Origin of the sequence: Algoriphagus sp. AGSA1, assembly GCF_021390545.1 — a bacterium.
GTDB lineage: Bacteria > Bacteroidota > Bacteroidia > Cytophagales > Cyclobacteriaceae > Algoriphagus.
Window position 1 is genome coordinate 1 of the sequence record NZ_JAJUWR010000005.1, and the last position, 230,686, is coordinate 230,686.

At 42.7% G+C, this 230,686-nt stretch carries 216 protein-coding genes, 6 tRNA genes and 1 pseudogene (1 of these 223 cut by a window edge); 89 read left to right on the forward strand and 134 right to left on the reverse strand.

Annotated features, from left to right (window positions below; all coding sequences use genetic code 11):
• Nucleotides 1–428 precede the first annotated feature (428 nt).
• From LZF95_RS04285 to LZF95_RS04295, 3 genes are read left to right on the forward strand one after another with little or no spacing between them, the layout of a single operon-like run.
• Nucleotides 429–605, forward strand: a complete 177-nt coding sequence (locus LZF95_RS04285) for a hypothetical protein (protein ID WP_233753757.1) — start codon at nt 429–431, stop codon at nt 603–605.
• A gap of 28 nt (nt 606–633) precedes the next feature.
• The gene (locus LZF95_RS04290) at nt 634–1,278 is read left to right on the forward strand and encodes a hypothetical protein (protein WP_233753758.1); all 645 of its coding nucleotides are present in this window, start codon (nt 634–636) and stop codon (nt 1,276–1,278) included.
• Nucleotides 1,279–1,321: 43 nt separating this feature from the next.
• Entirely contained in the window at nt 1,322–2,449 is a 1,128-nt protein-coding gene (locus LZF95_RS04295; protein WP_233753759.1) for an HNH endonuclease, read from the forward strand.
• 203 nt (nt 2,450–2,652) lie between these two features.
• Here the strand turns inward: LZF95_RS04295 and qatD are convergent, their stop codons facing one another.
• From qatD to LZF95_RS04315, 4 genes are read right to left on the reverse strand one after another with little or no spacing between them, the layout of a single operon-like run.
• Nucleotides 2,653–3,393 carry a Qat anti-phage system TatD family nuclease QatD gene (gene qatD / locus LZF95_RS04300; RefSeq protein ID WP_233753760.1) on the reverse strand — a complete coding sequence of 247 codons (741 nt, stop codon included), beginning with the start codon at nt 3,391–3,393 and terminating at the stop codon, nt 2,653–2,655.
• Between the two features lie 4 nt (nt 3,394–3,397).
• Complete coding sequence (gene qatC / locus LZF95_RS04305) at nt 3,398–4,738, reverse strand: Qat anti-phage system QueC-like protein QatC (protein WP_233753761.1); 1,341 nt, start codon at nt 4,736–4,738, stop codon at nt 3,398–3,400.
• Nucleotides 4,735–5,640: a Qat anti-phage system associated protein QatB gene (gene qatB / locus LZF95_RS04310; protein WP_233753762.1), complete on the reverse strand. Its 906-nt coding sequence runs from the start codon at nt 5,638–5,640 to the stop codon at nt 4,735–4,737. The genes qatC and qatB overlap by 4 nt, the downstream gene beginning before the upstream one ends.
• A 2-nt stretch (nt 5,641–5,642) precedes the next feature.
• The gene (locus LZF95_RS04315; RefSeq protein WP_233753763.1) at nt 5,643–7,475 is read right to left on the reverse strand and encodes a P-loop NTPase fold protein; all 1,833 of its coding nucleotides are present in this window, start codon (nt 7,473–7,475) and stop codon (nt 5,643–5,645) included.
• A gap of 948 nt (nt 7,476–8,423) precedes the next feature.
• On the opposite strand from LZF95_RS04315, the gene LZF95_RS04320 reads away from it, so the two are divergent.
• From LZF95_RS04320 to LZF95_RS04350, 7 genes are read left to right on the forward strand one after another with little or no spacing between them, the layout of a single operon-like run.
• Nucleotides 8,424–8,990 (forward strand): restriction endonuclease subunit S, encoded by a 567-nt coding sequence (locus LZF95_RS04320; RefSeq protein WP_233753764.1) that lies wholly within the window; start codon nt 8,424–8,426, stop codon nt 8,988–8,990.
• Nucleotides 8,987–10,516: a type I restriction-modification system subunit M gene (locus LZF95_RS04325; RefSeq protein WP_233753765.1), complete on the forward strand. Its 1,530-nt coding sequence runs from the start codon at nt 8,987–8,989 to the stop codon at nt 10,514–10,516. Before LZF95_RS04320 ends, LZF95_RS04325 begins: the two co-directional genes overlap by 4 nt.
• A gap of 3 nt (nt 10,517–10,519) precedes the next feature.
• Nucleotides 10,520–11,728: a restriction endonuclease subunit S gene (locus LZF95_RS04330; RefSeq protein ID WP_233753766.1), complete on the forward strand. Its 1,209-nt coding sequence runs from the start codon at nt 10,520–10,522 to the stop codon at nt 11,726–11,728.
• A gap of 11 nt (nt 11,729–11,739) precedes the next feature.
• Nucleotides 11,740–14,046, forward strand: coding sequence for a hypothetical protein (locus tag LZF95_RS04335; RefSeq protein ID WP_233753767.1), 2,307 nt, complete (start codon nt 11,740–11,742; stop codon nt 14,044–14,046).
• Nucleotides 14,047–15,414: a helix-turn-helix domain-containing protein gene (locus tag LZF95_RS04340; protein WP_233753768.1), complete on the forward strand. Its 1,368-nt coding sequence runs from the start codon at nt 14,047–14,049 to the stop codon at nt 15,412–15,414.
• A 47-nt stretch (nt 15,415–15,461) separates the two neighbouring features.
• Nucleotides 15,462–18,776 carry a type I restriction endonuclease subunit R gene (locus LZF95_RS04345; RefSeq protein WP_233753769.1) on the forward strand — a complete coding sequence of 1,105 codons (3,315 nt, stop codon included), beginning with the start codon at nt 15,462–15,464 and terminating at the stop codon, nt 18,774–18,776.
• The gene (locus tag LZF95_RS04350; protein WP_233753770.1) at nt 18,769–19,479 is read left to right on the forward strand and encodes a M48 family metallopeptidase; all 711 of its coding nucleotides are present in this window, start codon (nt 18,769–18,771) and stop codon (nt 19,477–19,479) included. The genes LZF95_RS04345 and LZF95_RS04350 overlap by 8 nt, the downstream gene beginning before the upstream one ends.
• 423 nt (nt 19,480–19,902) lie before the next feature.
• Here the strand turns inward: LZF95_RS04350 and LZF95_RS04355 are convergent, their stop codons facing one another.
• A complete protein-coding gene (locus tag LZF95_RS04355) occupies nt 19,903–20,781 on the reverse strand; it encodes a LysR family transcriptional regulator (RefSeq protein WP_233753771.1) in 879 nt (292 codons plus the stop codon).
• 104 nt (nt 20,782–20,885) lie between these two features.
• Here LZF95_RS04355 and LZF95_RS04360 point away from each other — a divergent pair, with 104 nt between their 5' ends.
• Complete coding sequence (locus tag LZF95_RS04360; protein WP_233753772.1) at nt 20,886–21,518, forward strand: LysE family translocator; 633 nt, start codon at nt 20,886–20,888, stop codon at nt 21,516–21,518.
• Between the two features lie 186 nt (nt 21,519–21,704).
• Here LZF95_RS04360 and LZF95_RS04365 read toward each other — a convergent pair whose 3' ends face one another.
• Nucleotides 21,705–22,904, reverse strand: coding sequence for a hypothetical protein (locus LZF95_RS04365; RefSeq protein WP_233753773.1), 1,200 nt, complete (start codon nt 22,902–22,904; stop codon nt 21,705–21,707).
• Between the two features lie 49 nt (nt 22,905–22,953).
• A complete protein-coding gene (locus LZF95_RS04370) occupies nt 22,954–23,331 on the reverse strand; it encodes a nuclear transport factor 2 family protein (protein ID WP_233753774.1) in 378 nt (125 codons plus the stop codon).
• Between the two features lie 396 nt (nt 23,332–23,727).
• Here LZF95_RS04370 and LZF95_RS04375 point away from each other — a divergent pair, with 396 nt between their 5' ends.
• Together LZF95_RS04375 and LZF95_RS04380 are read left to right on the forward strand one after the other, a co-directional pair.
• Nucleotides 23,728–23,976, forward strand: coding sequence for a hypothetical protein (locus tag LZF95_RS04375; protein WP_233753775.1), 249 nt, complete (start codon nt 23,728–23,730; stop codon nt 23,974–23,976).
• 117 nt (nt 23,977–24,093) lie between these two features.
• On the forward strand, nt 24,094–24,393 hold the full coding sequence (locus tag LZF95_RS04380) for a DUF3892 domain-containing protein (protein WP_233753776.1): 300 nt from the start codon (nt 24,094–24,096) through the stop codon (nt 24,391–24,393).
• A gap of 136 nt (nt 24,394–24,529) precedes the next feature.
• Here LZF95_RS04380 and LZF95_RS27550 read toward each other — a convergent pair whose 3' ends face one another.
• The 3 genes from LZF95_RS27550 to LZF95_RS04390 all read right to left on the reverse strand — a co-directional run bounded on the left by LZF95_RS27550 (nt 24,530) and on the right by LZF95_RS04390 (nt 26,860).
• Complete coding sequence (locus LZF95_RS27550) at nt 24,530–24,658, reverse strand: hypothetical protein (protein WP_262912214.1); 129 nt, start codon at nt 24,656–24,658, stop codon at nt 24,530–24,532.
• 322 nt (nt 24,659–24,980) lie between these two features.
• A complete protein-coding gene (locus LZF95_RS04385) occupies nt 24,981–25,964 on the reverse strand; it encodes an ArdC family protein (protein WP_233753777.1) in 984 nt (327 codons plus the stop codon).
• A gap of 425 nt (nt 25,965–26,389) precedes the next feature.
• Entirely contained in the window at nt 26,390–26,860 is a 471-nt protein-coding gene (locus LZF95_RS04390) for a JAB domain-containing protein (RefSeq protein ID WP_233753778.1), read from the reverse strand.
• A gap of 693 nt (nt 26,861–27,553) precedes the next feature.
• On the opposite strand from LZF95_RS04390, the gene LZF95_RS04395 reads away from it, so the two are divergent.
• The 15 genes from LZF95_RS04395 to LZF95_RS04465 all read left to right on the forward strand — a co-directional run bounded on the left by LZF95_RS04395 (nt 27,554) and on the right by LZF95_RS04465 (nt 39,061).
• Nucleotides 27,554–27,988 carry a hypothetical protein gene (locus LZF95_RS04395; protein ID WP_233753779.1) on the forward strand — a complete coding sequence of 145 codons (435 nt, stop codon included), beginning with the start codon at nt 27,554–27,556 and terminating at the stop codon, nt 27,986–27,988.
• Between the two features lie 71 nt (nt 27,989–28,059).
• A complete protein-coding gene (locus tag LZF95_RS04400) occupies nt 28,060–28,386 on the forward strand; it encodes a DUF4134 domain-containing protein (RefSeq protein WP_233753780.1) in 327 nt (108 codons plus the stop codon).
• Between the two features lie 27 nt (nt 28,387–28,413).
• On the forward strand, nt 28,414–28,743 hold the full coding sequence (locus LZF95_RS04405; RefSeq protein WP_233753781.1) for a DUF4133 domain-containing protein: 330 nt from the start codon (nt 28,414–28,416) through the stop codon (nt 28,741–28,743).
• 52 nt (nt 28,744–28,795) lie between these two features.
• On the forward strand, nt 28,796–31,255 hold the full coding sequence (locus LZF95_RS04410; protein ID WP_233753782.1) for a TraG family conjugative transposon ATPase: 2,460 nt from the start codon (nt 28,796–28,798) through the stop codon (nt 31,253–31,255).
• 24 nt (nt 31,256–31,279) lie between these two features.
• A complete protein-coding gene (locus LZF95_RS04415; RefSeq protein ID WP_233753783.1) occupies nt 31,280–31,984 on the forward strand; it encodes a conjugal transfer protein TraI in 705 nt (234 codons plus the stop codon).
• Between the two features lie 27 nt (nt 31,985–32,011).
• The gene (locus tag LZF95_RS04420) at nt 32,012–32,659 is read left to right on the forward strand and encodes a hypothetical protein (protein WP_233753784.1); all 648 of its coding nucleotides are present in this window, start codon (nt 32,012–32,014) and stop codon (nt 32,657–32,659) included.
• Nucleotides 32,660–32,666: 7 nt separating this feature from the next.
• The gene (locus LZF95_RS04425; protein ID WP_233753785.1) at nt 32,667–33,305 is read left to right on the forward strand and encodes a TerB family tellurite resistance protein; all 639 of its coding nucleotides are present in this window, start codon (nt 32,667–32,669) and stop codon (nt 33,303–33,305) included.
• Between the two features lie 14 nt (nt 33,306–33,319).
• Nucleotides 33,320–34,543 carry a conjugative transposon protein TraJ gene (gene traJ, locus LZF95_RS04430; RefSeq protein ID WP_233753786.1) on the forward strand — a complete coding sequence of 408 codons (1,224 nt, stop codon included), beginning with the start codon at nt 33,320–33,322 and terminating at the stop codon, nt 34,541–34,543.
• 12 nt (nt 34,544–34,555) lie between these two features.
• On the forward strand, nt 34,556–35,173 hold the full coding sequence (gene traK, locus LZF95_RS04435; protein WP_233753787.1) for a conjugative transposon protein TraK: 618 nt from the start codon (nt 34,556–34,558) through the stop codon (nt 35,171–35,173).
• Between the two features lie 2 nt (nt 35,174–35,175).
• Nucleotides 35,176–36,456, forward strand: a complete 1,281-nt coding sequence (gene traM / locus LZF95_RS04440) for a conjugative transposon protein TraM (RefSeq protein ID WP_233753788.1) — start codon at nt 35,176–35,178, stop codon at nt 36,454–36,456.
• Nucleotides 36,457–36,485: 29 nt separating this feature from the next.
• Complete coding sequence (gene traN / locus LZF95_RS04445) at nt 36,486–37,325, forward strand: conjugative transposon protein TraN (protein ID WP_233753789.1); 840 nt, start codon at nt 36,486–36,488, stop codon at nt 37,323–37,325.
• A 61-nt stretch (nt 37,326–37,386) separates the two neighbouring features.
• Complete coding sequence (locus tag LZF95_RS04450; protein ID WP_233753790.1) at nt 37,387–38,166, forward strand: hypothetical protein; 780 nt, start codon at nt 37,387–37,389, stop codon at nt 38,164–38,166.
• Between the two features lie 12 nt (nt 38,167–38,178).
• Nucleotides 38,179–38,481 carry a hypothetical protein gene (locus tag LZF95_RS04455; protein WP_233753791.1) on the forward strand — a complete coding sequence of 101 codons (303 nt, stop codon included), beginning with the start codon at nt 38,179–38,181 and terminating at the stop codon, nt 38,479–38,481.
• A 33-nt stretch (nt 38,482–38,514) separates the two neighbouring features.
• Nucleotides 38,515–38,772, forward strand: coding sequence for a helix-turn-helix domain-containing protein (locus tag LZF95_RS04460; RefSeq protein WP_233753792.1), 258 nt, complete (start codon nt 38,515–38,517; stop codon nt 38,770–38,772).
• Between the two features lie 10 nt (nt 38,773–38,782).
• A complete protein-coding gene (locus LZF95_RS04465) occupies nt 38,783–39,061 on the forward strand; it encodes a hypothetical protein (protein ID WP_233753793.1) in 279 nt (92 codons plus the stop codon).
• Between the two features lie 645 nt (nt 39,062–39,706).
• Here LZF95_RS04465 and LZF95_RS04470 read toward each other — a convergent pair.
• The 9 genes from LZF95_RS04470 to LZF95_RS04510 form a co-directional block, all read right to left on the reverse strand.
• Nucleotides 39,707–40,192, reverse strand: a complete 486-nt coding sequence (locus tag LZF95_RS04470; protein WP_233753794.1) for a Dps family protein — start codon at nt 40,190–40,192, stop codon at nt 39,707–39,709.
• A 283-nt stretch (nt 40,193–40,475) separates the two neighbouring features.
• Nucleotides 40,476–41,417, reverse strand: a complete 942-nt coding sequence (locus LZF95_RS04475; protein ID WP_233753795.1) for a peroxiredoxin — start codon at nt 41,415–41,417, stop codon at nt 40,476–40,478.
• Between the two features lie 189 nt (nt 41,418–41,606).
• Nucleotides 41,607–43,628, reverse strand: coding sequence for a thioredoxin family protein (locus LZF95_RS04480; RefSeq protein ID WP_233753796.1), 2,022 nt, complete (start codon nt 43,626–43,628; stop codon nt 41,607–41,609).
• Between the two features lie 151 nt (nt 43,629–43,779).
• Nucleotides 43,780–44,403 carry a TlpA disulfide reductase family protein gene (locus tag LZF95_RS04485; protein WP_233753797.1) on the reverse strand — a complete coding sequence of 208 codons (624 nt, stop codon included), beginning with the start codon at nt 44,401–44,403 and terminating at the stop codon, nt 43,780–43,782.
• A gap of 27 nt (nt 44,404–44,430) precedes the next feature.
• Entirely contained in the window at nt 44,431–44,862 is a 432-nt protein-coding gene (locus LZF95_RS04490; protein WP_233753798.1) for a sulfur reduction protein DsrE, read from the reverse strand.
• A 245-nt stretch (nt 44,863–45,107) separates the two neighbouring features.
• Nucleotides 45,108–46,214, reverse strand: a complete 1,107-nt coding sequence (locus LZF95_RS04495; RefSeq protein ID WP_233753799.1) for an efflux RND transporter periplasmic adaptor subunit — start codon at nt 46,212–46,214, stop codon at nt 45,108–45,110.
• Nucleotides 46,215–46,226: 12 nt separating this feature from the next.
• Complete coding sequence (locus tag LZF95_RS04500) at nt 46,227–49,406, reverse strand: efflux RND transporter permease subunit (RefSeq protein ID WP_233753800.1); 3,180 nt, start codon at nt 49,404–49,406, stop codon at nt 46,227–46,229.
• A gap of 10 nt (nt 49,407–49,416) precedes the next feature.
• Nucleotides 49,417–50,793, reverse strand: coding sequence for a TolC family protein (locus LZF95_RS04505; RefSeq protein ID WP_233753801.1), 1,377 nt, complete (start codon nt 50,791–50,793; stop codon nt 49,417–49,419).
• A 98-nt stretch (nt 50,794–50,891) separates the two neighbouring features.
• On the reverse strand, nt 50,892–51,317 hold the full coding sequence (locus LZF95_RS04510; protein ID WP_233753802.1) for a hypothetical protein: 426 nt from the start codon (nt 51,315–51,317) through the stop codon (nt 50,892–50,894).
• 269 nt (nt 51,318–51,586) lie between these two features.
• Between LZF95_RS04510 and LZF95_RS04515 the strand changes: the two genes are divergently transcribed.
• The 7 genes from LZF95_RS04515 (at nt 51,587) to LZF95_RS04545 (ending at nt 57,681) form a co-directional block, all read left to right on the forward strand.
• Nucleotides 51,587–52,786: an FAD/NAD(P)-binding oxidoreductase gene (locus tag LZF95_RS04515; RefSeq protein WP_233753803.1), complete on the forward strand. Its 1,200-nt coding sequence runs from the start codon at nt 51,587–51,589 to the stop codon at nt 52,784–52,786.
• Between the two features lie 75 nt (nt 52,787–52,861).
• Nucleotides 52,862–53,425, forward strand: coding sequence for a YeeE/YedE family protein (locus tag LZF95_RS04520; RefSeq protein ID WP_233753804.1), 564 nt, complete (start codon nt 52,862–52,864; stop codon nt 53,423–53,425).
• 25 nt (nt 53,426–53,450) lie between these two features.
• The gene (locus tag LZF95_RS04525; protein WP_233753805.1) at nt 53,451–53,864 is read left to right on the forward strand and encodes a YeeE/YedE family protein; all 414 of its coding nucleotides are present in this window, start codon (nt 53,451–53,453) and stop codon (nt 53,862–53,864) included.
• Between the two features lie 257 nt (nt 53,865–54,121).
• Nucleotides 54,122–54,991 carry a sulfite exporter TauE/SafE family protein gene (locus LZF95_RS04530; protein ID WP_368670761.1) on the forward strand — a complete coding sequence of 290 codons (870 nt, stop codon included), beginning with the start codon at nt 54,122–54,124 and terminating at the stop codon, nt 54,989–54,991.
• 78 nt (nt 54,992–55,069) lie between these two features.
• Complete coding sequence (locus LZF95_RS04535; RefSeq protein ID WP_233753806.1) at nt 55,070–56,473, forward strand: rhodanese-like domain-containing protein; 1,404 nt, start codon at nt 55,070–55,072, stop codon at nt 56,471–56,473.
• Between the two features lie 204 nt (nt 56,474–56,677).
• Nucleotides 56,678–56,884, forward strand: coding sequence for a DUF2892 domain-containing protein (locus LZF95_RS04540; protein ID WP_233753807.1), 207 nt, complete (start codon nt 56,678–56,680; stop codon nt 56,882–56,884).
• A gap of 185 nt (nt 56,885–57,069) precedes the next feature.
• Nucleotides 57,070–57,681, forward strand: coding sequence for a bifunctional 2-polyprenyl-6-hydroxyphenol methylase/3-demethylubiquinol 3-O-methyltransferase UbiG (locus LZF95_RS04545; protein WP_233753808.1), 612 nt, complete (start codon nt 57,070–57,072; stop codon nt 57,679–57,681).
• A gap of 543 nt (nt 57,682–58,224) precedes the next feature.
• On the opposite strand, the gene LZF95_RS04550 is transcribed toward LZF95_RS04545, so the two are convergent.
• The 3 genes from LZF95_RS04550 to rhuM (LZF95_RS04560) all read right to left on the reverse strand — a co-directional run bounded on the left by LZF95_RS04550 (nt 58,225) and on the right by rhuM (LZF95_RS04560) (nt 60,112).
• On the reverse strand, nt 58,225–59,082 hold the full coding sequence (locus LZF95_RS04550; protein WP_233753809.1) for a nucleotidyl transferase AbiEii/AbiGii toxin family protein: 858 nt from the start codon (nt 59,080–59,082) through the stop codon (nt 58,225–58,227).
• Entirely contained in the window at nt 59,079–59,717 is a 639-nt protein-coding gene (locus tag LZF95_RS04555; protein ID WP_233753810.1) for a hypothetical protein, read from the reverse strand. Before LZF95_RS04555 ends, LZF95_RS04550 begins: the two co-directional genes overlap by 4 nt.
• Nucleotides 59,718–59,935: 218 nt before the next feature.
• Nucleotides 59,936–60,112 (reverse strand): RhuM family protein, encoded by a 177-nt coding sequence (gene rhuM, locus LZF95_RS04560; protein ID WP_233753811.1) that lies wholly within the window; start codon nt 60,110–60,112, stop codon nt 59,936–59,938.
• 197 nt (nt 60,113–60,309) lie between these two features.
• Between rhuM (LZF95_RS04560) and LZF95_RS04565 the strand changes: the two genes are divergently transcribed.
• From LZF95_RS04565 to LZF95_RS04580, 4 genes are all read left to right on the forward strand, one after another.
• The gene (locus tag LZF95_RS04565) at nt 60,310–60,582 is read left to right on the forward strand and encodes a thioredoxin family protein (RefSeq protein ID WP_233753812.1); all 273 of its coding nucleotides are present in this window, start codon (nt 60,310–60,312) and stop codon (nt 60,580–60,582) included.
• A gap of 64 nt (nt 60,583–60,646) precedes the next feature.
• Nucleotides 60,647–61,222: a metal-sensing transcriptional repressor gene (locus tag LZF95_RS04570; RefSeq protein ID WP_233753813.1), complete on the forward strand. Its 576-nt coding sequence runs from the start codon at nt 60,647–60,649 to the stop codon at nt 61,220–61,222.
• Complete coding sequence (locus LZF95_RS04575; RefSeq protein WP_233753814.1) at nt 61,219–61,554, forward strand: heavy-metal-associated domain-containing protein; 336 nt, start codon at nt 61,219–61,221, stop codon at nt 61,552–61,554. Before LZF95_RS04570 ends, LZF95_RS04575 begins: the two co-directional genes overlap by 4 nt.
• Nucleotides 61,554–62,237, forward strand: a complete 684-nt coding sequence (locus LZF95_RS04580; RefSeq protein WP_233753815.1) for a cytochrome c biogenesis CcdA family protein — start codon at nt 61,554–61,556, stop codon at nt 62,235–62,237. Before LZF95_RS04575 ends, LZF95_RS04580 begins: the two co-directional genes overlap by 1 nt.
• A gap of 487 nt (nt 62,238–62,724) precedes the next feature.
• On the opposite strand, the pseudogene LZF95_RS04585 reads toward LZF95_RS04580, so the two are convergent.
• The 12 genes and pseudogenes from LZF95_RS04585 to LZF95_RS04640 all read right to left on the reverse strand — a co-directional run.
• Nucleotides 62,725–63,339 (reverse strand): annotated as a pseudogene (locus tag LZF95_RS04585) (nucleotidyl transferase AbiEii/AbiGii toxin family protein); the annotation flags it as partial.
• A gap of 136 nt (nt 63,340–63,475) precedes the next feature.
• On the reverse strand, nt 63,476–64,264 hold the full coding sequence (locus LZF95_RS04590; RefSeq protein ID WP_233753816.1) for a type IV toxin-antitoxin system AbiEi family antitoxin: 789 nt from the start codon (nt 64,262–64,264) through the stop codon (nt 63,476–63,478).
• Nucleotides 64,265–64,394: 130 nt separating this feature from the next.
• Complete coding sequence (gene rhuM, locus LZF95_RS04595) at nt 64,395–65,366, reverse strand: RhuM family protein (protein WP_233753817.1); 972 nt, start codon at nt 65,364–65,366, stop codon at nt 64,395–64,397.
• Between the two features lie 69 nt (nt 65,367–65,435).
• Entirely contained in the window at nt 65,436–66,650 is a 1,215-nt protein-coding gene (locus tag LZF95_RS04600; protein ID WP_233753818.1) for a site-specific integrase, read from the reverse strand.
• Between the two features lie 358 nt (nt 66,651–67,008).
• Nucleotides 67,009–67,095, reverse strand: a tRNA-Ser gene (locus LZF95_RS04605).
• Between the two features lie 100 nt (nt 67,096–67,195).
• Nucleotides 67,196–68,263 carry an asparaginase gene (locus LZF95_RS04610; RefSeq protein ID WP_233753819.1) on the reverse strand — a complete coding sequence of 356 codons (1,068 nt, stop codon included), beginning with the start codon at nt 68,261–68,263 and terminating at the stop codon, nt 67,196–67,198.
• Nucleotides 68,260–69,036: a TatD family hydrolase gene (locus LZF95_RS04615; RefSeq protein ID WP_233753820.1), complete on the reverse strand. Its 777-nt coding sequence runs from the start codon at nt 69,034–69,036 to the stop codon at nt 68,260–68,262. Before LZF95_RS04615 ends, LZF95_RS04610 begins: the two co-directional genes overlap by 4 nt.
• Nucleotides 69,033–70,139, reverse strand: coding sequence for a glycosyltransferase (locus LZF95_RS04620; protein ID WP_233753821.1), 1,107 nt, complete (start codon nt 70,137–70,139; stop codon nt 69,033–69,035). The genes LZF95_RS04615 and LZF95_RS04620 overlap by 4 nt, the downstream gene beginning before the upstream one ends.
• Nucleotides 70,136–70,726 (reverse strand): polysaccharide deacetylase family protein, encoded by a 591-nt coding sequence (locus LZF95_RS04625; protein ID WP_306422270.1) that lies wholly within the window; start codon nt 70,724–70,726, stop codon nt 70,136–70,138. Before LZF95_RS04625 ends, LZF95_RS04620 begins: the two co-directional genes overlap by 4 nt.
• 37 nt (nt 70,727–70,763) lie before the next feature.
• On the reverse strand, nt 70,764–71,975 hold the full coding sequence (locus tag LZF95_RS04630) for a PP2C family protein-serine/threonine phosphatase (protein ID WP_233753823.1): 1,212 nt from the start codon (nt 71,973–71,975) through the stop codon (nt 70,764–70,766).
• 2 nt (nt 71,976–71,977) lie between these two features.
• Nucleotides 71,978–72,229 carry a hypothetical protein gene (locus LZF95_RS04635; RefSeq protein ID WP_233753824.1) on the reverse strand — a complete coding sequence of 84 codons (252 nt, stop codon included), beginning with the start codon at nt 72,227–72,229 and terminating at the stop codon, nt 71,978–71,980.
• Between the two features lie 3 nt (nt 72,230–72,232).
• Complete coding sequence (locus LZF95_RS04640) at nt 72,233–73,360, reverse strand: glycosyltransferase (protein WP_233753825.1); 1,128 nt, start codon at nt 73,358–73,360, stop codon at nt 72,233–72,235.
• Nucleotides 73,361–73,381: 21 nt separating this feature from the next.
• On the opposite strand from LZF95_RS04640, the gene ruvC reads away from it, so the two are divergent.
• On the forward strand, nt 73,382–73,957 hold the full coding sequence (gene ruvC, locus LZF95_RS04645; protein ID WP_233753826.1) for a crossover junction endodeoxyribonuclease RuvC: 576 nt from the start codon (nt 73,382–73,384) through the stop codon (nt 73,955–73,957).
• Nucleotides 73,958–74,009: 52 nt separating this feature from the next.
• On the opposite strand, the gene LZF95_RS04650 is transcribed toward ruvC, so the two are convergent.
• Nucleotides 74,010–74,561, reverse strand: a complete 552-nt coding sequence (locus tag LZF95_RS04650; RefSeq protein ID WP_233753827.1) for a porin family protein — start codon at nt 74,559–74,561, stop codon at nt 74,010–74,012.
• Between the two features lie 177 nt (nt 74,562–74,738).
• On the opposite strand from LZF95_RS04650, the gene LZF95_RS04655 reads away from it, so the two are divergent.
• Complete coding sequence (locus tag LZF95_RS04655) at nt 74,739–75,302, forward strand: Crp/Fnr family transcriptional regulator (RefSeq protein ID WP_233753828.1); 564 nt, start codon at nt 74,739–74,741, stop codon at nt 75,300–75,302.
• A gap of 21 nt (nt 75,303–75,323) precedes the next feature.
• Here LZF95_RS04655 and LZF95_RS04660 read toward each other — a convergent pair whose 3' ends face one another.
• From LZF95_RS04660 to LZF95_RS04720, 13 genes are all read right to left on the reverse strand, one after another.
• Nucleotides 75,324–75,863 (reverse strand): hypothetical protein, encoded by a 540-nt coding sequence (locus LZF95_RS04660; RefSeq protein WP_233753829.1) that lies wholly within the window; start codon nt 75,861–75,863, stop codon nt 75,324–75,326.
• A gap of 224 nt (nt 75,864–76,087) precedes the next feature.
• The gene (locus LZF95_RS04665) at nt 76,088–76,576 is read right to left on the reverse strand and encodes a hypothetical protein (RefSeq protein ID WP_233753830.1); all 489 of its coding nucleotides are present in this window, start codon (nt 76,574–76,576) and stop codon (nt 76,088–76,090) included.
• 93 nt (nt 76,577–76,669) lie between these two features.
• Nucleotides 76,670–77,047 carry a hypothetical protein gene (locus LZF95_RS04670; protein WP_233753831.1) on the reverse strand — a complete coding sequence of 126 codons (378 nt, stop codon included), beginning with the start codon at nt 77,045–77,047 and terminating at the stop codon, nt 76,670–76,672.
• Nucleotides 77,048–77,239: 192 nt separating this feature from the next.
• Nucleotides 77,240–78,874: a PepSY domain-containing protein gene (locus LZF95_RS04675; protein WP_233753832.1), complete on the reverse strand. Its 1,635-nt coding sequence runs from the start codon at nt 78,872–78,874 to the stop codon at nt 77,240–77,242.
• Nucleotides 78,875–78,883: 9 nt separating this feature from the next.
• Entirely contained in the window at nt 78,884–79,180 is a 297-nt protein-coding gene (locus tag LZF95_RS04680; RefSeq protein WP_233753833.1) for a hypothetical protein, read from the reverse strand.
• 2 nt (nt 79,181–79,182) lie between these two features.
• Entirely contained in the window at nt 79,183–79,509 is a 327-nt protein-coding gene (locus LZF95_RS04685) for a hypothetical protein (RefSeq protein WP_233753834.1), read from the reverse strand.
• A gap of 230 nt (nt 79,510–79,739) precedes the next feature.
• The gene (locus tag LZF95_RS04690) at nt 79,740–80,432 is read right to left on the reverse strand and encodes a DUF4198 domain-containing protein (RefSeq protein WP_233753835.1); all 693 of its coding nucleotides are present in this window, start codon (nt 80,430–80,432) and stop codon (nt 79,740–79,742) included.
• Nucleotides 80,433–80,479: 47 nt separating this feature from the next.
• Entirely contained in the window at nt 80,480–80,695 is a 216-nt protein-coding gene (locus tag LZF95_RS04695) for a hypothetical protein (RefSeq protein WP_233753836.1), read from the reverse strand.
• A gap of 138 nt (nt 80,696–80,833) precedes the next feature.
• The gene (locus LZF95_RS04700; protein ID WP_233753837.1) at nt 80,834–81,163 is read right to left on the reverse strand and encodes a DUF6686 family protein; all 330 of its coding nucleotides are present in this window, start codon (nt 81,161–81,163) and stop codon (nt 80,834–80,836) included.
• A 104-nt stretch (nt 81,164–81,267) separates the two neighbouring features.
• Nucleotides 81,268–82,503, reverse strand: a complete 1,236-nt coding sequence (locus tag LZF95_RS04705; protein ID WP_233753838.1) for a DUF4374 domain-containing protein — start codon at nt 82,501–82,503, stop codon at nt 81,268–81,270.
• A gap of 27 nt (nt 82,504–82,530) precedes the next feature.
• Entirely contained in the window at nt 82,531–84,903 is a 2,373-nt protein-coding gene (locus LZF95_RS04710; RefSeq protein WP_233753839.1) for a TonB-dependent receptor, read from the reverse strand.
• Between the two features lie 369 nt (nt 84,904–85,272).
• The gene (locus LZF95_RS04715; protein ID WP_233753840.1) at nt 85,273–86,439 is read right to left on the reverse strand and encodes a PepSY domain-containing protein; all 1,167 of its coding nucleotides are present in this window, start codon (nt 86,437–86,439) and stop codon (nt 85,273–85,275) included.
• Nucleotides 86,439–88,817 carry a TonB-dependent receptor gene (locus LZF95_RS04720; RefSeq protein WP_233753841.1) on the reverse strand — a complete coding sequence of 793 codons (2,379 nt, stop codon included), beginning with the start codon at nt 88,815–88,817 and terminating at the stop codon, nt 86,439–86,441. The genes LZF95_RS04715 and LZF95_RS04720 overlap by 1 nt, the downstream gene beginning before the upstream one ends.
• A gap of 361 nt (nt 88,818–89,178) precedes the next feature.
• Between LZF95_RS04720 and LZF95_RS04725 the strand changes: the two genes are divergently transcribed.
• The 9 genes from LZF95_RS04725 (at nt 89,179) to LZF95_RS04765 (ending at nt 103,397) form a co-directional block, all read left to right on the forward strand.
• Entirely contained in the window at nt 89,179–90,546 is a 1,368-nt protein-coding gene (locus tag LZF95_RS04725) for a metallophosphoesterase family protein (protein WP_233753842.1), read from the forward strand.
• Between the two features lie 197 nt (nt 90,547–90,743).
• Nucleotides 90,744–95,744 (forward strand): translocation/assembly module TamB domain-containing protein, encoded by a 5,001-nt coding sequence (locus LZF95_RS04730; RefSeq protein ID WP_233753843.1) that lies wholly within the window; start codon nt 90,744–90,746, stop codon nt 95,742–95,744.
• On the forward strand, nt 95,734–98,022 hold the full coding sequence (locus LZF95_RS04735; RefSeq protein ID WP_233753968.1) for a BamA/TamA family outer membrane protein: 2,289 nt from the start codon (nt 95,734–95,736) through the stop codon (nt 98,020–98,022). The genes LZF95_RS04730 and LZF95_RS04735 overlap by 11 nt, the downstream gene beginning before the upstream one ends.
• A 60-nt stretch (nt 98,023–98,082) precedes the next feature.
• Entirely contained in the window at nt 98,083–99,966 is a 1,884-nt protein-coding gene (locus LZF95_RS04740) for a DUF4153 domain-containing protein (protein ID WP_233753844.1), read from the forward strand.
• 112 nt (nt 99,967–100,078) lie between these two features.
• On the forward strand, nt 100,079–100,984 hold the full coding sequence (locus LZF95_RS04745; protein ID WP_233753845.1) for a DnaJ C-terminal domain-containing protein: 906 nt from the start codon (nt 100,079–100,081) through the stop codon (nt 100,982–100,984).
• Between the two features lies 1 nt (nt 100,985).
• Nucleotides 100,986–101,288: a chaperone modulator CbpM gene (locus LZF95_RS04750; protein WP_233753846.1), complete on the forward strand. Its 303-nt coding sequence runs from the start codon at nt 100,986–100,988 to the stop codon at nt 101,286–101,288.
• A gap of 31 nt (nt 101,289–101,319) precedes the next feature.
• Complete coding sequence (locus LZF95_RS04755) at nt 101,320–101,778, forward strand: DinB family protein (protein ID WP_233753847.1); 459 nt, start codon at nt 101,320–101,322, stop codon at nt 101,776–101,778.
• Between the two features lie 7 nt (nt 101,779–101,785).
• Nucleotides 101,786–102,277: a VOC family protein gene (locus tag LZF95_RS04760; protein WP_306422271.1), complete on the forward strand. Its 492-nt coding sequence runs from the start codon at nt 101,786–101,788 to the stop codon at nt 102,275–102,277.
• A 16-nt stretch (nt 102,278–102,293) separates the two neighbouring features.
• On the forward strand, nt 102,294–103,397 hold the full coding sequence (locus LZF95_RS04765; protein ID WP_262912215.1) for an acyltransferase family protein: 1,104 nt from the start codon (nt 102,294–102,296) through the stop codon (nt 103,395–103,397).
• Between the two features lie 128 nt (nt 103,398–103,525).
• On the opposite strand, the gene LZF95_RS04770 is transcribed toward LZF95_RS04765, so the two are convergent.
• The 42 genes from LZF95_RS04770 to LZF95_RS04975 all read right to left on the reverse strand — a co-directional run bounded on the left by LZF95_RS04770 (nt 103,526) and on the right by LZF95_RS04975 (nt 129,843).
• Complete coding sequence (locus tag LZF95_RS04770) at nt 103,526–104,062, reverse strand: pyridoxamine 5'-phosphate oxidase family protein (protein ID WP_233753849.1); 537 nt, start codon at nt 104,060–104,062, stop codon at nt 103,526–103,528.
• Nucleotides 104,063–104,297: 235 nt separating this feature from the next.
• Complete coding sequence (gene cysM / locus LZF95_RS04775; RefSeq protein ID WP_233753850.1) at nt 104,298–105,173, reverse strand: cysteine synthase CysM; 876 nt, start codon at nt 105,171–105,173, stop codon at nt 104,298–104,300.
• Between the two features lie 81 nt (nt 105,174–105,254).
• Entirely contained in the window at nt 105,255–106,103 is an 849-nt protein-coding gene (locus LZF95_RS04780) for a serine O-acetyltransferase (RefSeq protein ID WP_233753851.1), read from the reverse strand.
• Between the two features lie 18 nt (nt 106,104–106,121).
• The gene (locus LZF95_RS04785) at nt 106,122–106,673 is read right to left on the reverse strand and encodes a hypothetical protein (RefSeq protein ID WP_233753852.1); all 552 of its coding nucleotides are present in this window, start codon (nt 106,671–106,673) and stop codon (nt 106,122–106,124) included.
• Nucleotides 106,654–106,941, reverse strand: a complete 288-nt coding sequence (locus tag LZF95_RS04790; RefSeq protein ID WP_233753853.1) for a septum formation initiator family protein — start codon at nt 106,939–106,941, stop codon at nt 106,654–106,656. The genes LZF95_RS04785 and LZF95_RS04790 overlap by 20 nt, the downstream gene beginning before the upstream one ends.
• 100 nt (nt 106,942–107,041) lie before the next feature.
• Nucleotides 107,042–108,322: a phosphopyruvate hydratase gene (eno, locus tag LZF95_RS04795; protein WP_233753854.1), complete on the reverse strand. Its 1,281-nt coding sequence runs from the start codon at nt 108,320–108,322 to the stop codon at nt 107,042–107,044.
• 22 nt (nt 108,323–108,344) lie between these two features.
• Nucleotides 108,345–109,442, reverse strand: a complete 1,098-nt coding sequence (gene carA, locus LZF95_RS04800; RefSeq protein WP_233753855.1) for a glutamine-hydrolyzing carbamoyl-phosphate synthase small subunit — start codon at nt 109,440–109,442, stop codon at nt 108,345–108,347.
• Nucleotides 109,443–109,560: 118 nt separating this feature from the next.
• On the reverse strand, nt 109,561–110,118 hold the full coding sequence (gene rplQ / locus LZF95_RS04805) for a 50S ribosomal protein L17 (protein WP_233753856.1): 558 nt from the start codon (nt 110,116–110,118) through the stop codon (nt 109,561–109,563).
• Between the two features lie 6 nt (nt 110,119–110,124).
• Nucleotides 110,125–111,114, reverse strand: a complete 990-nt coding sequence (locus tag LZF95_RS04810; protein WP_233753857.1) for a DNA-directed RNA polymerase subunit alpha — start codon at nt 111,112–111,114, stop codon at nt 110,125–110,127.
• 39 nt (nt 111,115–111,153) lie between these two features.
• Nucleotides 111,154–111,759: a 30S ribosomal protein S4 gene (gene rpsD / locus LZF95_RS04815; protein WP_233753858.1), complete on the reverse strand. Its 606-nt coding sequence runs from the start codon at nt 111,757–111,759 to the stop codon at nt 111,154–111,156.
• A gap of 18 nt (nt 111,760–111,777) precedes the next feature.
• Complete coding sequence (rpsK, locus tag LZF95_RS04820; protein ID WP_057939435.1) at nt 111,778–112,176, reverse strand: 30S ribosomal protein S11; 399 nt, start codon at nt 112,174–112,176, stop codon at nt 111,778–111,780.
• Between the two features lie 15 nt (nt 112,177–112,191).
• A complete protein-coding gene (gene rpsM / locus LZF95_RS04825; protein ID WP_057939436.1) occupies nt 112,192–112,569 on the reverse strand; it encodes a 30S ribosomal protein S13 in 378 nt (125 codons plus the stop codon).
• A gap of 3 nt (nt 112,570–112,572) precedes the next feature.
• Nucleotides 112,573–112,689, reverse strand: a complete 117-nt coding sequence (gene rpmJ / locus LZF95_RS04830; protein WP_082632371.1) for a 50S ribosomal protein L36 — start codon at nt 112,687–112,689, stop codon at nt 112,573–112,575.
• A gap of 7 nt (nt 112,690–112,696) precedes the next feature.
• Nucleotides 112,697–112,915 (reverse strand): translation initiation factor IF-1, encoded by a 219-nt coding sequence (gene infA, locus LZF95_RS04835; RefSeq protein ID WP_057939437.1) that lies wholly within the window; start codon nt 112,913–112,915, stop codon nt 112,697–112,699.
• Between the two features lies 1 nt (nt 112,916).
• Nucleotides 112,917–113,690, reverse strand: coding sequence for a type I methionyl aminopeptidase (map, locus tag LZF95_RS04840; RefSeq protein WP_233753859.1), 774 nt, complete (start codon nt 113,688–113,690; stop codon nt 112,917–112,919).
• 1 nt (nt 113,691) lies between these two features.
• Nucleotides 113,692–115,011 carry a preprotein translocase subunit SecY gene (gene secY, locus LZF95_RS04845; RefSeq protein ID WP_233753860.1) on the reverse strand — a complete coding sequence of 440 codons (1,320 nt, stop codon included), beginning with the start codon at nt 115,009–115,011 and terminating at the stop codon, nt 113,692–113,694.
• A 4-nt stretch (nt 115,012–115,015) separates the two neighbouring features.
• Nucleotides 115,016–115,462, reverse strand: a complete 447-nt coding sequence (gene rplO / locus LZF95_RS04850; protein ID WP_233753861.1) for a 50S ribosomal protein L15 — start codon at nt 115,460–115,462, stop codon at nt 115,016–115,018.
• Between the two features lie 2 nt (nt 115,463–115,464).
• Nucleotides 115,465–115,644, reverse strand: a complete 180-nt coding sequence (gene rpmD / locus LZF95_RS04855) for a 50S ribosomal protein L30 (protein WP_057939441.1) — start codon at nt 115,642–115,644, stop codon at nt 115,465–115,467.
• A 5-nt stretch (nt 115,645–115,649) separates the two neighbouring features.
• The gene (gene rpsE, locus LZF95_RS04860; protein WP_233753862.1) at nt 115,650–116,168 is read right to left on the reverse strand and encodes a 30S ribosomal protein S5; all 519 of its coding nucleotides are present in this window, start codon (nt 116,166–116,168) and stop codon (nt 115,650–115,652) included.
• A 6-nt stretch (nt 116,169–116,174) separates the two neighbouring features.
• A complete protein-coding gene (gene rplR / locus LZF95_RS04865) occupies nt 116,175–116,525 on the reverse strand; it encodes a 50S ribosomal protein L18 (RefSeq protein WP_233753863.1) in 351 nt (116 codons plus the stop codon).
• 6 nt (nt 116,526–116,531) lie between these two features.
• Nucleotides 116,532–117,089, reverse strand: coding sequence for a 50S ribosomal protein L6 (gene rplF, locus LZF95_RS04870; protein WP_233753864.1), 558 nt, complete (start codon nt 117,087–117,089; stop codon nt 116,532–116,534).
• 9 nt (nt 117,090–117,098) lie between these two features.
• The gene (rpsH, locus tag LZF95_RS04875; protein WP_057939445.1) at nt 117,099–117,494 is read right to left on the reverse strand and encodes a 30S ribosomal protein S8; all 396 of its coding nucleotides are present in this window, start codon (nt 117,492–117,494) and stop codon (nt 117,099–117,101) included.
• Nucleotides 117,495–117,575: 81 nt separating this feature from the next.
• Nucleotides 117,576–117,845: a 30S ribosomal protein S14 gene (gene rpsN, locus LZF95_RS04880; RefSeq protein ID WP_233753865.1), complete on the reverse strand. Its 270-nt coding sequence runs from the start codon at nt 117,843–117,845 to the stop codon at nt 117,576–117,578.
• A gap of 2 nt (nt 117,846–117,847) precedes the next feature.
• Entirely contained in the window at nt 117,848–118,408 is a 561-nt protein-coding gene (gene rplE, locus LZF95_RS04885) for a 50S ribosomal protein L5 (protein WP_233753866.1), read from the reverse strand.
• A complete protein-coding gene (gene rplX / locus LZF95_RS04890) occupies nt 118,401–118,745 on the reverse strand; it encodes a 50S ribosomal protein L24 (protein ID WP_233753867.1) in 345 nt (114 codons plus the stop codon). Before rplX ends, rplE begins: the two co-directional genes overlap by 8 nt.
• 2 nt (nt 118,746–118,747) lie before the next feature.
• On the reverse strand, nt 118,748–119,116 hold the full coding sequence (gene rplN, locus LZF95_RS04895) for a 50S ribosomal protein L14 (RefSeq protein WP_008203017.1): 369 nt from the start codon (nt 119,114–119,116) through the stop codon (nt 118,748–118,750).
• Between the two features lie 2 nt (nt 119,117–119,118).
• Nucleotides 119,119–119,382 carry a 30S ribosomal protein S17 gene (rpsQ, locus tag LZF95_RS04900; protein WP_233753868.1) on the reverse strand — a complete coding sequence of 88 codons (264 nt, stop codon included), beginning with the start codon at nt 119,380–119,382 and terminating at the stop codon, nt 119,119–119,121.
• A gap of 18 nt (nt 119,383–119,400) precedes the next feature.
• A complete protein-coding gene (gene rpmC / locus LZF95_RS04905; RefSeq protein WP_192346940.1) occupies nt 119,401–119,583 on the reverse strand; it encodes a 50S ribosomal protein L29 in 183 nt (60 codons plus the stop codon).
• Between the two features lie 5 nt (nt 119,584–119,588).
• Nucleotides 119,589–120,011 (reverse strand): 50S ribosomal protein L16, encoded by a 423-nt coding sequence (gene rplP, locus LZF95_RS04910; protein ID WP_086500277.1) that lies wholly within the window; start codon nt 120,009–120,011, stop codon nt 119,589–119,591.
• Nucleotides 120,012–120,035: 24 nt separating this feature from the next.
• A complete protein-coding gene (rpsC, locus tag LZF95_RS04915; RefSeq protein WP_233753869.1) occupies nt 120,036–120,767 on the reverse strand; it encodes a 30S ribosomal protein S3 in 732 nt (243 codons plus the stop codon).
• Nucleotides 120,768–120,776: 9 nt separating this feature from the next.
• Nucleotides 120,777–121,169, reverse strand: coding sequence for a 50S ribosomal protein L22 (rplV, locus tag LZF95_RS04920; RefSeq protein WP_057939454.1), 393 nt, complete (start codon nt 121,167–121,169; stop codon nt 120,777–120,779).
• 2 nt (nt 121,170–121,171) lie between these two features.
• The gene (rpsS, locus tag LZF95_RS04925; RefSeq protein ID WP_057939455.1) at nt 121,172–121,450 is read right to left on the reverse strand and encodes a 30S ribosomal protein S19; all 279 of its coding nucleotides are present in this window, start codon (nt 121,448–121,450) and stop codon (nt 121,172–121,174) included.
• Between the two features lie 2 nt (nt 121,451–121,452).
• Nucleotides 121,453–122,277 carry a 50S ribosomal protein L2 gene (rplB, locus tag LZF95_RS04930; protein WP_233753870.1) on the reverse strand — a complete coding sequence of 275 codons (825 nt, stop codon included), beginning with the start codon at nt 122,275–122,277 and terminating at the stop codon, nt 121,453–121,455.
• Nucleotides 122,278–122,290: 13 nt separating this feature from the next.
• The gene (gene rplW / locus LZF95_RS04935; RefSeq protein WP_057939457.1) at nt 122,291–122,578 is read right to left on the reverse strand and encodes a 50S ribosomal protein L23; all 288 of its coding nucleotides are present in this window, start codon (nt 122,576–122,578) and stop codon (nt 122,291–122,293) included.
• Nucleotides 122,579–122,582: 4 nt separating this feature from the next.
• Nucleotides 122,583–123,212, reverse strand: coding sequence for a 50S ribosomal protein L4 (gene rplD / locus LZF95_RS04940; RefSeq protein ID WP_233753871.1), 630 nt, complete (start codon nt 123,210–123,212; stop codon nt 122,583–122,585).
• A gap of 3 nt (nt 123,213–123,215) precedes the next feature.
• On the reverse strand, nt 123,216–123,848 hold the full coding sequence (rplC, locus tag LZF95_RS04945; protein ID WP_233753872.1) for a 50S ribosomal protein L3: 633 nt from the start codon (nt 123,846–123,848) through the stop codon (nt 123,216–123,218).
• A gap of 238 nt (nt 123,849–124,086) precedes the next feature.
• Nucleotides 124,087–124,392, reverse strand: a complete 306-nt coding sequence (gene rpsJ / locus LZF95_RS04950; RefSeq protein WP_008203035.1) for a 30S ribosomal protein S10 — start codon at nt 124,390–124,392, stop codon at nt 124,087–124,089.
• Nucleotides 124,393–124,404: 12 nt separating this feature from the next.
• Nucleotides 124,405–126,528, reverse strand: coding sequence for an elongation factor G (gene fusA / locus LZF95_RS04955; protein WP_233753873.1), 2,124 nt, complete (start codon nt 126,526–126,528; stop codon nt 124,405–124,407).
• 5 nt (nt 126,529–126,533) lie between these two features.
• The gene (gene rpsG / locus LZF95_RS04960) at nt 126,534–127,001 is read right to left on the reverse strand and encodes a 30S ribosomal protein S7 (RefSeq protein WP_091692122.1); all 468 of its coding nucleotides are present in this window, start codon (nt 126,999–127,001) and stop codon (nt 126,534–126,536) included.
• Between the two features lie 22 nt (nt 127,002–127,023).
• Nucleotides 127,024–127,422 carry a 30S ribosomal protein S12 gene (gene rpsL, locus LZF95_RS04965; protein WP_057939461.1) on the reverse strand — a complete coding sequence of 133 codons (399 nt, stop codon included), beginning with the start codon at nt 127,420–127,422 and terminating at the stop codon, nt 127,024–127,026.
• 1,405 nt (nt 127,423–128,827) lie between these two features.
• Entirely contained in the window at nt 128,828–129,298 is a 471-nt protein-coding gene (locus LZF95_RS04970; RefSeq protein WP_233753874.1) for a hypothetical protein, read from the reverse strand.
• Nucleotides 129,299–129,309: 11 nt separating this feature from the next.
• The gene (locus LZF95_RS04975; RefSeq protein ID WP_233753875.1) at nt 129,310–129,843 is read right to left on the reverse strand and encodes a hypothetical protein; all 534 of its coding nucleotides are present in this window, start codon (nt 129,841–129,843) and stop codon (nt 129,310–129,312) included.
• 368 nt (nt 129,844–130,211) lie between these two features.
• Between LZF95_RS04975 and LZF95_RS04980 the strand changes: the two genes are divergently transcribed.
• The 3 genes from LZF95_RS04980 (at nt 130,212) to LZF95_RS04990 (ending at nt 132,020) form a co-directional block, all read left to right on the forward strand.
• Nucleotides 130,212–131,027 carry a hypothetical protein gene (locus LZF95_RS04980; protein WP_233753876.1) on the forward strand — a complete coding sequence of 272 codons (816 nt, stop codon included), beginning with the start codon at nt 130,212–130,214 and terminating at the stop codon, nt 131,025–131,027.
• A 410-nt stretch (nt 131,028–131,437) separates the two neighbouring features.
• The gene (locus LZF95_RS04985) at nt 131,438–131,689 is read left to right on the forward strand and encodes a type II toxin-antitoxin system RelE/ParE family toxin (protein WP_233753970.1); all 252 of its coding nucleotides are present in this window, start codon (nt 131,438–131,440) and stop codon (nt 131,687–131,689) included.
• Between the two features lie 4 nt (nt 131,690–131,693).
• Entirely contained in the window at nt 131,694–132,020 is a 327-nt protein-coding gene (locus LZF95_RS04990; protein WP_233753877.1) for a helix-turn-helix domain-containing protein, read from the forward strand.
• A 316-nt stretch (nt 132,021–132,336) separates the two neighbouring features.
• Here LZF95_RS04990 and LZF95_RS04995 read toward each other — a convergent pair whose 3' ends face one another.
• The 16 genes from LZF95_RS04995 to LZF95_RS05070 form a co-directional block, all read right to left on the reverse strand.
• A complete protein-coding gene (locus tag LZF95_RS04995) occupies nt 132,337–132,654 on the reverse strand; it encodes a DUF3467 domain-containing protein (RefSeq protein WP_057939462.1) in 318 nt (105 codons plus the stop codon).
• Nucleotides 132,655–132,994: 340 nt separating this feature from the next.
• The gene (gene rpoC, locus LZF95_RS05000; protein WP_233753878.1) at nt 132,995–137,311 is read right to left on the reverse strand and encodes a DNA-directed RNA polymerase subunit beta'; all 4,317 of its coding nucleotides are present in this window, start codon (nt 137,309–137,311) and stop codon (nt 132,995–132,997) included.
• 48 nt (nt 137,312–137,359) lie between these two features.
• On the reverse strand, nt 137,360–141,235 hold the full coding sequence (rpoB, locus tag LZF95_RS05005) for a DNA-directed RNA polymerase subunit beta (RefSeq protein ID WP_233753879.1): 3,876 nt from the start codon (nt 141,233–141,235) through the stop codon (nt 137,360–137,362).
• A gap of 156 nt (nt 141,236–141,391) precedes the next feature.
• The gene (rplL, locus tag LZF95_RS05010) at nt 141,392–141,772 is read right to left on the reverse strand and encodes a 50S ribosomal protein L7/L12 (RefSeq protein WP_233753880.1); all 381 of its coding nucleotides are present in this window, start codon (nt 141,770–141,772) and stop codon (nt 141,392–141,394) included.
• 42 nt (nt 141,773–141,814) lie between these two features.
• The gene (gene rplJ, locus LZF95_RS05015) at nt 141,815–142,357 is read right to left on the reverse strand and encodes a 50S ribosomal protein L10 (protein WP_233753881.1); all 543 of its coding nucleotides are present in this window, start codon (nt 142,355–142,357) and stop codon (nt 141,815–141,817) included.
• A 2-nt stretch (nt 142,358–142,359) separates the two neighbouring features.
• Nucleotides 142,360–143,058: a 50S ribosomal protein L1 gene (rplA, locus tag LZF95_RS05020; RefSeq protein WP_233753882.1), complete on the reverse strand. Its 699-nt coding sequence runs from the start codon at nt 143,056–143,058 to the stop codon at nt 142,360–142,362.
• Between the two features lie 10 nt (nt 143,059–143,068).
• On the reverse strand, nt 143,069–143,512 hold the full coding sequence (gene rplK, locus LZF95_RS05025; RefSeq protein ID WP_233753883.1) for a 50S ribosomal protein L11: 444 nt from the start codon (nt 143,510–143,512) through the stop codon (nt 143,069–143,071).
• A gap of 3 nt (nt 143,513–143,515) precedes the next feature.
• A complete protein-coding gene (gene nusG, locus LZF95_RS05030; protein ID WP_233753884.1) occupies nt 143,516–144,073 on the reverse strand; it encodes a transcription termination/antitermination protein NusG in 558 nt (185 codons plus the stop codon).
• A gap of 18 nt (nt 144,074–144,091) precedes the next feature.
• Entirely contained in the window at nt 144,092–144,280 is a 189-nt protein-coding gene (gene secE / locus LZF95_RS05035) for a preprotein translocase subunit SecE (RefSeq protein WP_091692128.1), read from the reverse strand.
• 16 nt (nt 144,281–144,296) lie between these two features.
• A tRNA-Trp gene (locus LZF95_RS05040) sits at nt 144,297–144,370 on the reverse strand.
• A 120-nt stretch (nt 144,371–144,490) separates the two neighbouring features.
• Nucleotides 144,491–145,678: an elongation factor Tu gene (gene tuf, locus LZF95_RS05045; protein ID WP_233753885.1), complete on the reverse strand. Its 1,188-nt coding sequence runs from the start codon at nt 145,676–145,678 to the stop codon at nt 144,491–144,493.
• A gap of 62 nt (nt 145,679–145,740) precedes the next feature.
• Nucleotides 145,741–145,812, reverse strand: a tRNA-Thr gene (locus tag LZF95_RS05050).
• A 44-nt stretch (nt 145,813–145,856) separates the two neighbouring features.
• Nucleotides 145,857–145,929 (reverse strand) — tRNA-Gly (locus tag LZF95_RS05055).
• 140 nt (nt 145,930–146,069) lie between these two features.
• Nucleotides 146,070–146,152: transfer RNA gene (locus LZF95_RS05060), tRNA-Tyr, on the reverse strand.
• A 149-nt stretch (nt 146,153–146,301) separates the two neighbouring features.
• On the reverse strand, nt 146,302–147,186 hold the full coding sequence (locus tag LZF95_RS05065) for a HEAT repeat domain-containing protein (RefSeq protein WP_233753886.1): 885 nt from the start codon (nt 147,184–147,186) through the stop codon (nt 146,302–146,304).
• A gap of 60 nt (nt 147,187–147,246) precedes the next feature.
• Entirely contained in the window at nt 147,247–148,935 is a 1,689-nt protein-coding gene (locus LZF95_RS05070) for a M1 family metallopeptidase (protein WP_233753887.1), read from the reverse strand.
• A gap of 66 nt (nt 148,936–149,001) precedes the next feature.
• Here LZF95_RS05070 and LZF95_RS05075 point away from each other — a divergent pair, with 66 nt between their 5' ends.
• The 3 genes from LZF95_RS05075 to frr all read left to right on the forward strand — a co-directional run bounded on the left by LZF95_RS05075 (nt 149,002) and on the right by frr (nt 151,111).
• Nucleotides 149,002–149,496, forward strand: coding sequence for an acetyl-CoA carboxylase biotin carboxyl carrier protein subunit (locus LZF95_RS05075; RefSeq protein WP_233753888.1), 495 nt, complete (start codon nt 149,002–149,004; stop codon nt 149,494–149,496).
• Between the two features lie 332 nt (nt 149,497–149,828).
• Entirely contained in the window at nt 149,829–150,539 is a 711-nt protein-coding gene (pyrH, locus tag LZF95_RS05080) for a UMP kinase (RefSeq protein WP_233753889.1), read from the forward strand.
• Nucleotides 150,540–150,550: 11 nt separating this feature from the next.
• Entirely contained in the window at nt 150,551–151,111 is a 561-nt protein-coding gene (gene frr, locus LZF95_RS05085; RefSeq protein ID WP_233753890.1) for a ribosome recycling factor, read from the forward strand.
• Nucleotides 151,112–151,344: 233 nt separating this feature from the next.
• On the opposite strand, the gene LZF95_RS05090 is transcribed toward frr, so the two are convergent.
• Nucleotides 151,345–154,002, reverse strand: coding sequence for a DUF5686 and carboxypeptidase regulatory-like domain-containing protein (locus LZF95_RS05090; protein WP_233753891.1), 2,658 nt, complete (start codon nt 154,000–154,002; stop codon nt 151,345–151,347).
• Between the two features lie 618 nt (nt 154,003–154,620).
• Here LZF95_RS05090 and LZF95_RS05095 point away from each other — a divergent pair.
• From LZF95_RS05095 to LZF95_RS05130, 8 genes are all read left to right on the forward strand, one after another.
• The gene (locus LZF95_RS05095; protein ID WP_233753892.1) at nt 154,621–157,611 is read left to right on the forward strand and encodes a SusC/RagA family TonB-linked outer membrane protein; all 2,991 of its coding nucleotides are present in this window, start codon (nt 154,621–154,623) and stop codon (nt 157,609–157,611) included.
• A gap of 16 nt (nt 157,612–157,627) precedes the next feature.
• On the forward strand, nt 157,628–159,115 hold the full coding sequence (locus tag LZF95_RS05100; protein ID WP_233753893.1) for a RagB/SusD family nutrient uptake outer membrane protein: 1,488 nt from the start codon (nt 157,628–157,630) through the stop codon (nt 159,113–159,115).
• A gap of 164 nt (nt 159,116–159,279) precedes the next feature.
• The gene (locus LZF95_RS05105) at nt 159,280–162,564 is read left to right on the forward strand and encodes a VCBS repeat-containing protein (protein ID WP_233753894.1); all 3,285 of its coding nucleotides are present in this window, start codon (nt 159,280–159,282) and stop codon (nt 162,562–162,564) included.
• The gene (locus LZF95_RS05110) at nt 162,551–163,111 is read left to right on the forward strand and encodes a hypothetical protein (protein ID WP_233753895.1); all 561 of its coding nucleotides are present in this window, start codon (nt 162,551–162,553) and stop codon (nt 163,109–163,111) included. Before LZF95_RS05105 ends, LZF95_RS05110 begins: the two co-directional genes overlap by 14 nt.
• Nucleotides 163,108–166,416: a VCBS repeat-containing protein gene (locus LZF95_RS05115; RefSeq protein WP_233753896.1), complete on the forward strand. Its 3,309-nt coding sequence runs from the start codon at nt 163,108–163,110 to the stop codon at nt 166,414–166,416. The genes LZF95_RS05110 and LZF95_RS05115 overlap by 4 nt, the downstream gene beginning before the upstream one ends.
• A gap of 1 nt (nt 166,417) precedes the next feature.
• Nucleotides 166,418–169,675 carry a VCBS repeat-containing protein gene (locus LZF95_RS05120; protein ID WP_233753897.1) on the forward strand — a complete coding sequence of 1,086 codons (3,258 nt, stop codon included), beginning with the start codon at nt 166,418–166,420 and terminating at the stop codon, nt 169,673–169,675.
• Between the two features lie 120 nt (nt 169,676–169,795).
• Nucleotides 169,796–171,136: a vanadium-dependent haloperoxidase gene (locus LZF95_RS05125; protein ID WP_233753898.1), complete on the forward strand. Its 1,341-nt coding sequence runs from the start codon at nt 169,796–169,798 to the stop codon at nt 171,134–171,136.
• Nucleotides 171,137–171,309: 173 nt separating this feature from the next.
• Nucleotides 171,310–173,484: a bifunctional alpha,alpha-trehalose-phosphate synthase (UDP-forming)/trehalose-phosphatase gene (locus LZF95_RS05130; protein WP_233753899.1), complete on the forward strand. Its 2,175-nt coding sequence runs from the start codon at nt 171,310–171,312 to the stop codon at nt 173,482–173,484.
• Between the two features lie 617 nt (nt 173,485–174,101).
• On the opposite strand, the gene LZF95_RS05135 is transcribed toward LZF95_RS05130, so the two are convergent.
• The 8 genes from LZF95_RS05135 to LZF95_RS05170 all read right to left on the reverse strand — a co-directional run bounded on the left by LZF95_RS05135 (nt 174,102) and on the right by LZF95_RS05170 (nt 181,356).
• A complete protein-coding gene (locus LZF95_RS05135) occupies nt 174,102–174,995 on the reverse strand; it encodes an N-acetylmuramoyl-L-alanine amidase (RefSeq protein ID WP_233753900.1) in 894 nt (297 codons plus the stop codon).
• A gap of 477 nt (nt 174,996–175,472) precedes the next feature.
• Nucleotides 175,473–177,254, reverse strand: coding sequence for a glycoside hydrolase family 15 protein (locus tag LZF95_RS05140; protein WP_233753901.1), 1,782 nt, complete (start codon nt 177,252–177,254; stop codon nt 175,473–175,475).
• Nucleotides 177,255–177,563: 309 nt separating this feature from the next.
• Nucleotides 177,564–178,811, reverse strand: coding sequence for a DUF4221 family protein (locus LZF95_RS05145; protein ID WP_233753902.1), 1,248 nt, complete (start codon nt 178,809–178,811; stop codon nt 177,564–177,566).
• 124 nt (nt 178,812–178,935) lie between these two features.
• Nucleotides 178,936–179,145 (reverse strand): hypothetical protein, encoded by a 210-nt coding sequence (locus LZF95_RS05150; protein WP_233753903.1) that lies wholly within the window; start codon nt 179,143–179,145, stop codon nt 178,936–178,938.
• 179 nt (nt 179,146–179,324) lie between these two features.
• Nucleotides 179,325–179,891 (reverse strand): nicotinate (nicotinamide) nucleotide adenylyltransferase, encoded by a 567-nt coding sequence (gene nadD / locus LZF95_RS05155; protein ID WP_233753904.1) that lies wholly within the window; start codon nt 179,889–179,891, stop codon nt 179,325–179,327.
• A 4-nt stretch (nt 179,892–179,895) separates the two neighbouring features.
• Nucleotides 179,896–180,468 (reverse strand): guanylate kinase, encoded by a 573-nt coding sequence (gene gmk / locus LZF95_RS05160; protein WP_233753905.1) that lies wholly within the window; start codon nt 180,466–180,468, stop codon nt 179,896–179,898.
• Nucleotides 180,469–180,470: 2 nt separating this feature from the next.
• On the reverse strand, nt 180,471–180,743 hold the full coding sequence (locus LZF95_RS05165; protein WP_233753906.1) for an anti-sigma factor: 273 nt from the start codon (nt 180,741–180,743) through the stop codon (nt 180,471–180,473).
• 16 nt (nt 180,744–180,759) lie between these two features.
• The gene (locus LZF95_RS05170) at nt 180,760–181,356 is read right to left on the reverse strand and encodes a sigma-70 family RNA polymerase sigma factor (RefSeq protein WP_233753907.1); all 597 of its coding nucleotides are present in this window, start codon (nt 181,354–181,356) and stop codon (nt 180,760–180,762) included.
• 103 nt (nt 181,357–181,459) lie between these two features.
• Between LZF95_RS05170 and LZF95_RS05175 the strand changes: the two genes are divergently transcribed.
• The 13 genes from LZF95_RS05175 (at nt 181,460) to LZF95_RS05235 (ending at nt 197,291) form a co-directional block, all read left to right on the forward strand.
• Nucleotides 181,460–182,320, forward strand: coding sequence for a lysophospholipid acyltransferase family protein (locus LZF95_RS05175; protein WP_368670762.1), 861 nt, complete (start codon nt 181,460–181,462; stop codon nt 182,318–182,320).
• Between the two features lie 197 nt (nt 182,321–182,517).
• Nucleotides 182,518–184,785 (forward strand): ATP-dependent helicase, encoded by a 2,268-nt coding sequence (locus LZF95_RS05180; protein ID WP_233753909.1) that lies wholly within the window; start codon nt 182,518–182,520, stop codon nt 184,783–184,785.
• A 66-nt stretch (nt 184,786–184,851) separates the two neighbouring features.
• Nucleotides 184,852–185,520, forward strand: a complete 669-nt coding sequence (locus LZF95_RS05185) for a DUF4290 domain-containing protein (RefSeq protein ID WP_233753910.1) — start codon at nt 184,852–184,854, stop codon at nt 185,518–185,520.
• Nucleotides 185,520–186,824, forward strand: coding sequence for a UDP-N-acetylglucosamine 1-carboxyvinyltransferase (gene murA, locus LZF95_RS05190; RefSeq protein WP_233753911.1), 1,305 nt, complete (start codon nt 185,520–185,522; stop codon nt 186,822–186,824). The genes LZF95_RS05185 and murA overlap by 1 nt, the downstream gene beginning before the upstream one ends.
• Before the next feature lie 276 nt (nt 186,825–187,100).
• Entirely contained in the window at nt 187,101–188,819 is a 1,719-nt protein-coding gene (locus LZF95_RS05195) for an IlvD/Edd family dehydratase (RefSeq protein ID WP_233753912.1), read from the forward strand.
• Between the two features lie 3 nt (nt 188,820–188,822).
• Entirely contained in the window at nt 188,823–189,584 is a 762-nt protein-coding gene (locus LZF95_RS05200) for an SDR family NAD(P)-dependent oxidoreductase (protein ID WP_233753913.1), read from the forward strand.
• Between the two features lie 94 nt (nt 189,585–189,678).
• Entirely contained in the window at nt 189,679–190,326 is a 648-nt protein-coding gene (locus LZF95_RS05205) for a hypothetical protein (RefSeq protein ID WP_233753914.1), read from the forward strand.
• A gap of 524 nt (nt 190,327–190,850) precedes the next feature.
• Nucleotides 190,851–191,297 (forward strand): response regulator, encoded by a 447-nt coding sequence (locus tag LZF95_RS05210; protein WP_233753915.1) that lies wholly within the window; start codon nt 190,851–190,853, stop codon nt 191,295–191,297.
• A gap of 8 nt (nt 191,298–191,305) precedes the next feature.
• Nucleotides 191,306–193,738 (forward strand): PAS domain S-box protein, encoded by a 2,433-nt coding sequence (locus tag LZF95_RS05215; RefSeq protein ID WP_233753916.1) that lies wholly within the window; start codon nt 191,306–191,308, stop codon nt 193,736–193,738.
• A 200-nt stretch (nt 193,739–193,938) separates the two neighbouring features.
• The gene (locus LZF95_RS05220) at nt 193,939–195,453 is read left to right on the forward strand and encodes a Gfo/Idh/MocA family protein (RefSeq protein WP_233753917.1); all 1,515 of its coding nucleotides are present in this window, start codon (nt 193,939–193,941) and stop codon (nt 195,451–195,453) included.
• Between the two features lie 67 nt (nt 195,454–195,520).
• On the forward strand, nt 195,521–196,501 hold the full coding sequence (locus LZF95_RS05225; RefSeq protein ID WP_233753918.1) for a sugar phosphate isomerase/epimerase: 981 nt from the start codon (nt 195,521–195,523) through the stop codon (nt 196,499–196,501).
• 99 nt (nt 196,502–196,600) lie between these two features.
• Nucleotides 196,601–196,987 carry a VOC family protein gene (locus LZF95_RS05230; protein ID WP_233753919.1) on the forward strand — a complete coding sequence of 129 codons (387 nt, stop codon included), beginning with the start codon at nt 196,601–196,603 and terminating at the stop codon, nt 196,985–196,987.
• A 61-nt stretch (nt 196,988–197,048) separates the two neighbouring features.
• Nucleotides 197,049–197,291, forward strand: coding sequence for a VF530 family DNA-binding protein (locus tag LZF95_RS05235; protein ID WP_233753920.1), 243 nt, complete (start codon nt 197,049–197,051; stop codon nt 197,289–197,291).
• Nucleotides 197,292–197,491: 200 nt separating this feature from the next.
• On the opposite strand, the gene dnaN is transcribed toward LZF95_RS05235, so the two are convergent.
• The 6 genes from dnaN to LZF95_RS05265 form a co-directional block, all read right to left on the reverse strand.
• Nucleotides 197,492–198,616, reverse strand: coding sequence for a DNA polymerase III subunit beta (gene dnaN / locus LZF95_RS05240; RefSeq protein ID WP_233753921.1), 1,125 nt, complete (start codon nt 198,614–198,616; stop codon nt 197,492–197,494).
• A 120-nt stretch (nt 198,617–198,736) separates the two neighbouring features.
• Complete coding sequence (gene gldG, locus LZF95_RS05245; RefSeq protein WP_233753922.1) at nt 198,737–200,422, reverse strand: gliding motility-associated ABC transporter substrate-binding protein GldG; 1,686 nt, start codon at nt 200,420–200,422, stop codon at nt 198,737–198,739.
• Nucleotides 200,419–201,138 (reverse strand): gliding motility-associated ABC transporter permease subunit GldF, encoded by a 720-nt coding sequence (gldF, locus tag LZF95_RS05250; protein ID WP_233753923.1) that lies wholly within the window; start codon nt 201,136–201,138, stop codon nt 200,419–200,421. Before gldF ends, gldG begins: the two co-directional genes overlap by 4 nt.
• Nucleotides 201,139–201,140: 2 nt before the next feature.
• Nucleotides 201,141–202,049: a gliding motility-associated ABC transporter ATP-binding subunit GldA gene (gldA, locus tag LZF95_RS05255; RefSeq protein ID WP_233753924.1), complete on the reverse strand. Its 909-nt coding sequence runs from the start codon at nt 202,047–202,049 to the stop codon at nt 201,141–201,143.
• Between the two features lie 393 nt (nt 202,050–202,442).
• Nucleotides 202,443–202,967, reverse strand: a complete 525-nt coding sequence (locus LZF95_RS05260; protein WP_233753925.1) for a redoxin domain-containing protein — start codon at nt 202,965–202,967, stop codon at nt 202,443–202,445.
• Between the two features lie 291 nt (nt 202,968–203,258).
• Complete coding sequence (locus LZF95_RS05265; protein ID WP_233753926.1) at nt 203,259–203,435, reverse strand: SDR family NAD(P)-dependent oxidoreductase; 177 nt, start codon at nt 203,433–203,435, stop codon at nt 203,259–203,261.
• 87 nt (nt 203,436–203,522) lie between these two features.
• On the opposite strand from LZF95_RS05265, the gene LZF95_RS05270 reads away from it, so the two are divergent.
• On the forward strand, nt 203,523–204,824 hold the full coding sequence (locus tag LZF95_RS05270) for an amidohydrolase (RefSeq protein ID WP_233753927.1): 1,302 nt from the start codon (nt 203,523–203,525) through the stop codon (nt 204,822–204,824).
• Nucleotides 204,825–204,852: 28 nt separating this feature from the next.
• Here LZF95_RS05270 and LZF95_RS05275 read toward each other — a convergent pair whose 3' ends face one another.
• Together LZF95_RS05275 and LZF95_RS05280 are read right to left on the reverse strand one after the other, a co-directional pair.
• Entirely contained in the window at nt 204,853–206,016 is a 1,164-nt protein-coding gene (locus LZF95_RS05275) for an alpha/beta fold hydrolase (RefSeq protein WP_233753928.1), read from the reverse strand.
• Nucleotides 206,017–206,097: 81 nt separating this feature from the next.
• Nucleotides 206,098–207,471, reverse strand: a complete 1,374-nt coding sequence (locus LZF95_RS05280) for a DEAD/DEAH box helicase (protein ID WP_233753929.1) — start codon at nt 207,469–207,471, stop codon at nt 206,098–206,100.
• Nucleotides 207,472–207,519: 48 nt separating this feature from the next.
• Here LZF95_RS05280 and LZF95_RS05285 point away from each other — a divergent pair, with 48 nt between their 5' ends.
• The 6 genes from LZF95_RS05285 to LZF95_RS05310 all read left to right on the forward strand — a co-directional run bounded on the left by LZF95_RS05285 (nt 207,520) and on the right by LZF95_RS05310 (nt 213,756).
• The gene (locus tag LZF95_RS05285) at nt 207,520–208,863 is read left to right on the forward strand and encodes a dihydroorotase (protein ID WP_233753930.1); all 1,344 of its coding nucleotides are present in this window, start codon (nt 207,520–207,522) and stop codon (nt 208,861–208,863) included.
• A gap of 77 nt (nt 208,864–208,940) precedes the next feature.
• Nucleotides 208,941–209,016: transfer RNA gene (locus tag LZF95_RS05290), tRNA-His, on the forward strand.
• A gap of 92 nt (nt 209,017–209,108) precedes the next feature.
• Nucleotides 209,109–209,249 (forward strand): hypothetical protein, encoded by a 141-nt coding sequence (locus LZF95_RS05295; RefSeq protein ID WP_233753931.1) that lies wholly within the window; start codon nt 209,109–209,111, stop codon nt 209,247–209,249.
• A 103-nt stretch (nt 209,250–209,352) separates the two neighbouring features.
• The gene (locus tag LZF95_RS05300; RefSeq protein WP_233753932.1) at nt 209,353–211,269 is read left to right on the forward strand and encodes an amylo-alpha-1,6-glucosidase; all 1,917 of its coding nucleotides are present in this window, start codon (nt 209,353–209,355) and stop codon (nt 211,267–211,269) included.
• 10 nt (nt 211,270–211,279) lie between these two features.
• Nucleotides 211,280–212,566: a glycosyltransferase family 4 protein gene (locus LZF95_RS05305; protein ID WP_233753933.1), complete on the forward strand. Its 1,287-nt coding sequence runs from the start codon at nt 211,280–211,282 to the stop codon at nt 212,564–212,566.
• Complete coding sequence (locus LZF95_RS05310) at nt 212,563–213,756, forward strand: glycoside hydrolase family 57 protein (RefSeq protein ID WP_233753934.1); 1,194 nt, start codon at nt 212,563–212,565, stop codon at nt 213,754–213,756. The genes LZF95_RS05305 and LZF95_RS05310 overlap by 4 nt, the downstream gene beginning before the upstream one ends.
• Before the next feature lie 184 nt (nt 213,757–213,940).
• On the opposite strand, the gene panB is transcribed toward LZF95_RS05310, so the two are convergent.
• From panB to LZF95_RS05330, 4 genes are all read right to left on the reverse strand, one after another.
• Nucleotides 213,941–214,762 carry a 3-methyl-2-oxobutanoate hydroxymethyltransferase gene (gene panB, locus LZF95_RS05315; RefSeq protein ID WP_233753935.1) on the reverse strand — a complete coding sequence of 274 codons (822 nt, stop codon included), beginning with the start codon at nt 214,760–214,762 and terminating at the stop codon, nt 213,941–213,943.
• 5 nt (nt 214,763–214,767) lie between these two features.
• The gene (locus LZF95_RS05320) at nt 214,768–215,259 is read right to left on the reverse strand and encodes a phosphoribosyltransferase family protein (protein WP_233753936.1); all 492 of its coding nucleotides are present in this window, start codon (nt 215,257–215,259) and stop codon (nt 214,768–214,770) included.
• Between the two features lie 62 nt (nt 215,260–215,321).
• On the reverse strand, nt 215,322–216,245 hold the full coding sequence (gene rsgA / locus LZF95_RS05325; protein WP_233753937.1) for a ribosome small subunit-dependent GTPase A: 924 nt from the start codon (nt 216,243–216,245) through the stop codon (nt 215,322–215,324).
• Between the two features lie 84 nt (nt 216,246–216,329).
• A complete protein-coding gene (locus LZF95_RS05330; protein ID WP_233753938.1) occupies nt 216,330–217,571 on the reverse strand; it encodes a 3-deoxy-D-manno-octulosonic acid transferase in 1,242 nt (413 codons plus the stop codon).
• A gap of 196 nt (nt 217,572–217,767) precedes the next feature.
• On the opposite strand from LZF95_RS05330, the gene LZF95_RS05335 reads away from it, so the two are divergent.
• Both LZF95_RS05335 and LZF95_RS05340 read left to right on the forward strand, forming a co-directional pair.
• Nucleotides 217,768–218,253: a low molecular weight protein-tyrosine-phosphatase gene (locus LZF95_RS05335; protein ID WP_233753939.1), complete on the forward strand. Its 486-nt coding sequence runs from the start codon at nt 217,768–217,770 to the stop codon at nt 218,251–218,253.
• The gene (locus LZF95_RS05340; RefSeq protein WP_233753940.1) at nt 218,246–219,121 is read left to right on the forward strand and encodes a fructosamine kinase family protein; all 876 of its coding nucleotides are present in this window, start codon (nt 218,246–218,248) and stop codon (nt 219,119–219,121) included. Before LZF95_RS05335 ends, LZF95_RS05340 begins: the two co-directional genes overlap by 8 nt.
• Before the next feature lie 16 nt (nt 219,122–219,137).
• On the opposite strand, the gene LZF95_RS05345 is transcribed toward LZF95_RS05340, so the two are convergent.
• Both LZF95_RS05345 and LZF95_RS05350 read right to left on the reverse strand, forming a co-directional pair.
• Nucleotides 219,138–220,262, reverse strand: coding sequence for a Gfo/Idh/MocA family protein (locus LZF95_RS05345; RefSeq protein WP_233753941.1), 1,125 nt, complete (start codon nt 220,260–220,262; stop codon nt 219,138–219,140).
• Nucleotides 220,263–220,356: 94 nt separating this feature from the next.
• On the reverse strand, nt 220,357–221,625 hold the full coding sequence (locus tag LZF95_RS05350; RefSeq protein ID WP_233753942.1) for an aspartate kinase: 1,269 nt from the start codon (nt 221,623–221,625) through the stop codon (nt 220,357–220,359).
• A gap of 57 nt (nt 221,626–221,682) precedes the next feature.
• Between LZF95_RS05350 and fbp the strand changes: the two genes are divergently transcribed.
• A complete protein-coding gene (fbp, locus tag LZF95_RS05355) occupies nt 221,683–222,720 on the forward strand; it encodes a class 1 fructose-bisphosphatase (RefSeq protein WP_233753943.1) in 1,038 nt (345 codons plus the stop codon).
• 75 nt (nt 222,721–222,795) lie between these two features.
• On the forward strand, nt 222,796–223,953 hold the full coding sequence (locus LZF95_RS05360) for a PQQ-dependent sugar dehydrogenase (protein WP_306422276.1): 1,158 nt from the start codon (nt 222,796–222,798) through the stop codon (nt 223,951–223,953).
• 85 nt (nt 223,954–224,038) lie between these two features.
• On the opposite strand, the gene LZF95_RS05365 is transcribed toward LZF95_RS05360, so the two are convergent.
• The 3 genes from LZF95_RS05365 to LZF95_RS05375 form a co-directional block, all read right to left on the reverse strand.
• Entirely contained in the window at nt 224,039–225,097 is a 1,059-nt protein-coding gene (locus LZF95_RS05365; protein WP_233753945.1) for an NAD(P)H-dependent glycerol-3-phosphate dehydrogenase, read from the reverse strand.
• The gene (locus LZF95_RS05370; RefSeq protein WP_233753971.1) at nt 225,075–226,772 is read right to left on the reverse strand and encodes a 1-acyl-sn-glycerol-3-phosphate acyltransferase; all 1,698 of its coding nucleotides are present in this window, start codon (nt 226,770–226,772) and stop codon (nt 225,075–225,077) included. Before LZF95_RS05370 ends, LZF95_RS05365 begins: the two co-directional genes overlap by 23 nt.
• Before the next feature lie 63 nt (nt 226,773–226,835).
• Nucleotides 226,836–227,339: a DUF4199 domain-containing protein gene (locus LZF95_RS05375; RefSeq protein WP_233753946.1), complete on the reverse strand. Its 504-nt coding sequence runs from the start codon at nt 227,337–227,339 to the stop codon at nt 226,836–226,838.
• 146 nt (nt 227,340–227,485) lie between these two features.
• Between LZF95_RS05375 and LZF95_RS05380 the strand changes: the two genes are divergently transcribed.
• Nucleotides 227,486–228,460, forward strand: coding sequence for a polyprenyl synthetase family protein (locus LZF95_RS05380; protein WP_233753947.1), 975 nt, complete (start codon nt 227,486–227,488; stop codon nt 228,458–228,460).
• 402 nt (nt 228,461–228,862) lie between these two features.
• Here the strand turns inward: LZF95_RS05380 and thrC are convergent, their stop codons facing one another.
• A complete protein-coding gene (gene thrC / locus LZF95_RS05385) occupies nt 228,863–230,161 on the reverse strand; it encodes a threonine synthase (RefSeq protein WP_233753948.1) in 1,299 nt (432 codons plus the stop codon).
• Nucleotides 230,162–230,165: 4 nt separating this feature from the next.
• Nucleotides 230,166–230,686 carry the 3' portion of a homoserine kinase gene (locus LZF95_RS05390; protein WP_233753949.1) on the reverse strand. The gene runs 418 nt beyond the window's last position, so only the last 521 of its 939 coding nucleotides appear in the window; its start codon lies beyond the right edge, outside the window; its stop codon occupies nt 230,166–230,168.

Consider the following 230,686-nt stretch of genomic DNA (forward strand, 5'->3'; position numbering starts at 1 on the left):
AAAATAGACAGTCTTTCTTTGAACATCAGAAATAGCTAAACTATATTTACTAACTGGTGCACCCTTGTTGCCATTAGTGGCGCATTCCTGTTTTCCATTTTTGGTGCATTGTCAGTTACCGACTACAACTTTCTATATTTCCGAATAAAATAAAACACCTGATTTTTTGTTTATCTTACTGAAACCGGATATTTAACTTTCCAAAAAAAGCAATCTATCAAAAAGGATGGTACTAAAAGTAAACTATCCGTAAACCATTATATTGAGACATAAAAATCTTGATTGACCAATCCAGAAAGCCGGAATAGTCTGGAGTAGAGGTATGTGATCAGTGAGGAGGGGAAGAGGGTGATTTAAAATTTATGCGAAAAACGTAAAAATTGAACCAGTTTTTGCTATTTTGTATTACAGATAAAAAGGAGGTAAAAATGAGTGATAAGGATTTTGCGAAATTGATGGAGATTGCCAAGGAAAGTATTGAGGCAGCAAAGACCATGTCCAAGAAGGAGGCTATAGCCTCCTTGAACCGTGCGGGTATCCTAACCAAGAAAGGAGAATTCACTAAACATTATCCTGCATTAAAGGCACATTCCAAAAGGAAATAGACGATTTTAAAACTAACCTGATTTTTTAATGTATGATGTAAGGCCTAATTTTATTATTGGATTTCATGGGTGCGAGAAATCTGATAGAGACAAATTGATTAATCATCCGAATGAAATACTCATTTCGAAAAACCCATATGACTGGCTAGGGAATGGAATGTATTTTTGGGAGAATAATTATACCCGAGCCTTGCTTTGGGCAGAAGAAAAAAAGAAAAATGGCAAGATAAAAAACCCATCTGTTCTCGGGGCGGTCATCCACTTAGGCTATTGTTGTGATTTTCTCGATTCTAAGTATATCAGGCTAATTCAACATCACTATACCGGATTCAAAGATTTATACGATATTCTTGGAGATGAACTTCCGAAAAACAGGAATGTAAATAGTGATTCAAACAAGAACTTACTGCTTAGGGAATTAGATTGTGCTGTGATAGAATTCATGCATCAATCGATTTTTGAAACTTGGGATGAAGAAATTGAAGTTGAAGGAAATAGTTCTACTAAAAATTTCGATACTACCAGAGGTGTCTTTACAGAGGGTGGGCCCGCCTTTGAAGGAGCAGGGCTTTTTGAAAAAAGCCATATTCAAGTATGTGTTCGTAATCCAAATTGTATTAAAGGGTTTTTCACCCCAAGGGAAGAAATTGAATTTCCAATTATTGAGAAGTGAAAAATTGCGCTTCTAGTCTTAAACCAAATCAGTGAACTATACCATGAATCAACAGATCCATACATTTTTTTCACAGGAAACGGCATTAAATGAATTTTTGAAATTATACGAGATTCAAAATATAGTAAAGCCTCTAAATTCTACACAAAGAGGCATGAAACCCAAAAAAGATAGAATATGTAGATTTTGCGCAGCATCAAATGAAAGCAGCACTTTCAGAAATGATGCGCATCTAATCCCTAACTTTCTTGGTAACAAACACTTAGTTTCCGACTTTGAATGCGACAAGTGCAATATGCTGTTTAGTACATTTGAAAACGATTTCGCTAATTGGTTAGGAATATCAAGATCTATTCACGGAACTATTGGAAAAAAAGGAAAGTCTAAATACAAATCGACAGACGGTGTAAACGCAAACCCAAACTTTACAGAAAACTCGCAAGACAAATACAATGTATTATTAAATTCAGATAAAAGTTTTATAGAATTCGACTCTGAAACTTCTAAAAACACAATTAACTATAAGAAGCAACCATATATTCCAATTAATGTTTACAAATCATTATTAAAAATTGCTCTTTCCATCATACCAGAAACAGAAGCTCCAAATTACATTTATACTATAAAAAATCTTATTACTTCAACCAAGGAAAATATCTTAACACAATTTGCTCAGTTCATTCATTGCACGGGATTGCCAATTTATCAAAATGAAGAAAAGCTGGCATGTTACCTATTTAGCAGAAAAGATATTACAGAGAAAGCACCTTTTCATATTTTTACAATTCACTATGAAAATATATTTATATCAATCCCCATTCCTCTTCATTTAGGAGATTGTAAAAACGGATTATATAATTCAGGAATAAATTTCATGTTCCCTCCACCTATATATCTATCCCCGCTTACTCAGGATCAACCCCTCCAAACAAAAATGACAAATCTATCTTCCACTGAGAAAAATACTAATGATTATGGATACATCGAATTTCAAACACCAACTATTAATCAAGACTTAATGTACTATGATCCCAAAACAGGCAAATCTGGAAAAGCAGATTTTAAACCAGAAGAAATAAGAGGTGTATTAATTGTAGACGCTAATAAAAAGCTTACCATGGAAGAGCTACAACAATTAGCTGATAAAGCAGTAGGAAAACAGAGTAAATAAGTTGATCATTAATCGTCCCTGAGTGGGTAAAAGCAGATAACTGGAAGATTTAGTTAATTAATAATACTGCTTTGTTCTGTATTAATCATATGTAGCCTCACTTTCCAAATTAGCTCTCTTAGACAATGATTAGAAAAATTCTCTCCCAACTTTAATCCTTCCTTTTATAGAAGTGCCGTTTTTTAAATGATTATATAGAAGTTCTAATTACCCGACAATAAAGACTTAAAATTATTAAAAAACACTGATGCCTCTATTTCCTCAGCATTCACGATATTTTTTTTTATTCGTATAATCTCATTAATAGTAATTTTTGAATTCAGAGGTGTGAATGGAACATTCTCTAAGACTGTAAAAGGACCATCAGACTCCAAGAGAATTCTGTCGAGGGGTAAAGCTCCGATAATCTTTTTACCATTGACCGATTGGGTCATGTTATAATTTATCGAAAAGTAAAAACCATAAGATAAGGCAGTCTCGAGATCTTTAAGGGAACCTGAATACCAGTGAAGTATTATCTTTCCAGGAAAATTATTCCCGATCATCGAAATTAGTTGTTTTTCAGCTCTACGGGAATGTATTGTCAAAATCTTATTGCCATCTTCTGCACAAATATTTAGTATTGAACTAAATATATCCTTCTGATCCTTAAAATCCTGTGATGCCTTTCGAAGATTATCTAAACCAATTTCTCCAATATATCTAGATCGGTCGATTAATTCGCGAAACACTGAAAGCTGGCTTTTGTACTGTGAGGCCAGTTCAGGGTGAAACCCCAAAGCTGGCCTAATAAATTTAAATCCTTCGCACAACTTTTCAGTGTGACTGAATAGTTTTGGAAGATTTGTAACAGCAATTGTGTATATTTTCATCTCCTCCAATCTTTGCAGTAAACCAAGATTATCCTCAACTAAGTCCAAATGAAAATGAGTGTCAAAAAGCATGTAGCTAACTATTTAAAAAGTCTTTAACCTCGTTCATCCCGCGTACATAGACAGAAATGTATTCATCCAGTGATGTACTGTTTTCATAGGGTATTGGGCCTGACCTGCTGATCTGTAAAGCTAACGAATGTCGGGCAGACATCCCATCAAGTTTTTCTAGGGCCATTTTGAATGCGCGATAGTCGGCACCTTTTTTAGTTTTCTGTGAAGGAGGCTCTCTCCTTACGTCCTCAAGAGCATAGTCAGTAGAGATTTCGCCGAACTTCTTTTCAGCCGACTGCCTGATAATACATGGCACACAGTAGCCGCAATTTAAACCTGGTGCTTTTCCTGTGTAACGGCTGTTTTCAGGGTGAGAGCAGGATATTGTTTCCTTCGAATGCAGCGCCAAAAATTCTCCATCCCTACACTCCACCATCATCTGTCCTTTGGTTTTAAACCTATAAGGATTAATGATTATATTGAAAATCCCGAGCGCTGGAAAAATGTGGTTAAGGCCATCCACAAAATATGGATGGGTCGTTCTTGTACTATGACTGCTCAAGCGGGTCTTTGTCAAAGGAATGTTTAACGAAATAAGACCATTTTCAGGAAGTATTAGCGGAATGTCATTCCCTAACGAATTGGCCATAGCCAGTCCTAGGCAAATGAATAGCAATGACCTTGCTCTTGAGGAGTTTTCTTTTTGCGCATCACTATTTTTCTGATTTGGTTGCACATAAAAACGACTGGAGCTGAATTTGTCGGCTCCGAATTTAGTTATCAGTCCTTGAAGAATTTTTTCTTGCGTACTGCTTTCAGTACCTGTTTTATAATGGCTCACAAAGTATGGCTTTTCATTTCCGCTACTCAGAAGATCAATGGCTCCGATGAAAGAATCCAGGCCACCCGATAAAAGGCTGACTTTTGTAAATCCTCCAGCATTTCTTTGTTCAGAAATCTCTACCTCCCGATCATCAGCATGTTTTCTGAAATTGAAAACCCATTTATCCCCACTTAAAAATCCTATATAATTTTCGAGGGGCTCCTTTACACTGTTCCAGGCATCGATATCATGTACAACAAGATAAACAACCATATGCCTACTCCAGCCTTGAAAACCGTTCATGCTCCTGGAAACAACCTGATCAATAGTATATAGGCCAAGAGCAAAGTTCAAAACGTCATACATCGAATTGTTCAATACCAGTCCCACTCTGTCTAGTTCATTCAGGATCGAGGAACGCAACATTTTGTTCTCATCACCCTGGTCCAAAGAAACAACCACTGGCATTTTCCCTTCAGGCAATCCTAACTCTAGTACTTCAGCCTGTTTGACCTTCACTATTATGTGTATAGTACTCATATTTCCAATAAAGAATAAGCAGTGGAAAAAATATCTTCTATAATTTTTGATGTCGATACATCTTGCAAGCTACTCGTTTCAATAGTAACTGACCTATATTGCTCTGTCGTCTCCGCATAGATTAAGTCTTTCACGGAACACTCAAGTTCCACGGCCTCCTGCACAGTTATATTCCCCTTCTCTATGGTACTGCCCAACTCATACATCCATTTGCTGAATATATAATTACTTACATATTCTATCAATGTTTCCTTCACAAGCTCGGAAGTTAGGTTCTCCAATGAATTGATATCATTTTCATCCATTTTCATATACAGCGTATCAAGGGTAGAAATCATAGCGTCTCTTGCAATCGCCTCATCATTTGTAGAACCCACTGGTGCCAGCACATTTGCAATGGCCATGCAAGTCTCTTCCGTCGATTTCCCTATAAAATCTGACAACCCAAGGCTATCCAATGTTTCGGCAAAGCCACGTGAAGACAACGATCCGAGGAAAGAGGCATAAGTACTACCTACCCTGATTCCCTTAGAGGCGGCTTTAGTTGCCGACTTTGATCCTCCCAAACTACCAACGTATTTTTTACCAGCTTTTCTGAATGAAGCACCTCCTGTATTGTTAGACATGCGCGTCATCGCCCCTTTAGCACTCCCCCAGTTTCGCGAGACGCTTTCTGTTGCGGGAGCTTCCGGCACAGGTGCAGGCGTAGCATTATCATTGACAGGTTGATTTTGGTCTTCGGGGGAGCGTTCAGGTGCAATATCAGAGCTGTCAAACGGCGGAGGTTCTGGTAAGGGTGCATCAGGATTTGGATCGGGAGCAGGTAAATCGTCATCGTTATACCAGGGCGGCAAAAGTGGCGGTGAGCCTTTAGGCCCGCCGTTTGAAGCGGAAGTTCCCATAACTATTTTTCTATTTTTGTCTTCGCCAGATTTGACAGTCTTTTATTTTCTGAACCTGACCATTTTTTCAGGAGTGTTTTTAGCTGCTGAGGATGTGATGTTTTTAATAATCCTTCCGCCATCGTTACCGTTGTCAATGGCAGGGTCTTTTCATTTACTTTACTTAGAAAAGTGATTAGTTGGGAAATGAGCTCAGGTTTTAATCTGCATAATTCGATTAACATTTTAAGGGGAGCTGTATTTTCCTTAGAACTTTCACCCTGTCGAATTTTCTGTGTCAAGGCCTCAAAAACTGAAGCCGCTTCGCTGCCTGAAACCGCTGAAATCGTCTTTAGTGTGTTGTTTTGAATAGTTTGAGACTCACTCAAAAGACCTTGAAGTACTTCTTGGGCTTTTGGTGTCATTCTCTGCAGGTTAACTGCGGTTATCCCCAGTTTCTCTCGAGAGAAATAGAAGTAGGGCTGGAGGTTTTCTCCGGAGAGCTTCGGTTCGCTTTTTACCCAATCTGAAAGCCATAAATCCTCCAGTAAAAGTTTTTGTTCTTCGTTCAGCCCCGTTTGCTCTCCTTCTTTTAGATCAAAATGTTCCAGAGGCGCCAATAGTGTAAGCAATCCATTATTTTTGGCCTGAAAATCATGGAAACTGCTAAATGTTTCCGGTTTAAAATACTCTAAGAGCATCAATTTGGCCAACATCCTTCTTTTAAGAGTCATTCCTTTGGAGCCCCCCATCTGCATTCGGATCAATAGGGTGTTAAGAAAACGTTTCGTTTGTCTTGGATTACCATTTAAACCTCTGCTCAAGACTGGCACTACTTGTGAGCAAAGCGCAATCGCATCTACAAATTCGTTATCAGGGGAGGCGAAAAAATCATTCAAGTTAGTTTGGTCAAACATAAAATCGAAGCCTTTGGCCTGTTTGGCTAGAATTACCTCACTCCTCATTTTTTCAAACAATTCGTCATCGACATATAACTTGGCGAATAGAAGGTTGATGTACGTGGTCATTTCAACAGTATTCAGCTCTGGTATGCGAATTGGAAACTGGATGAGTTTCTCCAAATAATCACGCCCGACTTCCATATTATCACCCGGAACCTCAGGAAATCTTCTTTTGACAGAGTATTTGATCAGTCGCTCATCCGCTCCTATCACGAAGGCAGTATTTTTTGTAAACAAAAACAACTTGATGGCTTCCAGCGTCCCAATTACCGTATCGGGGGAACAGCGGTCTAGATCGTCAATGAGTACGATTATCTTCGCTATCTTTGTTTCACTGATGAGATCTTCAAAGTTTTTATGGAATTCCTGGATATTACTCCGGAGTGTATCATCCGGATCACCTTCTTTTTTCTCCTGTTTGGCCTTAATGTAGCTTTCATAGTCCACATCTTTTAGCTTGGCAATCGCTTCTGTTGCAGCAATGCTTAATGAGCCCAATGGACCCATTGTGGCATACGCAATTGCATGTTTCGAAGCAGTCCCTGCGGCTTTTATCCAATCAATACGCTTTAAAAGTTTTGCAGCAGATTTTAATGCCTTCTCTGTAAAGGTTCGCTTTGCGATAATTTCATCTACGATACTTGCCATCAATACCGTCTTCGCATCCTCATAACCTTCAAAAAGCCACCCATTAAATCTAATTACCAAAACGTCTTTATTATCTTCATAGTGATGTTCGACCATTTTCATTAAACTCGATTTTCCACTACCCCAGTCACCGTAAATACCTATACTACACGGCAAAAGATCTGGATTATCTATTATACCCGTTACAGCATTTAATAAATGACTATAATCAATATAGTCTGATAGCGATTCATTGTCACTCCACATACTTAATATTTATACTTTATGATAAATCCCACTAATAATAGGTCATGTCGTTACTGGGAGGAACTTTAAATTCCTCACCCATCCTTTACCTATTTGAAATTGGCATGGCTTGGGTTTCTAAATTTAAACGAGACACAAGGATACTATAAAAGTTGGCGTAGTTCCAGGATTCTGGGAGTCTCAGTGCTTGAGAGCCGCAGGCGATAAAGAACAGTCACAAGAAAAGGAATAAAATGATACCAGCACATACCCTATACAGGGTATTTTTTGGGGAAATGGGAGGAAATGTGAGGGAATTGCGGTGTTTTTTACTCGATCTGAAGAATTATCTTCGTCTCACCGCATCCTTTTTCTGACAAAAACAGAAGGTGAGGTTCATGATCTGTTGTGGGGTGATTGGATTAACTCCTTTAGGTGTAGTCAAAATGCTCGTTCTGACTTAGTGGGATTTGTAAATCCACCTAGTTAAAACTCTTTCATCTCTACTCTAAGACGATACTATTGACGTAAAAAGGTGACTTCCCTGCCAATTAATGTCAAAATGAACCAAACCACATCACGTAAACCACACACTTTAAGCAATTTACCCTATGTTTATACTTCACAAAACCCAAACTAAAATGCCAAATTTCGTAGTAAACAATGTCGCCCAACCCAATGGCGACCATGAAGTTCATCAAACTGGGTGTGACTATTTCCCAAGTAATTATCGGGATCTAGGCTGGCATCCAATATGCAGAACAGCAGTCGCCGAAGCAAAAAAAATCTATAGTAAAAGCAATGGGTGTTTTCATTGCAGTAATGATTGTCACACCACCTGATCGGACAATAAGGAGTTAAGCTTATTGACTCCTTAATATTTTTTTTGAAAACATCTACAATAATTTTTACTTGTTATCACAGGATATTAAACTACCTTTATTAAAATTTGAAACTCACTACAAATAAATGAAGGTAAAATTAGGTGATATCACCCAATTACAATTTGGCCTATATACCAAACCAGCGGATGAAGGAAATGCTGCCTATCTACAGGCAAAGCATTTTGATGAGTGGGGCAATCAGTCGGAACAGATAGACACTTTCGCTCTAATCGATCAAAAAAATGAATCCCATCTATTAGAAGATGGAGATGTCATCCTGGTGGGAAAAGGAATGAGAAACTTCGCATGGACTTATCAGAAAGACTTTGGTCCTGCCATTGCCTCCTCTATCTTCTTTGTGATCAAAGTAGATCAATCAAGAGTGATTCCTGATTTCCTTACTACTTTATTTAATATGCCTCAAACACAGGCATACTTTCTTACTTTGGGAGCAGGTAGCTCCATCCCTTCTATTCGAAAATCAGAACTGGAAGCTTTTTCTTTTATACTTCCATCGATGGAACTACAGCAAAAAGCCATTGACATTAAACAGTTACATTATAAAGACATGGATCTATCCCTAAAAATCATTGCAGAAAAGCAAAAAGTATATCAAGCCGTCATTAAAAATATTATCTCTCAAAAAGCATGAGTAAAAAAGCAATTACACAAAGCGAAATCAACAACATAGTCTGGAAGGCATGTGACACGTTCAGGGGTGTAATTGATCCTTCCCAGTACAAGGATTACATCCTCACCATGCTTTTCGTAAAGTACGTATCGGATGTGTGGAAGGACAAAAAGAACTTCTATGCAGAAAAATATAATGGTGATGAAATCCGTATGCAGCGAGCGTTGAGAAACGAGCGCTTCCAATTACCTGATACCTGCACCTTCGATTACCTCTTTGAAAATCGCAATGCTGCCAATGTGGGTGAGCTGATCAACACTGCGCTTGAAAGTTTGGAAGACGCCAACCGCAGCAAGTTGGAGCGAGTGTTTCGAAACATTGATTTCAACTCAGAAGCCAACCTTGGGCAAACCAAAGACCGTAACAGAAGACTCAAAAACCTCTTAGTTGACTTTTCAGCTTTAGACTTGCAACCCTCCCATTTGGAGGACAATGATGTGATCGGGGATGCCTATGAGTACCTGATTGAAAAATTTGCCAGTGATGCAGGAAAGAAAGCAGGAGAATTTTATACCCCTGCACAGGTATCTAAACTATTAGCCAAGTTGCTCAATCCGCAACCCGGTGACAGAATAATTGATCCTACCTGCGGTTCGGGGTCTCTACTTATTAAACTATCCAAACAGGTAGGTAGCAAGAACTTCTCGCTTTACGGACAGGAAATCAACGGAAGCACCTGGGCACTCGCTCGTATGAACATGTTCCTACATGAGATTGATGATGCTACCATAGAATGGGGCGACACACTCAACAATCCTAAGTTATTAGAAAATGACAGCCTACTCAAAGGAAACATTGTAGGAGCAAACCCTCCATTTTCGCTCGATAAATGGGGAGCAGATGTTGCCATGGTTGACCAGTTTACCCGATTCCATAGAGGTGTACCCCCCAAAAGCAAAGGTGATTACGCTTTTATCTCTCACATGATCGAGTCTACATACCACGATACAGGTCGTGTAGGTGTAATACTCCCTCACGGCGTACTATTTAGGGGAAGCAGTGAAGGTAAAATCAGACAACAGCTCATTGAAGAAAACCTATTAGAGGCGGTAATTGGACTACCTGCCAACCTCTTCTTCGGCACAGGTATTCCTGCCACCATTTTGATATTCAACCGAGCTAAAGGAGACAACAAGGATATTCTCTTCATAGATGCCAGCCAAGGTTATGAATCAGGCACTAACCAAAACCGCTTGCGTGACAAGGACATTGAGAAAGTGGTGAACATGTATAGGGTTTTTCAAACCGCAACACCATTAACCACCAAAGAAGGTGTAGTTCTGGAGGAAAAATTTGCCTATCGTGCAACTATTCAAGAAGTGGAGGAAAACGAGTACAACCTGAATATTCCTCGCTATGTGGACACTTTTGAGGAAGATGAAGTAGTGGACATTCCTGCAACTCAACGGAATATTACAGTATTGAAAAAGGAATTAGTGACAGTTGAGCAGCAAATGGATACTTACTTAAAGGAATTAGGGTATTAAGTTATGGAGGAAAAAGAAGGATATAGACTTACAAATATTGGCTTAATTCCATCGGATTGGGATACTATTCGCTTAGGCGAATTGTTGGATTATGAGCAACCCACAAAGTATATAACTAAGGATATTGATGCTCAGAACGGTATCCCCGTACTTACCTCCAACAAATCTTTCGTGTTGGGGTATTCTAGCGAAACTAATGGCGTGTTTAGGAAAACCCCAATCATTTTATTTGACGATTTTACGACTGACAGGAAGTATGTTGATTTTCCCTTTAAAATAAGAAGTTCAGCAACTAAAATTCTTAAGCCGAACAGACAGGGTTTGAATTTGAAATATATTTTCAGTGCATTTGATACAGTAAAATTTCAAGCCGAAGACCATAAACGATACTGGATTTCTGAGTTCCAATATCTAAAAGTTCCATTCCCCCCTGATGCTGAACAAAACAGAATTGTTGATATTTTAATTACATGGGAAAAGGCAATTGACAAGAAAGAATTACTTCTTAATGAATTGCTAACAAGAAGAAAAGGTATTGAAATAGGTTTATTTAAAGGTGAAATAAGGTTTCAGCAATTTCATCAGAATGAAGACAAGATAAGTACATACTTGGGCGACATTCCTTCTGACTGGAATTTAAAACCAATTTCAGAAATAGTTCAAAAAGTTAAAAAACCATTCACTCCTGAACCAGAAAGACTTTACAGAGAAATTGGCATTCGTTCTCACTGCAAGGGTATATTTCATAAAATGGAAGTAACCGGAGCAAGCTTGGGTGACAAGTCAGTTTTCTGGATTCAACCAGATTGCTTTGTGGTCAACATCGTATTTGCATGGGAACATGCCATTGCGAAAACCACAGAAGCAGAAGTAGGTATGATTGCCTCGCATCGCTTCCCAATGTATAAGCCTAAGAAAGGAGTTCTTGATTTGGACTACCTATTATACTACTTCAAAACAGCCAGAGGAAAGCACCTTTTAGGCTTAGCCTCTCCAGGCGGAGCAGGACGTAACAAAACCTTGGGTCAAGGAGAATTTGCCAAGCTAAAAATCCCAGTTCCTTCATTAGCTGAGCAGAAAAGAATTGTATCGGTACTATCTGAAGCCGATAGAGAAATTGAACTATTGAAGCAGCAAATAGCTACCCTCAAAGAACAAAAGAAAGGCTTAATGCAAAAGCTGTTGACGGGATCAATTAGGGTTAGAGTTTAAAATATTTAGCTATGAAAGATCTAAAAAATCAAATAAGAATACTCTCAGCACTTTCAGTTGCGGCATCTGACACCAGAAAGGACACCTTTATTTCTGTTATAATCAGAACCCTTAATGAGATAAAATCATGCGAGACAAAAGATTTAGCTAAATATATTAACGAGCAATTTGGTTTTGAGCCTTACCAAGCGGAGTTAGACGATGTAGTAAGTTTTCTTTTAAAAGAAAGGCGCATTACAGTAGAAAAGAAAATCCTTTCCTTATCAGAAGAAGAAAAGTCATCAATTGATGCCCTAGATATAGAGGCAAGAGATAAAGAAAAAACTCGATATCAAAACTTTAAAAATTTTATTATTGATGAGCTTGGCATTGAATTGAATGGAGAGGAAGTGAAGTTCCTTTGGAACACTTTCTTAGAATATTTGTATGACTCCTTTTACGAATATGGTCAAGAAGCCATTAAAACCTTACATCCTCACATTAAAAATGGAGATGGAAGCAATTATTACGTAAACGTTCTTACCAATACTTTGAAGGGTATAATTGATTCAGAGCTTAAACTTCCTTTCAGGCAAATAGTGGAGCGATTCCCTGATTTTGCATCAACCGAGGATCTTACCTTCCTTAATGACCTAGCTCAGAGAACACTATCATTTTCTTCACTAGGTTTTCAAGCAGAAATTGCGAGAGATACAATTGAGCAGGATCTTGTGGATTGGGTTTTATACCTTGACACAAACGTTCTGTACTCACTTCTTGACTTACATTCTCATCCAGAAAACGATGCATGTAAGGCACTTATTCAATTGGTAAGAGACAACACAGAACACATCAAAGTAAAACTTCGCTATTCAGACATAACATATAAAGAGCTAGGAAAAAAGAAGTCTGAGTTTGATCTCTTAGATGATAAGCTAACCGATAGTTCTATAAAAGCAATTTTGAAAAGTGAAAATCTAGATAGCTTTTCAAGAAAATTTTACGAAAGTCTTTTAGAAAACAGAGAGGGAACTATTCATCCTACTGAAGCAATTGGATTGTCCCAGACTACTTTAAAACATAAAACTATTGAAATTGCACGAAATAAGATAAGAATTGAGCACCTCGGAGAGGGCTATATAAGTGCCAAAGTTCAAGAATTCCAAGAATACATTTCAAGCAAGAATGAAACAAGAAAGGAATTCTACGATTTAAAAAACATCCAATTCTCACCAATTGAAAAGAGTGACAAACAAGCTATACATGACATCACTCTTCGTGAATTACTTTTAGATAGCCGTCAGAAGGAAATAAATGGAGGAGATATGTCACTAAATTCCATCAAATACTTTGGCGTAACTCTAGACGATCTCCTTATACAATTTGATAAGTCTCGCTTAAAGGACAATAATGATGTAAATAGCTTTCCTGTATTTTTCAAGCCTTCTTTTTTACTCAATAAACTTGTAAGAGTTTTACCAATTCAAACTAAAGACTACAAGAAAGCCTTCATTAAAGCCGTAACTACGAAAGGATTTCACAAAGATTCATCAAAATCAAGAGATATTTTAAAAATTGTCAATTACCTTAAATCTCAAGGGATTGATGATGAAAAAGTTATTTACAATATCATTTCTCAAGACATTTTTCTTGAAAAATATCATAATGAATCTCAGAATGAAGATTTTAACCAAGGAGAGTTTATTGAGTCTGAACTTAATCGTGAATTCAAAATCTTTCAAGAACAACTCGAAAAAACACAGAAAGAACTTGCATCTACAACTCAAACTTCGAATTCTAGAGCAGAACAAAACGAAAGACTAGAAGCAAAAAAAACGATTTTAGAATCTGATATTGAACAGTACGAAAAGGCAATTGAAAATCTTAGTAAGAAGTTAAAGAGCTTTGAAAAAATTGGAGATAGGTCAAACAGCCAAGAGAAAATCAATTTTGAAGCAGGTGAAGCAAATGCAAAAGCCCTAAGAGAAAAAGATAAAGCTGCAGATCTTAAAAAGAAATACCTAGCTGATATAAAAGACCAAATAGAAAAAGAGAAGGAAGAAAATGTAAAAAAGTGGCAAAGAAATACTTGGTGGAACTTACTTTGGGTAATTCCTTGTACAATTGCAGCTCTCTTTTTTATACTTCCCATTGAACAAAACCCTATTACTGTTCAAGATGATCGTTTTCAAGTAGCGGGCTATTTCATGGCTGCAGTCATCTTAGTTTTTCTTAATCTAATACGAAATAGGTTTTGGAATGAAGGCAATATAAAAGATAGAAAGGATAATCATAAAGTATCAGATAAACTCAAGAATAAGTTGAGAGAATTAGAATAAATGAAAAAATTTCTCAATACCGCTTCCCTCCTTTCACTAATCCAATCCGGAGAAGGTTATAACGTAGAGTTTAAAATCCGCGTGCCGAGCAAGCTTAAGGAGCTGAGTGAAGAAATCTGTGCTTTTTCAAATGCCGCAGGTGGGGTGTTGTTGATTGGGGTAAGTGATGACAATATCATTCATGGAGCCGAAATCGACAATACAAAACGATCCGCCATACAAAACTCCCTAAACGAAATCAATCCCCATATTCCCACCAGCCTATATCCAGTGAAAGTGGAAGGAAAAACTGTCTGGGTGATTGAGGTGGACAGTGGTACACAAAAACCCTACGTACTATCTGGGGCCATCTACGTCAGGCAAGGTCCTAATACCCAAAAGCTCACTACAGTAGAGCAAATGCGGGATTTTTTCCAGCAATCCGACCGTATCTATTTTGATGAAGCTCCCTGCCCTGCCTTCGATCTCGCCAAGGATATGGATTTGAGTTGGTTTGAAGAATTTCGCCTGGAAAGCGGGCTGTCCAAAACAGTTTCACAGAAACAAATCATCCAAAACCTCAGACTTATTTTGCCTGACGGAAATATTAAAAATGGAGGAGCATTATTTTTTGGATCAGCTCCAGAGCAATTTGTGGAAACAGCTGTGGTTCGTTGTATCGCTTTTGAAGGAGAGACTAAAACCCAGATCATCGATGATAAGACTTTTGGCGGACCACTGATCAAGCAGTACGAACAGGCCATGCAATGGCTAAAAAACAAGCTGGATGTACGCTATGAAATCGAAGGAAGTGGCCCGAGGAAGGAGCTCTGGGAAATACCGGAGACGGCGTTGAAAGAAGCTATCGTCAATGCCCTTTGTCATCGTGACTATTACGATAAAGGAGCAAGAATTACCGTAGAGCTTTTTAAGGATAGAGTAGAAATCACCAACCCCGGAGGTTTAACCAGCGCAATTACAGAGGCAGAATTCGGCACAAAAAGCCATAGCAGAAATCCATTGATTTTTGGTTTGTTTGTCCGCATTCATATGGTCGAACAAGTGGGTTCCGGTGTAGGCAGAATCAAAGATCAAATGAAGGACGCTGGACTACCCGAACCACAGTTTAAAACAGATGGTATGTTTACCGTGGTTTTAAAACGCCCTGTAAAAAGTTCGGGGAAAAGTTCTGTTGTTGCTAGAGAAAAAATAATTATTCTCATCAAAGAGGAACCATCTCTAACCCGAGAAGAACTTGCTGCTGCGTTGGGAATTACTATTAAAGGCATTGACTATCACTTGAGTAAGATGAAAAAAGAGGGGATCCTAAAAAGAGAAGGATCGCGAAAAACCGGTACCTGGGTTTTAAACCCTAGTACTAGGAGTTAAACTAGTAGATAAACCAGGGTATAACCTAGGAGATAAAATTATTAAGCATGGCAGTACCATCATTCAAAGAAGACCATATCTCGCAGCTTCCGGCATTGAAACTGCTTATGAATATGGGCTGGAAATACCTTACTCCAGAGCAGGCATTGGACGCCCGTGGAGGAAGAACATCCAATGTATTGCTGGAGACGATTTTGAAAGAGCAGCTTCAAGTCATCAACACCATCGAATACAAAGAAAAGGAATTTCCCTTTTCAGATGCCAATGTAAACAATGCTATTCTGGCAATCCGTGATCTGCCAGTTCAAGATGGATTTTTGGCTGCCAATAAAGCTTTTTATGAGCTCATCTCACTAGGAAGAAGCTTTGAACAAGCGGTATTAGGAGACAAAAAAAGTTTCTCATTCCATTACATCGATTGGAAGCATCCTGAAAACAATACTTACCACGTATCCGAGGAATTCAGCGTACTCAGAAGTGGTAGTAGTGAGCATTATCGCCCGGATATCATCTTATTCATCAATGGGATCCCAGTCGTGGTGATCGAGTGTAAAAGTCCAAAGATCCAAGACCCGATAGATAAAGCAATAGAACAGCATTTGAGAAACCAACAGGAAGATGGAATCCGCTCCTTGTATCAATATTCAAGTCTGGTCATGGCTCTCGCATGCCATGAAGCTAAATATGCCACCACAGCTACCCAAAAGGAGTTTTGGAGTTTCTGGAAAGAGCTACTTAAAACCAAAGCAGAAGAAACCGCTTGGCTTGATAAGCTCCACGCATTAAAAAATCAGCCCCTACCCGCAAATGAAAGGACAACACTTTTTCAGGAAAGGTATAAGAATGTCTGGGCCTTCTTCCAAAACCTTGAAAAAGAAGAACAGGCGATTACCGAACAAGACAAGCTCCTTTATAACCTTTGCCGGCCTGAACGGCTCTTAGACTTAGTATTCAACTTCACGCTGTATGATGATGGTATCAAAAAAATAACCAGATACCAGCAGTATTTTGCGGTACACAATACACTGGATAAGGTGGTGAAAACAGATCAGGAAGAACTGAGAAAAGGTGGTGTAATCTGGCATACGCAGGGTAGCGGCAAGTCACTGACCATGGTCATGCTGGCTCAATTGATCGCCACACACCCAAAAATCAAGAACCCAAAGATCATATTGGTTACTGACCGTATTGATCTGGATGATCAAATTACTGAGACTTTTAAAAAATGTCAGATACCTGTAGAGAACGCTGATAAAGGTGCCTCCAAAATAATTGCTAAGAAGCTTCGAGGCGAAAACCTATCGGATAACGAATTAGAAAAGCTGAAGGATGATAAGTCCTTATTGAATCTCTTGTCAACTCCAGGGGATAGCGTAATTACAACTTTAATACACAAATTTGAAGCGGCTGTCAATGCATCGATTTCACCTTTTGATTCACCTGACATCTTCATATTAGTAGATGAAGGCCACAGAAGTCAATACGGGACCTTCAACATCAAAATGCAAAAGGTATTTCCGAAAGGCTGTTTTATAGCCTTCACAGGAACTCCTTTAATGAAAAAGGAGAAAAGCACTGCCAACCGCTTTGGTGGCCTGATAGATGTGTATTCCATCACTGATGCTGTAGAAGATGGTGCTGTCGTTCCCCTACTCTATGAAGGACGCCACAATCTGATTGAAGTCAATGAGAAGCCACTGGATAATTATTTTGACCGGGTTTCTGAACCTCTCACACCTTACGGTAAAGCTGCACTTAAACGAAAATTCAGTTCCAAAAACCAACTTAATAAGGCTGAGGAAATAATATATGCCAGGTCTTGGGACATTTCGGATCATTTTGAACAAAATGTGCAGGATATTTTTTTTGGTACGTTAAAGGCAAAAGGTCAACTCGTAGCCCCAAATAAAACGACTGCGCTGAGGTATAGGAAATTTATCAAGGAGATAAATAAGGTCTCATGTGAAGTTCTGATATCAGCTCCAGATGTCAGGGAGAATCATGAAGACGCTTTTGAAGAAAGCGAAGATTTGATATTGAAATTCTGGAAAGCCATGATGGATAAATATGGCAGTACAGAAAAATATGAGAAAGCGCTGATCAACTCTTTCAAAAAGAAAGACCATCCTGAAATCATCATTGTGGTGGACAAACTGCTTACGGGATTTGACGCACCGAATAATTATGTACTCTACCTAACCAGACAACTCAAAGAGCACACACTTTTGCAGGCCATCGCCAGGGTCAATAGATTGGCACCAGGGAAGGAATACGGATTGATCATCGACTATTACGGTAATCTCACCAATTTGGACACAGCCTTAGAAACGTATTCGGGCGCAGAAAACTATGATTCTGAGGATCTGGAGGGCACATTGACCAACATCAGTGAAGAGCTGAAGAAGTTGCCTCAAGCCCATTCTGAAGTTTGGGACATCTTCAAGGAAGTAAAGAACAAGTATGATGAATCGGCTTATGAGGAATTATTGCAAGATGAGGCTATCCGGCATATCTTCTATGAAAAAGTTTCGGCCTTTGCCCGTTTGCTGAAATTGGCACTCTCAAGTTTTGAGTTCATAACCAAAACACCAGAGCAGCAAATCAATAAATACAAGCAGGACGCCAAGTTCTTCCTTGGACTGAGAATCTCTGTTAAACGCAGGTATTTTGACGATCTGGAGTATAAAGAATTTGAGCCACAGGTTCAAAAATTGATCGACAAGCACATCACCACAGAGGGAGAAATTCTTCGCATTACAGATTTGGTCAATATTTTTGATAAAGAAGAGCGGGATCGTGAGTTAGAAAAAATAACCAGCAAGGCTGCCAAAGCGGATCATATTGCCAGCAGGACCATCAAAGCCATCAATGTGAAGATGAACGAAGATCCTGTTTACTATAAGAAACTATCAAGGCTTATTAGGGATACGATAGACGACTACCATCAGCATAGAATCTCGGAAGCAGAATATCTCACTAAAGCCAAGGGTTACGAAGATCAATTTCACAATGGTAAGCAGGATAATGTGCCTGAAAACCTGACAGGAAACCAAACCGGTATTGCGATTTACAATCTAGTCAATGAGCTGTTTAAAGGACATCTAAAACGTAAAGAAAGCTCTCAAAATATAGCAGCAATAATGGCTGAAGGAATCGATCATGTGATCAAATCCATCGTTTTTGAAAATGGGAAACCAATAATTGATTGGATCACTAAATCCGATATTGAAGGCAGGATTAAGATTGAAATAGATGACTATTTATTTGATCTAAAAGCACAGCAGGACATTGAATTGCCTTTTGATCTGGTAGATGAATTGGTAGAGGAAGGACTAAAAGTAGCCAAATTAAAGTATGTCTGAAGCAGCCACCATTGAATCCTTAGTATTTGGCTCCAGAAAAATCGATTATGAACTCACTTTTCAGGACCGAAAAACCCTTGGAATCAAGGTTTATCCTGATTGTAGGGTAAAGGTCATTGCACCTATTGAAACTTCTAAGGAAAACCTAAAAGCTAAACTCAGAGAGAAAGCACCCTGGATCATTAAGCAGCAACTTGAATTTCTATCCTACCATCCCTTGACTCCGGCGAGAAAATATATCAATGGAGAAACCCATCTTTATCTTGGGAGGCAATATAAGCTGAGGATCGAAAATGCAGATACCAATGAAGTCAAGCTATTCAGAGGAAGATTGTTGGTGTATAAACACAAAAAATCATCTACCCAGCGTTTGCTATCAGAATGGTATAGGGAAAAAGCTACTGTTCATTTCGAAGAAACACTGAAAAAAATATTACCACTTTTCGCAAGGCACAACATCCATCGGCCTGAGCTTGAAATCAGACATATGTCCACCCGTTGGGGAAGCTGTACGCCTAAAGGGAAGGTGATTTTAAATCCTGAATTAATCAAAGCTCCAAAAGGAAGCATTGAATACGTGATCATACATGAACTGTGTCATCTAATCCACCATAATCATACACGTGCTTTTTATGCGTTACAGGAAACCATCATGCCGGATTGGAAGAAATGGAAGGAAAGACTGGAGCATTCACTTGTATGATCAGCCTTTATTTTACTTGTGTTGATTTCATTTAGGTGACTTCTGTTGGTTAACTCGCTACGTAAATGGTTTACCGTCCAGAAATTTACTGCGGATTGATTGATACATTACCAGTGTTATTCTGCTCTTTCTTTTTATTATTTCTAATGATGAGTAAGAGCAATCGAAATAAACCTAGAAAAGTCATTAGCTTCAAATTGGTTCGTTGATAACGAACTCATTTCAGGCTTACTATTTTCTAATTGGTTTGTCAATGACGAACTATTTTCATTTAAACCTTCATCATCTAGTTTAGCTCGGCATTCCGTCCACTTTTCTTCGGCAGGGCAGTGATGAAGAGTAGAACCAAAATCGATTAAAAGGCGAGGCAGAATCGAAGGTCAGGTAGGTTTGTCCCTGATTACACCGTAGCTAGTTAACTATCTAAATTGCTTCTGCTATACGTTCTGCATACACCAGCACTTTACTTACCGTTTTGTTGAGTTCATTTTTCCGCCAATTCGCGTAGAGATCTATTTTCACATCCAATTCTATGAACTCCACATTTTCAACTTTGGCTGATTTGAATGAGTAAGGAAGAATAGAAATCCCGAGTTCCTTGGAAACAAGGTTCAGGATCATCCCGCCAAAGTCGGACTCGATGGTTGTCTTTGGTTCAAAACCATAGGAATCAAACAGGTTTCTCAGCAAGGAAGCAAAAAAAGTAGTCTGGTGCAGCCCTGAAATTATAAAGTTCTCATTTTTTAAGTCAGTCAATCGTACTTGAGGCTTTCCCACTGACCAGTGCGTTGCCGGTACCACCAGGCAGATTGGTTCTGAATATAATTTCAAGGAATCTATGTTCGCATTACTTATCTGATCCCGGCTAAAAGCGATATCTGTTCGGTAATCCAGCAACAATTTCTCATGGTTTTCATCAGTTTGCTCTGTCAGTTCTATCTTGAGATCTGGCAGATGAAGCGATACTTCCTTCAGGAAATCAGGCAAAAATTTAAAAGTAACAGACCCTGGGTAAGTAATGGAAAGAGTTCCCGCAGTCCCCTCATCAATCTTTTTAGCTTGTCTTATAATCCGGTCAAGTTCTTCCATCTTCACCGTAAGTTGCGCCTGAAGAAATCTGCCCGCATCCGTCAGTTTCACATTTCTCTTATCCCTTTCGAAAAGCTGCAATTTTAGCTCCTCTTCCAAGGCTTGGATTTGCCTGCTCAAAGAAGATTGGGATATAAAAACCTTTTCGGCTGTATTCCAAAAATGGAGCTCTTTGGCCAATACCAAGAAGTATTTGATTTGGAGAATAGTCATCTTTAATGTGAATTCTGCATTAATTGATCAATATAATGCATTTTTTGGGCAGATCCCAAACCCTTTATTTGTGTAAGCAAATTGGAAACACTTAACGATTGAAAATGATGGGAATCGAAAATGGATTAGCCTTTATGGTCACGGCACTGATTTTTATAATGACTCCCGGTATTGACACCGTATTTGTGTTGAACAAATCAATAAGCCAGGGCAGAAAATCAGGGATATATGCCATGCTGAGAGTCAATGCGGGGGTGTTGACTCATACGTTATTTGCTGCGTTGGGTCTGTCTGTGCTGATTGCAAAATCAGCTTTTGCATTTATGCTGATCAAATATCTCGGGGCAGTTTATTTGGTTTACTTAGGCTTCATGAAGCTTAGGAACAACGAGAATTTAATGTCAGTAAGCACAGGAAACCACACAGAATCAAAGCAAAAAAATGATTTTTGGAGCGGTTTTCTGACCAACACATTAAATCCGAAAGTTGCATTATTCTTCCTTGCCTTCTTTCCCCAGTTTATCAAGCCGGATCAATTTGAAAACCCTATACCGTTTATGTTGTTGGGTCTTACCTATGCGTTGATAGGAATCTGTTGGTATTTAATCGTGGCAGTGACAGCAAGCACTTTTTCACAAAAACTCATGGACCGTCCAGCCTCCGGATTGTGGATAAATAGAGTCAGTGGATGCGCTTTTATCGGTATGGGAATAAAAATTGCGCTGGGCAAAAATTAGATGCAGTTCTGGCTGCTATGGATGATTTTCCTTAAAAGCTGCCAATGGAGCAATATTTTTTGCTTAAAGACATCCTATTAGGCAGGAAATGCACCGCTAGTGTTTTGTTTCACTAGACTTTTAAACCCACTCAAAAATTTCCTCCACCTAAAGAAGAACAATTGATCTCCCAGTCTCTAACAGAAATCACCTGTTCAATTTCTTCATTAAATCCTTATAAATATCTTTTGCAGCATCAGGATCTGCCCCGGTCCGAGTGATCAATTCATCCAGATCGAATTTTGTTCTGGAATTGATAGCCGGCATCAACTCTGCCAGGAACTTGTTGATCGCATCCAGTTCAGGACTGTCTTCCTGTTCGGGTGACACTTGGCTGAAAAGACCTTCATGGGGAAGCAATTCTGTATCATGGCCGGTAATCTCCTCAATGGCTGACTTCATGGATACATGTAATCTAATATAAGGCTCAGCCGGAGCATCAATTCCCATCCTATTCAATTCCCCGGCTAACCTGTCATATCCAAAGTCGGTCATGGCAGTGATCGTCATTTCTTCCTGAAGCTCATCAAAATACACACAGGCATAGTGAGGGAATGCCTCCAGTTCTTTCAGGCTCATTTTAAACACATCTGCTGAATATTCCACCCGGAAAGCATCCTTCCATAGATCCATCTCAAAAGCCGTAGCATCTATAGTTGATAAGACATACAGGATTTCATGGCCTTGGTGCTGCACCATGGGAATAGCGGAGTAAACTGAAAGCAACAAGAAGGAAAAGAGGTCTTTTTCTATCAATTCAGTCAGCTCTTCAATGGTCTCAATCGTAGGATCCAATTCCCCTGCGTAAAAGAAAATATCATCTGCCTGAAAACTGCTGAATCCCATCAAGGGACCATAGGTCTGATAACAATCCCCATTGGAACTGATCAACCCACCAAATGTCAACACATTCTGCTCACCCAATGTCCGGCTTGCTCCGGGGGAATAAAGCAAAAACTCCTCGCCTGTGATAATATCCACTGACTCGAAAAAATCCGGATAGGGATTAGTTCGCACAAACCAATAGGTAAACCTCCATGGATTTGCAGCCTGCGCCTTTAGATATTCATACTCCTCTTTGGGCAAAGCCTTGATGTGGGCATGGTTCAGGTATTTATGTATAAGTCCTTCGTTTTTAAAGAGCTCATGGATAACGTATTGGGTTTTGAACATAGCCTGATTTGCTTTACCCAGTCTCCCAAAGACATTTTTGTGCTTTTTGACCAGAAGATCAAATCGCTGATCCAGTTTGTTCCGCTCTGCCGCATAATACATGAGGTCGTTTAAAACCGGTTCAGAAAAATTACTGACTTTACTGCACTTTTTGATCAACGAGCTATAATCCATTGTTGAGAAATTTTAATCAGTACAAACCTAGCGGGGACAATCCTTTTTATCAAATTTCAATACAATAGGATGTTATGGATTTTAGTTTTTCTCCTTTTGTGCTTTTGAATACATAGAGGTCCGCAAATGCATAAGTCTTTCCATCCTTCATTTTCATGATTCCGTTCGCAGCCCCTTCTTTTCCGTGGGATAAAACTTGGTGGATGATCAACTCAGTCGCCTTTTGGGATTTCATCTTTTCCAGTTCTTCTACAAACCTTTCTTTCCCCACGATCTTTCTGTCACCGATTATATCCCAAACAATGTCATCGGTCACACTTTCGGTTACAAATCCCGAATTCCCCTTTGCAAAGGCGATATTGAGTTCTTTCAGAAACTCCATTTTTGGTGAGTTCCCACAGTTTGGGCTGGAAACAATTTTAGTCATTTTATAGAATCTTTAATTTCAATACAGTGGCTTACAGCCTGTCTGTGACCAAATTAACAATTCCGTCAATACGAGTAAACCGGATTTGGTTATTTACTGGAGAGCGCGTTCGCTTTGTTCAGGTTAATTTATGTCTATAGGATTAAAATAAGTCAGTGCCGCGCACCTCTTCCAACATCAAATTGCTTGGTTCTCAGGCCTGGCTCCTCTTACTAAAAAACTTCTAGCCTTGCAGCCACAGAGTAAAAATCATAGGATGAATAGCTGTTGTACGCCACAGCCAAATCCTAAAAGTAACTGTGACAGTTTGTTTCAAAAATTGGCTAGTTTAAATCTCTGGCTTCGGACTTTCCCGACATAGCGTGATATTGCATTCGATTTATCCGTAAAAACCGCATGTACAACTGGGCAGAGATATGCAGTGAGCTTAAAGCCCTGGAGAAAAGGGCTGAGGAAAAACTTGATAAAATCATGTTTTCCACTCCTTATCCCACGCCCTATGACCGTCTGCGGAAAGGCAAGGAAATCATCGCCTTATCCAAAGCCATCCGTCTGCTGATGGAACAGGATTTGGATAAAGATGCTGAAATGATCCTAAGAATCCTGTTAGACAAAGGAATCAAACTGAAATCGGTGAGGGAATAGGGCTTAATCAAATTTAATGTGAGTTTTGCGTCTCAGAGAAATCAGGCAGCAGGCAATCTGGTGACGACAACTTGGGGAGTATTTTACATATTTGCAGTAGCAGAGAAGTAGAGACGCATGAGAAAATTAACCGTCCATTTTATAGAAAAGGACAAAAAAAGCAAGGAATCTATCCAGATCCTGAAGATCGGAGGAGTAAACAATACAGTTCAGCGATGGGCTATCAGTACCAAAGAGGCAATTCAGGGAATTGAATCCGGACAATGGGAACTTTTTGTTTTATCCAACACCAATGAAATTCCGGTGCGGATCAGACGCGGAGAAAACCAACCCCCGGTATTTATCGCCCATGGAGACAGCTACCTCCATAACCTCCTGGAAGATCTTCCGGAAATCAATTTGGAGGAAATTCTTTAATCTGATAATCCTAAATAACGCCAATAGCCATATTTTCTTACTTGACCGTAGGGAAGACAGGAGACGGAAGAGGCCTTCCCGCAAGTGGTGTCCGAATAAATGTAATTGGATGTAGTTATCAATAGCTACCGGACACTTAGCCAATAATCCTCAATTTACCTTCCGTATGTTCCAAAAAGGCATTGCTTTGCTCCAATAATGCCTGCATTTTGTCCATGTCCCCGCTTACTATTGTGGCGCTGAATTCATGGGTACGGGTAAGCATTCTAATGTATGGTTTAGGATCACTTTGCCTGACAAACCTCTTCTAATGATAGTAAAACCAATTTTCGCAAATATTTTCCATTACAAGCGCTCTCACTACCGGACTGGATAAATATTTTCCACTATATACCTAAAACTGTAAAATATTTTCTATTATAAATCATTCAGAGAATTGGCTAATACGTCCTATAGACTTTCATTCCGCACAGCTCGATGGGCCCCTCAAATGTTCAATAGCTTTATTTTCCAATCTTGGGCTTTAGCAGAACAAAAGCTATTCAGTATTCAGCCATGACCAAAAAAAGGGGATCGCTCCCCTCACCCTAAAATGGCGGCTCCATCAGGATATAATCCACGGCCTTCTGTGCTTTACTTGCAGCCTCTATCAGTAAGTGCTTGTCGTTTCGAAGTTCGTTTAGCCAGTTTTGGATGTAAGCTGCCGAGTTCTCCAGCAGATTCTGATCCAATATCCCGGTAAGGTTATTCAGGTACCCTGCTCCCATCTCGGCGATCAACTCCTCACGACTGTAAAATTCTGACGCAAATTGCTGGGGTTCAGAGATGCCTACCCTGTTTAATCTGGATGGGTGCCCTGTAGAATGGCAGATCTCATGGTACAATACCCCAAAATAGTGCTCAGCGGATGCAAACAGCTTCCTCTCCGGCATCGTAATTTGATCCAGATCTGCCCGGTAGTAAGCTGAGGAACCGGTATGGACCAACTCAGGAGCCCGCAGCATTTCCTCATAGATCTTCCGGCATTGTTCATTATCAGGAAGTGGCTCTTCTTTGCTGATTTCTGGAAACTCCCAGTTAATTCCCTCAATCTGTTCTATGGGAAACACTTTATACTCTTTGAGAAAACCGGATTTACTCACCAGCTTCAGATCATATTCCCCTATTCTATCTTCTGGAATCACCTTTCCAGTCTTCTTATCCCGAAAGGCAAAGTTCCAGTAGCAGATCGGTAGCGCCTTCGCACCTTTCTTTAATTTCCCACCCAATGAGTTGGCCTGTTTGAAAGTCAGATAATAAGGATACTGATGGCCACAGGATAACAGCAGCCACAGATTAATCCCCTTATATGGCTTTTTAGTCAGGTAATTGGAGGGCATTCCCATCTCATGCCAAGGCTGTTTCCAGGGAATCACCCCCTGTTCCAGTTTCTCAATTATCAGATCGGTAACCTTCTGATAGATATCCGTTGAGCCTTTTGCGCTTCGCGAGCTGTAACCTCGACTTCCTAAGTCACTTCGGCCTTTTCTATTAACCGATGGCTTTGCCGATGTTTTTGCTTGAGTCTTCATAGTCTTTTGTGTTTTGGTTTGACAAATACTTATGAAGCTGCACCAGCCTGAAAACGGCACTAAGTGCAAGAGGAATCGGAATAAACCAGCAAAGTCAAGCGCGTAGGCTTTATGCCGAAGTCTCTTGCCTCGTGTGACGGTATCAGGCTAAATTGGCGGAAGAAGGAATGGAAAAATAATAAGTTTTATTGTTGGCCTAGCAGAAATTCCTTACTGGAAGTCTGATTGATCGAAGTATATAAATCTCATTAGAAACAGCTAAAAAAACATACAGATAGCTACAGAATCAGGAATGTTCATTATTTGAAATACCCCTTTATAGCAATCTGCAATCAATCGCAGTTTTATAAAAATAAATGCCTATGGATAGCTTTCATGAATTTTCAGAACCGAAAGTTCATGGAAGCTAAAAAAGAAGAAGAGCCCTAGAGCTCCCCTTCATCCGCAAAGGAATAGTATCCTTCAGCTGTCAGAATCAAATGATCCAGTACCGGGATATCCAGGATTTCACCTGCTTTTTTAATCCGCTGGGTCAATCGCTTATCCTGTTCTGATGGCAGTAGATTCCCACTCGGATGGCAATGCGCCAAGATTACAGAGCTGGAATTAGCTTTAATGGCAGCTGCATAAACCAGTTTTACATCCACTACAGTGCCTGCGGTTCCTCCTGAGCTGATGTTCACAATGCCCAGCACCCGGTTTGCTCTGGAAAGCAGCATTACTTTAAAATCCTCAACAAACTCAATCCTGTCCTGATCCCAGGCTTTGGCAAACACTTCATATACCTGTCTTGAGCTCGCAACTTTTGGACGCATTGATGACTTAACTTTTGCGCTGTAGCTCAGCTTAATCTCAGCTACTTCAAACAAATCAATTTTTCTTTCGGAAGTCTCCATAATCTTTTTCGTTTTTGTGGAACAATGAATTATGAAGCACCATCAGGCCTTGGGCGACAAAGACCGAAAGGAAAAGGAATAAAAAGCGTAGCGCAGCAAGCGGCTTTATGCCGGAAGCTTACGGTCGCCCAGAGCCCAGAGGACTAACTTGGCGAGGAATTCAGGGATAAAAAGAGAAAGGATTCAATTAGTCGTGTCCGTAGGAAAATTTAGTATGACAATTCCTCTTCTGATAATCGATCTACACCAACAAAACTTTTAAATCAAATAATCGCTCATGCCCTTCTATTCAGTCTGCAGCTCACCCGTTAGGGATTGAAAAGTAAATCCTCGGAAAGGAAATTGCAATGAAAAGCCAGGCCGAAGGTACGGCTCTATCCTAATTTAATTACTCAAAAAAAAAGTCACACGTAAGCCTGGTCACTAAAGATAAATAGTCAAAAACCCTTTAAATTTTTCAACAACCAACGGTAGCCTTATCATAATAAAAAACTAATCCTCCAAAACATAACCCATATTCCCCTGACCAATCTCTACAGGTCAATGAATGCATCTACCCTTTCTTATTCGCTACAAATAATTTCAAAACTTTTTTTGGTAGCTACCACAACGGTGTAAAAAACAGGGATTTACACTACCCACATTTGCTTCTGTCAGCGGGAAACAAACCCGAATCAACAAAACAGAAATCCTATGTTGGAAGCAATTACCTGGAACGACTACTTTATCACTTTGGCAATAGGCATTACATCCTATTACCTCATCATCATCGGATTATACTACCCCAAAGAACTCCGTAGCCTGATTTCCGGAAAATCATTACAGTTCACTCCAACCGGTCAGCAGGATAAGGAACGGCATCTGAGCAGGACTGACCAAGAGGACATTGATCGCTTTGAAGAACTGGAGATTACGGTTGCGGAACTCCAAGGCATCCTCGGAAGGGCGGGAACCATAACGGACAAGAACCAGCTGCTTGGGCAGCTAAAGCAAGTCTTGTCCAGCCACCCCGGGCTTCGGGATCCCGCCTACCGGGTTGCCATTGGTAACTACCTCTCAGAAAATATCCCCAAACTAACCCGCCTCAACTTCAGCGAATCTGAGCTGGAAAAGATCTGGGATGAATAATCCAATTAACCATCCTCCCTTACTCCCTAAACTCCAATCAAAACATACCAACACTTCTAAAATCCCTTCCTATGAAAAAGCCAAACCTCCTAAAACCAACAAGTAGCAAAGCCTATATCACAGCATTACTCCTCTTATTAATTTCTATTTCATCACAGGCCCAGGATGGCCTGGCAGGAATAGCCGAAGCAGACCGTCAGGTCAGAAGTTACTTTGCCGCAGGCACCAGTCTGATGTATGCCATCGGAGCCATCCTGGGACTTATTGGCGCGGTAAAAGTCTATCAAAAATGGAATGCGGGAGACCCCGATACAGGAAAAGTCGCTGCAGCCTGGTTTGGCAGCTGTGTGTTTTTGGTGGTAGTAGCCACAGTCATCCAATCCTTCTTCGGGGTCTAATCAACCATCTTTTTAAATCTCCTAACCATGGCCAACAGCGTCTACAAAATCAACAAAGGGATCAACAAGCCCATAGAATTTAAAGGATTAAAAGCCCAGTACATTTGGTACCTAGCTGCCGGTGTGCTGGCACTACTTATCCTATTTGCGATTCTATATATACTCGGAATCAACCCATTTATCTGTCTTGCCTTGGTTGGTATTTCAGGAGCCATCCTGGTCCTCCAGATCTATCGGCTCAGCAAGACCTATGGGGAACATGGACTGGGCAAAAAACTGGCCTACCGCCAAGTACCCCACGCCATCCGCCTAAAATCCAGAGGGGTTTTCCGAAAGGTGAAAACCCCAAGCAAGTAAACTCTCTCTCCCAAAACAAAATCAATCCTTCATCTCCGAACCACTGATTCCCATGGAACGATTACTGGAAAAGCATTTTCCGATATTGAGTATAGAACAGGACTGTATCCTTTCCAAAATGGGGGATATCACAGTAGCCTATCAGGCCATCCTTCCTGAAATCTTTACACTCAGCGACCGGGATTACGAAGCATTTCATCAAGCCTGGATTAAGGCAATCAAAACACTCCCTAAAAACAGCATTCTCCATAAGCAGGATTGGTTTACAGAGAGCAGCCATCAGGCAGATTTCAGCAAAGACAACCAGAGTTTTCTGAATAGAAGCAGTGAGCGCTTCTTCCATGAAAGACCCTTTCTGGCTCATTCCTGCTACCTGTTTCTTACCCTTAAACCTAAAAACAGAAAACCATCCGGCAGTCTGTTCTCCACCTTACTCCGCTCCCATATCATTCCTGAAGAGCTGAATTCACCCCAAGCACTTCCTGATTTTCTGGATGCCTGTGGACAGTTTGAGCGAATCCTATCCGACAGCGGATTTGTTAGCCTAAGCAGACTGAAAGAGGATTGGCTATCTAGCAATCAAACTAAGGCAGGGATTCTGGAAAAATACTGCAGCCTGACAAGTGATATAAAACCGGTCTGGATTTCCGATATCAGTTTCAAACCAAGCCTGCAGATAGGTAACAAATCCTGCAGGATCTTCAGCATAAGTGAAACCGATGACCTGCCTCTACTCTGTGGCTCTCGGATCAATTACGATAAATACAGTACTGATACCACTAAGTTCAGTGTGGGTTTTGCATCCTCCCTAGGGCAGCTGCTCCCCTGCAACCATATCTACAATCAGTACCTCTTTATCGGTGACAAGCATCAATGCCTCAAAGAACTGGAATCTAAACGGCTCCGATTGCAGTCACTCGCCAATTACAGCAGGGAAAATGCCATCGCACGGGATGCCACCAATGATTTTCTCAATGAAGCCATAAGCCAGCAACGGATTCCGGTCAAAGCCCATTTCAACATCCTGGCCTGGACAGAAGATCTCGACCAACTTTCAGAGATCAAAAAGCAAGTTGGCTCCGCCTTCTCCCAGATTGAAGCTTCGGTCAAAGAAGAAACCGTGGGAGCACCACAGCTCTTTTGGGCCGGGATCCCCGGAAACAGCGCGGATTTCCCGATGAATGACTGCTTTGACACCTTCGTAGAGCAAGCATCCTGTTTTCTCAATCTGGAAACAGGCTATCAAGACTCCATCAGTCCATTTGGAATCAGACTGGGTGACCGACAGACCGGAAGGCCTATCCATGTGGATCTATCCGATGAACCGGTAAAAAAAGGAATCTGCACCAACCGCAATAAATTCATCCTCGGCCCCAGTGGCTCAGGAAAATCCTTTTTTACTAACCACCTGATCCGTAGCTATTACGAGCAGGGCACCCATGTGGTCTTGGTAGATGTAGGGCATTCCTACAAAGGGCTCTGTGATATGGTCAAGGGATATTATTTCACTTACGATGAAAAGAACCCGATCCGCTTTAACCCTTTCTTCATTGCTGAAGAAGATCAACTGGACACCGAAAAGAAAGAAAGCATCAAGACTCTCCTGCTTGCCCTCTGGAAAAAAGACAATGAGACGTTTAAGCGAAGTGAATACGTCGCCCTTTCCAATGCCTTAAAAGGCTATTACGAAAAGCTGGATTCAGATAAATCCCTATTTCCAAGTTTCAACAGCTTCTATGAATACCTGCAATCGGATTTTCAGGAAACACTCTCGTCCGACAAGGTTAAAGAGAAGGACTTTGATATCGGGAATTTCCTATATGTGCTGCGCCCCTATTACCGTGGTGGGGAATTCGACTACCTGCTCAATGCCTCTGAAAATCTGGACTTGCTTCAGGAGCGCTTTATTGTCTTTGAACTGGATAACATCAAAGACCATCCTATCCTCTTCCCTGTGGTGACCATTATTATCATGGAGGTCTTTATCAACAAAATGCGCAAGCTGAAAGGCATCCGCAAACTGATCCTGATCGAAGAAGCCTGGAAAGCCATCGCCAAGGAAGGTATGGCAGAATACATCAAGTACCTGTTTAAAACTGTCCGCAAGTTCTATGGTGAAGCCATCGTGGTCACCCAGGAAGTGGAAGACATCATCAGCTCACCGGTAGTCAAGCAGGCCATCATCAACAACAGTGACTGTAAGATCCTGCTGGACCAGTCCAAATACCAGAACAAGTTCGACCAGATCCAGCAACTTCTTGGACTTACCGATAAGGAACGGGCGATGGTCCTTTCTGTCAACAAGGCCAATGATCCCAACCGCAAATACAAGGAAGTGTTTATCAGTCTGGGAGGAACGCTTTCCAAGGTATATCGAACCGAGGTTTCCAAAGAAGAATACCTAGCCTATACCACCGAAGAAACCGAGAAAATCAAAGTCATGGAATATGCCGAACGCTTTGGTTCCATCCAAAAGGGAATTGCTGCCCTTTGTGCCGAATCTGATAACTAACCCACAACACTAAACCGTTCACTTATGGAAATCCACAGAAACATACTCCGAAGAAGCCTGATCCTAACCCTACTGTGCTCCTTGCTTACGCTATCCCCACGGCAGAGTGAAGCAGCTGTCCCCTTGGCCATACTTGAAATCATCAAGGCGGGTGTGAAAAAAGTGATTGTGGCCATGGACTTAAAAATCCAGCGCGAGCAAAACAAAGTACTCTGGATGCAGAATGCCCAGAAGGTTCTGGAAAACACGCTATCCAAACTCAAGCTGGAACAAATCACCGATTGGACCGAAAAGCAGCGGGATTTATACGGGAAATATTTCAATGAATTACAGACAGTCAAATCAGCCATTTCAGGATTTCAGCGGATCAAAGAAATTTCCCAGAAGCAGGCCCTGATCGTATCAGAATACAAAAAAGTCTGGGCAGTCATCCAGCAGGACGGGCATTTTACCATATCGGAAAAAGAATACATGGCCAGGGTCTATGGGGGCATTTTGGCAACCACGGTGGAAAATCTGGACCAGATGGCTCTCCTGGTCAAATCCTTTACCCTTCAGATGAGTGAAGGGGAACGATTGGCGCTGATCAATGAAACCGCAAACCGGGTGGATCAAAACTATCAGGATCTGATTGCTTTCAATCTCAGCAACGGACAGCTCAGTCTGCAACGGGCTGCAAACACAAAGGAAATCAACCAGATCCAATACCTCTACGGAATCACCCCCTAAAGCAGCACCCAATTAAACTCCAAAAACATGAAACGACTGATTCTCATTTTCTCTCTGGCAAGCATGTCCCTGCCTTCCCATGCCCAAACTTGGAATGAATGGTGGAAGCAGAAAGACACCCAAAAGAAGTATCTGGCAGAACAAATTGTTGCTTTAAAAGCCTATGGAGCTGTGCTCAAAGAAGGCTATGAAGTAGCATCCAAAGGATTGGGTTTGGTGCATACCATGCAAAATGGTGATTACGCGCAGCATGAAACTTATTTCAGCTCATTTTCTACTGTCAATCCCCTGATCAAAAAGCATCCACAAGCAGAACGTACCCTTGCCCTCTATTCCAAAACCAGGCAACTGACGCTGCAGATCCCCACTAAACTTTTTGCCGAAAATCAGTTTAAAGCTTCAGAGGAAAATATCATCCGGTATGTGCTTCAGTCCATTGCTAAAGACTGCGATGATATCCTGGCTGAGCTCCAAACCCTGCTTGAAAATGATGAATTGAGAATGAGTGATTCTGAAAGGGCCATTCTACTCAAAAAAATACATGGAAGAATGCTGGAAGCCTACACCTATACCGTCCGTTTCTACCAAAACTGCCAAAACCTAAGCCTTTCGAGGCTGCATGAATCCCGGGCAATCAAACACCAGAAAATTCAATTTCTCCCATCCCAAGATTAAATAAGTTATGAAACCATTCCTTATTCTTCTACTTCCGCTATACCTGTCGCTTGGGCTTCAGAACTCCAATGCCCAGGCCGACGAGGCTGCCCAGCTCCTGCTCAACGTCACCAAACTCGAACAGCTCAAGCAAATCCTTTCAGATCTGGAAAAAGGGTACACCACCTTGAGGACAGGCTATTCCCAGATAGAAAACCTGGCATCGGGAAACTTCAACTTGCATGAGGCCTTCCTCAACCAACTGCTACAGGTAAGTCCTGCTGTCAAAAACTACCACAAAACAGCAGAAATCATCAGCTATCAGCTCAAGCTGGTCAGGGATTACAAACGGGCATTTTCCGGCTTCAAAGCTTCAGGCCAGTTTACAGTAAATGAAATTTCCTACCTGTCCCAGGTCTATGGAAATCTATTTAAAAAGAGCCTGCAACAACTCGATGAATTGACGCTGGTTTTGACTGCAGGAAAACTGAGAATGTCCGATGAAGAACGGTTGGAAGCCATAGACCGCATCCATCTGGATATCCAGAACAAGCTGATGTTCCTGACCGCATTCAACCAGGAAACCCAGCTATTGGCTATCAGCCGATTTAGAGAAACCAAGCAACTGGATGGAATCAGAAACCTCTACCAAAAAAGAGACAACTAAGTTTTGCTAGCATCATGAAATTATTTCTTAAATCCATCACTACACTTTCAATAACCATTCTTATCCCGGTGACTTCACATGCTCAGGTGGGCTATGACAGAGGACTGCATGGGGTTTTGGAAGAGCTATACACTGAGATGATGCCACTATGCAGCCAGTTGATCAGCGTGGCACAGGGAATAGCAGGATTTGGAGCCTTATGGTATATCGCCTCGAGAGTCTGGCGTTCCATTGCCAATGCTGAACCCATCGATTTCTATCCGCTGTTCCGTCCATTTGTCATCGGCTTTTGTATCCTGTTATTCCCATCCGTCCTTTCCCTGATCAATGGGGTGATGAACCCGACCGTCAAAGCCACAGCGTCCATGATGGACAATTCCAATCAGGCAATCGAGAATCTGTTAAAGCACAAAGAAGAACTCGTCAAAGGGACCATTCAGGGAGAAATGTACCGCAATAATCACCGACAGGGAGATTATGAAAAATGGCTGAAATACACCGAAGGACTGGATGATGAAAATCCAACACAAGAAGAAGGTTTTTGGGAATCCATAGGCAACAGCCTGGCATTTGCAGGGGAAAAATTCAGTTTCAACTTTAAGCACTGGATCAAACAGGCCCTCGCTGAAATCTTACAACTGCTCTTTGAAGCCGCAGCGCTGTGCATCAATACACTGAGAACCTTCCAGCTGATCGTCCTGTCTATCCTGGGGCCATTGGTTTTTGGGCTCTCTATCTATGACGGTTTCCATCACACCCTGACCGTCTGGCTGGCCCGGTACATTAACATCTACCTCTGGCTTCCTGTAGCCAATATCTTCGGTGCCATCATCAGCACTGTACAGGAAAAAATGCTGGTACTGGATATCGGACAAATTGAGAATTATGGCGACACCTTCTTTTCGGCAACCGATACAGGGTACCTGATCTTTTTGATCATTGGGATCATAGGCTATTTCTCAGTGCCTTCAATGGCAAACTACATCGTCCACGCTGCCTCGGGAGGATCTCTGCCACATAAAGTGACTGGCTTTTTTACCAGAGGAACGACCAACACGGTAGCTGCGGCAGGAACAGGAGCTGTATTGGCGGGGAAAGGTGCCAGCATGGCAGCAGACTACCTAGGAGATCAGGTTGGTAAACTCCGCCAATCCATGTCCTCTCACGGCACCTCCTCGGGATACTTCAATGAGGGAGACGGGTATCAATCCGACAAACTCAAAGGGAACAACAGCTAAAAAAGACCGACCATGTTTACCAAACCAAAAAATATCGATACTGCCTTCCGTCAAATCCGGCTGTTCACGCTCGTGATAATCATCGGCTGCCTTCTATTTTCCGGGTTTACCCTTTACCAAAGTCAGCAACTTACTGCCGCATTGCAGCAAAAGGTATATATCCTGGCCAATGGAAAAGTTCTGGAAGCTTTGTTGACCGACAGAAGAGAAAACCTTTCTGTCGAAGCCAAAGACCACATTTCAACTTTCCACCGGTATTTCTTTACGCTGGACCCTGATGAAAAAGTAATCAAAGCCAATACCACCAAAGCCCTTTACTTGGCTGATGCTTCCGCTAAAAGGCAATACGATAACCTACAGGAAAGCAATTACTACTCCAACATCATTGCAGGAAATATCAGCCAGGAAATCCAGACAGACAGTGTACAGGTCGATCTGGAGCAAACCCCTTATTATTTCAGGTACTACGGCAAGCAGGTTCTAACCCGGACCGGCTCCATTGTCACCAGACAATTGATCACCGAAGGCTACTTAAGAATTGTTTCCAGAAGCGAACACAATCCCCATGGCTTCCTCATCGAAAACTGGGCTACCCTTGAAAATTATGACATCAAAATCCAAACACGATAGTTATGAACCATTCACACAACCAAAAATTCCGACAAAAGCGACAGCTGCTGATGATGATCCCTATCCTGACTGTCCCCTTCCTGACCCTGACCTTTTGGGCATTGGGAGGAGGCAAAAACCCGGGTGATTTCCCAATTGATTCTGCACAGAAAGGCTTCAATCTGGAGCTTCCGGGAATATCAGAAGCAGGGGAAAAACCCCTAGACAAAATGGGACATTACCAACGCTCCCTTGCCGACTCCAGCCGATACTTTCAGGAAGTCAAAAAAGACCCCTACTACCGGATGGCTTTCAATGCCGAGACTGAAAGTAAATCCCATCCATCCTTGGAATCACCGGAGATAGATAAACCATCAAGTCAACACCTTTCCAACAACCTGTACAGTGATACCCAGGAAGAATTGATTATGGAAAGACTGGAAGTACTCAACAGAACCCTTTCTGAAAGTCCTGAACCCGTGACTACAGCAGCTGCTTATCCTGATGAAGTCAGTACTACTGCCTCAATGCAATCAAACTCAGGATTGGAGGCAGATCTGGACCGGCTGGACCAAATGATGCAGCAGATGCAGCGTACCAACGCCCAGCCAGATCCCGAATTTCAGCAGATGGCAGAACTGCTGGACAAGATCCTCGACATCCAGCATCCAGAACGGGTGCAGCAACGGGTGGAAGCAAAACGAAAAGCAATTGTCTCAGATCAAAGCCCAGTCATTTCACCAATTCCCACCCCCCAATCCACCAGCCTGGATAACTCATCACCAAATGAAAGTCTGACCCAAAACGGTTTCTTTGGATTGGAATCAAGTGTAGTTACACCCAATGTATCCCAATCGATCAAGGCGGTAATTCATGAGGAACAAACCCTGGTTTCAGGAGAAACGGTCAGGTTGCGTTTAACCCAAGAAACTACTATTGCAGGAGTAATCATCCCCAAAGACCAGCTGGTGTATGGTGTAGCTTCCTTGAACGGAGACAGACTGAAGATTTCCATCCGCAATATCCGGGTAGCCAATGCTATTATCCCTGTAGATCTTCGCATCCACGATGCCGATGGCATGGAAGGAATACGGATTCCCGGCTCCATCCCACAGCAAGTCAGTACGCAATCAGGAAGTCAGGCCTTACAGGGAATAGGTTTGAGCACCTTTGACAATTCCCTGGAAGCCCAGGCTACCACTGCCGGGATAGAAACCGCAAAAAGCTTTCTGGGCAAAAAAATCAGGCAGGTCAAAATAAATCTCAAAGCAGGCTATCAGGTCTGGATTGTTGAAAACAAGTAATTATTCCCCGACTCCTTAAATCTAATCACATGAAAATTACCCATCTCATTTTATTTGCCGCCTTGGGCCTGCTTATTACCGTTGATTTAACCGCACAAGGGATTTCCAGTGGCACATCACAGACAATTCCTGTTTCCCAGCTCCAGATCAGCGATCAGATGACCACCAACCTGATCTTCCCCTATGCTATAAAAAGCGTAGACCGGGGAAATCGCAACATTTTGGTCCAGAAAGCCAATGCCGTTGAAAACATCCTGCAGGTAAAAGCTGAAAACAGCGGATTGCAAAACAGCAATCTCACAGTAATAACTGAGGATGGAAGCTTCTATTCCTTTACGGTGGAGTACCTGGAAGTTCCCCACAACCTCAATCTGAAAATCCAGCAAGCAGTCAAGTCAGACTTGGCAGATTTTGGGAATCAGATTCAGGCAGAATCTGAATTGGCAGAAACCGCAAATAAGGTAGCCATGAAAAACAGGTCCATGCGGGCCCTTCGCCAGCGGAGGTTTTTGACAGGGATTGCGCTGACAGGAATTTACATTGAAAAAGACCTGCTTTACTTTCAGATCAGGCTGGAAAACCAGACCAACATCCCTTACGACATCGAGCAGTTTCGACTGTTTATACTGGACAATAAGCAAAGCAAACGCAGCGCATCCCAGGAGCTGGAACAGTCTCCACTCTTGGTATATGGGGATGCAGCTCGCATCCCTGCCCAATCCACCCAAACGCTGGTTGTTGCACTCCCCAAATTCACCATTCCCGATCAAAAGCACCTGAAAATCGAACTGATGGAAGAAAACGGAGGACGACACCTAAAGATCAAAGTAAAAAACCGACACCTGATGAACGCCATACAGGTGGATTAGAAGTGCTGTCAAGTTGACAACATTTCACATACCTATACTTTAACCAAAAAACACAAACACCATGAACGAGCAAAACTTTGATTACCTCAAAAACCAGGTCAAGTACAGCGGATTCGGAGATTCGCTGGAAGCTCCCCTGAAAGAACAGATCCAAAAAGGAGGACCTGATTTCTCACTCAAGCATCAGGCTGATTTCGGGGGCGATACGGTCGATGCCAATCTCCACTTCAGAAAATCCGCCATGACAGATATGTATTTCTTCAACAAATACGATCTGAGCCTTACCAAATCAGGACAGGACGAACCTGCCATCAACCAGACTTTCTACATCGGAAAGGACAACAACATCACCCTGAAAGAGGGGTATAATCTCTTGGACGGACGCGCAGTCAACAAGGACCTGGTCAACAAGGAGCAGGAAAAATACAATGCCTGGGTGCAGTTAAATTTTATGGAAACCGACAATCAGGGAAACTTTAAACTCAAGCAGTTCCATGAGAATTATGGATTTGACCTGAATAAAGCGCTGGAAAAACACCCGATCAAGGAGCTGAATAACCCTGAAGATTTATCCAGGCTGCAGGATTCACTTAAAAAAGGAAACCGCCAATCGGTCACATTCCAATTGGAAGGCGGTGAGCAAAAACGCTATCTAGAAGCAAGTCCCCAGTTCAAAAACCTCAACGTGTATGACTCCAACCAGATGAGGACTTCAGAATCAAAAAAAGAAACAGCCTCAGCATCTCAGTCTAAATCCCAGAAAAAAGATGTGGCTGAGGAATCGGAAGATTTACCCTCGAAGAAGACAAGAAAAAGGAAAAGGGCAGGAATAGCCGGTTGATTCACCCCCAAGATGGAGCAGATAAAAAAAGCACTGGAGAACTTTATGGACGGGATTGATAAAGATCCAAGGATCAGTCTGTCCCATATAGGGCTGTTCTCCGTGCTACTCCATGTAAGGGAAGAATTTGATGGAAAAGAACCCTTTCCAATCAGGCGGGAAGAGCTAATGAAATCAGCCAAGATATCCAGCACTGCCACTTATTTTAAAATCATCCGTCAGCTCCACGAATACGGATATATCCACTACCTGCCTACTTTCAACCGGATGAGCCAAAGCAGGGTAAGCTTATCCTCCAAAGAGAATAATGACTAAAACAAAATCTAGAGAACCTGAAAATAAAAAACCATGGAAACCATCACCAAAGAAGACCTTGAAACACTACGCTTTCAGCTGTTTGCCGATCTGAAGGAACTTCTGGAAAAACAGGATCAACCCAAGGCTGAAAGCAAAGAATGGTTAAGAAGCAGGGATGTCAAAAAAATGCTGAGCATCTCCGATGCAGCCTTGCAGAACTTACGTATCCGGGGAGTAGTGCATCCTGTCAAAATCTCGGGACTTTATTACTACAAAACAGAAGAGCTGAAATCACTTTTTAAAAAATAAAAATTGATTTATGGAATCCCTAAGAATGGAATATTTAGTGGAAAGGATTGTAAAAGAACGTGGTCTGCAACCTAGCCGGACTTCTGTATTCTTAGCGATGCTCCAACTTTGGAAAGAACAAAAGCACCGTAACCCGTTTCAGATTTCCAGACGTAAAATCATGAAGCTTTCAGGGATCAAAAGCATTGTAACCTATCATACCTGCATCAGTGAATTAAAAGACCGGGGGCTTGTGGAATATCAGCCTTCGTACCATCCGAAATTGGGGAGTAAGGTGAGATTGAAGTAAAAAAAATAGAAAGATCAGTTTTAACAAATAATTGGTTTAAAACTAATAGCATATTCCATAAACTTTGTCAAACCGAAAAACCACTAATCCAAATAAGAAGGCACGCCAAATTTTAAACATTTTTTTAAACCCTTTACCTTTTTAACTATGCAATTCACACCTTCTTGTTAGCCACTGAGTCATTATGATCATCAAATCTCCCGAAACTGGTTAACACTTATAGTTTATATCGCTAAAGGCAAAGCTCAGAACTAAGTATTATTTTATAGCTGTCTCAGATCTACTCTAAGTCAACTGAAACACGAAACATCTTTTTGGATACTTACATAAGCACAAACACCATAGCCATATCTTCAAAAACATTATTATCTACTGACGCTGAGTTGAACTTTTAAGGGAATTTCTCCGGCTGCACTCACTTCATCCGTATAATTTTCCAGCGCTAAACCAGAAATGCTTTGCAAATTCTTATAAGTTTTTATAACTAACATTAGCTCATTCATATTTGATGATCTGATATATCGGTTAGTATATGAAAGGCGATTTCCAAGCAAATAACTTTCGGTTAATCACAAAGTTTGATAAGCTAAAAGCCTCGAATTCATTACTATTTAGCCTATTTTTTCACATTGTTACATCGTGGCTTTATTTCGCTTGTCTATTTAGAAATGAAGAATACATCCACACTAATTTTTCTTGTTCTCTGATATAATCACTCATTAGTGCATTTGTTCCCTCGTCATCAGCGTCTGAAGATATTGTAAGTAATTCTCGCTGAAGAACGATTGTTGTTTGAAAAGAAGCTAAAATGTCTCCTACAGCTTTTATTCCGTCACTAACTTGCACACTCTCCTTTATTTTTGAAGTAGTGCGATAGTCGGCATAATTATGCTTTGGCGTATGTCCTAAAGTCAAAATTCGCTCTGCAACTTCGTCTATTTTCAAAAGTAAGTCATTATACAACTCTTCAAATTTCAAATGTAGTTCAAAGAACTTCTCTCCTTTTATGTTCCAATGATAGCCACGGGTATTTTGGTAAAAGATGGAATAGTTTGCCAAGAGTTCATTCAGTTTTTCCGCTAAATGTTTTGCTTTATCCTTATCAAGTCCGATTAAGTTTGTATTGTCCATTTTACTATTTTTTAGTTTGTTTATTATGAGTAAAGTTATAATTGAGTTAGTTCATATTTTGTAACATAAATCACTACAAGTTGCAAAATTCCATTTTAAAAATCTGTCAGTCAATTTTATCCTACATTTTTGCCAGCTTGCAGTTAACTTACCTCTTTACACAACAGGAAAATGTAAGATAAAGTCGATAAGATTCATGGAATTGGCTGATCTAAAAAAACAAAAATCATTTCGCAACCTACTCTCAGAACTTGGGTTTAATTGAATTCATGCACTAAACTAATTATAAATTATTTTCCAGAAACTTCTGCAGTTGCGGTCCGCGAAGATTTTTTCCGACTATTTTGCCATTGGGATCGATCATAAAGGATGCGGGAATTGCGGTGATGTTATACAAACGGCCAACTTCACTATCCCACATTTTGAGATCCGATAATTGCGTCCAAACCAATTTATCATTTTTTATGGCCTTGAGCCATGCATCACGATCCTTGTCTAGGGATAAGCCTAAAACAGTAAAACCTTTGTCTTTAAACTTATGATATTGTTCGACAATGTTGGGATTCTCCTGGCGACAGGGAGCACACCAGGCAGCCCAGAAATCCAAAAGAACATAGTTCCCCCTAAAGTCTGAAAGACTAACCTCCTCTCCTTCTGGAGTTAATGAGCTAAAATCTGGTGCCTTTTGCCCGATACTTAAAGGTTTAATCTCTTTCATTTGGGTGGCAATAGACTGAACTTCCTGATTAAATTTAAACTTGCCCTGTATATCTTCCATATAGTTGATCATTTCTTGTTCGTAGCTCGTAGGATCGACGGAATATAAGGTCAGCATAGCGTAAAACCCCGCCAAATTATTCTCGTTTCTTCTGGAAAAGGGCAAAATCTGCTTTGAAAGCTCCCTCACAAAGAATACATTTTTTTCAATTAAATAATTTTGGATTTCGGGCGTGCCCTCACCGGCATTAATGCGCTCTTGTAATTCCACTTGTAGGCCGTTTTGTTGGGTGCGGAAAGTTTCAGTGATCGTGTGAAGCTCCTTCATTTTAACCGATGCATCCGACCCCCCCACCGTATAGTTACCTGGGTCATTAAGGTCGGCCCAAAACTCTATTTCTTCCCCGTTTTTTGCTATTAGCATATATTGCTGCTGCCCCACTTGCAGGGAGTATAAGGCTGAATGGGGTGAGCTACTTTCAAATTTAAATTTGCCTCCATTTTCCAATATGATGGATTGGCTGGCGGTTTCTCCCTCAAACAGCTTTATGCTTTTGATTTCCCCCGCATTTTCAATTTGACCATTTATAATAAATTTATCATCCTCTTTGGAGTCACAGGAAATAAGGAAGATCAGGGTGAATATTTTCGTAATTACCAATCCTATTTTCATAGTTCTATCACTTAATGTTATTTACTAGTTATATTTCTTTTTGTAAGCTTCTGTCCCGCTTTGTAAGAAACGTTCATATTCTTGTATGCTTAGATCAAAGGCTGTCGGCGGCACTAATGTTTTGCCATCTTCACCCACGATCACGTAATAAGGCTGTGAGTTGGTTCCGTATACGGAGGCCTGCATATCGCTCCATTTCTGACCTATCCGAGTAATTCTCTTTCCGCTGAACGATGAAACATATTTCTCTGATTCTTCAAGCTCTGTTTTGTCATCTACATATAGCGAAATCAACACATAATCTGACTTTAATTGATTGAGTACAGAAGGATCCGGCCAAACTGATGCTTCCATTTTACGGCAGTTCACACAACTCCATCCCGTAAAATCTATCAATGCCGGCTTGCCTACTTTTCTTGCATAATCAAGCCCTTCCTGATAATCGTAGAAAGCATTCAGGCCATGCGGGGCATGGAATAAATCAGCGTATTTTTTCCCGGATGATTGACTATCAATCTCACTGGTTGCATGACTCTCATAGGTAAGCTGGTTCAGATCGAAATCCTGCGTGGTCTGAGGGGGTAGCCATGCACTTATCCCTTTCAGAGGAGCCCCCCAAATGCCTGGTATCATATATATGGTAAAAGAAAATACCACCAGAGCAAAAAACAATCGGGGCATAGAAGTAATGTTTTCCTTATCTGCTTCCGAAAGTCTTAGCTTACCCAACAAATAGAACCCGAACAATGAGAATATTGAAATCCAGATTGCCAGGAAAATATCTCGGTCGAGTATTCCCCAATGATAGGCCAGATCAACGTTTGATAAAAACTTAAAGGCCAAGGCTAGCTCTAAGAAACCAAGTGACACCTTCACCGTGTTAAGCCAACCGCCAGATTTGGGCATCTCCTTTAAAAAAGAAGGAAAGAGCGCAAACAGGACAAACGGAATTGCCAATGCTACCGAAAAGCCCAACATGCCAAAAGCCGGCCCCATTAGGGAGCCCTTTGATACCGCATCAACCAGGAGAAAGCCGATGATTGGTCCTGTACAGGAAAAAGAAACCAAAGCCAATGTAAAGGCCATAAAAAAGATTCCGATTAGTCCACCCCGGTTTGATTTGGAATCTACCCTATTTACCAAACTCGAAGGCAGAGTTATTTCAAAGGCACCTAAGAAAGAAACCGCAAAGACTAAAATGATGAAAAAGAAAACCAAATTAAACAATGCACTGCTTGCTGCCTCGTTTAATGCTGAAGTACCGAAGACCATCGTGATTACGATCCCCAATACAACATAGATTACTATTATCGATATGCCATAGATAATGGCATTTACTATTCCTTTGGGTCGGCTCTTGCTTTGTTTAGTGAAAAAAGATACCGTGAGAGGTACCATTGGATAAATGCATGGCATAAGAAAGGCCGCAAAGCCTCCCATTAATCCAGCTATGAAAATTCCCCACAATGTTTCATTACCTGACTGATTAGCTGCAATAAGACCATCAGTTGACCATGACTCACCGCCAAAAGTCTCTTCCTCTTTATATTTTTCCTCCTTCCCTTCCATATCAGTGCTTCCAACACTACCGTTGGAAGCAAATGACACTTCAAAAGGGACCTCATCTGGTGGAAGGCAATTCGCATCATTACAGACCATGAATTCCACGGTACCTGCAATTTCAACATTGGGCTCAGTGAGTTTTACCTTTTGAGAGAATCTGACTTTTGATTTATGCCAGGCTATCTGCATGTCGAAATTTGGATCGAATGCTGTAATCGCCTCCGGACTCTCCTTGATGGTACCGCTCAAAAGGTAGCCTGTCCCTTCTTTAAATGTAAATTTCGTAGGTATAGGGCCGCCTTCTTCGATAAACTGCGAATAAATGTGCCATCCAGGTTTTAATTGGGCTGTTATTACTACAGTCGCTTCGTTTTTACTTATATCTTCAACGGTCGTCTCCCATTTAATAGGATCATAGATTTGAGCATTGGCATAGACTACCCGTATAACAACCAAAAAGAGTGTTACTAGTATTTTTTTCATTTTCATTCATTTATCAGCTCAATCAGAATGCTTATAAATCCTTTTCCAGACCTCACATTCCTTCATGTTCAAATTATTTGGTCCGCCGTAATCACCCTTTGTCGATTTGGGGAAATGATCCCAATAGGCATCCTATCCATTTCTCTAAAACTTATTTTAAACTTTGCAGAAATTCCTTAAATCCGGGATCGCTATAATCAGCCATTCCTTTATGTGTCCATGCCAAATTTCCAGCAGCATCAATAACATAAGTAGTAGGTATGGCATTGGATTCATACATGGCAGGCAGGTTGCTTGCCGGGGAGTAAATAGGCAGGTCATAGCCTTTTCGTTTATCAAATGCCTTTGCCTTGTCGAAATTCTGATCCAGAGAAAGCATGACAAAAGCTACCTCATCACCCATTTCTTCATGTAGTTTGTCGATAGTAGGCATTTCTGCTATACAGGGAGGACACCAGGTTGCCCACATATTCAGAAAGATGACTTTACCCTTAAATTTACTCAGAGAAACAGCCTTGCCCTCTTTATCGATCAGGTTGAAGTCAAAATCTGCCTGGGTAGGTTTTGGCTTCTGCATTTCATCTAAACTTTGGCCTTCAGTTTTGGCCATTTGTGCATATTGCTCTACATCGGGATCCATCAATCCTGTAGCCAGAAATCCACGCTGGGCAAAACCAATTACCTCTGCATGCAAACCTGTAGCATAAAGTGTGACTGCTACTGCGGCAACTACTCCATACTGAATCCACTTATTCGTTATTTCCTTATTTTTCATTTTTGATTTGATTTGATGTTAACTAGGTTAAAGACTCAGGCTTTTATAGCCTTTTTTCTGAAGCTGTAAGTTGTAGTGAATACCGTTCTCAACAACCGTTATTTCTTTGGGAACTTGTGTTCTATCAACCTTGAATTTAGTTAGTGAAAATCCGCAAGCTATGATCCTCACCCCCATTTTTTTAGCATTCTCAACATAACCACTTATTTTATCGGGATCTGTAAGATCCTCTACTCCCTTCCCACAAATGATTATTTGAAAATCACCAAAGTTCTTTCCTTCTTCCATTTTGAGAGTTTCAGCCGTTAAAATTATCGGCTCTAACTGTGGTATTTTTTGGGTTAGTACCACATAATTGTTTGTCCTGTTTGAATCTACCTGCTGTGCTTCCAGTCTGTTCAAACCAGAAAGCGAAAGCATAACCAAAAGAAGGATATTTATTAATATATTAGTTTTCATTATTTTTATTATCTGTTTTTTAGCCCCTCCCTGACCAGTCGGGTCAGCTTATTGAATCCCGCATCATGATCATCCTAGTGTAGCCGGAGTCATGTCCGCCTCAGGCAGACTCGAATTCATGTTGTCAAAATTTTTCTAATTAATTGATAAGTTTACTGTTCGATCTAGTTGGGGTAGCGAATACACCCGTCAGCGTAGTATCCTGACTTTTTACAATGCGAAAATCAATGTTTGATCAATCCCCACTAATTGGAGGCGGTGAGTTTTCCCTCTTTAAGTTCTTCAGATGGTCTGATCAATACTGAATCCCGTTGATCCAATTCTCCAAAAACTTCTATCAGACTGTCCAATCTTATTCCCTCTCCTACTGAAACCCGCTTGAGGGTATTGTTATTGAGCGTCATGATAAACGTTCCTGACTGGGCGTTGACTATACTGTTTGGAGCAACCCAAAAAGAGGAATCTCCTCTGTGCAGGTTAAGATTCACCTGGGCATATTCACCGCCCTTGAGCACATCATCTTTGTTCTCCACATCAAACTCTAATGTGATTGCTCTGGTCTGCTGACTCAACATACCGGATGACCGGGAGAGTTTTGCCTCAAAGCTCTTTCCCGGTAGTGAACTAACCTTGAAATCTGCTTTTAGCTCTTTGGAAACAGCTGAAGCATGTTTTTCGGGAATAGCTACAATCAAACGCAACTTATCGGTCTGGGCTATCGTGAACAGAGAGGTCTGATTGCCAGGTCCCACCAAGGCTCCCAGGGATAAGTTACGCTGGGTGATCACCCCATCAAAGGGAGCTGTAATTTTCAAGTATTGTCTTAACTGGGAACTTTGAGCCGTACCCGCTTGGGAAGATTCAAAGGCAGATTTAGCACTCATCATCAGACTCTTGGCACGGTCAAGCTCTAACTGGGCTACTGCTCCATTGGTGTTAGAAGCATCAAGCAGTCTTTCATATGCCTGAGCTAAAAAGAGGTAATCACTTTCCATCTTGGACTGGGTGGATTGATCAGAAAGATATTTTTGATCCACCTCAGGGGCCACAAGTTCTGCCAGAAGCTGACCCTTACGAACTATATCACCTCGTTCTACATAGATTTTCTCCAAAAACCCATTAATCTTTGCATAAAGCTCTACCTCTTCATAAGGTGCCAGTTCACCCGGTAGGGAAAGTGAATACTCAGGATTGAGATAGTGGATTTTTTCTGCTTTTGGGATTAAACTCTGTTTTTGGATTGGTTTCCCATCACCCGTCTTTTCTGAATGTTGGGAGTCGCAGGCAGTAATAAATGCAGTAAATAAAATCCCCAAGCCTATATTTCTAATGTACTTTTGCTGTGTTTTCATGATTTTAACTTTTTAATAAGTTGATTTTTGTGCACTGATTTTAAAAAAGCGGTTCTCTTCATCGTCCGGATCCATCGAGGAACTGTCCGTAGAAGACCCTGCCATTACTGAAGCAAAAAAGTGGGGCAACAGTAACAAAACGGTAACAGTAGAAGCCAGCAGCCCTCCGATCACTGCCCTGCCAAGAGGGGCAATCTGCTCGGCTCCGTCTCCTATCCCCATTGCCATGGGAAGCATTCCGGCAAGCATAGCCGCTGCGGTCATCAATACGGGTCTCAGACGGGAAGTTCCTGCAAACCTACCTGCATGGGTAGATTCCAGGCCTGCATGTTTTCTGTAAAACTCAGCCTGATTGACCAATAAAACAGCATTGGAAACCGACACTCCTATGGACATGATAATGCCCATGTAGGACTGTAGATTCAGTGTACTTCCGGTCAGGTAAAGCATCAACAGACTGCCTGCCAAAACTGAAGGAACCACCAAGAGAATCACAAAAGGGACTTTGAAAGATTGATAATAGGCCGAAAGCATTAAAAATATTGCTATCACAGCAACACCCAGCCCCGCAATCAGACTGCTCATGGTATCATCCAGAAGCTGTAATGTTCCTTCGGTCCAGATCGCAGTACCTTTAGGTGGAGTCCCAGCTTCTTTGATGGCCTCTTTCACAGCTTTTGATGCAGTACCAAGGTCCATTTCATGGATATTTGCGATCAATGTAACATAACGGTTAGGCCCTTTTCTGTTGACCTGAGCGGCAGACTTGACCCGCTTTATGGTGGCCACATCCTCCAGAACCGGCCTTAGACTTCCTTTTTTAAGCGGAATTGAACGGAGCATTTCCTCAGATGCCATAATCTCCTCTGGAATCTGGACCTGGGATTGGAACACCAGCCCTGACCGCGGGTCAATCCACAGATTCTTATCTGTATACCGGGTAGAGGAGGTAGCAGTAACCAAACTTCGGGTCACATCCTGCATGCTCATGCCAAACAGGGCAACGCGCTCCCGGTCCACATCAATCTGCAGGGTGGGGTAATCCAGAGGCTCTGCCATTCTCACATCTCTCAGGTAAGGAATTTTCTTCATATTGGCTTCAATTTTACCCGCGTGGGCTGCCGCAGTAGCCAACTGTGAAGCCCCTACTTTCACTTCAATCGGTGTCATGGCCCCTTGCCCCATAATCTTTTCTGTCAGTTCCATGGGCTCAAAATTCATCATTGCTTCCGGGTGTTTCTGTGCCACCACAGTCCTGATGCGTTCCTTCAACTCTTCCATCGAGCCCTCATAGTATTCTTGATCAACTGAAACCTGGAGCACTGCTTCATGGGAAGCATTGGTGAATAAAAAGATCGGATTAATAGGTGTTGCTGCGGGATGCATTCCTACAAATGCAGATGTGATCGCCAGCCCATTCTCCGGCAGCTCATCCCTGATGTCTGCTATCACATCCTTTACCAACTTCTCGGTAATCTCCAACCGGCTTCCCTGAGGGGCTTCTAATCTGATCTGAAAATCACTGCTATTGGATACAGGCATCACGTCAGTCCCCACTGCATTCAATAAAACGAACACCATCCCCCCAGCTACCAGAAAATAAGATGCGAAAAGCAATAAAGAATTCCCGGACCATTTTCTCAACAAGAAAGTGTATCTGGTTTTAAACTTTGAGAAGAAACTTTTTGGACCCCGTCCGGAGGTCTGGTGCTTCTTAAATCCTTTCATCAGCCAATTTGCCAGAATGGGCACAACAGTTTGGGAAGCAACAAAAGATGCAATCATGGCAAAAGCCACTGCAACCGATAAGGGCAGGAACATGTCCTTTGGTATCCCTGTCATGATGACCGCCGGGGTAAGGACAGCCAGAATACAGAGCAGGATCAAGAGCTTGGGAACTGAGATTTCAAGTAGGGCATCCAATATAGCCCGTTGTTTTTGTTTCCCGAGCTCCAGGTGCTGATGGATATTCTCAATAGTGACGGTGGCCTCATCCACCAGGATACCGATGGATAGCGCCAGTCCGCTCAGCGTCATGATGTTGATGGTATATCCGAATAGATAAAGTCCGCTTACTGCCGTCAATATGGCAATAGGAATAGTGAGCACCACGATGAGGGCGCCCTTCGGATCACCGAGAAACAACAGAATCATCAGACCTGTAAACAAGGCTCCCAAAATCCCTTCATGGATCAGATTAGAAAGTGAGCGCTCGATGTATTTGGACTGGTCAAATTCGTAACGTATCTGAACATCCTCCGGTAGCAATTCTTTCAATGTAGGAAGTGCAGCCCGAAGGTTCTCTACGGCATCCAGCGTTGAGGCGTCGGACTTCTTGATCACCGGAAGGTAAACGGACCGTTTCCCATTTACAAGCGCATATCCCACCGTCTGGTCAGCAGCGTCTTTTACCTGTGCCACATCCCTTACAAACAGCATGCGTCCGTCAACATTCTTGATCGGTATATTCAGAAATTCTTCTGGGTCCTTTGCAATAGAGTTGATGGGAGCCATCAGGTTTTCATCACCGATCCGAATATTTCCTGCGGGTGATGGGTGGCTGTTTTTTGCGATTGCCAAAGTTACTTCCTCCGCACTCAATCCGTTTGACTGCAACGCTTTCGGGTCAATACTGACCACAATAGACCGGATATTTCCACCAAAAGGAGCCGGGGCGGTGATTCCGGGAATAGTCGCAAACATGGGTCGGATTTTGGTGAGGACCATCGTCTGAAGCTCAGTAATAGAACGCTCGGGACTCTCAAAGACCAATTGGCCGACCGGCAGGGAATTGCCGTCAAAGCGGACCACCATCGGTGGCACTGCGCCTGGGGGCAAGAAACCCATGGCTCTGGAAACCTGGGTTGACACCTCCCCTGCTGCCTGAGCCATATCTGTGCCTGGGTAGAATGTTAATTTCATCAGACTCAGCCCCTGCACACTCTTAAAATCAATATTCTGAACCCCACTGACAAAGAGCAATACCTTTTGGAATTCATTGGCCATAAAGCCATCCATATATGCCGGAGACAATCCTCCATAAGGCATGGCTATATACATTGCCGGCAGTTCCACTTCAGGGAATATGTCAACTTTTATATTTTTGATTGCATTAAAAGAGAAAGCGGCAATAGCCAGTACCACTACTATGATGGCAATCGGCCTTCTCAGCGCAAAGCGTATTATATTCATCGGATATATTTTAGAGATTGTCAAACAAAAACCCAAAGTCTGCGGTAAGCTCTGCTTCTCCGGCCACCTGCAGCCAATAGTCGCGGGAAGCGTCCACATGATCCGCCTCTGCCTGCTGGAGATAAACCTGAATCTGTAGCAATTCCGTCAGGGAGATAAGACCACTTCTGTAGCGGGCCATGTACATTTCATAAGCTTCTCCGGCCTGCTTTACCGCTTGCTGAGTCTTTTTCAGCTGTTTTCTTTGCTCTGTCAGAAAGCTTCTGGCAGCTGACAGATCCTTCACCATAGCCTGTACCTGTTGCTTTTGTCGGTGAATGGAATGCTCCGAATCCATCAGCATCGCATCTGCCTTCAGCTTATTGGTCCGGAGACCGGTAATATTCCAGGTTACTCCAGCGCCGATTAATAGATTATTGGTGGAATTCGAAAAACCATCCTCCCAGTTTCCGCTCACATAACCATTCGCTCCGATCCCCGTGCCCCGATAAGCATATCCTCCAAGGAGTTTTAGCGAAGGCAGCGCATTCTTTTTCAGCACTGAGCTTTGCAGTTTGTAATAGTCGGACTTCAGGGTAAAGTATTCGATAAACGGGTGTGCAGAATCTATCTGCCGGTAGCCAGCTGCACTGTCCGGACCGAGTCTCAAAAATTTTACTACAGCATTAGTGAAATCAATTTCCTGTATGCCATGTAATTCTTCCAGCTTTTGGATTGAGGAATTCGTACTCCCCTGCCAATAATCCCTCCCTGCCAGCGCCTGGAGATAGGTAGCATGCGCCAATAAACTGTCTGCAGATGGGCTCAGGCCACTTTTGGAAAGCCCTGCTGCAGTCTGGTAGATATCTTTCAGGCGGGTTGCATTCTTCTCTGCCCATCCCAGTTTTGAATCTGCATAAAGCACCGCTACAAACCGTTGGGTCAATTCTTTTTTCAGCTGGATCAGGTACCCTTCCTTTTCTGTGTAGACTTGGGTTGTCAGTGTTTTAGCTGCATGATTTTCAGCCTTTTGTCTTCCAAACGAAAATACCTCAAACTCTAAGGTAGCTGAACCAAACGTATTGGCGGCTGATGATGAGCCCTGCGAAAGAGCCGGATTGCCGCTAACATTGAAAAAACCGGGCTGTGGAAAAAAGCCTCCATTATTCCCTTCAAAGGTTCCATAGGTATTCTGAAATTGGATGTTGGCCTCGGGTAGAGCTTTGCTCTTTACTGCTTTTTGGTTGAATTCTGCTGACTGTATTGCTGATTGCTTTGCCTGGATACCAGGGTAGTTTTTCTCTACTTCTAACCACAATTCACCCAAGGTATAGGATTTTTGTTGGCCCTGCACAGAATGCGCTGCCAGCGTCAGCCCAAATAAGGCAGACAATACTAGTTTTAACATGTTGATATAAAATTCTTTGCCCAGAAACCCGGGCATCTACTTAGTTAATTGAAATGTATAGTTGAAAGAATCCCGATATCGGGACTAAGTAGTAAAGCCTAAATAAGTAGACTTTCGTGCTGGATAAAAATAGGGGTTGGAAAGTGTCTCCGGGAAGTATCTCCATATAAAGGATGTGGCGGAGCTGTGGAGACCGGATCAAAAAGAAAGAGTACATGGATAGCCGAAGTTAATAAAACCGCAAGCGCAGGCGCAGGGAATTTCACTTCCGGGGTTTGGACCATTAACTCCTCTTCGGCTTGCTGCTGTACACAGTCAGCGCCATGGGTAATCAAAAATGTGTGGTTATTCTTTCGGAAATCTTCTGTTTTGGCAGTTTCACGCTGAACTCCCAGAAATTCTTTAACACCTGCTTTGACCCCACAGGACGATAAAAGAATAAAAAATACAGCCACTATTCCCAAAAAGGAACGCCACCCGTTCTTTCTGATTTCACTGCTGTCCTGATTAGTTATCACTCCCAATATATCCTAGTGTTGTAGGGCAATAGGTATTGCTAATTGCCCATTTTAACGTATAGTTTGAAATAAACGGGACAATCAAAATAAGGTTCAAAAAACTATTAAATGGATTTTTATTGTCTAGGAGAAAACTCAAGTACACTTAGAATTTACCGCACTTCAGCTGAATGTACATTGATGACATTCAATCATAAGAAATTCTTTATGTAATAAATGTCACCAACATTCACCAGAAATTTATTGATTTTTAGGAAAACGTAAAATTTAATAACATGGAAACCCATTATCAACTTATCATAATCGGTGCAGGGACTGCTGGAATAATGACCGCTGCCCAACTTCGAAAAAAAGACAAAACGCTAAAGATCGCCTTGCTGGATCCATCAGAATTTCATTATTACCAGCCTGCATGGACATTGGTAGGTGCGGGAACCTATGACTATAAACAGACCAGAAGAACTACCCAAAGTGTTATCCCTAAAGGTGTCCAATGGATTAAAGATAAAGTCAGTGAAATACACCCGGAACAAAACCAGCTGACTACAGAATCAGATAAGACATTTTCCTATGATTACTTAATTGTAGCCCCTGGGCTGGTGTATGATCTCAGCATGGTAGAGGGATTAGAAAGATCGCTGGAAGCAGGAATAGTATGCAGTAACTACATCAATCCGGATTATACCTGGGAATGCCTTCAGAAATTCAAAGGGGGGAAAGCGCTCTTTATCCTTCCAAATACGCCCATAAAATGTGGCGGTGCTCCCCAAAAGATCATGTATTTGGCAGCTGATTACTTTAGAAAAAAGGGAATATCAAGTAGCACACAGATCACATATGCTTACCCGGGCGGGGTAATCTTTGGGGTAAAAGAAATTGCCCAAACTCTGCTCGAGGTGGTTAACCGCTATAAAATACGTCTTGAACCGCTTCACTTCTTATACAAGATAGACCCTGATAAAAGAATTGCATTTTTCAGGAAGGGAGAGGACACCGTGGAGATGCCCTTTGATTTTCTCCATCTGGCGCCCCCACAGACAGCACCTCCATTTATCAAAAACTCTACATTGTCCAATGAAGCTGGCTGGCTGGATGTGGACATCCATAGCATGCAGCATCGTCAATATGCCAATATCTTTGGACTCGGTGACGTGGCAGGTTTACCTACCGCGAAAACCGGGGCGGCTATCCGAAAGCAAGCCCCTATCGTAGTGGACAATATCCTTAAATTGATCAAAGGATCAGAAGCTGACAATAAATCCTATACAGGTTACTCTTCCTGCCCTTTGGTAACCGGTTATGGTAAAATGGTTTTGGCTGAATTCAATTATAAAAATGAATTCACCCCCGATCCCCAACTTAAAAAAATGCTAATCTCCGACAGTTCGAAGGAACACTGGAGACTTTGGCTGTTAAAGAAATATATGCTGCCCTATTTGTACTGGAACAAAATGCTAAAAGGAAAAGCAGTCTAGCTTGTGTGACTTATGTGACATTCTTAAAAAATGGAAATATGCACCTTTGCACGGATACAAAAAACAGATTAATCAATGAATTGGATTTTAGAACCCTGGCCCTGGTACATTTCTGGCCCTCTGATTGCGCTTACCATGTTTACCCTGCTCTATGTAGGAAAAAACTTTGGAATGTCTTCCAACCTACGCACAATGTGCACCCTATGCGGGGCAGAAAAAACTTCGGACTTCTTCCGGATTGATTGGAAATCCCAAAAATGGAATCTATTAGTGATGGTAGGGGCAGTTATCGGTGGGTTTATTGCTTCCCAATACTTATCAAATAACCAAATTCCTGACATCAACCCTGACACCATAACTCAGCTTCATGACTTAGGGTTTTCCAGTGCCGGGACTAGTTATGTACCAGATGAGCTATATGGAAATCAAGCCTTCCAAAGCCCAAAAACACTCATTATTCTCCTTTTAGGGGGACTGTTGGTAGGATTCGGTGCTCGATATGCAGGAGGTTGTACTTCTGGCCATTCCATCTCAGGGATAAGCAACCTGCAGCTCCCTTCTATGATTGCTACAATAGGTTTTTTCATAGGTGGACTGATCATGATTCACCTGCTATTTCCACTCTTATTTAATCAGTAATATCCTCTTTTTCACTTAAACTTCTATGAAAAATATAGTATACCTGATTATCGGGACAGTGTTTGGTATCATCATGTACAAATCGGAAGCCGCTTCCTGGTTTCGGATTTATGAAATGTTCAGCTTCCAGTCTTTCCATATGTATGGATTGATGGGCTCTGCCCTTGTTGTGGGGATAGGTGTGGTACAATGGATCAAAAGAAAAAGACTCAAAAATATGTATGGGGAAGAGATCATCATACCCGACAAGGAAAAAAGTCTTGCAAGGTATCTCATAGGAGGAATCCTGTTTGGACTTGGTTGGGCACTAGCCGGAGCATGCCCGGGTCCCATGTTTGTATTAACGGGTGCAGGCTTCTTTCCGATTCTGGTTGTCATCTTCGGTTCTTTGCTGGGAACCTGGCTATACGGTTTGGTCAGGGACAGACTCCCCCATTAAATCACATGGATTTTGATGCGTCATCAGTTAAGAAACTCTTATAAAATTCTTAGACCAGCAAACAGCGTTATCACAGAAGAAAAGCATGATCAGTTTTATAGCTCAGCGAGCGTCGAACTACTATCGGTTAAAATCATTGGAAAACAAGCTAATCCATCCCTTGACAATCATAGCATTCAACAGATTGACTGAAAAAATTTATCGGACTATCAATCAGAGATTTGTAAGCATTTACATTTTATGTAACCATGGTTACTGTGAGTACCTCGACGTCAGTTTACAATTATCAGGAAATCAACAATCAAAACATCATGCCAGAAGCTGAAATTTTAGGATACGTACTGGCACTCTTGGTAGGAGCATCACTTGGACTGATTGGAAGTGGTGGATCCATCCTTGCTGTACCTATTTTAGTTTATATCTTTAGCATTGACCCAGTCATTGCTACAGCTTATTCACTCTTTATCGTAGGCAGTACTTCCCTTGTGGGTGGCCTGAAAAATGCATTTCAGAAAAACGTTGACTTTAAGACAGCGGTGATCTTTGGACTTCCCTCAATTGCATCTCTTTATGTTGCAAGACTGTTGGTCATTCCCTTCATACCCGATGTGCTGTTTACCTGGGAAGATTTTGTGTTCTCAAAAGCAATTTTCCTCATGGTCTTATTCGCTGCCGTAATGATTGTGGCATCTATATCCATGATCCGTCCCTGTGAGGACTGTCTATCCGATGAGGCAAGCGGCGAGAGAAAAATAGCCTATAACTACCCCGTAATTTTACTTACAGGCCTAGGCGTTGGACTGCTTACCGGTTTGGTTGGAGCAGGTGGGGGATTTCTTATCATTCCCGCACTGGTGTTTTTCGCTAAAATGCCCATGAAACTTGCTGTTGGAACTTCCCTGTTTATAATATCGCTCAATTCTCTATTGGGTTTTGCCGGATACGCATTGAGCGGAGTGGTTATAAACTGGCATTTTCTGACTTTGTTTACCGCTTTGGCAATAGTTGGAATCTGGCTGGGAATCCTGCTATCGAAAAAAATAAAGGGAAGTAACCTCAAGACTGCATTTGGATGGTTTGTGATGACTATGGGTACTTACATCCTTGTCAAAGAGCTGCTGTTATAATGTACCAGAGAATCATGGCAACTCATTATAGAATTACAAGTAAACTGAATTAGAATCAACTATTAACCCATAACACGTATGTTCTTTCAACATGTATATGATAAAACACTGGCACAGGCAAGTTACGTTATCGGATGTCAGGTAAAAGGAGAGGCAATTGTCATTGATGCCAAAAGGGATATTGACACGTACCTAGACATAGCAAGGCAAAACAACCTTAAAATAACCCATATCGCAGAGACCCACATCCATGCGGATTTCCTGGCTGGATCAAGGGAGCTTGCAGAAGCAACCGGTGCCCAGCTCTATCTTTCGGATGAAGGAGGTATGGAGTGGCAATACAGATATCCCCATATCGGTTTACACCATGGTGAGGTAATCAAGATAGGAAATCTAAGTCTAGAAGTTCTGCATACCCCCGGCCATACACCTGAAAGTATCAGTTTTATCCTCACAGATCATCCGGCGACAGATAAGCCCGTGATGGTATTTACAGGGGACTTTGTATTTGTTGGAGATATAGGAAGACCTGATTTATTGGAGAAGGCTGCCGGAATGTCCGGTACACAGGAAAAGGGAGCCAAACAGATGTTTCAGTCAATAAAGCGATTTGGGGAACTACCCTCCTATGTGCAGCTTTGGCCAGGACATGGTGCGGGCTCAGCCTGTGGCAAGTCACTTGGTGCAGTTCCCAGCTCCACGGTTGGGTATGAAAAAATAAGGAACTGGGCATTTCAATTTGATGATGACCAGGAGGGTTTTGTCTCCTACTTATTGGAAGACCAACCTGAGCCTCCCACCTATTTTGCAACGATGAAACGGCTAAATAAGGAAACACGTCCATTATTGGTGGAAATCCCCCAACATCCTAAGCTCACTAACGCCCAATTCAAAAGTGCCTACCAAAATGGGGTTACAGTAATTGACACCCGGAACAAAAGCGATTTCGGGAAAGGATTTCTTCCCGGAAGCCTGAATATTCAGGACAACAATTCCTTTGCAACATGGGTGGGCTGGCTTCTAAATTACCAAGAACAGTTTGTATTGGTGGCAAAAGAAGCACAAATGGAAGAGCTGACCCGCAAGTTGATGAGAATAGGCCTTGACAACATGTATGGATTTATTGAAAACGTAGATGACCTTGGCATTGAGTTAAGCCAGTCTGAAATAGTGACTATTGAAGAATTCAAAACATACTTGGGACAAGAGCAGGTACAGGTAGTAGATGTTCGCGGTGAATCAGAATTCAAGAACGGGCACATTCAGGGAGCAGAGCATGTCTTTGTGGGAACCATGGAAAAGAACCTGCATAAAATCAGTAAGGATAAGCAAGTGGTCATCCATTGCCAGAGCGGAGACCGAGCAGCGATTGCCAATTCCATTCTACAAAAGCATGACTTTAAACATGTAAAAACCTTTTCAGGAGGTATGAAGGAATGGATAGAAAAGGATAACCCGGTAGTAAAAAACAAAGCTAATTGATACTAGGGGAATTTCTTTCGACCGTTTCATAGAAATATTTCCAGAAGGCCAAAAACCTCATAAATAAAACCCTGTATTATAGAACACTTATTTATGTAGTCAACTGATGAAATCCAAAATAAAAAAACTCTTGCTTGTTTGCATATTATGCCTACTCACAATAGGTTCTATAGTTTTATTAATTGAATTCTTAAGTTCATTATTATGAAAAAAAATATGGGCGGCGCAGACCGCATAATTAGAATTTTCATCACTGGAATAATTGTGGTGCTTTATTGGCAAGGTATTATTGAAGGAAAGACAGCAATTGCTTTATTGGTCATTGCAGCCATTTTCTTACTTACAAGTTTGGTGAGTTTTTGCCCCCTTTATAAACTAGTAGGCCTTAATACCTGTCCCAGAAAAAGATAAACAGGAAATAAAACTGATCAAATTTGTAAATACCACTACATTAAGAACAGTTTTTTTGGAGCAATGACAGCATATAAATAATTCCTTTAGCGGTTTGTCTACTATTGTATTGTAGTTTTGGTTTATGACATATAAAATTTAAAACTAGATATACAACTCACCTAATAACTAACATAAGTACAAATATGAATCAAAATCCAACTGAATTTTGGAATCTACGATATGGCAATGAAGAATTTATTTATGGTGAAAAACCCAATAAGTTCTTTAAGGAACAACTTGACAAATTAAAACCAGCTAGCATTCTCCTACCTGCCGAAGGAGAAGGACGTAACGCTGTATATGCAGCTTCTAGAAATTGGGATGTAGTTGCCTTTGACATCAGCGAGAATGGCAAGAAAAAGGCAACTAGACTATCTGAACAAAGCCATGTTTTTATCGATTATAAAGTCACAGAAGCACTAGATTTTAAATCACCTAGAGGATTTGATGTTATTGGGCTGATATATACCCATTTCCCTTCAAAAATCCGGCAGCAGACATTCGAATATCTCCAACAATTTTTGAAAGTTGGTGGTACTATTATATTTGAGGGTTTTTCAAAAGCGCAGCTGGGAAACGCATCAGGTGTTCCAAAAGATAAAGAAATGTTGTTTTCTATTGAAGAAATAAAAATGGAATTTCCAGAAATTGAATTCAATTTTTTAAAAGAAGAAGTGATTGAGCTTAGTGAAGGCAATTATCATTGTGGCACAGCATCCGTTATTCGGTTTGTTGGCATCAAAAAAACATCTTAATCATTAATGCTCCTATTATTAACTCAATAAGGCTCTACCTTTAAGTTAGTGGTAATATTAATTTAATCCAACATGGAAAAAGAGGATAGCCCTCCTAAAGTTATTAAAAGTTCTAGAGCCTTTCCGTACAGTATTGAGCTATTTAATTTTACAATTTGTCCGCTCAGCCATTGCGTTGGCTAGATTCATCAATAATGCATTGACACCGAAACCCTTGATATGATTATTAAACATATCTACCACTTTGTTTATTTCTTTGATCTTTCTCTTATGCGAATCACCAGTCCATTTAAGGTACAGTTTCCAGGATTATAGTTTTTCGGAACTGAGCAGATCCTTGAAATTTCCCCTTACCTGTAATGCCTTGTTGACCTCGTAATTGGCACCGACAATAAAATCAAATTGTATTTGCTGTTTCTATCGAATTTTGAGCAGTGCGTAGCTGGTCGATGCTACAATAAAGGGGAAGCCTATTGCAAAAGTTTAACACTATATTAACCATGTTGGTTAAATCGATTTAAATCAATTATAAGTAAGGTCAACTTATCCCTCCTTGAATTTCAAACTTTCTATGAGGTCTGTAAAATATTGCGGACTCCAGATTGATAATGATGAATCATCTTGGATAAATCGGATTACATCCTCCTTAATACTATTAAAGTCTACACTTTGAATTTTTTCTCTTATAAGTTCTAAAACCTGCGCTTTCGTAATTGATTTTTCCTGCCAATCATCCGTGTCTAAAGCCCTAAGTAGAAAATGGGAAAGATCTAAAGGAACTCTTTTTTTAATATACCATTCCAGATCATACCAATCCCTCCCCTTCACTCTTTTTTGCCACTTCCTGAAAAGCAATGCATGCATTTTGCCTGCAAATAAACTTGGAGGCGTAAAACATTTAACATAGAAAGAAAATGGGCGCAACAGCAATTTCTCCTCAGTTTCAAAACCTAAAGGTGGAAGTCTGTCAACTTCCAATTTAATCTTTATACTAGGCATCAATTTAACACCTGATTGGGGGATGATACCTTCCAATACCAACTCTTTCCAAACAGTTGCGGATTTGAGAAAAGCGGAATCTATACTTGACTCTTTCTGCTTTTTCTTTTCAGCAATTGTGACCTTCATCCCAAGAGCGTCAAATTCCGTGATAATAGCTTCAAAGTAAATATCCAGTGAAAATTCAGGATCAACTTCCAACAGTGAAAAGTCAAGATCTTCAGAAAATCTTTCCAGTCCATAAAAAATCCGTAATGCCGTTCCTCCATAAAATGCGGCTTTCTCAAAAAAACCCGCACGCTGCAGTCCTGCCAAAGCTACCTCCTGCATGATTTCACGTAAAGCTGAGAATGCCTCATCCTGTGATTTGGGATCATATTCGGCTAGCCACTCCTTTATCATAAATTTCGGATTGTTTTGATGAGCATGAGTAGGCTGTTTTGTTTTGGAGCATCAGAAATCCAGGTTTCGATCACATCTACTTTCAAACCTCGAATTATGTCTTCGTCAATTCTTATGTCCTCTGTTAAAAATCCCATTGCTTGTTTTATACTTCTCAAATTCAGTCTACTTGTCATAACAATTTTGTCACAAATAGCCTTTTCAGGTGATGCAATCATCACTGCCTGCTTTGGAGTAACATCAACCGTTCTGATACCAAAAGAATAATAAGGCAACGAAGTGCGCTTATAGCTAAATCTCCCAAGTTCAGTCTTGAATGTCTTAGTAGGTTTAACTGTCATTGAAGTGGTTTCAAAGACCCGCTCTGGTATTAATCCCCAGAATGAAAGGGCTGATTCCATGGAGACATAACTTGGCCCCCATAGGTGGTTTGCAATAAGAAGGGATTCAGGCAACAACAGTTTACTTTTTGGCCCTGGAACATACAAGCCATTTTTCAAACCAATCAGCCATCTGGCCTTTATCAATTCAGATATTTTATCATTAGGCCGCTTATAGTTCTTCAATAGCGACAAAATAACCTGCCTCGTTAGTGGTTCTTCTTGATATTCAGATAAAAGATCTTTAAACTCCATCTTGTCACAAGATAGCTCAATAATCGGAAATAATCCGATTATTTAATAAAAATTTGACAATAACTAAAGCCATCTTGTTTAATTAGATTAACACGGGTTTTATCCAGATTCTCATGATCATAACCATCCAGTAACTCAAGCCCCATAGCAAATTGATTGAGCCACTCCAAGTTTTGATCCAGGGCCTTTTGCTCAATTGCCCGGCTTAACATCCTGATTCAGTCTTTCAAGTTCTGGACTACTTGTTGCTCCTGAGAAAGTCTCTGTTCATTAATTGCATAGCCCTGAACGAGGAAATCTTTAATTCGTTGGGTTACCCATTGACGGAATTGTGTGCCTCTTTTGGAATAAACTCGGTAATCGACGGCGACTATTATATCCAAGTTATGCCTCATTGTAGGACGCTGACCGCATATTCAGACACATATGATTTTCCCGAAACTCACGGCAAATGCTGAAAACCAAAAGAGGCTGAATATTTGCCAACGCCACAAGCTTAAAAAAAGAATTTGAAAAAAAAATTTGGCGACCACCCCCTGACCTGACACATCTTTGTAGCGTAATTAATATTAATCATTAAAAACGTAAAACAATGAAACGACAAATTGAAGTATTTACAGCCGGGTGTCCGGTATGTGAACCAACTGTAAAAACAGTAAAAGAAATGGCTTGCGACTCTTGTGAAGTAACCGTTTACGACCTTGTTAAACAATGTGACGACAAAGTCTGTATTGAAAAAATGAAAGAGTATAATATTACTTCCCTACCAGCGATTGCAGTTAATGGAAAATTACTTGCTTGCTGTCAGAGCAGAGGCGTAAGTAAGGAAGAATTAGCAGCAGCAGGTATCGGTAAAGCTATTTAATTTATTAACCATTACCACCCAACTTGCAAATAATGGAGTCTGGGTGGTTTTTAACTTAATTAATATGTTGCCAAGAGATTTGACAAAAGATCTTAAAGACCGACTAAATAGCATTAAAGGTCAGGTTGTAGGAATAATAAAAATGCTTGACGAAAGCAATGACCCTGCCCAAATATTAAACCAGTTTAAAGCGATCAACAAAGGATTTGAGAAAACCCAGCAGCTTCTATTAGATGAAGTTTTCAGGAAAACTTTGGCAATGAAAATTTCAGAGGCATTGGAAGCCTGTCCTGGTAATTGTGGACAAGAAGAACGAATAGCAATTATTAAAAACCAATTTCCTGATTTAGGACTTTACGAACTAACAGACAAAATGCAGGAGATTGATAAGATTTATGAATTTTTACTCACTAAAAAGGAAAGTATGAAAGAAATATCATTAACCATTGACAATATGGTTTGTCAGGGTTGTGCGGAAAATATATCCGATATTTTAAAGCAAACAAATGGTGTGGAAGATGTAAATACGAAGGCTATGAAAAAATTGGTGAACATTAAATTTAGCCCCACTGAAACGAATGAAAAAGAACTCATAGCCATATTGACAAAAGCAGGATATCAACCAAAAGTGGAATTATGAGCATAAGAAAATCATTTGCCATTTTGTTCATTCTGCAAACATTCTTTATGGCTTGTTCAGGAAATAATTCTCAAAAAAATCAAACAGGTTTAAATGAAGGAGAGGTAACATCAATAGAAATATCTATTGAGGGTATGAGTTGTATGTCTTGTGTTGCAAATGTAAAAAAGACACTGACAAGTATTGATGGGGTAATGGGAGCAAATGTAAGCCTTCAGAATAAAAATGCAACGATAAAGTGTAACTCTGAAAAAGTTACTTCGGAGCAATTGAAGAAGGCTATAAATAAAATTGGCTATAAGGCAGGCGACATAAAAGAATTAATGGAATAATGTTAGAGAACTTTCTAAACCGATTTATAAGCACACTTCAAGAAGGCTCGATTGTGAGTTTAGGGATTGCTTTGTTAGCAGGTATAATTTCAAGTGGTGTGTGCCCCTGCACTTTACCCGTTGGACTTGGTTTTGCGGGCTATGTTGGCAGTGCTTCTGTTCGAGAATCGAAAACAGGTTTTTCTATAACTTTTTCATTCTTTTTAGGTATTGTATTTTGTTTGACATTATTAGGAGCCATTGCAGGTTATTTAGGGGCGTTCCTAACAGAAATATTTGGAAAATACTGGGCAATGGCAATGGGTATAATATCATTAATCGCAGCCGGAATTGCTTTTTATGGGCCATATCTACGTGTTCGTCAACTTGAATCGCTTCGGAGCCCGGGAATGGGTGGGTCATTTTTATACGGCTTAATTTTTAGCATAGGAACATCAGCAGCTCCATTACTACTATTGTTATCTTTTGCAGCAGCTAAGGCAAGCGTTTTAAACGGATTAGTTTTGGCACTTTTGTTTGGAATTGGAAGAGGACTACCCTTTTTGGTCGTTGGACTATTTGCGAGCTCTGTTTCAAAACTTGCCAAATTGACTTGGTTAAGGAAAAGTATTCAAATTATAAGCGGATTGGCGTTACTTTATTTAAGTCTCTATTTTTTCAGACTTTTCAGCTATTATCTTTAGACAGAATCAATCCAATCTGTCACATCCATATACATTGGCAAGTCACTCAATTCGAGCAACGCAAGCCAAAACTTGCCAAAGAGTATGGATGCCCCACCGCAACTGACGAAATAGAACAACGAAGACATAATAGAGGTACTGTCTTAAATACCAAATCATTATAAAGATTATTCTTTTTACATTAGCGAGGAGCTTAGGCTTAACATTACCGGAATTACGCTTGTAATTGTTGTGAGGGCAATCATGATAGTAGAGCTGGTCGTTTTTCCATAGTCCCAGATTAGGATCAATAATTTTCTCTGCACAGCTACTTATGCCAGCATTTTTGTTTTCCCTCTTTCCATCAACAGGCTATATAAGTTTGTAAAGAGATGACCAGTATTTGAATTCTAAAAATGCCGATAAATGCATAACCCACCGGGTATAGACATTCCCTTTTTTGGACATCATGGTCTTGCCGGAATAGCTTACCAGGTGCCCTTGGCTTTCAAAAAGTTTCAAGGCCATTTGTCTCTGCTGGTAAAACAGCTATTGTTTTTACACCTACGCCCCGAATGGGTAAAACGTTTTTGAACCTTAGTGCCATTTGCGTAAATTCCGCCTCATAAATCTCCTTTAGATCTTTGCGGTGCGGATCCAGCAGTTCTGCAAATGGTCTCTGGTGGCTGATTAAGAATACCAGAAAAGTCTTTCGTAAATCATCTGTAAAACCTTCATTTTCTAACAAAAACTTTACATCGAAAAGATCTCGTGGGTGTTGCCTATCCAAAGCTGCAGCGATCTTCCCTGCATATAAATCAGGTAAGGAAGCTACTTGAATTTCCGCGTATCCAAATTCTTGCTCTACGGTTTCTCATACTTCCATGTGCACTTCAGGAAATACTGACCCTCAGATAACAGGAGATAATTCTATTTTTATACGCACATCGTCCAACTGCAAAATCAACCGGAGTGCATTTCCCTGTTCATGTGTATTTTGAATATGGATTCCCGGGATGGTTCTCATAATCAATTCGCTTAATCGTGACAAGGCATTACGAATATTAGCAAGAGCTACTTCGCGCCCTTCTGACGGAATGTAGAGCAAATCAAAGTCCACCGAAAGCCTGGGAAGTTCTCTCTAAAATAGATTAATCGCAGTTCCTCCTTTCAATGCAAAACATTTTTCAGAGTCCAATAGCGGAAGTACACGGACCAATAACTGAACCTGCTTATAGTATATACTGTCTTTTTTCATTTTAGTATTGGAAATCTTTGGGTACGGTTATTTGATAGGTTTTATCAAGTTTACCACCTTTGACAATTACCCTGTTGCCAGAACCAAGGTCTATTTTGTCCATATTTAATTTTGAAAACCAGATATAGTTGTGCCTTGAAGCGAACCAAAGAAATAGCCGTTTGACTTTCACATTAGTACAGGCTTCCAATAAATTTTGTAGAGTCCGTGGAGATAATGTTGTCATCCCTTGAATTAGCTGGCCGGCATTTTCGATGGATATTTTTCCCGGAACTTCATTTAACATTTCAAGGCAGGCTCTTTCTGGGTATGATATTCTCAGTTCGTCTAATTCCAGTTTCCAGGTAACAGTAGTAGTATATTTTTCAGATATTTCCTTTTCCATGCCTGAAAACAGTTTATTTCGGGTATGGCGTTTAAAGGCTACCTTTTCAGTTAGCTTATTTGCCCATCCTGGTAATTTATCATTGCCGTATAAATGAACTGTTTCTTTTTTAGAAATCGGTATGTAGTGGGAATATCCCTTTAGCTCCAATGCACTCAATCCACCTACAACGAAGTCAGTTTTCATAACAGCCTGAAGCGTATAAACCATACTTTGCCAAGAAAGCTGCGATTTTCCTCGTGTATAAAGCCCCGGCCATAGTAACTTTAGCTGCTCACTCTTAACTAGATTATCGATGGCATGTTTATCCAAAAAAGCCTTATTTGCCAACCAATTTCGGGTAACAATCATAGTCTCAGGCATTATTTGTTCCAAAAGTTTACGTCTCTCAGTATTAATCGCCATGTTTATATAGTTTAATTTACACGGCGATAATCACCGTAAAAACAAATTTATATAAATTCTTTGTTTATATAAATAAGAAATAACGGCGATAATCGCCGTTATAAAATCAAATGGTAAACCAAGAATTCAATTACAAATTCCTATTCAATACACTGATCACCAGTTTCTTTACCGTTTCCATCTCTTCAGGTTTGCTGGAAGCAATGAACAAGGTCAGGCTTGCCAATGCATCATTGCTGATTATAGAATGGCCTTCACTATTATGCAATAGATCATTTGACTGCAAAAAGAGAAGGAAGCAAGCTGCTGCAATCCGTTTGTTGCCATCGACGAATCCGTGATTTTTGACAATCAGATATAGAAGCGTAGCGGCTTTTTCTTCCAAGGTCGGATAGAAATCCTCGTCACCAAAACCTTTACTGATTTGTGCAATTGCACTTTCAAAGCTTCCGTCTTTTTCCTTTCCAAACACACCGGATTCAAAATCTGATTTCATTGACTGGATAACTTCTTTGTAGTCAACTAACCCTGGATAGTTTGCCTGTCTTTTATTTAACCCTTTCTTATCTAAGTTCTCATGATCATAATCATCGAGTAACTCCAATCCTTTGGCAAAATGATTGAGCCAGTCCAAATTCTGATCGAGTGCCTTTTGTTCTATTGCCCGGCTTAGGATTCGGATTCCGTCTTTAAGGGTCTGGACTTCTTGTTGCTTCTGAGAAAGTCTCTGTTCATTTATTGCATAGCCTTGCACAAGGAAGTCTTTAAGCCGTTGGGTTGCCCATTGACGGAATTGTGTGCCTCTTTTGGAGTTAACCCGATAACCGACAGCGATTATTACATCTAGGTTATAATGTACTCTTTCTCTTTCAACTGATCTTTTGCCTTCCACTTGAACTGTTCGGAAATTCCGAACAGTTGAGTCTTTGTCCAGTTCTTCAGATTCGAAAATGTGTTTGATATGTTCACTGATGTTTGCTTTACTGGATTTAAAAAGCTCTACTAGCTGGCTGTTCGTCAACCAGGTAGTTTCATTCTCAAATCTTACCTCAATCTGAGTCTGCCCATTTTCTGCTTGGTATATTTCGATTTTATTTTCCATTGTTACTGTTCAATTTAAGTTTCATTTTTGGGTTTCAGTCTCTTCATTTAAAAAGAAGTCAGTCTAGATTCATTGAAGCTTCTCTCTTAGAGCCTTCATGTCAAAACTTATCTTCGTGTCCAAGATTTTGGCATAATGCTGCGTTTGTTTGATAGACTTATGTCCAAGCATTTTGGACACCGTTTCAATAGGAACTCCATTTCCCAAAGTGATAGTCGTGGCAAATGTATGTCTGGCGATGTGGAAGGTTAAGGGCTTATCAATCCCACACACATCAACGATCTCTTTGAGGTACGAATTCATTTTTTGGTTGCTCAATACTGGCAGGACATGCGATCCATCTTCACACAAGGGGTGGTCCTTATATTTCTCAACAAGCTTAAGTGCCTTTGGCAACAATGGAAGACGGGTGGGAGTATCAGTCTTTTGCCGATTGGTAAAGATCCACTTCTCTCCGTCGATTCCGATTACTATCTGAGATCTAGTTAGTCGCTTGACATCAATATATGCCAAGCCAGTATAACAACTAAATAGAAAAATGTCCCTGACATGCCGTAGTCGCTCCGTCGGAAATCTTTTTGCTTCAACAATAGCAATCTCCTCTGATGTTAGATAGACACGATGAACTTCCTTTTTCGCCATTTTAAAACGGATAAAAGGATCACGGTCTAGCCAGCCATTTTTAAGACAAATTAGAACGATCTTTTTGAAATTAGCCAAATACTTCATGGTGGTATTATGGCTGCAATTCTGAACAGTTTTAAGCCAAAAGGAATAGGAAGAGATAAATTCATAATCCAAGGCATGTATATCCATATCCTCCTTTTTATATTTCCATTTCATGAAGGCCTTGGTGTGGTCATAAGAGGTACGATACCTTTGCAAGGTGCCCGGAGCGAATTCTTTATCTAAAAGAGCTTCCACTTGTTCATTGTGCTCCTTGAAAATCTCCATGATCATCTTTTTCTTTTCAGACACTCCCAGCAGTATATTTTTGATTGCTTCTGCTGTGACCTCTTGATCCCGATCCAATAATTGCTTTTTGGCCTGTAAGGCTTTGTAATAAAGAGTGTCCAGATAGGAGTTAAGGGTCTTTCCTTCTTCAGAATTCCCAAAAGCCCTACCGGCAGACACATTCCATTTAGAAAGTTGCCATAATCTTTTGGTTGACAACTCCTTAGGAATTCCATCGACGGTAATTCGGAGATAGATGTACTTTTCTCCATTCTTGTTTTTTTTGGATTGCTTCAAAAAGAAGAGCAATCCGAAGCTTTTTTCTAACATAACGCACTGATTTAGGTTAATAAAACTCGAAAAACAGACTCTAATCCACAAGAGGTTTAAATATTGAACTAGTTGATATTCAAAGAATAATACAGATCTCAGTGCGTCTTTTTTTTCGAAGTAGGTGAACTACACGAATGACGCACTGGAATTACAGGCAATTGTGAAAACTTTGAGGGTTTGAATACAAAAAAGCCTGTAACACAACTCATTACAGGCCTTCGCATTTTCTGGAAAATCTTAACGTTTATAAACGTAAATATCTGAAAATCAATTATTTGCTAATATTTAAGGTAAAAACAAAAATAGGTTACAGATTTTTAAATCTGTAACCTATTGATTTTCAATCTATTATAAGTAGAGAGGAAGGGATTCGAACCCTCGATACCCTCACGGGTATACACGCTTTCCAGGCGTGCTCCTTCAACCACTCGGACACCTCTCTAGTTGAATTATCCGATCCGTATGCCAAATCGGAGTGCAAAGAAAATTATTATTAACGCCCTTTCCAAATTATCCTGAAAAATAGCCTCGGGAATCTGTATTTATGCGCTCATTTCCCCCGCAAGAGGCATTTTTAATTTCTCCACCACGTCAGCATGTGAACTCTCCTGTCCCAGCAAAAACATCAATTTGGTGATAGCTGCCTCGGTGGTCATATCCGTCCCACTGATCACGCCAACATTCAAAAGCTCTTTGCTAGTCTCATATCTGCCCTGTATTACCCGTCCCCCGTTACACTGTGACACGTTCAAAATTATGATCCCTTTTTTGATGGCTCTCTGAAGGGAATTCATAAACCATTCCTCGCTTGGACTATTCCCCGATCCATAGGTTTCCAGCACTACGCCTTTGAGTCCTTTGATATCAAGCGTCGCATCTATGACTCTTTGGGTGATCCCCGGGAATAACTTGAGAATCAACACATTGTTGTCAAGTGAATTTCTATTCACCAGTTTCTTATTAGACTCCAAAGAACGGATGGCTTGGGTATTATAGTCGATTACAATCCCGGACTCTGCAAGTGGGGGATAATTCTCAGACTCAAACGCATCAAAATGCACACTTTGCACTTTCTTGGAGCGGTTTCCTCTCAGCAATAAGTGGTTGAAGAAAATGCAAACCTCAGGAACAATTGGCTCCTCATTGATCTTAGCCGTGGCGATTTCTAATGAGGTCATCAGATTTTCCCGTGCATCAGATCTCATGGCAGAGATGGGAAGCTGAGCCCCGGTGAAGATCACCGGTTTGTTTAACCCCTGAAGCATATAACTGAGCATAGAGGCAGAATACGCCATGGTGTCAGTCCCGTGCAACACCACAAAACCATCGTAACTGTCGTAGTTCTCATAGATAATATAGGCCATATCTTTCCAATGGCTCATGGAGACATTGGAAGAATCTATAGGCTCAGGAAAAGAAATCACCGTAATGGCGATATCCATGGTATAGAGGATCGGGATCTTTTCAAGAATCTGCCCAAAGTTAAAGGGCACCAGCGCTCCACTTTCATCGTACGCCATGCCAAGGGTACCTCCGGTATAGATGATCAATACTGAAGAAGTCTTACTTGTACGCAGCGCTGTATTTAATCGTACTATTTTGTAGTTCATGATCCAATCTCACGGAAAAGGTTAAGGGCGTTTTGTTTTGTTTTAAGTGCTACTTCTTCCTTCGACAGATGGAGCAGGTCTCCGATTTTCTCAGCTATAATCGGCAAATAGGCCGGAGAGTTCCTTTTACCTCTATGGGGAACCGGTGCAAGATACGGAGCATCAGTCTCCAACACCAGATGATCGAGACTGATTTCAGGAAGAACCGCATCCAACCCTCCATTTTTATAGGTCACCACTCCGCCTATCCCCAAAAGAAACCCCAACTCGATAATCTGTCTGGCCTGACCCAACGTGCCGGTGAAACAGTGGAATACACCTTTCAGTTTACCGTCCTGCGCTTCTTTGACGAGGGCGATGGTCTCATCGATAGATTCCCTGCAATGAAGTACTATTGGCAATTCTCTCTCCTTTGCCCAATTGATCTGGATCCTGAGTGCTTCTTTCTGCTGCTCAAAAAACGTCTTGTCCCAGTACAGATCAAGCCCTATTTCCCCTATTGCAGCAAAGGAGCGCTTATTCAGCCAGCCTTCCATCACTGCCAATTGCTCAGGGTAATCATCCTTCACATCACATGGATGCAGCCCCATCATGGGAATACACAGATCAGGATATTTTTCTTCACAGGCCAGCATTGCCTCTATTGACTCCACGTCCACATTTGGCATGTATAGTCGTTCTATGCCCGCACCTTTTATATCCCGGATCACCTGATCCCGATCTGAGTCAAACTTAGTGGAATAAATATGTGCGTGTGTCTCTATGTAATTCATGGGTATATTCTGGCCTTCCAATTTGTTTTGGAAGGCCAAAAATAATAAAGAATAGTAAGGAGGGTGGTAATAGAACTATAAAAATCAAAAAACAGTAAATATATCCAGTTGATTTTCTGCCCTGCCTTATTTGCAAACCCATTAAGAAACAGCCCCTGTATAGCTATCTTAATCAAAGCCAAAGCCAAACCTACTTTTGGCATCAGGATTAATAGCCCAATTAATCCCAGATAGTATCCCGTCTGAAGTCCCAAGACCACTTTCCAATACAAAGGCAAAGTCATCATCCCATGCATCCACCTCTTGCGCTGGCGCATCAGGGACCGTAAGGATGTCTCAGGTTTCGTTTTCACAAGTATTCCCAAACTTACCTGATGAGCTATACCATATCCCTCTTTCTGAATTGCACGGGATATTTCAAGGTCTTCAGTTAGGCAAAAAGGGAGGTTTTTAAATCCTCCACATTGCACATAGGCCTCCTGGCTGATCACCATATTATTGCCCAGTCCAGTAGTCTGGATTTGCAGATCCGTGGCCACCTTAACAAATCCCAAAGTCAGCCACCAATCCAATTCCTGCAATCTGCCCAGCATACTCCCCGCTTTGACTTGAGTGACTCCTATCAGCAGACCAATATTCCCTGAAAATGAACCGATCCCTTCCCTGATCCACTCCCCACCCACCTCACAGTCGGCATCCGTGAAGAAATAATAATCTCCCTTAGCCTTTTCTGCCAATATGCCCAATGCATTGGCCTTCCCATTCTCATTATATAATGCCGTCTGAGAAGAACCTATACTTATAAAAGACCTGTTGGGCGCAAGGGCGCACCAATGTTCCAATATCTCTGTGGTACGATCAGAGCTCTGATCATCAGCAAATAGAAACTCCACCTTATCCGCCGGATAATCTATATTTTCCAGTGACCGTAAAAGATCCGGGAGATACGCCTCTTCATTTCTGGCAGCTACCAAAACAGACACTGGCGGTAATTCTGAGGGAGGGTTACTATGATTTTTCCAGAAAAAGCCAATCCGGATCAGCAACGTGCAAAACTGCAGGATAATCAAGGCAACAATACCATAACAAACCCAAACTATCATAGCAAACCTGTTTTCCATTTCTTCTCCCGGATATAATCCAGGTACCGGGGCAACACTTTAGGCAATACATTCTTGGTTTTTTGCTGATCATGAAAAACCGCGATACATCCGATCCTGGTATGTTGTATGGATTTTTTCACGACCAATTCCGGCTTTAAATTCTGGTCGTAGTCTCCTGAAAGCATGCTCCACATCACAATCTGTTGAGATGATAGTACCTCCGCTGCCTGGGCTGATCTCATCATACCATAGGGAGGTCTGAAAAGCTGAGTCCTGATCCCCAGCAAATCCTCAATAATCCTGTCACACCGGGCAATATTCTCCAAATATTTGCCCTGTTCTGTCTTCCAGCCATTGAGGTGATTAAAGGTGTGATTTCCGAGTTTGTGACCTTGATCCAGGATTTCCCTGGCCAAGGAGGGGTTTTTCCTCACATTATCCCCCACCACAAAAAAAGTGGCCTTCTGATCTCTTTTTGCCAGTTCTTCAAGCACGTAATCCGTAACTCCCGGCACCGGTCCATCGTCAAATGTCAAATAGACCACATCTCCACTATCTTCCTTAGCCCATATTCTGGCTGGATACAAGCGTTGGACAAATGAAGGGACAACATGCCAAACCATCTTATTGAAACCTTAAACTCAGCAAGGTAAGATCATCCCGCAGGGGAATATCTTTTGAAAATTCATTGATTTTTTTTAAGAACTTCCGATGGAAATCATCCGGATCAAGCTTATGGTTTTTGTTCACAAATTTTTCCAAACGCTCCTCCCCATATTCCTCCTCAAATGGGTTCATAGCTTCAGTAAGTCCGTCAGTGTACAGATGTAAGGAGAAGTTCCCCAAGTCCTCGCGCTTACCCACTTCCAGAAAGGGCAATTCATCAAAAGCTCCTAAGATAGTGGTACCCGCATCGAGACTGTCACATAGGCCAACTTCATCACGACAGAGCAAAGGAGGGTTATGGCCTGCATTTACATAGGTAAGTTCCCTCGTTCTGAAATTAAAATATCCCAAGAAAAAAGTAATGAAGCGTTCCCCATTGGTATTTTCAAACAAGGTATAATTCAGCTGCTTCACCACCATTTCCAGATCAGCATCACTGCGCAAAAGCGTCCGTAAGGCAGCCTGAAAGTTAGACATTAATAAAGCCGCGGCCATCCCTTTGCCTGATACATCCGCTATGCAAAAATAAACTTCATCTTTAGACTTGCGGACAAGGTCATAATAATCTCCTCCTACCATACTATGGGGCAAATAAGTCACCTTAGCCTTGAGTTCCTTATCTATCGGCAACTCTGCCGGAAACAGCATCTGCTGAACTTGGGATGCAATCGCCACTTCCCTGTTCAGGATTTCCTGCTCAAGTTGCTTTCTTGCAAACCTCTTGTTTTCCAAAGCTACCACCAATATATTGGTCAAGGCTTGTGTGAAATTCAGATCCAATTCCAATCCTTGATCTTTTCTCCTCAAAAACAAGATTGCAAGCATCTTGTCTTTATGGTAAACGGGCAGATAAGTTTCCAACTCTTCAAAAGAATACTCCTCCTCCAATTCCAGTCTCAATTCACCTGTGGCCTTCTCATCCATTACCTGCGCAGCAGAAATCAACCTCGGCACATTACCCTTCACACCATGTGAGATCTTATTTTCAAAGGCTCCCTGTTTGGCGACATAGAGTATCAGTGATTTGATATTCAGGTGTACCAGGCAGGTAAATTTGAAAATATTAAGCAAAACTGTTTCCGACTGATTTTCATTTATCGCCTGGGTGATCTCCAACAGCGATTTCAGCTGCAGTTCCTTCCGTTGGAATTTGTGTATTTCAGTAGTCAAAGTCAAAGTGTATTATGGGCCATCAGACCTTTCTTAGTCGCCAAAAAGAATAGGTCTCTTCCTTCATTTAAAACATCCACTGCCTCAAACCGCTCTGTATCCGGATCATCTAGACATTTAATATATCCCTGAGAATACAGACTATGTAATGTGGCCAAGAGCAATGCTTCATCCCAACCTAAAGCTTCTTTGAGGTATCCGTATGACTGGACGAAATACAGCTCGTCCATCAAGTCAAATTCGTCGTCATTCATAAGTTAGATTTCAGGTCCTAAATTAACACTTCTCCAGTTCTCCCGACCTTTCCAAGTGAATTTTCCTCTTAAAGCTCCCAAAGCGACACGTAACACATAAAACGGATGAAGGAGAGAAATTTTTAAAACTGACACACTGTCTAGAACCCCTCCGAAACTTCGCAAAACCTTACCCAAGCTATGGTTTTCAGCTAATGCTTTCAATAACCAGATTCCTCCGAAAACCAGTATCCCCCGCGCCCCCATAGTTAGTAAATAAAAGCTTCCAATCCATATTACTTGTACCCAGAGCGCCGCTATGGCCAAAGATGCATGTACGAAAGAAGAGTGCGCTTTCCACTTGCTCGCCCAACGGACACGTTGCTGGATCAGTGCACGCCAAGTAGGCTCTGGCTTTGTACACACCAGTACCTGAGGTGACGTCAAATAGGCGCAAGAATCAGCACCATAGGTTTTATAAATTTTCTTCAGCAGAAATTCATCATCTCCGGAAGACAAATGACGGTTCCCTTCATAGCCCTCCACCCGTTCAAAAGCTTCTTTTCTATAGGCAAAGTTGGCTCCACTACACATCAGTGGGCTTTTTTTGGTAAAAGAACCAGAAGTCATCAACACTACACTAGCCCAGTCCAGGCGCTGGAACTTATCCAAAACACCCTCTCCGTCCTTTACAAGTACCGGCCCTGCTACCAGCTGGATGTGAGGATCATAAAAAGGCAAAACCATCCCTTCTATCCAATGCTTTGTAAACACACAGTCAGCGTCCGAACAAATAATCACCTCACCTCTGGCCTGTTGCACTCCAAATTCTATTGCGCTTTTCTTCCCGGGTGCCGGACTGTACAGTAGTGACATTCCAGGCAAGTGTTCCGCTGTCAAAAGCCCTGGCGAACCATCTTCTGAGTGATCATCTATCAATAAAATCTCCAGATTTGGATACTGAAGCCTGGTAAGATTTACAAGCAGATCGGGGATATTTTCCCTTTCATTCCGAAAAGGAATAATAAGAGTCACTTGGGGAGAAAATGAGCGTATCGAAGAGAATTCAATTTTGCATGACTTCCAATTGCTACCCATCCACCACAGCAAGGTAAAGTAACTCAGAGACCAGATCAGGTAAAAACTTAGCATCTTTTGGGCTAACTTGCGGAGGTGAGCAAAGAACAAGAAAAAGCACCAAAGGAAAAAATCATATTAGGAATAGATCCAGGCACAAATGTGATGGGATATGGGGTGATATTAACTAACGGAAAAAAATACAAACTCTTACAATATGGCGTCATCCATCTAAAAAAGTATGGGAGCCATGAATTGAAGCTCAAAAAAATTTTTGAACGCATTACCGGCATTATAGAGGAATTCCTCCCGGACAGTGTGGCCTTGGAGGCACCATTTTTTGGAGTAAATGTACAATCCATGCTCAAACTGGGAAGGGCACAGGGAGTCGCCATGGCCGCAGCACTGGCCAGAGAGATACCCATAACAGAGTATTCTCCTAAAAAAGTAAAGCAATCTGTGACAGGCAATGGAAACGCCTCCAAAGAACAGGTTGCCGCTATGTTGCAGACTCTTTTCTCTATTACGGAACTCCCAAAAATGCTGGATGCCACTGATGCTTTGGCAGTCGCTCTTTGCCATCACTTCCATGAAGGAAGGGTACAGACCAGGGGAAGGAATGAAGGCTGGAAATCCTTTATAGAAGAAAATCCTGATAGGCTGAAAAAATAAAAACCCGGGTTAACCCAGGTTTTTATTTTTTCAGCTTACTCATCAGAACCGATTAGAAATCATATCCAACTGAAATCTTGAACACGTTGTTTTTAACATCCTGATCATAATATTGCACGCTTTGGAATCCTATATCGTAACTCACCTGGGCATTCAGACCAAACGGTAAGTTCGCGCCTACGCCTACTACCCCCGCGATATCATACCCTCTGATCGGCTCGGTGTCTGTCACATTGTCCCCATTTACCAATTCCATGTTTCTTGAGACCAAAAGTGAACCTTGAGGCCCGGCAAAGACATTCAGAAAAGGCAAGAAATTAACACGGACCAAAACAGGGATATCCAAATAATTTATACGGTCATTCTTTGTAGTGTGGCCAACCGTGGAATTTCTTTGATACCCTTTTTGCGAAAACTGCACCCCTGGCTCTAATGATAGAAACCCCAGATCCTTCTTGTAATATCCTCCTACATGGAACCCTGCAATAGCGTCAGAATCAAAATCCGTGAAATTAGCGCTACTGAATCCCGCACGGACACCGAATTGAGCTTGGGCTGTGCCCAAGAAGCCTAGAGCAAATACTAATACCAAAAGCTTTTTCATAAAATATAATTTTGTTAGAGAGTTTGATTACGTGAAATTCAATAATTTTTGAAATAAATACAGGGTTATAAAGCACTTAAGCATGCAGAATCCTGCACTTATATTTAAATTGACAGGGCTAATTTAGGGTAAATATAATACACCTTGCCGTCATATTAACTTTTTAGTAACGAATAAATGGAAAATTTCTTGCCACTCTTAAACAAATTCCCTACCACAAGCGATGAAGCTAAAGCAGCCTTTGCAAGACATCTGGAAGAATTTGTGGTTGAAAAAGGCTTTTTATTAGAGAGGGAGGGGCAGGTAAGCAAGTATCTTTATTTTGTGGCTGAAGGTTCGGCCAGGAGTTATTATATCCGGGACAATCGTGACATTACGGTTTCTTTCACCCTAGATGAGGAATTTGTCACCGCTATGCATTCCTTCATCACCAGAAAGCCCTCCTATGAAAACATTGAAACCATGGAGAAAAGCAGGGTTTTTAAAATCTCACATGACGATCTACAGACCAGTTTTATGGAATTCCCTGAATTGGAACATGCCTACCGCCTGATATTGGAGCAATATTACATTGTACTCGAAGAGCATCAGATTTTCAATAAATTCAAAACGGCCAGGGAAAGGTACCTCGAACTGATGCAATACCGGCCAAAAGTCATCCATAAGGCTTCAGTAGGTCAAATCGCTTCATTTCTTGATATGACCATAGAGACTTTAAGTCGAATACGTGCCAGGGTCTAAAGACTGTCTGGACTGTGTTTTCTATGCCCTGCTTCCCTTGAACTGATCTTCCTTGTAAGCAAACAGGACGTTGAAGGTCGTGAGAGAACCATAAATCCGGGTAATGTACTGCTGGAGATGAACCCTATCTTCATCGTCAAGTTTCGGATGATTATTGATGTTCTGTTCCAGTACCCGGAGCTTTTCCCGTACCATCACTATCTTATGGAAGAAGGTGGCCATAGGGATCTCTTTGGATTGAAGGTTTTCATCGTTTGGCTCAAATACCACTTTTCCGCCAATCCACTTGCCCCCAAGAGGCACGATAGGAGCCCGCTCGGTCGTCTGTATCAATGCTTCCCGAATCGCTTTTTCCACATCTTTCATAGTCAGCATAGGGAAGTCAGGTGCTTTTGCCTCCTCCACTGTAAACCCCTCATAATCTCTGGCAAGGGTCTTTACTTGCTCAGAAGCATAAAAATAGATTTTGTAATACGTGTCATCCAAGGAAAGTATCATCCCAGTACCGAACTTTGGGTGTACTAATTTACTTCCTGGAGCTAGTTCACTTGCTGATGTCATAGTTTTAAAAAAGATTTTGACACCCAAAATAAGGAAAATTCATAAATCGGGATAAACTGGATCAAAAAGTATAAAAAAAGAGGCTGTCTCATAATTCATAATTGTCACATTGAGCACTTGAGAGACGACAGTCTCGAAATCCAAATGGGCTTAATTAGCGCATTAAAGGCTTCGACTTCGCTTAGCCTGACAAGAAAACCTACTTATGAGGCAGCCTCTTACTCTTATTTCTTCAGTTCATTTATCTTTTTTGACCAAGCTTGGGCTATGTCCCACTCGTTGATGAGATAGTCGCTTTTCTCCTCGTCATATACTTCAATTGTGAACGGAGGATCGTGATCATCGTACGGATCCATCACCAAACTGACTTTATTGATGATCTGCCGCTTCTCCTTGCCATTTTTGACCTGTCGGAAATTTCTGATTGGCCGACAAAGCCTCACCTTAGTGAGGTCTATTTTTTGAAATAGATGCACATTTTCATTTGAGTTCAAGAATAGCAATTGATTTCCCTCCTGGTCCAAACCTATACAATACGCTTCCCGCCAGGTTTGGAAATCGCTTGTTTTAAGGTGATTAATCTGTGCTTCGGATTTGAGTTTTTCCTTTAGCAGCTGTCCTTTGCCTTTTTGCTTGAAATGGACAAGAACCAATGGAATACATACCATGCCGGTCAGTACCACCGACAGTAATATCAATGTTAGTTCACTCATTGTTTTTATGAATAGATAAAATGGAAAATAATTCCTTCCTGCCTCTATGAAGCTTGAAGGATGTAGCAATATCAGATTGAATTGCAGTCCGCTTTACCAGAAATAATGAAATGGAAATATGATCTTGAAAGCAGCAAAAGCTCCCAAAAACGGGGAATTAGAAAAATTTGGATTAACATCCTCTTCCTTACCGAAACTATGCCGGAACCTATGATCAGACGAAAAAACAAGTGGCCAATGACCAGTGTCAAAAAGCAAGTTTTTAGTAGTCTCCGCACTGTTCAGTCTAGTCCAATCGGGATTGACTCCCTGAAGAAAATCTGAAAAATCAGCCTCCCCCTTGGTGATACTGTATTGGCTACGATCATTCAAATCGTAGGCAAACACGCTAGCCCCCACCCCTGTAGCCGGCAAAACCACCCACAGCAGGAGATAATACGACAAGTAAAACAGGGAGTTAAGCTTTTTCATTTTTTAATCAGGCAAATAGCCGCATTAAATATGCAGGCACAAAAATAAATGAAATGTAATTCCATATGGTTCAATTTGGTAAAAAAATAATTGTAATAAGTTTTCAAGTTTTCCCCTTTTTCGAGTTATCCAGGACGCACTACAAATGGCAGTTGACAGAGTCCAAATCACGCTCCGCCAACTGCAAAAAAATCAACTCATTGTCACGGTCTGGGGTTTTGGTTTGACGGCAGCTTTATGCTGTACAACCTCTCCCTTTTTTATTTTGATTTTCAATGCGATTAAAATCGTAGTCACCGAAGTCACCAGCCAAAAAAGATCAATCAGAAAGATATCCGAATAGCCATGTCCCAAAGATACCCAAAGCCAATTCCCTGTTACCAATCCATTGGCGATAGGTATCAACAGACCGATTGCCCCCCCTGTAAGCAAGCTGTATTTATTTGTAAGGGAATTGTTTTTCAGGAAGGTAAAAAGCATCGTAAATACAAGCCAAGACCAAAAATAGGTTTGGAATATGAAGCCCATACGATCCGCATCAGGAGCTTGTAAGCCCACCTTTACCATCAGAAAAGTAAGTGCGGTCACCGGATACATGCTCAAGCAACCCGCCAGATAAAACCAGACCAGCCATGCATTGAATTTTCTTTTAGCAGGTGACACATGCTTTTTATCGCGTGCCACCTGCCATATCATCACCCCGGAAATGATCACAAAGCAGGTCAAAATCCCCAATCCAAAATAAACCAGCTTTACCGCTATGCCCCCATAATCCCCAAAATGCAATCGGAGGATGACGGCTCTAGCCCCATCCAGATAGGATACTCCCTCCATAGGGCTTTTTTCCTGGACGATCTCTCCTGTCATGACATTGTATATCACCTTACCCACGCTTGCAAACTTGCTTTTGAAAGAGGATTTCCCTTCAAAAAGCACATGCATATTTTCATCCCCAAAATTGAAAACCGTGGCTCGGTTTATTTCAAACTCAGGCCATTTTTTCTTGGCTTTATCCCGAAAGTCATTGATAGAAAAATCAGAACTGAGCGGAGTACCAGCTGCCTCAAATTTGGGTGGATTGAATCCAAAATCATCATAAGCTTTCTCCTGATCCCCATTATATACATATGAAATAATCGCAGGGGACATGATAGTCAATCCTATAATAATGTAAACACCCGTGAGCGCAAACATAAACTGATAGGGCAAACCCAATATCCCCAGTGCCGTGTGGGCATCCGTCCACAGGTTTTTGATGCTGTTGTTTGGACGGAAAATGTAGAAGTTGCTGATGATCTTTTTCCAATGCACAATTACCCCGGTGATCACCGCAAACAGAAAAAAGAAGGCTACCAAACCTGCCAGCAAATAGCCGGATCGCCCAAAGAAATTCAACTGGGCAAAAAAGTGGAGTCTATACAAAAACTCCCCCAGTGAATAAGAACTTTGATAGTCATAAGTCTTAAAACTCTGGGTATTCAGGTAAACGAAATCCCCCCTTCGGCCACGCTTTCCTTCTTCCTTAGCCTCGGGAGCTACCGGCGGAGTCACCGTGGCAGAAAGGCGCTGCTCGTCATAATGCTGATTAAACGAAACAGTACTTCCTAAAAGTGGCTTATCCTTTCCCAATGTATCCATGACCCGGTCGAAATCCATCTCACCAAGCTTCCAACCTTGAGCCAATGGCTCATTACGCTCCCAACTGACAATTTCATCCCGGAAAAACGAAAAAGACCCCGCAAAGAAAATGACATATAAGGCCACGCTGATAATAATCCCCGAAATCGTATGGGTGTGGAAAAGAATATTATAAATCCTGTTGCTCATAGTCTTGTATTATAGCGAAGGTGAAGGTTGATTGAGGTACACAATGGTGGCAAAGAACAGGAACAGCAAGAGATAAATCCCCCAGATTTTCCATCCGCTTTTGGCGATGAACGCAATGATCATCAGACTTACCCACAGTAAAAACCCTCCAAAAACCAACGTAAAAAGCACCGGTACCTTATCGAAGTAAAATGAAAGAGACAGAAAGAAAGACACAGTGACTAGATATCCTCCGACAAATCCGGCGGTAATTCTGGAAAATCTATGAATGAACGTAGGCGTCAGGTATTTTTTATTCGCAGGCATAGTCAGAGAATCTCAAGGATGAAAAGCGTAATCATTCCGGCCAAAACCCAGGTTACTTTCACTTTGCCAAGAGGCGCTATCAGCACCACCAAACTTCCCGTAAACATAAGCATGCATACAAACGCGAAGACTCCAGATCCTAAGCCGAGATGAAGTACGGACAGGATCAAAGCGGTCGCTAAAAGAAAAGTTCCGCAGACCTTTGCGAGCATTTCATTCGCACCAAACCATCTGGCAATCTTTTCGGAACGGCGTAATTCGGCTTTTTTGGAAGTTTGATAGAAAAACTCAAAACCTGTTAAAGTAAGAAGTATGCTCAATGTTATCATGAAGTTGTATTATTTGGTGGGGTACTTGCCCACTGCTCGAAAGAAATCACAGGTATTATAGAATAGTATGGTATGCTTTATAAGGTGGTCAACTGATTTTGATAAGTGTCAAAAAGAGGCACCAAAGAAACCCTGCAAGGTTGGTTTCTTTGATGCGAAAAAACGGGAGTTAAAAAAGAAAAGCTCATAGTTCAAAAAGCAGTTATAAAAGTTACCCACTCAATTATCATTTAATCAATCTCTATTGCCTGGGTAGCACATCTCCAAATGGCTTTCAGTCCAGAAGGTTCATTGTCAGAAAGCTTTTCTGTATGTGTGGCCTCCACGAAGTAGGTTCCTTTTATCTCCAAAGAGGCTTTGACTTTCCCTTTTTTTCCGGTCTTCAGCTCCTGGGTTTCTGCATCCGGTCCCAGGACAGCAAGTTCACCATGAGACAATGACTTCCCTTTGTACAAAACTTGCAATTCATCAGACTTGGCTTTTCTAACCAAAGCCAGATCTGATTCAGGAGGTGAAGGAGCTTTGCCTTTTCCCACCCATATCTGGGCGTAAGCATTGAACTGGTAGGAAGTTTTGCCAGTTTCGGGATCTGCCGTATGGGAAATCTGCATTCTGTATTCCCCTGATTCCTCTGGGATGAAGCTCCCCTCAAAATATTCCTCAGTAGCAGTAGGCTCAAGCTTGGTTTTCTTTCCAGAAGGGCTGACCAACCAGAGCTCAAACTCCTTTACATCGGAGTACCATTTTTCCACCGGCTCAATGGCGTTTTCATGATAATCGGCATAGTAGATTTTATAAGGATGTACTTGGCCTATCTCACTTTTGGAAGAAGTGTGTATCCAAAGCGCATGCGCCTGTGCTCCGATGACAAGCATAAAAAGCATCATCGTTAAATAAGCTGATTTAAATTTTGTTGTATTCATGTTTTTAGTTGTTTAAACCACTGGATCCGTTGATGATCACACAGAGGTCATATTGTTTTATTGTTGATTTTGGTTGACCCGCTTCTCAGGTTGTCCTGCTTCTCCAGAAGCTGGACTTTTTTTAAATATATGTTCCGCTTTTCTGCCAGTAAAACAATAAAAGCATCATAGGATTCGGAAAACACCAGCGTCAAGGCCACTTCGGTCACCCGTCTTCGGTCTTCCGTCCAGTAAAGCAAAGAGAATAGGGTTACTGGCATCATTGCGGATAATCACATTTAAATAAATCCCCTAGCACCCTTGCCAAGGGGGAATATCATCTGCTCAGTGTTAATACTCTTTGCCAGAAGTAAGCGGCTTGCTTCTATCGACTGTCGGCAGTCAACTGTTGACAGACTCCTCTACATCTTCCGAATCATCTCTATCAGCTGCAAATGGGCATTTGCTTCAACCACATTTGCTTTCAATCTATAAAACTCCTCCTCAAGCAACGTGAACTGTACATCTGGATGATAGGTCTCGATCACTACCCGGTCAAGTCCATCGAAGAAGGGGTACTTTTCATATTCAAATTCCATCCGCTCCATGTACCTGCAAAAGGCATTAAAATTAAGCTCATCAAAGCTGATCATAGCCTGCTTGTACATGAGACCCATCCGATCACAATCGGTACATTTTGTAAAAACAAAATCCTCGTTTTGATAGATAATTTCTGTTCTGCATGCTGACATAAGCGGATCGTTTTAGTTCAAAAGAATTGGTGCCTGGGATAAGAGCGTTTGTCGGTTTAGTTTCCAAAGGCAGCTGATTTCCCAGGACTTAGTTTTTTAGACATCTATTCTGCTACTTCCAGCTTACTGATCGCTGTGATTCTACCTCCATCGACTTTCAGCCCCTGTTTTGCAGTAGCCGTGTTGGCATCAAATTCATACACCCAGCTTCCTGTATCAGTAGTAATCCCGACATAGGCAAGACCGCTTTTCTCAGAATAATTGTTTGTTGTCACCTGGACTATAGCTGATTCAGCTGGAGCTCCAGTTACCCAAGTGAAAGTCCTATTATAGACATCGGCCACAGCAAAGCGATTACCGGTGGTGTATGCACCTTTCTCCTTATTCATGGTCAGGATGAATTTGCCATTTCCTGCATAAGTCTTCGCAGTAATGTAATAGCCATCCGCAAGTTCCTCCACATTGAAATAATAAGACTGGTCAAATTCCAATTCTCCCTTTTTGATTCGGGTGAATGCGGAAGGAAGCGAAGAAACCATTGCTCCGTTGGAAGTGGCTACTGAAGCGGAAAAAGCATAGGTATCCCCCATTTCATCCACTTCCAGCCCAGAAAGAAAATATCTCCCGATAAAGCTGGTCCGGTCATCTTTGATCACCTTATTCAGCTCCATACTTGGATAATCAAACACCGCAATCCATGCACTATCAGGATAGCTGGTCCCAAAGCTGTCATTACAGCAGGCCTTCATACTGAAGTAAGGGGCAAAAAGCTTATCATCCACCTGGGTGACCCAAGTAAAAAATGCCTGCTCCCCATTGTCAGCAATGTTCTCCTGATCCCACTTACCATCCGCTACTATCTGTAGCTGGTCTGCATCCAATCTATACCAAGAGGATACCGGATCGGCGGAATTTCGTGAAATTTTCACCATGACTATATCATCATCCATTGGACCAAAAGCCTGTACAGTTTCGGATTGAAAGTCTGATAGTTTCTGTAACGCTCCTGCAGAATTCAATTCGTAAGTCGTCACGGCACCAGGATTTCCCTGTCCATACAGCATGCTGAAAAACCTATTTTTGTGGGTCACATAGTAGCGATAAGTCCCATCCTGCTCGATGCCATTTCCTACTGTGCTTACAGATCCTTCGGTCAGGCTTTCCGCTGTTAACAGGTAATCTGCCACTCCATCAGAGGCCAGTGGTGTAGAAGCGATGATATATCTACTTTCTCCAGCGGGTGTCACTGGCCCAGGTTTTGGATCATCAGAGTCACAGCTGGAAAATCCTATTGATATAGCTGCCGCAAATGCATAGAAATAGTTAAAGTTGGTTTTCATAAATAGTATGTAAGGATTGTAAAAGAATTAATAAATAAAGTATCTGATTTTGCCAGAGAAGTTTCGTCCAGGCTTCTGAAGGCTGAAGTTGTCATAGAGCTTACTGTCGAGAATATTTCTACATTCAGCGATGAGTTGAAGTCTTCCTTTTTCCCCCATGGTATAAGTCACATTCATATCATGGGAAAGCTGCTCTGGAACATCAAATTTATCGCTTCCCAAGCTTGGCCAGTAGAGATAAAAAGCATGGACGTATAAGAGGTTATAGCCTATGGATATATCCTTTCCCTTGCCAAAAACATCCTGCATCATCAGGCTGGCATCTGCATTCCCAAAGAGGTAAGGCATATTTGGCACACGGTCTCTATACACCACGCTCGGAATAGTCTGTCCTTCTTCAAACTCAGTATTGTTGCGAAGATTTTGATAGGTGATATTTGCGCCAGCCGAGAGAACACTCTTATAAGTCCAGCGTACCTCCCCCTCCACACCGATATTGGTCACGCTGTAGAGATTATCCATGACTTGCATAGCCTGGTTATTATTCAGACGAGGGCGAATGAAATCTTTGGCATCACGGTAAAAACCATTGGAGGAAAAATCAATTCGGTGATCCGCATTGAGCTGTTTCCAGATACTCAATCCCACATTATAATTGTAGCTTGTTTCTGGCTTAAGATCCAGATTACCTTGAAGGTTTACCATATCTCCGAAGAGTTCCTCCGGCTCGGGCAGTCTATAGCTTTTTTCAAAAGAAGCTTTTGCCTGAATATTCCCAGTGACAAAGTAAGAGCCTGTCAGCCCAAATCCTGGGTAGGTGAAATTTTCCCGTTCATTCCGGTAGGCCACATCACCATAATTACCCGTTGGGTTGTATGACAGTGTGAAGTAATTGGTTTGATTATAGATTTTAGTAAATGCGGAGACACTGGCCTTATCTTCCCAGTTCAGCTGATAACTCAGACCAGTAATATTTTTCTGGCTTTTTCGAGGTTCTTCATAGCGGTTATTATCGGGATTTAGCGCATCGCTCCCTATCCGGTTGAAACTATTGAACACATTGCTCACTGCTAGGGTATGGATCTCCCTGAAGCGGTAAGATGCATTTGCGGTAACGACCGCATTATTATTGCTAAACTTGTAAAGCGTGTAGGATCTTTCACCTCCTGGCACCTCATATTCCTTGTACTGCCGAAACCAGTTGTAGCGGCGATTGACTGTATCGATATTCTGCTCTGAGCCAAAATTGTAATTGGCATTCACGCTTACATCCATCCCCTGGACGAACAAGTTTTTTTTCTGGTATTTCAATGTGGGCATCAGGATAGTACCCTTTCGATGCCACTGCCCAAAAACAGTAACCAAGCGGGCGCCAGTTTGGATTTCCGAGTAATTTCTCCCAGCTGTCAGCCCCACCAAGAGCTTATCAGCATATGGTTTCCCCTGCACACCAAGTTGGGCGATCACTGTTTCGTTATGGTAGGTATCATGAAATCTGCGCACGCGCTGGTCAGGATAGTACTTGCCGGTTTCTATATCCGCCACATCCACATCTACCCAATAATTATTGTCAGAATAATTTTGAAAGGCATTCAGCTGGACTGTGAAGCCTGATTCAGCGACATAAGCTGTATTGATGACTGTACGATGCGTATTGAACGAACCGTAGGAATAGCTTACATCCACATAGTTTTTCTGTACATTTTTGGTGACGATATTTACTGCACCCCCAAGTGCATCGGCACCAAGACCAATCGGCACCACACCTTTATAGACTTCGATCCTCTCGGCCAGATTGATCGGGATATTGTTCAGCTGAAAGGAAGACCCAAAATCATCCATGGGAATCCCGTCGATGAAGAACTTGACCTGCTTACCGGAGAAGCCGTTGAGGGAAAAATTCATCCTCGACCCTACTCCTCCACTTTCGCGGACTCGTACACCGGAAACCCGATCCAGCGCATGACCTAAATCAAGATTGGTGTGATGAAGTTTACGCGCATCCACGACTTCCACATTGAAAGCTCGTTCTCTGATTTCCTTCAATTCTGATTTACCCAAAACGGTAAATTCATCCAGATCATTGACATTCTCCTTAAGTGTGATTTCGATGGTTCGCGCACCTGATCCAAGACTGATATCCTCAGTATGATCAGCAAATCCCATGAAAGAGAAGCCAAACGTAAAGGTTTTGCCGGAAGGAAGGTCAACGGAAAATTTGCCATTGGCATCAGTGACTAATCCTTTGGAAATCGGAGAGATTATGATCAGCACCCCAGGGATGGGATTGCCGCTTTGGTCGATTACAAGGCCATTGAGGCTGGTATTTTGCTGAGCCCATGCCGGGAAGGCAAAATAACCACACAAAAATACAATGGACAATATTTTGTTATATTGCATCGCTTTTTAATTGGAGAATTAGAAAGTTTAGTGTCCGAAGCCATACGGTTGCCGCCGTATGGCTTCATCTTTTTATATACTGTAAATCTTTTCTATTTTTATTTAGATTGATTTTAAATTAAAACAAATCTAAGGTATGAGCACCAGTCTGACAAAGAATTGAACAGTTTTTTTGAGGTTTTTTCACAAAAAAATAAAATGATCAGGGACGAGGATACCAATAGCCGTATTCTCCCCGATCTAAAAGTGGGAAGACTGAAGACTGGACCTAAATGCAGCGTTTCACCTATTAAACTCCATTCTAATAAATGCAGAAAGGCTGCAAAACCTTACAACCTTCCCACATTCAACTTTTAAACTTAAAGAATCTTAAACTTCCGTCAGTACCATCTTCTCTTTCACCTGGGCCACAGGTTCTTTTTTAGCTTTATTTCTTCTCCCCCACCAGATCAAAAATCCAGTTATTGGCAGTGAAGCAATAATTGCGCTAAGGAAAAAAGCCAAAATCTTACCCGGCAGTCCAGCAATGGCACCTACATGCACATCATAGTTCATGCGCATGATTTTCTGTGCTACTGTAGCCTCTTCAAACCGATTGTAAAAATGCTCCACAGGCAATTCTTCCAGCGTATTCTGGTCAAAATATTTATAGTCAGTTTTCCAATAAGTGGATGCATCCGGATTTGCATTGGCAGCTATAGCCGCTCCTTCGAACTCCGGTGGATGTACTTCTATCCACTCTGCATTCGGATATTCCGCATTCATTTTCATCCACACTGCATCCAAAGCCGGGATCTCTCCCTGATAAGATTCCGTGGAATCAGAAACCGGATCATAATATTCTACAAATTTCTCTCCACCGGAAGCCACAAAATACAAACCATCTCTAAACCAGATAAAGCCCCAAACCAATCCAGTAATAGCAAAAACCAACGCAAAGGTCAACACATAAAAGCCCATTACTTGATGCAGATCGTAATTCTTTCTTCTCCATCTCGCAGACCATTTGATCTTTAGGCTTTGTTTCAGATTCTTCTTTTTCTTGGGCCACCAAAGGATCAGACCAGATATCACCATAAACAGAAAAACCAAGGTAAAGCTCGCCACAACCGGCTGGCCGATTTCAGGGGGCAGCCATAAGTAAAAATGCCCGTCGAGAATGAATCGGAAAAAATCCGCATACTCATCCCGCAGCTCCAGAACTTCGCCTGAATAAGGATTGATATAGGCAATTTGATAATGGTCGTGGCCCTCCCCATAGCTGAAGAAAATCGCCTGTGCGGATTTTTCCTTGGTTGGATAAAGCACCGCATGCAAGTGACCTTCAGGGAATGCTTCCTGTGCGATTTCACTGATCTCACTTGGTAGCAAGACGGCTTTCTGCTGAGGCTCCACAAATAAAAACGGATAAGTCAAATCCTTGATCTCAGCCTGGAAAGCATAGATACATCCTGTCACTGCCACTATAAACACAACGAGCCCGGACGAAAGTCCGAGCCAGAGGTGCAGTTTATTTATTATCTTTTTTACATTCATCAAAATCTATAATTAAGGCTGATGGAGGCGTTTCGAAGATTCTGTGGAGTCACCGTGGACCATCCTGAGTAGTATTTCTGGTCTGTTAGATTGTTCACTTTCAACGCAAGGAAATACTTGGAACCTGTGTAGGAAAGTGATGCATTAAACACCTGATAGGCAGGCAAGGCAAAGCTTCCAATATTTTCTCTATTCATGGTCAGATATTCACTGGCTGTATTTCCACCAAACCCTAGTCCGAAGCCTTTGAGTGCTCCGGCAGAGAAGGAGTAACTCGCCCAGAAGTTGAACAAATTCTCTGGCCCCGCTTCTTCCGGCCGAAGTCCCAAGTAGCCGCTTTCAGGATAATCCTTTGTCACTTCTGCATCATTCATACTGTATCCAGCTACCAGATTGAGCCCTACCACTGGAGTAGCGATCACACTAAACTCAAATCCCTTACTTACCACTTCACCTCCTTGGATGGAGTTGTTGATATTGTTTGGGTCAGTCATCACTCGGTTGGATACGGTAATATTATAGTAGCTGGCTGTAGCCGAGATTTTGTTCTGATAAAGGTTTGTTTTCACTCCCACTTCCAGCTGGTTGGCTTTTTCCGGATCAAAAGTCACAAACCGTTGGTTAGTCCCATCTGCATCCGATACCGTGGCTGGCGCCACATTGGAGAAGCCATTCATATAGTTACCGAAGATAGAGACTTTGTCCTTCACTGGCTGATAGACAATCCCGAATTTTGGAGAGACAGCTGTTTGGGTATTTTCTTCAGAATTTGTTCCCCAGGCCTCATTTTTAAAATTATCTATTCTCACACTTGCCATTGCGGAAAGCTGTGGAAGCAATTCAATGACATCAGAGATATAAGCACTCATGATACGGGTATTACCGGTAGAGTTTCCTTCAAAAGAATCCTTCAACAAATCGTCAACACCAGCTTGGGTCAACACACCTGTATCAGCCCCATCGGAAAGTGTCACTACACCATTGGCCACCCATCCAGTACTACTGTTGAGAATATCAGCATCGTAATAATCCAATCCTATGATCATCTTGTTTCTCATGGATCCCAGGTGGAAATCACCGATAAAGTTCTGCTGTATGTCTGTCGTCAATGTCTGCCCGTTACGATCAGAAATGTACCGATAAAAAGAATCCCCATCACTTCCATCGAAGAGATAGTGGTAATATCCATCGGTTTTCGTAGAGCTTCTGGAAACTACCGTCTGGGATGTCCAACTATTGGAGAGCTTGTAAAATGTCTGAGCCTGAAGCGCATAAGAAGAATTATTGATGCTTAACTCGTTTCCTGTAAAGGATTTTTCATAATTCCGCTCGAAAAGATCGATAGAGGAGAACGTAAGTGGATTATTTCTATTTAAGAAAATCATCGGAGCATTGACCGAATTAGAATTCAGGAACTCAGTATTAATCAAAAAAGTAAGTCTTTCGCTGGCTTCAAATTTGAATGACGGAGCGATAAAAAATGAATTTCTCCCTCCCGCATCCTGGAATGTATTGTTGGATTGGTAAGCCGTATTTACCCGCATAGAGGCACTTTCATTCAACGGGACATTCACATCACCGGTGATTCTGTTCAGTCCATAGCTCCCTGTGATGAATCCCACTTCACCTTTAAAAGTGTCAGCAGGCCGCTTTGTAGTAATGTTGATCAAGCCTCCGTATGAAATCACAGCGCTGCCAAAAAGTGTTCCGGATGGGCCTTTGATTACGTCCACAGTTTCCACATTTGCCGGATCAAGACCACCATTATTGAGACTTGGCATGCCATTTACCATAGTCGGCTGCACAGAGAAGCCACGCATGGAATAATACTCTGCGCCGTCTCCACCTCGTCCGGTAGATTCCCATAGTCGGGTGATGCCCGTAGCATTTTTCAATGCATCATTCATATTTGTCACTACCTGCTCCTTTAATAATTTGGAAGAAACAGAGTTATAAACCTGGGGATTCTGAAGATCCGTAAGCGGAAGCTTGGCAATGGTAAAATTACTGTCTGAGTAGAATCTATTGGAAGACTGGTCTGTCACTATTACTTCTGACAGGTCAGTGGAGCTTTCTGATAATAAAAAGTTTACGGATAGTGCTTCTCCTGCGCTCAGTTGAATGTTTTTTTCCTGAGTTTCGATCCCTACAAAAGAAGCATAAACGGTATAAGTACCCGGTGCGATATTTTTGATTTCAAAAAATCCGTTTCTGTCAGTCGCATTGCCCTTGGTCAGGCCTTTGATACCGACATTCACAAATTCCATCGGCTGATCGTCCGACGTAGTCACGTAACCTTTGATGCTGGCAGACTGGGCGAATGCGCCGAAAACACAAAGGATAAACAGGCTGGTGAGGAGTAGAAATCTACGATTCATTTTGGTTTGTTTAGAAATATTCCACAAACCTATTACTTAGACCAATTCTAAACAAGTGTTATTTAGAATTAATCTAATGAAAACCCAAAAACTTCATCTATCTGCTAAATTTCAATCTATTAACTTGAATTATAATCCCTGAACAGGTTTCATGAAAAACACTCCTTCCGCTTTTGTAAGTATGTATTCCCTGTATTTAGTTCTTCACTACTTTTCGGAAAGAAAAATCACAAAATTATTTTTGGGCGTAAGTTCCCCCAGGTTGCTACTACAAATATGATTTAAAAATTTCTTAACACTATATTCCCGTAAATCCCCAATATTTAAATCTTCCTTTACTTTTTCTAAACTCTCCAATCCGATGAACTACCTGTTTAACTCTTCTGCCGTCTTTTTTTTCATCCTGGGTTTCACACTTAATCTCAGCGCCCAAGATTTCAGTCCCTCCAAATACCCAGACCGTATTGTCCTTACCTGGTCGGATGATCCTATGACCACACAATCCGTGACCTGGAGAACCGCAGCAGAAGTAAAGGATTCCAAAGCCCAGTTTATTTTGGCTCCTAATACACCAATCTATCTGGACAGTGCGGAGACTTTTGAGGCGAAGACTGAATATCTGGAAGTGGATAGTGTAAAGGCAAATTATCACTCGGTGACTTTCCGGAAATTAAAACCTGCCACTACCTATGCATACCGGGTAGGGAATGAAGGCACATGGTCTGAATGGTTTCAATTCACCACTGCGCCTGAAAAAGGAACTCCCTTCTCATTTATCTATTTCGGTGATGCTCAGAACAACCTTAAATCACAGTGGTCCAGAATCATCCGTCAGGCCTATTCCAATCTGCCCAAGGCCGGATTTATGCTCCATGCCGGTGATTTGATCAACCGTACCCATTCCGATCAGGAGTGGGGGGAATGGACTCATGCGGGAGGTTTTATCAATGCCATGATCCCTAGTATAAGTACTCCCGGAAATCATGAGTACAACCGCAATGAGGATGGTGCTTTGGTGCTGGACTATCATTGGCAAAAGCAATTCACCCTTCCGGAAAATGGTCCCAAAGGCTTTGAAGAAACGGTTTATTTCACCGATTATTCAGATTTGAGGCTTATTTCCCTCAATTCCCAGGAGATTGTATTGGATGAAAAATCAATGGAAACCCAACGGATTTGGTTGGAAAAAGTGCTTTCCACGAATACTCAGAAATGGACTGTCATTACTTTTCATCACCCTATCTACTCTTCCGGCACTGGAAGGGACAACAAGGAATTCCGAGAAGCATTTAAGCCTCTTTTTGACAGATACCAGGTAGATTTGGTACTGCAAGGCCACGACCATTCCTATGGAAGGGGCAGAAACCTTCCTTCCGGAGTGGCAAATCAGGATCCAGCCGCACAAGGCCCGGTGTATGTGGTCTCTGTAAGCGGACCGAAAATGTACAACCTTACATTTGACAAATGGATGGATCGAGCAGCATCCAACACTCAGTTATATCAGTTGATATCTGTAGATGGGAACCAACTCAGCTATGGTGCCTATACTGCTACAGGAGAATTATATGATGCATTTGACCTGATCAAATCTGAAGGAAAACCCAAAGAATTCATCGATAGGTCTGATAAAGCAATCCAGGAAGCCATAGAGCTAACTCCCGGATCCGAGAAGAAAATGACACCCGAGGAAATGGCTGAATACATGAGAACCTATAAAAAAAGGAATTGAAGAAAACCATAATCCATATTCATTCGCCGTTGAGCTAAAAAAGTAATGGAATACTTCTGCTAAGCTGGCTTATTTATTGTCGCTTACTTAGCTTAGTGGTTAGTACATTTACTGCCGTTATTTAAACGCTCAAGTCTATTAAACGCTTTTTCAAAAAATTTTTAAAGATCCTGGGTATCATTATCACTGCCATTCTAGTGATTTTAGTTATCCTGATCCTCTTCATCCGTAGCCCTTGGGGCCAAGGGATAGTCGTGGAAAAAGCGACAGGTTTTATATCTAAAAAAACAGGCACTGAATTATCAATAAAGAGGCTTTTTATCACCTTTTCCGGTAATATCTATCTGGAAGATTTATATGTGGAAGATACTGCTGGAGACACTTTGGTTTATTCTAAAAATCTAGAGGCCGGAGTAGCCTTTGCACCACTGATCGCCACCGGAAACATCAATGTAACAAAACTAGAATGGGAAGGGCTCGTAGCCAGGGTAAACAGAAGTGCTGAGACAGAGAAATTCAATTTTGATTTTTTAATTGGGGCTTTCGTTACCCAACCTGCGGACACCTCCCAGGTCGCTGCGGACACCACTGCTTCAGATCCCTTAAAAATCAAGCTCTCACCGATTTCCCTTCGAAATTTTGATATCACTTATGTGGACGAGATGATGGGGATCGATGCTGCCATGCTACTGGGTCAATTGGAAGTCACTATCCCTGGTATAGACCTGGAAAAATATGAATTTGACATTAAAAAAATCGCACTGCAAAACACCAACATCAAATACCATCAATCTAAGCCTTTTCCTGCTACAGAAGAATCCGCCGAAGAATCGCCTCTCCCCATCCTGAACGTGGATGAACTGACACTTACCAATATTGTAGCAGATTACACCAGTGAGCCAGACAATCAGAAGGCCCAAATCCAGATCGGAAACCTATTGGTGGAACTACCAAAAGCAGATCTACGGTCCCAATCCATCGGACTTGGGACTATAGCTTTGAACAATTCCACTATTCTTTACCACGATTTTTCAGTTGCTGCTACAAATGGCGTAGCAGAGCCCTCCGAATCTAGGCCGTTTGAGTGGCCTGATTGGACTGTAGATATTAGGCAAATCGCCATAGACTCTACCGACATAGAATTCAAGTCCTCAGATGTACCTGTAAGAAAAGGAAGCTTTAACCCCGAAGCTATCTTTATCTCCAACCTTACTTTTTCCGCAGAAGATCTTTACCTAAAAGATGAAAAAGCAGGCGTATCACTGCATGAGTTTCATTTCCAGGAAGGCAGCGGTTTTGAATTAAAGAAATTTCAATTTGACTTAGCAGCTGGAAATGAATATGCTGAGGTGGAGAATCTCCAACTCAGTACCAACAGGAGTAATTTAAATGCGAGCATAGCACTCAAATACCCATCTATTCAGACGATTATTGACGACTACGGAAATCTTGGGTTTGACCTGAAAGTGAATAAATCCAATCTGGATGTCCGAGACAGTTACTTTTTTGAACCTTCGCTGGCCCAGGACACGCTGATACGTGAACTGGCCAAAGCACCGATTCTAGTAGATCTGGTAACCCGGGGAGATCTGAAAGCCATGACCATTCCCCGACTGGATTTGCACTGGGGATCAAGTGATTTCAGCACTGCAGGATCTATCCAAAATCCGATGGATGTTGATCAACTTTCCTTTGATTTTCCTGAAATCTCTCTTTTCACAAACAGAGAAACGCTGTTGAAATTTGTAAAGGAGGAAGACTATGGCGTACAGTTCCCGGAGCAAATCGACCTGCGAGCAGGTGCTAGGGGGAAGCTTGATGACCTTGTTGCAGATTTGGATTTGGAAACAGAGATGGGCAATATCCTGTTAGTAGGAACTTATCAAAACGATGGGAAAATCGGCTTCGTTGCCGACTTGAAGGTAAATCGGCTTCAGTTGGGGAATCTCCTCAATCAACCAGAATTAGATACGCTGACATTTGCAATTCAGGCTAAAGGCTCTGGCTCAAACTTGAACAATCTAAATGCAGAGTTAACTTCCTCTTTTGAAAGGCTTCGCTTATATGGATCGGATTATTCGGGATTGAAACTGGAAGGGAGATTAGTCGATGGTGCGGGAGATCTGGAAGCTGGATTGAAATCAGAGTTCTTGGATTTTTCTTTGTTGACCAAGCTAGATCTTGATTCGACCAACTCTATCATCAATCTCAACCTGAACCTAGAAGGGGCGGATTTCTATGCTCTCGGCCTGACTGCAAACCAATCCAGAGCGAAGTTAAAATTAGATGCGGATTTTGAAGGAAACCCAGCAGAATTTGACCTGAAAACACTGCTTCATGAAGGAACAATCCTCTACGAAAACCGCAATTATCCGCTGGGAAGAATATCCTTGGATGCGAGCATCAGAGAGGATTCTACTAGCGTGGATATTGCCAGCAGACTTCTCAATGGATATGTGCGCACCAATACAAATCCCACTGATTTGAGTGACGCATTGGCGGCACATTTCCGGAATTACCTAGACGAATTGGACTCCTCTACACAAGTTGGGACCGGAAATATAGTCATGAATTTGGATCTGAAGGTTTCGGATGACCCCCTACTTACTGATGTAATATTACAAGGTTTGGAAGACTTTGACTCAGCAAGTGTGAGAGCGGATTATTTCCAAAACATCGATTCACTTACGGCCACCATTGAGTTCCCTTATATTAACTATGCGAGCACGGAAGTGGATAGTCTAGGGCTCAGAATCCGCTCAAATGAGAAGGAACTCCGTCTTTATTTTGGTTTTCAGAACTTGACTTCTGGACCTCTGAACATGGGGAAGACCTTTGTCACCGGCCAGCTTGCCGACTCAAGGCTATACTTTGATTTTCATTCCTATGAAGAGGATAAGCGTACTTATCACGTATCCTCAGATATAGGTATCACAGGGGATACGCTGAGTTATCATGTCTCCTCCATAGACCTGGTTATGAAAGGCGAACAATGGAATGTACCTGAAGAAAATTCCCTTAAATATTCTGGCGATAATCTGGAATTTAAAGACTTCAAATTCACCAAAGCCAACCAAGAACTCACCATGGTGAACAATGTCGAAGGTTTCACTGATGAAAATATAGCACTAATCTTCAAAGGCTTTAGACTCTCCACTATTACCAGTCTTCTGAATCCCGATGAAATCATAGCAGGGGGAAAAATGGACGGGAAACTTGTCATTGAGAATCCATTTGGAGCCACAGGACTAATGGGTGATCTACAAGTGGACAGCCTGAAAGTCTTGGATGTACCCCTGGGGAACATGAATTTGGAGGCAACAGCCAAGAGTTTGGGAAACTATATTCTCTCCCTGAGCCTGAAAGACGATGGCGTGGATTTCGATCTGAACGGAGAATTCATCGCAGAAGAGACTGGGGGAAATTTTGATCTGAAAATAGATCTGAACAGGATAGAAATGCAGAAAATCGCAGGGCTATCACAGGATCAGGTTCTCGATGGATCAGGCTATCTATCTGGCACCATCACCGCAAACGGCACCACCACTGAACCAAATTACGAGGGGGAATTCCGGTTCCATGAAGCCTCCTTCGTCCCGGCTCAGCTCAGCACCAAGTACCTGCTATCCAATGAATCTATCAGGATCGACAATGAGGGAGTTTACCTGGATGATTTTACTATCAGGGATACGGAAAACAATACCTTCTCGATAAACGGAACAGTCTTTACTGAAAGCTACATCAATCCATCTTTTGATCTGAAACTTACAGCAAAGAACTTTATGGCTGTCAATTCCACCGATCGAGAGAATGATCTTGTGTATGGTAAAGCCAGCTTGGATGCTAATGTGACAATCCGCGGAGACCTTACGCTTCCGGTAGTCCGTGCTGAATTGGGAGTAAAAAACAATACCGACTTAACAGTAATTATACCTGAATCACAATTAGACCTCATAGAAAGAGAGGGGGTGGTCATTTTTGTCAATAAGGAAAACCCAGACGATATCCTCACAAGACAGATCGAAGAAACGACCAATGCCTTCTCCGGATTCGATATCCGAGCTCTTTTGAAGACCGATCCAGAGGCACTCTTCACCATTGTCATAGATCCCGCCACTGGTGACAATCTACAGATATCAGGGGATTCTGACCTGCAAGTGGATATTAATCCCAATGGACGGATTACGCTAAGCGGGAATTATGAAATTACAGGAGGACATTATGAAATGTCACTTTACAATCTGGTAAGCAGAAAGTTCGAAATCAATCCGGGCAGCCGCATCACCTGGAACGGTGATCCCATGGATGCCTCCATGGAAATCCAAGCAATTTATAAGGTAGAAACGGCACCGTCTGCATTGATGTCTGCACAGCTTACAGGGAGCAATAATCAAACTCAATCCCAATATCAACAGCAGCTCCCATTCTTAGTCTATCTGAATATCAATGGAGAATTACTAAAACCCGAAATCTCCTTTACTCTTGATATGCCGGAAAACCAGCGAGGTGCTTTTGGAGGAAATATTTACTCCAGAGTATTACAGATCAACGAACAGGAGGACGAGCTCAACAAACAGGTTTTCTCACTTTTGGTACTCAATAGATTCTTCCCCTCTACAGGAAGTGATGGCTCTGGGGGAGGGGCAGAAGCTATAGCCAGAAACAGTGTCAGTCAGGTTCTCTCAGACCAGATGAATGCGCTTTCCAACAAACTGTTTGGAGACAGCGGCTTCCAGGTAGGTTTCGATGTGGATAGTTATCAGGATTATCAATCGGGTAGCGCACAAAACAGGACTGACCTGAATATTAATGCACAGCAATCACTATTTGATGACAGGCTCATAGTACAAGTGGGCAGTCAGGTGGATCTGGAGGGGAGTTCCCAGAGTTCAGAACAGGCCAATACTGTATTGGCAAACATTAGTTTCGAATATATGCTTACCGAGGATGGCAGATGGAGGATACGGGCCTTCCGAAAAAACCAATTCGAAAGCATCATAGATGGACAACTTATCCTTACCGGAGGGGGCTTGATATTCAACCGGGAGTTTAATGAGTTCCCTGAGCTATGGAAAGCTCCCAATACTGGAGACGAAGAGAAAAGCAATCCAATAGATGAGTTGGAAGAGAAAAAGAAGAAGGAAAAGAGAGTCAAGGGAAGAAAACAAGAAAAAGAAGTGGAAGAAAATGAAGACTAACTCATTCATAACGACTTTGATTCTGCTTGCGGGGTTTATCAGCTGCAATGTGAAAAAACACATCCCTGAGGGAGAATTTCTTTATAAAGGAGCTGAGTTGGAGATTAATGCGGAAGGGGACATCAAAGGACTGGATAAGGTAGAAGAAGAATTAGAGGACTTATTACGGCCAGAACCCAACAGCAAATTTCTAGGAATGTATGTAGGACTTTGGGCACATTATAAGGGAACACAAGAAAAACCTGGGTTCATCAATCGCTTTCTGAACAAGAAAATCGGAGAAGAGCCTGTTTATTTCAGTAAAGTAGAACCGTCCCGAACTGAAGAACTCATTATAAACCGACTCGAAAACCGTGGATTTTTCTACAGTACCACAGATTCAGAGGTTACCCGAAAAGGTAAATTTGCCAGTGTGGACTATGTGGCGAATATCTCCACTCCCTATACCCTGACAGAAGTAGTTGTGGAGCGGGACAGTATGGAAATCGACAGGGAGCTCATTGCTTTAATGAAAGAGACCAAACTGGACTCAGGCAGCAGATTTGATCTAAACACCCTGAATGCCGAAAGGACTAGAGTAGATTCCACACTAAAAGAAAAAGGATACTATAACTTCAATTCCGATTATCTGATATTTGAGGCTGATACCAATATTTCTGACAGCTTACGCCAATTTAAGCTTTACTTAAGACTAAAGAAAAATGTCCCGCCCAACGGCATAATTCCATATCAAATCGACACGATCAATGTGTTTCCGAATTATTCCATCGACGAGGATGGGAAAAAATTAGATACCACCAGATATGACAATAAGAACTACATCCAAGGAAACCTGGTGTTCAAGCCAAGACTTCTAAATGAATACATACTCATCGAGGATGGACAACGGTACAACCCTAGCCTTTCCCGGATTTCCAGCAATCGACTAAGTACCATCGGCAACTATAAATTTGTAAATCTTCGCTACGAAGAGCTGTCCACAAATGATTCATTGGGTCTTCTAAAAGCTAGTTTCTACCTGTCTCCAATGACCAAACGCTCAGTACGCGCAGAATTACTAGGGGTATCCAAATCAAATAATTTTGCCGGCCCGGCATTGAACCTTGTCTATAGAAACCGCAATCTTTTCAAAGGTGGGGAAACAATCAATCTGACCGCGAGTATGGGGTATGAGTTTCAGATCGCCGGGGGTGAGGACAGGAAAGGATTAAGGTCCCTCGAACTTGGGTTGAAAGCAGATTTGATTTTCCCGCGCGTAATCTTTTTCGTGCCGATCAATGAAAAATTCAGCTACTCTGTCCCAAAAACCAAAATGGGTCTAGGGGTAGAATACCTTAGCAGAGGAGGTCTTTATAACTTAAACTCTGTGTCAGCTAACTATGGCTACTTCTGGAACGCTAACCAATTTGCTTATCATGAGATAAATCCAATAAGCCTGAGTGTGGTGAATCTCAGTAAAACCTCCCCTGAATTTGAGCAGATCCTGGACAACAATCCATTTTTGAGAAGGAGTTTTGAGCAGAATTTCATTGCCGGGATCAATTATACGTTTAACTATAATAAGCTTAATGACCGCTTCAGGACACATGGCTATTTTCTAGGGGTAGGTTTGGACTTTGCCGGAAACACACTGAGCCTGGCCGATCAGGCTTTTGGACGGGACGACGGAAAATTCCTAGGCTTAGAATATGCACAATATGGCAAAGCAGATGTGGATTTGAGATACCACTGGAATCTAACCAAAAACCAAACCATAGCTACCCGACTGTTCGGAGGAGTTGGCGTTCCTTTCGGTAATTCTTCTTCTCTCCCCTTTGTGAAGCAATACTTTTCGGGAGGGCCAAACAGTGTGCGGGCTTTCCGGATCAGGTCCATTGGCCCGGGTACCTACAGACCGGAAAGTTTTGATGTAAACTCCTTCTTTGACCAATCCGGTGACATACGTATAGAGGGAAATATAGAATACCGGTTTCCTATTGTATCACTTTTGAAAGGAGCACTATTTGTGGATGCCGGAAATATCTGGCTGATGAATGACAACGAAAGTTTGCCTGGAGGTAAATTCACCAAAGTCTGGTGGAATGAGCTTGCAGTAGGCACAGGTGTAGGTTTACGGGTGGACATTCAGTTTTTTGTCATCCGTTTCGATCTGGCAACACCTGTGCGTGTTCCTTATCTGGAAGATGGGGAGCGATGGGGCAATACATTTGATATAGGAAACAAAACATGGAGAAGAGAAAACCTGATTTTCAATTTTGCAATAGGATATCCGTTCTAATTGCTCAAATACCGACTTTGTCCGTTAACTTAGGTAAATGTTATTTTTAACAAAGAATCCATGAGATTCCCTTCCATAGCCCAGCTTCAGAAAGAAGGTACAAGTGCCGCAACACGCTTCCCCTCAAGTTTGTTTTTCGGGTTTTTAGCCTCAGCATTAGGCTGTTGGATTATCGAAATGGAGCCAGTCCAGGACTTGAGGATGCTAAACCTCCTGCTGACTTTTGCCCTGGGCATCCCACTTTATTTTTGCATTGATGTCCTGGTGGAAAGCAAAAAAGCCAAGGTCTGGCAAAGACAAGTTTCTTGGATAATTGGATTAGTTTTCCTGGGAACAATCTATATGAGCTTTCCTACTGAGGAAACATTTACCAATACCCGGGCCCCATATATCCGCTACTCCATTTTCAACCTTACCATTCACTTGATGGTCGCCTTCGTCCCCTTCATTGGCAATGCTGGTCAGGAGAGCTTCTGGAATTATAATAAGGATCTATTCATCAGGTTGGTTCATGGGGTTTACTATTCCTTGGTGATTTTCTTAGGCATCAGCCTGGCATTATTGGCTATTAATGCACTTTTCGAAGCCGATATCCAAGGCGGGACCTACGCCCAGATCTTCGTTATTATATTCGGGGTTTTCAATACCTGGTTCTTTTTGGCAGGTATTCCAAAGAGTTTTGATCATACACTATCGCTTGACGGATACCCAAAAGGACTTAAGATCTTCACCCAGTTCATCCTGATTCCACTGCTTCTGATTTACCTCTGCATCTTATATTTCTATGGAGCCAAAATCATCATTTCAGGGGACTGGCCAAAAGGAATAGTAAGCTATATGATCATCGCTATTTCAGTCTTGGGAATATTTACCAATCTGCTTTTATATCCTTATCAGCGATGGAAAGAAGGTGGTTGGATCAAGAAATTCCATAAAGGGTACTATCTTTTTCTCATCCCCCTTATCATCCTGCTTTTCCTTGCAATCGGGATCCGGCTGCAAGACTATGGTTTGACGGTAAACCGCTATATTATTATGCTGATGGGAATTTGGCTAGCGTTCGTTTCCATCTATTATTCTGTTGGCAAGAAGAACATTAAGACTATACCTATTTCACTCGCTATCCTTATGATCCTTTCCTCCTTTGGTCCATGGGGAATGTTTGGTCTGAGCGAAACGATGCAAAGAAGGCGTCTAGCCCAAATTTTGACAGAGAACAACATTTTGGTCAAGGACAAAATCCAAAATGAGGTCAAATGGGTAATCGGAGAAAATGGCAGCCTTAAACCTGTTGGAGAATTACGGACAATATCAATCCCAATAAAGGATCTCCACGAGATAAACTCGATACTCGAATACCTGGGAGGTTTTCATGGATTGGAAAAGGTTTACCCATGGTTTGAGCAAGATCTAAAAACCCTGGTCAAAAGATCAGAGAGCAGCAAAGCGCATATCAATGTTAATCCCAACAAGCTTCTAGTTGAATCCATGAACCTGACCTATGTCCCCTATTATGATAGATTAGGTTCGTCAGAAAAGTACAAAGAACTGACCCTGATTGGGCAAAATGATTTTCAGTTGACCATATCCGGGTTCGACTATTTACGCCACATTACCGTAGGCTCATGGAACACACGTCAGAAAGCCTTTTCAGAACTGAAATATCACTTGGAAGTGGACAGGGACAACAAAACAAATCTCATTCTAACGTGGGCTGATGGCTCGATGAATATTGATATTTCAACATATTTAAAGGATCTCTTAAACTTATATAACAGTGGGTTTCACAATGTGCCTTCAGAAGAATTAATCATTTCCGGAAAAGAGGAAAAGCTTGAAATCAAAATACAAATCAGCTCTATGACGATAGCTAACGAAGAAGGTAAACCAATGCTTCAAAACCTGGACGGCTACTTGCTGGTAAGGGAAATTGAGAAGGAATAAGCAGATGCTTTTCCTTCTCAATTTCATTCTCATTATATTCATAATCGAAAGCTCCCTCGGGGAGTTTCTGACTCATTTTTTCCAATCATAAAGATAAATTCCAAGTAGAATTATGGCATTTATAGACTACTACAGTATCCTGGGAATTGACAAAAACGCCAGTGAAGCTGACATAAAGAAAGCCTATCGCAAACTCGCCCGAAAATATCATCCGGATGTCAATCCTGACGACAAGGAAGCAGAGCGGAAATTCAAAGAGGTAAACGAAGCCAACGAGGTGCTCAGTGATCCTGAAAAGCGTAAGAAATACGATAAATATGGACAGGACTGGAAGCATGCCGATCAATTCGAGCAGGCAGGTGCCCAAGGTGCAGGGCAGCGAAAAAGCCAAGAATATGGAGGATCAGGATTTGGGAGGCAGGCAGGATTTGAAAATCAAGACTATTCAGACTTCTTTGAGTCCATGTTCGGCAGTGGAGGCTTTCGCCAAGGTGGACGTACTGCCAAATTCAAAGGTCAAGACTATCATGCCGAATTGCGGCTCAGCATTCTGGATGCCTATAAAACACACAAGCAAGTACTCACTGTCAATGGGGAAAATATTCGCCTGACCATAGCAGCGGGAATTGCAGATGGGCAGACGATCAAGATCAAAGGAAAAGGAGCCCCTGGCATCAATGGTGGGCCAAATGGGGATCTATATATCAAATTCCATATCAAGAACGACACGAAATTCCAACGGGAAGGAGCCAACCTTTACGCTCATGTGGAAGTGGATCTCTATACCGCCATGCTGGGTGGAGAACTTGTAGCCGATACTTTTGATAGTAAAGTCAAACTTAAAGTAGCTCCAGAGACACAAAATGGCACTAAAGTCCGTCTGAAAGGAAAGGGGTTTCCAGTTTATAAGAAAGAAGGGGAATTCGGGGATCTCATCCTCACCTTCTCTATTAAAAACCCAACCAATCTGAGCGCAGAAGAAAAGAGATTATTTGCAGAACTAAAAAAACTACGATAAGATGGCACAGCAAGAATTGATAGTAATCGAGACGATTTGCACCCATTACGAGATCGAAGTATCCTTTGTGGACGCCTTGTCCAATCTAGGCCTAATCGAAATCCGTACCATCGAACAAACCCGGTTTATCCCTGAAGAAAAAGTCGCTGATCTGGAAAAAATGATCAGAATCCATCAGGATCTACAGGTCAATCCAGAAGGCATAGATGTGATATTCAACCTACTCCGTAAAGTGGACTCACTTCAAAATGAGCTGGCAGACACTAAAAGCCGACTGAGACGATACAAACTCGAAAACCAATAACAAAAACCTCAGTTCCACTTAACTATAGACCATGAATAACGACTTCCATATCTGGGAAAACAACCGCAACATTTACCTGAAATTTCTCCTTCACAACTCCTTGGAACAACTAAACAAGATCCCTGAAGGATTCAACAATAACTTGCTTTGGAATATCGGCCACGTAATCGTAGTGCAACAACGCCTGGTCTATGGTCTCGCAAATGTACCTTTGAATATCACTGATGATCTTTTTCAAAAATACAAACCCGGAACAAAGCCTGGCATCCCCGAACCTCAAGCCACTGTGGATCTTTTCGCAGAGCTTTTGATTCAACCCATCGAGCAGACAAAATCGGATTACCAGTCAGGGAAATTAGATGATTACATGCCCTATGTCACCTCCAAAGGATTCCATCTTGCCAATGCTGCCGATGCGATTACATTTAACAATTACCACGAAGGCATGCACTTAGGCGCAATGATAAGCCTACTGAAATTTCTCAAATAACCATATCATGAACAGGTTTTACACACTAGCTACAGCCATATCCATTTCATTTAGCATGGGTTTTTTCGTACATTCCCACTTCTCACCTTCTGCGAAACAAAAGCAAGAAATTAACCTTAAGGAAAACATGAAACTTGGAGCTTTTTCAGTCAGCCTGAGTGTCAAAAACCTGGAAGAATCAAAGGCATTCTATGAGGCTCTGGGTTTTGAAGTATTTGGTGGGGCATTGGAAAGTAAGTATTTCATTATGAAAAACGAGAACTCTTTGATCGGACTGTTTCAGGGAATGTTTGAAGGAAATATCCTAACATTCAATCCAGGCTGGGATGAAAATGCACAGGAAATTCCGGAATTCGATGATATCCGAAAAATCCAACAAAAGCTAAAAAACCAAGAAATAGAAATCATCAATCCGGCTAACGAAGCTTCTTCAGGCCCTGCCAGCTTCATGTTAAAAGATCCTGATGGCAATATGATCTTGTTTGATCAGCACCGATAGTTATTAGCAGGATCAAATGAGAACAATAAGCCCAATCCAAAATCGCCTGGTATCATTAGATGTATATCGAGGCCTTACCATGTGTCTGCTAATAGCCGAGGCGGCACTGATTTATGAATCGTTTTTGAATGCCAGCCCGGAAGGGAATTTGGCACATGCCTTTTTTTTGCAGTTTACCCACCATCCTTGGCACGGATTGAGATTCTGGGATTTGATCCAGCCCTTTTTTATGTTTATCGTGGGGGTAGCGATGCCATTTTCACTGCATAAAAGAATGGCTGATTCCAGAGATAGGAAGAAGGTCACAACACATATTTTGAAGAGATGCTTGTTGCTTTTCCTGTTTGGCACAGGCCTCCATTGTGTGTATGCAGGGGAATTGGTTTTTGAACTTTGGAATGTACTGACGCAACTTTCCTTTACCATTCTTGTCACTTTCCTATTGATAAGAAGATCTTGGAAAGTCCAATTGGGAGTTTCGGTGGGTTTATTGCTTTTGACCGAAATCATGTATAGATGGTACAATCCTGAAACACCTTATGAGCATGGCAGTAACTTCGGAAATTACACTGATATGCTCTTAATGGGCAAAATCAACAATGGTGGCTGGGTAGCGATCAATTGCATCCCCACAGCAGCACATACCATCTGGGGAGCCATTTGCGGCAATTTGCTGCTTTCTTCAAAAACAGATGCAGTAAAAGTCAAAGCGTTAATAATTGCGGGAAGTATCTGTTTAGCGATAGGCTATGGGCTGGATTTCACAGGAACCACTCCTATTATTAAGCGCATAGCGACAACCGCCTTCAGCTTTGCATCCGGCGGTTGGGCTATCTTGACACTGGCATTCTTCTACTGGCTGGTGGATGTCAAGAAAAGTCAAGCTTGGGTTTTCCCCATCATCGTGGTCGGCATGAACTCCATCTTCATTTACCTTTTTGCAGAGGTTCTGGCACATCACTGGCTCTTTGGTTTTGTGGATATTTTCAGCTCCGGATTACTTGCTCCTTTAGGCTTAGGAGATCATACTATGAAAGTAATAACCGCATTGTTGACGTGGGGAGCGATGTGGTATTTGTGCTATTTTCTCTACAAGAAAAAAATATTCTTCAGGATATAGACTTGATCGATTTATTGCCACTATAGGCGGGCCGCCCTTCGGGGTAAATGACTATTTCAACAGAAACTGAGGATATAAAAAAAGGTGATCCGGAATCCGGATCACCTATGAACTTTAAAGTGCCCCAACTACACGTTTAAAGTCCCTTCAATGGAATCATCCATTGTTTTTCCTGCAATGGCGCTGATCAATACCTTGATGCCAGCAACGGCATTTCCATGCTTATTGTCCCAATAATATCCACTGTCCGGGATAAATTGGATCACTGAAATTCGAGGATCATCTTTACCTTCAGTAAACCATGCTTTGACCGTAGGATCCCAAAGTTCTTCGATTTTATCCCTATCATACGAGATAACAGCATGCCCATTAAGCTCCAGAAAGTCGGAATAAGATGAGCCTTGGAAATATAATGTCACATCAGTGTCGGCTACGATTTCCATGTTTTTCATGCTGTCTTTGGCACTCAGGAACCAGATGTTTCCAGCCTCATCAGTTTTTTGTACTGACATGGGACGTGATTTGTGGGAATTATTCAGGCTGGTGGAGGTCACGAAAAAGCATGATCCAGACTTATCGATCAGACTACGGATTTTTTCCACAGCTTCTGATCCTCTTAGATCTTCCCTAGTATGTTCTTCTTGGTTCTTATTTATAGAGTTCATGGCTATTGTTGGTTTAGTCATTCAAATTCAACCCTGTCAATTAGGTTCAAAGGAATTAGTGCAAACCAACTGCCCAAGTAAACTATATGCTAAAAAAATAGGCTAATGCCCACCAAATCGGCTTTTAAATACCGTAAAAAGGGATATCAAAATATAGTTAACAATAACAAAAAAACAACTTTCAGCCATTCTATAGCATTCGCACCTCAATCAGGGTAAATCATTCCTAGGAGTGTCAACCAAATAGGTCAGAGCTCAGATACCTGTCACCCCTGTCGCAGGTAATGCATACAATCACCCCTTCCTCCAAGGTTTTGGAAAGCTCGATTGCGGCATGCAATGCCCCTCCGCTGCTCATCCCTGCCAGTATCCCCTCCTCTTTGGCCATTCTTCTGGTCATCTTGGTCGCTTGATCCTGGCTTACATCTATCACTTGATCCACTCGGCTTGGGTCAAAAATCTTCGGCAAAAATTCTGGTGACCATCTTCTGATTCCCGGGATGCTGGATCCGTCTGTAGGCTGTGTGCCTACGATCTGAATATCTGGATTTCTCTCCCTTAGATATTTGGAAACTCCCATGATCGTACCTGTAGTTCCCATAGCAGATACAAAATGTGTGATCTTGCCGTCGGTATCCTCCCATATTTCCGGGCCGGTGGTCTTATAATGAGCCAGGTAATTATCCGGATTGCCAAACTGGTCTAGCATATAATATCCCTCTCTATTCATCTGTTCGGCAAGAGTTCTAGAATACTCTATCGTGTCAGCCGCAGGAGTCAAAATCACCTTTGCCCCATAGGCTTCCATTGAGATTACCCGCTCCTTAGTGGAGTTATCAGGCATGATCAAGGTCATCTCCAAACCAAGGACTTTCGCTACCATCGCCAAAGCAATCCCTGTGTTTCCACTGGTAGCTTCCACCAGCTTATCCCCGGATTTGATTTCACCACGGTCCATAGCGCTTCTGAGCATATTGTAGGCTGCCCTATCCTTTACGCTCCCGCCTGGGTTTTGGCCTTCCAGTTTGCAAAAAACCTTAACCGCTGGATTTACGGGAATATGATCCAACTGCACCAGCGGTGTATTTCCTATAAGTTCAAATAGCTTCATGTGTTCAAGATTAATTATCGGAAAGCCCCTAAAAACATCTTTTCACCAGTAGATTTAATTTTCCCGAGTAAAAATCACATTCTACTGACTCAGTTCGTCTTGGTCGTTTTTGAATACATACATATCAGTCACAGCTGAATCTGCATGATACATTTGCGTTTGGTAATAGACTTTACTTTTAGGTGCCACACTTTTGGTCAACCATACGTTCCCTCCTATCACACTTCCTCTTCCTATTACCGTACTACCTCCCAAAATAGTAGCTCCAGAGTAGATCACCACATTATCCTCAATAGTCGGGTGCCTTTTACTATCTGCATCAGCTTTGTCCACACTCAGAGCCCCTAATGTCACCCCTTGATATATCTTCACATGGTCTCCTATGATAGTAGTCTCCCCGATCACTACCCCAGTGCCGTGGTCTATGCAGAAGTACTGACCGATAGTTGCGGCTGGATGAATATCTATTCCCGTCCGACTATGGGCAAATTCAGTGATCATTCTCGGGATCAGTTTCACTCCCAACATGTGAAGCGAATGGGCAATTCTATAAGCCGAAATCGCATAAAACCCAGGATAACTCCGTAGGATTTCTGTTCTGGACTTGGCTGCGGGATCCCCTTCAAACATGGCGTCCACATCCTGATGAATCCAATCAAAAACCTGTTCAAGGTTCTTAAAAAACGCATTTGCCAGCTTTGATCCCATTCCGCTATGAAGATGTGGGTTCCGTTCCAGAATAGAAGAAAGATCATCCTCTAAGCGTATTAGATTGGCCTCGATTTGTGACTTATCCCATATTTTCTCCACGGTATGTTCCGGGAATAGTAAACCCAACACATCTTCAAAAAATTGCTGGACGATCTTAGGTGAAGGGCATTCCGAGCAATCCTGATGCGCCTTGTATAATTTTGAAATAAAAGATTCCATGAAAAACGTTAAATGTATCTACAGCACAAAACCTACACGGATCACATAAGGTTCACCATACGGTGAACGTAAGTTGTCATGTAGAACATTATAGAGAAAAGTGAAGTTAGCCCCTCCCCTAGAACCAAATGGAGCAAAATATCCACCACCGAGGAAGAGCGCATTAGACCAGATTCTTTCAAACTGATCCGTTCGGAGATTATAATTATCAAAATTAATTGACTCGTATTCTACATGGGCGAAAATATTAGGAAATATATTATAGCGACTGAAAATCCTTCCCCCGTAGGAGGAGGTTTGACCTCCGATATACCGCCTATCATTAAAATACTGATACGTAATCCCAACACCAGAAGAAAACTTAGGGGTGATCATCACTCCCACTAATGGAGAAAAGTCAATGAGCGTAACTGTGCCAAACTGCATTCCGAAGTTCCCTCCATAATAGAGCCGCTCCTTTAAGGGAATAGAATCACCATCATAAATTTCACGCTGAGCAAAAGATGAAGTTTGATACAACACAAACCCAAGAAAAAATAAGAGAAGGTATTTATTTTTTAACAATGACATAGAGGTCTTCGGTGTTTTTCTTCATTAAGTACTTTTCACGGGCAAACTTCTCCAAGAGTTCAGGATTACTCATCAATTCTTCCCTTTCAGTCTTGATTTTCTCTTTTCTATCCAGATAGAACTCTTTTTGATCCTCCAGTTGTCCCAGTTTATTACTCAATTTCACCTGGTTTACCACATTATTGGAATCGATAAAAATCATCCACGCCAGAAAGAAAACAATTCCAAGAAAGTAAAAGCTTTTCGTGTACTTAAGATAGTTGCTCATAGTAAAGGGACTTAATAGAGGTCAAGTTACAAAAATGATGCAAAAAAAAGACAGCTCACTAGGTGAACTGTCTTAATACCATATCTTTTTAAAGGTGCTTTTATAGTTTGCCGTTAAATACAGCAGAGTCACCCAATTGTTCTTCAATTCTAAGTAGCTGGTTGTATTTAGCCATACGATCAGATCTGGAAGCAGAACCGGTTTTAATCTGTCCACAATTCAATGCTACCGCTAGATCGGCAATAGTAGAATCTTCAGTTTCCCCTGATCTATGTGACATTACAGCTGTGAAACCAGCTTTGTGGGCAAGATTCACTGCATTTATAGTCTCAGTCAAGGTGCCGATTTGGTTTACTTTGATTAGGATAGAGTTGGCAGATTTTTCTTCAATACCTCTCTGGAGAAACTTCACATTGGTCACGAAAAGATCATCACCTACCAACTGGACTTTATCACCGATTTTGGCAGTAAGCATAGCCCATCCTTCCCAATCTTCTTCAGCACAGCCGTCTTCGATAGAGTCAATAGGATATTTCTCAGTAAGCTCAGCCAGATAAGCGACTTGCTCTTCTCTGCTTCTGGCCACACCTGTAGCACCTTCAAATTTAGTATAGTCATATTTACCATCAACGAAGAACTCAGAAGCCGCACAATCCAATGCGATAGTCACGTCATCACCGGCTTTGTATCCAGCTTTTTCAATAGCATCCAAGATACTTCCAAGAGCTTCTTCGGTTCCGCCAGAGAAATTAGGTGCAAATCCACCCTCATCGCCTACTGCAGTGCTAAGACCTTTGTCATGAAGGATTTTCTTAAGATTATGGAAAATTTCAGTCCCCATTCTCATAGCTTCAGAGAAAGTAGGAGCTCCTACAGGACGGATCATAAACTCCTGGAAAGCAATAGGTGCATCTGAATGGGATCCTCCGTTGATAATATTCATCATTGGAACCGGAAGAGTATTAGCATTCACGCCACCTATGTATCTATAAAGTGGCTGGTTTGACTCCACGGCAGCGGCTTTGGCCACCGCCAAGGAAACACCTAAGATTGCGTTCGCGCCCAACTTACCTTTGTTTGGTGTTCCGTCCAGATCTATCATGATCTGATCAATCATGTTTTGCTCAAACACATCGAAGCCTACAAGTTCAGAAGCAATAACGTCATTAACATTTGCTACAGCTTTCATAACTCCCTTACCCATGTATGCACTTTTATCTCCGTCGCGGAGCTCTACGGCTTCATTGATACCAGTAGATGCACCACTTGGTACAGCGGCACGTCCAAAAGCGCCATTTTCGGTGTAAACATCCACTTCGATTGTAGGATTACCTCTAGAGTCGAGGATTTGTCTTGCATGAATTGATTGGATCAACGTCATAGTTTCAAAAGGTTTTAGAGAATTAATTTTTATTGATTAAAGAAATAAAATCATCAAACAGATAGCGGGAATCATGCGGTCCTGGCGATGATTCTGGGTGATATTGTACTGAGAAAGCCGGCTTGTTTTTGAGTCGGATTCCTGCGACTGTATTATCATTCAAGTGTACGTGGGTGATTTCTACCTCAGGATTTTGCTCGCTGTCTTCACGGGTGATATTAAAACCATGATTTTGCGAAGTAATTTCACTTTTACCGGTAAGCAGGTTTTTGATAGGATGATTAAGGCCACGGTGCCCATGGTGCATTTTGTAGGTAGAGATACCACAGGCTTCAGCCAGAAGCTGGTGTCCTAGACAGATCCCGAAAACTGGTTTGCCAGTATCCAGGATGTCTTTAGTCGTTTTTACAGCGTAATCCATCACAGCAGGATCTCCAGGGCCATTTGATAAAAAATAGGCATTTGGAGCCCATTCCTCCATCTCGGCAAGAGAAGTCTTGGCCGGGAAAACTTTACAGTAAACTCCTCTATCGGAAAGATTTCTCAGGATGTTCTTCTTAATCCCAAAATCCATGCACGCCACTTTGATCGGAGAGCTTTCATCTCCCACAAAGTAAGGCTCTGGTGTACATACAGTAGAAGAAAGTTCCAATCCAGCCATATCAGGCACTTTATCCAACTCAGCCTGTAAGCCATCCAGATCACCTTCATATTCTGAACTGATAATAGCATTCATTGCACCTTTTGACCTCAGGTGCCTTACCAGCTGGCGGGTATCTACATCGGCTATTCCCGTAATTTTATTAGAGACCAAATAGTCCTGTAGCGAGCCTGTGGCATCTAGACGGGAATAGACATCTGAAAACGTATTCACTACTATCCCACCTATAGTGGGATGATCAGATTCTACTTCCTCGTCTATCACCCCATAGTTACCTATGTGAGAAGTAGTAGTGACAATAATCTGTCCTGTGTAGGATGGGTCTGTGTAGATTTCCTGATAACCGGTCATTCCGGTGTTGAAGCAAATCTCACCACCGTTTGTACCAGGATTACCGATTAAAGAGCCGCGAAAGACTGTGCCATCGGCCAGGAGTAATGTTGCTTTTTGTTTGATCATTTTGCTAGATAATTGCCCAAAGTTAAATATTTATTGGGAAGGAAGATAAATGAAAAGGGTATAAAAAAAGGATTGAACAAATGTCCAATCCTTTCACTATTGCTAATCCACCGACAACTTATTTGTTGTCAGTTTCTTCTTCAGCAGAATCCGCAGCAGCCTCTGGTGCCTTAGGCTCCTCAGCATCCTTTGCAGGTACCTCTTCAGCTGCCGGAGCAGTTGAAGCCGGGGCTTCGGTAGCCGCAGCTTTAGAGGCTCCACCTCTACGGGATCTTCTAGTGGTTTTCTTAGCTGGCTGGGCATCTTTCAACATCAATTCGTTGAAGTCCACCAATTCGATGATACACATTTCCGCGTTGTCACCTAATCTGAATCCAGTTTTGATAATTCTGGTATATCCTCCTGGACGAGTGGCTACTTTGGAGATCACCTCACCGAAAAGCTCGATGATAGCTTCCTTATTCTTCAAATAAGCGAAAGCCATACGTCTGTTATGCGTAGTATCTTCTTTAGCTCTTGTCACCAGAGGCTCTAAATACTTCTTCAATTCTTTTGCCTTGGCAAGCGTTGTTGAGATACGCTTGTGAAGAATCAGCGAAGTTGCCATATTAGAAAGCATTGCTTTTCTATGAGCGGCCTTCCTTCCAAGGTGGTTAAATTTCTTACCGTGTCTCATTATTATTTATTCTTCATCAAGTTTATACTTAGAAATATCCATACCGAAGGTCAGGCTTTTGTCTTGGATAAGTTGCTCCAGTTCTGCCAGGGATTTCTTGCCGAAGTTTCTGAATTTCATCATATCAGAAATTTCAAGTTTGGCCAGGTCGCCTAAAGTTTTCACGTCTGCAGCTTTAAGACAATTGAAAGCTCTTACCGAAAGGTCAAGATCAGCCAATGAAGTCTTAAGAAGCTTTCTCATGTGCAAGAATTCTTCGTCAATTGGCTCCGGTTCCGCTACTCCTGTAGAATCAAGAACCATCGTCTGGTCAGAGAACAACATAAAGTGCTGGATAAGGATTCTGGCGGATTCCTGAAGAGCTTTCTCCGGGTGGATAGAGCCATCTGTGGAAACTTCCATGATCAACTTTTCGAAGTCAGTTTTCTGTTCTACACGCGTATTTTCAACACTGTATTTCACGTTTTTGATAGGTGTAAATATAGCGTCAATAGCGATGGTCCCGAAAATCTGCTCTTTTGGTTTGGATTCTTCAGCTGGTAGATACCCTCTTCCTTTTTCCATTGTCAATTCAACCTCGAAGTTTTTGCTCTCGTCGATATGACAGATCACCAACTCAGGATTGAGGATTTCGAAAGAAGAAGTGAACTTGGCAATGTCCCCTGCAGTGAATACAGACTGATTCTTAATCTCAACAGTGATTTTTCCGTCAAATGCTTCATGCACTTTCTTGAACCTCACCTGCTTCAAGTTCAAAATAATATCTGTAACGTCTTCAACCACACCTTCGATGGTCGAAAACTCATGCACTACACCAGGTATTTTGATGGCAGTGATGGCATAACCTTCCAAGGAAGAAAGCAAAATTCTTCTCAGGGCGTTACCGATTGTAACTCCATAGCCTTTTTCGAGTGGTTTGAAAGTGAATAAGCCATGAAAATCATCGGCTTTTTCCATCACCACTTTCTCGGGCATTTGAAATGCTAGTATGGACATATATCTCGTTCTTTTTTAAAAGCTGAAAATAGTAAAATATTACTTAGAGTATAGTTCGACAATGAGTTGCTCCTTGACATTCTCAGGAATATCATCCCTGCCTGGAACACTGACGAATTTGCCGGTCAATGAAGCACCATCCCACTCTAACCAGGAATATTTATTAGCACCTCTACCAGCTAAGCTACTGGTGATCGCTTCTAGAGACTTGGATCTTTCTCTTACAGAAACCACATCACCCGGCTTAAGTGTAAATGAAGGGATATTGACTACCTCACCGTTTACAAGCACGTGCTTGTGAGAGACCAGCTGTCTAGCACCTCTTCTGGTAGGGGAGATTCCCAATCTATATACCGTATTGTCCAATCTTGCTTCAAGAAGCTGAAGAAGGTTCTCTCCGGTGATTCCAGTTTTTCTGGAAGCAATGTCAAACATCTTTGCGAATTGTCTCTCCAATACTCCGTAGATGTATTTTGCTTTTTGCTTCTCAGCAAGCTGGATCGCATATTCAGACTGCTTTTTTCTTCTACCTCTACCATGCATGCCTGGAGGATAGTTTTTCTTTGCAAGTGCTTTGCTATGTCCCTCAATAGCTTCACCAAATTTTCTGGCAATCTTTGATTTAGGACCTGTATATCTAGCCATTGTATTACAATTTTATGATTAAACTCTTCTACGCTTAGGAGGACGACAGCCATTGTGTGGCATTGGGGTCACATCGATGATCGTAGTCACGTCCAATCCTACATTTTGCAATGTTCTGATCGCTGATTCACGACCAGATCCAGGACCTTTTACAAACACTTCGATTTTTCTCAAACCTAAGTCGTATGCTACCTGTCCACAATTCTGTGCGGCCATCTGCGCTGCGTAAGGAGTATTCTTCTTTGAACCTCTGAAACCCATTTTACCGGCAGAAGCCCAAGATATTACTTGACCTGCATTGTTGGTAAGAGAGATAATGATGTTGTTGAAGGACGCTCTGATATGTGCTTGTCCTACAGCCTCAACCTTTACTACTCTCTTTTTACCCTTTGCTTTATCGTTTCTTTTCTGAGCCATAATCTAAATCAGGTTTTATTTAGTTGCCTTCTTTTTGTTAGCAACTGTTTTTCTCTTACCCTTCCTTGTTCTGGCGTTGTTCTTGGTATGTTGACCACGAACCGGAAGTCCTTTTCTGTGTCTCAAACCTCTATAGCAACCAATATCCTGTAGTCGCTTGATGTTCAATTGGATCTCTGACTTTAATACACCTTCGGTTCTGAACTCCTCGGCAATAATGTTACGGATAGCGGTTGATTCATCGTCATCCCACTCACCTGCTTTTTTATCGAAAGAGATACCGGCCTTGGTCAGGATAGCTTTGGCAGCAGAGTTTCCTATTCCGAAGATATAGGTAAGTCCGATTACGCCACGCTTATTGTCTGGTATATCTACACCTGCAATTCTAGCCATAATTTAACCTTGTCTTTGTTTAAACTTAGGATTCTTCTTATTGATGACATACAATACTCCTTTTCTACGGATTAGCTTGCAGTCAGCACTTCTTTTTTTGATGGATGTTTTTACTTTCATCTCAGTCTTATTTATATCGATATACAATTCTGCCTTTACTCAGATCATAGGGAGACAGTTCCAGTTTTACTCGATCACCAGGAAGGATCTTTATATAATTCATCCTCATCTTACCGGATATATGGGCGATCAGCTGATGTCCATTCTCCAGTTCCACTTTGAACATCGCATTAGACAATGCTTCCTTGATGGTACCGTCTTGCTCTATTGATGTTTGCTTGGCCATATTAGAATTTAAAATTCTCTTCTATGTATTTATGAGAGGTCAACACCTCTGTTCTATCTTCAAATATCGCTACTGTATGCTCATAATGAGCTGAGGGTTTCCTATCCGCTGTGCGAATAGTCCATCCATCACGCTCCTGGACTATATTTCTTGTACCAAGATTAATCATGGGCTCTATAGCGATCACCATTCCTTCTTTGAGTAAAGGGCCACTTCCCTTTTTCCCATAATTGGGAACCTCAGGGCCTTCATGCAGGCTTTTGCCCAATCCATGCCCGACCAGCTCTCTGACCACTGTGTAGCCCTTTGCCTCGACAAACTTCTGGATAGCATTACCCACATCTCCTATGCGGTTCCCAAAAACAGCTTGCTCTATTCCAATGTATAATGAATCCTTGGTGGCCTTTAATAATGCCTGAACAGCCGGAGAGACCTCACCAATAGGGTATGTATAAGCGGAATCGCTATGAAAACCTTGGTGAAAGACTCCACAATCTACTGAGATTATATCGCCATCTTTCAATTCATATTCACTGGGAAAACCATGTACCACTACCTCATTGACAGAAATACACAGTGAAGCGGGGAATCCATTGTAGCCTTTGAATGAAGGCACTCCATTGTGATCCCTGATAAACTCCTCAGCAATTTTATCCAGGAAAGAGGTCTTTACCCCCTCCTTGACATACTTGGCTACTTCCCCATGGGCTTTAGCTAATATGTCGGCACTTTCTTTTATTAACTTAACTTCGCCAGAAGTCTTGTAATGAATCATCTTAGGCAACTTGGTAATTAGAAGGATTATTCTTCACATTACCACTTTTCATCATGCCTTCGTAGTGTCTCATCAATAAGTAGCTTTCTATCTGTCTCAATGTATCCATGATCACACCCACCATAATCAATAGGGAGGTACCACCGTAAAACTGGGCAAACTCCCCGCCGACTCCTGATATGATCGCAAGAGCAGGAAGTATAGCTACCGCCGCCAGAAGTATAGATCCCGGAAGCGTGATCTTGGAAATAATCCCATCGATGAACTCTGAAGTAGGAGCTCCTGGCTTAATACCCGGAACAAACCCACCGTTTCTTTTCATATCTTCTGCAATCTGCTCAGGATTCACCGTGATGGCAGTGTAGAAGAAGGTGAATAGGATGATCATCAATGCAAAGAGCAAATTGTACTGCCATGATGTGAAATCACTGAATGTAGCACCGATATAATTGGCAATGTCATTTTCGGATGCCCAGATCTGCGCTATAAGTGCAGGAACAAACATCAACGACTGGGCAAAGATGATAGGCATGACACCAGAAGCATTGACCTTAATAGGTATATACTGTCTCTGTCCTCCATATACTTTACCACCTACTACCTGTTTGGCATATTGTACAGGAATCTTTCTGGTAGCTTCTGTCAAAGCAATCACCCCAACGACCACAAAGAACAATACTGCTGCCTCGATAATCAGAAGCAACATCCCTGAAGTCCCCTTCTCAAGCCCTTCGGCAATAAGAGCTCCGGGAAATCTGGAAATAATACCTATCATGATCAGCATTGATATCCCGTTACCTATGCCTTTTTCAGTGATCTTCTCTCCCAGCCACATACAGAACATGGTACCTGCTGAAAGTAACACCAAGGAACTAAACATAAACAAGGTAGAGCTTACCATCACAGCACCAGTAGGTATAATGGTAGCGGATACATATCCGATACCTTGGGCTATGGTGATCAGGATGGTCAAAACCCGGGTGATCTGGTTGATCCTCTTTCTTCCAGACTCACCCTCCTTTTGCATCTTCTGAAAATATGGTACTCCGACAGTCAATAGCTGCAACACAATGGAGGCAGATATATATGGCATAATGCCTAGACCGAAGATAGACGCGTTACTGAACGCTCCACCAAGGAAAGTATCGATCAATCCAAAGATCCCCTCCGGGGCATCTCCTAGCAGAGCTGGATCCACACCTGGTAGAACTATGAACGACCCCAATCTGAATATGATCAGAAAACCGATCGTATTCATGATTCTAACTCTAAGGTCTTCGATAGAGAAAATGTTCTTAACTGTCGAAATAAACTTTTTCATTAAATTAAATTGTGTTTACCGTTCCGCCGGCCTTTTCGATAGCCGCAGAAGCAGTTGCCGAAAATTTATGGGCAGTGACGTCTAATTTGGACTTCAATTCACCTCCACCGAGGATTTTGATTTTGTCATTCTTAGAAGCAATGCCATGAGAAACCATAGTCTCCATGTTTACAGCCTCTAAGTTGTATTGCTCAGCAAGACTTTGCAATGTATCCAAATTTACTGGTTTGAACTCAACTCTGTTCAAGCTTTTGAATCCAAATTTAGGAACTCTTCTCTGAAGTGGCATCTGACCACCTTCAAAACCTAACTTAGACTTATATCCTGATCTGGATTTAGCTCCTTTGTGACCTCTAGTAGAAGTACCACCTCTACCTGAACCTGTACCTCTACCAATTCTCTTACGATTCTTGGTAGATCCTTCAGCTGGTGTTAATGTATGCAGTTTCATAATTAAGCTTCCTCCACTTTTACAAGGTGATTAACTTTATTTACCATACCTGCAATCTGAGGCGTATTCTCTACGGTCACAGATTTGCTGATACGACCAAGACCCAGTGCAGTGATAGTTGCTTTCTGATCTTTTGGTCTATCAATGGTACTTTTGGTTTGCGTGATTTTGATTTTAGCCATGATGATTATCCGTTAAATACTTTAGACATCTTAACGCCTCTCTGCTGTGACACAGCAATAGCATCTCTTAGCTGAACCAAGGCTTCAATAGTAGCCTTTACCACGTTGTGCGGGTTAGATGATCCTTTGGATTTAGCCAATACGTCTGTGACGCCGGCACTCTCCAATACCGCCCGCATCGCACCACCGGCGATAACCCCGGTACCTGCTGCTGCCGGCTTGATCAATACAAAACCTCCACCGTATTTACCAATCTGCTCGTGAGGGATAGTTCCCTTCAAAACCGGCACTTTAACCAAATTCTTCTTTGCGTCTTCGATACCTTTAGTGATCGCGTCGGTCACTTCATTGGCCTTACCCAATCCGTACCCTACAACACCTTGGCCATCTCCTACTACAACGATTGCTGAAAAAGAGAATCTTCTACCGCCTTTTACCACTTTGGCTACTCGGTTGATCGCTACTACTTTTTCCTTTAGATCTGTATCTGTAGCCCTGATAGGCTTTCTTCTTAATTGAGACATAGCTGATTAAAATTTAAGGCCACCTTCTCTGGCACCATCTGCCAAAGCTTTCACTTTACCATGGTACAAGTAGCCATTTCTGTCAAATACTACGGATTCTATTCCGTTTGCAACAGCTCTTTCAGCAAGTTTTTTACCTACTTCCTTGGACACTGATACATTGGTGTTTTCCTTTGCTCCCAACTCTTTGGAAGAAGCCTGAGCCAAGGTCTGACCTTTAAGGTCATCGATAAGCTGGGCGTACATGCCAGTATTGCTTTTGAAAACTGACAAACGAGGTCTGGAATCGGTACCGGAAATCTTTCTTCTGATACCCTGCTTGATTCTAAGTCTTCTGGAATTCCTATTAAATGCCATAACCTATTATTTTTTAGCGGCAGTTTTACCAGCCTTACGTCTAACTTGTTCACCAACGAAGCGCACACCTTTTCCTTTGTAAGGTTCTACCTTACGCAATGATCTGATTTTTGCAGCTACTTGTCCAATCAATTCTTTATCAATAGACTCCAAGGTAACGATTGGATTCTTACCTTTTGCAGTTTCAGCCTTCACGCTCACCTCTTCAGGTAGAGACATAAAGATGCTGTGAGAGTAACCAAGGTTCAATTCAAGAATCTGACCTTGATTAGTGGCTTTAAAACCTACACCCACAAGCTCCAAATCTTTCTTGTATCCCTCAGATACACCTATCACCATGTTGTTGATAAGCGATCTGTAAAGACCATGAATAGACTTGTGTCTCTTGGAGTCGGTAGGTCTGGTGACAACGATCTCGCTGCCTTCTACTTTCACTGTGATATCAGGATTCACTTCCTGGACCAGTGTACCCTTTGGACCTTTAACAGTTACAGTTCCATGAGCTGTAACGTCTACAGTAACACCGCCAGGTATATTTATTGGTTTTTTACCTATTCTAGACATGATAGTAAATTAGTAAACGTAGCAAAGAACTTCTCCACCTACACCCTCGGTACGAGCTTCCTTATCAGTCATCACACCCTTAGAGGTGGATACGATCGCTATCCCAAGACCATTGATCACTCTTGGAAGCTCCGTATGTTTCACATATTTTCTCAAACCTGGTGTACTAACTCTCTTCAAGCTCACAATTGCGTTTTGCTTGGTGACAGGATTGAACTTCAGGGCAATTTTGATAGATCCCTGGGGACCGTTTTCTTCAAACTTGTAATTCTGAATATATCCTTTGTCGTGCAATACTTTTGTAATCTCTTTCTTGATGTTAGAAGCAGGGATTTCAACGATTCGGTGAGAAGCCTTGATGGCGTTTCTCAACCTGGTCAGGTAATCAGCTATTGGATCAGTCATTGTATTTATAGTCTAGCTACACCCATTTTGGGCGTGCAAAGTTACGAATTGATTTTTATAATAAAAACTACTGTCGTTATTTTACCAGCTGGACTTTGTCACTCCAGGGATCTTGCCCGCTGAGGCCATTTCTCTGAAGGTTACCCTGTTGATACCGAACTTTCTCATGTAGCCTTTAGGGCGACCAGTAAGCTTACATCTGTTGTGAAGTCTTACTGGAGAAGCGTTCTTTGGCAACTTGTCAAGTGCCTCATAATCACCGGCTGCTTTCAGCGCGGCTCTCTTTTCAGCATACTTGGCTACCAGACGCTCTCTTTTTCTCTCACGAGCTTTGATTGACTCTTTTGCCATAACTATTCTTCTTTAGTTTTTTTTACGAAAGGCATTCCGAAAGCCTTAAACAATTCCAAGCTTTCCTCATCTGTTTTGGCAGAAGTAACGAAAGTGATGTCCATACCGGAGATTCTATTGACTTTCTCGATGCTGATTTCAGGGAAAATGATCTGCTCCTGTACACCCAGTGTGTAGTTGCCTCTTCCGTCGAAACCTTTATCAGAAATACCTTTGAAATCCCTCACACGTGGAAGTGCGATAGTAACCAGACGATCAAGGAATTCATACATAGTCTGACCTCTCAACGTAACTTTAGCTCCGATCGGCATTCCTTCTCTCAACTTAAAGTTGGATACAGAAGTCTTGGCGATAGTGGAAACGGCTCTCTGTCCAGTGATCAAAGACAGTTCTTCTACACCTTGGTCCACCAATTTCTTGTCTGCCACTGCAGCGCCTATACCTTTGTTGATTACTATTTTCTCCAGCTTAGGCACTTGCATTACTGAAGAATACTGAAATTTCTCTTTCAAAGCAGGGACGATCTCGTCCACATACTTTTGCTTTATTCTTGGATTAGCCATTGATCACCTCCCCAGTTTTCTTAGAGTATCTTACTAATTTACCGTTTTCACCTGCTTTACGCCCAGTTCTGGTGGCTTCACCGGTTTTAGGATCTACAAGCATAAGGTTACTGATATGGATAGAAGCTTCTTTCTTCTCGATGCCCCCTTGAGGCTTAGCGGCTGTAGGCTTCACGTGTTTGGTGATCATGTTAAGACCCTCTACGATTGCTCTGCTTTTAAGCTTATCTACGGAAAGTACTTTCCCGGTTTTGCCTTTGTCATCCCCTGCGATCACTTTCACAGTGTCTCCGGTTTTGATATGAAGCTTTGTTTGCTTGTTCATTTTTCTTTCCATGATTACAATACTTCAGGAGCCAATGAAACGATTTTCATAAACTGCTTCTCTCTCAACTCTCTGGCCACAGGGCCGAAGATACGAGTGCCTCTAGGCTCATCGTTGTTGTTCAATAGCACGGCTGCGTTGTCCTCGAAACGGATGTAAGAACCGTCTTTTCTTCTTACTTCTTTACGGGTACGCACGATCACCGCTCTTGACACGGTACCTTTTTTCATGTTGCTGGAAGAAAGCGCTGATTTTACTGTCACCACGACTTTATCGCCGATCGAAGCATATCGCTTTTTTGTTCCTCCCAATACGCGGATGACCAATACCTCTTTGGCACCTGAGTTGTCCGCTACGCTTAGTCTTGATTCTTGCTGGATCATAATTACTTGGCCCTTTCAATAATTTCAACTACTCTCCAACGTTTGTTCTTACTCAGCGGACGAGTTTCGCTTATTTTCACAAGGTCACCTGGGTTACACTCGTTCTTCTCGTCATGAGCCATAAATTTGGTAGTTTTGGCAACAAACTTACCGTAGATAGCGTGCTTTACGCGACGTTCTACCGCTACGGTAATGGACTTGTCCATCTTGTTACTTACCACTTTACCAACTCTTTCTTTTCGAAGATTTCTCTCTATCGTAGCCATATTCTTTTAGTTAGCTAGTTATTTGGCAGCCAATGCAGTCTTTAATCTTGCGATAAAGCGCTTGGTCTCGCGGATTCTGTTAGGATTCTCTATAGGAGATATCGAATGCGCAAACCTAAGTTTGGTCAGATTCTCCTGCTCAGCGACAAGTCGCTCGGCGATTTCACTTACTGAAAGTGAGTTGATTTCTGTATTTTTCATAGTGCTTATAATTCAGCGTAATCTCTACGAACAACAAATCTGGTACTTACAGGTAGCTTTTGCTGTGCAAGTCTCAACGCCTCCTGAGCTGTCTCCAGGCTCACGCCTGTAGCCTCGAAAAGGATCGTTCCTGGCTTGATAACGGCCACCCAATACTCAGGAGCACCTTTACCTTTACCCATACGAACCTCTGCGGGCTTTTTAGTGATAGGCTTATCAGGGAAAATTCTGATCCAAACCTGTCCTTCTCTTTTCATTGCTCTCGTCATTGCGATACGAGCTGCCTCGATCTGACGGGATGTGATCCATCCTGGCTCCAGGGACTTGATGCCAAAGTTGCCGAAAGAAAGCGTATGCCCTCTTTGTGCAATGCCTTTGACACGGCCCTTTTGCATTTTCCTATATTTAGTTCTTTTTGGCTGTAACATGAGTTCTCACTTATGGGGTGAAAATTAGTTATTTCTTTTTCTTCGTCTTGGACCATCATTTCTCTTAGGGCCTGCATTACGAGCGCCTTTAGGCTCATTAGCGGCTCCCTGATTAGGAGAAAGATCTCTCTTACCGTACACTTCACCTTTGAAGATCCACACTTTGATCCCGATGAGGCCATAAACCGTAAGGGCTTCTGACAATGCGTAATCAATATCTGCTCTCAACGTGTGAAGAGGAATTCTTCCTTCTTTGTACATTTCAGAACGGGCCATTTCGGCTCCGCCCAGACGTCCAGAAAGTTTAACTTTGATTCCTTCCGCTCCCACTCTCATGGATGCCGCTATAGCTTGCTTCATAGCTCTTCTGAAAGAAATTCTTGCCTGAAGCTGCTGAGCGATCGATTCACCTACCAATTTCGCGTCTAACTCAGGACGCTTGATCTCGAAGATATTAATCTGAATATCCTTGCTGGTGATATTCTTTAATTCTTCTTTCAGTTTATCTACTTCGGCTCCACCTTTACCAATTACAACACCTGGACGGGCAGTATGGATCGTAAGCGTGATTCTCTTAAGCGTACGCTCGATGATCACTTTAGAAATACCACCCTTAGGAATTCTGGCAAGGACGTACTTACGGATCTTCTGATCTTCATGTAGTTTTTCAGCGAAGTCTTTCCCACCATACCAGTTGGAATCCCAGCCTTTGACTACACCAAGTCTAAATCCTATTGGGTTGATCTTTTGTCCCATAGTCTGTTCTTAATTTGCCTTTTCGTTTGTTTCTACTACATCAGCGGTAACTTCCTCATCGTTGAATGAATCAACAACCAAGGTTACATGATTTGATCTCTTACGGATTCTGTGGCCTCTGCCTTGAGGAGCCGGTCTCAATCTCTTAAGAGATCTTCCTTCATCCACCATGATGGTTTTGATGAACAGGTCGGCTTCTTCCAGTTTGGCATCAGGATTTTTCGCCTGCCAGTTGGCTACAGCGGAAAGCAGCAACTTCTCAAGTCGAATCGCTCCATGGTTAGGAGTGAACTTCAATATGCTAAGTGCCAATCCTACTCTCTTGCCTCTGACAAGGTCAGCCACAAGGCGCATCTTACGCGGAGATGTAGGGACATTATTTAATTTTGCTAATGCTTCCATGATTATCTCTTTCCTTTATCTTTTTTGGCAATGTGGCCTCTGAAATTTCTGGTAGGAGCAAATTCACCTAGCTTATGACCTACCATGTTGTCTGTTACAAATACCGGAATGAATTTATTTCCATTATGCACAGCGAAGGTATGTCCTACGAAATCCGGAGAAATCATTGATTTTCTTGACCAAGTCTTGATTACCGATTTCTTGCCTGATTCGTTCTGAGCATCCACTTTCTTCACAAGATGGTGCTCGATATAAGGACCTTTTTTTAATGAACGTGCCATAATTATTTAGATCTTTTGCTTACGATGAACTTGTTTGAATACTTCTTAGGAGATCTTGTTTTCTTACCTTTGGACAATAGACCTTTTCTAGATCTAGGATGTCCTCCAGAAGAACGACCTTCACCACCACCCATCGGGTGATCTACTGGGTTCATAGCAACACCTCTTACACGTGGTCTTGATCCGAGCCATCTCTTACGACCGGCTTTACCCAATACTACGTTCATGTGGTCACCGTTGGAAACAGTCCCGATAGTGGCCATACATGTGTTCAGTACAAGTCTCATCTCACCAGATGGAAGTTTTACGGTCACGTATTTCCCGTCACGGGCTACGATCTGCGCATAACCTCCGGCACTTCTTACCATTGCGGCGCCTTTTCCTGGCTTCAATTCCACACAGTGTACAATTGTACCCATAGGGATGTTCACCACTGGCATCGCATTGCCCACTTCTGGAGCAACTTGCTCACCGGAAATCACTGTCTGTCCTACTGACAAACCTTCCGGGGCGATAATGTAGGCCTTAGCACCATCTGCGTAATATAGTAGGGCGAGACGTGCCGTTCTGTTTGGATCATACTCGATAGATTTAACCACCGCAGGTACACCAAACTTGTTTCTTTTGAAGTCCACGATACGTAGTCTTCTCTTATGACCTCCACCGATATTGCGGACAGTCATTTTGCCTTCATTATTTCGTCCACCTGACTTCTTGATAGGAGCAAGAAGAGACTTTTCCGGTTTTGACGCAGTAATCTCGTCAAATGCCGGAGCTACTCTGAATCTTGTCCCTGGAGTTACAGGCTTCAACTTTTTAATTGCCATGATATAGATTCAATTAAATTTCTCCGTAAAAATCAATCACTTCACCATCGGCTACCTGCACGATTGCTTTCTTGAAAGCGTTGGTAAAGCCTGAAACCACTTTAGCTTTGGTGTATCTTGACTTATGCTTTGCCGCATATCTGATGGTTCTGATAGAAACCACCTTCACACCAAACTTTTTTTCTACAGCGTTTTTGATTTCCGGTTTCTTCGCGGTCTTCTCCACGATGAATCCATAAACGCCTCTTTCGTTCATGGCAGAAATCTTCTCTGTAATCAAAGGCTGCTTTAGAATATCCATTGTCTTATTTCGATAAAATGGTTTCCAACTTACTGATAGAACCTTCACAGATCACTAGGTGATCAGCATGAAGTACCTGGTAAGTATTTACATCATTTACAGTCACAACTTTCGCCTTTGGCAGGTTTCTGCTGGAAAGGAACACATTGGTGTTTTCCTCTGGAAGCACCAACAACGTCTTCTTATCCCCTAGAGACAATCCGTCAAGCAATGCCATATAGCTTTTGGTTTTTGGAGAGTCAAATGAAATGCTTTCCAATACTGACAGGCTGTTGTCTTTTACTTTATAAGTAAGTGCGGACTTTCTGGCTAGTTGTTTTACCTTTTTATTCAATTTGAAAGAATAGTCTCTCGGCTTAGGGCCGAATACTCTTCCTCCTCCTCGGAATAGTGGCGACTTGATAGATCCCGCACGCGCACTACCAGTGCCCTTTTGCTTCTTGATCTTACGAGTAGAGCCAGCTATCTCATTTCGCTCTTTTGACTTGTGCGTCCCCTGTCTTTGGTTGGCCAAGTACTGCTTCACATCAAGGTAGATCGCGTGATCGTTTGGTTCGATTGCGAAGATCTCATCAGACAAGCTGATTTTTCTACCTGTGTCTTCTCCTTTTTGATTAATTACTGCTAATTCCATGGCTTACTTCTCTAGAATAACGAAAGAATTTTTAGGACCAGGTACAGATCCAGAAACCAATAACAGGTTTTTGTCAGCATAGATCTTCAACACTCTAAGGTTGACTACCTTTACTCTGTCTCCGCCCGTTCTACCAGCCATTCTCATTCCTTTGAATACTCTGGAAGGCCAAGAACATGCACCAATTGAACCTGGGTGTCTGCCTCTGTTATGCTGACCGTGAGTTTGTCCACCCACACCCCCAAAACCGTGACGTTTTACCACACCCTGGAATCCTTTACCTTTTGAAGTTCCGATCGCATCTACGAAGTCACCCTCGATAAATACTTCACCAGCCTTCACAGTAGCTCCTAGATTTACCTGGCCTTCAAACTCGACCCGGAAATCCCTGAACTCAACAACTTTGTGCTTCGGTGTGGTACCGGCCTTTTTAAAATGACCGATCAATGGTTTTGGCGTATTTTTCTCCTTACGCTCACCATAAGCCAACTGCACTGCGTTGTACCCGTCTGTCTCAACGTTTTTTACTTGCGTCACTACACAAGGACCAGCTTCTATTAGCGTGCATGCGACGTTACGTCCATCGGCACTGAAAATGCTAGTCATTCCTACTTTTCTACCTATTATACCAGACATCTTTTATAAGATAATATAATAACCCACAAGCATTTACCTGCCGGGGCTCCTTTTAAAGGACTGCAAAGTTACTGAAATAAAATTCTGCAACAAATCCCAAATCCTAAATTTTCAATGTATTACGAAATATTTCACTTGTGACTCAGGCGTTTAGATCGAGCTGAATACGCTATTGCGGTGACGGCGCAAAAAAAACCTGCTCCGAAAAGCAGGTTTTTTGTATACTAATCCAGTCCGATCAAACTTTGATCTCCACATCAACTCCACTAGGAAGTTCGATTTTCATCAAAGCATCCACAGTCTTTGAAGAGTTAGAGTAGATATCCACCAATCTCTTGTACGTACAAAGTTGATACTGATCTCTGGCTTTCTTGCTTACGTGTGGAGATTTCAACACAGTGAATTTCTCCTTCTTGGTAGGCAATGGAATTGGCCCTACTACTACTGCGCCAGTGGCTTTCACTGCCTTCACGATCTTCTCTGATGACTTATCCACCAGGCTGTGATCGTATGATTTTAGTTTTATTCTGATTTTCTGATTCATCGCAAATATTATTTAGTCCTTCTGACCTTTTACTGTAGCAATTACACCTTCGGCAATGTTGTTAGGCACTGACTCATAGTGAGAGAATGTCAATGAAGCTGTCGCTCTACCAGAGGTGATCGTTCTAAGGTCAGTGATGTAACCAAACAACTCAGACAATGGTACAGATGCCTTGATTACAGATGAAGTGCCTTTGGTATCCATTCCTTTCATCAAGCCTCTTCTTCTGTTCAAGTCACCGGTGATAGGACCAGTATATTCATCAGGAGTCACTACATCTACTGCCATGATCGGCTCCAATAGCTGAGGCTTACATTTCTTAGCGGCTTCTTTGAAACCGAGTCTAGCCGCCAGTTCGAAAGAAAGGGCATCTGAATCGACGTCGTGGAATGATCCGTGGAACAATCTCACTTTCATGGACTCAATAGGATATCCTGCCAAAGGACCATTTTTCATGGACTCGGCAAAACCTTTCTGGATAGAAGGAATGAATTCTTTAGGGATCACACCACCCACGATGGCGTTTACGAAGTCAAGCCCCGGCTTGATCTCACCTGTTTCAGGATCTGGATCTCTTGGGCTCAATTCGAATGAAATATCCGCGAATTTACCTTTACCACCTGTCTGCTTCTTGTAAACCTCTTTGTGTTCTACAGAACCAAATAACGCTTCTTTGTAAGCAACCTGAGGAGCACCTTGGTTGATCTCAACCTTGAACTCTCTCTTCAGACGGTCAATGATAATATCCAGGTGAAGCTCACCCATACCTCTCAAGATTGTCTGACCAGTTTCGTGATCCGTGTTTACCTGAAGGGTAGGATCTTCCTCCACCAGTTTGGCGATAGCCATACCCAGTTTGTCCACATCCGCCTGAGTCTTAGGCTCGATGGCGTATCCGATCACCGGCTCTGGGAACACCATGGATTCAAGGATAACTTTACGCTTTTCGTCGCAAAGGGTATCTCCTGTCTTGATATCTTTAAACCCAACCACAGCTCCAATATCACCCGCTCTTAGGGCATCGATTTGGTTTTGCTTGTTGGCGTGCATCTGGAACACACGTGAAATACGCTCTTTGTTGCCAGAACGGCTATTATATACATAAGAACCAGACTCCAAAATACCGGAATAGGCTCTTACAAAACAAAGACGTCCTACGAAAGGATCTGTCGCGATTTTGAACGCAAGACCTGCGAAAGGCTCGGTTTCATCCGGAGAGATTCTTACATCCACATCCTCATCATCTTTGGAATGCGCGATGATATCGTCCTTGTCCATAGGAGAAGGGAGCAATTCCATTACCAGATCAAGCATAGTCTGAACGCCTTTGTTCTTGAATGAAGAACCACATACCATAGGTACGATCTTCATGTCAATAACCGCTTTTCTCAAAGCTGTAAGGATTTCCTGCTCGGTGATGGAATCAGAATCCTCAAAGAACTTCTCCATCAATGACTCATCATAATCCGCAACCGCCTCCAATAAATACTCTCTGTATTCAGCTACTTCATCAAGCATATCCTCAGGAATCGGAACTTCTTCGAAAGTCATTCCGAAATCATCCTCATTCCATACGATTGCCCGGTTGTTGATCAAATCAACCACACCGCGGAATCTATCTTCTGCACCGATAGGAAGCTGCAAAGGAACTGCGTGGCTGCCCAGCATTTCTTTCACCTGCTTACAAACCTCAAGGAAGTTTGCACCGGCACGGTCCATTTTATTCACGAAGCCTATACGGGCCACTTTATAGTTGTCCGCAAGTCTCCAGTTGGTCTCAGACTGTGGCTCTACGCCATCTACAGCACTGAAAAGGAATACCAATCCATCGAGAACACGAAGTGATCTGTTTACTTCAACAGTAAAATCAACGTGACCGGGAGTATCGATGATGTTGATCTGGTATTTCTTGTCTCTGTAATTCCAAAAAACGGTAGTCGCAGCGGAAGTAATAGTAATACCTCTCTCCTGCTCCTGGGCCATCCAGTCCATGGTGGCCGCACCGTCATGAACCTCACCTATCTTGTGAGATACGCCTGAGTAAAAAAGTATCCGCTCTGTCGTAGTAGTCTTACCCGCATCGATGTGCGCGGCAATACCAATATTTCTGGTAAGTGTTAAATCTCTTTTAGCCATATTGATTAAAATCTAAAGTGGGAGAATGCCTTGTTGGCCTCAGCCATTCTGTGCGTATCATCTTTCTTCTTCACTCCGGCACCTTCGCCTTTGGAAGCAGCGATAATTTCGCCGGCTAGTCTGTCCATCATTGTTTTCTCACCTCTTCTTCTGGCATAGCTGATCATCCATTTCATCCCAAGGGCAATCTTTCTGTCAGGTCGGACTTCCATTGGAACCTGGAATGTAGCACCACCAACTCTACGACTCTTCACCTCTACGGATGGAGAAATATTGTTTAGCGCTTTTTTCCAAACTTCAAGACCATTCTCACCTACTTTCTCTTCAACTTTTTCTACTGCATCGTAGAAAATTCTGTAAGCAATACTCTTCTTCCCATCTACCATCAGGTTGTTCACGAATCTAGTCACTAGCGTATCGTTGAACTTTGGATCAGGAAGAATATATCTCTTCTTTGGTTTCGCTTTTCTCATTTTTTCTAACTGTTATAAAGTATTATTTCTTCGCCGGAGCGCCTTTTCCAGCCTTCGGTCTTTTAGCACCATACTTAGAGCGACCTTGCTTACGGTCTTTTACTCCCGCGGTATCCAGTGCACCTCGGATGATGTGGTACCTCACACCAGGCAGATCCTTCACACGACCACCTCTGATCAGGACGATCGAGTGCTCTTGTAGATTGTGACCTTCTCCAGGAATGTAAGCATTCACTTCTTTTCCGTTTGTCAATCTCACCCTGGCCACTTTTCTCATTGCAGAGTTTGGCTTCTTAGGGGTTGTAGTATATACTCTGGTACAAACTCCTCTTCGCTGTGGACATGCGTCCAAAGCTCTTGATTTTGATTTGGTCTCCAGTGTAGTTCTACCTTTTCGTACTAACTGTTGAATAGTAGGCATTAACTGATAAAATTTAGTTTTCCCGTAAACTGTTAAATTTTGGACTGCAAAGGTAAACAAAGTAATAAGAGTAACAAAGCTAAGCAGTTATATTTTTGTTATGCCTCAGCTTAGGTTTCCCTGTATGCGGGCTTCCTCGGAATATATTATCGCAGGTAGCCCTAAAGTATGCTGGGCAGGTTGCTAAAAAAAACTAAATAATTAGATTTACTTCAATCGGATATTTGAGTCTGGGAGGTACTACCAATTGGCCGTTCTGATTCATCCTCTTTCCAGATTTCCCCAAGAGTTTATCCTTGGCATATTCCTTATATTAAAGGATAAAGACTTCGTCTCCAAAAAAATGCTTAAACCTAGAAAGGGAACTAACTGGAGGCTCGTCGGTACTGACCTGTGCCAGTATTGAATGTGACAATAGAAAAAGAATAATAACTAAAAATTTAACAGAAAAAGCGCTCGTTTTCGAAAAGTTTAGTAATTCACATATCTATTCTATACATCTATTCTATACATCAATTTTAAAAAGGAAGGCTAATTAGGAGTAAATAACATGAATTTCTTATCTCCGCCATAGTATAATTTCAGTCCAATTTCAGTTATCCTATAAAACTGGACAGCCCCCATCCGATCAAAATACCATGGATCAAAAGTTTCACCTGCCAAAGTAGCAACTTTAAAATTCTCGATTAAAATACTTCCAACAATGGAATCACCCAATGCATAAGATCCAAATATAATATTAGGGCAGGTATGCGCATTTATTTCTCCCCTTTCTAAGAATGAAATAGTATAAGAACAATCGTCAAACTGGATCTGGGAAGTTCCAAATGCTTACTTCCATCACTTCCATAGCCTACCAATTCCCATTCCATTCCCACCAGCGGGAGATTTGTGAATAATTGGTTCTTATCCATCCATATCCTCTATCGAGACCATACCTTCCTGAATCTCCTGGCAGGATGAAACCATCACCCCTGTGATCAATACCAATAATGTGAACAGTGCCTTCATAAGATCTAAGAATTAAAATACTATACAGAGGACGATAAAAGTGGACTAAATGCTTCAACAAACGATAAAAAAAACCAAACACAGCTGCCTGAATTACAACTAAATACACAAACATCCGGAGAGAAAAGAGACCATCTGGAAGAATAGAGGCCTGTGCGGACACAGACCTTGGCGGAGAAATTTCCCCTCCAGAACACCTTCAGGTGATTAGTTTTTTCCCTCACTGGATTCAAATTACCGATCCTCCGTGAGTGAGACACTCACAGAGGCTATAGTACTTCATCAAACAAGAGATTCTCTTGTGAAAAAACGTTATGAGAGAAAAGCAAAAGCAGAATAACAAAAGGTAAACTGTAAAGTGTTCTTTTCATATTGGTGTTCTTGGTATTAGAAATTATTCAATTCTTGAAAAATATAAAGTCGGACCATCGACATGCGCCATATTTAAAGTCATATGGCTTTCTTTAATCCTACAAGGCCAATTCAAAGTACCTATTTTCAATACGTAGTAGTCCTTTCCATCAAAGGCATGACGAATAAGCTCAAAAACATATTCACCTGTGACATGCCGCCCCCCTCCTTCAACATCATTGTCTATTTTCACCACTCCGTTAGGGTTGAAGTGATACACTATATTGTCACAGGAGTAGTCCTTGACTTCAATGTCTCCATTATAAAGTCTGAATGTATTCTGCCGAATCAATTTCCATTTTCCAGTGACATCATCTTCCGGACCGGCTACTGTCTCCACCTGACAACCCAGCACTTCATCCGGACTTTCACTTTCTGTGCATCCTGCAAGTGGTAGTATAGACAAAACCGAGCAGAGGAAAGGTAATAAGGTTGTAGTGCATAGTTGCTTCATAAAGGAAGGGGTTAGTTAAACTCAAACACTATCTCAAAATCTTCATCAATTGTAAATGTCGTTTCTTCCTGAATAAACTGAAAGGACCCTTTCACAGTGGTTTTATATTTTCCTGTAGTCAACAGTTCATTATCTTTATTAATAATGCAAAAAGGAGGACAGCAGAAATCTTCTGACGGAATCCAAGGAATCTCAAACAACTGTTCTTCATCTGGTTGGATAATAAACTGAGTCCCAAAGAATGTACAAAAAACATTTTCGTAGGGTTGCCCCATATATATATCCCCTTCAGAAGTGTCTAGTTTGATCACGGAGAAAAAGTTTTCATCAACAAAACCAGACTGGTATTCTATATTCTTTTTGGATAAGTTTTTGATTACAAACCTAAAATGAAAGTTTTCTCCGCTTTGGAAGTCTGTTTTCCTATTTCCTGCATCATCTCGTAGTTCAAAGGTCATTTTGATTTTCTGGTTAGGCTCTTCCTCTGTACAACCCAATAGGTGAGAAAGCAATATGATCAGTGATGTTTTAAGTAAAAGCTTCATGTTTTTTTAGTTAATGATCCCTAAATACTATCATTCAGCAGCTAACTACTAAAATCGCAAAAACCTAACCCATCACTCTCCTGACAGGATGAAACCATCACCCTGTGATCAATACCAATAATGTGAATATAGCCTTCATAAGATCTAAGAATCAGATATTATAGAGAGGACGATAAAAGTGGACTAAACGCTTCAATAAATCACAAAAAAGGACAAAAGAACCAAACACAGGGATCTGAAAAACAACTGAATAGGAGAACATCCTGGAAAGGGAAACTAAAAAAGAAAGGATAAGTAAAATTTTGTGTTTCATATTTCATCCATTAAAATTATTTACTTAAACTAAGGTGCAAATAGCTAAAAATCAAATGAATAGTTCCAATAATTTAATTTTAATTTTACTCCTAGCAGGATTTGCTTGTGACATAAATGAAGCTGAGAAACCAATAGTGGATGAGGTGATTGACGAAAACAACCCTAAGGATTTGCTTCAGTCAGGACTTTTCACGCCCCCGGAACAATTAAAATCATTGGATTTTTTCCAGTTTGAATTTGAAAGGCACATTTCACGAACTGATCTTTATTATGATGACGAAGGAAACAATGTTCTTTCAATTGGTATTAATATGACCGACCCTACTGAAGGCCAAAATTCAGCCAAATTTGACACCACAGGAGCGACTGTTTACATCTATGAATTGGGGCGGCTTGTAGAGGAGCGTTATTATGCGTTCGGGAACGGTGATTTTTCGGTTTATGGACTCAAAACTTATTCCTTTGATGATTTGGGCAGACGGTATCAAGAGTTTGATCAAAATGAACAACTTCTCGCAACCTATTTCTATAATGATTCCGGACAATTGGAATCCAAAAAATATGGTAAAAATCAGGAAATGGAATGGGATCAATTCATCTATGATGATCAAGGTAAACTGTCAAGACAGTTGTATTGGGGATCAGGAGATGCTCCGTTAATAGAATATCATCTCAGGTATAATACTTATGACAAGCTAGAGGCAAAAGAGACCTGGGAACTGGGAGCAGATTCTAGAAAAGACGCTCTCAAGTTTTTTTACAATGAACAAAATCAATTGGTGGAAGAAATCGAATATGATCCTAATTTCGATTTTACTCAATTGATGAAAATGAAATACACCTATTTCCCTAACAATGAATCCAATTAATACATCAGATAAGCCGAATAGAATCTTACCTGAAAAACTACTGGAAAAATAAAGACCTGTACGGACACAGATCTTGCCCGAGGGACCCGCCCTCTAAGACATCTTCAGGTGAATAGTTCTTCACCCCAACAGGATTTAAATTATCGATTTTCCGTGAGGAGACACTCACGGAGGCGATAGAAAACTCAGTAAAATAAATTGACCTCATATAAAAAATTGTGAGTCAGCTCAGAAAACCGAACCGATAGAAATAATCTGAATCTTAGTTTCTATATTTGGAAACATTATTTATCTTGGGGACGTTAAACAGGACAATATTGGATGAAATATTTTGAGACTATATTTTTAGACGAGGCCGATAAATTCATTGCTGGACTTGACTCAAAGACCGTCAAAAAATCTTTTACAATATTGACCTTGCTGAACAGACAAATGCCCCAAAACTTTTAAAGAAACTTCAAAATGATATTTGGGAGTTCCGAACAAAATACGCTGGACTTCAAATCAGACTTCTTGCATTTTGGGACAAAACAGATAACAAAGAAACTTTGGTAGTTGCGACCCATGGTTTCATAAAAAAGGTTGACAAAGTTCCAAAAAACGAAATTGACCGTGCAGTGAGACTAAAAGACAACTACTTCAATAAGAAACTGAAAAAATAATATTATGGCAACCAAAGAAATCAAAACTTATTCGCTTGCCGAAATGAAGGATAAGTATATCGGCAAAGTTGGAACAGCAGACCGAGACGAATACGAATATGAACTCCGTATGGACGTTTTGGGCAAAATGATAAAATCCGCAAGACAAGAACGACGCTTGACACAAGAAGAACTTGGAAAACTTGTTGGCGTGCAGAAAGCTCAAATTTCCAAACTTGAAAGCAGTGCCAATAGTGCAACAATTGACACTATTTTGAAAGTATTTAAAGCATTAAAAGCAGAAATAAACTTTAACGTAAAACTTGAAGATAACTTTGTTAAACTCGCCTGACAAAAAATACTAATGAACGAGAAACCCTACTAGGAAAATAAAGGTCTGTGCGGACACAGACCTTGGCGGGGGAATCTGCCCTCCTGAATATCTTCATCGAAATAATATTTTAGCCCAACCGGATTGAAAATATCCTTTTTCCGTGAGTGAGACAGTCACGGAGGCAATAAAAGTAAAACAGCCTATTCTAGCTTGGAGAAGCAGGACAACCGAAATTAGGCTGTGCTCTCTGTGAAAAACTCCGCATCCACTGTGGTAAAAAAGACCTAGGATCTTAGCTTGACCCAGGTCTAATAATTTTTATCAGAAGACAATTCTAAGCCTCTCCCGGTGTACCAAAGCTAATCGGAAACTGCGGTGCTCCTCCCGATTGGTTAATCTTACCAAAAGCAGCCTCATATTTTTCGATATTGTCTTTCAATGCGGCAAGCAATCGCTTGGCATGATCCGGAGTGACAATAATCCTCGACTTCACTTTTGCCTTGGGTACACCCGGCATCAGGCGGATAAAGTCAATCACAAATTCCGAATTGGAATGTGCGATCATCGCCAGATTGGAATATACGCCTTCAGCTACTTCCTCTGAAAGCTCTACATTGATCTGCTGATCTACTTTTTTGTTGTCGTCTTGCATGGTTGATATTAGTTTATTTGATTATAGGCGATGATGCCAGTAGCCTTATGTTCCTTGGCTAATCGGCTGGAAGGCCGAAGACCGAAGTGGTCTCAATTCCATTGTTGACCAAATCCTATAATGCTTTAGTCTCTTTACTGGTGCCAAAGAGGATAAGCCTACTAAATTATCCATAATGATTTCACCAGGATATATTGATAGTGAAACTCTCTGCTCTATCTTCTGATGGCCACATGCTCTGCGTTCTCTGCGTAAACCTCTGTGTCCACTGTGGTTATCCTAGATATTCATAAAAAAGGCCTGTCGTGAAACAGGCCTTTTGAATTAATTTATTAAACTTTTACAGGATTGCTTCACTAGATCTTTTACTAGATGTGCGCTCCATGTTTTCCGAAAGCTTATCATATTCTTCCTGAGAACCCACAATAATCGGCTGCAATCTTCGCTGACCGGTGCCGGCAGGAATCAAGTGGCCGACGATCACGTTCTCTTTCAGACCTTTCAGTTCATCACGCTTACCTCTGATAGCTGCCTCAGAAAGCACCTTAGTGGTTTCCTGGAAGGACGCGGCAGAGATAAATGACTCAGTACCCAAAGATGCCGCAGTGATACCCTGTAGCGTAGGCTTAGAGACCGCAGTCTCAGCGTCACGTACCTGTACCAGCTTAAGATCCTTACGTTTCAAGCTGGAATTCTCATCTCTCAATCTTCTCGCAGAGATAATCATACCAGGCTTCAAGGTAGAAGAATCACCTGCATCCATGACCACTTTGCGGTCAAGAATATTGTCATTCTCTTCTCTGAAAGCCCACTTATCCACTACCTGGTTTTGTAGGAATCCAGTATCACCAGCGTCAAGGATTTCAACTTTCTGCATCATCTGGCTTACAATCACCTCTATGTGCTTATCATTGATTTTCACACCCTGAAGTCGGTAAACTTCCTGAATCTCATTCACCAAGTACTCTTGAACAGCTGTAGGGCCTTTGATCGCAAGAATATCATTTGGAGTGATCGCTCCATCAGAAAGTGGTTCACCAGCTCTGATAAAGTCATTCTCCTGCACAAGGATATGCTTAGACAGAGATACCATGTATTTCTTGATCACACCATCTTTGGATTCGATGATGATCTCCCTGTTACCGCGCTTGATACCACCGTAAGTCACTACACCATCGATTTCAGAAACTACAGCCGGATTGGATGGGTTTCTAGCTTCGAAAAGCTCGGTAACTCTTGGAAGACCACCGGTAATATCCCTGGTCTTACCTACAGATCTTGGGATTTTCACAAGAACCTGACCGGATCTTACTTTATCCCCAGCGTCAATAGCCAAGTGAGCGCCTACCGGGATATTGTAAGCTTTGGATTCCTCCCCATAGTTTACAATGATTGCCGGGTTCTTGGTTCTATCTTTTGAATCGATGATTACTTTTTCGCGGTAACCCGTCTGATCATCGGATACTTCTTTATAGGTAACACCTTCAGAAATTGCTTCAAATTCAATAGTCCCGTCAAACTCAGAAAGGATAACGGCATTATATGGATCCCACTTACAAAGCGTCTGTCCTTTGGTGATTTTCTCACCATCTTTCACATCTACGATAGCACCGTAAGGAGCATGGTTAGAAACAAGTGTCTTACCAGTCTTAGGATCATTAATCTTGATTTCACCGGATCTACCCATGACCACCGTTACCGGCTCGCCCTCTTTGTTGGTAGTCTCGATCAATCTCAGTTCCTCATCGAATTCCACCACACCGTCGAACTTAGCGATCACACTGGCTTCTACGGCCATGTTGGATGCTGTACCACCCACGTGGAAAGTTCTCAATGTAAGCTGTGTACCTGGTTCACCGATAGACTGTGCCGCGATAACCCCCACGGATTCACCTGTCTGAACCATATGCCCAGAGGATGTTAGATTTCTTCCGTAACATTTGCTACAAACTCCTCTACGGGTTTCGCAAGTCAACACTGATCTTATCTCCACCTCATCGATTCCAGACTCATCTATTAGCTGGGCTACTTCATCGGAGATCATTACTCCTGACTCGATGATCAGCTCATCGGTCACAGGATGATAGATATCATGGACAGAGACTCTACCCACTACTCGTTCAGAAAGTGGTTCCACGATATCGTCGTTATCTTTCAGCGGCTGTACAAGCAAGCCTCTCAAGCTACCACAGTCCTCTTCAGTGACAATCATATCCTGAGCCACATCTACCAGACGTCTGGTCAGGTAACCGGCATCGGCAGTTTTCAATGCGGTATCGGCGAGACCTTTACGCGCACCGTGTGTGGAGATAAAGTACTCCAATACATCCAGACCTTCCTTGAAGTTGGAAAGGATAGGGTTTTCGATGATCTCACCCACAGAACCTTGGAGGTTCTTCTGTGGCTTGGCCATCAAACCTCTCATACCACCCAATTGACGGATCTGCTCTCTGGAACCTCGGGCTCCTGAGTGCATCATCATATAGATGGCATTGAACCCTTGCTTATCTTCTTCCATCTGCTTCATCAGGTTATTGGTCAGATGAGAGTTGGTACGGGTCCAGATATCAATTACTTGGTTATATCGTTCGTTGTCGGTGATCAGCCCCATTAGGTAGTTGTTCCAAACTTGGTCAACCTCTTCTTGGGCTTTAGAGATCATCGGCTCTTTTTCCTCAGGAATAATGACATCATTCAACCCCATAGATAGTCCACCTTTGTAAGCAGACTGGAATCCTAGGTGCTTGATATCATCCAAGAACTGAGCTGTACGTGCCATTCCACATACTTTCACCACTTTAGCGATAATCTGCTGAAGTTTCTTTTTGGTCAATAGCTCATTTACATAACCTACTTCTTTTGGTACGAATTGGTTGAAAATCAAACGACCGGCTACAGTCTCAATGATCTCATCCTTGTATCCTCCATCTTCGGTTCTTACCTGCACTTTACATTTGATATTCGCATGCTTGGAGATCTTCTCCTCATTCAAGGCGATAATCACTTCCTCCGTGCTATAGAATGTCATTCCCTCACCGGCAACCATCTCTTCTGGAGTAGATTTCTTGCCCTTGGTCACATAGTATAGACCCAATACCATATCCTGGGAAGGTACTGTTATAGGGGCACCGTTGGCCGGGTTAAGGATGTTATGCGAGGAAAGCATCAAGGTAGAAGCTTCCAGGATTGCCTCATGCCCTAGAGGCACATGAACTGCCATCTGGTCACCGTCAAAATCGGCGTTGAATGCAGTACATACCAATGGGTGGAGCTGGATGGCTTTCCCTTCAATCAATTTAGGCTGGAATGCCTGAATACCCAGTCTGTGAAGCGTAGGAGCACGGTTGAGGAGCACAGGGTGCCCTTTCAATACGTTTTCCAAAATATCCCAAACCACAGGATCTTTACGATCCACGATTTTCTTAGCAGACTTCACGGTCTTCACAATACCTCTTTCAATCAGTTTCCTGATGACAAAGGGCTTGAACAGCTCAGCCGCCATATTTTTGGGAAGCCCACACTCGTGAAGCTTCAATTCAGGCCCTACCACGATCACAGAACGACCGGAGTAATCCACCCGCTTACCGAGCAAGTTTTGACGGAACCGTCCTTGCTTACCTTTCAACATATCGGAAAGGGATTTCAAGGCACGGTTTCCATCGGATCTTACCGCATTTACTTTTCTGGAGTTATCGAATAGAGAATCCACAGCTTCCTGGAGCATTCTTTTTTCGTTTCTCAAAATCACCTCAGGAGCCTTGATATCGATCAATCGCTTCAGACGGTTATTTCTGATAATAACTCTTCTATATAGGTCATTCAGGTCTGAAGTCGCAAAACGGCCACCATCCAAAGGAACCAACGGACGCAATTCCGGCGGAATCACAGGAACCATACGGACTACCATCCACTCAGGGCGGTTTTCAATTCTGGTTCTCGCATCACGGAACGCTTCCACCACTTTCAACCTTTTCAGCGCCTCCGCTTTTCTCTGCTGAGAAGTATCAGTAGCAGCCTGGTGACGCAGTGAGTAAGAAAGGTCATCCAGATCAATTCTCGCCAATAGCATCTCCAACGCTTCAGCACCCATCTTGGCGATGAATTTATTAGGATCCTCATCGTCAAGCATATGGTTTTCCTTAGGAAGCTTGTCCATGATATCCAGGTACTCATCTTCCGTAAGGAAGTCTAGGTATTGAACTCCTTCTTCCGCTTTGATTCCCGGCTGAACTACCGCATAACGCTCGTAATAGACAATCTGATCAAGTTTCTTAGTCGGAAGACCAAGAAGATAACCGATTTTGTTAGGAAGAGATTTGAAATACCAAATGTGAGCTACCGGTACTACCAGTTCGATGTGCCCCATTCGCTCTCTTCTTACTTTCTTCTCAGTAACCTCTACACCGCAGCGGTCACAGATAATACCTTTATACCTGATGCGCTTGTACTTGCCACAATGACACTCCCAGTCTTTGACCGGACCAAAAATCCGCTCACAGAACAAGCCGCCCATTTCAGGCTTGTAGGTTCTGTAGTTGATGGTCTCTGGCTGGGTCACCTCGCCGTTTGAGCTGTCCAGAATAGATTCTGGGGAAGCCAAACTGATGGTGACTCTGGAAAAATCATTGTTAAGTTTTTTATTTTTTCTGAACGCCATAGTTTTTTGAAAGATATGTAAGGGGCTCTTGCGAGCCCATTCGCTTTATTAATCCAAGGTAATTTCAAGAGCCAAACCTCTCAATTCATGAACCAGTACATTGAAGGATTCAGGAATATTAGGTTTAGGAAGGTTTTCACCCTTCACAATCGCCTCGTAAGCTTTTGCTCTACCGATTACGTCATCAGACTTCACTGTCAGGATCTCCTGAAGTACGTGTGATGCACCGAATGCTTCCAGTGCCCAAACTTCCATCTCTCCGAAACGCTGGCCACCAAACTGAGCTTTACCACCCAATGGCTGCTGCGTGATCAATGAGTATGGGCCGATGGAACGGGCGTGCATCTTATCATCTACCAAGTGGCCTAATTTCAGCATGTATGCAATACCTACTGTGATTGGCTGATCGAATTTCACTCCTGAAAGACCATCGTATAAGTAGGTACGTCCATAAGCCGGTAAGCCTGCCAACTCCAATTCATGGGATACTTCTTCCATAGAAGCACCGTCAAATATCGGCGTAGCGTATTTCTTGTCCAGCTTCTGTCCAGCCCAAGCCAGTACCGTTTCGAAGATCTGTCCGATGTTCATTCGGGAAGGTACACCCAGCGGGTTCAATACGATATCCATAGGGGTTCCATCCTCTAGGAATGGCATGTCCTCATCCCTTACGATTCTGGCTACGATCCCTTTGTTACCGTGACGACCCGCCATTTTATCACCCACTTTCAGCTTGCGCTTCTTGGCGATGTAAACTTTAGCAAGCTGAACGATACCCGCAGGAAGTTCATCCCCTACTTCAAGCGTAAATCTTTCTCTCTTGAAGGTACCGGAGATCTCATTTCTTGAGTTCGTGTAGTTTTTCACCAAATGGACGATCAGCTCATTGGTATGAGGATCATTAGTCCAGTCGTCAAGAACGATATCAGAGATCAAGTTAGCTTCCTCAGGCACATTGTAGTTACTCTCATCTCTGTAAGGATTCTTAGCAGGGAAAAGGTTGTTTTCAATGTTTTTGGCATTGAACTTCTGTCCTTTGGTGATGATCTCATCACCGAATTTATGCCTCACACCCTGGGACGTTTTGCCATCCAGAATAGTGACCATTTTGTTGATCATTCGGGCTCTGATACCCAGGAGATCCTTAGAATATCTGGACTTAAGCTTTTCAACTTCGGCTTTCGCCTTAGCTCTTACGTCTTTGTCCTTCTTGGGTCTTGCGAATAGCTTCGTCTCGATCACAACACCATTCAGAGAAGGTGAAGCTTTCAGCGAAGCATCTTTCACGTCGCCGGCCTTATCACCGAAGATCGCTCTAAGCAACTTCTCTTCCGGAGTAGGGTCAGTTTCACCTTTTGGAGTGATTTTACCGATGATAATATCACCTTCTTTTACCTCAGCTCCAATGGCAATGATCCCATGCTCATCCAGGTTTTTAACAGCCTCCTCGGATACGTTAGGGATTTCAGAAGTCAATTCTTCCTCGCCTCTTTTCGTATCCCGGACTTCCAACTGGAATTCTTCCACGTGGATGGAAGTGAAGATATCTTCCCTTACCACACGCTCAGAGATCACGATCGCATCCTCAAAGTTATATCCTTGCCATGGCATGTACGCCACTTTAAGGTTTTTACCAAGAGCCAGTTCACCGTTGTTAGTGGAGTAACCTTCAACCAACACCTGACCTTTTTTCACCTTCTGCCCTTTCAGCACCAAAGGAGTCAAGTTGATCGTAGTATCCTGGTTAGTTCTTCGGAACTTGATCAGGTCGTAGGTTTTGTACTCGTCAGTGAAATTCACCAAAAGTTCATCCTCCGTCAAATCGTATTTGATGGTGATTCTCTTGGCATCCACATAATCCACAACCCCACTTGCTTCAGCAATGATCAGCGACCTGGAATCTACAGCAGCTTTTGCTTCCAGGCCAGTTCCCACAATAGGAGCTTCAGCTTTCAACAAAGGAACTGCCTGACGTTGCATGTTGGATCCCATCAAGGCACGGTTGGCATCATCATGCTCCAAGAATGGAATCAATGATGCCGCCACAGATACGATCTGATTAGGGGCAACGTCCATGTAGCTGATTTCGGATGGTTCCAATACCGGGAAGTCACCCTCGAATCTTGCTTTTACTTTTTCATTGATAAACTTGCCATTTTCGTCCAGAGGAGCATTAGCTTGGGCAATGTTATGGTCATCTTCTTCCTCAGCCGTGAGGAACAAAACATCCTCAGCTTTCATACTAGCTTTGCCATCCTTCACCTTGCGGTAAGGAGTTTCCAGGAAGCCCATTGAGTTCACTTTTGCATGAACACAAAGAGAAGAGATCAAACCAATGTTTGGACCTTCAGGAGTTTCGATGGTACATAGACGACCATAGTGCGTATAGTGAACGTCACGAACCTCAAAACCGGCTCTTTCTCTGGAAAGACCACCTGGCCCCAAAGCCGAAAGTCTTCTCTTGTGAGTCAACTCCGCCAATGGATTGGTTTGATCCATAAACTGGGAAAGCTGGTTGGTTCCGAAGAAGGAATTGATCACAGAAGAAAGTGTCCGCGCGTTGATCAGATCGACTGGTTTAAAGTCTTCGTTGTCACGAACGTTCATTCTTTCACGGATCGTCCTGGCCATTCTGGCCAAGCCTACACCGAACTGGCTGTAAAGCTGCTCACCTACAGTCCTTACTCTTCTATTACTCAAGTGATCAATATCATCGACCACAGCCTTGGAGTTGATCAGTCCGATCAGGTATTTTACGATGTTGATGATATCTTCCTTGGTAAGGACGATTTTCTCAGAATCGATGTCAAGTCCCAGTTTTTTGTTGATTCTATATCGACCAACTTCACCTAAGTCATAACGTTTGTCAGAGAAGAACAAACTATGAATTACTTCACGAGCCGTGGACTCATCAGGAGCTTCCGTATTTCTCAACTGACGGTAGATAACCTCCACAGCCTCTTTCTCAGAGTTGGAGCTATCTTTCTGTAGGGTATTATAGATGATAGAGTAATCAGCCACGTTCACATCTTCTCTATGGAGAATAATGCTCTTCGAGCCTGAGTCCAAGATCATTTCGATGTCTTCGTCTGTAAGCACGGTATCCCGCTCAAGCAATACCTCATTTCGGTCGATGGAGACAACTTCACCGGTATCTTCATCCACGAAATCTTCTACCCATGTCCTAAGAACCCTAGCCGCTAGTTTTCTGCCGGCCACTTTTTTCATCGCTGATTTAGTGGCACTTACTTCTTCAGAAAGTCCAAACAGGTCAAGAATATCCTTGTCGGAGCCATAACCTATGGATCTCAACAAGGTGGTGACAGGGAATTTCTTCTTACGATCGATGTATGCGTACATGACATTGTTGATATCAGTGGCAAATTCGATCCAGGATCCTTTGAAAGGGATGATTCTGGCAGAGTATAGTTTCGTGCCATTGGTGTGCTTGCTTTGTGCGAAGAACACGCCTGGCGAACGGTGAAGCTGGGAAACAATAACTCTTTCTGCACCATTAATCACAAATGACCCCTTCTCGGTCATATACGGAAGATTACCTAAGAATACTTCTTGCTCAATCGTTTCGAAATCCTCATTGTCCTCATCATGGCAAAGTAATCTCAACTTTGCTTTCAACGGTACAGAGTAGGTCAAGCCACGGTCAATGCATTCGCCCACGGAATATTTGGGTGGATCTACTGCATAATCGATGAATTCAAGAGTGAAATTTTCTCTGGAATCACTGATTGGGAAGTTTTCCGCGAATACTTTGAATAACCCGTCTGCCCGGCGCTTTTCCGCAGGAGTATCCAGTTGGAAGAAATCTTTGAAAGACTGCAACTGAATATCTAGAAAATCCGGATAGCTTTTGACCACCTTAATGGAGGAGAAACTTTTCCTTTCGGTTTGATTCTTGATAGCCAAGGTAGTGTATGTTTATGGTGAAATATTAATAGCGATAAAATCCAATTTCCGCTTAGAATAATGCATTTTTAAACCTGTGCATAAACAGGAAAAGACCTGACTATAATAGTCAGGTCTTAGGTCTGAACCCCAACCTAATAGTTGCGGTTCAACAAATTATTTGATCTCTACTTCAGCACCAGCTTCTTCCAAAGACTTCTTCAAGCCTTCAGCTTCGTCTTTGGCTACGCCTTCTTTCAATGCTTTAGGAGCTCCGTCAACTAGTTCCTTAGCCTCTTTAAGACCAAGACCAGTCAATTCTTTAACAAGCTTGACAACTGCCAGTTTTGATCCACCTGCAGATTTCAAGATCACGTCAAAAGTTGACTTTTCTTCTTCGACTGCAGCTTCACCAGCACCAGCACCACCAGCTACAACTACTGCACCTGCAGCAGCTGGCTCGATGCCATACTGATCCTTAAGGATATCTGTCAATTCTTTAACCTCTTTTACAGTCAAGTTTACCAACTGATCTGCAAGTTGTGTAAGATCTGCCATTGTATTTGAAATTTAATATTTGTTTGAATGATTTTTTTTTACTTATTTTTCTTCTCTCTCAGCGAGTGTTTTAAGCACACCAGTGATATTGTTCTGGCCACTTTGCAATGCTGAAAGAAGGTTCATAGCCGGAGACTGCAGCAAGCTGATAAGGTCGCCGATCAATTCCTGCTTTGATTTCAACTTAGATAGCATTTCCAGGTTCTCTTCACCCACGAATATGTCCGCATCGATAGAGGCTCCTTTAAAGGCTGGCTTTGTTGCTTTTTTACCTAATTTCTTTCTAAAATCCAGCAATACATTTGCCGGAAGATTACTCGTCTCACTTGAGAAGATAATTCCAGAGAATCCTTTCAACGCTTTATCAGACAACTCAGAGTAGTCGCCGTCCAAATTTTCCAGTGCCTTGCTGATCAAGGTGTTTTTGTACACTTTGTACTCCACGCCTTTTTCGAAACAAGCTCTTCTGAATGCATTAACCTGAGCTACGGAAAAACCGGACGCATCAGTGATATAGAAGAAAGGGTTTTCTTTAAATTTCTCAGTAAGACCGTCGATTATTACTTTCTTTTCGTCTCTAGTCATGATTAAATTCCTTGAATGCTACCCTTGTCCACTGCAATTCCAGGAGACATTGTACTGGATAAATGAATACTCTTGAAATATGTTCCTTTGGAAGAGGAAGGCTTTAGCTTGGAAATGGTAAGGATAAGTTCTTTCACATTCTCTTCAATCTGCGCCGCAGTGAAGGATGCCTTACCAATACCTGCGTGGATAATTCCAAATTTATCTACTTTGAAATCAATTTTACCCGCTTTAACTTCTTTTACTGCCTTGGCTACATCCAGAGTAACAGTTCCTGATTTAGGATTTGGCATAAGACCTCTCGGCCCCAATACTCTACCCAATCTACCTACTTTTGCCATTACGTTAGGCATGGTGATGATGACATCAATGTCAGTCCATCCGCCTTCGATTTTAGCTATATAGTCATCCAAGCCTGCGTAATCTGCACCTGCTTCGGTCGCCTCTGCTACTTTGTCAGGAGTACAAAGCACCAATACTTTGATGTCTTTGCCTGTACCATGAGGAAGCGCGACAACGCCCCTTACCATTTGATCAGCTTTACGTGGATCCACACCCAAACGGATGTCAAGATCTACAGAAGCGTCAAACTTCGTCATAGTAATATCCTTCACGATAGTAGAAGCTGCCTCCAGGGAGTACACTTGGCTTGGGTCGTACTTAGAAAGAGCTTCTTTTTGCTTTTTTGTTAACTTAGCCATTGTTTTTTATTTATACTTCCCAAGGGGCTTTACCAGATACTGTGATTCCCATGCTTCTTGCTGTACCAGCCACCATTTTCATAGCAGACTCCACTTTGAAAGCATTAAGGTCAGGCATTTTTACCGCTGCTATCTCCTTAACCTGATCCCAGGTCACTGATCCCACCTTCTTACGGTTAGGCTCAGCAGATCCGCTTTTGACTTTCGCTGCCTCAAGCAACATATTTGCCGCAGGAGGGGTCTTTACTACGAAGTCAAATGACTTATCTGAGTAGATTGTAATCAGTACAGGAAGCACCTGACCCATTTTATCCTGGGTACGTGCGTTGTACTGCTTACAAAACTCCATGATGTTCAGACCCTTGGAACCAAGAGCCGGACCTACTGGAGGCGACGGGTTTGCCTGGCCACCTTTCACTTGTAGTTTTAAATAACCAGTGATTTCCTTAGCCATTGCTTAGTCTTGTTTTTCTACTTGTATAAAGTTTAATTCAACAGGAGTATTTCGGCCGAAGATCTTAACCATAACATTAAGCTTCTTCTTATCCTCAAATATCTCCTCTATTGTTCCGGTAAATCCACTGAAAGGACCGTCCATCACTTTGACAGTCTCTCCGACTATAAATGGTGTATCCAGTTTCTCTGCGAACTCATCAATCTCCTCAACCTTACCTAAAATACGGTTGATTTCCGACTGACGAAGTGGCTCAGGGGTTTTGGAAGCCCCACCTGAGTTGGATCCTAAGAAACCGATTACTCCCGGAATACTTGTAATTACGTGATTGGCCTCACCATTGGAGAGATCCGCGTTGACCAAAACGTATCCCGGAAAGAAATTTCTCTCCCTGACGCGCTTTTTGCCATTCCGCATCTCATATACTTTCTCGGAGGGTATCAAGACCTCAGGAATAAAATCGCCAATATCCTGTCTGGTAATCTCATTATCCAGATAGGTTTTAGTTTTTTTCTCCTGCCCCGCTACTACTCTGAGTACGTACCATTTATGTTCAGCCATTCTGTAATGTCAATTCAATTAGAATAAATCATAAAACCATGTCATGATGTTCTCAAATCCAAGATCTACCACGCCTATAAACAAGGCGAAGATCAAAGATGCTACCAACACCAGTACCGCACTATTCTGAAGAAATGAAAATTTCGGCCAAGTGACCTTATTCACCATCTCATCATAAGATTCGAGGACAAAGTTTTTTAGATTCATAGTGTACTTAACTTACTGGCACGGGCAGAGAGATTCGAACTCCCATCAACGGTTTTGGAGACCGCTATTCTGCCGTTGAACTATGCCCGTGTAAATGAACGCCCCGCTAAATGGGAACGCAAAATTAGGTATTGATTCATTAAGAAACAAATGCGATCCCAAAATATTTGAGATCGCATTGTATATTATTAATCAATCAGTGATTGATGATTAGTCAAGGATTTCAGTAACCTGACCGGCTCCCACGGTTCTACCACCCTCACGGATCGCAAAACGAAGACCTTTCTCAAGAGCAACCGCATTAAGCAAAGTCACCTCGATAGTCACGTTATCACCTGGCATTACCATCTCCACGTTCTCTGGAAGTTTGATCTCACCGGTTACGTCGGTAGTTCTAAGGTAGAACTGTGGACGGTATTTGTTGAAGAATGGAGTGTGACGTCCACCTTCTTCTTTTGAAAGAACGTAAACTTCAGCGTTGAAGTGGGCGTGAGGCTTCACAGATCCTGGCTTACAGATAATCATACCACGTTTGATCTGGGATTTTTCAATACCTCTTAGCAATAGACCTACGTTGTCACCAGCTTCACCTCTGTCAAGGATCTTACGGAACATCTCAACACCGGTAACTGTGGACTTAAGTCCTTCAGCACCCATACCGATGATATCCACAGGCTCACCAGAGTTGATTACCCCTCTTTCGATTCTACCAGTAGCCACAGTACCACGGCCAGTGATAGAGAATACATCCTCTACAGGCATCAAGAAGTCTTTGTCAACTGCTCTTTCAGGAAGAGGGATATAAGAATCGACAGCACTCATCAATTCCATTACAGTGTTTACCCACTTTTCTTCACCGTTCAATGCACCAAGTGCAGAACCGGCGATTACAGGGATGTTGTCACCGTCAAATTCATAGAAAGAAAGTAGTTCTCTGATTTCCATTTCCACAAGCTCAAGAAGCTCAGGATCGTCCACCATATCCACTTTGTTCATAAATACCACTAGCTGAGGTACACCTACCTGGCGAGCCAAAAGGATGTGCTCTCTAGTTTGAGGCATAGGTCCGTCAGTAGCAGCCACTACCAGGATAGCGCCGTCCATTTGGGCAGCACCCGTTACCATGTTCTTAACGTAATCAGCGTGACCTGGACAATCTACGTGAGCGTAGTGTCTGTTTTCAGTCTGATATTCTACGTGCGAGGTGTTAATGGTGATACCTCTTTCTTTTTCTTCCGGAGCGTTATCGATAGAAGAAAAGTCTCTTAATTCAGATAGACCCTTACTAGCCAGTACGGTAGTGATGGCAGCAGTCAAAGTGGTCTTTCCATGATCTACGTGACCAATCGTACCGATATTAACGTGCGGCTTGGAACGGTCGAATTGTGCTTTTGCCATGCGTGAAAATCCTCAGTTTAAGTTTAAAGATATGTTTAATTTTTTCTTAATTAAGCCGAATGAGCCAACGAGGGGATTTGAACCCCTGACCCCTTCCTTACCAAGGAAGTACTCTACCCCTGAGCTACGTCGGCTTAGACTCTTATGCTTCCCCGGGGAAATCCCCGGAAAAACATAGAGCGGGAGACGAGGCTCGAACCCGCGACCTGCAGCTTGGAAGGCTGCCGCTCTACCAACTGAGCTACTCCCGCTTGTAATCTTTGTGACACTCTGCCCTTAGTATTACTGATTTGGTACAATACTATGGAGAGTTACTTCCATTTACCCGATCTATTTCGGATTTTTTTCGCCCAGCAAAATTAGAAAAAAATTTCGCATTTCGGCAATGGTGTGGGGGAAACAGGATTCGAACCTGTGAAGACATAAGTCAACGGATTTACAGTCCGTCCCAGTTGGCCGCTTTGGTATTCCCCCAACTAGCGCTACTTTTACCACCCTTTCCCCAGGCTTTTCTATCGTAACGGATGGCAAAATTATAGGCTTTTATTAAAGATTCAAAACATGTATTTCAAATTTGATGAAATTTTGACACATTTAAACCCAACCTTTTCTAAATCAATAGATTAATTTTCATCTTCCTGGGATTCTAAAAAATAATTGTAATACACAGACAGCTCTTTGTCCTTTTCCAAGCCGGCCACAACGCTTATTTTCTCCAAGGTCTCCACATTGTCTGAAAAACCCAACAGTGCCTGAAAAGCTCCCAATCTTATGAAGCTTTTGCTGTCATTCCGCATTATTTTCAACAAATAGTTCACCGCTTCTGCTTCCCCTTCCTCCGGATAACGACTAAAATATTCCCCAAAATAACCTAAAAAGTAGTACAACCCTTCTCCGTGCATGGCTTCCGCTTTGTCCATAAACCAATCCCCCTTGCCGGCCACCGAATCAGAGAGATAATAATCGGCTACTGGTATTACCATCCGGAAATTGCTTTCTCCTGCAAAACTTTCTAATGCTTCGGATTTTTCATCTGGAGAAGTGCTATTCACCAAGCCCATAAGGGCTGAGCCGGCAACCAAGTAGGAAGAGTCATTTGCGAGCTGTTTGAGCAGGGAAAAATGCTCATCCGGGGAATGGACCGAAAGCACGTCTATTGCTCCTGCCCTGACTGAATTCCTTTCATCCTGGGTCGCCATCATGATTACTTTTCCTGATAGCCCTGGGCTTTGTTCCAGCCAATCCGGAGCTCCCTGCAAAACAGCAAAGGCAGATTCCCTGATTGCCCAAAACCCATCTTCCAAGGCCTCCGGGAGAACCATCTTCAATTCTTCCTCAGCTCTCCAAGCCGCAAGACTATCCAATGCCTCATACCTAGCTATGCCTGACACTGAGGATCTGAACTGCTGTAGCATTTGTCCTGCGTCCATATTTATATACTTCTTGGCGAGTAAGTTTTTCTCTTCATCTATTAAAACCAGGGAAATAGGCGTATCATTGCCCACCACAAACTCCTGGGATGCCTTGTTGATCGTAAACTCCTTGGTTTTCCTCTCCTTTCCTTCATACTAGCTGACCTGAAGAGGAAGCTGGTAAAGTGGGGTTTCCGTCAAATCCTGGCGTTGTGATACGGAAATCAGGATGTTATTTGGATCCGAATAATCCACTTCGAAATGAAGCTCCGGATGCCCCTTATCCAGGAACCACTGATTGAAAAACCAATTCAAATCCTCACCGCTCACCCGCTCGAAAGCCAAGCGGAGGTCGTGTACCTCAACGGTAGAAAAGGCATGTGTCCGCAGATAAAACCGCAAGGCCTCGTAAAAAGCTTCCTTCCCCAGATGTTCCCTAAGCATATGTAGGATCGCACCACCTTTGGAGTAGCTGTGTGAATCAAACATGTCCTCAGCCTCCCCATAATCAAAGCGAATCAGATCCACTTGCTTGGTCTCTGCTTCCGCAAAATAATTTTCCATCTCAGCAACCAACTTCAGTTTTGCTTCATCTTCCCCATACTTGTATTCATTCCAGAGGAACTCACTGTAATTTGCAAATGCTTCGTTCAAGGTAAGGTTTGCCCAAGATTCTGTGGTCACATAGTCTCCAAACCACTGATGGAAAAGCTCATGGGCTATGATGTAATCCCATTCCGAATCGATTGCCTCCCGCTCGCTGAGACGCAGTTCCTCCATAAAAATAGAAACTGTGGTATTCTCCATCGCCCCGGACACAAAGTCCCTGACCACGACCTGATCATACTTTGGCCATGGGTACCTGACACCGAGTATATCAGAGAAGAAACCGATCATTTCAGGAGTGTTTTTGAACACTTTCTCCGCTCCTTTCTCATGCCCTTTTTCCACATAATAGCCTAAAGGAACACCCTCCCAATTTGCTTCCACTTTCCCAAAATCCCCAATGGCGAACGCAGCCAAGTATGCCGAATGTGGCAGCTTCATCTCCCAATAATCCCTCCTCATCCCGCCTTCCAGTTTTTCCTGTCTGACCAATTCCCCATTGCTTACAGACACCAAGGTATCTGGCAGCGTCAACTTAAGCAACTGGGTGAACTTTTCATTAGGAGCGTCTATGGTGGGAAACCATTTGGAATTATGTGCGGTCTCTCCCTGAGTCCAGATCATCCGTGGCTTGTCTGGGAGAGTGTCTAGGGGATCTATGAAGTAAAGTCCCTTGGCGTCTGAAATAGCCTCACTCCCATCCCCGGCATTTCGCTCTGGAAAAGCTATATAATCAAGGCTAATCCTGAAAGTGTCCAGCCTAGTCAATAACCTAGGAAGGTCCAGCCTGATCTGCTGCCCGTCATAGGTATAGTTGACCGGTTCACGATGATCGTTTTGGGCAAAAAACACACCATTAAACTCAAAATCCCGGGCATCCAGTACTAGTACATCTATAGGATGGAAATATGGGACAATGCTCAACTCCGCCTTGCCGATCACCTCCTGCCGGAGGTAGTCAAACGACAAGTCCAACTCCATGTGCAGCACATCAAAATCCCGCTTGGGAGTAGCGTTGTAATTTTCAATCGCAGCTTCCTTTCGGAAAATTATCTCTTGGTAAGCGACACTATCTGCCTTGTCTGGGTTTTGGTTCCTTTCAGCAACTGGATTTTCATTTATCTCCTGATCCAGGATCTGCCCCGACTTACATGCAGCTGCAGATGTAATTAAAAAAACAGCTTGAACTGCAATATAGCACCTCTTGATAATTAGCTTTTTTGCTGGCGATTGATTCATAGTAAATACAAATGAAAAAGAATTGGTTTTATTTGAAATTGTATATTGGGCATCAAATTAACGCGAATGTTTACAGTTACCATCCAAGGCAAAAGCTATTCGGTAGAAAAAACCGATGATACCATCCAAGTGCTCAGCAATCCGATCAATTGGGACCTTCAATGGATTTCAGATCGAAAAGTGCATCTTATTCATGAAAACAAGTCTCTGGAGGCAGAATTGGTGTCCATCGATAAAGAAACAAAAACGCTTCAAATAAGGCTAGGCCATAAAACTGCAAGTTTGCAAGTCAAGGATAGATTTGATCTGCTGCTGGAACAAATGGGGATGGGCAATCTAGCCTCCCAGTCCCTTAGAGAGATAAAAGCCCCAATGCCAGGATTGATCCTGGATCTGAAGGTGAAGCCCGGAGATAAAGTCAACAAAGGGGACGTGGTGCTGGTACTGGAAGCAATGAAGATGGAAAACATCATCAAATCCCCTGGTGAGGGGGTAGTGAAAGTTGTCAAAGTATCTCTTCACCAAAGTGTGGAAAAAAACCAAATCCTTATTCAATTTTAACAGCTAAGCCTAGCATAATGAATTGAAGAAATTATATTTGTCGGATTATTTTGCGCAGATCGGGCTTCCTCCGATCAGTCCTCAGTTTTTAATAGGAATGTTTGTGAACAAGGAACTGGAAGCGGAATGCCTCAAATAATTGTATTGAAACGATAATTCACCTCTGAAAAACCAGACCATATACATAAAATCAAGCCTGTCTGAGGCAGACTGGAGCTACCATTGAAAACTAAATACACTTATGGAATCGAGCATGTCGAAAACGGCACACACTAGGATGATTATCCCATATGCGAGATTCCATGTGGCCTTTAAAAACAAATTATAATCACATGAAATACAAGAGAATACTGCTCAAACTCAGTGGAGAAGCCTTAATGGGAGACAAGAATTACGGGATTGACCCTACTAGACTTCAGCAATACACTCAGGAGATCAAGAAAGTACATGACATGGGTGTGGAAGTAGCGATTGTGATCGGCGGAGGCAATATTTTCAGAGGAGTACAAGCCGAGAAATCCGGTATAGACCGTGTACAAGGTGATTATATGGGAATGCTGGCAACATTGATCAATGCGATGGCATTGCAAAGTGCCCTGGAACAGGGCGGTATGTACACACGCCTGATGTCGGGAATTAAAATCGAAAGCGTATGTGAGCCATTTATCCGCAGAAGGGCTATCCGACATCTGGAAAAAGGCCGCATAGTCATCTTTGGTGCGGGGATCGGCAACCCTTATTTCACTACGGATTCCACTGCAGCCCTGAGAGCTATAGAAGTGGAAGCAGATATAGTATTGAAGGGTACCCGAGTGGACGGCGTCTATACTGCCGATCCTGAAAAAGACCCAACAGCCACCAAATACAAAACTATTTCGTTCCAGGAAGTGTATGAGAAAAACCTCAACGTCATGGACATGACGGCCTTTACCCTTTGCCAGGAAAACAACCTCCCGATCGTCGTTTTTGACATGAACGTAGCAGGAAATCTCAGCGAATTGGTCAAAGGCGAAGAAATTGGTACTTTAATCAACTCTTTTTAAGTTTAACAATCATGGAAGAAATCGAACTATACTTAGACGAAGCAAAAGAATTGATGCAGAAAGCAGTGGACCACACCGCATCTGAACTTTTGAAAATCCGTGCAGGAAAGGCCATGCCTAATCTACTGGATGGCATCATGGTACAATATTACGGAGCCAACACCCCGTTGAACCAGGTATCCTCAGTGAATACTCCTGATGCACGAACACTATCCATCAAACCCTTTGAGCGTACAATGATCTCCGAGATTGAGAAGGCTATTGTCAATTCGGATCTGGGTCTTGCTCCACAGAATAATGGGGAAGTAATCATCCTCACCATTCCGGCTCTTACGGAAGAACGACGTATCTCCCTGGTAAAACAGGCAAAGCATGAATGCGAAGGGGGGAAAATCTCCCTACGAACCGTTCGCAAAGAAACCAATGACGAATTGAAAAAACTCCAAAAAGAAGGCGTTGCAGAAGATGAAATAAAGAGAGCTGAGGATGTGGTACAAAAACTGACAGATCAATTCTCTGCCAAAATAGATGAGCTACTTGCCAAAAAAGAAACAGACATCATGAAGGTCTAAAAAAATTGTAACATCCATCACTGATACCAGTAACCTCAAATCCTTTGCTTTACTGGCTTTAAGGTCGATACTTCGACTTCGCTCAGTACAAGCGGGTGACGGATGACCATAGTTGCTTTCGTAGGTGTTTCCCCTATCCTTTATGGTTTTTATCCCTGATAGGGAAGTGGATAATACTGTTAAAATCAAAACCCGGTTTTCAGGCCGGGTTTTTGGGTTCCTATAACTTTCCCCTAATTATCAAAATTAACATTGATAAAGGTGGCTATTCCAAAACGTACTCCACCACGGAGAAATTCTGAATTTTCGAAGCCGGCTCCCATTTCCACGCGGAAAATCCTGAACAGGTTATCCAATGAATATCCTACTTCCCAGTAGTGGGGCGAGTTGTCTGTTTTCAGATAATTGAAAAAGATATTTTCTCTTACGCCAGAGAACCTGAGCATAGGCAACTGGGTGAAAATAAACTTTCTAAACTGGTAATGTACGATTCCGGAGAAATACTTGGAGTTGGTGCTGTATTTATAATAATCCATAAACCGGTAATTCGATGCCGGCCCGAAGTTGGAGAAAATAGTCCTGTTCCCTCCGAAATGCTGGAAATCTGGAAAGTAAACCTGGTCATTCGTGAGGAATGCTCCTGCAGTGAGGTTAAAGTCCAGTTTGCCACTTACCCCAAAGGTATAATTGTGCTGTATCCCCATCTCCAGCTGGTCAAAATCAGCAGCGGCGCCATCCGAGGAGATCCCTCCAAAAGCTTTGTTATAGCTTAACCTAATCAAGGGAGAACGATCCGATATAGCATACTTTCTGCCATTCCTGATACCGTATCTAATTCCCGGCCGCCATTCCAGTTCAGTGTTCAATTTCAGTATATCATGATCGGCAAACGACACCGGATCCGTTTCTACATTCTCCGGGGCGTTAGGGGTATATTCCCTACCCTCTTTATTGTAGAAGCTGTAATTATTCGTATTGAATAATTCCCTACGTTGCGCATAAGTCATATTGACCCGATAAGTAATCCCTCCATTGACACGGTGGGCCCAGTAAGCCTGAGCAAAATCCTGCTCGTAAAGCTTCATATAGTTTTGCCTGAAAAACAAAGAATACAAAGCGTTCACCTGCTCATTGATGGGTTCTCCACCATTGAACTGATAGATATATCTACCCCCTCTCACGCCAAAGGTGGTCCCGGAAAGTGCCAGAGTACTGGACCATCTAAAATCTGCTTTTCCATAAAAGCGCTCACTGGAGAAACCATACCGCAATTCCGGCTCTATGTTGAAGCTTTTTCGAAGCACACTTACACTATCTGCTAGTTTGGTTTCAGAATATTTCCGGTAGAACAGTCCCATTCCCAGCTTGAAACCTTCCACTGTATTAAATGAAATCTTGGTCCAGTTTTGTCTGAATCCTAACGAAACACCTTTTCCCATGCTGTAGGATCCCCCATTCATAATATCGAGTGGTTTCAGTTTACGTTTTGCCTTCTTCGCCACAGAATCCACCTCACTCATTTTAGCAGACTCCACTGTGGCAAGACTATCGTCGCGTTGATACCCCTGGATCTCGCTTTCTGTCAGCGGCACGGGGCGGATACTGTCCCAATAGGCCTGGTTATACTTTTTGGCCATGCTGTCCACCTCATAGTAGCTTTCCTGTATCACCTCCGGTTCTTCCTGCTCTTTGATTGTTTCCTTCTCGTATTGGTTCAGTAGTTTGCGGTACTCTTTCCGGGTTTTTGGTTCTTCGGAGGCAAGCTGTTCCAGCGCTGAGACTGATTTATCGAATTTCGCAGCCCCGTCAGGAATATCCTGCACTTTTTCATCGATTATCTCAGGGACTAGCTGTAGATCAGGATTCAGTTCTATTTCATACTCCCGGGTAGAGGCCAGATACTTGAAATCCCCCTCAAAGCCCAACATTTTACCTCCAAACTCATAGGTGTGGGTGAGCGGCATCCATACATTCTCAGCCACGGGAGCATACTGCTGCTTGGCCAGAATCTTAAATCCCAACAATGATGTCTGCAGGTTGAGACTGTGGATAGCCCACAAATCATCGATGATGTAGATGTAGCCTTCAAACACCTGTTCGCCCCTTGACCGTGGAGTCACCTTTATTTTATTTACAATTACGTTCTGGTCCAGGAAGCTCCCTTCATATTGAAATTTATAATATTGAAATGCGGAGCGGGAAAGTGGAGAGATGATTCCATTGATTTTTTCCTGGTAGAAAGTAGTCTGTATGTACGGTGCCGGTGAGGTGGATTGATTATCCCCATTTGTGCGGATAGAGATTACCCTCTCCTCCACTTTGTTTGGCTGGGTAAAGGTAATTCTGGATACAGATTCAGAAGTATAGGCCTCATTGAGTTTGAGGCCTTCTTTTTCTATGGTTTTCTTAAGAAAAAATGGCGCATCCGTCAACTTCCCCGTTCCTTTGAGATAGACGGTCATGCTGTATTTTTGGATCTGAAGCCTGTGATATTTGGCTTTGGCTATAGCTTTGCGCATGATAGTCAGCGCAGGATCTTCAGCACCGGCTCTTACTTCCACTTCCTGCAAGGTATAATCCTGGGGCTGCAGCACGAAGTCCTTGGAGATCCATTCATCCCCCACTACGATGGTCTCCAGTTGGGATTTATATCCCAGGAATTGGACCAGTACATCATACACTCCCTTGGGAAGCTTATATTCATAATTCCCTTCCTCGTTGGTAGGCACTCCGTCCCCCAAATTCCGGATGTAAACTGAAGCATAAGCCAAGGGCTCTCCATCTGCAGTGCTGACCTTTCCGCGGACTCCTTGTGCTACCAAGTGGTGGCTAAAAAACATTCCTCCTAAAACAACAGAAAAGAAAAGGATTGACTGTATTGGTTTTTTCATAAAAGTCGGTTTGATCCTCAAGATAAAAAGCTTTTCAAAAACGGGCTTTATGACATTGTGGTTTTAAGATGATTTAGCAACAGATTTCTATGTAGGAAGTTAGTGTTTGGGATCCGATGTTAGCAGTTTGCAGTGGCAAATTCCCAGCAATACCGAGATAGAAGCAGGCAGTTATAGTTCTCAATCGCAGAGGTCATTCATAGTGTGATGTCAGGTGGCTGATACGAGTAGCCACTTCCGATCAGCTGGGATGGCTCATGTTGCTGTTTTACTTCTTGGACTACAACCTCCATGGCTAAGCTTACTTACCAGAAATTTTTATAAATGTTTCACAGATTAAAACCCTTTTGGAACTAAGAAATAAATATTTTCCGCTTTTTAGAAAAAAGTGGATTTAATGACTTTTAGAAAAAAGAAATCGATTTCCATTGACATAATCATAGGCAATCCATGGTATAATTACCGAATTCTTAAAATTTACTTTATTCTGTTAAAACCATTTTTCCCACATTCACTTTGGTGAAATGTTAAGAATTGCAAAATTAAAATTAATGCCAGACTTTAGGCTTGTAATCTATAGTCCAGTATCTGTTACTGGCTTGTCAACCAATAAACCTTATGATAAACTATTTACAAAAGCCAAAAGCGTTTCTGCTGGCAATGGCGCTATTTTTCTGCGCCACACTTGCAGCCCACGCCCAAAACAGGACTGTAACCGGAACAGTCATGGATCCTGCTTTCGGAGAACCAATCCCAGGAGCTACTGTCCTGATAAAGGGCACGACCCGGGGAGTGCCTACCGATATTGATGGCACGTTTACTATCGAGCTGCAGCCCGGGGACAATGTACTCGTGGTTTCATTCGTCGGCTACCTCCCTAAGGAAGTGGAAGTCGGCAATCAGACTAACCTGACCATAAATCTGGAGGAGGATATCCAAAGCCTGGAAGAAGCTGTGGTCATAGGATATGGATCACAGGACAAGAAAGAAATCACCTCTGCAGTGGTGGGAGTGAAGCCCGAGGAATTTAACCGGGGAAACATCGTCAATCCTGCACAATTACTACAGGGAAAAGTAGCCGGTCTTTCTATCACAAGACCAGGCGGGAATCCTAACAGTGGTTTTGAAGTAAGACTCAGAGGCTTGTCCACATTCGGAGCTAACTCCTCCCCGCTGGTAGTACTGGATGGGGTAATTGGTGCTTCTTTAGAAAATGTGGATCCAAATGACATCGAGTCTATCGATGTGCTTAAAGATGGTTCCGCAGCGGCCATTTATGGCGCAAGGGGCTCTTCGGGTGTAATTTTGGTGACCACAAACAAACAGAGTAAACGGGAGCCCACTACCAATGTCGCGATCAATTCCTATGGAACCATAAACCAGGCCACTAATCTAATCCCCACACTTTCTGTAGAAGATTTTATAGCAAGAGGAGGGACTGATTTTGGAAGCCGGACGGACTGGAGAGGAGAAATGCTCAGCGACTCCTTTTCTTCTTCTAACAGCGCCAGTATTTCGGGTGGGTTTAACAATACAAATTATCTCGCTTCTGTAAACTACCGGGATAACCAGGGCGTAATCAATGGAGTTGAAAACAAGAGACTTAATGCAAGGCTTAATTTACGTCAGGGAGCACTGGACAATAGACTGAGATTCAACATCAATCTTTCTGTCACCAATGAGGATCAGGAAAGAGTCAATAATGACGCGTTCAGATATGCCACCATTTACAACCCCACCGCTCCTATTTTTGAGGATTCTGAAGACTCTGAACGTTTCGGTGGGTATTTCCAGCGTTCTATTACTGATTATTTTAATCCTATTGCCCTTGTCAATCAGCAAAAGTTCGTAAGTGAGATTAAGTCTTCGCTTTTCTCTACCTTGGTAGAATATGATATCCTGGATAGACTTACGCTTTCCGCACAGTATTCTCAGGATACACGAAATGAACTTAACGGTAATTTTTGGTCTAAACAGGATTTTGCGGTAGGGTTTGGCGCAGGAGGATCCGCACAGCGCACCACCAATGATAGGCTCCGTCAGATATTTGAATCAACGCTACGCTATGAGCACGATTTCAACAACAACCTGAATATGACGCTCCTCGGTGGGGTGGGATTCCAGTCCACCAAAAACCAGGGCTTCAACGCCCGATCCAGACAATATCTCTTCGATACAGGATGGGACAACCTTGGAGGCGGCTCTATCCGTGTGGGGAACAATACGGAAATGTCTTCTTATGCTAACGAGGATCAGCTAAACTCATTATTTGGCAGAGCTAATTTCAATTATAGAAACACTTTCTTTTTCTCTGCTTCGGTGAGAGCAGAAACTTATTCGGGATTTGGGACTAACAATCAAACAGGGGTGTTTCCTGCATTCAGTCTGGGAACGGATTTCAATAGATTATTTGATCTGGGCATTGTGAGCCAGTTAAAACCTAGGGTGTCCTTTGGGGTGACAGGCAACTTGCCCCCATCTCCTACCCTTGCAATAGGTGCCTACACCAACGGCAACCGAATAGACCTTGACGGGGATCCCCAGACTACAAATGATGTGTATGTAGGAATAGTGCAAAGCTCAAATCCAAACCGTGATTTGAAATGGGAAAGTAAACAAGAGTTGAACTTCGGTATTGATTACGGGCTCTGGAATGACAAGGTATCCGGTAGTGTGGATTATTATATCCGAAACATTTCCGATTTGCTTTTCAATGTTCCTGTATCTCCCGGTACCCCCAACCAGTTTGACCCGGGTAGGTTCAATACCGTTGCCTCCACCTGGGTGAATCTGGCAGATCTTCGTGCCGCAGGGTTTGAATTTGCTTTGGGGGTCAACGCGATAAATCTAGGAAGGGTGAATTGGACTCCGAATGTAAACTTTACTATTTATGACAAAACTAAAATCGAGAGTTTCTCTTCTGGAGACCTTGGGTTCGATGAGCTCCGTTACGCCACACCTGGCTCCCCGGGGCAGAATAGTAATCCGATTATCTATAATAGGGTAGGTCAGACTCTGGGAGATACTTATGGCCCTATATTGGAAGGATACACCGAAGATGGGGATTACATACTTTCCACAGAAAACCCAGATGAATTTGAAAAAGTAGGTAATGGCCTCCCCAAAGGGGAGTTTGGTTTTGCCAACAGATTCGCCTACAATCAGTGGGATTTCAGTTTCTTCTTGAGAGGAGTTTGGGGCCACACCTTATACAACTCCTACAGAGGGTTCTACGAAAACGCGGATGGTGGTTCAAATGCATACAACTCTGTAATCACGGACAAGACCCCTACTGACCCCTTGGTAACAGCTGCCCCCACTTACAATAGCTCTTATGTAGAAGATGCATCATTCGTGAGATTGGACAACTTAGAACTGGGCTACAATTTCAATACTAAATCCAACAATATCAGCTTTTTGAGAGTTTACTTTGCAGCTCAGAATCTGTTTACGATCACAGGATATACCGGAGTGGATCCTGAGGCCAGACTCACTGATGCCAATAATACTAATGGCTTTACCACAGCACTATCTCCTGGGATCGAACGGATGAACACCTACTTCCAGATCAGATCGTTCACTTTAGGGCTATCACTTAATTTCAAATAGTTAAAAATAAATAGCTATGTCAAAATATATAAAAAACATCTTCCTATTGAGCTTAATTGTGCTTATGGGTGCCTGCTGGGAACTGGATCAAGAAGTGCTTGATGGAGTCACCCAGGAGCAAATCAACAACAGTACGGATCCAAATTTGATCCCGGTATTGAAAGCCTCTGCTTATTCTAGAATCATAGGAAGCTGGGGTGCAAATGAAAGTATTTGGTCACTTCATGAGGTATCATCGGACGAAGTTGTAGTACCTACACGTGGACCTGATTGGCAAGATGGGAATGCCTGGGTAAGGCTTCACAGGCACACATGGGAACCCTCTGAACCTTCGATCAACAATACCTGGAACTATTGTTACACGGCAATCGGTGAAATCAATAACCTTATTGTACAGTACCCAAGTTTTCCTGAGTTGAAAGCTGAACTATCTGTTTTGAGAGCACTTGTGTATTTTTGGTTAATAGATGTCTATGGAAATGTGCCTATTTCAACCGAGGATGATCTTGGATCAAATCCGACCAACAATTCTAGGCAAGAAGTTTTCGACTTCATTGAAAAATCGGTTAATGATAATATAGATCTACTAATTAAAGAGGATAGAAAAACCGTGTTGAATTACTATTCCGCTAAAGCAATATTGGCTAAGCTCTACTTAAATGCTGAAGTCTATACAGGCACCCCGAGATGGGCAGATGCAGAAGCTGTCGCTGACGAAATTATTGCAAGCGGTGTGTATTCACTTACTTCAAACTATTTTGAAAATTTCGCCACTTTAAACACTAGTTCATCTGAGAATATTTTGACTCTTCCTTATGACGAGAATAATGCGACTGGTTTCAATCTTTCTATGATGACACTCCATGCATTGAACCAGCAGACCTACGATCTACAAGAACAGCCGTGGAATGGCTATGCTTCACTGGAAGAGTTTTACAATACCTACGAAGATGAGGATGTGAGAAAAGACAATTTTATAGTTGGCCCTCAGTTCTCTTCCTCTGGGGAAAGATTGAATGACGCTTCCTTCGAACCCGAGGATCCAGATGGGGCACCACTTACATTCACCCCCAAAATCCGTGAGCTTACCCCTAAAGCTCTAAGGCAAGATGGAGCCAGAATAGGCAAATTCGAATTTGCCCCTGGATCGAATAGTAATCTCAGCAATGATTACCCGCTTTTCAGATATGCGGATATCATGCTGGTCAGTGCTGAGGCGAAATTCAGACAAGGCAAGGTAGCCGAGGCAACTGAAATTGTAAACCAAATCCGTGAGAGAGCAGAGGTGGAACCATTTACCAATATGACACTGGAAGATATATACGATGAAAGAGGCCGGGAAATGTTTGCAGAGGCGACAAGAAGAACCGACCAAATACGCTTCGGTAAATTTAATCAGCCATGGTGGGAAAAAGCCGCGTCTGAGCCTTATAGAAATATTTTCCCTATCCCTCAGATACAGATTAACTCGAACCCCAACCTGATCCAAAATCCTGGTTATTAATAAAATTTCAATTTCTTCAGAAAGGAAGTGTGCTTGAAAAGTACACTTCCTTTTTTCATCTGATTATAATTTGTCTTTTAAAGGCCATATGGAATCTCACATATTATAATCATCTGAGTGTCTGATCACGTACCTACGGATCATGCTCGATTTCATAAAACTGTATGGATCCCAGACTAGTCCTTTCACTTATTCTCTTTGCTTTGGTGTCTTGCACCCAGGAAAAAAGCAAGGAAATAAAGCTATTTGAGCTTTTGAAAAGCGATGATACAGGAATAGAATTTAGAAATGACCTAGCTTATACGGAACAGGTCAATCCCTATACTTTTAGAAATTTTTATAATGGCGCAGGGGTGGCACTTGCGGACATCAACCAAGATGGGCTCATTGATATCTTTTTTGCAGGAAACCAGACCTCCAATAAACTGTACCTTAACCTGGGAGGTATGAAATTCAAGGATATAACCATCGAGGCCGGTCTGGAAAGCACAGGTGTGTGGTCCACAGGCGTAAGTATCGCCGATGTGAACGGAGATGGTCTTCCTGATATCTACATATGTAAATCCGGGCCACTTGGTGGAGAAAAAAGGCACAATGAATTATTCATAAACAATGGGGACCTTACTTTTTCAGAACAGAGCAAAGCCTACGGACTGGATGAAATAGGATTATCCCAACATGCGGTATTTTTTGACTTTGACAAGGATGGGGATTTGGATATGTACTTGCTCAGCAATTCGCCCAGATCGGTAGGTATCTATGATCTTAGGATCGGACAGCGGGAAACCCGCGATCCGGATGGAGGCAACAAGCTATTCAGAAATGACGGTGGGGTATTTACTGACATCAGTGAAGAGGCAAACATCTACGGAAGCAGCATAGGCTATGGTCTTGGGGTAACAGTTGCAGATCTCAATCAGGATTCATGGCCTGACTTATATGTATCCAACGACTTCTTCGAGCGGGATTATCTGTATCTGAATAATCAGGACGGCACTTTTACGGAAGTTCTCCCTGCTCTTATATCAGAAACGAGTCTTGGATCTATGGGGGCTGACATCGCAGATCTGGACAATGATCTCCATCCGGACATATTTGTGACAGAAATGCTCCCGGCCACATTGGAACGGATCAAAACCAAAACACCACTGGAGGATTGGGACAAATACCAGGCAAATATAAACACCGGATATCACCGTCAATTCACCAGAAATACACTCCAAAGGAACTTGGGAGCTGATCCAGCAACGGGACATCCATCATTTATCGAAGTAGGAAGACAAGTCGGGGTAGAAGCAACCGACTGGAGCTGGGGAGCATTGATTTTTGATGCAGATAATGATGGGTTCAAAGATATCTTTGTTGCCAATGGAATAGTAAAGGATTTGACGGATTTTGATTTTGTGGATTATTATGCGCATAATCAGGGTAAGATCGCTTCAAACCGCAGAGACTCCACCCTACTGATCAACATGATCGATCAATTCCCCTCCAATCCCCAGCGAAACTTCCTTTTCAAAAATCTTGGCGAGTGGCAATTTGCCGACATCGCCGATTCTTCGGGGTTATCTATGCCCAGTTTCAGCACTGGTTCAGCATACGGCGACCTGGATAACGACGGTGATCTGGATCTGGTAGTAAACAACCTAAATGGTGAGGCGTTTATTTATAAAAACAACAGTAGAGAACTTAACCTAGGAAACTACATCCAGCTAGAACTAGGCAATAACTTCGGTGCCCAGGTCACTTGCTTTGTGGGCAAAAACACCTATTACCAGGAATATCAACCGGTCAAGGGGTATATGTCCTCGGTAGAGCCCAGACTTCATTTCGGATTGGGTGAAGCAACCCTGCTGGATTCCATGCAGATCAATTGGCCAAACGGAGACCAAACGATGTTAAAAGCTGTTGCGGTAAATCAGCTGCTTGTGCCTGACAGTAATGAGAGCGCACTTCGCACCGAGCATGCATCAGAGACAGCAAGTATTCTTTCCCTCTCTGAATTCAACATCCCTTTTCGGCATAAAGAAAGCCACTTCATTGATTTTGACAGGGACAGGCTCCGTTTCTGGATGATTTCCAATGAAGGGCCAAAGGCCGTCAAGGCAGACATCAATAAGGATGGTAGGAAAGACATCTTTATCCCAGGAGCCAAAGGACAGGCCTCCGCTTTATTTACCCAATCAACCGCCGGAGAATTTGACCCGGTAAACGCAGCTCTTTTTGAAAAGGATTCCCTTGCTGAAGACATTGTAGGTCATTTTTTTGACGCTACCGGGGACGGTCACCCTGATCTCATCGTGGGAGCCGGCGGGATAGAGTTTTCTGACAATTCGCCTTATTTCCGGGACCGGCTTTACCTCAATGATGGAAAAGGAAATTATTCCAAGTCAGAAGTAGTCTTTTCTTCCAAGCCAACTTCCTTTATTATTTCTGCTGATCTGGATGGGGATCAGGATGAGGATTTGATCGTGGGATACCGCTCCATCCCATTCGCTTATGGAATTCCTACTGATGTAGAGATTTGGCTTAATGATGGAAAAGGCAACTTTGCCAATTCTTCCAGTTCTTTTTCCAATGATTTGAAATCGCTGGGAATGCTAACAGATGGCAAGTGGACCGATCTAGATCAAGATGGCACCATGGAACTGGTGCTGGCAGGTGAATGGATGTCCATACGGGTTTTCAGTTATATCGATGGGGATTTTGTCGAAACCACCTCAAAATTTGGCCTTGAAAACACCGGCGGTCTCTGGAACACCTTGCTGGTGGACGATATCAACGGTGATGGCTTGCCGGACATTTTCGCAGGTAACTGGGGGCTAAACACACGTCTGAAAACATCCCCTGACAATCAACTTCAACTTGTCATTAACGATTTTGACCAAAATGGGACTATCGAACATATATTAGTATCCCATTCACAGGAAAAGTCTATCCCTTGGGTGATGAGAAACAGCTTATTAAAACAAATTCCCGGTTTGCGAAAACAGTTGCAGACCTATGCCTCTTATGAAAACAAAATACTAGAAGAGCTATTTCCGTCATCTATCCTCTCAAAATCCATAACTTTAAAAGTTGACAAGCTTGCATCAACACTTTGGATCAATCAGGGAAAAGGCACGTTCAAAGAAGCTGCTCTCCCACAGGAAATCCAATCCGCTCCTATTTATGCAATCGAAAAAAGCACTTCACAGAATGGGGGAAATCTCCTGTTTGTGGGAGGAAATCAAAGCAAGGTTAAACCAGAGTTAGGAAGTCAGCTGGGAAGTTATGGCTGGGTCCTGCAACAGAAAAACGAAGAAGAATGGGATGTTTTAATGCCAAAAGAAAGCGGCGTTAAAGTAGATGGAGAAATCCGCAGCATGCTTCAATTAGAAATAAACAACAAAAACCACTTAGTAGTATTCAGGTCGGATGATAAACCAAGTTTGTATGAAATTCACTAGCGGCATGCTGCTAGGTTGTCTTATACTAGTAGTTTCTTCATGTAAAACAGAGTATCAGAAACTTGAAGAAAAAGAACTTGCCTCAGGAAAGGTCGAGAACGAATTGTTTCTAGGACTGAAACTGGGCATGACAAAACGGGACTTCTTCGAAACCTGCTGGGAATTGAACAAACAAGGTAAACTAGTCAATGGTGGTTCTGAGCTTTCGGTGGTGTACCAGCTCGAATTGCCATCGGGAAATCAAGCTAAAATGCAGTTTTACCCAAAATTCTATGAGGACAAAATCTACCTGATGCCTATGGAATTTTCGTATGAAGGCTGGGCTCCCTGGAATGAAAACTTATCTGCAGATCATTTGCTGAAAGACACTATTGCCCAGCTGGAAGAGTGGTATGGTGAGGGTTTTATAGAAGTAGCAAATGAAGACCGTACTCAAGTGGCTTTCGTAAAAATCGACGGCAACCGAAGGATACGGGTCTTCAAAAAGCATATATCAAGTGTAAGGGCAGAAATAATTGACCTGCCAGTTCAGAAAAAAACAGAATGAAACCAATTACTATAAATACCGTTTATTTCTTTGCTTTTCTTCTTTTTTCTTGTGGGGAAACTAAAGTCAAGAACGATCCTACCCTATTTGTATCATTGGATGCGGAGGTTACAGGAGTAGATTTCAGAAACGACCTACCCTTCGACGAAGAATTCAACATCTTCACCTACCGGAATTTCTACAACGGGGGAGGTGTAGCCTTGGGAGACGTAAACAACGACGGACTGCTGGACATTTACCTCACATCAAACCTCGGAGAAAATAAACTATACCTGAACAAAGGCGATTTTCAGTTTGAAGATGTGACAGGAATTGCCGGTGTGGCCGGCACCCGTGCCTGGAGCACAGGAGTGGCCATGGTAGATATCAATGGAGACGGCTATCTGGACATCTATGTCTGCAACTCAGGCGATATCGCAGGGGACAACAAGCAGAATGAACTGTTTATCAATCAAGGAGACGGTACCTTCACTGAGCAAGCAGAAGCGTACGGACTGGCTGATCAAGGCTACTCCACCCATGCGGTATTCTTCGATTACGATAAGGATGGAGATCTCGATGTATATCTGCTGAACAATAGCTATCAGGCCATAGGCAGCTTCAATAAAATGCAAAATGAACGTCCAAAACGTGACCCCGTCGGTGGTGATAAACTGTTTAGAAATGACGATGGGAAGTTTGTAGATGTAAGTGAGGAAGCAGGGATTTATGGCTCCATTATCGGTTTTGGCTTGGGGATTACTATAGGAGATGTCAATCAAGATTCCTGGCCGGATATTTTTATCTCCAATGATTTTTTTGAAAAAGACTACCTCTACATCAATAATCAGGACGGGACATTTACAGAGTCACTGGAAAAGTCAATGCGCTCCATCTCCGCAGCTTCCATGGGTGCGGACATTGCGGATATCAATGGGGATGGCTTACTTGATATTTTCGTCACAGACATGCTTCCCGAACCTCAGGCACGACTGAAGCAGGTAACTACGTTTGAAAACTGGGACAAGTTCATTTTCAACAAGAACCACGGCTACCATTCCCAGTATTCCCGAAACATGCTCCACGTCAACAACGGAGACGGTACATTTAGTGAATTGGGCAGATTGGCAAATGTAGAAGCCACTGACTGGAGCTGGGGCGCATTGATCTTTGATATGGACAATGACGGCAAGCGGGATCTCTTCGTGGCCAATGGAATCTATCAGGACATCACTGACCTGGACTACCTGAACTTTATAGATAATGAGGAGACCAAAATCAAGATATTGACCCAGGACGGAGTGGATTACAAAGCACTCATAGATCCCATTCCCATCAATCCCGTCCCAAACTATGCCTATAAAAACATGGGGGACCTTGCCTTTGACAATGTGTCTGTAGAATGGGGATTAGGGGAACCGATTCATTCCAATGGCGCTGCTTATGGCGACCTTAACAACGATGGAACCCTTGATCTGGTGGTAAACAATGTAAACAACCCGGTTTCCATCTTTAAAAACCTCGGAAAAGATTTTTATCCTGAAAACCGCTCTATCCAAATCCAACTTGTAGGAAAAGGTCAAAACACCCAAGGTATAGGAGCTCAGGTCAAAATCCGTGCAGGGGATCAAATCTTCTATGCCGAACAAATGCCAAACAGGGGCTTTGAATCCTCTGTGGATCCCAAAATCACCATTGGTCTTGGCCCTATCGACAAAGTAGATCTCCTTCGTGTTTTGTGGCCTGACGGTAGTATTTCTCAATTGGAAAACGTACCTACGGATGAATTACTCACCCTTAGATGGGATGAATCCAGGGCTCTTGCCGATAACGAAAGCTTTTTCGATAAGCCGAGCGCTGGCTTTTTCCAAAAAGAGGAACAACATGCTATAGATTTTGTCCATGAAGAAAACTCGGTGGTGGATTTTGATAGGGACAGACTTACGTTTCACATGTATTCTACCGAAGGTCCGGCGTTGGCCAAAGCTGATGTAAATGGAGACGGTTTTGATGACCTGTATCTTGGGGGAGCCAAAGGGTTTCCCGGTAAATTATATCTAGGTTCCAAGTCCGGGAACTATACGCTTTCACCCCAAAGCTACATTTCCGATGATGCGATCTCCGAAGATGTGGATGCTGCTTTTTTTGATGCCAATGGAGATGGAAGCATGGATCTGATCGTGGTTTCAGGAGGAAATGAGTCCGGGCTGAATACCCCGGAGCTGGCGGACAGGCTGTACCTCAACGACGGCAAAGGCAATTTCACTAAAAACAACCAGGCAGGGTTCAATTCCAAGCGGGGCAGCAGCTCAGTAGTTCAAGTGCTCGACCTGAATCAGGATGGAGCACCTGATCTATTCATCGGAGGACGGCTGGTACCGTTTGTATATGGCGCTCCTGCCAGCAGCAGCATCTGGATCAATGACGGCAAGGGCAATTTCACAGATCAAACAGCTTCTTTTGCTCCTGAAATGAAGGAGATAGGCATGATCACTGACGCCAAAATAGTGGACTGGGATAATGATGGCGTGGAAGACCTGATCCTGGTCGGTGAATGGATGGCTCCGGTTTTCTTCAAAAATACGGGCACAACTCTTCAAAAAATCGAAATGCCTGAACTAAACCACCTGAAAGGCTGGTATAGAACCTTGGAAATAGCGGATCTGGATGGCAATGGACTTCCTGACTTGATAATCGGCAATAACGGGTTGAATTCACGCTTTAAAGTCTCTGAAAGTACTCCCTTGAAGATGTACCTCAATGATTTTGACCAAAATGGATCCATCGAACATATTTTCACACGGCAGGAAGGTGAAGTGCAGGTTCCCTACACGCTGAAGCATGAACTGGAAAAACAAATCCCATCGATACGCAAAAAATATATGCGCTACAGTGCCTACAACAATCAGGTGCTTACGGATATTTTCCCCAAGGAAATCCTAGATAAATCCATCATCAATGAAATGAACAACCTGCAATCTGGCGTGCTGATGAATGAAGGGAATGGTAAATTCACTTGGAAGCCTTTCCCCAGAATGGCGCAGCGTTCTTACATCTTTGCCATCCATAGCGAGGATCTTAATGGGGATGGAAAAATCGATTTGATCTTGGGAGGCAACCTGTTCCATGCCAAGCCAGAAGTCGGTAAGTATGACGCTAGCTATGGCGATGTCCTTTTGGGAAAGGGTGACGGGACTTTTGATTATTGGCCAAACGCAAAACATGGGCTGAAGCTAAATGGAGACATTCGCAGTTTTGCACCATTGGGTGAAGGCAGGCTATTGGTAGTGAAAAACAGCGCAGCCGCTGAGATTTGGAACTATTGAAATGAAGCAACTCTCCTACTTCATACTTCTTTCATTTGTGCTTTTATTTTCATGTGAAAAGAAAAAGGAAAAGCTCTTTGAACTAATGTCTGCTGACTTCACTGGCATCCAGTTTGAAAACATTCTTATCTCCTCTGATTCTCTGAACATCTTAGAGTACCTCTATTTCTATAACGGCGGCGGAGTGGCAGCAGGAGACATCAACAACGACGGATTGGTGGATTTGTATTTCGCAGGCAATCAAACCTCGAATCGTCTTTACCTCAATAAAGGCAATTTCCAGTTTGAAGACATCACCGAATCAGCAGGAGTAAATGGCGCAGGTGGATGGTCCACTGGGGTCACCATGGCTGACGTGAATGGAGATGGACTGTTGGACATTTATGTATGTCAGGTAGGTAATTACAAAGGAATAACTGGAAAAAACCTACTGTATATCAATATTGGAGATGGAAAATTTGAAGATCAGGCGGCAGCATATGGGGTGGACTTCGTAGGACTCAGCACCCACGCCGCTTTTCTGGATTATGATCAAGACGGTGATCTGGATCTTTATTTATTGAACCATTCCGTCAAATCTCCGGAGGTTTTCGCTCCGGCAGAGCAAAGGAAAAATCCAGATGCCATGGGCGACAAATTATTTAAAAACTTACTTTCAGAAGGGGAAATTGGCTTCCAGGATGTCACGGAAGCCTCCGGTATTTACTCCAGCATTTTAGGTTTCGGTCTTGGAGTCGGAGTGGCAGACATAAACGGAGATGGCTGGCTCGATATCTATATATCCAATGACTTCACAGAGAATGATTACCTGTACCTAAACCAACAAGACGGTACTTTTTTGGAAGTACTGGATAGCCTGATATCCAATACCAGCAGATACAGTATGGGAAATGATCTCGGAGATCTCAACGGAGATGGATTGCCTGAAATATTCACTGTGGATATGCTTCCATCCGACCCGGAAATCTGGATGAAATCTGTGGGTGAAGACAAGCCTGAGGTTTATGAGATCAAGAAAAAGTTTGGCTATTCAGATCAATATGTCCGAAACCATCTTCAGCTTAACCGGGGAGAAAGTGGATTCAGCGAAATTGCCCTTTATGCCGGAGTGCATGCTTCAGACTGGAGCTGGTCTCCGTTGATCGCTGACTTGGACAATGACGGACTACCGGATATTCATATTACCAACGGCATAGAAAAACGCCCCAACGATCTGGATTTTATCCAGTACAACCAGCGATCAGACCCAAAATTATCAGAAGAAGAATTTCGCAGAAAACAGGTGGAAATGCTCCCAACAGTCAAATTGGCAAATCTTAGTTTTCAGAATCAGGGAAACCTGACTTTCACTGACAATGCCGCAAACTGGGGCCTGGATCACCCCAGCTATTCCAACGGATCCACCTATGCGGATCTGGATAACGACGGGGACTTGGATTTGATCATCAATAACCTCAACCAGCCTGCATTTATCTATCAGAATCACAGTGAAAAATCAGGAAATGGCTTTCTCAGGATAAATCTCCAGGCCGAAGGAGCCAACTCATTTGGAATGGGGGCAAAAGTAGGGTTGCACTTTGAGGGGAAAAGTCTGTTCCAGCAGTATTCCGGAAGTAGAGGGTTTATGTCCGGCACTTCATCCACGCTGGTTTTTGGATTGGGGAAGCACCCATTAATCGACTCTATTTCTGTGAACTGGCCGGATGGACACCTGGAGATTTTTCACCACATAGCTATCAATCAAACGCTTACCTTAAAGCAAGGAGAAGGTAAAGAACACCTATTCCCAATACTTGAAAAAGCACAATATGATTTCCCACAAATAGCTTGGAAACATGAGGAGAAAACCTCCCTGGACGAAACCAAACGGGAATATCTTATTCCTAGAAGCTATGCCAGTATGGGGCCTGCACTGGCTATAGCAGATATAAACGGGGATGGACTGGAAGATATCTATGTAGGAGGAGCTCAGGATCAGACAGGAGCGTTATTTCTACAGCTTCCGGATGGGAGTTTTGTAAAAAAAGAGAATCCGATCTTTGACCAACTCAGCAAAGCTGAAGATATAGTGGCGGCCTTTGCTGACTTCAATGGCGACGGTTTCCCTGACCTGTATGTAGGCAGTGGTGGCAACGAGGTCCCTGTCGGAGCAGTCTTTAATTATGACCGATTGTACTTTGGAGACGGAACGGGGAACTTTCACTTCAGCCCCCAGTCAATTCCAATGATTGGGGAAAACAGCTCCACACTTGCCATTTATGACATAGATGAAGACGGTGATCTGGATATATTTGTAGGAAGTGCGGTAGTAAGTGGGGCATATGGCAAAAGCCCTAAAAGTGTATTGCTTATCAATGATGGCAATGGTTTTTTCAAAGAACAAACTACAGAGTGGTTTGGGGAGGATACTGATCTGGGGATGATCAACACGGCTGTGTGGGAGGATCTGGACGGCAATGGAATAAGTGAATTGATTCTTACAGGCGACTGGCAAGGCATTCGGGTATTTGAACGGACGGAGATCAAAACGCTAAAGGAAAAGGTGATGCCTGGTCTGGAATATTCCTCCGGATGGATCAATCAACTATACATAGCCGATGTGGATGGAGATGGGAAACTGGATATTCTAACAGGAAATCTCGGTCTAAACAGTAAACTAAAAGCAGAACGTAGTAAACCTATCTGGCTTTATTATGGGGATTTTGATAAAAATGGACAGACTGACCCCATCATCTTCCATTACATGGGAGAGCACCTTCTGCCCTTTCCCTCACGGGACGATCTCATCAAGCAGATCCCAGGCTTGAAGAAAAAACATGCCTACAATGAAGATTATTCCCGAATAAAAAGTCCTGAGGATTTATTTAGCGAGGAGACTTTGTCCGGGATCTCGAGATTCCCAGCCTATGAATTCCGCTCGGGCACCTACTTCCAGCAAGCCGATGGAAGCTTCCTTTTTGAGCCTTTTCCTTTTCCTGCCCAACTGTCTCCAGTACTATCCCTTTATTGGGACGAAAATGATAAAACAGTGTTACTTGGAGGGAATTTTTCAGGTTTCAGAGTTGACTTAGGTACCAATAAAGCATCCGCATTTTCTTCTTACCAATGGCAAGATGGAACCTGGGAACAAAAGAAATTAAAAACTACTATTCCAGCTAGATCAGAAATAAGACAACTTCATAAAATCACCGTAAACCAAAAGGGGTATGGACTGGTAGGAAGCAATTCAGGCCCACTATACTGGATCAAACTTTATTGACATCCTTTGTTACTTCCTTAATTTCCAATAGCTTTAAGTCCCAAACACAATAAACAGGTATCTCCAGTGCCAATAATACTTATGGTACAGACACCAAAGTACAAAATTAACCTACTAACTATGCGTATCGTCAAATTCCTGCTAGTCTCAGGGATACTCCTGACTGCAATCTCTTGCGCAAATCAGGCCGATTATTCACAGACAATTGAAGATGGCCACTATCTGAGTGAGGCGCAGAATAGAATCACGGAGGTGATCATCCATGACATATTTTCTCCACCGGTAGCGGCAAGGATTTACTCCTACGCTTCACTAGCAGCCTATGAGGTAGCCGCGGCCGTGGACAATGATTATGAATCTCTGCTAGGCCAGCTCAATGGCTCAGAAAAGGTGAATTTCTCACCCTCAGAAAAAGTCTATCCTCCCTTAGCATCCCTAGCTGCCTATTATTATGTAGGAACAGGGCTGATTTTCTCGGAAGACATGATGAATGAGCATAGAGACGCCACCTTTGCTTCATTGAAGAAAAAAGGGATTCCAGAAGATGTTTTTGAAGCATCTGTGGCTTTCGGCAGAGAAGTAGGTGATGTCATCAAAGCCTACTCCTCCAAAGACAATTACCATCAGAGTAGATCTTTCCCGAAATTCACAGTAACTGGTAAAGAAGGAACCTGGCAACCTACCCCACCGGCCTATATGGAAGCAATAGAGCCTCACTGGAATAAAATCAGAACATTTGTGATGGATTCTGCATCACAGTTTAAGCCCCTACCCCCACCCCCGTTCTCTACAGATCCGGATAGTGAGTTCTATAAAGTAGCGATGGAGGTGTATGAAGCGGATAAAAGGGCTACACAAGAGCAAAAGGAGATAGCGCTTTTCTGGGATTGCAATCCCTACAAAATGAATGTGAAAGGACACGTGATGTTTGCAGAGAAAAAGATCACCCCCGGGGGGCACTGGATGAGCATTGCCAGTATTGCATCCAAAGCCGCAGGAAAAGATTGGAAGGGCACTGCCGAGGCAATGGCTATGACCGGAATTTCTCTAAATGAGGCATTTATTTCCTGCTGGGATGAAAAATACCGAAGCAACGTGATTAGACCTGAAACTTATATCAACCAGCATATCGATGAGCAGTGGGTCCCACTGTTACAGACCCCTCCTTTCCCGGAGCACAGCAGTGGACATAGTGTAGCCTCGGCTGCTTCTGCTTACACCTTGGCCCAGCTTTTCGGAGATAAGTTCCACATAGTGGATAGTTCAGAGGTGGCTTATGGGCTTCCTGTCAGGGAATTCGACTCCTTTTCGCAAGCTGCGGAAGAAGCGGCTCTTAGCAGATTTTACGGAGGGATCCACTATCGGCCTGCCATAGAATATGGCATTGATGAGGGGAGGGATCTTGCCGAATTCATCTGGTCAAGGATACAAACAAAGTCCCAACAAGTAGCCAGTAAATAAAATCCGAAGCATCCGGAAATCCGGGTGCTTTTTTTGTGTGCTATTTGTTAAACATAAATCAATTAGCACATCTGCACTTAAATCGTTTTAATTCTATGAGATTTTGTGTAACTTCTTTATTCACCTTTTTGAATGGGATCTGATCCTTTTCTTGTTTTTAAACCTACTATTTTATGTCAAAAACCATTATCGTATCCAACCGTCTGCCCATTAGCCTAAGACACCGTAACGGACGGTTTGAATTCAAACCAAGTGCCGGGGGGCTCGCCACAGGTCTTGGGTCTATCTACAAAGAAGGAGAAAACATATGGATAGGATGGCCGGGAAACACAGTAGATGACCCAGAGCAACGCGCAGAAATCATCCTCGAGCTCCACGAACTCAAAATGGCACCCGTTTTCCTTAGCAAGGAGGATGTGGAAGAATTTTATGAAGGGTTCAGTAACGAAACACTTTGGCCGGCATTTCATTATTTCACCCAATACATGGTCTATAATCCAGAACACTGGGAAGCTTATGTTAGGGTAAACCAGAAATTTTGCGAAGCTATCCTGAAAAAAGCCGGCCCCGATGACACCATCTGGATCCATGATTACCAGTTGCTGTTACTTCCACAGATGCTCCGGGAAGTGCTCCCTAATGCAACTATTGCCTTTTTCCAGCATATTCCATTTCCGTCCTATGAGATTATCCGGATGATCCCCTGGAGAAAGGAGTTATTGGAAGGCGTATGTGGTGCTGATCTCATAGGCTTTCACACCTACGATGATATGCGTCACTTCCTGAGTGCGGTGGGGAGGATCACAGGGCTTTCCAATGAAAGCGGCTACATACAGGCTGAAAACAGAATTATCAATGTGGATTCCTTCCCTATGGGAATAGACTACAATAAGTTTGCGAAGCAGGCGAAAAGCAAAAGAACGCTCAGGTTTGTGGAGGAATTTGGAAAGCAGGTAGAAGACCAAAAACTCTTGCTGACCATTGATAGGCTTGATTATTCAAAAGGCATCCCACAGCGGATCCAGGCATTCAACCAGTTGCTGGAGCAACACAAAGAGCTGCATGGAAAAGTTTCCATGATTATGATCGTGGTACCGAGCCGGGACAAGGTACAATCCTACAAAGAACTGAAAGAAGAAATCGACCTGCTGGTAGGCAGGATCAACAGTGAATATTCTACCCTGAATTGGGTTCCTGTACATTATTTCTACCGCAGTTTTCCGTTCGAAGAGCTTAGCGCATTCTACAACATGTCAGACATCGCTTTGGTGACACCGCTTCGTGACGGTATGAACTTAGTCTGTAAAGAGTTTGTAGCCAGTAAAACCGACCAGACAGGGGTACTGATCCTTTCGGAAATGGCCGGTGCATCCAAAGAGCTTCAAGACGCCATCCTTGTCAACCCCAACGACAGACAGGGTGTGGTGGACGCAATATTCAATGCGCTTTCCATGCCACAGAGTGAGCAAATAGCCAGGATCAGCAGCATGCAGGAGAGCCTGAAAAAATATGATGTTTTCCAATGGGTGAAGGTCTTCATGGGTCGCCTGGAACATGTGAAGCGAAAGCAAGAGGAGCTGACTTCCAAAGACGTGGATGCCAAGGTGATGACTGAGATTCAGACAAGTTTTAAGAAAGCTGAGAATGCAGTTTTATTCCTGGATTATGACGGAACACTTACCGGCTTCCATTCAGACCCTCAAAAAGCTCTTCCCGATACAGAGCTGAAAGCCATAATCAAAGATCTCAGCAAACTAGCCCAGGTAGTGATCATTTCCGGAAGAGACAAGGATACACTGGGGAAATGGTTTGAAGGCCAAAACATCGACATGATCGCCGAGCATGGCGTCTGGGTAAAAAGAAAAGAGGACAAAGGTGACTGGGAACTCTATGCTGAAGTGGAAGACGGATGGAAGGAAGATATCCGGAAAGTAATGGAATATTACGTCCTGCGTACACCTGGGGCATTTATAGAAGAAAAGCATCACTCCTTGGTCTGGCACTATAGAAAAGTGGAAAGTGGCCTGGGAGACCTCCGGATGCGTGAACTCTTCAGCCATCTCAAGTATATGGCCAGAGGCTACAACCTACAGGTATTGGAAGGAAATATGGTCCTGGAAATCAAACGCCCTGACATCAACAAAGGTCGTGCGGCCACGGCGATGATGAAAGGAATAGACCATGACTTTATTCTAGCTATCGGTGATGACTGGACGGATGAGGACACCTTCAAAGCCATGCCTAAAAATGCCTATTCTATCCGCGTAGGATATGCATACACCCAGGCCAATTACAATATCAAATCCTTCAGACAAGTGAGGCAGTTGCTTCAGAAATTGACTTCATAATTGAGTTGAAAACCAAGATTAGAATAAAATATAAGGGCGAAGGATTTTTCGCCCTTTTTTATTGTTTTTATGGTTCAAGTCTTCAGACTTGGACCTAATATATTGCAGTCTTTAGACTGCTTGAATCATCTCTTAAGTCACTCATTTTTACTACCATAAAAACATTTACCTAGGGCCTGCTGAAAAACGCCAAGAATAGATTAAAAGCTGTCATTTTGAATGATTAGCCCATTTTTCATACAAGCGGTTTTTCAGCAAGTGCAAGCTTTTTGACGACTATAGGTCTTTATCCATGCACCAGAAAATCCCAAAATCGGGATTTTCAAGCTAGCCTCAACCATACCATCTTCTACGTTGGCCTCATTCGAAGTATAAGCATACATCTTCGCTCGGCCGCCTTGAACCTGGCATGCCTTAGACTTTTTCAGCAAGCCCTGCCTAACTGCATTCCAACAACTCATTTCAATTAATTGTTTTTTATCTATAGCAAGACACAGTAGCGTAAGGGAATCCATAAAAACGGTGAGGAAAACAGCAGTCTGAAGACTGCATTGGGTAGAGTCCAAGTCTGAAGACTTGAACAAATTACCAGTGCATACATTATGATAAAAAAACCATTACAGATACTTTTTATACAGATTATCCAAAATTCTCTTATCTGTCTCTGTCAATGCCGATTCTATATCCCGCTGAATAAAATGTAGCTTAAACGAGCGTATGGCTGCTTTTTCATCACTGACATCGTAGCCAATAATTCTTAAAGCCAATACCGGATCTAGTGTATTGGACGGCAAAGAATCCGTATTTTCTATGGGGATAGCAATGCTATCCTGTGCGGTCAACACAGGGAAAACCACTTCTTCATCGTACCATAACCCGAATCCTTCCTCTGCTAGTCTTTTCCATGGGAAATAAATGCTCGGATCAGTTTTCCGGGAAGGGGCTATATCCGAATGACCAATAAAATTCGCGGTAGGAATTCCGTATTTCCACTTTAATCGCTCCAGTAGCACCAATAAACTTTCGATCTGGACTGATGTAAATGGTTCCCTGCCGTTATTATCGAGTTCGATCCCGATCGAGGCAGAATTCAGATCGGTATCATTTCCCCACCGCCCTTTCCCGGCATGCCAGGAACGAAGATAGTCATTCAGCATCTGGACAATTTTCCCATCTCTGCCGATTACATAATGAGAGCTTACCTGCGTTCTAGGAACTGTAAAGGTCTGAATAGTCTGTACGAGGGAATCCTGTGCCGTGTGATGGATGATTACATAGTTGGGTTTTCTGAGACTGAAGTTCGTCGTACCCACCCACTCATCAGTTATGCTGAGCGTATCATAATCCAGTTCCGCCTTGGTTTTGGGTATTTCCTGAATTAAACCAGTGGTCTGCTTCACTGACTTTTTGTGCGCTTTATTGTTCTGTCTATAGATGTCTTTGGTACAAGAAGCAAAGGCCAGTGAAAAGCCTACAAGTAAAAGAACAGGAAAAATTCTATGGAATCTCATGAGAGCTTGTTGTTATTCAGGATCTGAAGCTACAAGTATTGTACTAAGTCTGAAAACCAGCTGTAGAAAAAACACTTACATAGCGGGACAAAACACATAAAAAATATGAGGCTATCTCATAAGTAAGTTTTCTTGTCAGGCTGAGGTCGAAGCCATTTATCTGCTGATTAAGCCCATTTCGACTTCGCTCTATGTGACAATTATGAGCTATGAGGCAGTCTCGCTCGCTCAGCGTAAAGCTCCGTACACACCGCATTTCACCGATCAATGCACGCAAGAAGCCTCAAAATTTGCAGAAATCTGCCGCAATCTTAAACCTCATCTACGAGAATCCGCACTTTTTATCCGCGTCAATCTACGGGAACCTTAAACCTCACCCGCGGAAAATCCCCGCCTTTTATCTGCGGGAATCTTAATCTGTGAGAATCTGCGCCTTTTATCAGCGTTTATCTGCGGGAAACTTAAAATAAGATTCTTCTACAAGAAATTAGGCCTATCAAGCTTCTTCCCGATACGGAAAGCTGCGTTCATCAATCCTACATGCGAGTATGCCTGCGGGAAATTGCCCCATTGACTTCCCGTCTTTTGATCCACGTCTTCGGAGAAAAGATTCAGGTGATTGCAGTATTTGACCAATGTCTCAAAACCTTCAACAGCTTCATCTAATCTACCTACACAGGCCAATGCCTCTATGTACCAAAAGGCGCAGATCAGAAAAGTAGTCTCCGGCACACCAAAATCATCCATATGCTTGTACCGATAAAACAGGAAATCTTTTGCCAAAAGCTCCTCTTCCAGAGCTTTGAGGTGGTTATTTGCCCGCTCCAGATCATCCCCAAAGTAGCCCATGGTGATCAACTGAAGCGTGGAAGCATCCATAAACGTAGATCCAATGGCCTGCGCATAGGCTTTTCTTTCCGGCAGGTAACATTCCTCGATTTTGGCGATCGCCATGTCCCTCAGCACAATCGCTTTTTTGTACAGTCCGTCATCTTTCAGCCGGATACCTATTTTTGCGGCAGCGCAGGCTCCCGCCCAGTGAAACAAAAAGGTATAGCAATGCTCCTGCGCAAGATTTCTAAATTCCCACAGCCCCGCATCCTTTTCATTCATCGTCGCCTCAATCTTATTTAGCAGATTCATAATCAAAGGCTTGGAGCTGCTCCGCTCCTCCTCAGTGAATCGCTGATCCGAATACAACGGCAATAACGACACCAACACCTGCCCATAGAGATCATTCTGAATATGCGTGTAAGCCTGGTTCCCAAAGCGCACCGGCTTATTGTCCAGATATCCTGCAAGCTCCGAGATCTCCTCCGTCAACAGTGAGTCTCCTGTAATGGAATACAGCGGCTGATATCGGCCATCCGCCCCGGGACGGAGGTTATGGATAAATTCAAAATATTTTTCCAACTCCTCAAAGTGTCCCAAACTATTGAAACAGGTCAAAGTATAATAGGTATCGCGGATCCAGCAATAGCGGTAATCCCAGTTGCGGGTAGAGTCGGGTGACTCAGGTAAACTGGTGGTAGAAGCCGCAATAATCGCCCCGGTATCCTCATATTGATGTATCTTCAGGATCAAGGCCGAGCGCAGCACCAGTTTTTGATGAAAATTATAAATACTCGTCGATTTGACCCACTGTTGCCAATAGGCGGTAGTCGCATGAAGAAAACGTTCCGAAGTGGTCTCAATAGGAGCCTCAAGGGGTCGCCCAAAGGTCAATACCAAGTATATAGGCTTCGTGAGTAAAAAAGCTTTCCCGTCAATCACATAGCTCAGGGGAGCATTGGTAGAGAGCCTTAGCTCTTGACCTATGCCGGCGTAGCTAATATGGTTGGATCCCATACTCGCCCTTAATGCCCTAGCGCCTCGGTCTGCCCGTGGCTTACAGGTGATTTTAATTTTTGGCGAACCTTCTACCGCCTCGATCTTTCGGATCAGCATCAGTGGCTTATAGTAGCGTTCAAAGTTTTTGAACCGTGGCGCAAAGTCCGTAACCGAATAAGAATCCTCTCCAACATTGATAGTGGTCTTCAGGATATTCGTGTTTTCCAGATAGGCCTGTGATGTGGCAAAATCCGCGGTTTCTGGATGGATGGTAAATTCCCCACCTTTCTCCCGGTCCAGCATTCCCCCAAAAATAAAGTCTGAATCAAATCGCGGCAGACACATCCAGCTGATATTGGTGTCCAGTTCCACATGGGCGATATAGGCACAGTTGCCGATCACCCCACTTCCATAGGTATGTTTTTGCATTAAGGTCAGGTTTGAAGTTGAAAAGTTAGGGCTTTTGGGTCAGGATTCAAGAAAGCAAAAAAGGGGATAGCATGCAAAAATCCCGTCCCCTAATGAAGTTTTGAAAAGAAGTTAATAATCAAACCTCACCAGATTAGGCTCACGGTCCACGGTTACGGCATAGATTTCTTAACCTATCGCAAAGGCTAATATCGGGTAATCCAGCTGATATTGGTGTAGAATTTTCCGATCATATTCTACTTATAATACCGAGTCGTGAGGGATTTGCCTCTTCTAGAAATACGTATAACATCTATTTTGAGTTTTAACTCAAAATATCAATTCCTTACCCTGAAAGAATAAGGAATCCTCTACGCCATTGTCCAGATTAAATTTTTTAAGATCCTTATTCCAAAAGAAATAATCTTTCGCAAAGAAATAGTAATAAATCCCCCCACTTTTAAAGGAAAAAGTTCCAATTTTATTAAAATCTGAGTCGAGAACTATTATCTCTCTTTCTTCAGTAAAATTTCTTTGCTTAAAAGCCTCTTCAGAAATACCCTTTCTAGCCTCTCTAAAATAGAGATCGTTGATGGGATCATAAATCATCTTTTCATAAGAGCTATTAATCCAATAGAAGAAACTGACTATACTCGACCTAGGCACACCTTTCTTTTCAGGATCCAGTTTAATTACATCTTTCACTAAAGAACTTTTAGCAACATACTCTTTCTTATAATTTTTGAAATCTGTAACGATTATTTTATCAGATAGAGGAAAACTTATAATGAATTTATCAATTTTGGGATTATAGATAATGTCCATCATTTTCAATTGCTGTGACATCTCCACTCCTTTCGACTCACTTGGAGGATCTATATAAAATTCCTCAAATTCTCCGGTTTTTAGATCGATCTTTGCAATTCTATTGTAATCAGGACTGGAAAAATCAGGAGCATCAATAGCAATATTAGGCATTATTTGGACATAAATGTGTCCGTTACGATATGCAAATGGGCTTTCCATAGAAACTGAACCAAACCCATGTGCATATTTGCTAAGTTCAACTTTACTATATATCTTCCCTGATAAATCCGTCAAATAAATCCGCTTTAGCGGTCCACTAAAGAGAAGTATCGAGTCTGGGCTGACAAATTTAACCCCAGCGCCTAAGCCCATCCCAGGAAGCGCATTTGGGCCATTTAGTTGAAATTGAACTCTAGTCTCAAGGGCTTTGCTAGTTAAATCGTAAAAGTCCAATGAATTATTCTCTTGGTTATACCATAATATTTTCATTTCATTATTTATAATAACAGGCTGACTGTGATAATTGAAAACAGGGGTGACACTATCCAAAAATAAGTCAAACCCTTTCTCCTTAGATTCTAGGGTTAATAATGATTCTTTTCCATCGACTTCAGTTTCATCGACTTCAGTTTTTTGATGGTTACTCTTATCCGTCAAGGGTTTTAAGTGATTTTCAGTCGTGGAAATATTATTTGCCTTATTCCCGTCTTTTGAGCTACATGAATAAAAAATAACAAAAAAGGATAAAAGCAGAAGTATATAATTTTTCATAATTATCAATGGAAATAAAATTACCAGTACTAGGAACTTAATCCCAGTACTGGCGATTGCAGAAATATTTTATAAATACTCTTAAAGTAATTTCTCTAAGGAATGAGTTACTACTTTTTATTAATCACTCCACACTGATAGTATAATAACAAATAGGCCCAGCATTGTAAGCGTTGCATCCGGCAACATTTCCTCCAGGACCAGAGAAGGTGAAGCATCCACCTACTGTCTGTCCCACATCTGGAGTTGTATCGCAACTTGTTTGTGCATTTAAAGCCAAACCAGAGGAGATAATCAATCGCAAGGTTAAAATCGAAAATTTAATTTTTTTCATGATTTAGTAAAATTTATATCATCCCTAAGGTTAGGAACAACGATAACGAAAAAGTCTTTGGCCAAAAACAACTCCCTCACGAAAGCTTAAATGAATATGGATTCGGATTTTGTCTTTGGCAATGAGGATTATATGAATGGTTGTTTTTTTTTTAATGGATGATTCGGATAGGCTTTTTGCTACACATACAACTTCTTGTTCCGGATATAATCTGCCACTCCATCGGGAAGAAGGTATTTGACGGACTTGCCGGCAAGAATTGACTTACGGATAAAAGTGGCGGAGATATCCAGAAGTGGCGCATCTATCAGCTTGATATTCGGATGCTCAAAAGTCTTGACCTCACCCGGACGTGGATAGACGAAGATCTCATAATTGTCCAAGATGGCCTGATAGTTCTTCCAGCGCTTCAGCTGGGTAAGATTATCTGATCCTAAAAACAGACAAAATTGGTGTTGCGGGTATTGATCGGAAAGGTATGCGAGCGTATCCACAGTATAGCTTGGCCTGGGCATGGAGAACTCCACATCCGAAGCCCGAAACTGAAAATTGTCTTCTATCGCAAGCTCTACCATGCGTAAGCGATCAAATTCATGAATCAAAGACTGCCGTTTTTTGAGCGGATTCTGCGGACTCACCACAAACCAAACCTGATCCAGATCCGTGCGGTCATGCAAGGTATCCGCTATGATCAGATGGCCAATATGGATGGGATTGAAAGAACCGAAATACAGACCTATTTTCACTCGACTATCGGGCTAAAAATTCGTTCACCAGATATTCGGCTTCCGCGCTGGATTTCTCAAATTCGTCATTCACTACCGTGACGTCAAACTGCGGCTCAAACTTGGATTCAAACTCCGCCTTGAACAGTCGGCGGGAAAGAGACTCTTCGGACTCCGTGCCCCGGTCGTTTAGACGCTCAGCCAGTACTTCCAGACTAGGTACTTTTACGAAAATCGCCAGTGCCTGCTCTCCAAAGTATTTTTTGAGGGCCAAACCTCCTTTGACATCCACGTCAAAAATAACGGCTTTGCCCGAATTCCAGATCCGTTGGATCTCCTCCTTCAGTGTGCCATAGAAGTTGCCCTCATAGACTTCTTCCCATTCGATGAAGTCATCGTTATCAATATGCTGCTTGAATTCCTCTTGGCTCAAAAAATAATAGTCCTTGCCATGTACCTCATGCCTTCCCCGCTTGTCACGTGTACAGGCAGAGATGGAAAAACCAAGGTTAGGGATGGTTTGGATCAGATGCTTCACGAGCGAGGTCTTCCCTGACCCGGATGGAGCGGAAAAAATTATGGCCTTACCTTGTGTCATGATTATTTGATGTCCTGAATTTTCTGACGGATACAATCTGCCAATTCAGTAGGTACAGCGTGTTTGGTGCATTTTGTTTTCAATACATCGCGGATGGCCTGTTCAAGATGGTAATGTTCGAAACATGGCTGGCATTTGGCGAGTTTTTCCTTCAGCACTTCTTTGCCCGAATCCTTCAGGTCTCCGTCCAATATGCTTTCCAGCAACTGGAAGCATTTGCTCTCGTCACTGCATTGCTTCTTTCGCTCACCGGATGGGTTGTCATTCATTTCCATGGGTAATATTCGTTAGTTATTCCTCCTCTTCGTCCGTATTGTATCCCATATTCTGGGCATATCCTTGAAGCTTCTCCTTCAACAGATTCCTTGCGCGGTGCAATCTTGATCGCACGGTACCTATGGGAATGTCCAGGATTTTGGCCATTTCCTCGTAAGTAAACCCTTCCAGATCACACAGGATGATCACAGTCCTGAAATCCACCGCCAAGCTATTAAGCGCGTTGGAAATCTCATCTCCGAGCATATCCTTGACAGATTCCGCCCTGAGATCGCTAGTACTTTGGTACTGAACGTCATCCGAGTTGTAATAAGTTTCAACTTCCTGATAATCTACCTTCGTAGGCTGCTTGGATTTCTTCCTGTACTCATTGATAAAGCTGTTTTTCAGAATCCTGAAAAGCCAAGCTTTGGCATTAGTGCCCTGCTCAAATGAGTTGATAAACCGATAGGCCTTCAGGTAAGTATCCTGTACGAGGTCCTTGGCATCATCTTCATCGAAGGTGAGCCTATAGCCAAAATTGTACATTGAGTCTATGTGTGGCATAAACTCTCCATCGAAGATGGCATTTTTCTCTTCCTGAGAATATTTTCTGCGCTGAACTTCCGACATAAGTCCCAAAAGTAACAATTGGGTGAAATTATAACTAGGAATTGGGAAGAATTCAGGCGATTTCGTTTATTTTGTTCCAAGGTTTGGCTCTCTTCAGCCACAGATTTCCCAGCGATATACCGTTATGTTTTTCTTTAGACTGCTTTCCAGGCTTCCCTTACCTGTTTTATACTTGTTTTCAGATGTGCTTTATCTCATAGCCCGGTATGTGATCAGCTATCGCAAAAAAGTGATCGATGAGAACCTGAAATATGCGTTCCCTGAGAAAACTCCGACGGAAAGAAAAAAAATAAGAAATAAATTCTACAGGAATTTTACTGATGCTTTCTTTGCGGAAACCATCAAAATGCTGACAATTTCTGAGAATGAACTCCGCCAAAGATTTCACGTGGTCAACCAAGAACTGGTAGATGCACCGATAAAATCCGGAACAAGCTCGCTGATGATGGCTGGACATATCTTTAACTGGGAAATGGCCATTCTGGGAGTAGCGCTAAATACTGAAGTCACTGCTGAGACCGTTTATCTAAAACTCAACAATCCCTTCTTTAACCAGCTAATGTTAAAAATCCGGACACATTTTGGCGGAATAATGACAGAAAAGAGGGAATTTCGCCGGAGTATGATTACTATGCGGAGCAAACCTAGAATCGTGCATCTTGCAGCGGATCAACGCCCACCCGTCTCAGACAGCAGATATACCCGCGGTTTTATGAACCGACCGGCGCTTTTCTTTGAAGGCGGGGAGTTTATGGCAAAGAAAATGGGACTTCCCGTCTTCTATGGGCAGATTACGAAAGTAAAGCGGGGACATTATCGTTTTGTATTCACCGAACTGGCAAGACCGCCCTATACAGATCATCCAGCTCATAGTATTACGGATGAATTTTGCCGCAGGCTGGAAGAAAACATCCGCAGGCAACCGGACCTTTACCTGTGGAGCCACAAACGGTGGAAGGTTTAAGTCTTTAAGAATTGAAATATTAGAAGATTGAAAAATTTTCCATCTCCATTCTCAATTCTATCGTAGAAACCTGATTTCTAAACCTTATTATTTGAGTCATGACACTACATCTTCTTGGCTCTTGAATCTTAAATCTTGATACTAGCTACTTGATACTCAATCTTGATACTTGTGTCTAGCATCCAGCTTCTAAAAAAATGGATTACCTCGATAGTTTAAACCCAGAGCAGCGATTGGCTGTAGAGCATACAGACGGGCCGGTGATGATCATCGCAGGTGCCGGATCTGGCAAAACCCGTGTGCTCACCTACCGAATCGCCCACCTTATCTATGGCAAAGGTGTAGATGCCTTCAATATTCTCTCCCTGACCTTTACCAATAAAGCGGCCGCAGAAATGCGCCACCGGATAGAATCACTGGCGGGACTGGAGGCCAGGAACACCTGGATGGGGACTTTTCACTCCGTTTTTGCTAAAATACTGAGGGTAGAAGCTCCCAAAATCGGCTACCCTTCCAATTTCACCATCTATGATTCGGATGATTCCAAATCACTGATCCGAACGATTGTGAAAGAGATGCGCCTGGACGACAAGGTTTATAAGCCCAATGCGGTTCTCTCGAGGATTTCGGGCGCCAAAAACCGCCTGATTTCCTGGCGTGTGTATCAGGATGACCCTTTTGTAAAAGCAGATGATGAGGCGGCCATGAAACCCAAAATGGGAGAGATCTACCAGCGCTATCAGGACAGGCTATTCAAGGCCGGGGCCATGGATTTTGATGACTTGCTTTTCAATACAAATATCCTGTTCCGGGATCATCTCGATGTGCTGAATAAATACCAACAGCGCTTCAGATACGTGATGGTGGATGAGTTTCAGGATACGAACCTATCCCAGTACCTAATTACAAAAAAACTGGCAGCCGTACACCAGAATATCTGCGTGGTAGGTGATGATGCACAGAGTATCTATGCCTTCCGGGGCGCGGACATCCAGAACATCCTGAATTTCGAGAAGGATTATCCTGATCTGTTCGTGGTCAAACTGGAACAAAATTACCGCTCCACCAAAACTATTGTAAACGCTGCCAATTCCATCATCGACAAGAACAAAGCACAACTCAAGAAAAATGTATGGACCTCCAATGGTGAAGGGGACCTGATAGAACTGGTCAAAGCAAGCTCCGATAGCGAGGAAGGAAAAATAGTGGCCTCCACTATATTCGAAGAGAAAAACACCAAAAAACTCAGCAACAGTGACTTTGCCATTCTATACAGAACCAACTCCCAATCCCGAGCGATAGAGGAAGCACTCCGCAAACTGAACCTGACCTATAAAATCGTCGGTGGGCTTTCATTCTACCAGAGAAAAGAAATCAAAGATCTGATGGCATATATGCGCTTCACCGTGAATCCTATGGATGAAGAGGCATTCAAACGAATCGTGAATTACCCGAAACGTGGCATAGGTGATACTTCTGTGGATAAGATATTAGTGGCGGCATTTGACCATGACATGCCCCTGTGGGATGTGGTGCAGAATGCACACAGCTTCATCGGAGGCAGGGCAGCAAGTCAGCTGGATGACTTCGCCACGATGATCAAAGCCTTTAAGATTGAGGTAGAACGGAAAGATGCCTTCGAGGCAGCCAGTAGCATAGCCAAGCAAAGTGGGCTCCTGCGCGAGCTGTACGAAGACAAGACCATAGAAGGACTCAACCGCTATGAGAACGTGCAGGAACTTCTGAATGCCATCAAGGAATATGTGGACAACGAAGAAAATGAAGATAAAAGCCTAGGGGCATTTCTACAGGAAATAGCGCTGCTCACGGACAATGACAGGGACAAAGACACCACTGATGCCATTACACTGATGACCATACACTCCTCAAAGGGTCTTGAGTTCAGGCAGGTCTTTGTCGTGGGAATGGAAGAGGATCTGTTTCCTTCCCAGATGATGATGCAGAGTCGGGAGGATTTGGAGGAAGAACGAAGGCTGTTTTATGTGGCCACCACACGGGCAATGGAGAAACTCTATTTCACCTATGCACTTACCCGCTATAGATTTGGCAGATTGTTAAACTGCGAGCCAAGTAGATTCCTGGAGGAAGTATCCCCGGATTGCATTAAGGTTAGCAAAAAGGTATCTTCGAAAGAAATGTCCGGAGCTTTCCGTAGAGAAGGGTTACCGGGGACAACTGAGTCATCTGGATACATTGGCATCAAGAAAAAACCTGAAACCCGGATGCCTACAGCGATGAAAGTACATACGCCCAGCCCTGATTTCAAACCATCCAACACCAACCACCTGCAGGTGGAACAGCTGGTAGAACATCCAAAGTTTGGTTTTGGCAAGGTTCAAAAAATTGAAACAGAGGGAATTAATCGAAAAGCAACGATTCACTTCGAGCATTTTGGTGAGAAAACATTATTACTTAGCTTTGCGAAGCTCAGGATTATAGACTAAGCACTTGCTCCCCTGCCTTTTGGTAATTTTTTCATTACCTTGATTAGCGCAAAATAGGGAGGCATTATGGAGCACATTGAACCAGACAAACAAAAAATCATTTTGAAAGAATACGGCAAAAACATTCAACGCCTCGTTGATCATATCACGGCGATTGAAGATCGTGATAAGCGTACCCAAAGTGCTTTCACAGCAATAGAAATCATCAAGCAACTGAATCCTTCTCTGAAACAGGAGAATGATCAGAAACTCTGGGACGACCTGTATATCATGTCTGATTTCAAACTGGATGTGGACGCACCGTTTCCTATGCCAGAGAAAGAACTGTTAGGCAAAAAACCCCAACCCATCGGCTACCCTACCAGTGAGATCAAATTCAAGCACTATGGCAGAAACATAGAGAAACTCATCGAAGTCGCTATCAAACTGGAGGACGACGAAGAGCAAGAGGCTGCCATCATTTTCATCGGACAATTGATGCGAAGCTTCCACTCTACCTGGAACAGGGAAAATTTTGATGACGCCATAATTCTGGATGACATCAAGACGTTATCTAAAGGAAAACTGCACATAGATCTGGAGAAGGTAAAAGAAAACGGGCTGTTTGAATCAAATACTCGCCGGGATTTCAAGCCCCCACTTCAGGAAGAACGCAGCAATTCTAAAAACAAGCGATCCAATCACAGCAACAAACGTCGCCCAAATAACGGACACAACAAAAAACGTAGAAATTAATGGGTTCATTCCGTGTCAATGGTGGAATCAAGCTTAAAGGCGAGATTATTCCCCAGGGAGCAAAAAACGAAGCACTACAGATTCTTTGCGCAGTTCTCCTTACTCCGGAGAAAGTCACTATAGATAAAATCCCCAACATAGTAGATGTCAATAAGCTCATTGAGCTATTGAGCGATATGGGTGTGAAAGTCACCAGGCAAGGCCCCGAAACTTATTCTTTCCAAGCAGATGAGATCAATCTTGAGTATATGGAAACTCAGGATTATCTTAGAAAAGCATCAGCTCTGAGAGGCTCTGTAATGTTACTGGGGCCCCTTTTGGCAAGGTTTGGCAAGGGCAAACTATCCAAGCCAGGTGGGGATAAAATCGGGCGTAGGAGAATGGACACCCACTTTACAGGTTTTCAGAAGCTGGGTGCCAAATTCAACTACGATTCGGAAAACGAGATCTTCCACATCGATGGGCAAAATCTCAAAGGCAGCTACATGCTCCTTGACGAAGCTTCTGTGACAGGTACCGCGAATATCGTAATGGCCGCCAGTATGGCAGAAGGCACCACCACTATTTACAATGCGGCCTGTGAGCCTTACCTGCAGCAGCTTTGTGACATGCTTAATCGTATGGGAGCCAAAATCTCAGGAGTAGGATCAAACCTGCTTACGATTGAAGGCGTTGCTAAGCTGGGAGGAACTTCCCACAAAATGCTCCCCGACATGATAGAGATCGGTTCCTTTATTGGTCTCGCTGCCATGACCCAATCTGAGATAACGATCAAAGACTGTCAAATACCACGACTTGGTATCATCCCCGATACTTTTAGAAGAATGGGTATCAAGCTGGAATTCCGAGGTGATGACATCCATGTCCCTGCTCAGAAATATTATGAAATAGAGACTTTTATAGATGGATCCATACTTACCGTAGCCGATGCTATCTGGCCAGGTTTCACCCCTGATTTGCTAAGCATTGTCTTGGTGACAGCCACGCAGGCCAAAGGCACTGTGCTGGTGCATCAGAAGATGTTTGAGTCACGCCTCTTCTTTGTGGATAAACTGATCGATATGGGAGCGCAGATTATTCTGTGCGATCCACATAGAGCTACTGTAATCGGCCTGGACAGGAAAACTGAACTTCGGGGCATCCGGATGACCTCACCGGATATCCGTGCCGGAGTAGCCTTGCTGATCGCCGCGCTTTCTGCCAAAGGCACCTCTATCATCGATAATATAGAACAGATTGACCGTGGTTATCAGAATATTGATGAGAGGCTGAAAGCACTGGGAGCAGACATAGAGAGAATTTAGAGTGACATTAGTTACTTCTTAAAAGAGAGCTTTGATTTCAGGGCTCTCTTTTTTTTGAGGTTATTGTGATTACTTGTATAAAAAAACAGTGCCCTGGATAAAAATCTTGATTTCTTGCCATTCCTGACATAGTCTCCAATAAATCAGACAGATATAAAACCAGAAGCCAGACCCCTTTTTACTTATATTTACAATAAATATCCCTACAATATTTTTTCGCTTCTTTCCTTCTCATAATTTTTGGTAAATTCTGGCTCAATTAGCCAAAAAACCTATATGTCAAAGAAAAAACTTCGCAGTCAAGATTGGTACGGGCGCACCGGAAAGGATGGAATCATCTATCGTTCTTGGATGAAAAACCAGGGTTTTCCGCACCACTTGTTTGAAGGTGATAAACCTGTAATCGGAATCTGTAACACCTGGTCCGAGCTTACTCCTTGTAATGCGCATTTTAGAGATCTCGCCGAAGCGTTAAAACGCGGCATCTGGGAAGCAGGCGGTTTTCCACTTGAGTTCCCCGTGATGTCTTTAGGCGAATGTTCGGTTAAGCCCACAGCGATGCTTTTCCGAAATCTGGCCAGTATGGACGTGGAAGAAAGTATCCGGGCAAACCCTATGGATGGGGTAGTCCTTATGTGCGGATGTGACAAAACCACCCCCTCGTTGGTCATGGGAGCTGCCTCTGTGGATATCCCTTCGATAGTTCTTTCAGGTGGCCCAATGTTAGTAGGACGCTATAAAGGAAAAAAAATCGGCACCTCAGATATCTGGCGATTTGCAGAAGAATTCAAACTTGGGAACATGACCCAAGACGATATGATAGAGGCTGAAGCAGCCATGTCCCGCTCCGTGGGACATTGCGCACCTATGGGCACGGCATCTACTATGGCTGCCATGGTCGAGTCACTTGGTCTTTCCCTACCAGATAACGCCACCATCCCAGCAGCTGATTCCAGACGTAAAGTTCTGGCCCATATGACAGGTATGCGAATCGTGGAAATGGTGAACGAAGACCTGAAAATGAGCAAAATCCTGACTCGTAAAGCATTTGAAAACTCCATTATGGTCAATGCTGCGTTAGGAGGGTCAACTAACTTCATCCTTCACCTCACTGCTATCGCCAAAAGAATCGGGGTAGAGGTTGACTTGACGGATTTTGATAAATTCTCTTCCAAGATTCCGCTGATTGCCAACGTGCAGCCATCTGGCGAGCATTGGGTAGAAGACCTCTTTTATGCAGGTGGCCTGCCTGCGGTAATGAAGGAAATAGAAAAATACTTACATGCCGATGCGATCACAGCAAACGGTAAACCTATTGTAGAAAACTTCAAAAAAGCTCAGTGTTACGACAGAAATCTTATCGGCACCTTTGAAAAACCCATTAAACCCAATTCAGGAATCGCTGTGCTGAAAGGCAATCTCTGCCCGAATGGTGCTGTTATCAAACCTTCTGCCGCTTCGCCGCATCTATTGATCCATACTGGAAAAGCTGTTGTTTTTGAAGATATAGATGATTACAAAGCCCGAATAGATTCCCCGGAGTTGGAAATTGACGAAAACTCCGTCATGGTCATGAAAAACGTGGGGCCGAAAGGTTATCCCGGAATGCCTGAAGTAGGTAATATGGGCTTACCCCAAAAACTTCTCGCCAAAGGGGTCAAGGATATGGTCAGAATATCTGATGGCAGAATGAGTGGAACTGGATACGGAACAGTGGTACTACATGTATCTCCAGAATCCGCCATCGGAGGACCTCTTGCTTTTGTCAAGACAGGAGATCTGATAGAGCTCAATGTCCCTGAAAGAACGTTGAACCTCAAAATCTCTGAGGAAGAATTTGAAAATAGAAGAGCTACTTTCAACCCTCTGAGTCTGCCTTATGAGAGAGGTTATGTCAATCTCTTTCTTGACAAGGTAAACCAAGCACACGAAGGGGTGGATTTCGACTTTCTACAGGGTAGTTCTGGATCAGAAGTAAAGCGGGATTCGCATTGATACATGAAAACCAAAAGAACAGCCATTATTACCGGAGCTGGTCAGGGAATCGGCCTGGCCATCTCCGAAAAACTCGCTGCCCAAAGCGTGAATTTAATACTAAATGACCTGGAAGAAAAACTGATCAGCAAGGCATGTGAGAGGATAAGCCATGTCCATGGAGTAGCTGCAATTCCCATCTCAGGTGATTCCAGCTCTGAAGAAGTGATTGAAGCAATGATCCAAGCTGCCGTCTCACATTTTGGAACTGTTGATATTATCGTGGCCAATGCCGGAATCACGCTATTCGGAGCGTTTTTGGAGTACTCCAGAGCTGATTTCATGGAAGTTACCAGAGTTAATCAAGCCGGTACTTTCTTCCTGGCCCAGGCCGCCGCAAAAGTCATGAAGGAGCAGCCAAATGGGGGAGCTATGCTTTTGACGTCCTCGGTGACGGCGCATCAAAGCCATGAAAACCTAGCTGCATATGCCATGAGCAAGGCCGCTATAGAAATGCTGGCCAAAAATCTGGTCCTAGAGCTTGCTCCTTCTAAAATCAGAGTGAACTCGATAGCTCCCGGAGCAACAGTAACCAACAGAACCCTACTTGACCCGGATTATGAAAGCACATGGTGCGAAATCACGCCACTCGGCAGTCCGGCAACAGTGTGGGATATCGCAAACGCAGCGGCATTCCTGGTCTCTGAGGAAGCCAGACATATTACCGGACAAACCCTGATCATCGACGGAGGATGGTCTTGTGTAAGCCCTTCACCTTACACCTAAAACCATTCAAAATCATTGTATATCAGACACATTAAAAGTCATTTATAAATAGATTTGAATCCTAAGTGTGTTAACTTTATAGAAAAACAAAGCTATGAAACACATCACATGCATTCTGATGGTGGTCTGTATTCTACAGGCATGCCAGCCCAAAGAAACGACTCCGGATACTTTACCGATGAAGGTAGCTATGGCCTATGGCTTTGATAAATTTGATGAGGTGAATTCCATCGCATACACCTGGAATGTACAGCGGGACTCAGTGAACGTAATGACAAGGGACTGGAAATGGAATATAAAAGACCGAACGGTCTATTATGCCACTGCCGACACCAGCTACACGTACAGTTTGGACATGCCTTATGATTCCTTGCCTGAGGCAGATAAAGGATTTATCAATGACAAATACTGGATGATGTTCCCCTTTCAGTTGGCTTGGGATTCCGGATATGAATATGAGACTGAAGAAAATGTGCCCTCTCCCATAGCTGGCACCAACTCTACCAAACTGACAGTTATATACAACACTGCGGATGGTTACACCCCAGGTGACGCATATGACCTATACCTGGATGACAACAACATGATTTTGGAATGGGTATTCCGTAGGGGCAATGGATCTGAAGGACGGCCCACCACCTGGGAAGAAGTAGAGCAATTTGGCCCTATCAAGCTTGCCACCTCCCACTCAAACCAAGCTGGTCAAAAAATCATTTGGTTCACCAATATTTCGGTGAATTAGAAATTAGGTTTCTATTTTACGTTTTTTTCAAATCAATCCGTGTAGCTCTAGCTTATGGAAAGCCAGGTGAGATTTTATGTCTTTTTTGATTATGTGCTTTTCTGAAAGTAACTAAGCATCGCAGCTATCTTTCTAAGTGACCCTCATCTTTGCATACGGGCTTGGTGAACAGAAAGAAGCAGAAGAGGATTACCTACCAAGGTCATTTTGTTTCCCCTTACTTGAGTGATTGCCTAAAACTCTCTGTTATCAATGCATTCCCGCTTTAGACTCTACCCTCCTATCGACTGATCAGTCCGTCCTTACCCTTAGTCGATTGTCCCCCTCACAAAACCCAAAGCAATCCACCTTTAGTAATCAACGAATCCTCTTCTTTTATATCCATCTAATAGGCCATAGACACCTCTAACATAAATTTCCAAAAGGGGCACAAGAATAAATGGAAAAATGCCTTACAAACTTTAACTTGAGCTATACTAGTTTATTTGAAAGAGTCCCCAAAGCCTAACTGTTAATAATAAACAATGCTCCTAAAACCTATTAAACTCTTACTTGCCGACGACGATGAAGACGACAGGTTCTTTTTCAAGGATTCACTCTCCAAGCTCCCTGTTCCCACTAAGTTGACTACAGTAGCCAATGGCGCAGAGTTGATGAACCTGCTTTTGACTGCAGAAGAAGATTTACCAGATGTCATATTCTTGGATCTGAATATGCCTATGAAGTCCGGTTTCGAGTGCTTTTCCGAAATCATGTCCCATGACAAATTCAAGAAATTGCCAGTCATTATTTACTCCACCTCAATAGATGAGCCATCGGTCAATAGATTCTATGAGCAAGGTGCTCTTCATTACATCCTAAAGCCCGGAGAATATTCGAAATTAAAAGATGTGATATTCCGTGGTCTTAGCAGCTTGATAAATAAGTCCGAAAAAACCTCAAAAACAAATTTTGTAATCCAATCCCAGTGAAAACAACTATGGCAGATCAAAGTGCAGCATTCCCAATTGGAGGCGGTGAAATGGGGCAATTAATCAGAGAAAAGGATTGGGGAGAGACTATTTTGGGGCCGATAGATTCTTGGCAGCAAAGCCTTAAAACAACCATCAACATACTTTTAGCATCCAAATTCCCAAAGTTTCTCTGGTGGGGTTCAGAATTGACCTGCTTTTACAATGATGCCTACCGACCTAGTTTAGGTGACCAGGGTAAACACCCCAACATACTTGGAAAAGGAGGTGAAGAATCCTGGTCAGAAATATGGCATATCATCAAACCTCTAATGGATCAGGTTTTAGAAGAGGGAGAATCCCTGTTTTTCGAGAATTTATTGGTCCCGATCTATAGAAATGGACACATAGAAGACGTCTATTGGACTTTTAGTTATAGTCCAGTCCGAGACGATTCCGCACAAATCGCGGGAATTTTGGTAACCTGTGTGGAAACTACTGCTGAAGTATTGCTAAAAAGAAAACTTGAAGACAGTGAGCGAAAACTCAGGCTGATTATTCAGCAGGCTCCTGCATCCATAGCAACTTTTAAAGGGTCAGAATATATAACGGATATAGCAAATGCCAATGCCTTAGTCCTATGGGGAAAGACAGCCGATGAGGTAAAAAACAAGCCTATTCTTGAAGCTGTTCCAGAATTGAAGGAACAAGGAATCAAGGAATTGCTTGATGATGTATATAATACAGGTAAAAGATTCGCCGCATCTGAAATGCCCGTAAAGCTGATGCGGGATGGAAAGCTGACAACACTCTACCTTAATTTCAGTTACGAAGCACTCTATGATACCAACAGGGAAATAGACGGAATCATAACTATAGGACATGATGTCACAGAGCAGGTTTTGGCCCATAAAAAAATCGAAGCCAACGAGGAGAAGCTCACTATGGTCATCGATGCCTCAGAACTTGGTACTTATGATTATAACTTTAAAACAAACAGCCTTGATACTTCTAAAAGGCTGCAGGATATTTTTGAATTTTCACGGGGTCAACTAAGCCAAAATGATTTTTTAAGTAAAATTCACCCCAAGGATATGGAATTACGGAAAAAGGCCTTTGAGAAAGCCTTTTCTCGTGATGGTAATCTGCATTACACCTGCCGGGTTCTTCACTCAAGTTCCAAAATCAAATGGATAGAAATTAAAGGCAAGGTTCATTTTGATGAACGCAGAAAACCCCATAAAGTCCTGGGAACTGTACGGGACATTACTGAAGACAGGATCAACAGACAAAAATTAGAAGATAGCGAGCAGAAATTCAGACTCTTGGCCAATTCCCTCCCCCAACATATCTGGACTGCCGATCCTGAAGGCAAGCTGAATTATTTCAATCAATCCGTGTATGAATTCTCTGGGTTCACCCCAGCACAATTAGATCAGGAAGGATGGCTCACCATCGTCCATCCGGATGATAGAGAGGAAAACCTCAAAGCATGGAACAACTCAATACAGTCCGGAAAAGACTTCCTTTTTGAACATAGGTTTAGAAAATACGACGGTTCCTATAGATGGCAATTGAGCCGCGCCAGACCTCAACTCAATCAGGATGGGGATATACAGATGTGGGTAGGTTCCAGTACGGATATTCATGACCAAAAAGAATTCACTAATGAACTAGAGCGCCTAGTAGTGGAGCGTACTGAAGAACTGGCACAGAAGGTTAAAGACCTGGCAAGTATGAATAAGGAGCTTCAATCTTTTGCCTATATATCAAGCCATGATCTGCAAGAACCTCTTCGAAAAATCCAGACTTTTTCAAGCCTGCTTTTAGAACATGAGTACGACAACCTCACCGATGACGGAAAGGAGTACTTCAAGAGAATGCAGAATGCGGCCAAGCGTATGCAGGCTTTGATAAGTGATTTACTTGCCTATTCCCGCACTTCTATTTCAGAACGGAAGTATGAGCCCACAGACCTTAATAAACTAGTTCAAGAGGTAAAAACCGATCTCAAAGAAGAGCTTACCCAATACAATGCGGTCATAGAATCCGACAAGCTTTGCACACTTAATATCATCCCCTTCCAATTCCGGCAGCTTTTACAAAACCTAATCAGTAATTCACTCAAATTTTCCACCAAAGAACGCCAAACTCATATAGCTATTGCCAGCGAAAAGAGACTAGGGGAGGAATTTGAGATCGCTCGCCTTTCACCTTCTACTACTTACTGCCATATCCGTATTTCAGACAATGGGATAGGTTTTGATCAAAAATATCATGAACGGATTTTCGAACTATTCCAGCGGCTACACGGAAAAGATGTTTTTCAGGGGACAGGGATAGGGCTTGCCATCGTGAAGAAAATAGTAGAAAACCATCATGGTTTTATTACTGCTAAAGGTGAACCTAATCAAGGGGCAACTTTTGATATTTATCTTCCCGAAAATAAATCCTCCAGTTAATCATATACCATAAATTTAAATAAGATGCAATAACCGAGCAGAAGGAAGGGATCTCTTAAATTCCGGACACCGCACAGGAAGACCTATTGAAAAACAACCAATAAATCCTTGAAATCGCCACGACTAAAATCAATATTAGACACATGAAATCGAGCCTACCAGCAGATAAGTGTGACCATTGAAAGACAAATTATATACCCATGAAAAACCCCGAAAAATTAAGCCGTAGAGACTTTGTCGGTACAGCGGCATCAATCGCCGCGTCGATTTCCATTGTTCCTTCCCATGTTATTGCAGGTCTAGGAAAAGTCCCTCCATCTGATCAGATCACGTTAGCGAATATTGGATGCGGCACCCAAGGACTCAGGGAAATGGGAGAGCTACTTCAAAACCCTAAAGTGCGCATAGTCTCTGTATGTGATGTGAATAAATATAGTGAAGACTACATTGATTGGTCCCCCTATGGCATCAGGGACAATATTCGCACCGTATTGGGAGATGATAATTGGTGGCATAATACAAAAGGGATACCTGGAGGAAGAGACGTGGGAAAAACCTATGTAGATCGGTTTTATGAAAAAAACAGTCCAGCTGGAAGCAAAAACAGCTGCACGTCATATGAAGACTTCCGTGAACTTTTTGCAAAAGAAAAGGACATAGATGTGGTCAAAATCATGACTCCGGATCATACCCATGCCTCTATCGCTCTGGCCGCCATGGACCGAGGGATACATGTGGTCACTCACAAACCTATTTCCAACAGGCTCTTGGAAGGCAGAAAAGTCATTGAAAAAGCAAAATCAAGCGGTGTAATCACGCATTTACTGGCTTGGTCTGACCGCCCGGAATATCGACAGATCAAAGCCTGGATAGATGAAGGACTGATCGGAGAACTGAAAGAAATCCACAACTGGTCTTATCGGCCTGTATGGCAACAATGGACTAAACGCCCCACTGGGAGTGAAACCATTCCGGAAGGATTCAACTGGGATCTTTGGCTAGGGCCGGTACCCGAAATGGAGTATCATAAAAACTACACCCACAACGTCTTCCGGGGATGGTATGACTTCGGAGGGGGATCCGTGGCAGACATGGGACATTATAGCCTTTTCCCCCTATTTGAAACCCTAGGAATCAGTAATTCTCCAATCAGTGCAAAAGCCTATGGAACAACCACTCGCGAAGAAGTAAACGGTGTCTATGAATGGGTGAAAAATGATGTGGCATTTCCCGCAAGCTGCATGATCAAATGGAAATTCCCCCAACAGGCTAGTCTTTCACCTTTTGACCTGTTCTGGTATGATGGAGGCATGAAACCATTTGCCCCATTAGAGCTGGAAATGGAGGAAAAAGACACTCCCGATGAGGGTCTGATGCTGGTAGGGACTAAAGGAAAAATCCTTGGGGGATTCCGTGGAGAAAACCCGGTTTTACTACCAGAGACCAAAATGACATCAAGACCATCTTCGGAAAGGATTGATTCCAGTAAAATTGAGAGACACAGTACAGCCTGGGTGGATGCTATCCAGTCCGGGACTCAAACACCAGGAAGTTTTACCCGTGCTCAGACCATTACTGATACAGTCAATCTGGGTGCAGTTGCCTTACGGTCAGGAAAAAAAGTTGATTTTGATCCCTCTGCTCTGAAAATCACCAATGACAAGGAAGCCCATAAATTCCTTTCGAGAGATTACCGAAAAGGCTGGGAAATATAGGCACATTAATAAGGCTCAAGTAGCTGTAAATATTTAATTTTCTATTTAGTCATTAACCTAACCCAATATGAACAACAGAAGAAACTTCCTCAAATCGGCCAGCCTAGCCACGGCAGCTATTAGCCTAGGGATTCCCCATCTGGGGTTTTCCGCAAGAAGGTCAGACCCTCTCTTTAAAATTTCCCTTGCAGAATGGTCTCTGAACAAGCAGCTTTTCTCCGGAAAGATGGATCATCTCGACTTCCCTATCCTGACGAAAAAAGCCGGTATAGATGCTGTAGAGTATGTCAATCAGTTTTTTATGGACAAAGCCAAAGACATGGCTTATTTGAAGGAAATGAAAACCCGGGCTGAAGGCGAAGGAGTAAGGTCGGTTCTCATCATGTGTGACGGGGAAGGAATGCTAGGAGCATCTACCAAAGAAGAAAGAAGCCAAACCGTCGAAAAACATAAAAAATGGGTAGAAGCCGCCATGTTCCTCGGCTGTCACTCCATCCGTGTGAACGCTTATTCCGCAATTCCTTGGAGCACCTCTCCGGCAGATTATAAACAGGCAAGTGACCTCGCCAGTGCCGGCCTGCATGAACTATGCGAATTTGCCGATGACTATGATATCAATGTGTTAATAGAAAATCACGGAGGATTTTCAAGTAATGGGGAATGGTTGTCTGAGATGATCGAAAAGGCTGACCATCCAAGAGCAGGTAGTCTGCCGGATTTTGGTAATTTCCGGATAGCAACAGAAGATGGAAAGTCCATTTCCTATGATTCATATAGAGGTGTGGATGAATTGATGCCCCAGGCTAAAGGTGTCAGCCTCAAACCAAAGGTTTGGGACGACTATGGAAATGAATCCGCCCTGGACTACTCCAAAATGATGAAGATAATACTACTTCATGATTTCCATGAATACGTCGGTATAGAACATGGTGAGGAAGGAAGGGAATGGGAAAGCATCAAAGAAATTAAAACAGAGCTTGAAAAAGTAAGAAGCCAGCTTTCTGAAAATACGGCTTGGGCTCGTATGAATTCAGATTATATGACTTAAACAACAATGCGGTTTTTATAGTGGAAGACATAGAGTCCCCAGCAGAAAAAACTTCCTGACTTATCATGTCGAAAAGAACAGGAAGTTATATTTTCGTCAATGAAACAACAACTCGGACAAATTGCAATTTTAGTAAGAGATTATGATGAGGCCATAGAATATTATACCCAAACACTGGGATTTGAACTGATTGAAGACACTCACCTAAGTGATGTGAAACGCTGGGTTAGGGTCTCGCCCCCGGGCTCCTCCTGCCACTTGCTGTTGGCCAAAGCCGCTGATGAACTGCAGAGAAACCAGATCGGATTTCAGTCCGGAGGGAGGGTGTTTTTGTTTTTATACACGGATGATTTCTACCGTGACTACCACAACTATACCGCCAAAGGCGTGGAATTTATCCGGGAACCTTCAGAAGAGGCCTTTGGAACGGTTTCCGTATTCAAGGATCTGTATGGCAATCTTTGGGATTTTATAGAGAGGAAATGATTCAATCGATCTTTTTGATCTCCAATTCAGTAAATTGAAATATTAAGAGATATACCATAAAATGAATTCAGAATCCAACTCCCAACCCAACAACCCTCTCCACGGCATCAAACTCGCTGATATAGTGAATCATCTGGTAGAGTTCTACGGCTGGGAAGAACTTGGCGAAAGAATCAACATTCGCTGCTTTACCCATGATCCCTCGATCAATTCCAGCTTAAAATTTCTTCGAAAAACCCCCTGGGCCAGAGAGCGGGTGGAAGGGTTATACTTAAAATCTTTGCGTGACGCTAAAAAGAAGTGAGTTAAGTTATTAAGCCACGAAGATCACAAAGAAGACACAAAGACAAGTCTGAAGACTTTAGCCCGAACCAATGCAATCCCACGCCAACACACGGCACAATTAAATTGCCCCTCTGCAAAACTTTGCGCCCTTTGCGTCCAAAACAACAAAAAAACCCGAAGTGCTCCCCGGGCTTTTCGTTTTATAGTCTGTGTGGTTATTTACACGTAGTTATTCAACATCACCGGCATTACCAGCATGAGGATATCCTCATTTTCGTCTTGCTCAGCAGGAAGGATCAAACCGGCACGGTTAGGGGCCGAAAACTTCAGGCTTACTTCTTTGCAAGAAAGATTGTTAAGCATCTCCACCAAGAATTTGGCATTGAAGCCTATTTCTATATCCTCACCTTCATGTTCGCAGGAAAGTCTTTCATTTGCCTCATTTGAGAAGTCAAGATCTTCGGCGGAGATCATCAATTCACTGCCGGTCAATTTCAATCTCACTTGATGTGTTGTCTTATTCGCATAGATGGCGATACGACGTAGGGAACTTAACAATTCCGCACGGTCTATGGTCATCACATTAGGATTTTCAGAGGGGATCACATTTTCATAATCAGGGAATCGCTCATCTATAAGACGGCAGATCATCTTGATGTTGTTGAAATTGAAGTAGGCATTAGACTGGTTGAACTCTACTGTCACCGGTAGATTTTCGGATGGTAGCGTGGACTTCAATAGATTCAGCGCTTTGCGAGGAATAATCAGCGTAGCGGCATCCTGAGAAGCTATATCCACTCTCCTATATCTTACCAATCTGTGTCCATCTGTAGCCACAAAGGTGGTATTGGTAGGGCTCAGGTTGATATATACGCCCGTCATCGCAGGACGAAGCTCGTCAGAGCTGGTCGCAAAGATGGTGTTCGAAACCGCAGAAGAAAGCACCTCAGTGGACATATCCACAGAGGTAGCATTGCTTACAGTAGGTATTTTAGGGAAATCAGTGGCATTTTCTCCCGCCAATCTGTATCGTCCGTTATCTGAGCTGATCTCCACTGCATAGGTATCATGATCTATGCTGAAGGTAACCGGCTGCTCAGGCAGATTTTTAAGCGTTTCGATCAAAATCTTTGCAGGTACCGCAATATTTCCATCTTCTTTGGCCTCCACGTTGATTTCGGTGATCATCGAAGTCTGAAGATCAGATGCCGTAATAGTCAATAGGCTCTCTTTTATCTCAAAAAGAAAATTCTCCAAAATGGGCACTACAGGATTAGTGGTCACCACACCGTTGATTGCCGAAAGCTGCTTTAACAGGGCAGAAGAGGAAACAATAAATTTCATATCGTAGGGCTTATTTTATTTTTACTTTTGAATGGGGGTAAATTTATAAATAAATTCTAATTTGAACCTCCGTATAATTGATTCTCTGGAAAATTAATGCATTAGAAGTGGAATAATCAGCTAGTTTGATTTTTTGTTGTAGCGATTCTTTCTGATACCCACTATTATCCCTCCAAAAACCAATAAAACCACTACCGGCCCCAGCACATTTACTGCCTGCCAGTAGGCTTTCTGTTGAGTTACTTTCACTTTGTCCAATGGCCGGATCTGAAAGGTGCGGGTCCTGGAAGCAATGATTCCCTCAGGCTCGGAAAGGTACTGGGCCAGATTTTGTAAGAACAGCCTATTTGCAAACGTAGTCTGACTGAAGGGATCTTCACCAAGAGCGAGCGGGGTACCGTTTTCCAGATTGCTCTGTGCCTGAAAAACTTCCCCATCACCGATCACCACCACTTTTCCTCTTCCTTTTTCTTTGAAATCCGCTTTCGCAAAACCATCCGGTAAAAAGCGGTTTTTATAGAGAGAGGTAAACTCCCCTTCGAGCAAATACACGAGAGGTAAATTCTTTATTCCGTATAGCGTCACATCCGGCTCCTGCTCCATGTCACTGAAAGCAACCCGAACAGGAGCTGGCAAAATCCTGGAATAATCTGAGCTGAAGATCAGAGGAGTTTTGACAACTCCCTCTGCCATGACCGTATCCAAACTACTCACAAAACGAAAATTAACTACATCTAGCCCCTTAGTAACAGCATGGGACTGCATTCTTCCTGCATTGATGAAGAATGGCCAAGGTAAGGGCACCATCTGCTGCTGATCACCGAAATTACCTCCTATTACCGGAAGGTAGCCGAAATTCAGATCCTGAATCAAATCCTTATTCACGCGGACTCCATAGCGAAAAAGCAAATTGTCTAAACCCGATTCAAAAGGCATTGCCAATGTCCCCTCTCCTCCTGCATTTTCTACATTTACCGCTACACCATCCAGTAAAACGACGAGATTTCCCCCGTTCATGACGTATTGGTCCAGGAGATATATTTCACGCTCGGTATAGCTATCCCTGGGCCCTTGGATAAACACAATTGAGAAATGCTCTAAATCTTCCGGCTTTTTTGCCTGCTCTAGCGGCACTTTGAACAGTTCAAACTCTCCATCCAAGGCCTCCACCATCCCGAAACCCTCATCTGATCCCATCTCACCATGTCCAATGAGCATAGCAATGGCAGAGGATTCCGGCGAAATCAACTTACGGATGGCATTGCTCAGTTCAAATTCGAGGTTTTCAATAGATTGGTTTAAAATCTGATCGGGGCTCATACCACGCTCACCTTTGAGGATCAATGCCCCTGTTTCAAACTCCTCATTGCTGACCAAAATGCCGGGGAAAATCAGCTGTGACTGCAGTCCCGTGTTTTGATTGAAAGACAGATTGGTAGGATTGATACCATACTGAGCCAGCGAAAGGATAAACTCTTCCCGTTCCCCCCCCTCAACACTCATTGGGTCAAAATAGGAAAAAGTGATTTTCTCAGGACTGTACGCGTTGAATGTCCTTATGGTTTCTTCTATGGACTTTTGCAGGCGTCGCATGCCTCCAGGGAGATTTTTCCCGAGAAGAATATCCACATGGAGTGGCTCAGAGATCCGGGCAAGTACTTCTTCTGTGGCCGGGTGCAGGGAAAATCGTTTTTCCTCTGTCAGATCCACCCGAAAATGCATGAATTGACCCAACAAAATAAAAAGTACAATACCTCCAAAAAGTACAATCCAGGGTTTGGCGATATGTGCGACAGAGCTTTTCATTTGTTTCTCAAAATCATAACAGAACCTCCCAAAAACAACCAGATCATCCCCAGCATAAAGAACATATCCCCTGAATTCACCACTCCCCTACTCAGGCTCATATAATGATAACTTAGACTCATCTCCTCCACCCAAAAGCTAAAAGTCCCTAGCTGCATTTCTGCTACAGCCGAGAAACCGAAGTATAAAACAAAGCATAAAAACACTCCCAACACGAAAGCCACCACCTGTTGGGACGTCAGGGAACTGGCAAACAAACCCACCGCAGAAAATACCGCTCCTATCATAATCAAACCTATCCATGAGCCAAAAAACCCTGCCTGGTCAATATTCCCCACCGGGTCTCCCAATTGGACAATGCTGTACAGATAAAGTAACGTAGGCAAAACAGCTACCAAAACCAAACAAAGCAAAGCGAGGTATTTGGCCAATATAATCTGAATCAATGATAGGGGTGAAGTTCTCAACAACTCCCAAGTTCCGGATTTTCGTTCTTCGGCAATCGCCCGCATGGACAATGCCGGCACCAGAAACGTGAATACATAGGGAGTATAGGTGAATAGGGGTTCGAGATCAGCAAAACCATAATCCAAGACACTTGTCTCTGGGAAGACCCATACGATCAAGCCTATAGCCACAAGAAATAAGGCGAGGACCAAATAGCCCAAAAGACTTCCAAAAAAGGCATTGATTTCTTTTAGAAATAAGCTCTTCATATTCAGCCGTTGGTGATTTCTCTAAAAATTAATTCAAGGTTCTTTTTGCTTTGGTTGAGCCTGATCAGGTTAAGGGAACGCTCGTTGATGACATTCATTATTCTTTTTCTAGCCAAAGCAGGATCGGTAGTGGAAATAAGCAATTCCTTCTTGCCTTTTGCCCCAAAATCTATTTTCCCCACATTTTCAAACCACCCAAGTTCTAACTCTTCCTCGGTTTCCAGAATCAAAACCGTGTCCGCAGAATTGGATTTCAAATCAGCGAGTGATTCGGAAGCCAGAACCCTGCCTTTGTTGACAATCACCACATCATGACAGATCGCCTCCACTTCCTGCATGATATGAGTGGAAAGAATGAGCGTCCTATCCCTGGCCACTTCTTGGATTAGATTTCTTATTTCCACCAATTGATTGGGATCCAGGCCAGTGGTTGGCTCATCCAAAATCACCACCTGGGGATCATGAATCAGTGCTCTGGCCAAGCCCACACGCTGACGATACCCTTTAGACAACTGCCCGATTTTTTTATACTGCTCAGGCTCCAGGCCGGTACGGCTTAGCATTTCCTTTACTCTGGACTGAAGCTGCTGCCCTGAAAGCCTATACAATCCACCGGAAAACTCAAGGAACTCCCCCACATACATATCCAGATAAAGCGGATTATGCTCGGGTAAATAACCTATAAGTTTGCTTGCTTCCTGCGGAGCTTGAAGCGCATCCCTTCCCAATACTTTCACCTGACCGGAATCAGCCGATAAAAACCCCGTGATGATCTTCATCGTAGTGGATTTCCCTGCGCCATTTGGGCCTAAAAACCCAAGAATCCTTCCGGGACTAGCCGAAAAAGAAACATCGTCTAGCGCTTTCTGTGTGCCATATTGTTTGGTAAGCTGGGATACTTCGAGTGACATGGAGCTTTTTTAGTCAGTCAAAAGTAAGGAAAAAATAGAGTTTTTGAGAAAGGAGGTGTAATGTTCGCCTTTTTATCAGAGAGTGCTCTTTTCATTAACGTTAACCTCAAATTAAATAACTTGTACTTATTAATACATGATATCTTGTATTGATAACACATACTATTCTATTTGCATTGACTTACAGAATTTTACATGATACCAAAGCAAACACTTGGAGAAATAATCTTAGCTCAAAATGATAACTTTCTTCAAAAATCACTTGCAAAGAGGGAAAAAGTCCTACCTGACTATACGAATCAAATCGTGGTAGTGAGCGGTGTGAGACGCTGCGGAAAAAGCATCTTGATACGAAATAGTTTTTCTGAAACAGACCAAGTACTACTTTAAATCTTATTTCCCCTTTGCCAGCTTCTCCAGCAGAAGATCTATTTTGGTAATCCCTACATACTCCGCTATCAATTGCTTTTTTGCATCATAGCAGTAGATTGACGGAACACTCTTGATCTGAAGGTAGCCGGCAACGTCCATCCTGCTGTCAAGCAGAAAATGGACATAGCTCTTGTCTTTCACTCCCAGCCCTACTACAAAGCCAATCATCTCCTCTAACGGCTCTACGGTTGTCAAAATCAAATTATACTCCTTGAATTCATCTATTCTCTTAGAAAGTGTGGCAAGCTCCTCTTGGCATAAGTGGCAAGTGGAATTGAAGTAAATCAAAAGTGTAGGCTTATTCTCCGCTAACTGATAAATGGATTTTGATTCACCGTTGATGTCGCTTAACGTAAAATCAGGTAGAAGAACTGGTGCCGAAAGAAGCGTATCCTCCGCAGGATTATCCATACTTGACAGATAACCCACATACCCAGCGCTCCCGATAAGAGCCACTAATAGAATAATCAGATTTATTTTTTTCATGTGATTACAATTGTTTTTCTGGTGGTCACATGCCCGCCTGGCGTCGGACAGGTAGTCTCACTTAGGATAATCATTCCAGTATGTGCCGTTTTCGACATGTTCGATTTCATAAAATTTGATTTGACTTTCAAAGGCCATATCCTCCCATGGCAAAGGAAACAAGGTAAGCAGTCACTTGCCTACTTGTCAGCGGTAAACAGCAAGGTATATGCATCAGCAGACTCTAGTTCACAGCTTATTTCTATTAAAGAACAGTGTTCAAAAATAAACACATTACTTGCCCAAAACAATTTAAGGATAATATTCAGCAAAATTGGTCACACCATTCAGTCCTGCAATAGAAGCGACGTTTAAAATATGTCCTTCACCCGCCGCGTTCATCGCAGATAGTAGTTTCTTACTTACATGGAAAATCCCATGGACATTGGTGTCAAAAAGGGAAATCAGATCAAAAAGTTCTAATGTCACACACTTTTCCTACTCTTAAGCAGTAAATAGCTTGTGCTTTAGTACATTTTTCTAAATTTGAATAGTAGCATTTAAAAACCAACCTCCATGAAAAAAATTCTATACCCGCTAGTTCATATATCCATGTTCCTCGCCTCAGGTTCTCTTTTGGCACAATCGGAACTCCGTTCGTCGATTGATACCAAATCAAATGCAATAGAAGCCAAGGTGATCGAATGGAGACGGGATATCCACATGCATCCGGAGTTGGGTAACCAGGAATTCCGCACAGCAAAGAAAGTCGCTGATCATCTCCGCTCCCTAGGAATCGAGGTTACCGAAAATGTGGCCGTGACAGGGGTTGTGGGAGTTTTGAAAGGAGGAAAGCCTGGCCCCACAGTTGCACTACGGGCAGATATGGATGCTCTTCCCGTGACAGAGCGAAACGATTTGCCTTTCAAATCTGTAAACACCGCCACATACAATGGCCAGGAAACGGGAGTCATGCATGCCTGTGGTCACGATTCCCATGTGGCGATCTTGATGGGTGTTGCAGAGGTGCTCTCCAGCTTGAAGGATGATTTGGAAGGAACTGTAAAGTTCATTTTCCAGCCTGCGGAAGAAGGGGTTTTTGATGCGGAAATGGCCGGAGCAGAGCTGATGGTAAAAGAGGGCGTGATGGAAGATGTGGATGCGATTTTTGGTTTGCATATCAATTCGCAGACGGAAATAGGAAAAATCGGATACCGATCCGGACCTATCATGGCAGCGGTGGACAATCTGGAAATCACCGTCAAAGGTGTGCAAGCCCATGGTGCGTATCCTTGGTCTAGTGTGGATCCCGTTGTCACCAGCTCCCAGATCATCATGGGACTGCAGACCATCCTTTCCAGAAATGTAAATGTCACTCAAAATCCCGCAGTAGTCACGATCGGAGCCATACATGGAGGTATCCGCCACAATATCATCCCGGAGGAAGTGGAACTTATCGGAACAGTCAGGACTTTCGGCGATGAGCAGCAGGAATTGGTCCATAGGCGTATCACTGAGATCGTAACCAATATTGCAGAAAGTGCCGGAGCTACCGTGGATCTGAAGATCGAGAAACTATATCCCTCCACTGTCAATCATCCTGACCTAACCAAGGAAATGCTCCCTTCACTGGAAGCTGCGGCAGGCGCAGAAAATTTGATTTATTTGAATCCTGTGACCGGAGCCGAGGATTTCAGCTTTTTCCAGAGAGAAAAGCCGGGCGTATTTGTATTTCTGGGAGGAATGAAAAAAGGAGGCGATCCGCTTACCACTCCATCCCACCACACACCGGGTTTCTACATAGACGAAGGCGGATTTGTACTGGGAATGCGTACTTTAAGTTATTTCGTAGTGGATTATATGGGAATGAATAAGTGATAAATAGCAAGCTCAGGTCAGGATTGAATCAAAAAGGAGGGGGAACTTTAAACGCCCCCTCATAATACTTCTGGAAGATGAAGTTCTCTTCAGACAATTTTTTATAAGCAGAAATCTTCCCAGCAGTGTCGTTAGTAATGAATGCGTTTACTAATTCATGGAAGGAAGTAAGCTTCAGTGCTTGCTGTAGCCCATGACCATCGTGGAGTAACAGCAAGGTGCAGTTAGCATAATATTCTGCGAGCACATCATATGATTTGGAGTAAATCATATGATCAAAAGCTCCCCCAATCAATATCATTTTCCCTTCAAACTCCAGTAATCGATCGTAGTTGGTTCCATAGAAATCAAAGTTGGTACTTTGATAGGCACTCCAAAGGGAACTACTCAATTTTTTCATTACGTCCAAACTTGGATTGCTCTTTTGCTCAGAGTCTTGCAATCCTGAGAGTGCTATTGCATGTTCAAACATCCTCACCATTAACGGGATGTTGCTTTCAATATCCTCACCCTTGGCTAATCCCATCAATACATCTTGTAAAGTTAGAAAAACCATCAGGTTCTCTTTAGACAAAGCTTTCTTGCTCAGAATCCCTTTATTGAAATTTGCATAGTAACCGAAATCGAAGCTCTGCACATCACTAAGCTTTATATCCGAAAATGATAATCCTGAGTAAGGAAAACTCAAGTTCTTTTGAATGTCAAAAACCAAGGGATTCACACTGATCATTCTTTTTACATGCTGAGGGAATAAGGATAAATAATATTGCAAAACCATCGCAGCCGACGAATATCCGAACAAAATCACCTGCTTATTGCCGAGCAATTCCTGCCTGATCACTTCGATATCGCGTGCAACTTGATCCTGATTGAAAAGTTTGTAAGCCAATTGATAATCCAGGTTCCCAGAATGTATAACTCCTCTCTTTAGCTCATCATTATCCTTTCTTCCCTTGATCAAAACAAAATTGCTGGACTCAGAAAAATCCAGCAATTCATTAAAAGACAAATATAGTTCATCAAATGCATCCTCTAAGAGAAATACCGTTTCCCTTTCTGAATCAAACTCATTTAAGAACTCAACTTGGACTCCTATTTTTCTTGAATCCGGTAGTAGGTGGTTGTATGGAACCAAAAAGGTTTGTGCTTGCAGGGATGCACTGACGAAAATAAAAAATAAAACTAATCTCATATCTCAAATTTGATCATTGCTAATAAATCATCAAACAGATCAAGATTAGTTTTAGAGAAAATTAACCTTACTAAGCGAAGACTACTTCCCTTTATTCTTCTGATGTTTGGTCTTCAGCTGGTTTCTGTTGGTTTTGGCTTTGGAGTTCTTGTTTCCACGCTTCTTTTCTTTCTCCTGCGCCTCTAGATGTGGGTTCGGTTTTTTATGCTCTTTTTTCTCATGAAAAGCCCCCTTGTAATCAGGGTTGTCTCGTTGGAGCAAACGATCCAGTTCACGGGCATAGGCCTGCTTCTCTTCAAAAGGAGTTGGGGTAACATCCACTTCATCAGGAATCGGAGCTTCCTCCACTTTCATCCGAATAATCTGCTCAATCTTATCGAAATGATATTCCTCAGCAGGATTTACAAAGCTGATCGCCTTTCCTTCATTGGTGGCCCGGCCTGTTCTCCCTATCCTATGTACATAATCCTCATAGATCAGCGGCACGTCAAAGTTCACCACATGGGAGACCATGGTCACATCCAGCCCCCTAGAGGCCACATCCGTCGCTACCAAAATCCGAACATCACCGCCTTTGAAATCCTCGATGGAATTAATCCGGGTATTCTGACCCTTATTCGCATGGATCACCCGCACTTCGCCATAACTCCGGTGACTGAGAAAGGCAAAAACCTCTTCCGCATTTCTTCTGGAACGGGTGAAAACAATCGCTCTGCTAATCTCCTCATTCTTAAACAGGTTGGCAAGAAGACTAAGTTTTGTTTTAATATTGGGAACCAAGTATTTTACCTGTCCTATAGTTTCAGCGGTAGTGGCCTGGGGAGTCACTTCCACCCGCTCAGGAAATTCTAGGAATTCAGCCGCAAAGCGATCAATCCGCTCACCAAAAGTCGCGGAGAAAAGCAAGTTTTGCCGCTTTACTGGTATTATCTCCAAAATTGACCTGATCTGAGGCATAAAGCCCATATCCATCATTTTGTCTGCTTCATCCAGCACCATGGTCTTGATTTCTTTGGTGAGGATTTTCCCTTTTCTATAAATATCCAAAAATCTCCCAGGTGTGGAAACGATGATATCAACACCCTTCTCTATTGTTTCTATTTGGGTCTTTGGGCCCAGTCCTCCATAAAGTGACACCATTCTCAGATCTGTATTTACGGCCATTTGCAGCACAACTTCTTCGATCTGCATGACCAATTCCCTCGTTGGAGCCAAAATCAATGCTCTGGCATGATCCCCTTGCGCATATTTCACCTTCATGAGAAGCGGCAAAACATACGCAGCTGTCTTCCCTGTGCCTGTCTGGGCTATTCCTAGCACATCATGCCCGGCGAGTGCAAGTGGGATAGCTTTTTCCTGAATAAGCGTTGGATGAACATAGCCGGCATCGGCCACTGCATTCAATAGCTGTTTATTTAGCTTAAATGCTTCAAATGTTGAGGCCTCATTGCTCATGATTCGTTAATTTTGGTTGAATTAGTAAAATCCAAAAAGGAGTAAAAGATGAAAAGTATTCTGATCACCGGTGCAAATATAGTCAATGAAGGCCGGATAAGTCCGGGCGATGTGTTGGTAGAAAACGGAAGAATTTCACAACTGGGGGAAAATCTCAGTGCAGAGCAAGCGGATATTCATATTGACGGGACAGGAAAACATCTTTTCCCTGGTCTAATCGATGACCAGGTACACTTCAGAGAGCCTGGACTCACCCATAAGGCAGAAATATACACCGAAGCGAAAGCGGGAGTAGCAGGAGGCACTACCTCCTACATGGAGATGCCTAATACTGTTCCCCAATCTATTACAGTGGATCTTCTTGAGCAGAAATATGCAAGGGCATCGGAAGTTTCCTTGGCTAATTATTCTTTTTTCATGGGAGCGACGAACAGCAATCTCGATGAAATCATGAAGGTGAATTTTGAGAAAGTCTGCGGTCTGAAGATCTTCCAGGGTTCTTCCACGGGAAATATGGTAGTGGACAACATAGAATCTCTGGAAGGAATATTCAAGGAATGTAAATCTCTCATTGCGATTCATAGCGAAAATGACAGCATCATCAAGGCAAATTTGGATGAATATAAAGCAATCTATGGAGATGATATTCCCGTGAAATTCCATCCAAAAATCCGCTCTGAAGAAGCTTGCTATGATGCTTCCAGCCGCGCTGTGGCCATGGCCAAAAAACACGGGACCCGACTTCATATCCTACACATCAGTACCGCTAAGGAACTGGAACTTTTTACCAATACCATTCCACTGGAAGAGAAAAAAATCACCGCTGAAGCCTGCATACATCACATGTGGTTTTCTGAAGAAGACTATGAGACCAAAGGCAATCTGATCAAATGGAATCCGGCTGTAAAAACAGCCAAAGACAGGGATGCCATCTTCAACGCGGTGCTGGACGGAACCATAGATGTAGTGGCCACGGACCATGCCCCGCATACATTGGAGGAAAAAGACCAGGTTTACACCAAAGCGCCATCCGGAGGGCCGCTCAATCAGCACAGTCTGGTTGCCATGCTTGACTTCTACCATCAGGGCAAAATCAGCCTGGAGAAAATCGCGTTGAAAATGAGTCACAATGTTGCAACCCTATTTAACATTAAGGATAGAGGATTTATCAGGGCCGGATATTATGCTGACCTGGTCTTGGTGGACTTGGACAATCCTTGGGAGGTCTCCAAAGAGAATATTTTATCCAAATGTGGCTGGTCACCTTTTGAGGGGCACACTTTTCAGTCAAAGATCACACATACAGTCGTTTCTGGACATCTGGCGTACGAAAACGGGACATTCCATGAGCAGAAAAAAGGTGAACGCTTAGAATTTTCAATAAAAAAATAATTTTTCAGCTTGCACTGATTCAGCTTAATCATTACTTTTGCAGACCATTTGGAAGGAACCAACCCAGATGCATATATGGTGATTGTAGCTCAGCTGGTTAGAGCGCTGGTTTGTGGATCCAGAGGTCGCCGGTTCGAACCCGGTCTTTCACCCAAAAGCCCCTCTTAACGAGGGGCTTTGTTATTTATGAAGCCTGTCTTGGCACAGCATTTGATAAAAAGCCCCCAGAACTAAACCAACTTCAGATGTTTACTTTGTTCAAAACTTCGCCAAAATTCCCTCAAGTGAAGCCCATCAACCTTAAGGCGGCAAAAAGCTATTTGATGAAATTTGAAGAATCGCTGAGAAATTTCGAAGAAATCCAAAAAGAAGCGGCTCACTCCTGATTAACAAAATAAAAGGTTATGGAAACATAACCTTTATTTTTTTGCATTTCATTTTTCTTGTCGGCACAAAACTCTATTTTTAACAACATAGAATTTTCCCCGCATGAGTTATATCCATTTTGATAAAACACAATTAATCAATCTGAATTATTCCCTCGAAAGAGAGATCATCAGATCCAACCGTTCAGGTGCTTATACCAGTACGTCCATCATTTGCTGCAATACCCGCAAATACCATGGACTGCTTGTAGTCCCCCAGCCTCAAATCGACTCACAAAACCACGTGATGCTCTCCACAGTCCATGAAACGGTCATACAGCATGGGGCAAGCTTCAATTTGGGCATCAGTAAATTCCCTGGGAATTATTCCCCACGGGGACATAAATATTTAGAGGATTTTGATTCTGAACCCATCCCCAAATTGACGTACCGTGTAGGCGGCGTGTTGTTACAGAAGGAATTGATTCTAGACACTAACAGAGACCGGTTGATGATACGCTATACCTTACTGGACGCTCATTCACCTACCAAAATACGAATACAGCCTTTTTTAGCTTTTCGGGGGTTTCACGATTTGTCCAAAGCGAACACACATATAAACAAGAAATATAAAAAGACTTCAAACGGCGCGATTTTCCATTTGTATGAAGCCTATGATCCGCTTTATCTGCAAGTCTCCAAGAAAGTGGAATTCGTCCCTGCCCCGGATTGGTACTATAACATAGAATACATACTGGAGCGGGAACGCGGGTACGATTATCAGGAAGACCTATATGTGCCTGGCTATTTTGAGTTTGATATCGAAAAAGGGGAATCGGTCATATTTTCAGCTGGATTGACTGAAGCAGATCCTAAGACTAGACAAAGTGCTTTCGAAAAAGAAATAGCCAGAAGAATCCCCCGCAGCAACTTCCTGAATTGCCTTAAAAACTCAGCCGGTCAGTTTCTCAGAAAAAGAGATGGTGACACACGGGTGATTGCTGGATATCCTTGGTTTGGCTGGTGGGGAAGAGACACCTTTGTAGCTGCTCCTGGCCTTACGCTGTCCATAGGTGATTCAAAAACTTTTCTGGACATCATGGACACCATGTCCCGCGATATGAAAGGCCCCCTTTTCCCAAATGTAGGCAGTGGGGTCATCACAAATATGAACTCCATAGATGCGCCTCTTTGGTATTTCTGGGCACTGCAACAATATATAATTTATACCCGGGACAGTAAGACCATCATTGATAGGTACCTGGACAAAATGAAAGGAATCATTGATGGGTACATCAATGGCACCGAGTTCAACATACATGTACAGGAAAACGGACTGGTATATGGCGGTGAAGAAGGTAAGGCACTGACATGGATGGATGCGGTGACCCCGGACGGGCCTGTGACCCAACGTGCCGGCTGCCCGGTAGAAATCCAGGCTCTTTGGTACAACGCACTTTGCTTCTACCATGAATTGACAGGCGATGAAGAAGTGCAGCGTTATGCTTCCAAAATCAAAGAAAGTTTCGAGATCGAATTCTGGTCAGAGGAGCATGGACACTTAGCCGACTGTGTCAATGGAGATGAAAAAGACTGGTCAATCCGGCCAAATATGATTTTTGCCACTTCATTACCTTATTGCATGCTGAGTGAGGAAAAGTGTGATCAGGTACTGGAAACAGCTAAGGCAAAGTTACTCACCACACGGGGAATGCGCTCTCTATCTCCTGACGACCCTGCGTACAAAGGGTATTATTTCGGAGATCAGATCAGTAGAGACGAGGCTTACCACAATGGAACAGTTTGGGTCTGGCCACTGGGCCATTTTGTAGAAGGATACATCCGACTTCATGGTAAATCAGCTGCAAATTTCATAAGCAAAATCGTCCAGGGATTTGACGGAGTAATGACACAATATGGAGTAGGTACAGTGGCAGAAATATATGACGGTGACCCACCTCACCGCCCAAAAGGAGCCATTTCTCAAGCTTGGAGCGTTTCAGAATTACTTAGAATGATGGATTTGGTCAATAAGATATAAAGGCTTTTTTATGAAGGTGCTAATGTTTGGGTGGGAATTCCCACCACATATTTCAGGAGGTCTTGGGACAGCATGTTATGGCTTGGTCAAAGGGATGGCTCATCACAAGCAAGACATCATATTTGTAGTACCTAAACTTTGGGGAGACGAAGAGCCACTAGCTGATTTTGTCAATGCGAGTGACGTCACTATAGATTATCGTGAAAAACGGTTCAAAAAATTCTGGAAAAACCTCACCTACCTAGAAGTGAGCAGTTTTTTGGTTCCGTATCTAGGCCCGGATGAATTCAAAAAATACACGGACTACATGATCCACGACAGGACGGATGTGGACGAAAGTGTGTTTTCCAATAAATTTGAATTTAGCGGAAAATACGGCAAAGATCTCATGATGGAGGTGTCACGGTATGCTCTGGTGGCAGCTCATATTGCCAAAAACAAAGCCCATGATATCATTCACGCCCACGACTGGCTTTCATTTCCCGCGGGGATCGCTGCCAAAGAAATCAGCGGAAAGCCCCTCGTAGCCCATGTGCATGCCACGGAATTTGACCGGTCTGGAGAATCTGTGAATCAGGTGGTCTATGACATAGAAAGATCAGGAATGCACGCTGCTGACCACATTGTAGCGGTAAGCCAACTCACAAAAAACATCATCATCAATAAATACGGAGTTCCCGCACATAAAATCACAGTACTTCACAATGCCGTATTGGATGCGAGTATCATCAAATCCAACTACCAGAAAAAAGTCCCTGAAAAAATCGTGACCTTTCTGGGAAGAATCACCTTCCAAAAAGGCCCTGAGTATTTTGTGGAAGCTGCCAAAAAAGTCATAGAACGTGATCCAAACGTCCGCTTTGTAATGGCTGGAAGCGGGGACTTATTGAACCGTATGATCGACCGAGTGGCCGAACTTAGAATGGGCACCAAATTTCACTTCACCGGATTTCTCAAGGGCGATGATGTGGACCACATGTATGCCATATCCGATGTGTATGTGATGCCCTCTGTTTCGGAACCTTTTGGGATATCTCCCTTGGAAGCCGTGAGGCACAATACCCCAGTGATAATTTCCAAACAATCGGGGGTCGCAGAGGTTTTGAACAATGCCATAAAAATCGACTTTTGGGATATAGACTCTATGGCAGATGCCATTTTCGCATTACTTCACTACGATGGCATTTCCAAAATGTTCAAAGAGCTAGGAACTGAAGAATTGAAAAAATTAAAATGGGAGCACGTGGCTGAAAAACTCATCACGGTTTACCATAAAACATTACACCAAACACCATGAGAAATATCTGCTTCTATTTTCAGGTCCACCAGCCATACCGTCTAAAGCCCTACCGCTTTTTTGATATTGGTGAAGACCACCATTATTGGGATGATTTTTCAAACCGTAGTATCATGCGCAAAGTAGCCCAAAAATGCTATTTGCCAATGAATGCATTGCTGCTTGAGCTGATCAATAAATATAACGGTGCGTTCAAAGTCAGTTTTTCTATATCCGGAACTTTCATGGATCAGATGCAGACCTATGCGCCGGACGTATTGGAGAGCTTCCAGAAACTCGTGGCAACCGGTCATGTGGAGCTATTGAATGAGACCTATTCCCATTCCCTTGCCTCTTTGAAAAGCAAGGATGAGTTTAAAGACCTTGTCTATAAGCATCAGGCTAAAATCAAAGAGCTTTTTAATGGATATACTCCTAAAGTCTTCCGAAACACAGAATTGATTTATTCGGATCAGATCGGCGCCATGGTAGCAGAAATGGGCTACGATGCTATGCTCACAGAGGGAGCCAAGCATATTCTAGGCTGGAAAAGCCCCAACTATGTCTATGTGAACAGTATTGAACCTAAGTTGAAGATCCTTTTGAAAAACTTCCAGTTAAGTGATGACATCGCTTTTAGATTTGGGAACAAAGCCTGGGACGATTATCCGCTGACCACAGAAAAATTCATCAAATGGATAAATGACATACCGAAGGAAGACGAAACACTTAATCTGTTTATGGATTATGAGACTTTTGGGGAACATCAATGGTCTGAGACCGGGATTTTTGAGTTTATGAAGCACTTACCGGAAGCCGTGTTTACCCAGACAAATTTTGGCTTTTCCACACCTTCGGAAATAGCTGCCAAAGTAGCCCCGGTAGGCAAAATCCATGTGCCAATCCCTATTTCCTGGGCAGACGAAGAAAGGGATCTCACTGCCTGGCTAGGAAATGACCTTCAAGACGAGGCATTTGACAGATTATATGAATTGGAAAAAATAGTCAACTCCATCGAAGACGAAGAGATACAGCGGGACTGGAAGTATTTACAGACCTCAGATCACTTCTATTACATGTGTACCAAATTCTTTTCGGATGGGGATATACACTCGTATTTCAGCCCGTATGACTCCCCATACGATGCTTTTATCAACTACATGAATGTACTCAGTGACTTTATGATGCGGGTAAAGGAAAAATCCAGTTGATTTTGAATGAAAATATTAAGAATTGCGAACACGACCCTTTAACAAAAGGGTTAAATTGAAATAGAACAAATGCCAACACTGACAGAGGTTAAAACTCCTGGGCTGAATTTTGAATACAAATTCTTATTATTTAATGAGAGAGGCTGAAGCGGCGGCGAAAAAGCAAGCGCTACTCAGATTCGAATTAGTAACTCTCTTTTTCATTAGGGAAGTCCTGACTTTTTACATCTTTAATATACTGGGTAAAAGCACCCATCATAACCCCTTGAAGGTCAGCATATTGCCGTAAAAACCTAGGTTTGAACTCTTGGGTAATACCCAGCATATCGTGCACTACCAAGACCTGGCCATCTACCCCTCCTCCGGCTCCGATTCCTATAATAGGGATGGACACTGCCCCTGCCACTTTTCTGGCCAGATCAGCGGGGATTTTTTCCACCACGATCGCAAAACAACCCAGTTCCTCCAACAACTTGGCATCCTCCAGAAGTTTGGCGGCTTCTGAATCTTCTTTTGCCCTTACCGTATAGGTGCCGAATTTGTAAATGGACTGAGGTGTCAGACCCAAGTGTCCCATCACTGGTACACCGGCACTTAATATCCTGGCTACAGACTCCTTGATTTCAGATCCCCCTTCTACTTTTACAGCATGGGCTCCTGATTCTTTCATGATCCGTATGGCAGACCGTAGTGCCTCAGAACTGTTTCCCTGATAGCTGCCAAAGGGAATGTCCACCACTACAAAGGATCTGCTCACCGCCCTCACTACGGCAGAGGCATGGTATATCATCTGATCCATTGTTATCGGCAAGGTGGTCTCATGACCTGCCATTACATTGGAAGCCGAATCCCCTACCAGGATGATATCAATCCCGGACGCATCCACGATTTTTGCCATCGAATAATCGTAGGCCGTGAGCATTGAGATCTTCTCACCACGGTCTTTCATTTCCTGAAGAATGTGCGTAGTGATCCTTTTGATGTTTGCAGACGAGTGTACAGACATAGTGATTAATGTAGATAAGCGGAAAATTTTTCCCCGGAGAAATCTACTTTGATGTGTTCATTAAGTGTAGTGGATAGTTCGAATCCTGTGTAGTCAGGACGGATCGGAAAGAGCCCATGGCTTCGGTTGACCAGCACTGCTATTTCCATTCTATAGAGCTCTTCATCCAAAAACGGCTTCATGGCATAGACCAATGTTTTTCCGGTATTAAGCACGTCATCTACCAAAATCAGGGTTTTCCCTTGTAGGTCAATTGCTGAGGTAAGCTGCACCTCCTCTGTAGCCAAATGGGCTTTGTCTATGATCACTTCAGTTTGCTCGATGATCAGGGGTGAAATTGCTTTAAGTTCAGATGCCAGCAAATGGGCCAGCGTTTTTCCCATTCCGGAAATTCCAGCAAAGACTATGGCTTTTGAATTGAGATTACGCTCATAGATCTCATAGGCCATCCGGGTGATTTTCTTCTTTATCTGCTCGTGGTTGAGTACTTCGCTCATGTCTTTTTATCAAAAATGAAAATTAGGCCAAATCTGCTTGGATTCAAAATCCCTTGAAATGCTTATCTATAATCATCTTCTTCATTGAGGATATTCAGATAGCTTTCATAGCGGTAAGGATGTATGTATCCGGCTTCTACTTTATCTATTACCACACAGCCAGGCTCGTTTACATGCTGGCAGTTGTTGTATTTGCATTGACCTAGGTATTTTCTCATCTCCGGGAAATAATGGGAAAGTTCATTGTCCTCAATATCCAATATCCCAAACTCTTTGATGCCCGGGGTATCGATCAGATCACCACCGTCTTCCAGCGCAAAAAGCTCCGCAAAAGTGGTCGTGTGGACACCTTTGGAAGTAAAACCGGAGATCTCCTTGGTGTGCTGCGAGGCCTGTGGCACCAGTGCATTGAGCAAGGTGGACTTACCTACACCTGAATGCCCTGAAATCAGCGTGGATTTCCCTGCTAGGACGGACTTGAATTTTTCTTTCAAATTTTCCTCTTTCAAAGCAGATACTTCCAACACTTTATACCCTAGGGGCTCGTAGATCTCATGGATATCCAACAGCCAATCCTCTGCTTTTTCCCCGGATAGCTGATCCATCTTATTCACAACCAATATGGCTGGAATCCTGAAACTTTCCGTACTGACCAAAAACCTATCTATAAACCCAAGAGAGGTCCTTGGGTGCTTCATGGTGATCACAAGCATAGCCTGATCCAGATTACTGGCAATAATATGTGAAAAATGCTGCTTCCTGGTGGATTTGCGGATTACATAGTTCTCTCTGGGCAATATCTCAGAGATCACCGCTGTTTCCTGATTTAATTCCTTATCAAGCCCTACCCAATCACCCACTGCAATAGGATTGGTAAGTTTCAGCTCACCTTGTTTAAACTTCCCTTTCAATCTGGAAGAAACAACTTCATCCTGAGTCTGCACCAAATACCAGCTCCCAGTGGATTTTATCACCCTTCCTATCATATGATTATAATATTCTCAGTTGTCATAACCTGTCTCAAGGGTATTTTATCCATTTGATAGCGGAAAACCTCAACGCCGGTTTCATTAATTTAACATCAGTTCTTCCACCTTATTGATGATCCTATCAGCAGCTCCTTCATTCATTTTCACCCACTTGGTTGCAGCTTTCGTACTTTCCTCATACATATGAGGATCTTCCAATTTTTTAAATACCCGCATTAAGCTATCAAAATCTTTCACTTCAAATCCACATCCATTCAATTGACTTTCTGCAGCCTCGGGGAATTTTACCGGCTTTTTCAATTTTCCGAATATTACAGGGATTCCAAAACCCAGCGGTTCCAGAATATTGTGCAACCCCCTGCCCATAGCCCCTCCCACATAGGCCACTCTGGCAAATTGGTATAAGGAACTCAGCATTCCTATATTATCAATAAAAATCACATCGGGATTTGAGTCTGAATCCCACTGAGAATACCTGACGACCGACAGCGTAAGCTTTTCTGCCCATCGATTCATAGCCTCTGGATTCAAGTCGTGCGGTGCTATGATCCACCTATATCCAGATACTGAATTCATCAGGGGAATGAGCAAACCCATATCCTCTTCCCAAACAGATCCGGCAACTGCCGTCGGTCTATCTCCAACCCAATTGGTCATTTCTGGATATTCTTTATGATTCTTTGCTGTTTCCGCTACACGGTCAAACCGGGTATCGCCCGCGATGCTGGCAGTCCGGTAGTTTATTGTCTTCAATAGCTCGAGAGAACTTTGATTTTGGGTAAAAATATAATCAAATTGAAATAGAATATCCCTGAAGAACCCACCTCTACGAAAATAGGGCTGACCTGGCCGAAATGACGCCGAAAACAGAAAAAGTGGTATTCCTACTGATTTTATAGCATGGATATGATGGTACCACAAATCGTACTTGACAAAGAAAACAAGTTTAGGACGCAACAAATCCACGAATCTAACTGCATTCCCCTTACTATCAAGAGGCAAATAAGTAATAAAATCAACCTGTGGCTGGGGCTTTTTGATCACATTATCAAATCCCGATGGACTGAAAAAACTTACCGCTACAAGAAGCTCAGGTCTTACATGCTTCAACTCCGCAATAACAGGTCTTGCCTGCTCATATTCGCCTAGCGAAGCCACATGAAACCAAGCCAACTCCCCCGGATTACTGTCTCGGAAGATTGCAATTCTCTGAAATAGATTTTTTCTAGCAGCGGAGAAATGTCTAATTTTGGGGATTAGGAACCCGCCAAGGAATATGACAATCCTGGCAAAAAATACCGTAAATCTATAAATCCATTTCATCCGCCAAAAATAGCCATTTGAATGGAAATAGTTTTACCTATGGGCAATACCTTAAAGATGTGGATATTAAAACACAGGTTTTTGAGATTTTACCTAAAAAAACCTAATCTCAGCCGTGTATTTCCTCTTAAAATTAAGTACATTCAAAACCCTCGATTTTTAAATTGATTGTTAAGTCCAGAGTTTAGATAATATTATGATTCGAGTTTTATTTGTTTGTCTTGGCAATATATGTCGCTCTCCCCTCGCCGAAGCTATTTTCAACAGCAAGGTCAAAGTAGCGGGAATGGAGGCACAGTTTAAATGTGACAGTGCCGGAACCTCTGATTTCCATATAGGTGAATTACCAGATGAGCGGACTGTGAAATGTGCCGAAAAATACAAGCTTCCTTTAAATCATCGTGGCAGACAGGTAAACCGCACAGACTTCAGGGACTTCGAATACATTCTCGCCATGGACGATCACAACCTTAGGAACCTGAACAATATGAAGGTCAGGTATGGTTTCGGCGAGAAGGAAATCTATCTCATGCGTGATTTTGTGACCGGATCCCAAGGAATGTCAGTCCCCGATCCTTACTATGGTGGCCAAGAAGGTTTTGAGGAGATCTACACTATTCTGGATGAAGCAGTCGATCGTTTTCTGGCACAATTAATTGCAACTCACCATCTCTATGCATGACCTTTACGGCATATATGAAGAGATACTATTTCAAAACATAGGGACTAATACTAACTTAAAATCAGCCTCTCTCATAGCGGCTGGCAGTCATAATCAGGGCATCAAATTAGAAAGCAGTGCAGGTGTTTTTTTCCTAAAGCTCAACTTCGATCACGAAAAAGATATACTCTCCAAAGAAGCGGAAGGTCTATCTATACTCCGCAAAGCTACATTTTTGAAAATCCCGGAAACCTTCGGAAGTGGGAGAATAGGAGATTACAATTATCTTTTATCAGAGTTTATTACTTCCGGAAGACAGCACCCGGAATATTGGGAGAATCTCGGCTTAGGATTAGCACACCTCCACCTGACTCATCAGAATGCCTTCGGGCTGGAGAGTGACAACTATATAGCCTCAATCCGTCAAAAAAACCTTCATTCAGACAATTGGGTTGATTTCTTTATCGAGCAGCGCCTGGATCCGCTCATAGGCAAAGCATATTTTGACAAGCTCATCCCTATTGAATTCCTTAAGAAGTTCCAGGAGATCTACCCGAAACTAGCGTCAGTTTTCCCCACGGAACAACCTTCATTAGTTCACGGCGATCTTTGGTCTGGCAACGTAATCTGCACGACTGATGGTCAGCCCTGCCTGATCGATCCTGCTGTTTATTTTGGGCATAGGGAAATGGATCTTGCTTTTAGCAGATTGTTTGGAGGTTTTGACAATAGATTTTATAGCGCTTACGAATCTCTGCTGCCACTGGAGCCTGGATTCGAAAGCAGAATGGACATCTACAATCTATACCCACTGCTCGTACATCTGAATCTATTCGGAACGGCCTATCTCCCCGGAATCGGACGAACGATTAACAGGATGATAAGATAGGCCGTTTTGGCAGCCATCAGCCAAGATTAAGATCTACTTTTCCTCCAGTCTTTATAGCTTTGAAAATCGCATCTATAATCTTCATATCCTTCACTCCCTCTTCTCCATTTACCGGCACTTCAGCCTTTTTATCGTCGAAAATTATGGCCGCCATTTCATCCATCTGAACTGTCTGATGTGTCACTATTGGCTCAGTCAGCGGCCCTTTATGAGTAGTTCCCTTAATAGGCCCATATCCGGTGGAAGGCTGCATTTCAGCCCATCCCTTGCTTCCATTCAGATAGAACCGATCCAGATCATTCATGTTGTAGGTAGAAAGACAAGATGCAATAGCCCCACTGGGAAACCCCAACTGGAAAGTAATTGTCTCATCTACCCCCTCGTTAAATTTCTCCGGGTCAGTTTTGACCTCTTGGGCAGTGACCCATATCGGTTCTTCTCCAACCATGTATCTGGCGCCGTTGATGGAGTAAATACCAATATCCATCATAGCTCCCCCACCTGAAAGCTCAGGATCCAGCCTCCATTGCGAAGGATCGCCTATCACAAAACCACTTAGCCCTTGAAAAAAACGGATTTCGCCTAGTTCACCTGCTTTACGCATCCTGATCACCTCCAAGGTATTTGGCTCGAAATGCATTCTGTAGCCTATCAGCAGATGGACACCAGCGGCTTTACATGCATCTACCATGGCCTGACCATCAGCAGCATTCACTGCCATAGGCTTTTCACAGATCGCATGCTTTCCAGCCTTTGCCACTCGGATCACCTGGTCCTTGTGAAGTGCGTTGGGGGTGATCACATATACGGCATCGATATCTGGGTTATCTTTTATCGCATCAAAGTTTTCATAGTTATAACAATTTTTCTCGGGTATTCCGTATTTCTCCCTCCAGTCCACCACTTTGGATGGAGTGCCACTGATTACTCCGGCAAGTTTGGTGCGGGTACAGCTCTGAATCGCCTCAGCGACCCTGGTACCATAACTTCCCAGCCCCATTATAGCAACTCTTAGTGTCTGGGCATTTTTAGGTAATGTATCTGCAGGTTTTGTCATAGCGGATAAGGGATTTAAAGTGGGCACAGCCAAGGCCATTGCGGACAAACTGGCCTTTTGCAAAAATATCCTTCTAGTTTTCATGATTAAGGTATAGGTTATTGAGTTTTACATGTTGAAAATATTGATTTTTAGTCAAACACCCTTACACTTGGGCAAATGACTTGGAATTATGCTGTTATTTTGCTCTACGTACTACCTGGACTGTATGTCGGGTACTCTGTTCCAGTAAGACCTCATAGCCTTCCAAGTATCCGGGCAAGGAAGCTATGTCTGGATGAAGCACAGTCAATAGCTCCAGCCCTTCATTATACCTGACATCAAATTCCTTTCTAAGGCTCCTTAACAATTGCTCTAACTTAAACAGCTCCGAATCTATCACGATAGAAATGCTAATAGCGGATGTCTGAAGCATATTCACCCTTAACTTCAAACTTTGCAATTGGGCATAGACCTGATGGATATGTCTCTCTTCTATAAAAGTGAAGTCGGTCACTTTTAAGCTGACCAGAATTTGCTCTTTCTTCAAAATGATAGTGGGCAAGGGAGCCACTTTTGCCTGGGAATGAATCTTGGTACCCTCTTCCTCAGGATTGAGAAAGGACTTCACGTAAAGCGGAATCCCTGAATTCGCAAGTGGTTTAATGGTTTTGGGATGTATGACAGAAGCACCATAAAAGGTCATCTGTGCGGCTTGTTGGTAATCCAGCTCCGAAAACAATGTTGTGTCATTAAAAAGCTTAGGGTCTGCATTTAGCACGCCAGGGACATCTTTCCAGATAGTAACAGAGCCTGCATCCAGGCAAGAAGCCAAAATTGCGGCAGTAAAGTCCGAGCCTTCCCTGCCCAAAGTAGTCGGCCTCCTATGGGAATCAGCCCCTAAGAACCCTTGGGTTAAAACCGGGAACTGTTCCAATTTCGGCTTTAGTTGAGCCTGGCAATTTTGCCGGGTTTTTTCCCAGTCGATTTTTGCAAAGCGAAAATCACTGTCTGTGGCAATCAACTCCCTCGCATCCTGCCAAAGCACAAGTAAATCTTGCATGCATAGGTACTCCATCACGATACGGGACGAAAGAAGCTCGCCAAACCCGACTATCCTGTCATAATACTCATCGTAATTTTCTCTGGTCAGCGACTTGTTTAGTTCATGATGAAGCTGGATGAAGTAATTTTCAATTTTAGGAAAGATCACATGATCAGCAGGAAACAACTCCTTGCAGACGGAAACATGAAAATCCTTTAAAATTGTACTATTCCTGGAAAAATCCTTATTTTCCAATTTAAGTGAAAGGATATTCTCCAGTTGATTTGTGGATTTCCCCATGGCCGACACCACTATTACAAAATTATTTCGCAATCGATTACGGAGAATATCAGCAATGTTTTGTACTCCAAGAGCATCTTTCACAGAAGCTCCTCCAAATTTGTAAACTTGAGTTTTTCTCATTAAAATATTTACTTATTTTTCAACCGTAATAAACCACCAATTGAACTATTCCAACATATGAAAATTTTACCCTACTTACCTGACAGGAGTGGATTAGCTTACTCTGTTGGCACCACCCTGGACCGTTTCATCAAACTCAAACAAAGTGATTTCCCTTTTGCTTCCGGAGAGCTTTCTCAGCTGCTTCGCGACATAGCTCTCGCTGCCAAGATAGTAAATCGCGAAACTAACCGAGCCGGTCTTTCAAATATCGGTGGAGCTTTTGGCCAAGTCAATGTACAAGGTGAAGAGCAACAAAAACTCGATGTCATAGCAAACATCAGATTTATGCGGGCTCTCAGTAAAGGTGGCGAAGTCTGTGCCATTGTTTCTGAAGAGGAAGATTCAGTGATAGATTTACAAAACAGTTCAGGCAAATACGTAGTGGCTATAGACCCACTTGATGGAAGCTCAAATATAGATGTCAACATCAGCATTGGTACGATTTTTTCAATTTATAGAAGGATAACACCTGCCGGAAGCCCCATCCAACAGGAAGATATCATGCAGAAAGGCTCAGAGCAGGTCGCCGCAGGCTATGTGCTATACGGGTCTTCCACCATGCTGGTATATACCACCGGCTGCGGGGTGAATGGATTTACTTACGAGCAGTCATTAGGAGAATTTTTCCTTTCCCATCCGGATATACGGGCCCCCAAAAGCGGAGAAATATACTCCGTAAATGAGGGATCTCAGTTGGACTGGGAAGCAGGAATTAAAAATTACATTACTTTATGTAAAGAACGAAGATACTCGGCCCGGTATATAGGGTCGCTGGTAGCTGATTTTCACAGAAACCTACTAAAAGGCGGTATCTATCTCTACCCAGCCACCAAAAAGAACCCATCAGGAAAATTACGCTTGCTCTATGAGGCCAATGCCCTTGCGCTGATCGCCGAACAAGCCGGAGCTATGGCTACTGATGGATCCCGGAGAATTTTGGACATCAAGCCCACTTCTTTACATCAAAGAACCCCATTACTGATCGGATCATCTGAAATGGTGCAAGAAGCTGAAGCCATCCTTAAAGGCGAGGATGTAAAATCACTGATCTGAGCACTTATCACAAAAAAGCAAGGAATCAGAATATGTGTTTTAAATTGCGATAACATTTAGCATGCTATGAAAACAATGAAACACTTTCTACCAACCGCCCTTATCCTAGCCGGGATATCAAGCTGGATATCCTGCACCCCAAAAGAAACAGAAGTTGCCCAAGAGCCAATTGATGAGACTTTTGCCGTTCAAACGGATGAAATACTGATCAAGGTGGATACTCTTTATACTGATTTTGATAATCCATGGGGAATGACATGGCTCCCTGACGGCAGAATGCTGGTCACCGAGAAAAAAGGGGAAATACTGATCTTCAAAGACGATCAGTTTACCGGAGAGAAAATCCAGGGGATTCCAGAAGTCTGGACAGTAAATCAATCCGGGCTTTTGGATATAGCGGTACATCCTAAGTTTGAGGAGAATGGTTGGATTTACATCTCCTATGGTAAGCCGATGCCGGACAGCACATCTTCGACTACCATCATGCGGTTCAAACTGGAAGGCAACAACGCTACCAATCAGGAAGAAATAATCCAATCTTTACCGGCATGGAAAGGCGGAAGACACCTCGGTAGCCGTATCGTGTTTGACAATGAGGGGTACCTTTATTACTCCAGTGGAGAGCGTGGTGACACGCCGAGCAATGCCCAGGATTTGACTAATTCCCATGGTAAAATCCACCGTATCTATGACGATGGAAGAATCCCGGAAGACAACCCGTTTGTAAATACAGAAGGTGCCATGAAGTCTATCTGGACCTATGGAAACCGAAACCCTCAAGGACTATATTTTGACAAGGAGAACAACCTACTCTATGAAACAGAACATGGCCCGCAAGGGGGCGATGAGCTGAATCTTATAGAAAAAGGGAAAAATTATGGTTGGCCTGTGATCACCTGGGGAATTGATTACGATGGCACACCGATTTCGGATATACAGGAAAAAGAAGGCATGGAACAACCATTGAGCTACTATGTTCCATCAATCGCCACTTCTGGCATGACCATGGTCACTTCGGATAAGTATCCTTCATGGAAAGGAGATATTCTAGTGGGAGCATTAGCCAAAATGCACATTAACCGTGTGGATATGAACGGATCAACAGCAGGCAAGCAAGAAGTAATGCTGCAGGACATCGGACGTGTACGCCAGGTAGCGCAGAGTCCTGATGGCTATATTTATGCGGTCACACAGGGAACGGGGCTTTTGGTAAAGCTGATACCTATCCGATAACCATCCTTTATAAAACACTAAAAAGCCCCTTTTGAGCTATTCAAAAGGGGTTTTTATATTTTTTAGGGCTGCTTATCAAAACACACTATACAAAATTCACATCTACACTGAAAGGATACTTCATCAAAAACTGGAGTGCCTCTTCTATTTCCAGATCTTCAAAAAGCACTTTGTAAAGATTCTCCGTGATTGGGGCGCGCAAGTCCGCAGTTTCCAGAAAGGCCTTCATAATCCTCACTGTGTTAATCCCCTCAGCCACCTCATCCATTCCTGAAAGTATGGTTTCCAAAGAATCGCCTTTGGCCAAACGGTAACCTACTGTGAAGTTTCTGGAATGAACCGAATTGCAGGTCGCCACCAGATCACCTATTCCTGCCAACCCCATCACTGACTTAATACTACCTCCAAGAGCATTCCCCAGGTGAATCATCTCCACCATTCCCCTGCTTATCAATAGGCCTTTGGCATTTTCTCCCAGCCCTAGTCCAGCCAATGCCCCTGAGGCTATGGCAATAATATTTTTTAAAACCCCACTGATCTCCACACCAATGATATCAGAATTCCCATATACTTGGAATTTTTCGGATCTCAGTAGGCTCTGCCCTTCCAAAATCACTTCATTATACTTGCTTGCTATCACAGTGGCCGCAGGCTGCCCTTGCGAAAGTTCTTTGGACAGATTAGGCCCCGCCAGACATCCCACACGTACAGCCACTGTCTCCTGCAGTATTACCTCACTCATGGTCAGGATCTGACTCCGCGAGATTTTCTTTACCGTGTTCAGCGTTTCTCCGTGTTTGAGATTAAGACAAAGCCCTTTAGTGCCGTGAATGATCAAGTGATAGGGAAAAAGAAAGGGTGAGAAAGTCCTTACCACATCCTGAAAACCAGAAGAGGGAACCATAAAAAACAATATATCACAGCTTCTACATAGCTCTTCGGGATCATTAGAGGCTATTACATTCTCGTTGAGTGCTTTACCCTGAGCCGAGTGGCTTACATTTATCTCCGTGACCACCTCCTGCTTTCTGGCGTAGGCCATTACCGGGTTCTTTGCCGCCAGGATATTTGCTATGGCCGTACCAAAGCTTCCCACGCCAATTACCCCTATGTATTTTTGTTCAGAAGAGTTTTTCGAGTCCATATCCAGTCAGTCTGTTGTGGTAAAAATAAAGTAAACTCATATCATCTGTCCCGATATCTCCATTGGTAGCCAAGACAATAGGACGCTTGGCATGGTACATCCCCACATTTTCAATCCCTTTTTCGATTATTTCATCAAGATCTCTTGAAAGGTGCGGCGCCGTATTGATCAAGCCATTCTCCTTCAACCCGAAAATTTTATGTAATACCATTTCACAGTTTTCTTTAAACTCCTTGTAAGGGATAGAAATCTCCTCTTCAGGCAATCTCAACAAGTCAAACAGATCCAATTTCCGGTTTTGCTTTTTGATCATTTCAAAGGCTACAAAAGCCACTAAATGGGAATTAAACACTCGGTTGATTTTGTGAAACTCTTCCACGATGCGCCTTCCCAGCATATTGGTGTACTCCTCTTCCCGCTGATTATCCACTGTGATCTCCCCATCCGAAATAAAATAGTCTCTGGTGTCAATAATTCTACCATGTTTATCCAGACTTTTTCCCTCCACATCCACATAATTCCCAAGTACGTCCATTGCTTTACCCACTGATACTGAGATATCAGAACCTTTGGTGAAAAACTTGATCAGAAACTTAGAAATTTTATAAGAGTTGGAAAACTCATCGTTCTCCTGATAATACCGTTCCTGACCTGTAATGCTCAGGTGATCCCGGATCAAACTGGGAGCTTCCAGTACAAAGTGATAGTTAATCGTCACCGGCACAATGAAAATTTTACCTGCGATATCATTTAACCCGTTTTCGTAGTTTGCACGTTGCGCTTCTATGGCTGTACTGAGTAGTCCCAGCTTCAGCTTGGATTCTATCATTCCACTTCTGGACCGGGTCCCCCCCGGAAAGAAAAGTGAGTGGCAACCAAACTGGATAGCTTCCTTGGAATACGTCTTCAGCGTTTCCAGATACATCAGGTTTTTCTTCCTTCGATCCACCTTATATGCGCCTAGAGAATTCATAAAATAGGCAAAAATGGAGATATTGAAGAGGTTCAACCCAGCTCCGTAGATAAACGGCGGTAACCCCAAAACGGAAATAACCCAACCGATCAATATACTGTCCAGATTACTGAAATGCGTGGGAACCATTACCACCGTACCTTTGGTAGCCAAGTCCCTCAACTGATCTGTCTCTCCGGTGATCTGTATCTTATCCTGAAGTGTATATTGATTACTGAACAAGGATTTAATACCCTTTACACGTGCGGCATTGAGCAAGCGGGAAAACCCATACGTGACCACCGATCTGGTAAACTTATAGTGCGAAGCCTTGAAATTACTCGCAATTTCTTCCGCATATCGGGAAGTGATGCTATTCAGTACAATTTTATATTCCTGCAGCCTTTTGACTTTACTCCTAGCGGTCTCTGTACTGATCTGCACCAGAGCTGATTTCACTCCACTCCAAAAGGAACCATCATCATCAGGATCCACCACCCAGGAATTCTGTTTGATCCTTAGTTTCTCCCTATACAAGGTGGTTTCCAACTCTTCCTTGAGTATATCCGGATTATTCCCTGTCAGCTTGAGAATCCGCTCTTCGGACAGATCCGCCACTTTTTTCACAAACTCCCTGCGCTCTCTGGCCAGCTTCACCACCGGCCATTCATCTTTGCTGGGGTGAATCGGCTCGTACCTATGTTTGATGTATTTCTCCTCCAAGTGGCTGGTTTTTGTTAAAAATCTGGTCAAAGATAGTAAAAAAGCCCTTTTTGCTGCGAATGATCACGGGGAAGTGATTGCGGATGTTTTAGACCTTGACTTGACCAAGGCCGCCACCACGGCAGAAGTAGCGATCCCCATGACCAAAGCTCCTGCGGCAGACATAATGATATAGCTCCTTAAGTTAAAATAGGACTCTGCTTCCTCCCGGGTCATTTCGCCAGTATCGACGGCATATTCAATTACGTTGTGGAAATAGTCAGGAGTAATAAATGTACTTGTGATGTATTGGGTGACAGGACTTAAAGCAGCCACGATGAGGGTAATCACCAGACCAGCCAAAAATCCCTGATAATAACCCATTACGCCTTTATAGTAATTCTTCTTTTTATCTATCAATGCGAATAAGTAGATCGCGACTGCAGGAATTGCCACCAAGTTGGTCAGAGTAGCGTGATCCGCTATTTTCTCATCGTGCCAGCCCACGGACTTTTCAATCGCAACCCATACCAGCATCATCAGGACAAAGACCAATGCCCATTTGATTTCAATTTTTATATTTTTCATAGCTTCTGGGGTATTAGGACAAAATAGCTAGTACAAAATACATATTTTATCAAAATCCTCGTCATTTTCAATTGATTACTTCGCCTAGACTCCCAATCCCTTGCCCATGAGAGAAAGGGTATTATTTTTACAACATCAAAGACCGGATGAAACCAGACCTCAAGCAAATACAAATACCTATAGAGAACGAAATGGCTCAGTTTGAGCTGAAATTTCGAGCCTCCATGAAAAGCAAGGTCAAGCTCCTCGACCATATCACCAATTACATCGTTAAACGCAAAGGCAAACAGATGCGACCGATGTTTGTTTTTTTGACTGCGGGAGTCTGCGGTGGAATCAATGACTCCACCCATAGAGGCGCAGCACTCATTGAATTGCTTCATACTGCTACACTGGTACATGATGATGTGGTGGACGATGCAAACTATAGACGCGGGTTTTTCTCTGTAAATGCACTTTGGAAAAACAAAATCTCCGTCCTAGTCGGTGATTACCTGCTTTCCAGAGGTTTGCTTCTAAGTGTGGAAAACAATGATTTCAAACTACTAAAAATCGTTTCCAACGCAGTTAAAGAAATGTCCGAAGGCGAGTTGCTACAGATCGCCAAAGCCCGGAAACTCGACATCACTGAGGAAGTATATTACGACATTATCCGGCAGAAAACCGCCAGTCTCTTGGCTTCCTGCTGTGCTGTGGGAGCTTCCAGCACTGATAGTAATGATGAGACTATTTCCAAAATGAGAATTTTCGGAGAAAAAGTCGGCATGGCATTCCAGATCAAAGATGATCTTTTTGACTACGGGGAGGATGAAATCGGAAAACCACTTGGAATCGACATCAAGGAAAAGAAAATGACATTGCCTCTGATTTTTGCTTTGCAAAAGGCAGACTGGCTGGAGAAAAAGAAAATCATCAACTTGATCCGAAACAGAAGTGAAGATAAAAAAGCTGTAAATCAGGTTATCAGCTTTGTAAAGAAAAGTGGTGGCCTGGAATATGCCAAAACCATCATGGACAGATTCTATATGGAAGCACTCGATATCCTGAAAGGCTTTCCTGACTCGGCTTACAAAACATCCTTGGAAGGTTTGGTGAGCTATACTATTGAAAGAAAGAAGTAGTCGAGTCATTGGTCATAGTTGCCTTTACTTCATTGACTATCTCGGTCTAATCTCAATATTGATATCATTGATAGTATCAAATGATACGATCAATGGAGCCTACGTACGACATCACGTCTAAGATTCTGCAATTAGTCGGTTCCATCTCAGAAAAAACCGGTGAGGCAAATACACTATTAGTGGGCAAGGAATCACCTCAGCTTCGTAAGCAAAATAAATAAGATAGTAACAATACACTCCTCTTTTCAGATTGAAGGAAACACGCTTTATGAAGATCATTTCTTCAGCTAGGAAATCAGATGAGGTATTTTATAGATTAAGAAACCAATAAATTATGAATAGGCACTTACAGCATCTACCTGGATAGGGGGAATAAGGGTTTTCCGTTCCATAAAAATAGACTCATGGTAGTTTCTCCAAATACCCCTTTAACCCCTCAAAACCATTTCCCATACACTCCACTTTTTTCTCCCCTTCCATAAAAGCGGCTAATCTCTCTGGAAGCTCCAGCTTCAAACCCAACGTTTTCTCCACCGTTTCGCGAAATTTACCAGGATGGGCAGTTTCCAAAAACACACCTTGATAACCGGCATTTTCAGCCATAAAAGCAGTCAGTCCCAAATAGCCTACCGCCCCATGTGGATCGAGGGTATAGCCTGACTTTTTCACGGCTTGCATCGCCGTTTCGGTCTGCTCATCTGAATAGAAGTATCCTTTTACATTCTCCTTTAGCACTTTTTCATCATTGCCATATAGTGCGAGAAGTCTTGGGAAATTGCTTGGATTCCCTACATCCATACTGTTACTAATAGTGGCAATCGAAGACATCGCCTGAAAATCAGCTCCATTCAGATAATCCGGAACCACCTTGTTTACATTCGTAGCAGCCACAAATTGATCTATGGGCAATCCCATTCTTTGGGCTAAAATGCCGGCGGCTATATTTCCAAAATTCCCAGAAGGCACCGCAAAAGCGACTTTTTTACCATGCTGAGGAAGTCTGGAAAAAGCATAGAAATAATACAGGCACTGGGGGATCCAGCGCGCCACATTGATGGAATTAGCCGAAGTCAACAAAAGTTTCTTATTGAGCTCAGCATCCAAAAATGCCTCTTTCACCATCTTCTGACAGTCGTCAAAAACACCATCAACTTCCAGCGCGGTGATGTTTTGCCCCAGCGTGGTAAACTGCTTCTCCTGAAGTTCACTTACTTTCCCTTTCGGAAAAAGAATAATCACTTCCACTCCGTCAACACCCAAAAAACCATTGGCAACGGCGCTGCCGGTATCACCGGAAGTAGCGACCAGCACACGTACTTTCCGATCAGACTTCTCCACCAGCATACTCATCAGTTTGGAGCAGAATCTAGCACCAAAATCCTTGAATGCCAGGGTAGGGCCATGAAAAAGCTCCAAGCTATAGACATCTTCTTCCACCTTCACCACTGGGGCATCGAAAGTCAGCGTGTGATCTACCAGTTCCTTGATCTGATCTTGGCTCAGGGCCGTCGAAAACAATGCTCCAATGGCTTCATAGCCAATTTCCCTAAAAGTCATTTCAGGGAATCTATCCAAAAGCCCCTTCGATAAAACCGGAATTTCTGTCGGCATATAAAGTCCCTGATCGGGTGCCAACCCTTTTATCACAGCCTCTGCAAGACCTACTCGATGTGCTGGATTGTTCGTACTGTAAAACTTCATATACTTATTTTTCTTCTATGACGTAGGCGCCTTTGATATTTATCTCAGAAAAATACACATCTACACCAAGGCCTATTTTAGAATAGATTTCTTTACCTGCTTCACCTACAGCCTCCGCAGTTTGTCTTCCTACGGAGAGTGCAAAAAGTGTAGGCCCCGAACCGGAAATCCCCATACCCAATGCACCTGCTGACTTCAACGCTTCCTTGATTTCATAAAATCCAGGAAGTAAAACCGCGCGGTAAGGTTCAGCGATGACATCCCGAAGCGATCTGGATATCAATTCAAAATCACTTTCATACAAGCCTGAAATCAAACCCGCTACATTACCGGACTGGATAGTGGCATGCTTCATAGGGATCTGATCTCTCAGTACTGATCTGGAATCTGCGGTTTTCAACTCATAATGCGGGTGCAACAGGGTACAGTATAAGCCTGAGGGCACCGGTAATTTGACCACGTCCAGAGGATGGTAATCACGGATCAGCACAAATCCGCCAAGCAAACTCGGCGCAACGTTATCAG

Bases quoted from the DNA above. Each gene is read 5' to 3' on its own strand.
- rplE (WP_233753866.1), bottom strand. From the start codon at position 118,408: ATGGCTAATCCAAGAATAAAGCAAAAGTATGTGGACGAGATCGTCCCT.
- rplR (WP_233753863.1), bottom strand. From the start codon at position 116,525: ATGGCATTTAATAGGAATTCCAGAAGACTTAGAATCAAGCAGGGTATC.
- LZF95_RS04415 (WP_233753783.1), top strand. From the start codon at position 31,280: ATGGAAATCCACAGAAACATACTCCGAAGAAGCCTGATCCTAACCCTA.
- pyrH (WP_233753889.1), top strand. From the start codon at position 149,829: ATGAAATACAAGAGAATACTGCTCAAACTCAGTGGAGAAGCCTTAATG.
- LZF95_RS05310 (WP_233753934.1), top strand. From the start codon at position 212,563: ATGAGAAATATCTGCTTCTATTTTCAGGTCCACCAGCCATACCGTCTA.
- LZF95_RS04505 (WP_233753801.1), bottom strand. From the start codon at position 50,793: ATGTTAAAACTAGTATTGTCTGCCTTATTTGGGCTGACGCTGGCAGCG.
- rplW (WP_057939457.1), bottom strand. From the start codon at position 122,578: ATGGATATTCTAAAGCAGCCTTTGATTACAGAGAAGATTTCTGCCATG.
- LZF95_RS04615 (WP_233753820.1), bottom strand. From the start codon at position 69,036: ATGAATTACATAGAGACACACGCACATATTTATTCCACTAAGTTTGAC.
- LZF95_RS04550 (WP_233753809.1), bottom strand. From the start codon at position 59,082: ATGATAAAGGAGTGGCTAGCCGAATATGATCCCAAATCACAGGATGAG.
- LZF95_RS04385 (WP_233753777.1), bottom strand. From the start codon at position 25,964: ATGAAGACTCAAGCAAAAACATCGGCAAAGCCATCGGTTAATAGAAAA.
- LZF95_RS05070 (WP_233753887.1), bottom strand. From the start codon at position 148,935: ATGAATCAATCGCCAGCAAAAAAGCTAATTATCAAGAGGTGCTATATT.
- LZF95_RS05145 (WP_233753902.1), bottom strand. From the start codon at position 178,811: ATGAAAAATTATATACTTCTGCTTTTATCCTTTTTTGTTATTTTTTAT.
- LZF95_RS05350 (WP_233753942.1), bottom strand. From the start codon at position 221,625: ATGAGAAAAACTCAAGTTTACAAATTTGGAGGAGCTTCTGTGAAAGAT.
- LZF95_RS05260 (WP_233753925.1), bottom strand. From the start codon at position 202,967: ATGAAAAAAATAAATCTGATTATTCTATTAGTGGCTCTTATCGGGAGC.
- rplN (WP_008203017.1), bottom strand. From the start codon at position 119,116: ATGATCCAGCAAGAATCAAGACTAAGCGTAGCGGACAACTCAGGTGCC.
- map (WP_233753859.1), bottom strand. From the start codon at position 113,690: ATGATTCATTACAAGACTTCTGGCGAAGTTAAGTTAATAAAAGAAAGT.
- nusG (WP_233753884.1), bottom strand. From the start codon at position 144,073: ATGGCTGAACATAAATGGTACGTACTCAGAGTAGTAGCGGGGCAGGAG.
- LZF95_RS04320 (WP_233753764.1), top strand. From the start codon at position 8,424: ATGAAGGTAAAATTAGGTGATATCACCCAATTACAATTTGGCCTATAT.
- LZF95_RS05375 (WP_233753946.1), bottom strand. From the start codon at position 227,339: ATGAAAAATATAAAAATTGAAATCAAATGGGCATTGGTCTTTGTCCTG.
- gmk (WP_233753905.1), bottom strand. From the start codon at position 180,468: ATGACACAAGGTAAGGCCATAATTTTTTCCGCTCCATCCGGGTCAGGG.
- LZF95_RS04375 (WP_233753775.1), top strand. From the start codon at position 23,728: ATGTACAACTGGGCAGAGATATGCAGTGAGCTTAAAGCCCTGGAGAAA.
- LZF95_RS05150 (WP_233753903.1), bottom strand. From the start codon at position 179,145: ATGAAAAAAATTAAATTTTCGATTTTAACCTTGCGATTGATTATCTCC.
- rplK (WP_233753883.1), bottom strand. From the start codon at position 143,512: ATGGCTAAGGAAATCACTGGTTATTTAAAACTACAAGTGAAAGGTGGC.
- LZF95_RS05300 (WP_233753932.1), top strand. From the start codon at position 209,353: ATGAGTTATATCCATTTTGATAAAACACAATTAATCAATCTGAATTAT.
- rplJ (WP_233753881.1), bottom strand. From the start codon at position 142,357: ATGACTAGAGACGAAAAGAAAGTAATAATCGACGGTCTTACTGAGAAA.
- LZF95_RS05235 (WP_233753920.1), top strand. From the start codon at position 197,049: ATGAATTCAGAATCCAACTCCCAACCCAACAACCCTCTCCACGGCATC.
- LZF95_RS04600 (WP_233753818.1), bottom strand. From the start codon at position 66,650: ATGTTAGAAAAAAGCTTCGGATTGCTCTTCTTTTTGAAGCAATCCAAA.
- LZF95_RS04760 (WP_306422271.1), top strand. From the start codon at position 101,786: ATGAACAGGTTTTACACACTAGCTACAGCCATATCCATTTCATTTAGC.
- rpsH (WP_057939445.1), bottom strand. From the start codon at position 117,494: ATGACTGATCCAATAGCTGATTACCTGACCAGGTTGAGAAACGCCATC.
- rplL (WP_233753880.1), bottom strand. From the start codon at position 141,772: ATGGCAGATCTTACACAACTTGCAGATCAGTTGGTAAACTTGACTGTA.
- LZF95_RS04580 (WP_233753815.1), top strand. From the start codon at position 61,554: ATGTTAGAGAACTTTCTAAACCGATTTATAAGCACACTTCAAGAAGGC.
- LZF95_RS04565 (WP_233753812.1), top strand. From the start codon at position 60,310: ATGAAACGACAAATTGAAGTATTTACAGCCGGGTGTCCGGTATGTGAA.
- LZF95_RS04610 (WP_233753819.1), bottom strand. From the start codon at position 68,263: ATGAACTACAAAATAGTACGATTAAATACAGCGCTGCGTACAAGTAAG.
- LZF95_RS04545 (WP_233753808.1), top strand. From the start codon at position 57,070: ATGAATCAAAATCCAACTGAATTTTGGAATCTACGATATGGCAATGAA.
- LZF95_RS04450 (WP_233753790.1), top strand. From the start codon at position 37,387: ATGAACGAGCAAAACTTTGATTACCTCAAAAACCAGGTCAAGTACAGC.
- LZF95_RS04395 (WP_233753779.1), top strand. From the start codon at position 27,554: ATGTTGGAAGCAATTACCTGGAACGACTACTTTATCACTTTGGCAATA.
- rpsE (WP_233753862.1), bottom strand. From the start codon at position 116,168: ATGTCTCAATTAAGAAGAAAGCCTATCAGGGCTACAGATACAGATCTA.
- rpoC (WP_233753878.1), bottom strand. From the start codon at position 137,311: ATGGCGTTCAGAAAAAATAAAAAACTTAACAATGATTTTTCCAGAGTC.
- LZF95_RS04540 (WP_233753807.1), top strand. From the start codon at position 56,678: ATGAAAAAAAATATGGGCGGCGCAGACCGCATAATTAGAATTTTCATC.
- LZF95_RS04980 (WP_233753876.1), top strand. From the start codon at position 130,212: ATGAATAGTTCCAATAATTTAATTTTAATTTTACTCCTAGCAGGATTT.
- LZF95_RS04970 (WP_233753874.1), bottom strand. From the start codon at position 129,298: ATGAAGCAACTATGCACTACAACCTTATTACCTTTCCTCTGCTCGGTT.
- LZF95_RS04620 (WP_233753821.1), bottom strand. From the start codon at position 70,139: ATGATAGTTTGGGTTTGTTATGGTATTGTTGCCTTGATTATCCTGCAG.
- rpsM (WP_057939436.1), bottom strand. From the start codon at position 112,569: ATGGCTAGAATTGCAGGTGTAGATATACCAGACAATAAGCGTGGCGTA.
- LZF95_RS04725 (WP_233753842.1), top strand. From the start codon at position 89,179: ATGAACTACCTGTTTAACTCTTCTGCCGTCTTTTTTTTCATCCTGGGT.
- LZF95_RS04500 (WP_233753800.1), bottom strand. From the start codon at position 49,406: ATGAATATAATACGCTTTGCGCTGAGAAGGCCGATTGCCATCATAGTA.
- LZF95_RS04995 (WP_057939462.1), bottom strand. From the start codon at position 132,654: ATGCAAGACGACAACAAAAAAGTAGATCAGCAGATCAATGTAGAGCTT.
- traK (WP_233753787.1), top strand. From the start codon at position 34,556: ATGTTTACCAAACCAAAAAATATCGATACTGCCTTCCGTCAAATCCGG.
- LZF95_RS04360 (WP_233753772.1), top strand. From the start codon at position 20,886: ATGATGGGAATCGAAAATGGATTAGCCTTTATGGTCACGGCACTGATT.
- LZF95_RS04520 (WP_233753804.1), top strand. From the start codon at position 52,862: ATGAATTGGATTTTAGAACCCTGGCCCTGGTACATTTCTGGCCCTCTG.
- LZF95_RS05110 (WP_233753895.1), top strand. From the start codon at position 162,551: ATGAAATTCACTAGCGGCATGCTGCTAGGTTGTCTTATACTAGTAGTT.
- eno (WP_233753854.1), bottom strand. From the start codon at position 108,322: ATGACGTTGATCCAATCAATTCATGCAAGACAAATCCTCGACTCTAGA.
- LZF95_RS04365 (WP_233753773.1), bottom strand. From the start codon at position 22,904: ATGGATTATAGCTCGTTGATCAAAAAGTGCAGTAAAGTCAGTAATTTT.
- LZF95_RS04535 (WP_233753806.1), top strand. From the start codon at position 55,070: ATGTTCTTTCAACATGTATATGATAAAACACTGGCACAGGCAAGTTAC.
- rplO (WP_233753861.1), bottom strand. From the start codon at position 115,462: ATGAAACTGCATACATTAACACCAGCTGAAGGATCTACCAAGAATCGT.
- LZF95_RS04465 (WP_233753793.1), top strand. From the start codon at position 38,783: ATGGAATCCCTAAGAATGGAATATTTAGTGGAAAGGATTGTAAAAGAA.
- rpsQ (WP_233753868.1), bottom strand. From the start codon at position 119,382: ATGGCTACGATAGAGAGAAATCTTCGAAAAGAAAGAGTTGGTAAAGTG.
- panB (WP_233753935.1), bottom strand. From the start codon at position 214,762: ATGTCTGTACACTCGTCTGCAAACATCAAAAGGATCACTACGCACATT.
- tuf (WP_233753885.1), bottom strand. From the start codon at position 145,678: ATGGCAAAAGCACAATTCGACCGTTCCAAGCCGCACGTTAATATCGGT.
- carA (WP_233753855.1), bottom strand. From the start codon at position 109,442: ATGATCAAACAAAAAGCAACATTACTCCTGGCCGATGGCACAGTCTTT.
- LZF95_RS05140 (WP_233753901.1), bottom strand. From the start codon at position 177,254: ATGCAAAAACATACCTATGGAAGTGGGGTGATCGGCAACTGTGCCTAT.
- LZF95_RS05335 (WP_233753939.1), top strand. From the start codon at position 217,768: ATGATTCGAGTTTTATTTGTTTGTCTTGGCAATATATGTCGCTCTCCC.
- LZF95_RS04670 (WP_233753831.1), bottom strand. From the start codon at position 77,047: ATGAAAAAGCTTAACTCCCTGTTTTACTTGTCGTATTATCTCCTGCTG.
- LZF95_RS04470 (WP_233753794.1), bottom strand. From the start codon at position 40,192: ATGGACAATACAAACTTAATCGGACTTGATAAGGATAAAGCAAAACAT.
- LZF95_RS04495 (WP_233753799.1), bottom strand. From the start codon at position 46,214: ATGAAAACACAGCAAAAGTACATTAGAAATATAGGCTTGGGGATTTTA.
- rpsD (WP_233753858.1), bottom strand. From the start codon at position 111,759: ATGGCTAGATATACAGGTCCTAAATCAAAGATTGCCAGAAAATTTGGT.
- qatB (WP_233753762.1), bottom strand. From the start codon at position 5,640: ATGGGAACTTCCGCTTCAAACGGCGGGCCTAAAGGCTCACCGCCACTT.
- LZF95_RS04405 (WP_233753781.1), top strand. From the start codon at position 28,414: ATGGCCAACAGCGTCTACAAAATCAACAAAGGGATCAACAAGCCCATA.
- thrC (WP_233753948.1), bottom strand. From the start codon at position 230,161: ATGAAGTTTTACAGTACGAACAATCCAGCACATCGAGTAGGTCTTGCA.
- gldA (WP_233753924.1), bottom strand. From the start codon at position 202,049: ATGTCACTCGAAGTATCCCAGCTTACCAAACAATATGGCACACAGAAA.
- LZF95_RS05210 (WP_233753915.1), top strand. From the start codon at position 190,851: ATGCTCCTAAAACCTATTAAACTCTTACTTGCCGACGACGATGAAGAC.
- LZF95_RS04975 (WP_233753875.1), bottom strand. From the start codon at position 129,843: ATGAAGCTTTTACTTAAAACATCACTGATCATATTGCTTTCTCACCTA.
- LZF95_RS04330 (WP_233753766.1), top strand. From the start codon at position 10,520: ATGGAGGAAAAAGAAGGATATAGACTTACAAATATTGGCTTAATTCCA.
- LZF95_RS04990 (WP_233753877.1), top strand. From the start codon at position 131,694: ATGGCAACCAAAGAAATCAAAACTTATTCGCTTGCCGAAATGAAGGAT.
- LZF95_RS04460 (WP_233753792.1), top strand. From the start codon at position 38,515: ATGGAAACCATCACCAAAGAAGACCTTGAAACACTACGCTTTCAGCTG.
- traM (WP_233753788.1), top strand. From the start codon at position 35,176: ATGAACCATTCACACAACCAAAAATTCCGACAAAAGCGACAGCTGCTG.
- rpsS (WP_057939455.1), bottom strand. From the start codon at position 121,450: ATGGCACGTTCATTAAAAAAAGGTCCTTATATCGAGCACCATCTTGTG.
- rplF (WP_233753864.1), bottom strand. From the start codon at position 117,089: ATGTCTAGAATAGGTAAAAAACCAATAAATATACCTGGCGGTGTTACT.
- LZF95_RS04715 (WP_233753840.1), bottom strand. From the start codon at position 86,439: ATGAATGTAAAAAAGATAATAAATAAACTGCACCTCTGGCTCGGACTT.
- rplD (WP_233753871.1), bottom strand. From the start codon at position 123,212: ATGGAATTAGCAGTAATTAATCAAAAAGGAGAAGACACAGGTAGAAAA.
- rsgA (WP_233753937.1), bottom strand. From the start codon at position 216,245: ATGATAGGAAGGGTGATAAAATCCACTGGGAGCTGGTATTTGGTGCAG.
- rpmC (WP_192346940.1), bottom strand. From the start codon at position 119,583: ATGAAAAATACAGAAATCAACTCACTTTCAGTAAGTGAAATCGCCGAG.
- LZF95_RS05120 (WP_233753897.1), top strand. From the start codon at position 166,418: ATGAAGCAACTCTCCTACTTCATACTTCTTTCATTTGTGCTTTTATTT.
- LZF95_RS05270 (WP_233753927.1), top strand. From the start codon at position 203,523: ATGAAAAAAATTCTATACCCGCTAGTTCATATATCCATGTTCCTCGCC.
- LZF95_RS04370 (WP_233753774.1), bottom strand. From the start codon at position 23,331: ATGACTAAAATTGTTTCCAGCCCAAACTGTGGGAACTCACCAAAAATG.
- secY (WP_233753860.1), bottom strand. From the start codon at position 115,011: ATGAAAAAGTTTATTTCGACAGTTAAGAACATTTTCTCTATCGAAGAC.
- LZF95_RS04340 (WP_233753768.1), top strand. From the start codon at position 14,047: ATGAAAAAATTTCTCAATACCGCTTCCCTCCTTTCACTAATCCAATCC.
- infA (WP_057939437.1), bottom strand. From the start codon at position 112,915: ATGGCCAAGCAAACATCAATAGAGCAAGACGGTACCATCAAGGAAGCA.
- rplB (WP_233753870.1), bottom strand. From the start codon at position 122,277: ATGGCAATTAAAAAGTTGAAGCCTGTAACTCCAGGGACAAGATTCAGA.
- LZF95_RS04680 (WP_233753833.1), bottom strand. From the start codon at position 79,180: ATGCCTGCGAATAAAAAATACCTGACGCCTACGTTCATTCATAGATTT.
- LZF95_RS04485 (WP_233753797.1), bottom strand. From the start codon at position 44,403: ATGAAAAATAAGGAAATAACGAATAAGTGGATTCAGTATGGAGTAGTT.
- LZF95_RS04575 (WP_233753814.1), top strand. From the start codon at position 61,219: ATGAGCATAAGAAAATCATTTGCCATTTTGTTCATTCTGCAAACATTC.
- LZF95_RS05305 (WP_233753933.1), top strand. From the start codon at position 211,280: ATGAAGGTGCTAATGTTTGGGTGGGAATTCCCACCACATATTTCAGGA.
- LZF95_RS04455 (WP_233753791.1), top strand. From the start codon at position 38,179: ATGGAGCAGATAAAAAAAGCACTGGAGAACTTTATGGACGGGATTGAT.
- LZF95_RS05205 (WP_233753914.1), top strand. From the start codon at position 189,679: ATGAAACACATCACATGCATTCTGATGGTGGTCTGTATTCTACAGGCA.
- LZF95_RS04635 (WP_233753824.1), bottom strand. From the start codon at position 72,229: ATGAATGACGACGAATTTGACTTGATGGACGAGCTGTATTTCGTCCAG.
- secE (WP_091692128.1), bottom strand. From the start codon at position 144,280: ATGAATCTAAAAAACTTTGTCCTCGAATCTTATGATGAGATGGTGAAT.
- LZF95_RS04410 (WP_233753782.1), top strand. From the start codon at position 28,796: ATGGAACGATTACTGGAAAAGCATTTTCCGATATTGAGTATAGAACAG.
- LZF95_RS04295 (WP_233753759.1), top strand. From the start codon at position 1,322: ATGAATCAACAGATCCATACATTTTTTTCACAGGAAACGGCATTAAAT.
- LZF95_RS04480 (WP_233753796.1), bottom strand. From the start codon at position 43,628: ATGAAAAAAATACTAGTAACACTCTTTTTGGTTGTTATACGGGTAGTC.
- LZF95_RS04420 (WP_233753784.1), top strand. From the start codon at position 32,012: ATGAAACGACTGATTCTCATTTTCTCTCTGGCAAGCATGTCCCTGCCT.
- LZF95_RS04350 (WP_233753770.1), top strand. From the start codon at position 18,769: ATGTCTGAAGCAGCCACCATTGAATCCTTAGTATTTGGCTCCAGAAAA.
- LZF95_RS05380 (WP_233753947.1), top strand. From the start codon at position 227,486: ATGAAACCAGACCTCAAGCAAATACAAATACCTATAGAGAACGAAATG.
- LZF95_RS05295 (WP_233753931.1), top strand. From the start codon at position 209,109: ATGTTTACTTTGTTCAAAACTTCGCCAAAATTCCCTCAAGTGAAGCCC.
- LZF95_RS04425 (WP_233753785.1), top strand. From the start codon at position 32,667: ATGAAACCATTCCTTATTCTTCTACTTCCGCTATACCTGTCGCTTGGG.
- LZF95_RS04745 (WP_233753845.1), top strand. From the start codon at position 100,079: ATGGCATTTATAGACTACTACAGTATCCTGGGAATTGACAAAAACGCC.
- rpsL (WP_057939461.1), bottom strand. From the start codon at position 127,422: ATGCCTACTATTCAACAGTTAGTACGAAAAGGTAGAACTACACTGGAG.
- LZF95_RS05195 (WP_233753912.1), top strand. From the start codon at position 187,101: ATGTCAAAGAAAAAACTTCGCAGTCAAGATTGGTACGGGCGCACCGGA.
- LZF95_RS04400 (WP_233753780.1), top strand. From the start codon at position 28,060: ATGAAAAAGCCAAACCTCCTAAAACCAACAAGTAGCAAAGCCTATATC.
- rpsC (WP_233753869.1), bottom strand. From the start codon at position 120,767: ATGGGACAAAAGATCAACCCAATAGGATTTAGACTTGGTGTAGTCAAA.
- LZF95_RS04810 (WP_233753857.1), bottom strand. From the start codon at position 111,114: ATGTCCATACTAGCATTTCAAATGCCCGAGAAAGTGGTGATGGAAAAA.
- LZF95_RS04590 (WP_233753816.1), bottom strand. From the start codon at position 64,264: ATGGCGATTAATACTGAGAGACGTAAACTTTTGGAACAAATAATGCCT.
- LZF95_RS05105 (WP_233753894.1), top strand. From the start codon at position 159,280: ATGGATCCCAGACTAGTCCTTTCACTTATTCTCTTTGCTTTGGTGTCT.
- cysM (WP_233753850.1), bottom strand. From the start codon at position 105,173: ATGAAGCTATTTGAACTTATAGGAAATACACCGCTGGTGCAGTTGGAT.
- LZF95_RS05320 (WP_233753936.1), bottom strand. From the start codon at position 215,259: ATGAGCGAAGTACTCAACCACGAGCAGATAAAGAAGAAAATCACCCGG.
- LZF95_RS05115 (WP_233753896.1), top strand. From the start codon at position 163,108: ATGAAACCAATTACTATAAATACCGTTTATTTCTTTGCTTTTCTTCTT.
- LZF95_RS04785 (WP_233753852.1), bottom strand. From the start codon at position 106,673: ATGTCATTGTTAAAAAATAAATACCTTCTCTTATTTTTTCTTGGGTTT.
- LZF95_RS04640 (WP_233753825.1), bottom strand. From the start codon at position 73,360: ATGCTAAGTTTTTACCTGATCTGGTCTCTGAGTTACTTTACCTTGCTG.
- LZF95_RS05225 (WP_233753918.1), top strand. From the start codon at position 195,521: ATGAACAACAGAAGAAACTTCCTCAAATCGGCCAGCCTAGCCACGGCA.
- LZF95_RS04555 (WP_233753810.1), bottom strand. From the start codon at position 59,717: ATGGAGTTTAAAGATCTTTTATCTGAATATCAAGAAGAACCACTAACG.
- traJ (WP_233753786.1), top strand. From the start codon at position 33,320: ATGAAATTATTTCTTAAATCCATCACTACACTTTCAATAACCATTCTT.
- LZF95_RS04335 (WP_233753767.1), top strand. From the start codon at position 11,740: ATGAAAGATCTAAAAAATCAAATAAGAATACTCTCAGCACTTTCAGTT.
- LZF95_RS04380 (WP_233753776.1), top strand. From the start codon at position 24,094: ATGAGAAAATTAACCGTCCATTTTATAGAAAAGGACAAAAAAAGCAAG.
- rpmD (WP_057939441.1), bottom strand. From the start codon at position 115,644: ATGGCTAAAATCAAAATCACGCAAACCAAAAGTACCATTGATAGACCA.
- LZF95_RS05130 (WP_233753899.1), top strand. From the start codon at position 171,310: ATGTCAAAAACCATTATCGTATCCAACCGTCTGCCCATTAGCCTAAGA.
- rpsN (WP_233753865.1), bottom strand. From the start codon at position 117,845: ATGGCAAAAGAGTCAATCAAAGCTCGTGAGAGAAAAAGAGAGCGTCTG.
- rpsJ (WP_008203035.1), bottom strand. From the start codon at position 124,392: ATGAATCAGAAAATCAGAATAAAACTAAAATCATACGATCACAGCCTG.
- LZF95_RS04735 (WP_233753968.1), top strand. From the start codon at position 95,734: ATGAAGACTAACTCATTCATAACGACTTTGATTCTGCTTGCGGGGTTT.
- LZF95_RS05095 (WP_233753892.1), top strand. From the start codon at position 154,621: ATGATAAACTATTTACAAAAGCCAAAAGCGTTTCTGCTGGCAATGGCG.
- LZF95_RS05230 (WP_233753919.1), top strand. From the start codon at position 196,601: ATGAAACAACAACTCGGACAAATTGCAATTTTAGTAAGAGATTATGAT.
- LZF95_RS04290 (WP_233753758.1), top strand. From the start codon at position 634: ATGTATGATGTAAGGCCTAATTTTATTATTGGATTTCATGGGTGCGAG.
- LZF95_RS05215 (WP_233753916.1), top strand. From the start codon at position 191,306: ATGGCAGATCAAAGTGCAGCATTCCCAATTGGAGGCGGTGAAATGGGG.
- LZF95_RS05220 (WP_233753917.1), top strand. From the start codon at position 193,939: ATGAAAAACCCCGAAAAATTAAGCCGTAGAGACTTTGTCGGTACAGCG.
- LZF95_RS05200 (WP_233753913.1), top strand. From the start codon at position 188,823: ATGAAAACCAAAAGAACAGCCATTATTACCGGAGCTGGTCAGGGAATC.
- LZF95_RS05365 (WP_233753945.1), bottom strand. From the start codon at position 225,097: ATGGACTCGAAAAACTCTTCTGAACAAAAATACATAGGGGTAATTGGC.
- gldG (WP_233753922.1), bottom strand. From the start codon at position 200,422: ATGAAAAGCTCTGTCGCACATATCGCCAAACCCTGGATTGTACTTTTT.
- LZF95_RS04325 (WP_233753765.1), top strand. From the start codon at position 8,987: ATGAGTAAAAAAGCAATTACACAAAGCGAAATCAACAACATAGTCTGG.
- LZF95_RS04660 (WP_233753829.1), bottom strand. From the start codon at position 75,863: ATGACATCAGCAAGTGAACTAGCTCCAGGAAGTAAATTAGTACACCCA.
- LZF95_RS04705 (WP_233753838.1), bottom strand. From the start codon at position 82,503: ATGAAAACCAACTTTAACTATTTCTATGCATTTGCGGCAGCTATATCA.
- qatC (WP_233753761.1), bottom strand. From the start codon at position 4,738: ATGAGTACTATACACATAATAGTGAAGGTCAAACAGGCTGAAGTACTA.
- rpsG (WP_091692122.1), bottom strand. From the start codon at position 127,001: ATGAGAAAAGCGAAACCAAAGAAGAGATATATTCTTCCTGATCCAAAG.
- rhuM (WP_233753811.1), bottom strand. From the start codon at position 60,112: ATGAGGCATAACTTGGATATAATAGTCGCCGTCGATTACCGAGTTTAT.
- LZF95_RS04690 (WP_233753835.1), bottom strand. From the start codon at position 80,432: ATGAATACAACAAAATTTAAATCAGCTTATTTAACGATGATGCTTTTT.
- LZF95_RS04695 (WP_233753836.1), bottom strand. From the start codon at position 80,695: ATGATGCCAGTAACCCTATTCTCTTTGCTTTACTGGACGGAAGACCGA.
- traN (WP_233753789.1), top strand. From the start codon at position 36,486: ATGAAAATTACCCATCTCATTTTATTTGCCGCCTTGGGCCTGCTTATT.
- LZF95_RS04790 (WP_233753853.1), bottom strand. From the start codon at position 106,941: ATGAGCAACTATCTTAAGTACACGAAAAGCTTTTACTTTCTTGGAATT.
- LZF95_RS04710 (WP_233753839.1), bottom strand. From the start codon at position 84,903: ATGCAATATAACAAAATATTGTCCATTGTATTTTTGTGTGGTTATTTT.
- rplX (WP_233753867.1), bottom strand. From the start codon at position 118,745: ATGGAAAGAAAAATGAACAAGCAAACAAAGCTTCATATCAAAACCGGA.
- LZF95_RS04750 (WP_233753846.1), top strand. From the start codon at position 100,986: ATGGCACAGCAAGAATTGATAGTAATCGAGACGATTTGCACCCATTAC.
- LZF95_RS05180 (WP_233753909.1), top strand. From the start codon at position 182,518: ATGGATTACCTCGATAGTTTAAACCCAGAGCAGCGATTGGCTGTAGAG.
- LZF95_RS04315 (WP_233753763.1), bottom strand. From the start codon at position 7,475: ATGTGGAGTGACAATGAATCGCTATCAGACTATATTGATTATAGTCAT.
- LZF95_RS04655 (WP_233753828.1), top strand. From the start codon at position 74,739: ATGGAAAATTTCTTGCCACTCTTAAACAAATTCCCTACCACAAGCGAT.
- LZF95_RS04675 (WP_233753832.1), bottom strand. From the start codon at position 78,874: ATGAGCAACAGGATTTATAATATTCTTTTCCACACCCATACGATTTCG.
- LZF95_RS04355 (WP_233753771.1), bottom strand. From the start codon at position 20,781: ATGACTATTCTCCAAATCAAATACTTCTTGGTATTGGCCAAAGAGCTC.
- LZF95_RS05100 (WP_233753893.1), top strand. From the start codon at position 157,628: ATGTCAAAATATATAAAAAACATCTTCCTATTGAGCTTAATTGTGCTT.
- LZF95_RS04770 (WP_233753849.1), bottom strand. From the start codon at position 104,062: ATGAACTCTATAAATAAGAACCAAGAAGAACATACTAGGGAAGATCTA.
- frr (WP_233753890.1), top strand. From the start codon at position 150,551: ATGGAAGAAATCGAACTATACTTAGACGAAGCAAAAGAATTGATGCAG.
- LZF95_RS05170 (WP_233753907.1), bottom strand. From the start codon at position 181,356: ATGTCGGAAGTTCAGCGCAGAAAATATTCTCAGGAAGAGAAAAATGCC.
- LZF95_RS05090 (WP_233753891.1), bottom strand. From the start codon at position 154,002: ATGAAAAAACCAATACAGTCAATCCTTTTCTTTTCTGTTGTTTTAGGA.
- rplA (WP_233753882.1), bottom strand. From the start codon at position 143,058: ATGGCTAAGTTAACAAAAAAGCAAAAAGAAGCTCTTTCTAAGTACGAC.
- rplC (WP_233753872.1), bottom strand. From the start codon at position 123,848: ATGTCTGGTATAATAGGTAGAAAAGTAGGAATGACTAGCATTTTCAGT.
- rplQ (WP_233753856.1), bottom strand. From the start codon at position 110,118: ATGAGACACGGTAAGAAATTTAACCACCTTGGAAGGAAGGCCGCTCAT.
- LZF95_RS05165 (WP_233753906.1), bottom strand. From the start codon at position 180,743: ATGGAAATGAATGACAACCCATCCGGTGAGCGAAAGAAGCAATGCAGT.
- rhuM (WP_233753817.1), bottom strand. From the start codon at position 65,366: ATGGAAAATAAAATCGAAATATACCAAGCAGAAAATGGGCAGACTCAG.
- LZF95_RS04490 (WP_233753798.1), bottom strand. From the start codon at position 44,862: ATGAAAACTAATATATTAATAAATATCCTTCTTTTGGTTATGCTTTCG.
- LZF95_RS05330 (WP_233753938.1), bottom strand. From the start codon at position 217,571: ATGAAATGGATTTATAGATTTACGGTATTTTTTGCCAGGATTGTCATA.
- LZF95_RS05135 (WP_233753900.1), bottom strand. From the start codon at position 174,995: ATGAGATTCCATAGAATTTTTCCTGTTCTTTTACTTGTAGGCTTTTCA.
- LZF95_RS04740 (WP_233753844.1), top strand. From the start codon at position 98,083: ATGAGATTCCCTTCCATAGCCCAGCTTCAGAAAGAAGGTACAAGTGCC.
- LZF95_RS27550 (WP_262912214.1), bottom strand. From the start codon at position 24,658: ATGCTTACCCGTACCCATGAATTCAGCGCCACAATAGTAAGCGGGGAC.
- LZF95_RS04390 (WP_233753778.1), bottom strand. From the start codon at position 26,860: ATGGAGACTTCCGAAAGAAAAATTGATTTGTTTGAAGTAGCTGAGATT.
- LZF95_RS05075 (WP_233753888.1), top strand. From the start codon at position 149,002: ATGTTTACAGTTACCATCCAAGGCAAAAGCTATTCGGTAGAAAAAACC.
- LZF95_RS04780 (WP_233753851.1), bottom strand. From the start codon at position 106,103: ATGGAATCTTTTATTTCAAAATTATACAAGGCGCATCAGGATTGCTCG.
- rpsK (WP_057939435.1), bottom strand. From the start codon at position 112,176: ATGGCTCAGAAAAGAAACGATAAAGCAAAGGGTAAAAAGAGAGTAGTA.
- LZF95_RS04720 (WP_233753841.1), bottom strand. From the start codon at position 88,817: ATGAATCGTAGATTTCTACTCCTCACCAGCCTGTTTATCCTTTGTGTT.
- qatD (WP_233753760.1), bottom strand. From the start codon at position 3,393: ATGCTTTTTGACACTCATTTTCATTTGGACTTAGTTGAGGATAATCTT.
- LZF95_RS05360 (WP_306422276.1), top strand. From the start codon at position 222,796: ATGAAACACTTTCTACCAACCGCCCTTATCCTAGCCGGGATATCAAGC.
- LZF95_RS04700 (WP_233753837.1), bottom strand. From the start codon at position 81,163: ATGTCAGCATGCAGAACAGAAATTATCTATCAAAACGAGGATTTTGTT.
- LZF95_RS05125 (WP_233753898.1), top strand. From the start codon at position 169,796: ATGCGTATCGTCAAATTCCTGCTAGTCTCAGGGATACTCCTGACTGCA.
- LZF95_RS05285 (WP_233753930.1), top strand. From the start codon at position 207,520: ATGAAAAGTATTCTGATCACCGGTGCAAATATAGTCAATGAAGGCCGG.
- LZF95_RS04755 (WP_233753847.1), top strand. From the start codon at position 101,320: ATGAATAACGACTTCCATATCTGGGAAAACAACCGCAACATTTACCTG.
- LZF95_RS05275 (WP_233753928.1), bottom strand. From the start codon at position 206,016: ATGAGATTAGTTTTATTTTTTATTTTCGTCAGTGCATCCCTGCAAGCA.
- LZF95_RS04515 (WP_233753803.1), top strand. From the start codon at position 51,587: ATGGAAACCCATTATCAACTTATCATAATCGGTGCAGGGACTGCTGGA.
- LZF95_RS04570 (WP_233753813.1), top strand. From the start codon at position 60,647: ATGTTGCCAAGAGATTTGACAAAAGATCTTAAAGACCGACTAAATAGC.
- LZF95_RS05280 (WP_233753929.1), bottom strand. From the start codon at position 207,471: ATGAGCAATGAGGCCTCAACATTTGAAGCATTTAAGCTAAATAAACAG.
- LZF95_RS05185 (WP_233753910.1), top strand. From the start codon at position 184,852: ATGGAGCACATTGAACCAGACAAACAAAAAATCATTTTGAAAGAATAC.
- rpmJ (WP_082632371.1), bottom strand. From the start codon at position 112,689: ATGAAAGTAAAAACATCCATCAAAAAAAGAAGTGCTGACTGCAAGCTA.
- LZF95_RS04345 (WP_233753769.1), top strand. From the start codon at position 15,462: ATGGCAGTACCATCATTCAAAGAAGACCATATCTCGCAGCTTCCGGCA.
- LZF95_RS04650 (WP_233753827.1), bottom strand. From the start codon at position 74,561: ATGAAAAAGCTTTTGGTATTAGTATTTGCTCTAGGCTTCTTGGGCACA.
- fusA (WP_233753873.1), bottom strand. From the start codon at position 126,528: ATGGCTAAAAGAGATTTAACACTTACCAGAAATATTGGTATTGCCGCG.
- dnaN (WP_233753921.1), bottom strand. From the start codon at position 198,616: ATGAAATTTATTGTTTCCTCTTCTGCCCTGTTAAAGCAGCTTTCGGCA.
- LZF95_RS04525 (WP_233753805.1), top strand. From the start codon at position 53,451: ATGAAAAATATAGTATACCTGATTATCGGGACAGTGTTTGGTATCATC.
- LZF95_RS04665 (WP_233753830.1), bottom strand. From the start codon at position 76,576: ATGAGTGAACTAACATTGATATTACTGTCGGTGGTACTGACCGGCATG.
- rplV (WP_057939454.1), bottom strand. From the start codon at position 121,169: ATGGAAGCATTAGCAAAATTAAATAATGTCCCTACATCTCCGCGTAAG.
- LZF95_RS05345 (WP_233753941.1), bottom strand. From the start codon at position 220,262: ATGAAAACTAGAAGGATATTTTTGCAAAAGGCCAGTTTGTCCGCAATG.
- LZF95_RS04285 (WP_233753757.1), top strand. From the start codon at position 429: ATGAGTGATAAGGATTTTGCGAAATTGATGGAGATTGCCAAGGAAAGT.
- murA (WP_233753911.1), top strand. From the start codon at position 185,520: ATGGGTTCATTCCGTGTCAATGGTGGAATCAAGCTTAAAGGCGAGATT.
- LZF95_RS04685 (WP_233753834.1), bottom strand. From the start codon at position 79,509: ATGATAACATTGAGCATACTTCTTACTTTAACAGGTTTTGAGTTTTTC.
- LZF95_RS05340 (WP_233753940.1), top strand. From the start codon at position 218,246: ATGCATGACCTTTACGGCATATATGAAGAGATACTATTTCAAAACATA.
- LZF95_RS04765 (WP_262912215.1), top strand. From the start codon at position 102,294: ATGAGAACAATAAGCCCAATCCAAAATCGCCTGGTATCATTAGATGTA.
- rplP (WP_086500277.1), bottom strand. From the start codon at position 120,011: ATGTTACAGCCAAAAAGAACTAAATATAGGAAAATGCAAAAGGGCCGT.
- fbp (WP_233753943.1), top strand. From the start codon at position 221,683: ATGAAAATTTTACCCTACTTACCTGACAGGAGTGGATTAGCTTACTCT.
- gldF (WP_233753923.1), bottom strand. From the start codon at position 201,138: ATGAAGAGCTTATTTCTAAAAGAAATCAATGCCTTTTTTGGAAGTCTT.